We start from the raw sequence: 229,259 nt of genomic DNA, 5'->3' as shown, positions 1-229,259 counted from the left end.
TTGCCTTAACCGCTTCGCGCACATCGCCGGTGGAAAGCTCGTAATTGTGCTCACGCCCGAACAGCTTCGCGAGCGAGCCACTGAGCAAGATTCGTGTTTTGGCGCCATAACTTGTGGCCATTGTCATGCGTTACTCCAGCGCGCCTGTGGCGCTATTGGTGGGGACTTCCACGCCCAGGCGGATGGCGAGAAGCGATCGCGACATACGCGCTTGATCGAATGTCACCTGCTCGCGCCGCGGGTCGTAATTCCAAATCCGGTCGTAGATCACTTCGTAGGCCCGGGCACCGCGGAACGTTCCGCGCATCAGATCGGCCGATACCCGCGCTTCGTCCTCGGTGAAGAAAGGACCGTCAATGGTCACCTTCTGGCCATCGCGGACGTGCTGGACATCCCACACCAGGTATCCAGAATCAGGCCCCTGTTTCAGTAGGTACGATGCAAAACGGTTTGTCTTGCACGCCTCGGCGAAGCGTTCTTGGTAGGTGGTCAAAGCTGGGCTCCCGTGGGGACGGCCGCATAATGGCGGCCGCTCGCTGATCTGATTAGGCGGCTTCGGATTCTTCCGGGGCTGCTTTTGGTTTGCCTCGAGTGGGGATCTTGTCGAGCCAGGCGCGCAACGCTTCCGAGCCGTCACACCCGGACCGCCATTTTTCAAATCGACCGGCATAGCCCGCCGAGTTCGCAACCATTCCGCTGAGCGACACTCCGACCTGGGACGTAGTGGCGAGCACATCGTCATAGACCGCCAGCATCTGACTCAGGGCTTCCAGGTCGTCGGCCCGTGAAGCGGCAATGCCCGCCCGGGAAAGGCTCGCCGCTGATTCGGCACTGAGGCCAGAAAGCATGGGGTTTGCCCGCAAAACAGCCTCAACAATTTCAGGGTGGCCGCCTTGCCGTGCATCGGCCAACAGGTTGCGGCGCTCATCCGCACCGAGCCCGCGAACGAGGGTTCTCAACTCTTGATCGGCCAGGAAGCCCACGATGTCGGTGCTGGCGCGCGGCGTGACAGGGGAGAAGCCCTGCGTGACCGTCTCGGCCAGGGTGAGCATATCCTTTGCGACGGCCTGCATTGCCGGGAGCAAGGAGGCAGTAACGCCCTCGATTTTCTCCTTGCTCATTCGCTCGATAGCGGATGCGTTGAAGTCTTTGTTTTCGCGGATTGATGCAATGTCCTCGCCCGCGTCCTTAAACGTCTCCAGGGCGAGAGTGTGGAGGTGGCGGGCCGACTTCATCAGGCCGCCGGCTTGCCAGGTGCCCTTTGTCCCGTCGGGACGCTGGATGGAAAAGGTTTGAGCCTCGATGCGGGAGTGCTCGTATTCGGAGTAATGGAGGTTGGCCAAGCCAACTTTGAGAACTGATCGTTTGCCGATTTTCATTGAGTTTCCTTTTGATTGTGTAGGCTTGGGTTTGGCCGGTGTTGGGCCGGGGCTTCGCTCAAGATTTCGAGTAGCGATACTTCCCCTCGAATACAGCCACCGCCGGCAGCCGCGGCGCCTAATTCATCCATCAGGTTGCTGATGTCTCGGACGTCATTGCTGAATTGCGAGTGGCAGGCTCGTTGCTGTAGCTGTGCTATCTGGTTACGGATGTTCATTGCGCGCCTCGACAATCTGGAAGTACTGCTTTGCAACGTACTCAGCCACGCTGACGCCTTCGTCTGGCCGGCGCATTCTCCAGGCGCCTTGGGGCGGGAATGGGCACATATCCATAATTCCCACCTGGCCAGGGCCCTTCGGACGCTCTACCGTTCGGACGTGAAGAATCATCGCCTTGGCCATATCCTCAGCTTCGGAACTGCTCATCTCGCAGAAAGGGAAGTAGAGCGGGACGTTCAAGTCGGCAATGCGGTAATTGACGAGGTGGCCGACTGTTTCAGGAAGGTCGATTGGCGTCTTGCTGCAGTTCACTACCGCGAGCACGATCAGCACTACCATCTCTTCGTCGATGCCAATCTTGTCGGCAATGCGCTTGATCTCTGCCTTCAACGCTTTGAGGCTCATTGCTGCATTCCCTCCATCTGTTCGCGAAGTTCTTCAACGGCCTTTTGCAGTTCGGCAACCTCGATTACTCGAGCTACGGCGCCCAGGCCTTCGATGAGTGACTTGCCCTGGTCGGGAGCGAGTTGGCCGCCGGCGACGGCACGCATGATTGATCGGGCTGCGCTGGGAAGGTCCGTGTCGTCGAGTTCGAATTGCACGGGCTCGGAAGTAGGCTTGATCGGCGGCACGAGGCGCTCAAGGATCAAACGGCAGGCTTGCATATCGCCTTTCTTGGCCGCTGCCAGCACCTTCTTTGTGACGGCATCGGCACCCTCGGCCAGTCGTGCGCGAATCTCCTGTGTCTGGCCAGAGCGGCCGCCCGGGTTGCCAGATTGGCCGGGCTTCCATTTCCCCGCTTTGTCACGATCAGTCATGCGCCGGTCGATTCCATGGCGATAACGGGTTTGTTTTCTGCGAGCGCGATCAGCAGCGCGGAAGCTTGAACACTCCCGTCGGCGGCGGCATTGCGAAGACGGCCCCAGGCCGCTGCAACTTCAGAGCGAGTTGGTCTGTGCTGGCGTCCTCGGGCGGGTTTGGTTGTATTCATGGGGTGGCCTCGAATGGGGTTTTGAATGACTCAAAAACTCACATTAGGCATGATCTGATCATTTATCCAGTGTTTTATAGGTGCACCTAAGGTGCTACACAGAACGGGATTAAACGGGACTGAAATAGTTGGTTTGGAGGGGAGCAAGGAGGGAATTTTTGTTGCAGTAATTCGGAGATAGGCAAAGTGATACAGAAGGGTTTTCAGCTCAGCCATTCACCCTCAATCTGAGGCCGGGTGGTTATTGGAGCGCTTCGGAGAATGGTGGGGGTTATCCTCAATCTGAGGAATATCCACCGTTGGTGGGAATTGACTTGAGGTCCGATCCCCGGATATCAAACCTGACCTCCCGTTTCGGTAGGGCAGGTGTCGTGACACGTTTTGCGAATTATGAAAACGTGTCGCGGAAGAGATGCCACGGGGTTTGGCGATATCTCGGGCCGGCTTGCGACGTTTGACGGGGTAGCGTTTCACCACCCCGGCTCAAATGTGAGCCCGGCCGAGCTTTCGGCGCATCTCCAAAAATGCGTGGGGCGGTGCGATGTCATTCCCCACGGGAGAGAACACCCGCGATCACACCTGCTCCAGCCTGCTGTCAGGCGGTATTATTAAGGTAGGACTAAGCCCGTGCCAAACGCACCATAACCACATTTCAAGGAGCAGAAGATGTCTAAGCCGTCACTTTATAACGCTATACGTGATCACGATTTCTCAGAAACTACGTGCTTTTTATGTGGTAGTGCCGTTGAAAATAATATGAAAAGCCGGGAACACGTGTTTCCTAAATGGCTTCTGCACCATTTCGGGCTTTGGGATAAACCGATGACGCTACTGAATGGAACCAGATTGGCGTACAGGCAGCTAGTGATTCCTTGCTGTCAGACTTGTAATAATGAGTGCCTGTCCAATATAGAACAAGAAGTTCAAGAGCGCTTTATTGCAGGGGCGGCTGAAGTGGCGTCTATGGATCGCGGGCGTTTGCTTGTGTGGGTCCTGAAGATTTTTTACGGGTTGCTTTATCGAGAGCTATTTCTTTCCCTAGATCGTCGGGAGCCAGGTGCGGGCAACATTGTCAGTGCAGAAGATATGGAGCAATTTCAATTGCTTCATCTTATTCTTCAGTCATGCCGCGTACCGATGCAATTTTCAATAATGGAAAGTGATATTCCTGCATCATTATTTGTTTTTGAGGTTCAAGAACCAGCAAATGCAGACCTGCGGTTTGATTACAAGGATGATATCGCTAATCGTACTATGTATCTCAGGTTGGGTGGGGTGGGGATACTCGCTGCATTTGATATGGGGGCGCAGACGTTTGCTGGAACAAGTTTCTTTTCACGATACCAAGGGCACCCTCTACATCCAGTTCAATTTGGAGAGCTCGGGGCAAACCTTTTTATGAAAGCTCGAGTTTTTAATCGTACTCCTAAAGTTTTAATTGGAGAATCGCCCCAAGGCGTTAACTTTAGTGTTCTTTCAATGGCGGGACTATCGTCGACCCCTGTTTTTGGAACCTGGGAGGCCGAAGATATGGCTGAAATGTTAATGTTTTTTCTAGGCTACTCATTAGAGGAGGTGATGCCGGTGGAGGGACGCAATACAACCTGGTTAGAGAATAGTGACGGCAACCTTCGATTCATCAGCATGGACACACTTCCTTGGATTACGCCAACAGAGGCTTGCTTGTAAATGCAAGCCGATCAGTGTGACCGAAACACACAGAGACCAAAACGTCACACATCGCGCTACTTCGCTGTGGGCGCGAGATTTTGCAGGGGGTTTACCTGGCCTGGAGAGAGATACACTCAAATCTGAGTACATCTCCCGGAGCACCCATGTCTGTTATCGATTGCAATTACCTGCCTGATTCATCCAAGACAACATTCCCGCCCGAGCTCGCGCTGTTGATCGTGCGTAAGGCGGCCTCGATGGCTGAGGCGTTCGAGCAGCAGGCCCTGGACCAACTTACCAAGGACGCCATCTCAGCGATATCCGCCGGCGCCGATCCGCGCCAGGTCATCCGACAGATGCGGCTGTAACTCCCGCCGTGGGTGGAAGTCGAGGCATTCCACCACCGGTGGGTAGGTTTCCACCAATGGAGCAAACCTGCTGATCTGAAATCCAGATGTGAGCAAAAATCCGCACATCTCTTCAGGAGGCTCTTATTGCAAGGTCGAAGCGAGGAAGCGCTCTACGTCATCAATCATGCCTTTGACGTCCCCGGCGTTAAACTTGTCTGCGTCTCCATGTGCCGCCGCGTTCCGAATGCCTGCCATTGCAGTGATGCGCTTCTGCTGGAGAGTGTTGTAAACGCCTGCTTTCGCCAGATCAGCATTCATTCTATCGAGCTTCCCGTGATCAAGGCCTTGGTCGGTGCAGAGGTTGCGCACAGTGGTTTCAAGCACAACCCCGGCGATAACCGCGGCTGCCGATGCATACCCTGCGAGAAGCAGCTCGCTGGCTTGTTCGAGCTCGCTTCCGAATACTTCCGCTTGGACTAGATTGCGTACGGTGTTGAGGTATCCGCCTTCATAATCTTCTTTGGCAGCAAGGAAGACGGCCTTAATGCGCTGGAGCGTTTCAAAGTTATTTGAGTATGAGCGCGGTTTCTCTGCTTCGATGAAAGCCATCAAATGATGGGATTTTTCGCCGCACGTGTTAGACAAGAGAGACTTCGCTTTGACAGCCCAATTAAGGATTAGGTCGGCCTTAATGTGCGGATAAGGTGCTCCGGTAATCGCGCTTTGCTCCATTTTTTTCGTGCCCTCGATCGCTTCTAGCTGCGCCTCGAGTTCAGCGAACCGTTTCTCAAAAAGCTTCGTCATTTCGAATTCCTTCTCCAAGAGGGTCGATCCCCCGAGCAGATACTAGCCTCAGCCTGCGACATTGGCATTCACCATCGCGGGATACCCCTCAGTTTGCCTACTTCCTGTTCCCCAATCCCGGTAAGCAAAGTCCGCGCATCTCCGGGGTGCAATTTTTTTGCACCCCTGCCATTGCGTAACTAGTAACGCTAGAGTATCTTCACTCCATCGTAACTAGTAACGGATCAGGGCAATGACAGAACAGGACAAGGCTCCACGGTCGGCAGCAGCTAGGCAGCGGGATTACAAGGAGAGACAGCGCGCGGCGGGATACAAACTTACAGCGCTTTGGATTCACACAGGGACAGAGGAGGAGGGCAGGCAGGCGGCGCGGGACGGCAAACCACTCAAGCCGATCGGCACGAAAGACCCACTGAGCTGGGCGGCGGGATGGATCAGCGAGAAGGGTAAGCAATAACGGATAAAGCGGTGGCTCAAATCTGAGCCATCAAAGAAGAGGTGCCAACCCGGTGCGCTAACACCGGGAAGGCGATCACACGACGAAGCTTAGAGGCACACGTCATGCAATTTAAACAGAATATCATCCAAATCCTCGATGTGCGTGGGGATATCATCGGAACCATGAACCTGCCGGCCAGCATCAAGCTGGCGGATCTGGCCCTACTGAAAATGCTGGGCGCCATTAGCGTGAAGGTGGTGCCTTGCGCCGCTCCCTTTGGCGGAATCAGCGTAGGGGGTGCGCAATGAGCATCAAGACGAAGGCACAGAGCTACAAGCAGGTCGCAGACGAGGCCGTTTTCCAAGTCGACTGTGGCCGGGAGTTCGCCGACTGGATGTTCGCGCTCATGACAGCGATCCGCGACGACCACAAGCACTCTGCAGGGCGCAACTCGGCCGGGCTTTCCAATCTTGGGGTGTACCTCTCCGAAACACACCAGGCCGACACTGAGCAGGCGTTCGAGCAGCTCACTGAAAACCTGCTGAGCCTTGGAGGTGCGAAATGATCCAGACTCCTGCCAGCATCGCCGACGAGGCTCTTGAACTACTGCGCGCCACACACGAACGCATCAACAATATGCGGGTTCTGTTCAACGCCATCATCAAGGACCTGAAGCACGGCAAGTCGCTCGACATCGAAGATCTGGCCAACCTCGGCAGTTTCCTGGGATACGACTGGGCGAACTACGTCGACAGTGAAGTTGAGAAGATGCAGAAAGCGCTGGACGCGGCGGAGGTGGCCAAATGAGCGCTGCCATCCAAACGCGGGACGATCTGAGCTTCACGGCGCGAGACGTCGAAGGGCGGTTGATCAATTGGCCCCGGAACAATCCCGGCGTAGCGGCTGACTGGCAGAAGGGTGTCGACTTCTTCGAAAGTGAAGTGCGCGACCTGGCGGCCCACGATGAAACCGAAGCGTTCTACGCCATTCAGTTCGCACTTGCCGGGATGGGCGGGTGGACCACAAACCTGGAGATTGGGTTTATCGATCGCGTGGCCCGGGCGGCGGTGATTGGGCTCCGTGCGATTCGTGATGGCGCCGAGCCGTTCGCTCCCACAGACGCTGACTGACAAACTACGAAAGCATCGTAGTAAACGTGGCACTACCCCTTAACAGGGTGGTGCCTTTTTGTTTGCTGAAAGCAAGGCAACTTCGAACGGAATCCAGGCGGATTTCAATTCCAGGTGGTGCCAGATGCGGGGAAGACTCTTAGCAACTGCTTAACGGGTGCGACCCTTCTCAACTTGGTAGATCAAATCCTTCCGGACCTCTTCAGCGCATGGGCGACACATTCCGATCATCGTCCAAGGAAGGAAGGCGACCATGATGAAGGTGTACCCGTTTGCACGACTGCAACTGCCTGCATAACGATGAGTGCAGCGGCCTTGCTTGTACGTCTGGGCAACCATTTTAAATACCCCGTGGTGGTGTAATTAATAAGGGTGGGATTTTTTCCCATTAGCCCCACCTCTGGAGGCCCCGGTTTTATTGGAATCCACTGGGAAAAATTCCCAGTACTCGGATCGATCACCCGAGCAACCGGACGGAATGGGACAAACGACACACCCAGCACTAGGAAAAATTCCCAGTACTAGGCGGAAAAATTCCTACCGAAAAATTCGAAATCAAACGAACTTGAATCGAGGTGGGCCAGGACTGACCTCAAGCTCTTTACCCGGGCATTCATCAACCTTCGCCCAGGTGATTGCGTACAGCGCGCAGCGGGCCATACCTTGCTCTCGACCACCTTTGCGGCTTTCCCGGGTGCGGATGATCAAGCCCGCTTCGATCAGCTCGGCGAGAGCAGATGCAAGCGTCTTGGCGTCCATTGGCCGGCCCTCGGCCATCATTGATGCCGTGCAAGACAGATCGCCGTTGTTGCGGCCGTTGTAGTTCCTGGCCAGCTTGATCAGCACGGTTACCGCCTTAGTCGACAGATTGTCGAAGGCGTCACTGATCAGCAGTCGGTAGGGCAGGGCCAGCACTCGACCGCCGCCAAAGTCGACCTTGTAGGATTTCTTTCTGGCCATTCAGCGGCTCGCAGACAAGCGCAGTGGGTCTCCTCAAAACTGAGGAGACCCCCGCTATTCGATGGTTACGACGCTTCGCGCATGAGGATGTACTTCGCAACGCGGTGAGGCGGACGACCTGGTTCCGTGGACTGATGCGTCCAGTAGGTGCGGATTTCGTGCCCCTTTTTCCTCAGGCGGCGAATGGTGCTGGGTGGCTGGACGATATCCAGATCCTTGGCGGCCTCGACGGTCGATACCGGACCATTTCGCAGGGCCTCCATCATCTTGCGGTCTTGCTCAGTCGAAGAATGGCGTGTCATAGTTTGCCTCTCACGTTGGTGCTATCCAGTGTGTTTTCGCTAAGGCGGTGCTCTAACACCGCCTTAGCAATCCCCCGCGCAGCCCTGCGCAAATCCCGCCCCTTACTCTTTCTTCGCTTCACCGTGTGCCAGCTTTCGCGGCGCGCTCAATCCACGCTTTGAGTTCCGTCATCAGGATCAGTCGGCGGCGGCCAAGCTTGAACGCCTTCAAGTCACCCGATGCGATCAGTTCATAAACTCCCGATCGGGAGTAACCGACGATTCTTGCTGCGTCTTCGACGCTCACCGAAAGGGGGGCGATTTGGTGTGCTTGTTCCATAGATATCTCCAAATGCCCATCGAGAGTGATCGGGCGACCAAAGAATCCTATTGCTGTATTTGCTGTACGTCAACTGCAATCACAAGCTGAATGTGAACGCATGGACTTCGCCGGACGCAAAAGGTAGGATTCAATTTAGGCGTAAATTGACAGGTGTTGACGAGATGGCGAAGAACAAGCCCAGCCAGGGCGCACGGAAGACAGAGACCTTGACGTTACGTCTTGACCCTAAGGTTAAGATGATGATCGAGATGATCTCGCGTATTCGTCGGCAATCCATTACGGGAGTGGTTGAGGCGGCAATCGAAGAAATTGCGTTCGATTTGGATGTACCTTTTTTCTATGGAAAAGAGACAAGCACTTGGTCGCTTTCCAGTGTCATCACCGAAGTCTGGTCGACCGATGAAAGCGAAAGATTCATTAATACGTGCTATCACCTGCCTACGCTGCTCACTTACGAAGAGCAGCGAATCTGGGAAACCATCAAGGCGTCTAAAGTTTTCTTGGCCACAGACGCAACCATTATGGAAACTTTTTGGGAGGTAGAGGGGGTTGGTCGCATTGACCGCTTTAACGTCCGTATTTGGTGGTCTTATCTTCTCGAGCACGTAGACGAACACAAGGATAGTCGAACCATCGTTCCGTTCGAGCCGCCATTCTAAATCAGCTCGACCGCCGCAGCCTTAGTACCCGGTGCCAAATGCGCGTAGCGCAAAGTCATTTTAATATCGGCGTGCCCCAGCAGATCCCGTACCGTGTTGAGCGGTACGCCGGCCATCACCAGGCGTGACGCGAAGTCATGCCGCATATCGTGCCATCGGAAGGCCTCAATCTTGGCGCGCTCCAGCAGATTGAGCCAGGCGCTTTTTACGTCCTCCAGGCGGCCGCCGGCCTGACTCGGGAAAACGTACCGAGATTTCCCGGCCTGCTTTTTCCAATCCTCTAGCACGCCGAAGGTTTCCTTGTTCATCGGGATATGCCGCGTGTCGCTTGTTTTGGTGGTGGCGCCGGCGGCGGTGATCGTCTTCGTTTGAAAGTTCACCGCCGACCATTTAAGGTCGAACAGCTCGCCGCGCCTCATTCCGGTATTCAGCGACACCAGCACCATGGGCTTCAGGTGATCGGTGAAGGGCAGCTCGAGCAGGCTCGGCATCAATTCTTTGCCGCGGTCGGCCCGCCACTTGTTCGCAGTCTCGCGCTCGGCCCGCGCTTCGTCTTGGCGCGCGTCCAGCGCTTCGCGTAGGTGCTTGGTCTCGTCGGCATCCAGATAGCGGACCAGCCCCATCGCGTCGACCTTGAGGGCTTTGAGCTTGTCCATCGGATGGGCGCCGATGTACTCCCATTCAACGGCTCTACTGAATAGGCCGCTGATCGAGCCCATTTTGCGGTTTACCGTCGATGGCTTGTTGCCTGATTGCATCCAACCGGTGCGGATCTGGTCCAGGTCTCGGCCGGTGATCGCGTCGAGACGTTGAGACATGATCGCTTCGAAGTTGTTGTCGAGCGTGTGCAGGGTTTTCTCATGCCCTTTGTGGTGTGTCTCGAACCAGGGCATATAGGTATCGTCGATGAACTGACGCAAAGAGGGGAGGGCGGCGCCTTTCCGCCCCTGGGTGATAGCCAGCGGTTCCCCGTGGGCGTGCGCATCGGCCAGGTACTGGGCGGCCTCGGTGCGCGCTTGATCGAGAGTCATAACCCCAACTCGGCCGAGGGTGGCATTCTTGTTGCGGCCCCAGGTGACCATGTACGATTTATGCCCGCTCGGCAGCACGCGGATGAACAGGCCTGGCTGCACAGTGTCATGCACGCGGTAAGCCTTTGGCTCGGTGGGCAGGCCATTGATGAGCTTTTGGGTAATCTTTGTTTTCAAGCAATCCAGCTCCGTGACAGCACTGTGGCAGCAAAAAGAACTATACGGGGCCGTTTTCTCGGACGCAACCGGACTAGAAGCCCCGTAATTGCTGGCCTATCTCAAGCCTGGCTGCCTCTAAATTGACCCTCCTAAGGGGAAGGTTGGCAGTTCGAACCTGCCCTGGGACACCACCTCCTTACAAATCCACTTCGTTCAGTCCGAATCCTCTTTCTGGAATCCAATCGCATCCTGTGTGGATACTGGGTCTGGATGCATTTCTGTGGCTGCTTTCGAGAGGTTGCGGATTCCTTCTATATAGAAGCGCTTCTTTATAGAGGGAATCGGGCTGTTTTTAGGGGCCTTTGCAGGTTCTTGATAGAAAAGCTGAATCAGGGGTTGACGGCAGATTCTGGAAGTCTATAATTCGCCCCACTTCCGGCGCAGTCGAAACGGAAAACTCCTTGGTAAACAAAGAGTTACGCAGGTTTCGGCAGTGAGTTGCTTCAGTTCATCGAGGCACGAAAGGAGTTGAAAAAGAGGTGTTGACAGCAGCGAGTAACGCTGTAGAATTCGCCTCCCGCTAACGAGAGATCGAAAGCGCAAGTGGTTGAAGTTACAAAGGAAACTTTGAAAACTTCTTAAAATAACCGCTTGACAGTAACTGGCGCTGCTGTAGAATGCGCGCCTCGGTTGAGACGAAAGAATCAACCCACCGCTCTTTAACAACTGAATCAAGCAATTCGTGTGGGTGCTTGTGGAGTCAGACTGATAGTCAACAAGATTATCAGCATCACAAGTTACTCCGCGAGAAATCAAAGATGTAACCAACGATTGCTGAGCCAAGTTTAGGGTTTCTTAAAAACCCAAAGATGTTTGAACTGAAGAGTTTGATCATGGCTCAGATTGAACGCTGGCGGCAGGCCTAACACATGCAAGTCGAGCGGCAGCACGGGTACTTGTACCTGGTGGCGAGCGGCGGACGGGTGAGTAATGCCTAGGAATCTGCCTGGTAGTGGGGGATAACGCTCGGAAACGGACGCTAATACCGCATACGTCCTACGGGAGAAAGCAGGGGACCTTCGGGCCTTGCGCTATCAGATGAGCCTAGGTCGGATTAGCTAGTTGGTGAGGTAATGGCTCACCAAGGCGACGATCCGTAACTGGTCTGAGAGGATGATCAGTCACACTGGAACTGAGACACGGTCCAGACTCCTACGGGAGGCAGCAGTGGGGAATATTGGACAATGGGCGAAAGCCTGATCCAGCCATGCCGCGTGTGTGAAGAAGGTCTTCGGATTGTAAAGCACTTTAAGTTGGGAGGAAGGGCATTTACCTAATACGTAAGTGTTTTGACGTTACCGACAGAATAAGCACCGGCTAACTCTGTGCCAGCAGCCGCGGTAATACAGAGGGTGCAAGCGTTAATCGGAATTACTGGGCGTAAAGCGCGCGTAGGTGGTTTGTTAAGTTGGATGTGAAATCCCCGGGCTCAACCTGGGAACTGCATTCAAAACTGACAAGCTAGAGTATGGTAGAGGGTGGTGGAATTTCCTGTGTAGCGGTGAAATGCGTAGATATAGGAAGGAACACCAGTGGCGAAGGCGACCACCTGGACTGATACTGACACTGAGGTGCGAAAGCGTGGGGAGCAAACAGGATTAGATACCCTGGTAGTCCACGCCGTAAACGATGTCAACTAGCCGTTGGGAGCCTTGAGCTCTTAGTGGCGCAGCTAACGCATTAAGTTGACCGCCTGGGGAGTACGGCCGCAAGGTTAAAACTCAAATGAATTGACGGGGGCCCGCACAAGCGGTGGAGCATGTGGTTTAATTCGAAGCAACGCGAAGAACCTTACCAGGCCTTGACATCCAATGAACTTTCCAGAGATGGATTGGTGCCTTCGGGAACATTGAGACAGGTGCTGCATGGCTGTCGTCAGCTCGTGTCGTGAGATGTTGGGTTAAGTCCCGTAACGAGCGCAACCCTTGTCCTTAGTTACCAGCACGTTAAGGTGGGCACTCTAAGGAGACTGCCGGTGACAAACCGGAGGAAGGTGGGGATGACGTCAAGTCATCATGGCCCTTACGGCCTGGGCTACACACGTGCTACAATGGTCGGTACAGAGGGTTGCCAAGCCGCGAGGTGGAGCTAATCCCAGAAAACCGATCGTAGTCCGGATCGCAGTCTGCAACTCGACTGCGTGAAGTCGGAATCGCTAGTAATCGCGAATCAGAATGTCGCGGTGAATACGTTCCCGGGCCTTGTACACACCGCCCGTCACACCATGGGAGTGGGTTGCACCAGAAGTAGCTAGTCTAACCTTCGGGAGGACGGTTACCACGGTGTGATTCATGACTGGGGTGAAGTCGTAACAAGGTAGCCGTAGGGGAACCTGCGGCTGGATCACCTCCTTAATCGACGACATCAGCTGCTCCATGAGCTCCCACACGAATTGCTTGATTCATTGAAGAAGACGATAAGAAGCAGCCCGAAATTGGGTCTGTAGCTCAGTTGGTTAGAGCGCACCCCTGATAAGGGTGAGGTCGGCAGTTCGAATCTGCCCAGACCCACCAATTTTGCTTGTGTGGGAACGCCTGTAGAAATACGGGGCCATAGCTCAGCTGGGAGAGCGCCTGCCTTGCACGCAGGAGGTCAACGGTTCGATCCCGTTTGGCTCCACCACTACTGCTTCTGTTTGTTGAAAGCTTAGAAATGAGCATTCCGCCAAAACGGTGATGAATGTTGATTTCTAGTCTTTGATTAGATCGTTCTTTAAAAATTTGGGTATGTGATAGAAAGATAGACTGAACGTTACTTTCACTGGTAACGGATCAGGCTAAGGTAAAATTTGTGAGTTCTCTTAGTTGAGAAATTCGAATTTTCGGCGAATGTCGTCTTCACAGTATAACCAGATTGCTTGGGGTTATATGGTCAAGTGAAGAAGCGCATACGGTGGATGCCTTGGCAGTCAGAGGCGATGAAAGACGTGGTAGCCTGCGAAAAGCTTCGGGGAGTCGGCAAACAGACTTTGATCCGGAGATGTCTGAATGGGGGAACCCACCTAACATAAGTTAGGTATCTTAAGCTGAATACATAGGCTTAAGAAGCGAACCAGGGGAACTGAAACATCTAAGTACCCTGAGGAAAAGAAATCAACCGAGATTCCCTTAGTAGTGGCGAGCGAACGGGGACTAGCCCTTAAGTGGCTTTGAGATTAGCGGAACGTTCTGGAAAGTACGGCCATAGTGGGTGATAGCCCTGTACGCGAAAATCTCTTAGTCATGAAATCGAGTAGGACGGAGCACGAGAAACTTTGTCTGAATATGGGGGGACCATCCTCCAAGGCTAAATACTACTGACTGACCGATAGTGAACTAGTACCGTGAGGGAAAGGCGAAAAGAACCCCGGAGAGGGGAGTGAAATAGATCCTGAAACCGTATGCGTACAAGCAGTGGGAGCCCACTTTGTTGGGTGACTGCGTACCTTTTGTATAATGGGTCAGCGACTTATTTTCAGTGGCGAGCTTAACCGAATAGGGGAGGCGTAGCGAAAGCGAGTCTTAATAGGGCGTCTAGTCGCTGGGAATAGACCCGAAACCGGGCGATCTATCCATGGGCAGGTTGAAGGTTGGGTAACACTAACTGGAGGACCGAACCGACTACCGTTGAAAAGTTAGCGGATGACCTGTGGATCGGAGTGAAAGGCTAATCAAGCTCGGAGATAGCTGGTTCTCCTCGAAAGCTATTTAGGTAGCGCCTCATGTATCACTGTAGGGGGTAGAGCACTGTTTCGGCTAGGGGGTCATCCCGACTTACCAAACCGATGCAAACTCCGAATACCTACAAGTGCCGAGCATGGGAGACACACGGCGGGTGCTAACGTCCGTCGTGAAAAGGGAAACAACCCAGACCGTCAGCTAAGGTCCCAAAGTTATGGTTAAGTGGGAAACGATGTGGGAAGGCTTAGACAGCTAGGAGGTTGGCTTAGAAGCAGCCACCCTTTAAAGAAAGCGTAATAGCTCACTAGTCGAGTCGGCCTGCGCGGAAGATGTAACGGGGCTCAAACCATACACCGAAGCTACGGGTATCACTTAGGTGATGCGGTAGAGGAGCGTTCTGTAAGCCTGTGAAGGTGAGTTGAGAAGCTTGCTGGAGGTATCAGAAGTGCGAATGCTGACATGAGTAACGACAATGGGTGTGAAAAACACCCACGCCGAAAGACCAAGGTTTCCTGCGCAACGTTAATCGACGCAGGGTTAGTCGGTCCCTAAGGCGAGGCTGAAAAGCGTAGTCGATGGAAAACAGGTTAATATTCCTGTACTTCTGGTTATTGCGATGGAGGGACGGAGAAGGCTAGGCCAGCTTGGCGTTGGTTGTCCAAGTTTAAGGTGGTAGGCTGGAATCTTAGGTAAATCCGGGATTCTAAGGCCGAGAGCTGATGACGAGTGTTCTTTTAGAACACGAAGTGGTTGATGCCATGCTTCCAAGAAAAGCTTCTAAGCTTCAGGTAACCAGGAACCGTACCCCAAACCGACACAGGTGGTTGGGTAGAGAATACCAAGGCGCTTGAGAGAACTCGGGTGAAGGAACTAGGCAAAATGGCACCGTAACTTCGGGAGAAGGTGCGCCGGTGAGGGTGAAGCATTTACTGCGTAAGCCCATGCCGGTCGAAGATACCAGGCCGCTGCGACTGTTTATTAAAAACACAGCACTCTGCAAACACGAAAGTGGACGTATAGGGTGTGACGCCTGCCCGGTGCCGGAAGGTTAATTGATGGGGTTAGCTAACGCGAAGCTCTTGATCGAAGCCCCGGTAAACGGCGGCCGTAACTATAACGGTCCTAAGGTAGCGAAATTCCTTGTCGGGTAAGTTCCGACCTGCACGAATGGCGTAACGATGGCGGCGCTGTCTCCACCCGAGACTCAGTGAAATTGAAATCGCTGTGAAGATGCAGTGTATCCGCGGCTAGACGGAAAGACCCCGTGAACCTTTACTATAGCTTTGCACTGGACTTTGAATTTGCTTGTGTAGGATAGGTGGGAGGCTTTGAAGCGTGGACGCCAGTTCGCGTGGAGCCAACCTTGAAATACCACCCTGGCAACTTTGAGGTTCTAACTCAGGTCCGTTATCCGGATCGAGGACAGTGTATGGTGGGTAGTTTGACTGGGGCGGTCTCCTCCTAAAGAGTAACGGAGGAGTACGAAGGTGCGCTCAGACCGGTCGGAAATCGGTCGTAGAGTATAAAGGCAAAAGCGCGCTTGACTGCGAGACAGACACGTCGAGCAGGTACGAAAGTAGGTCTTAGTGATCCGGTGGTTCTGTATGGAAGGGCCATCGCTCAACGGATAAAAGGTACTCCGGGGATAACAGGCTGATACCGCCCAAGAGTTCATATCGACGGCGGTGTTTGGCACCTCGATGTCGGCTCATCACATCCTGGGGCTGAAGCCGGTCCCAAGGGTATGGCTGTTCGCCATTTAAAGTGGTACGCGAGCTGGGTTTAGAACGTCGTGAGACAGTTCGGTCCCTATCTGCCGTGGACGTTTGAGATTTGAGAGGGGCTGCTCCTAGTACGAGAGGACCGGAGTGGACGAACCTCTGGTGTTCCGGTTGTCACGCCAGTGGCATTGCCGGGTAGCTATGTTCGGAATAGATAACCGCTGAAAGCATCTAAGCGGGAAACTAGCCTCAAGATGAGATCTCACTGGGACCTTGAGTCCCCTGAAGGGCCGTCGAAGACTACGACGTTGATAGGTTGGGTGTGTAAGCGCTGTGAGGCGTTGAGCTAACCAATACTAATTGCCCGTGAGGCTTGACCATATAACACCCAAGCAATTTGCTTGCTTCGAGCTGAAAAGCGAAAGAGCACCAGATTGCGGTGTGTGAAGACGAAACGAACCGAAAGTTCGAAACTGCTCACAAAACACCGAGATCTATCACATACCCATTCGCTGGAGCGTAAACCCGTAAGGGCAAACGAGCCGGCTCCCGAATTTCTTGACGACCATAGAGCATTGGAACCACCTGATCCCATCCCGAACTCAGCAGTGAAACGATGCATCGCCGATGGTAGTGTGGGGTTTCCCCATGTGAGAGTAGGTCATCGTCAAGATTAAATTCCGAAACCCCTATCTGCGTATGCAGGTGGGGGTTTTGTTTTGCCCGCAGGAAAGTGGCGCGGTAAACAGCCAAAATAAAAAAGCCCCGTCAGAACAACTGACGGGGCTTCTTGTATTCGCAAATCGAAAAGACCACGGCAACCCACTAGTCGCCATTGTCCCCCTCGACTTTACCTACCGATGTGGCCACATCGGTCATGCGGCGCTTGCCATTCACTTGGTAACTACGTTCTGTGTCCTCCAGATCGGGCTTGCGCATCACTAGTTGGGCTCCCAGCCCATCCTTGGCGCTGTAATTCCCAAACCAATCCACCATCCTTCCGATGTAGCACTGCCCTCCAATAATGAAAGACATATCACCGACAATTTCAAAGGTGTAGTGTCCAGGACCATAACCGTAGTAGTCGCCGTCGCCTTCCCCGGACGGAGGAATCGGGCAGATAGGTTCTTTCTGTTCACCTATATCTTTCGCTTCGGTTTTGCTGACTTTGCCCAGCGCCTGAATGAGTGCTTCATGCAGGGCATTGTCCAAAGTAATGCTGTTACCACTGGCTTCATCTTTTTGAATCTTGGGGACAGACAGTTCATAACGGTAGTGAACCGTGACAATGGGCACTGCGCCTGTAACTTCGAGAGGATTGAGGAGATAAAGCTGATCAACACCGTAGTAGCTGCTTCGGTAGGCCGCATACACATGACCACGAAGGTTTATCCAGTCTAGGGATTGGTTCGCCCCTCGATCATTGAGGGATAGCAGCGAACTGCTGGAACTCGATTCAGCGCCGAGCGAATTTGTCCTCCTGACAAACACATCTCCAGTCCGGCGATACGTTTCTATGTAAGAAAACAAACCTGTGCCACCGGCGTAGGTGTCGACAATAAGATCCCGTCGTCCATCACCGTCCAGATCCATCAAAGTATAAGAACTTTTTCCAGACTCGCTGGCTCCCTCAATTTTGGAGGAGGTGAGAGCCTTCCACTCGTCTTTCGTCACACCCTTTGGAATCGTTGTTGGGAAATGAGCTTCGTCTTCCGAGGCGTCTTCATCCTCCACATCGGAAAATCGCGAGGTGCCCGTTTTGATCGCCAGTAATTCAAGCGCCCGCTCCATCGGAAATTCCGGATCGGCATTACTTGCTGTTCGTATGGCTTGTTGCAGATCCTCTGCAGCTAGTTTGTCGACGTCCAGAGGTTTGTAGGCGACCGTCTCACTCAATTGCTTTTGCAGTGACTGAAGACGCTCGCGGTAACGTTGATCGAGACAATCCACATCGGCGGCACACTGATCACGCGTTTTCAGCCAGGCGCGTTGAGTTGTCTTCAGTTCAGGCTGCGCCTGCGGGCTGGCCTTGACCAAACCTCGGTAAACCCCTCCCATCTGAGTATCCAGTTCATACAGCGCCGCACTCGCGCAGATGGTTTTCTCAACGGCGCTTGCCGCTTTTGTACAGTCCATTCCAGTCGCCAGTGCATGCTGAGTAGATAGCAGCGCACAAGCGGACAAAATACAGCGTCCTTTGATGTACACAGTAATAAGACCTTGAGTTCATAGGTAAGTACGTCGCGACGCGTTCAAGTGTGCATCAAGGTCGGCACCGATGCAGCCAAATGCACGTTTATACATCCGCCGCTTCAAGGTAACGCTACTCCTGGCCGATAACCCGAACGGTTGAGGTTCTCTTTGCTTGCGGCAACCTGCGGGTTGATGAGAAATCGCTTGATAGCCTTTTGCCGCCAGTTATCATCTGCGCGCCGAAACGGCAGTCACGCCACGTATTTGCCTTTGGGTTGTTCTTCTTAAATTGCCTGGAAATCTTCGATGCTGTCGTATCACCAAAAGAGTTTTCTGATCGTCGATGATTTCTCGGATTTCCGCAGTTCCGTCAGGTCCATGCTGCGGGAGCTGGGCATCAAGGATGTCGACACCGCTGATACCGGTGAGCAGGCGCTGCGCATGTGCGCGCAGAAGTCTTACGATTTTATCCTGCAGGATTTTCACCTGGGCGATGGCAAGAAGAACGGTCAACAGGTGCTCGAAGACCTGATGATCGAGAAGCTGATCAGCCATGAAAGCGTGTTTGTCATGGTCACGGCCGAGACGAGTCAGGCAATGGTGCTCAGTGCCCTGGAGCACGAGCCCGATGCTTACCTGACCAAGCCGTTCAATCGCTCGGGCCTGGCCCAGCGACTGGAGCGACTGGTGCAGCGCAAGACGTTGCTCAAGCCGATCCTGCAGGCACTCGACCGCGGTAAACCGGTAGAGGTGCTCAACGCCTGTATCGCCCTGTGCAAGCAGGACATCCGCTATTCGCCGCTGTGTCTGCGTTATCGCGCCGATGCCCTGCGCGATCTGAATCAGAACGAGGCGCTGGAGCGTCTCTACGACAGCATCATCGCGGATCGTCCGCAGCCTTGGGCGTTTGCCGGGCTGGGCAAGCTGCTGTTCAAGCGCGGCCAGGTCACCCAGGCCAAAGAGGTTTACGAGAAGGCGCTGAAAGTATTCCCGATGATGCCCGCGCTCTATGACGGCATGGCCGATGTGCTGGTTGCCGGAGGCGATACCAAGGGCGCCCAGCGCGTGTTGGAGGAAGCCATTCGCCTGTCGCCACTGGCGGTTCGCCGGCAAGCGTTGCTGGGTAAGCTGGCGATGACTAACGAAGATTTTGAAACCGCCTCCAAAGCCTATCGTCAGGCGGTTTCGCAAGGTGCGCAGTCACGTTTCAAGGATGCGGAAAGCAACTTGGGGCTGGCCCACGCCTTGATCAGCAAAGGCAGTGAAAAGGGCCTGGATACCCGGACCCGACTCGAAATCAACACGACGCTCAGCGCGGTGGCCAAGGAGAACCCTTCCGACCCCGGCTTGCAGATTCGTGCGCGGCTGATGAAAGCGACCAGCCTGTTGCTCAACGATGCCGAGACCGCCGAGAAGCTCACCGAGCAAGCGATGATGCGCCTCGATGGCATGGAGCAATTCATGAGTGCCGAAGCGGCGCTGTTGGTGGCCAAGCAGCTGCAAATGCTCGGTCAGGCCAGCGCCGGTGCGTCGATGCTGAAAAACTGTGCGGAGATCTACGGTGATGACCCGGCCGTGATGCAAGGCATCGCCAAGCTGACCGACGACCCGACTATTCTCAATGCCGGTAATGCCGCCGCCGACCTCAACCGTCAAGGCGTGCGCGTGTACAAGACCGGCAACCTGGTGGAAGCGCGGGACGTGTTCCGCAAAGCCCTGGCGCTGCAACCGAAGAACATCAGTATTGCGCTGAACATGGCGCAATCGCTACTGCATGGCACTGACACCAGTGTGCCGTCGGCGGAACTCGAGGAGTGCCGGGCCTGCCTGAAAACGGTGGGTCTGATGCCCGATACCGACGCGCGTTTTTCCCGTTATCAGAAGCTGCGAAGCAAGGCGTTTGGCGAATGAACGACAGCGAACAGGCACTCGATTTCTCCACGGTAATTGCCTCCACCGTGCACGACATGAAGAACTCTCTGGCGACGCTGATGCAGGCCCACAGCCAATGGCTGGCGCGCATGCCCGATCAGCAGCAATCCAAAGAGCAGGGCGTCATCGACTTCGAATTCGCCCATCTCAACGGCATGCTCGTGCAGTTGCTGGGGCTCTACAAACTCGGCGTCAACCAGATGCCGTTGCAGCCGGCTTACCATGAGCTGGACGACTTCATCGAAGCTCAATTGGCGGCGCATCAAGAGGTGTTTGCCAGTCGCGGCATCATGGCCACCTATGAAGTAGATCCCCTGAGTCCGTTGGGTTTTTTCGACCGCGAGCTGATTGCTTCGGTGCTGGCCAACTGCATCAACAATGCGATTCGCTATGCCAGGGACGCGCTGTTGATCACGGTCAGCGATGAGGCCGGCCAGTTGGTGATCACCATCAACGACGACGGCGAGGGTTATCCACCCGAGATGATCGAGCGCCAGGCCGATTATGTGCAAGGCATCAACCAAAGTTCTGGCAGCACTGGCCTGGGCTTGTACTTCGCCGGGCGGATTGCGGCGTTGCATCAGCGCAATGGTGTCGGCGGCTATACCCGCATCAGCAATGGCGGCCCGTTGGGCGGCGGAGTCTTTAGCCTGTACCTGCCGTGACGTGATCCCCCGACATCGGTTGGTTTTTTGTTCGGGAGTGCTTGATATTCCGAACGGCCGGAGCCTATTTTGTACGGGTCGCCGTTCGCGGCTCGCACAACAACAAGGATTGCGTCATGACAACCGATGGCCAGCGTTCACTCGCTCAGCGATTGACGGGCATTGATGAGATTGAATGTGTCACGCCGGATTTGAACGGCGTACCACGGGGCAAGGTAATGACTGCCGAGGGCTTCCTCGAAGGGCGACGGTTGCAGATGGCGCGGGGTGTGCTGCTGCAATGCATCATGGGCGGATATCCGCCAGCGCGTTTTTACGGCAGCGATGATGGCGACCTGGCGCTGGTGCCGGATCCGGCGCAGATTCATCGCTTGCCCTGGAGCAAGCACCCAAGGGCATTCGCCATTTGCGATGCGGACGAACTGACCGGGGAGAGCTCCTCTCTATCGACTCGCGGCCAGCTCAAAGCCGTCATCGCGCGTTACGCCGCACGCGGCCTCGCGCCGGTGGTGGCGACCGAGTTGGAATTCTTTGTCTTCGCGCCCAACACCGATCCGACGCAACCCTTCCAGCCGCCGTTGGGCCTGGACGGTCGTCGTGAGGACGGTCATTCGGCGTTCAGCGTCAGCTCCAATAACGGCTTACGGCCGTTCTTCAGTGAAGTCTATGAATGCATGGCAGCCCTGGGCTTGCCTCGCGATACCTTCATGCACGAGATGGGCGTCAGCCAGTTTGAAATCAACCTGCTGCACGGCGATCCACTGCTGCTGGCTGACCAGACCTTTTTGTTCAAGCACCTGCTCAAGGAAGTCGCGCTCAAACACGGCCTGACGGTGGTGTGCATGGCCAAGCCATTGGCGCACACGCCGGGCAGTTCGATGCATATTCACCAGAGCATCATCGAGATCGCCAGCGGCCGAAACGTGTTCAGCGACAAGGCTGGGGAACCGACGGCGACCTTCCGTCATTTTATCGGTGGACAACAGGCTGGCATGGCCGACTTCACGGCGTTGTTTGCGCCGAACGTCAACTCCTATCAGCGCTTGTGCCATCCGTTTGCGTCACCGAATAATGCCTGCTGGTCCCACGACAACCGGGCGGCGGGTTTGCGCATTCCGGCCAGTTCGCCGGTGGCCCGTCGGGTGGAGAACCGCTTGCCTGGCGCCGATGCCAACCCGTACCTGGCGATCGCCGCAAGCCTCGCCGCCGGGCTGCACGGCATCGAAAATGAGCTGGAACCGAGCGAGGCGATCCAGGGTGAATTCGTGGTGCCGGATAATCTTTCGTTGCCATGTACCTTGCACGCTGCCCTCGAACGTCTGAAACGTAGCCAATTGGCGAAGGAACTGTTTGGCAAGGAGTTCATCGAAGGTTACATCGCTTCGAAGACCATGGAGTTGACCAGCTTCTTTGATGAAATTACTCCCTGGGAACGGCGTGTTTTAGCAGCCCAGGCCTGACGATTCTTCGTCTCCGGGCTATCGTTTTCGATAGCCCGATCCCACTGCAAGGAGCCGCTCGGAACGCCGATGCGCCAAATCTGGAAATCCTTTCGAGCGCTGTATTTTGCCTCGCTGATGATGTTGATCGGCTCGGGCCTGTTAAGTACCTATCTGGGCTTGCGCCTGGCCGCCGACAATGTCGACAGTTTGTGGGTCGGTGCGCTGATGGCGGCCAACTATTTCGGCCTGGTGCTGGGTGGCAAGATCGGCCACCGGCTGATTGCCCGGGTCGGGCACATCCGCGCCTATGCGGCGTGCGCCGGGATTGTCGGCGCCGCAGTGTTGGGCCACGGATTGATTGACTGGCTGCCTGCGTGGCTGTTTCTGCGGGTCATTGTCGGCCTTGGCATGATGTGCCAATACATGGTCATCGAGAGTTGGCTCAATGAGCAGGCTGAAGCCAAGCAGCGCGGGTTGGTGTTCAGCGGCTATATGATCGCCTCGTACCTGGGACTGGTGTTGGGTCAGTTGATTCTGGTCCTGCACCCGGCCTTGGGCCTGGAACTGCTGATGCTGGTCGCGCTGTGCTTCGCGTTGTGTCTGGTGCCGGTGGCCCTGACCCGACGCATTCACCCGGCACCTCTGCATCCGGCACCGATGGAGCCACGGTTCTTCATCAAGCGCGTGCCGCAGTCATTAAGCACGGTGTTGGGCGCCGGGTTGATCGTCGGCTCGTTCTACGGTCTGGCGCCGCTGTATGCCTCGCAGCAGGGCTTGTCCACGGAGCAGGTCGGTCTGTTCATGGGTAGCTGCATTTTTGCCGGGCTGGTGGTGCAGTGGCCGCTGGGCTGGTTGTCCGATCGCTATGACCGGGCGCTGCTGATCCGCTGCTTTGCCTTGTGCCTGGCGGTTGCCGCGTTGCCATTGGCGATCATGACCGAGGTGCCGCTGGAGGTGCTGTTCATCGCCGGGTTCCTCTGCTCACTGGTGCAGTTCTGCCTGTATCCGTTGGCCGTGGCGTTCTCCAACGACCACGTCGAGGGTGATCGCCGCGTATCCCTGACGGCCATGCTGCTGGTGACCTACGGCGTTGGCGCCAGTATCGGGCCGTTGGTGACCGGCGTACTGATGAAGCTGTTCGGCAGCCACATGTTGTATGCCTTCTTCAGTTTCTTCGCGCTGGTGCTGGTGTGGCGGATTCGCCCGAAAGCGGTGACCAATCTGCATGTGGTCGACGACGCGCCGCTGCATCACGTGGCCATGCCCGACAGCATGTCGAGTTCACCGTTGGTGGCGGCCCTCGACCCACGGGTGGATGAACAAGTGGTACAGGATCAGATGCAGAATCCGATCGAGCCTGTACCCGAGCCCGAACCAGAACCTGAACCCGATCCATCCCCGGAGGATCCGAACGATCCGGAAGACCCGGACGCCGGTCGCGAACAAAGCTTCACCGAGGCCAGGCCTTAAAATCGACGCATAAAAAAACGGGCAGTCACCGCAAGGGACTGCCCGTTTTTTATTGAAGCACCGAGGTTACATGTCGTCTTTGTCGAAACGTCGGGCTTCGCGTTGCAATTGATAAACGAAGCGCTCGACCTGCCGTTGTACCAGGCCGCTCATGTTGTGAAAGCGCACACCGGCGAAGGTGGTGGAGATTCTTTCTTCGAAGTGCAGGTAACGCAATTCAACCGGCGCGGTCATGCTGCCGAAGGGCAGGGCAGCGATGAAACGGTCGTAGACCTGACCCAGTTGCAGGCTGGAGGTGATGTCACCTTCGAAGCGCAGCTTGCAGCCGGTGGCGGAGATGTCCAGCAACTTGCCGCTGATCGGCGACTTTAGCTTTTCACCGCCCAGCTCGACACTGACCAGTTGCGCCAGCTTCAATGCCGCGCGAAAGGCATTGCGGCGCTGGTGATAAACCACTTCGGAAGGCAGCGCGCCACGGTAGCAACGACTGCCACCGGATTCGTCGATGGTCAGCGGACCGTTACTTTCCCAGGCAATGCGCACGCCGTCGTGAAAGCCTTCGACCTTGAACGGTTCGCCGGCGAGCAGGAAGCGTTCACCGTCGCGGGGGATCATTTCATCCAGGGCAATCATGTTGCTTTCACGATCAAGGTCCACCAGATAACTCTGGAAGCGCTGGCTGCGCTCATGGAACGTGATGATCAGCGGGTCATGGCTGTCTTGCAGCTGCCGAAGGTTGCCGGAGATCTCCAGAGGTGTGGTAAGCACCTTGGGTGGTTGCGGAGCGTCTTCCGCGCTTGAGGCATTGAACACGGTTCATCAATCTCCAGACAAAATATGACTACTAGCGGGCATTCTGCCAGTATGTTTCGCGTCTTGATAGGGCGTGCTCATTGGCGGGGTATCAAGCCTGGCTGAGCGGACGTGGCTTGGCCATCTTCGCGGTAGATCCGCGGGCATCATAGAGCGCTGGAGGTTCGCCGCCGGTGAGGATTTTCAGCTGATTGGCCGTGGCGGCCTGCTGCATCAGGATCGACTGGCCATTTTTGACGTTCGCCGCCTGGCACTGAGCCAGGAGGTCGGTCAGCACATCGCCTTGTTGCAGCAACTGATCGCCGATGCTCGAGTGGCTGGCGAGTTGCTCAAGGCCGCTGCGAGTCATGGGCAGGTTGAGGCTGGCGAGGATTTCGCTGCGCTTGCGGCCATGCTGTTCGAGCAAAATGATCAGTGCCTGTTTCTGCGCCAGAATCTCTTCGAGCAGTGGCATGTCGCGACCGTGCAAGGCGAGGGACTCGGTTTGCAGTAACTCCAGCAAACGTTGAGCTGGAGCAAAGTCGTCGGTGATCAGTTGCAGTAGATTAGTGTCGTGCATGGCTGGCCTTGGGTTTTAAGCGTCCAAAAGCCTGGCGCAGGCGATGGCCTAGCGCTGGGCTTCGAAGTTGAGCAGTTTGCTGGCTACACGGCTGCTGTCGACTTTATAGCTGCCATCGGCAATCGCTGCTTTCAACTCGGCCACACGGGCGTTGTCGACGGCAGGCTGATCGCGCAGCTTGTCAGTGACCTTCTGCAACTGTTGAGCCTCATTGCTGAGATGTACCGATTCCCCGCTTGCGACGGTACTGGCCTGTTCGGCCGGGGTATTCAGCGGCGCGGATTTGCCGGCGTCGGCGGTTTCCTTGGCAATGCTGGTACGTGTACTGCCCGTAAGTGACGAGGAGCTGTTTAAACGGCTGAAATCGATGACCATGATAAAAAAACCTCTGGGTATTTGGACGCTTGCCATGTTTTCGGCAATACCTGCGAAAACTTTAGGCTCATTTAAGCAATGAGCTGCATGCGCCAGCGCTGCATGGGCACAGTTTAGGTAACAGCCTGCCAGAGCGCCATAGTCTTACGCATCACAGAGCTCTACATGGACACTTCCACTTGCCCGGGCGCGGTGACTTGCGCCTTGATGACTCGCATCGAATTAAGGTTTTTAACCCGTATTTGCTCGGCCAGACCGCCATTGGAGAGGGCTTCGCCCGGCATGCGCACACTGAGCGTACCACTGCGTGCGGTAATCACCACCTGATCGCCTTTGCGCACGACTTCCGCCTGTTCCAGGTGGACCAGGGTAATCACCTGATCGCCTACCGTTGGTCGGGTAAGTTTCTGTCCGATCGCCTGGTCAACCGAGGTGAAATACCCCTGGTTGATCAGGCTGATGTCGCGCTCGCGCATAGCGACATCGCCGGGTTCGATAATGCCCGCGCGCTTGAGTGGCCGAGTGGTGATCACAACGTCTCGAAACAGGCGCACTTGAGCGGGCACGAACACTGTCCACGGGGAACTGCCCTCACAGCGAACCTTGACCGTTACCCGACCGATCGGGGTGGCCGGGCTCTCCAGCGAGGCTGTCAATTCCTTGTCGCACATGGGCATGCGCAGCCGCGGATCGAGCTGCTTGACCTCGATTTCGTAGCGGCCTTCCGTTTGACTGGTGGCCAGATAGTCTTCTACGGTGAATTCAAGAAAGCCCTGAGTGACGCCGATAAGCATGTCAGGCAAGGTAACCGCGTCAGCAACGGCAGGGCTGCCAAGAGGCAACAGGCAAACAGCCGACACCACGCAAAGCAATTTGCGGTAGTTTGATGTCAGGTGTCGGAAAAATGTCGTTTGTTTGTTCATACGGGTTAAAAAGCAAGCGCCGTGCCGTTTAGTGATGAATGTGCGTCGCAACACAACTTAGCGTTGTTGGTGTAGGAGTCTGGGCATGGCTGGTGTAATGGATTCGGTAAACCAGCGCACGCAACTGGTAGGGCAGAATCGCCTTGAGCTGTTGTTGTTCCGTCTCGACGGCCAGCAGCTGTATGGGATCAACGTGTTCAAGGTTCGTGAGGTGCTGCAATGCCCCAAACTGACTCTGATGCCCAAGTCCAGTCCCGTCGTGTGCGGTGTGGCAAATATTCGTGGGGCGACCATCCCGATCCTTGATCTGGCGATGGCCACCGGTGCCGGTGCACTTAAAGATCAAAGCAATCCCTTCGTGATCATCACGGAGTACAACACCAAGACCCAAGGCTTCCTGGTCCGGTCGGTAGAGCGCATCGTCAACATGAACTGGGAGGAGATCCATCCGCCACCCAAGGGCACTGGGCGCGATCATTACCTCACGGCTGTGACTCGGGTCGACAATCAGTTAGTCGAAATCATCGACGTCGAGAAGATCCTCGCGGAGGTGGCGCCGACGCCGGAAGCGATTTCGGTCGGTGTGGTCGATGTCGAAACCCAGCACAAGGCGTTGTCCTTGCGTGTGCTGACGGTCGATGACTCGTCGGTGGCGCGCAAGCAGGTCACGCGTTGCCTGCAAACGATCGGTGTCGAAGTGGTGGCGCTGAACGACGGTCGGCAAGCGCTGGAATACCTGCGCAAACTGGTCGATGAAGGCAAGAAGCCGGAAGAAGAGTTCCTGATGATGATCTCCGACATCGAGATGCCGGAGATGGACGGGTACACCCTGACGGCCGAGATCCGCGCTGACCCACGCATGCAAAAGCTTCATATCATCCTGCATACTTCGTTGTCGGGTGTATTCAATCAGGCGATGGTCAAGAAAGTCGGTGCCGATGACTTCCTTGCCAAATTCCGCCCTGATGACCTGGCATCCCGGGTAGTCGACCGGATCAAAGCAGCAGATATCAGCTAAGGGCCTTTTGTCCTTGGCGTTCAACACGATTTAAGAGGCGGTATCTTTGTCTACGGGTAATTTGGATTTCGAACAGTTCCGGGTCTTCCTGGAAAAAGCCTGTGGCATTTTGCTCGGTGAAAACAAGCAATACCTGGTCTCGAGCCGTCTCAACAAACTGATGGAACAGCAGGGCATCAAATCCCTGGGTGAGCTGGTCCAGCGCATCCAGACCCAGCCGCGCAGTGGTTTGCGCGAGATGGTGGTGGATGCCATGACGACCAACGAAACCCTGTGGTTTCGTGACACCTATCCGTTTGAAGTCTTGAAGAACAAGGTACTGCCCGAAGCGATCAAGGCTGCTCCCGGTCAACGTTTGCGAATCTGGTCGGCGGCGTGTTCGTCGGGTCAGGAACCGTATTCGCTGTCGATGTCGATCGACGAGTTCGAGCGGACCAACATGGGCCAGTTGAAGATGGGTGTGCAGATTGTTGCCACTGACCTGTCCGGCACCATGCTGACCAACTGCAAGACCGGCGAGTACGACAGCCTGGCAATCGGTCGCGGCCTGTCGCCAGAGCGTTTGCAACGTTTCTTCGATCCGAAAGGGCCGGGACGTTGGGCGATCAAGGCGCCGATCAAAAGCCGGGTCGAGTTCCGTTCGTTCAACCTGCTCGATAGCTACGCGGCGCTGGGCAAGTTCGACATCGTGTTCTGCCGCAACGTGCTGATCTACTTCTCCGCCGAGGTGAAGAAGGACATCCTGTTGCGCATCCACAGCACGTTGAAGCCAGGTGGTTACCTGTTCCTCGGCGCGTCCGAAGCGCTGAACGGCTTGCCGGATCATTACCAGATGGTCCAGTGCAGCCCGGGGATTATTTACCAGGCGAAGTGATGCAACGCGGCAGGCATAAAAAACGGGAGCCCACATGGGCTCCTTTTTTTATGCCTGCCGCTTTTGCATCACGTAGGAGCTGCCGAAGGCTGCGATCTTTTGATCCTGGTTTTTAAGAGCGAGATCAAAAGATCGCAGCCTTCGGCAGCTCCTACAGGGAACGATGCGCAATTCAGGAAAGCGGCAGAAAAGCGGCAGACGGCGGAAACCGGTTGCCGCTTTTCTGGCATTGCCGCCTTGCCGATGCCCGCAAAGCCCCGGTTTACGGCGTTTTTTGAATTGGCACGCCGCTTGCTATGTTCAAGTTACGAAAAATCAGGTCACCCGAAGGTTTCCCGACATGAGCATCAGCTTCGATAAAGCGCTCGGTATCCACGAACAAGCCCTGGGCTTCCGCGCCCAGCGTGCCGAAGTCCTGGCCAACAACATCGCCAACGCCGACACCCCGAACTACAAGGCTCGGGATCTGGATTTCTCCAAAGTGCTTGCCGCACAGAACGAGAAAACCAAGGGCGGTACTTTCGCCTTGAACATGACCAACAGCCGTCATATCGAAGCTGAAGGCCTGGGCAATGGCGACGAGTCGCTGCTGTATCGCACGCCGATGCAACCGTCGATCGACCAGAACACCGTGGACGCTCAACTGGAACAGTCGAACTACGCGGAAAACGCGGTCGGCTTCCAGGCCAGCTTCACCCTGCTCAACAGCAAATTCAAAGGGCTGGTTTCAGCCCTGCGCGGAGAGTAAGTCATGTCCCTTGCCAGTGTTTTCAACATTGCCGGTAGCGGCATGAGTGCCCAGACCACGCGCCTCAACACCGTGGCCTCGAACATCGCCAACGCCGAAACCGTCTCGTCGAGCATCGACCAGACTTATCGCGCCCGTCACCCGGTATTCGCCACCATGTTCCAGGGCGGCCAGAACGGCGGCAGCGATTCGCTGTTCCAGAGCCAGGACGCCGCCGGTCAAGGCGTGCAAGTGCTCGGCGTGGTCGAAGACCAGAGCAACCTTGAAGCGCGCTACGAGCCGAACCATCCGGCTGCCGACGCCAAGGGCTACGTCTACTACCCGAATGTCAACGTCGTCGAGGAAATGGCCGACATGATTTCCGCGAGCCGTTCGTTCCAGACCAACGCCGAAATGATGAACACCGCCAAAACCATGATGCAGAAGGTCCTGACCCTCGGTCAGTGATAAGGGGCGACTCAGATGAGTGTTACCGATTCCACCAGCGGCCTCAGCCTCAACGACATCCTGGCGAACTCTTCCGTTAAATCCAGCAGCTCCACGTCCGGCGGCATTGCCTCCGCGACCAACAGCGCGACGGGCGGCCAGACGTTGGGCAAGGATGCGTTCCTGCAGTTGCTGGTGACGCAGCTGAAAAACCAGAACCCGCTGGACCCGCAGGACAACAGTGCGTTCGTCGCCCAGTTGGCTCAGTTCAGTAGCCTGGAAGGCATCACCACGCTTAACAGCACGGTCAGCTCGATTGCCGGCAACTACAGCTCTTCGCAAGCGTTGCAGGCTTCGTCCCTGGTTGGCCGTTCCGTGATCGTGCAGACCAACAATATCCAGGTCGATGATCCGACCAAGGCTGTTACCGGCTCGGTGAACCTGACTTCGTCGATCAGCAGCGGCACGGTGACCATTGCCGACAAAGACGGCAAGACGGTCCGCACTATCGATCTGGGCACCCGCGCGGTCGGCAGTTCCAGCTTCACATGGGATGGCAAGGATTCGAGCGGCAACCCCGTTCCGGTCGGCGCCTACACCATCAAGGCCAGCGCACCGGTCAACGGCACGGCGACGGACCTGGCGGTTTACCTGCCGGCCACCGTCAACAGCGTGACCCTCAGCCAGACCGGCGGCGAGCTGATGCTCAACCTCGCGGGCCTGGGCCCGGTGGCGCTGTCCAAAGTTCAAACCATTGGTATATAGAGCCGACTAACCCGGCACAAAGGAGTGGAATATGTCTTTCAATATCGGCCTTAGCGGTCTCTATGCAGCCAATAAACAACTGGACGTGACCGGCAACAACATCGCCAACGTCGCGACCACCGGTTTCAAATCCTCCCGTACCGAATTTGAAGACGTCTACTCGGCGACCAAACTCGGCAGCGGCAGCCAGGTGGTCGGCAGCGGTGTGCGCCTGGCCAACGTTTCCCAGCAGTTTACCCAGGGTGACATCAACAACACCGGTAACGTGCTGGACATGGGCATCAACGGTTCGGGTTTCTTCGCCCTGAGCAATAACGGTTCGGTGTCCTACACCCGTAACGGTACGTTCAAGGTCGACAAGGACGGTTACATCACCAACACCGATTACACGTCCCGCCTGCAAGGCTATGGCGTAGATGCCAACGGCAAGATCATCAACGGCGTGTTGACCGACCTTAAACTCGACACCTCGAACCTGGCGCCGAAATCCACTTCGGCCGTGGCCTCCACGATCAACCTGAACTCGACCGAGCCGGTCATCGACGATACCGTCCCGGCGGGCAAGTTCGACCCGACCCTGACGGCGACCTACACCAAGTCGTTCAGCACCCCGATCTATGACAGCCAAGGCAACCAGCACACCATGGATCAATACATGGTGAAAACGGCTGGCAACACCTGGAAGGTCTACACCCTGGTCGACGGTCGTAACCCGGATGCCACCGGCAGCGACCCAAAAGTCACTGCCCCGGTTGCTTCGACCCTGTCGTTCGACACCAGCGGCAAGTTGACTCAGGTCAGCACGCCTAATCCGGCGGGTGGTGCTCCAATCATCAGCAGCGATCTGAAATTGACCGGCTGGGTGCCAGGCACCGTGACCAATGGCGTATGGACAGCCAATGGCGCAGCCGCCAACCCGGCTGGCGTGACCATTTCCCTGGCCAAGACCACCCAGTACAACGCTGACACCGCCCGTTCGATTCCGACCCAGGACGGCTACGCCACTGGCCAGATCACCAACCTGACCATCGATGGCACCGGCACCCTGTTCGCCAACTTCAGCAACAACCAGAGCAAGGCCATCGGCCAGGTTGCGCTGGCCAGCTTCACCAACGAACAAGGCCTGCAAGCGATTGGCGGCACCAGCTGGAAAGAGACGTTCGCCTCGGGTATCCCGGGCTACGACGCGCCGGAAACCGGCACCCTGGGTTCCATCCAGTCCAACTCCCTGGAAGAGTCCAACGTCAACCTGACCAACGAACTGGTCAACCTGATCAAGGCACAGAGCAACTACCAGGCGAACGCCAAGACCATCTCCACCCAGAGCACCATCATGCAGACCATCATTCAGATGACCTGATGCTGGTTGGGTTGTAGCGCTTCACCAAGAGCCCCTCGCAAGAGGGGCTTTTTTTATGCCCTGGATTTATGTGCTGGGGTTGAGAGGTTGTGTTGTCAGGAATGGCCTCTTCGCGGGCAAGCCTCGCTCCTACGGGGGATTGTGACGCTCACAACATTTGCGGACACCAGAATCCCTGTAGGAGCGAGGCTTGCCCGCGAAGGCGTCGTCCCGGCCAACCTTTTCCCCCAGACAAAAGAAAACCCCCGACCCGCCAGAGGCGCATCGGGGGTTTCAGATAAGCGCCTTTCAGCGCTTACCAGCTCAGCTTATTGGCAAGCTTCGCAATCCGGCTCGTCGATGGCGCAAGCCTTCGGCACTGGAGCAGGACCAGCTGGAGCAGCCAGGACCGAATCTTCACCGTGGTTGCCGCCGCTGGAAACAGCGTTCAGCTTGCCGGTGTTGATGGTCGACTTCTCGGTGCTGGTCGCGGCCAGGGCACGGAGGTAGTAAGTGGTTTTCAGACCACGGTACCAGGCCATGCGGTAGGTCACGTCCAGCTTCTTGCCCGATGCGCCGGCGATGTACAGGTTCAGGGACTGAGCCTGGTCGATCCACTTCTGACGACGGCTGGCCGCGTCAACGATCCACTTGGTGTCCACTTCGAAGGCAGTCGCGTAGAGCTCTTTGAGTTCTTGCGGGATGCGCTCGATCTGTTGAACCGAACCGTCGTAGTACTTCAGGTCGTTGATCATGACCGAGTCCCACAGACCGCGAGCCTTCAGGTCGCGAACCAGGTACGGGTTGATCACGGTGAATTCGCCCGACAGGTTCGATTTCACATAGAGGTTCTGGTAGGTCGGTTCGATCGACTGCGATACGCCAGTGATGTTGGCGATGGTGGCGGTCGGTGCGATGGCCATGATGTTGGAGTTGCGAATGCCTTTCTGCACACGGGCACGAACCGGTGCCCAGTCCAGGGATTCGTTCAGGTCAACGTCGATGTACTTCTGGCCACGTTGTTCGATCAGGATCTGTTGCGAATCCAGCGGCAGGATGCCTTTGGACCACAGCGAACCCTGGAACGTCTCGTAGGCGCCGCGCTCGTCGGCCAGGTCGCAGGAAGCCTGGATCGCGTAGTAGCTGACCGCTTCCATGGACTTGTCGGCGAACTCGACGGCTGCATCGGAACCGTAAGGAATGTGCTGCAGGTACAGCGCATCCTGGAAGCCCATGATGCCCAGGCCGACCGGACGGTGCTTGAAGTTGGAATTCTTCGCTTGTGGCACCGAGTAGTAGTTGATGTCGATAACGTTATCGAGCATGCGAACGGCGGTGTTCACGGTGCGCTCCAGCTTGGCGGTGTCCAGCTTGCCGTTGGTGATGTGGTTCGGCAGGTTGATCGAGCCCAGGTTGCAAACAGCGATCTCGTCCTTGTTGGTGTTCAAGGTGATCTCGGTGCACAGGTTCGAGCTATGGACCACGCCCACGTGCTGCTGCGGGCTGCGCAGGTTGCACGGGTCTTTGAAGGTCAGCCAAGGGTGGCCGGTTTCAAACAGCATGGACAGCATTTTGCGCCACAGGTCTTTGGCCTGGATGGTCTTGAACAGCTTGATCTTGCCCGGGTACTCGGACAGGGCTTCGTAGTACTCGTAGCGCTCTTCGAAGGCCTTGCCGGTCAGGTCGTGCAGGTCCGGCACTTCGGACGGCGAGAACAGGGTCCACTTGCCGTCATCGAAGACGCGCTTCATGAACAGGTCAGGGATCCAGTTGGCCGTGTTCATGTCGTGGGTACGACGACGATCATCACCGGTGTTCTTGCGCAGCTCGATGAACTCTTCGATGTCCATGTGCCAGGTTTCCAGGTAAGCACACACTGCGCCTTTGCGCTTGCCACCCTGGTTAACAGCAACGGCGGTGTCGTTCACCACTTTCAGGAACGGAACAACGCCCTGGGATTTGCCGTTGGTGCCCTTGATGTACGAACCCAAGGCACGAACCGGAGTCCAGTCGTTGCCCAGGCCGCCAGCGAATTTCGACAACATGGCGTTGTCGTGGATCGCGTGGTAGATGCCCGACAGGTCATCCGGCACGGTGGTCAGGTAGCAGCTGGACAGCTGTGGACGCAGGGTACCGGCGTTGAACAGGGTCGGAGTCGACGACATGTAGTCGAAGGACGACAGCAGGTTGTAGAACTCGATCGCACGGTCTTCTTTGTGCTTCTCTTCGATCGCCAGGCCCATGGCCACGCGCATGAAGAAGATCTGCGGCAGTTCGAAGCGGATACCGTCCTTGTGGATGAAGTAACGGTCGTACAGGGTTTGCAGACCCAGGTACGTGAACTGCTGATCGCGCTCGTGGTTGATCGCCTTGCCGAGTTTTTCCAGGTCAAAAGTGGCCAGGATCGGGTTCAGCAATTCGAATTCGATACCCTTGGCGATGTAGGCCGGCAGGGCCTTGGCGTACAGGTCGACCATTTCGTGGTGAGTCGCGCTCTCGGCAACTTCCAGGAAGCTCAGGCCTTCGGCGCGCAGGGTGTCCATCAGCAGGCGGGCAGTCACGAACGAGTAGTTCGGCTCACGCTCGACCAGCGTACGGGCAGTCATCACCAGAGCGGTGTTGACGTCGGTCAGGGCCACGCCGTCGTACAGGTTTTTCAGGGTTTCGCGCTGGATCAGGTCGCCGTCGACTTCTTCCAGGCCTTCGCACGCTTCGGTGACGATGGTGTTCAGGCGACCCATGTCCAGAGGAGCAAAGGTGCCATCGGCGCGGGTGATGCGGATCGACGGGTGAGCGTTGACTGCTTCTTCGGCCGGGGCGTGGGCGGCGCGTTGTTTCGAACGACCGTCACGGTAGATCACGTAGTCGCGAGCGACTTTCTGCTCGCCGGCACGCATCAGGGCCAGTTCGACCTGGTCCTGGATTTCTTCGATGTGGATAGTGCCGCCCGAAGGCATGCGACGCTTGAAGGTCGCGGTGACTTGTTCGGTCAGGCGGGCAACGGTGTCGTGGATTCGCGACGAGGCGGCAGCGGTGCCACCCTCAACTGCGAGAAACGCTTTGGTGATGGCGACGGTGATTTTGTCATCGGTGTAAGGAACGACAGTCCCGTTACGCTTGATCACGCGCAGTTGGCCAGGCGCGGTGGCGGACAGATCCGAAGACGAATCAGCAGCCTGCGGCAAGGTGCCCTGCGGGTTCTCGCGAGTTGTGTCGGTTTGCATGGGTGTCTCCACGTTCTCTATGTTTGTTTGGGCACCATCACGGTGCCCACCGTTCCGTCCTGAAGCACTACAACCGGCGAGCGCCGGGCATAACAACTTCGGGACAGTAGGAAGGGGGCTATAGGGCGCCGCTTCCATGCCGAAGTCTTTGGTCTCAAGCCAGAGGCTGAAGACCGAATTCGTGTCGGGTGACAGTTGGGGACTGCAACACCCGTACCGTTCTTGCCGTTTTTGGCTCAAAAACAGTAGCCATCCGCTCGAGCGGTTTGGGCTTCTTGAAATACGTTTGGTTCAACCAGACAAAGGCAATAAAAGCGCTTGAAATCGGTGTCTGGTTTGTGTTTGGTTTTTGGGCTAAAACCCTACATGTAGGGTTTTTTGAGCGCCGAGGTACAAGATAATGCGTTTTGGGGGGTGATTGCAACGTACTACCTGTGGATAAACCTGTGCGTAAATTGTGTGTGAAACGTGGAAACAGCGTGTAGGCCGCGACCCTACTGGAGTAGACCGTTTGTCATGGTATTTTCACAATTGAAAACAGTCCGGGCGGTTTTTTAAGGGCGCGAACCCTATCACAAAAAACCGGGTTGTCCGAACGCATTTGCCGACTTGTTTTCTCACCGGGCGACGTTTATACAATCGGCCGTACACACGCATTCTTATCCTCCCCAATCATTACAAAAAGACGGGGGGATCCTTCCTTATTAGTGTTGTTGGCAAGCAGAGGTCACCGTGGAGCAGCAAGAAGCCTGGCAGGTATTGATTGTCGAAGACGACCAGCGTCTGGCCGAACTGACTCGCGATTACCTCGAAGCCAATGGCCTGCGCGTGGCGATCGAAGGCAACGGCGCACTGGCCGCCGCGCGGATCATCAAGGAACAGCCGGACCTGGTGATCCTCGACCTGATGCTCCCCGGCGAGGATGGCTTGAGCATTTGCCGCAAGGTGCGCGACAAGTACGACGGCCCGATCCTGATGCTCACGGCGCGCACCGACGACACCGACCAGATTCTCGGCCTGGACCTGGGCGCCGACGACTACGTGTGCAAACCGGTGCGTCCACGCTTGCTGCTGGCGCGGATCCAGGCCTTGTTGCGCCGCAGCGAAACCCCGGAAGTGGCCCCGGAAAAACTCCGGCGCTTGCAGTTCGGCCCGTTGGTGGTGGACAACGCGCTGCGCGAAGCCTGGCTCAATGACCAAGGTATCGAACTGACCAGCGCCGAGTTCGATCTGCTGTGGCTGCTGGTGGCCAACGCCGGGCGCATTTTGTCCCGGGAAGAAATCTTCACCGCGTTGCGCGGCATCGGCTACGACGGCCAGGACCGTTCCATCGATGTGCGCATCTCGCGCATCCGGCCGAAAATCGGCGACGACCCGGACCATCCACGGCTGATCAAGACCGTGCGCAGCAAAGGCTACCTGTTCGTGCCGGAAGCCTGCGTAGACCTGCCCCTGTGAATTCGATCTTCCTGCGCATCTACGGCGGCATGTGCGCGGCGCTGATCCTCGTGGCCGTGCTCGGCGTGCTGGCGCTGCACTTGCTCAATCAGGTGCGCAGCGAGCAATACCGCGAACGCCTGGCCCACGGCACGTTTTCGCTGATGGCCGACAACCTGCAACCGATGAACGAAACCGAGCGCCACCGCGCCTTGCTGGTGTGGGAGCGCCTGCTGGGGATTCCCCTGGCGTTGCAGACCTTCGCCCAGACCGACCTCGACCTGACCCAGCGTACTCGTGTGCTGCGTGGTCAGGCGCTGGTGGAGCAGACCGGTCCGCATGCGGCGAAGGTTTACCGCTTGGTCAGTGACAAGGAACAACTGGTGCTCACTGGCGAAGTGCAGCAGATCAGCGAGCAACTGGCCCGGGCGACCATTTACCTGCTGGCCGACGAACTGGTGCGCTACCCGGTGGCCGAGCAACCCAAGCGCCTGGCGCAATTGAAGGAAGACAAAGGGTTTGGTTTCGATCTGCGACTGGTAAAGGTCGAACAGGCGGACATGGACGAAGACCAGAGCCGCCGGGTGTCCGAAGGCGATACGGTGATGGCGCTGGGCAAGGGCGGCGATTCGATCCGCGTGTTTGCCGGCATGGTCGGCACGCCGTGGGTGCTGGAAATCGGCCCATTGTTTCAGATGAACCCGTATCCGCCGGAGTGGCTGGTGCTGATCGCCGCCCTGGGCCTGACGCTGATCGGCTTGATCGTCTATCTGTTGGTGCGGCAACTGGAGCGCCGTTTGCGCGGCCTCGAAGCCGCCGCCACGCGCATCGCCAAGGGCAGCCTGGAAACCCGCGTGCCGGCGCGCGGGGCGGACTCGGTCGGGCGTCTCGCGTCGGCGTTCAACGGCATGGCCGAGCACTTGCAGCAGTTGCTGGCGATTCAGCGCGAACTGGTGCGTGCGGTGTCCCACGAACTGCGTACACCCGTGGCGCGCTTGCGTTTTGGTCTGGAAATGATCGGCTCGGCCACCACGCCCCAGGCCTTGGAAAAGTACCGCGAAGGCATGGACCACGACATCGAGGACCTCGATAAACTGGTCGACGAGATGCTCACCTACGCGCGGTTGGAGCAGGGCTCACCGGCGCTGAATTTCCAGCGGGTCGATCTGGATGCGCTGGTCAATCAGGTGATCGAGGAACTGGCGCCGCTGCGCGCGGAAGTCACGGTGCAGCGCGGTTTGTGCCTGTCTGCCGCCGATTGCGACGATGCCTGGGTCGAAGCCGAACCGCGTTACCTGCACCGCGCCTTGCAGAACCTGGTCAGCAACGCCATGCGCCATGCGCAGTCGCGGGTGACCGTGAGTTATCAGGTCGGGCAGTTGCGCTGTCGGGTGGACGTCGAGGATGACGGGCCGGGCGTGCCGGAAATTGCCTGGGAGAAAATCTTCACCCCGTTCCTGCGCCTCGATGACAGCCGCACCCGCGCGTCGGGCGGGCATGGATTGGGCTTGTCCATCGTGCGGCGGATTGTGCATTGGCACGGCGGGCGGGCGCTGATCAGCAAGAGCAAAAGCCTGGGCGGGGCGTGCTTCAGTTTGAGTTGGCCGAGGAATCAGGAGAAGCGTTGAATATTGTGGTGGCTGGTAGACCGCCTTCGCGAGCAAGCCCGCTCCCACATTTTGAAATGCATTCTAATGTGGGAGCGGGCTTGCTCGCGAAGAGGCCCTCTCAGGCGAGACAAATCTTCAGGCCTTGATACTGACCAAACTCAACAACTGCCCATCCTGCACCCCAAACTGCGCTTCCAGCTCCGTGCCATTGCGCCATTCGCTGGAAAGATCCGTCAGCAAGCGCAATCGCACCTGACCACCCACCGTCCACTCCAGCACTTCTGCGTGTTCAAAATAAAACCGCTGCTGAACGATCGGGTACAGCGCCTTGAACAGGCTTTCCTTCACCGAGAACGTCAGAGTCACCAACAACGCCAACTGATCTTTCGCCCCGGCCGCCATGCGCTGCAACTCCGGCGGCGTGAGGATTTCCCCGGCCAGGCGTTCGGCCCGTTCGAAGTTGAGCAGGTTTTCCAGGTCCATGCCCAGCCCGCGCCAGTGCGCCTTGTTCGCGACAATCGCTGCGGCGCGGCCGGTGCTGTGGGTGATTGAACCGGTGATGTGCGCCGGCCAGACCGGAGCACGGTCTTCGCCAATGGCCGGGATAAAACTCAACCCTTCCAGTTGCTGCAACGCGGCCCGGGCGCAGACCCGCCCGGCGAGAAACTCGGCCTGACGCTTGGCCACCGAACGCTGGATGCTCGCCGGCGGCGCGATGGCGCTGCGCTGGAAGTCATCGCTGGCCAGTTGCGAAGTGTCGAAGTGAGTGCTCAACAGCACGGTATCGGGCAGCACGAAAGGCAACGGCCAGTGAGGCTCGAGTGGGGTGCAACAGGCGGGCAGGGCTGGATTCATGTCAGGCATTTTGCCGGGTTGTCCGGGGGCTGGGTAGTGCAAAGGTTAGATCGGTGGCGCGGCCATTCGCGGGCAAGCCTCGCTCCTACAGGTTTTGGTTTGATCGCGCGATCGGGGCACGACACAAATCCTGTAGGAGCGAGGCTTGCCCGCGAAGGCCGTTACTCGGTCTACCTGCTCAAGCAAAGATCTTCTTGAAGAACGCCTTCATATCCGCCCACGAACTCTCATCTGCCGCTTTGTTGTAGCCAATATCCGGCCCGCCATGATCGCCATGGCCCAACCGATCCGCATCCGGATTGCTGAACCCATGCTTGGCGTCCTTCAGGCTGACAAATTTATAGTCCGCGCCAGCCTTGTCCATTTCCGACTTGAACGCCGCCACGTTGTCCGGGGTGATCATGCTGTCCTTGGCGCCATGCTCGACGAGGATTTTTGCTTTCACACTGCCCGGCGCTGCCGGCGTATTGGTCGCCAGCGCCCCGTGGAAACTCACCACGCCTTTCAGCGGCAAGCCCTGACGCGCCGCATTCAGCACCACGCCACCACCGAAGCAATAACCGATGGCCGCGAGTTTGTCCGGGTCGGTCTGCGGCTGTTGCTTCAACAGATCGAGCCCTGCCTGGAAGCGTGCGCTGGCCACCGCACTGTCCTTCAGCACTTCTTGCATGTACGCCATGGCGTCCTTGGGATGCTCGGTGTTCTTGCCACCGCCATACATGTCGATGGCTAAAGCGCTGTAACCCAACCCGGCCAGATCCCGGGCGCGGCGCTTGGCGTAATCGTTGAGGCCCCAGAATTCATGCACCACCACCACGCCCGGACGCGGGCCTTTAATGGCGTCGTCGTAGGCGTAGTAGCCGATCATTTTGGTTCCGTCGGTGCTTTGGTAAGGGATTTCCTGGGTCTTGATCGCAGCCTGGGTCAGCCCGCTTAAGGCCAGCAATACGAGCGCGAGGAACATGCGCATGGTCGGATCTCCTGCAAAGAAAGTCGTCAAATCAGCCTAGTCGATTTGATTCAGCTTAGGTTCAGAGTGCGTTCAGGGGGAGTTCAGGGCTGGGTCAGTAACCTTGCCCCGTACCCAAAAAGCGATAGCGCATAAGGAAACTTCCTATGACAGGATTGAAAAAACTGCTTCTGGCTTTCACCGTTTTGAGCGCCAGCGCCGCTGCCCACGCCACCGACGAAACCTTCGCCGGCCTGACGCTCGGCCAAACCAGCGACAAGGTCAAAAAATCCCACGCCTTGAACGACAACCTCAACAGCCCGAACGCCGACGGCGTGATCGGCAAGGACACCACCTGGGGTGTGCGTCTGGGCCAGCAAAACAGCCAGGGCCGCTACTACGCCACCTACGACAACGTGTCGGGCTCGCACAATGGCATTAAACTGCGTCAGGAAAACCTGCTGGGCAGCTACGATCTGTTCTACCCGGTGGGCGGCAGCACTAAATTGTTCGGCGGTGCCACGGCCGGTATTACCAAGATGACTCAAGAGTCCCCAGGCTTCAGCCGCGACAGCGACATCGGTTACGCCCTCGGCGGCCAGGTTGGTGTGTTGCAGCAAGTTTCCCAGAACACCTCGGTCGAGCTGGGTTACCGTTACCTGCGCAGCAATGCCAGCACCGAAATGAGCGAGCGCGGTGGTAGCAAACAAGGGTCGCTGGCCTTGAACAGCAGCGCCCAGACGTACCTGTCTGCCAACTACGCTTTTTAATAAGCGGTTCGTGACAGACCTGCGCCGGGTCACCCAAAACGGGTGATCCGGCGTTGCCATGTTGACCATCGAGGCATCTGCACATGCCTCTGGAGATGTTGTTTTGCCCGGGAGAGCGTTATGAAACTGCTGGTCGTCGAAGATGAAGCGCTGCTGCGCCATCACCTGCAAACCCGCCTGACGGATAGCGGCCACGTGGTCGAGTCCGTGGCCAACGCCGAAGAGGCGCTGTACCAGACCGAGCAGTTCAACCATGACCTGGCGGTGATCGACCTCGGCCTGCCGGGCATGGGGGGGCTCGACCTGATTCGTCAGCTGCGCTCCCGGGGCAAGACCTTTCCGATCCTGATCCTCACCGCGCGCGGCAACTGGCAGGACAAGGTCGAAGGCCTGGCTGCCGGTGCCGACGATTACGTGGTCAAGCCGTTCCAGTTCGAAGAGCTGGACGCCCGGCTCAATGCCTTGTTGCGTCGCTCCAGCGGTTTCACCCAGTCGACGATTGTCGCCGGACCGCTGCTGCTCGACCTCAATCGCAAGCAGGCGTCCCTCGACGACCAGCCGCTGGCGCTGACCGCCTACGAATACCGGATCCTCGAGTACCTGATGCGCCATCACCAACAAGTGGTGGCCAAGGACCGCTTGATGGAACAGTTGTACCCGGACGACGACGAGCGCGATCCGAATGTGATCGAAGTGCTGGTCGGCCGCTTGCGCCGCAAACTCGAAGGCCCTGCCGGGTTCAAGCCGATCGACACCGTGCGCGGTCTTGGTTACCTGTTCAATGAGCGCTGCACTTGATTCGTTCCCTTCGCGTCCGGCTGATGCTCGCCGCCACCCTGTTGGCGGTATTGTTCATGCTGGCGTTGTTGCCGGCGATGCAGGGCGCGTTCAGCCTGGCGTTGCAGGATTCCATCGAGCAACGCCTGGCCTCGGACGTCACCACGTTGATCTCCGCCGCCCGGGTGGAAGGCAACCGCTTGCAGATGCCTTTGCAGTTGCCCGACGAGCGTTTCAACCTGACTGACAGCCGCTTGCTCGGCTACATCTACGACCGCGAAGGGCATCTGGTCTGGCGTTCGAAAGCCACTCAGGAAGAAAACATCAACTACAAGCCGCGCTATGACGGGCGTGGTAACGAATTTGCGCGGATTCGCGAAGCCAACGGCCAGGAATTCTTCGTCTACGACGTCGAGGTCAAATTGCTCGGCGGCAAAAGCGCGGCGTTCAGCATCGTCGCCCTGCAACCGGTGCGCGAGTACGAAGTCACCGTTGAAGGCCTGCGGGAAAATCTCTACCTCGGCTTCGGCGCCGCGTTGCTGGTGCTGCTGGCGTTGCTGTGGATCGGTCTGACCTGGGGCTTGCAGGCATTACGCCGCTTGAGCCAGGAACTGGATGAGATCGAAAGCGGCACTCGCGAAAGCCTCACGGAAGAACACCCCCGTGAACTGCTGCGCCTGACCGGCTCGCTCAACCGTTTGCTGCACAGCGAACGTGAACAGCGCAGCCGCTACCGCGATTCCCTCGACGACCTGGCCCATAGCCTGAAAACCCCGTTGACCGTGTTGCAAAGCGTCAGCGAGGACATGGCCCAGCGCCCCGAGGATCGAGATCAGGCGTGGGTGCTGCAATCGCAGATCGAACGCATGAGCCAGCAGATCAGCTATCAATTGCAACGCGCCAGCCTGCGCAAAAGCGGTCTGGTGCGCCATCAGGTGCGCCTGCGCCCGGTGCTGCAAAGTCTTTGCGATACGCTGGACAAGGTTTATCGCGACAAGCGCGTGCGGGTGGCGTTCGATTTGCCGGAGCAGTGTTACGTGCCGATCGAGCAGGGCGCCTTGCTGGAAATGATGGGAAACCTGCTGGAAAACGCCTATCGCCTGTGCCTGAGCGAAGTGCGCATCAGCGTGCGTGAAACCCTGAGCGGGATTGAGCTGTGCGTGGAAGATGACGGGCCGGGCGTGCCGCCGGATCAGCGTGCGCGGATTCTGCAACGCGGCGAACGCTTGGATCGTCAGCATCCGGGGCAGGGGATTGGTTTGGCGGTGGTCAAGGACATCATCGAGAGCTACAGCGCCAAATTGACCTTGGGGGATTCGGCGTTGGGCGGGGCGGCGTTCCGGATTCATTTTCCGGCGGTTTGACCGGTGGAGTGAGGGTGTTATTGCGGGCCTCTTCGCGAGCAAGCCCGCTCCCACATTGGATCTTGGGTGTACACAAATTATGTGCTCACAACAGATCCCCTGTGGGAGCGGGCTTGCTCGCGAAGAGGCCGGCATATCCACCACAAAGTCTGAAGGTGCCTTCAGCTCTCCTGCGCCCGATAAGCCCCGGCGTCAATCCAGTCCACTTCTTGAACGCCCGGTGAAACGCCGAAGGCTCGGAAAACCCCAGCTGCTCGGCAATCTGCTGCAACGACAGATCCGCCCGCCCCAGGTGATAAATCGCAATGTCGCGACGCAACTGGTCCTTCAACTCCTGAAAACTCGACCCTTCTTCACGCAAATGCCGGCGCAGGGTCTGCGGGCTGATGTGCAAGTGCGCAGCCACGGCCTCGAGGTCTGGCCAGCGCGCGCTGTCGCGGCTGAGCAAACGGCGCAACTGGCTGCTCAAACTGTCGCCGTCATCCGGGCGCGACAGCAGGTCGGCAGGGGAGCGTTCGAGGAAATGCTTGAGGGTTCGCTCGTCCTGCAACAACGGCATATTCAAGTAGCGGCTGTGAAACAGCAGGCTGCTCTGGGCTGTCGAAAACACCTGCGGGCAGGGAAACAGCAGATCGTATTCGGCGCCGTGATCGGGTTTCGGGTAGCTGAACGTGGCCTCCTCCAAACGGATGCGCTGACCAATCAGCCAACTGCCGAGTCGGTGCCAGATCACCAGCAGGCATTCACTGAGAAAGTGATCCGGGTCCCACAACTGCGAATCGTCGAGGCTCAAGCGGATCATTTCGCCTTCGCGGCTCAGGGTCAGGCGCGGAGCCTCGGGGAATAGGCTATAAAACAATAAGCCGCGATGCAGTGCTTTCTCCAGGCTGCGGCAATGGATGATGGCATGGCACATCATGGCGAAACTGCCGGGTTTGCTCGATGCCCGGCCGAAGCCCAGGTATTCGTCGTCCAGCGCCAGCCACAGGCCCTGGATCAGGCGGGTGAACTGCTCCGGCGCGATACGTGCCCGTGGCTCGTCGAGCAACTCGGGGCTGATCCCCAGTTGTAACAACAGGCCGGAATAATCATAGCCACGCCGACGCGCGCCACCGAGGGCGGCACGGGCGAAATGGCTGGCGATGGTGCGTTCGCGCATAACAGGCAGGTCCATCCATTAAGCGGCCGATGGTAGCCGCAGGACTTGGCGATGAACAAGGCGGATATCCGCCATATTGTAGGACGAGGTCGGGGCGATAGGCGGAAATCCGCCACATTGGCGTAACCGATCAGTGACAAAGAAAACCCTGCAGCCCTTGATGTCAAAAGGCTTGCAGGGAATTCGGCGAAGGTGGCACGGGCTTTGCGATACAACGAGCAGATGCCTGCCGTTGCGCAGCTCGACAAAACAAATCCCTCCAGTGCAGGAGGGTTCGCAAATGAAGTGTCACGGGCAATAGATGAATGTTGTGATGGGGCACTCTTGAGGAACTTTGCAATGACGACTCGTCAGCCACTGTACAAATCCCTGTATTTCCAGGTAATCGTTGCCATCATCATCGGTATCCTGATCGGTCACTTCTATCCGCAGACCGGTGTGGCCCTCAAGCCGCTGGGTGACGGGTTCATCAAACTGATCAAAATGATCATCGCCCCGATCATCTTCTGCACCGTCGTCAGCGGTATCGCGGGCATGCAGAGCATGAAATCGGTTGGCAAGACCGGCGGTTACGCGCTGCTGTACTTCGAAATCGTTTCGACCATCGCACTGCTGGTCGGCCTGGTGGTGGTCAACATCGTCCAGCCGGGTGCCGGCATGCACATCGACGTGACCACGCTGGATGCCTCCAAAGTCGCTCAATACGTTGCCGCCGGTGCTGATCAAAGCGTCGTTGGCTTCCTGCTGAACGTGATCCCGAACACCATCTTCGGCGCGTTCGCCACTGGCGATATCCTGCAAGTATTGATGTTCTCGGTGATCTTCGGTTTCGCCCTGCATCGCCTGGGTGCCTACGGCAAGCCGATCCTGGACTTCATCGATCGCTTCGCTCACGTGATGTTCAACATCATCAACATGATCATGAAGCTCGCCCCTATTGGCGCCTTCGGTGCCATGGCGTTCACCATCGGTGCCTACGGTGTCGGTTCGCTGGTGCAACTCGGTCAGCTGATGGCGTGCTTCTACATCACTTGCCTGCTGTTCATCCTGATCGTGCTGGGCGGTATCGCTCGCGCTCACGGCTTCAGCGTGCTGAAAGTGATTCGCTACATCCGTGAAGAACTGCTGATCGTGCTGGGTACTTCTTCTTCGGAATCGGTACTGCCACGCATGCTGATCAAAATGGAGCGTCTGGGTGCGCAGAAATCTGTCGTAGGCCTGGTGATTCCAACCGGTTACTCGTTCAACCTCGACGGTACCGCGATCTACCTGACCATGGCGGCCGTGTTCATCGCCCAAGCGACCGACACCCACATGGACATCACGCACCAGATCACCCTGCTGGTGGTGTTGCTGCTGTCCTCCAAAGGCGCTGCCGGCGTGACCGGTTCGGGCTTCATCGTACTGGCCGCCACCCTGTCGGCTGTAGGCCACTTGCCGGTTGCCGGTCTGGCGCTGATCCTCGGCATCGACCGCTTCATGTCCGAAGCCCGCGCACTGACCAACCTGGTCGGTAACGCTGTTGCGACCCTGGTCGTGGCCAAGTGGGTCAAGGAACTGGACACCGACGTGATGCAAGCCGAGCTGGCTTCTGGCGGTCGCGGTATCTCCGACGAGCGCGTAGAAGACGACCTGGGCGTGGCCGAAGGCCCAACCCCAAGCAACGTCAAATAAGACGCGCTGCAATGAAAAACCCGCTTCGGCGGGTTTTTTCATGCCTGCGGTTTGAGCGAAACGGTCATTTTTGCTGACCCATCAGGTGATTGCGGCAATGCCCTCGGCTGCCTAGTCTGGAGGCATCGCTCACGGAGTATTCCCATGCTTGGTCCACTGGCATCACTCAAGGTTCTGGATTTCTCGACACTGCTGCCGGGGCCGTTCGCCTCCTTGTTGCTGGCGGACATGGGCGCCGAAGTATTGCGCATCGAATCGCCGACCCGCATGGACCTGCTGCGGGTGCTGCCGCCTCACGATCAAGGTGTCTCCGCCAGCCACGCTTACCTCAACCGCAACAAGCGCAGCCTCGCCCTGGACCTCAAGCAGCCCGAGGCGCTGGCGGTGATCAAGCAACTGCTGCAGGACCACGACATCGTGCTGGAGCAGTTCCGCCCCGGCGTGATGGAGCGCCTGGGCCTGGGTTATGAAGCGTTGAAGGCGATCAATCCGAAGCTGATCTACGTCTCGATCACCGGCTACGGTCAGACCGGACCCTACAAGGACCGCGCCGGCCACGACCTCAACTACCTGGCGCTGGCGGGGCTGTCGAGCTACACCGGGCGCGCTGACAGCGGTCCGGTGCCGTTGGGCATGCAGGTGGCGGATATTGCCGGTGGTTCGCTGCATGGGGTAATCGGCCTGCTGGCAGCGGTGATCGCCCGGCAGCAAACGGGGCAGGGGCAGCACATCGACGTGAGCATGACCGACTGCGCCTTCAGCCTCAACGCCATGGCCGGCGCCGGATACCTGGCCTGCGGCGTGGAGCCGGGACGCGAAGAGCAGATGCTCAATGGTGGCAGTTTCTATGACTATTACCGTTCGCGGGATGGCCGCTGGTTATCGGTCGGCAGCCTGGAACCGGCGTTCATGCAGCAACTGTGTTCGGCGCTGGGGCGTCCGGAACTGGCGGCCCAAGGCCTGTCGCCCAAACCCGAGCAGCAACAGGCGCTGAAGAATGAGTTGAAGATGGAATTCGAAAAGCACGACTTTGCCGAACTGTGCGAGTTGTTTGCCGGGGTCGATGCGTGTGTCGAGCCGGTGTTGAGTTTGGGCGAGGCGGTGCGGCATCCGCAGTTAAAGGCGCGGGGCGTGGTGACCGAGGTGCCTCGTGGTGACGGGACGAATCAAGCGCAGATGGCGTGTCCGTTGAAATTTTCCGAGGGGTTGCCCGAGCCGCGGTTTATTGGGGCAGCGGTGGGCGAGCATACGGATCAGGTGTTGGGGGAGTTGGGGTTTAGTGTTGAGCGGATTGCAGAATTGCGGCGCAACAAAGTAGTTGTGTAGTGCCTTTCAGGACGCCTTCGCGAGCAGGCTCGCTCCCACAGTGGATTTATGTCACACCGAAAATCCCCCTGTGGGAGCGAGCCTGCTCGCGAAGGGGCCGGCATGAACACCAAAGAACTGACTATTCGACCCGCATCTCCCCACTAAACACCAACGTGCTCCGGCACCGCCGGCACAAATACCGCCGCCCCTGCCGCACCAGACTGTGCCGCTGCGCCGAGAACGGGAAATCGCTGTCGGCGCACGGGCATTTGTAGATGTAGCGGGTCACGCTGCGGCGTTTGACGTCGTAGGTGTGGCAACGGTTGGGCGGCAGTTCGTACACGCCGCGCATGATCAACTGCCACTCTTCGCCGTGGGGCTGGATGCTGTCGCCGAACAGTTGATGGGCGATCAGGTGCGCGACTTCGTGGGCCACGGTCTGCTTGAGGAAGTCTTCGGTGTTTTCCCGGTACAGCTGCGGGTTGAAGCGCAGCAGGTTCTCGTGCAAATGCGCGACACCGGCTTTTTGCCCGCGCAGCTTGAGGCTCACCACGGGGCGTTTGAAAGGTCGTTTGAAAAAGGATTCAGCTTGTTGGAAACAGTCTTCGACGCGGGTATTGAGTTGCTCGGGCATGCTTGATGGATCTCCAGAGATGTCGAGTATGCCGCAACCCCTGGGACTTGCGAATCAGTGAGGCGCCGAATGGTCGTCGCCGCACATTAGAAGGCCGCCTTGCGGCGGCCTGTGTTGGCAGATCTTGTTCTGTGAAAAAACTAGTTCGTATAGACCGGCCCCACGCCGAGTCCCCAGACAATAACGGTAAACGCCATGATCGCCACCAGCACCACCAGCCCGACGGCGAGCACCGAACTTGAAAACAGGAATCCCTCGTCAGATGGAATGTTCATGAAGGTCGGTAACCCCACATACAGCAGGTACACCGTGTAGCAGATCGCGGCGGTGCCAACGATCATCCCCAGCCACATATGTGGATACAACGCCGCCAGGCCGCCCACGAACAGCGGTGTCGCGGTGTAAGTGGCAAATGCGACGCAACGGGCCAGGCTCGGGTTTGCGTCATAAGTACGGGCCATCCAGTGGATGAATGCGCCCATCACGGCCACGCCGCCAAGCATCGCCACGTACGACATGATCGTCATCCATAGCGCGCTTTCTGTGGTCAGCATCACCGGCGCCCGACTGCCGATGACCCAGCCGACCTGGGTGGTGCCGATAAACGCGGACACAGCCGGGATCGCCGCCAGGATCAGCGTGTGGGTGAGGTACATGTGGCTGATGCTTTCCTCCTGGTCGCCACGGATTTCTTTCCATTCCTGGTCGGGGTGGGTGAAGAGCCCCACTACGTGATGGATCATGCCAGTCACTCCTCTTGTTATTACCATCGCCCCCCAGCGGAGCGCCTACGGGCCAAAGTGGCCAAGTAAGTAAAGGTCTGGATATGTGTGCGACCTTATGTCGCAGTATAGAAAGGTCTTAACGGCGCAGGTTGCAGGGCGTTAGAGCAAATCGCGCTGTAAACAACCCTGCTAATCGCGTGCGGGTCTGTCACCACAATCCACTGTGGGAGCGAGCCTGCTCGCGAATGCGGTGTTTCAGGCAATGTTGTGTCGACTGATCCACCGCATTCGCGAGCAAGCCCGCTCCCACAGGGAAATTGTGGCCCCTTCGCCGGTGAAGTTTTTTTGCGTAAAATGCCGGCCTTTCGTCACACCTCACGGATTCGCGTCATGGGCACTCTCACGGTCAACCAGAACAAACTGCAAAAGCGCCTTCGCCGCCAGGCCGGTGAGGCTGTTGCCGATTTCAACATGATTGAAGACGGCGACAAGGTCATGGTCTGCCTGTCCGGTGGCAAGGACAGTTACACCCTGCTCGACGTGCTGATGCACTTTCAGAAGGTCGCCCCGATCAAGTTCGATATCGTGGCCGTGAACATGGACCAGAAGCAGCCGGGTTTCCCCGAGCACGTACTGCCGGCGTACCTGAAAGCACTGGGCGTCGAGTACCACATCGTCGAGAAAGACACTTACTCAGTGGTCAAGGAATTGATCCCGGAAGGCAAGACCACCTGCTCGCTGTGCTCGCGCCTGCGGCGTGGCACGCTGTACACCTTCGCCGATGAAATTGGCGCGACCAAGATGGCCCTCGGTCATCACCGCGATGACATCGTCGAGACGTTTTTCCTCAACATGTTCTTCAATGGCACGCTCAAGGCCATGCCGCCGAAACTGCGCGCTGATGACGGGCGTAACGTGGTGATCCGCCCGTTGGCCTACTGCAACGAAAAAGACATCCAGGCCTACTCGGACTTCAAGCAATTCCCGATCATCCCGTGCAACCTCTGCGGCTCCCAGGAAAACCTGCAACGCCAGGTGGTCAAGGACATGCTGCAAGAGTGGGAGCGCAAGACCCCGGGCCGAACCGAAAGCATTTTCCGCAGTCTGCAAAATGTGCAGCCATCGCAACTGGCGGACCGCAACCTGTTTGACTTCGCCAGTTTGAAGATCGACGAAACCGCGGCCTCGCGCTTCGTCAACGTCGTCAATCTCTGAACACCCCCCTGTGGGAGCGAGCCTGCTCGCGAAAGCGGACTGTCAATCGCCATCTCTGGTGACTGAGACACCGCTTTCGCGAGCAGGCTCGCTCCCACAGGTTATGTATTTCAATCCTCAGGAGAGGGCATGCGCGATTACAAGTGGCTACACGAGTACTGTCTGAACCGTTTCGGTTCGGCGGCTGAACTGGAAGCCCATCTGCCGGTTCCCAAGACCCCGGCACAATTGCGCAAGATCAGCGATGACCGTTACCTCTCGACCATGGCGCTGCGGGTGTTTCGCGCCGGGCTCAAGCACAGCCTGGTGGACGCCAAGTGGCCGTCCTTCGAAGAAGTGTTCTTCAAATTCGACCCGGAAAAAGTTGTGCTGATGAGCGCCGAACACCTCGAGCGCCTGATGCAGGACGCACGGATCATCCGCCACCTGGGCAAGCTCAAGAGCGTGCCGCGCAATGCGCAGTTCATTCTGGATGTGGCCCATGAAAAGGGCAGCTTTGGCGAACTGATCGCCGAGTGGCCGGTGACCGACATCGTCGGTTTGTGGACCTTCCTGAAAAAGCGCGGTCATCAACTAGGCGGGCTGTCGGCGCCGCGCTTCCTGCGCATGGTCGGCAAGGACACATTCGTGCCGAGCTACGACGTGGTGGCTGGGTTGAATGCGCAGAAGATCGTCGACAAAGTGCCGACCAGCCAGCGAGACCTGGCGTTGGTGCAGGATGTGTTCAACCAGTGGCATGAACAGAGTGGCGGGCGGGCGATGAGCCAGATTTCGATGATGCTCGCGTATACCGTCAATCATTGAAACCGAGCCGCGCCCTTCGCGAGCAAGCCCGCTCCCACAGGGGATCTGTGGTGTTCACGAATAATGTGTCCACTGAAGACCCAATGTAGGAGCGAGCCTGCTCGCGAAGGCGGTTTATCAGGCGACCGAAATCTCGCCTTCACCCGCCAACTTGCGATTCAACTGAAACCGCCACCGCACATACAGCAGCGCCGAGCAGAACACCGCCAGGCTCGCGCCCATTTCCAGCAACCCGAACAGCTGCCGGTTCGGGTCATACGCGGCCAGCGCGCCCTTGATGAAATACAAATTCACCACAAAACACATCCACGAATGCCCGCGCGCGCTGCCGACAATCATCCCCGGCGCGAGCAACAGCAGCGGCACCAGTTCGATCAGCAAAATCACCCACGGTCGTGCGCCATGCAGGTCGGCGACCAGCAGGTAGTAGGCGCACAGCAACCCCACCAAGCCGAAATAGCACAACAGGCTGACCGCTCGCATTGCCTTGACGCGCGGTTCGAGCCATTCGATCGAAGGCAGAATCTTCGGCTTCTTCGCCATATCAGCCCTCCAGCTTCTGCGCGGTCTTGCCCAGGCGCAGACCCAAGGCCCGGCACAGCGCGACTTCATGCTCATTCAAACCCTGTTTGCCATCCGCCCCGGCGTGATGGCTGGCGCCGTATGGCGTGCCGCCGCCACGGGTTTCCAGCAATGCCGACTCGCTGTAAGGCAGGCCGGTGATCAGCATGCCGTGGTGCAGCAACGGCAACATCATCGACAGCAGGGTGGTTTCCTGACCGCCGTGCAGGCTAGCGGTGGAGGTAAACACGCCGGCCGGTTTGCCGACGAGGGCGCCGGTCAGCCACAGGTTGCTGGTGCCGTCGAGGAAGTACTTGAGCGGCGCCGCCATGTTGCCGAAGCGAGTCGGGCTGCCGAGGGCCAGGCCTGAACAGTTCTTCAGGTCGTCGAGACTGGCGTACAACGCGCCTTCGTCCGGGATGTCCGGCGACACCGCTTCGCACTCGGTGGAGATCGCCGGCACGGTGCGCAAACGCGCTTCCATTCCCGACTGCTCGACACCCCGGGCAATCTGCCGGGCCATTTCATTGGTTGAGCCGCTGCGGCTGTAATACAGAACCAGAATGTACGGCGCGCTCACGGCAACAGCTCCAGCACTTTCTCCGGCGGACGGCCGATGACGGCTTTATCGCCGACTTCGAGGATAGGCCGCTCCATGAGTTTCGGGTGCGCCGCGATGGCCGCGATCAATTGCGCCTCGCTGAGAGTGGCGTCGGCCAGGTTGAGGGTTTTGTATTCGTCCTCACCGGTGCGCAGCAATTGCCGGGCATTGATGCCGAGCTTTTTCAGCAGGCCCTGGAGTTGCGCGGCGTCCAGTGGCGTTTCGAGGTAGCGGACCACGGTCGGGGTCAGGCCACGGGCTTCGAGCAGTTCGAGCGCACCGCGGGATTTCGAGCAGCGCGGGTTGTGATAAAGCGTCAGATCGGTCATGTGCGGGTCGCATCTTGCGTAAGGTGACGGCTATTCTAACTGTGCAGCGCCCAATCCAGAACCTCGGGAGGCGATGGGTCGCAGGCGCATTCAATTTTGAACAAGGAACATGACATGACAAGGCGATTGGCGGCGGCATTGGCGATCATCGGGGCGCTGATGCTGGGGGGCTGCGGCAACGACTATGGCATCGATCAGGATGGCCACAAAGTGGCGGCCGGGCGTCTCGATAAACAGTGGGTCGTGCTGAATTACTGGGCTGAGTGGTGCGGCCCGTGCCGAACGGAGATCCCGCAGTTGAATACCCTGGCCGAAGAACTCAAGGCCAAGAAGATCGGAGTGTTCGGGGTCAACTTCGACAATGTGCAGGGTGAAGAGCTGAAGAGCGCCAGCGAGAAACTGGGGATCAAGTTCACCGTGCTGGCGCAGGACCCTGCCGAGTTGTTTGATTTGCCGCGCAGTGAAGCGTTACCGGTGACCTACATCATCGATAACAAGGGCAAAGTGCGGGAGCAGTTGATGGGCGAGCAGACAGCGGCGGGGGTGATGGCGAAGCTGGAAGAGTTGAAAGCCACGAATTGAGCAGATACACGATCTGTAGCAACTGGCGAAGCCTGCGTTCGGCTGCGAAGCAGTCGTGAAGTCAGCGCATGCGGTCTTACAGAAAGACCGCGAGCTCAGGGATTACGACTGCTGCGCAGCCGAACGCAGGCTCGTACCTCGGCAGCTGCTACAAGGGCTGCGGCGCGTCAATCAACCCTCTTCAAGCCACCAACGCAACGGCTTGCCTTCGGCCGGCCAGAAACGCATCTGGTCGATCGGGGAGATGTCCCAGCGCTGGACGTTTTCCAGGGCTTGCAGGAAACGCTTTTCCTGCTCCATCAACGCCGGCGCGCAGAGTTTGCGGGTGCTGCCGACTTTGCCGAAGGTCAGCTTGTCGCCGTCCAGGGTGTACGGCGCGAACCAATGGTTGCAGCCGCCATTGCCGTAGGCCCGACCGTCGTCACCGAGGGTGATGGTCAGGTGGCTGTAATCCATCAATGGCCGTTCGCCGATCCATTCCAGAATGTAGCTGCGGTTCTGTTGCAGTTGAACCGGTTCGGCGGCGCAGCCCATCAGACTGGCGCCAACCATGGCCGCCAGAGCAAGGTGTTTCATCACGCAGGCTCCTGGCATTTCGGGCACAGGTGTTTCTCGCCGGCGGTGGTCCAGCCCAGCTCGGCAATCCGCGCGGTGGCGGCAGGCTTTTCGGCCTTGTTGCCCAGCTTGGCGTCGACCGCGAACTCGAAGCTCAGTTCTTTGGCGCAGCTGTCGCAGTTGACCTTCCAGGTGTGGATCGCCAGTTCGCCGAACACCGGACCACTGGCCACCGCGACCCATTGGCCGGGCGGGTTGATCAGGTGGCGAACGGTTTCGACGGTCAGGCGCATGGACAAGTCCTTGCTGCCTTTGAGGGTGACCACCAGAACGTCATTATTGCGAATCGAGCCGCCGTTGCCGGTGACTTGATAACGCCCCGGCACCAGGGCGCGGCATTCAGTCAGGGTGTGCTGCGGGTTCATCAGGCTGTAGCGGAAATCGTGTTCGACCATGGGTCCTCCAAATATGCGCGGTATGCTAGCACGGGCATCAACGCAGCATGGCGCGGGCTTGTGACCTTCGATCAGGTTCAAATCATCCACCCACTCATGGCACACTGCCGCTTTTACACCTCTAAGGAATGGAAATGGCCTTGACCGAATGTTTTGAATGCAAACAGAGCATCAGCTCTGAAGTGATTTCGTGCATTCACTGCGGCGCGCCGGTCGCGGCAAGGCGAGCGACTTCCTCCCAGGCTGCACCGATCTCCTTCGGGCACCGGCCGCGGGATGAACAGGTGCCTGAAGTTTCGACCGTCGATCCCGAGCCACAACCGCAAGTCGAGCCAATCCCCGAAACTCCGGCTGCGCCCGTTTCCCGGCACCGACGCCGGGGTGTGCCGGTGAATGTGCCGGCGACCGATGCGTGGGCAGACACGGCGCGTCCAGTGGAAGGTTGGCTGAAAATCATGGCATTTTTACTGCCACCGTTTTTCGTCTGGTTTCTGCTGCGTCCCGGACATTCCCTGCAACAGCGCCTGATCGGTTTCGGCTGGCTGGCGCTGTTGATCCTGGCGTCCTCGATCAGCCCTAAACCCTGAGGTTGATCAGCCTTCGACCTGATTCTGCGGCGCACCGGCCGCCCACGCTGCGATGTTCTGCAACGTAGTCCCGGCAATCGCGCCGAGGGCTTCACGGGTCAGGAAGGCCTGGTGCGCGGTGATGATCACGTTGGGGAAAGTCAGCAGCCGCGCCAGCACATCGTCTTGCAGCGGCAGGTCCGAGCGATCCTCGAAAAACAGCTGCGCCTCTTCTTCATACACATCCAGACCCAGATAGCCCAATTGGCCGTCCTTCAATGCGTCGATCAGCGCCGGAGTGTCGACCAGGCCACCGCGCCCGGTGTTGATCAGCATCGCCCCCGGTTGCATGTGCGCCAGTGACTGACGGTTGATCAGGTGTTTGCTCTGCTCGTTGAGTGGGCAATGCAGGCTGATGATCTGCGACTCGGCCAGCAGCTGCGGCAAACTCAAATAGCGCGCACCGAGGGCTTCGACCTGGGGATTGGGGTAGGGGTCGTAGGCCAATAGCTTGCAGCCAAAGCCGTTCATGATTTTTGCGAAGGTCGCGCCGATCTGCCCGGTGCCGACCACGCCGACGGTCTTGCCCACCAGATCGAAACCGGTCAGCCCATGCAGGCTGAAATCCCCTTCGCGGGTGCGGTTGTAGGCGCGGTGCAAGCGCCGGTTCAACGCGAGGATCAGCGCCACTGCGTGTTCGGCCACGGCGTGGGGCGAGTAGGCCGGCACGCGTACGATGGACAGGCCCAGGCGTTTCGCCGCGATCTGGTCGACATGGTTGTAACCGGCCGAGCGCAGGGCAATCAGGCGCGTGCCGCCGGCGGCCAAGTGTTCGAGCACCGGCGCGCTGAGGTCGTCATTGATGAAGGCGCACACCACTTCGTGATGCTCGGCCAGTGTCACGGTGTCGAGGCTCAGGCGCGCCGCTTGAAACTGCAACTCGATGTCGGCGGGCAAGTCGGCGGCGAGAAAGCTCTCGCGGTCGTAGGTCTGGCTGCTGAAAAGAATCGTGCGCATCATCCTGTTCTCCTTGAAGAGCCTTTGTATTGTGGCGCTTGGGGCGACGGATGTTATTGCTCTGGGTCAGGCACTGATACGTGCCTGAGCGGCCAGGCGATTGATCGAGCGTTCCAGTTCTTCGAGGGCCGCCGCGGCTTTCGGGTCCTGTTGCTTGAGCAGGGTTTCACTGCGCTGGCAGGCTGCGCGCAGTTGCGGAACACCGCAATAACGCGTGGCCCCGTGCAGGCGATGGACCCGTTCGATCAGGGCATTCTGGTCGTTGGCTTCCCGGGCAACGCGAATCGCCTCGCGGTCGGCTTCCAGCGAGGCCAACAGCATCGCCAGCATGTCCGCCGCCAGATCGGCTTTGCCCGCGGCCAGACGCAAACCTTCTTCGTGATCGAGCACCAGCAAATCGCTGCCGCCATGGCTTTCGCTGGAGCGCTCCGGCACCTGATTGCGCAGGGCCAGGCCGGTCCACTTCAACACCACTTGGGCCAGTTGCCGTTCGCTGATGGGTTTGGTCAGGTAGTCGTCCATGCCGCTTTGCAGCAGCGCGCGTTTTTCGTTGGCCATCGCGTGGGCGGTCAGGGCCACGATCGGCAGCGGCGTGCAATGCCGCTCACTTTCCCACTGGCGAATCGCTTCGGTGCTTTGACGCCCGTCCATGCCGGGCATTTGCACGTCCATCAGCACCAGGTCGAAGGTTTCGTTCTGCACTGCTTTGACGGCGGCGTAACCGCTTTCCACCGCGAGGACTTTGGCGCCCATGTCTTCGAGCAGGGTTTGCACCAGCAACAGATTGGCCGGGTTGTCGTCGACGCAAAGCACTTTCGGCGCACGGCTCGACACCGGTTCGCCGGGTTCGCTGCGCTGCTGGCGCGGGTTGACCAGATCGGACAAGGCCCGGCGCAATTTGCGCGTGCAGGCCGGTTTGGCTTGCAGCTGACTGTGCGGATTAGGCACCGAGAGATGGAACAGTGTCTGCTCGGTGGTCGGGCACAACACCAGGACTTTGCAGCCCAGGTGTTCGAGGTCCCAGATGTGCTGGTTGAGACGTTCCGGCGGCATGTCGTTGCTGGTGATGCCAAGCACCGCCAGATCGATTGCCTGCTCGGTTTGGTGAGCACCCGTGACCCCATTGGTCAGGCTTTCCAGGGTGTTGAACGGCGTGACTTCCAGACCGCAATCTTCCAGTTGATGCTGCAACGCCTGACGCGCCAGTTCGTGATTCTCCAGCACCGCCACCCGACGGCCCAGCAACGGCGGGCCGGGCAGGTCCTCGGCGTCGTCGCGGGTTTTCGGCAGGCTCAGGCTGATCCAGAATTCCGAACCTTCCCCCGGCGTGCTGTCGACGCCAATCTCACCGCCCATCTGCTCGATCAAACGCTTGGAAATCACCAGCCCCAGACCGGTGCCGCCGGGTTGGCGCGACAGCGAGTTATCCGCCTGGCTGAAGGCCTGGAACAGAGCGCGCACGTCCTGGCTCGACAAACCGATGCCGGTGTCCTGAATGCTGATGCGCAGTTGCACGCTGTCTTCGTGCTCTTCTTCGAGCATGGCCCGGGCGACGATAGTGCCCTCGCGGGTGAACTTGATCGCGTTGCTCACGAGGTTAGTGAGGATTTGCTTGAGTCGCAGCGGATCGCCGACCAGCGACAGCGGTGTATCGCGATAGACCAGACTCACCAGTTCCAGCTGTTTGGCGTGGGCGGCCGGGGCGAGGATGGTCAGGGTGTCCTGCAACAAGTCGCGCAGGTTGAATGGAATGTTGTCGAGCACCAGTTTGCCGGCCTCGATTTTCGAGAAGTCGAGGATCTCGTTGATGATCCCCAACAGGCTGTCGGCGGATTTTTCGATGGTGCCCAGGTAGTCGAGCTGGCGCGGGGTCAGCTCGCTTTTTTGCAGCAGATGGGTGAAGCCGAGGATGCCGTTGAGCGGCGTGCGGATTTCATGGCTCATGTTGGCCAGGAATTCGGACTTGATCCGGCTCGCTTCCAGGGCTTCCTTGCGTGCCAGGTCCAGCTCGATGTTCTGGATCTCGATGGTTTCGAGGTTCTGGCGCACGTCTTCGGTGGCTTGATCGACGCTGTGTTGCAATTCTTCCTGGGCGTTCTGCAACGTACCGGCCATGCGGTTGATGCCGGACGCCAGCTCATCCAGTTCCTGACTGCCGAGGGGCGGCAGGCGGGTTTCCAGATGACCGTCCTTGAGTTGCGCCACCGCCAGTTTGATCTGGCTGATCGGCCGATTGATCGTGCGGCCCATGCGCAACGCCAGCAGCGCCGCGCCGGCGAGGCCCGCGAAAATCAGCAGCAGGCTGGCGAACAGGCTGCGGTAACCGCGCAGCAGCATGCCGTTGTGGGACAGTTCGATTTCGACCCAGCCGAGCAGGCGGTCGGCTTCATCGGGAATCAGGTCACCGGCCATGTTGCGATGCTTGCCGAATACCGGCAGCAAGTAGCGAGTCGCGTCATTGCCGCTGCGCCGCAGCATCTGCGAGCTGTTGCCGATCGGCGCCGCATTGAGCATGGTCGGGCCGGCGTGCGCCAGGGGAGTGCGGTCGGGGGCGAGGAAGGTCACGGCGCGCACGTCGGTCTGTTCCAGCGACTGGGTGGCGATGCGCTCCAGCAGTTCGGTGTTCTTGTGGCCCATGGCCGGGGCCACCAGCGGTGCGAGCTGTTCGGCGATCATTTCGCCGCGCTGCATGAGTTGGGCTTGCAGGTCCGATTGCTGCATCCAGGTGAAATAGCCGCCCAGGACCAACGCCATCAGGCTGGTCGGAAGCAAGGTCAGCAACAGCACGCGGCCTTTAATTCCCAGTTTCTTGAGCACGCATTTCTCCTGCATCCCGCTATTTATTGGACCCGCGCGTGCATCCGGCACGCACCACTTGCGCAGTGTAGCGATTTGCTTGCGGGCAATCTTCGTAAATTGATGTCGTCATTCGTCGGCTGGATGGCAGGTTTTGCCTGACGGGCAAACCTTGGGTTGCCCCTGGCGAGGCAATCTTGAATAATCGCCAACTGAGAATTATTTGCAGATAGTCATGACTCCCATCACTGCTGGCCATCCTCGTATCCTGTCTATAGAAGACGACCTCGTGCTCGGTGCTTATGTTCACGAACACCTGGGGCGCTGCGGCTTTCAGGTGACCTGGTGCCAGAACGGCCAGGAAGGCCTCGACATTGCCCGTGGGCAAACCTTTGATGTGGTGCTGATGGATATTCTGCTGCCGGGTCTGGACGGGCTGAATGTCCTGACTCAACTGCGCCAGAGCCATGCGACCCCGGTGGTGCTGATGTCGGCGCTGGGTGCCGAGGCGGATCGCATCAGCGGTTTTCGCCTGGGCGCCGACGATTACCTGCCCAAGCCGTTCAGCATGGCCGAGTTGCGGGTGCGCATCGAAGCCATTCTTCGGCGGGTAGCGTTTGATCGGCGGCCAGAACCCTTCGCGGTGGTGAGCCCGGTGCATAGCCTGCTGTTCGACGATGACCAGTGCGAAGTCTTCTATCGCGAGCAAGCCGCCGGCCTGACCCGCAGCGAGTATCGCTTGCTGGAAACCCTCAATCGCAATAACGACGAAGTGCTGAGCAAGGCTTTCCTTTATCAGCAGGTGTTGCAGCGCGGGTACGCGGCCCATGATCGCAGCCTCGACATGCACATCAGTCAGATCCGCCGCAAGCTCAAGGCCATCGGCTACACCGAGCGGGAAGTGCGCACGGTGTGGGGCAAGGGTTACGTCTTGAGTGCCGTCGATGAAATGGTCTGACCTGCCGGGCCGGCACTCGCTGTTCTGGAAACTGGCCTGCCTTTTGGTGGCGTTCTGTTTGTTGATGATCTGGCTGAGCTGGTCTTGGGGCCGTTACATGGAACAGAAAAACCTGTTCCTGTCCGACGAAGCTCGGGGCACCTTGACGCTTTACGCCGCCGAAGCGGAACAGGCGTGGAATGAGGGCAAGAATGCCGGCGTCGATGCCTGGCTGCAGCGAGTCGGCCGGCGCGAGACCACCTGGGTCGGTGTGATTGGCGGCGACTTGCAGTCCTTGAGCAGCTATCCGCTGGTGGACAAGGAAATCCAGCGCCTGACCTTTCTGCGTGGCCTCGATTGGCCCACCAGTCGCCATACTCAAGGCTTGCCTTGGCTACGCGTGCCATTTCCCAAGGATCCGGGCGCCGGCAGCCTGGTGATCGAACTGCCACAACGTTTCATGCCCGGGCAATACCGGGTGTTCTGGCGAGTCATCACCAACGGCGTGATTCCCGGTCTCTTCACTTTACTGCTGTGCGTCGGTTTATACCGCTTGCTGGTAGTGCCGTTGAACAGTCTGCGCGAACAGGCCAATGCCTGGCGCGCCGACCAATTGAATGTGCGCCTGTCGAGCCACACCACCAATCGTGCGGATGAACTCGGCGAACTCGGCCGGGCTTTCGATCACATGTCCGAGCGCCTGCAAAGCACCGTGGCGCTGCAGCAACAACTGCTGCGCGACCTGTCCCACGAACTGCGCACGCCGTTGAGCCGTTTGCGGGTGGCCAGCGAAAGTGAGCAGGACGTGGTGCAATTGCGCGAGCGCATTGGTCGCGAAGTCGATGGCATGCAGCGTCTGGTGGAAGACACCCTGCAACTGGCCTGGCTCGACACCGAACGCTCGCGACTGCCCGACGAATCGATCCAGGTCCAGGCGCTGTGGGACATGCTTACGGAAAACGCCTGCTATGAAAGTGGCTGGCCGGCGAGTCAATTGCACTGCGCCGTGGATTCCTCCTGCTGGGTGCGCGGTCATCTGAATACCTTGGCCCAGGCGCTGGAAAACATTGTGCGCAATGCCATTCGGCATTCACCTGACGGTGGAATTGTCAGCCTCGCCGGACGTCGTGATGGTGAATATTGGCATCTATGGCTGGAGGACCAGGGCGGCGGGGTGGCTGAAACCGACCTCGAACGGATCTTCTCGCCGTTCATTCGACTCGACGGTTCACGGCCGGGAAATGGCGGATTCGGATTGGGATTGAGCATTGCCCGCAATGCAGTACAGCGTCAGGGCGGGGCGCTGTGGGCGGAAAACACCGTGACGGGGTTGCGACTGAATATGCGGTTGATGGCGGATGAGTGTGGCGCGAGTGACGACGCCTTCGCGAGCAAGCCCGCTCCCACAGTGGACCTGAGCCGCCCCCAAATTGTGTGATCACCACCGAACCCTGTGGGAGCGAGCCTGCTCGCGAAGAGGCCCTCCCATCCGCTAAAAAAAAGTATCAGCACTGCCGACGCAATTGCTCTGAACCTATTGTGCTGTTAGAGCGCCGCTTCCAATGCCATCAATCCGCCCCTTATTCCCATAAGCCATAAGCACCACACTTTGCGTGATATGGCCTGTCAACGTTTGCCGGTATGATAGGCGCCCCCGCAGTCTGGATTGCGAATACGCCATGACCTTGCAGTACCCAACCATCGCCGATTGCGTCGGCAACACTCCGCTGGTTCGTTTGCAGCGCCTGCCTGGCGCCACCAGCAACACCCTTTTGCTCAAGCTCGAAGGGAATAACCCGGCGGGTTCGGTCAAGGACCGTCCGGCGCTGTCGATGATTACCCGCGCCGAGTTGCGTGGGCAGATTCACGCCGGCGATACGCTGATTGAAGCGACGTCGGGTAACACCGGGATTGCGCTGGCCATGGCCGCCGCGATCAAGGGTTACAAGATGATCCTGATCATGCCGGACAACTCCAGTGCCGAACGTAAGGCCGCCATGACTGCTTATGGCGCCGAACTGATCCTGGTCACCCAGGAAGAAGGCATGGAAGGCGCCCGCGACCTCGCTCAGCGAATGGAAGCCGAAGGCCGTGGCAAGGTGCTGGATCAGTTCGCCAACGGGGACAATCCCGAAGCGCACTACACCACCACCGGCCCGGAAATCTGGCGTCAGACCGAGGGCACCATCACTCACTTCGTCAGTTCGATGGGCACCACCGGGACCATCATGGGCGTGTCGCGCTACTTGAAAGAGCAGAGCGACAACGTGCAGATCATCGGCCTGCAACCGATGGAAGGCTCGGCGATTCCGGGTATCCGTCGCTGGCCGCAAGAGTACCTGCCGAAGATTTACCAGGCCGATCGTGTCGACCGCATCGTCGACATGGCCCAGAGCGAAGCCGAAGACGTGACCCGTCGTCTGGCCCGCGAAGAAGGGATCTTCTGTGGCGTGTCCTCGGGCGGAGCGGTGGCAGCGATGCTGCGCCTGTCCAAAGAAGTTGAAAACGCGGTGATCGTCGCGATCATCTGCGACCGTGGCGACCGTTACTTGTCGACCGGCATTTTCGACGCGCCCAACTGATGGCCAAGCAAGAGAGAGGCCTGCGCTTCCAACCCACGGGCGGCAGCAAGGCCCCACAAATTCCGACCGGCAAAAAGCAGCGCTTGAGCATCGAGCGCCTGGCGAATGACGGTCGCGGCATCGCGTTTTTCGAAGGTCGCACCTGGTTCGTCATCGGCGCATTGGCCGGTGAAGAGATCGAGGCGCGCGTGCTCAATGCCCACGGCAAAGTGGTCGAGGCGCGCACCGAGCGGGTGTTCCAGGCCAGCGAACTGCGTCGCCCGGCACCGTGCCCGCACGCCGGTCGCTGTGGCGGTTGCAGCGTGCAGCATCTGCCTCATGTCGAACAACTCGCCCTGAAACAGCGCATGCTCGCCGAGCAATTGTCCAAGGTTGCCGGTGTCGAACCGCAAGAGTGGGCAGCGCCGTTGAGCGGTCCGGAATTCGGTTACCGCCGTCGCGCCCGGGTGGCGGTGCGCTGGGACATGAAAGCGAAAAAACTCGAAGTCGGTTTCCGCGCGGCGGGCAGTCAGGACATCGTCGCAATCACTGAATGCACGGTGCTGGTACAGCCCTTGCAACCGATCATGACCCGCTTGCCGGAAATGCTCCGTCGTTTGAGCAAACCTCAAGCACTCGGGCATGTGGAATTGTTCAGTGGCTCGTCGCTCGCAGTACTGCTGCGGCATATGGCGCCGTTGTCCGAGGCTGACCTGACGATCCTCAAGGATTTCTGTGCGTTCCATGAAGCCCAATTGTGGCTGCATGGCGACGGCGAACCGCAACCGGTCGAAGCCGATCAGACACTGGGTTATCGCCTGGAACAGTGGGGCCTGGACCTGGCGTATCGGCCGGGGGATTTCATCCAGGTCAATGCCGGGGTCAACGAAGCGATGGTTGCCCAGGCGCTGGATTGGCTCAAACCGCAAGCGGATGAACGCGTGCTGGATCTGTTCTGCGGGTTGGGCAACTTTGCCTTGCCGCTGGCCAAAGCGGTTCGCGAAGTGGTGGCGGTGGAAGGTGTGCAGGCAATGGTCGAACGGGCGGCTGCGAATGCTGCTAGCAACAATCTGCATAACACTAAGTTTTTTCAGGCCGATTTATCCCAGCCTTTGACCGAAGCCGAATGGGCGCGCGAAGGCTTTTGTGCGGTACTCTTGGACCCACCACGGGACGGTGCTTTCGAGGTGGTGCGCAAGCTGGCATCCCTAGGCGCCAAACGGTTGGTGTATGTGTCGTGCAACCCTGCAACTCTGGCGCGCGATACAGTCGAATTGATCAAGCAGGGCTACCGGTTAAAACGTGCCGGGATTCTCGATATGTTTCCTCAGACGGCACATGTCGAGGCCATGGCGTTATTTGAAGCGAGCTAGGACGGCTCGTCTGGTCCGACTGGCCGCCCGTGCAGCCGCCGCGCACCAGCCCAGCGCGGGCTCACGGGCATTGAAGGTCAGCGATTTGACGCATTGAATCTGCGTCGTAGGGAAGGTAAAGCAAGATGGTACAGGTGAGAGCACACCAGCCGATCAACACCGACGGCAGTATCAATCTCGAGGCTTGGCTCGATCACGCGGTCACTGTCGATCAGGCACTGGATCGCGAAGCCTTGAAGGAAGCCTGCGAGTTCGCTCGACAGGCCGAACAACAAGCCAATGCGGCGAAGAATCTGTGGTCCGAAGGGACCTCGAGTTTCCGCACGGGCCTTGAGATCGCCGAGATTCTCGCCGACCTCAAACTCGATCAGGATTCGTTGGTAGCCGCGATCCTGTATCGCGGCGTGCGCGAAGGCCAGATCGAATTGCCGTCGATCAGCCAGCGCTTCGGTCCGGTGGTCGCCAAACTCATCGACGGTGTGTTGCGCATGGCGGCGATCAGCGCCAGCCTGAGCCCCCGTCAATCCCTGGTGCTCGGCACTCAGGGCCAGGTGGAAAACCTGCGCAAGATGCTGGTGGCCATGGTCGACGACGTACGCGTCGCGCTGATCAAACTGGCCGAACGCACCTGCGCGATCCGTGCGGTGAAAACCGCCGACGACGAAAAGCGCAACCGCGTCGCCCGTGAAGTCTTCGACATCTACGCACCGCTGGCTCACCGTCTCGGTATCGGTCATATCAAGTGGGAACTGGAGGACTTGTCCTTCCGTTACCTTGAGCCTGACCAGTACAAACAGATCGCCAAGTTGTTGCATGAGCGACGCCTGGATCGCGAGCGCTTCATCGCCGACGTGATGAGCCAACTGAAGAATGAACTGACCGCCACCGGCGTCGATGCCGACATCAGCGGTCGGGCCAAACACATCTATTCGATCTGGCGCAAAATGCAGCGCAAGGGGCTGGAGTTCAGCCAGATCTACGACGTGCGCGCCGTTCGCGTGCTGGTGCCGGAAATGCGCGACTGCTACACCGCGCTCGGCATCGTCCACACCTTGTGGCGACACATCCCGAAAGAATTCGACGACTACATCGCCAACCCGAAAGAGAACGGCTACCGCTCGCTGCACACCGCAGTGATCGGCCCGGAAGGCAAAGTGCTGGAAGTGCAGATCCGCACCCACGCCATGCACGAAGAAGCCGAACTGGGGGTGTGCGCGCACTGGCGCTACAAGGGCACCGACGTCAAGGCCGGGTCCAACCAGTACGAAGAGAAAATTTCCTGGCTGCGTCAGGTGCTCGAGTGGCACGAAGAACTCGGCGACATCGGTGGCCTGGCGGATCAGTTGCGGGTCGATATCGAGCCGGACCGGGTCTACATCTTCACCCCCGACGGTCACGCCATCGACTTGCCGAAAGGCTCGACGCCGCTGGACTTTGCCTACCGCGTGCACACCGAGATCGGTCACAACTGCCGTGGCGCCAAGATCAACGGGCGCATCGTGCCGCTCAACTACAGCCTGCAAACCGGTGAGCAAGTCGAGATCATCACCAGCAAGCACGGCACTCCGAGCCGCGACTGGCTGAACTCGAACCTGGGTTACGTCACTACCTCGCGAGCGCGGGCGAAGATCGTTCACTGGTTCAAATTGCAGGCCCGGGACCAGAACGTCGCGGCCGGTAAAACCTTGCTCGAGCGCGAACTGGCTCGTCTCGGTTTGCCAGCGGTGGATTTCGACAAGTTGGCCGAAAAAGCCAACATGAAAACCGCCGAGGACATGTTTGCCGCCCTCGGTGCCGGCGATTTGCGCCTGGCGCAATTGGTCAACCTGGCACAGCAACTGGTCGAGCCGGAACGCGGCAACGAACAGCTGGAACTGATCCCGCGCAAAGCCACCGGCTACAAGCCAGGCAAGCGCGGCGATATCCAGATCCAGGGCGTCGGCAACCTGATGACCCAGATGGCCGGCTGCTGTCAGCCGCTGCCAGGGGACGCTATCGTCGGTTACATCACCCAGGGTCGCGGTGTGAGCATTCACCGCCAGGACTGCGCCTCGGTGCTGCAACTGGGCGGGCGCGAGCCGGAGCGGATCATCCAGGTCAGCTGGGGCCCGGTGCCGGTGCTCACCTACCCGGTGGACATCATCATCCGTGCCTACGATCGTTCCGGTCTGCTGCGTGACGTTTCGCAAGTGCTGCTCAACGAGCGGATCAACGTACTGGCGGTCAACACCCGCTCGAACAAAGAGGACAACACTGCGTTGATGTCCCTGACCATCGAGATTCCGGGGCTGGACGCGTTGGGTCGGTTGCTGGGGCGGATTTCCCAATTGCCGAACATCATCGAAACCCGGCGTAACCGTACGCCATAAGCGGTGGTCGATCTCCCTGTAGGAGCTGCCGAAGGCTGCGATCTTTTGATTTTAAAGAGCAAGATCAAAAGATCGCAGCCTTCGGCAGCTCCTACAGAGACCGGTTTAACGAGAGAAATTGATGTACAGCCTTGAAGACTTATTGCACCTGATGAACCGCCTGCGCGATCCGCAGTTCGGCTGCCCGTGGGACATCAGGCAAACCTACGCCACGATCGTCCCGCACACCCTGGAAGAAGCCTACGAAGTCGCCGACGCTATCGAGCGCGGTGACTTCGATCATTTGCAGGGCGAGTTGGGCGACTTGCTGTTCCAGGTGGTTTATTACAGCCAACTGGCCAAGGAAGAAGGGCGTTTCGAATTCGCCGGGGTCATCGACAGCATCACCCGCAAACTGATTCGGCGTCATCCTCACGTGTTCCCCACCGGCGATCTGTACGCGCCGCTGGACGTCCCGCGTCTGAATGAAGAACAGGTCAAGCAGCGTTGGGAAGAGATCAAGGCTGAAGAACGCGCCGAGAAATCTTCCGCGCCTGAGCAACTGTCCTTGCTTGATGACGTACCCGCCGCGCTGCCGGCATTGTCCCGTTCGGCAAAGTTGCAGAAGCGTGCCGGGCAGGTCGGTTTCGACTGGCCGGATGCGTTGCCAGTGCTGGACAAAGTCCGCGAAGAACTTGATGAAGTGCTCGAAGCCATGGCCGACAACGACGCGGCAGCGATTGCCGACGAGGTCGGTGACCTGCTGTTTTCCGTGGTCAATCTGGCGCGTCACCTGAAGGTCGATCCGGAAACCGCCTTGCGCGGCGCTAACAGTAAATTCGAAAGACGCTTCCGTTTTATCGAACAGGCATTGCGCGACACCCACCGTCCCATAGAAGATTGCACCCTCGAAGAGTTGGACGCCCTGTGGGGCGAAGCCAAACGTCAGGAAAAGAATTTGCCCAGCTGCGGTTGAGCAGTTGCCTAAGTGAGAAATAAGCACCATGAGCATTTCCCTTCGCGACCAGTTGCTCAAAGCAGGGCTGGTCAACCAAAAGCAGGCCAAACAGGTCGGCAAAGAGAAGCAGAAGCAGCAACGCCTGGTCCATAAAGGCCAGATCGAACAGGACGACACTCAGCAGCGCCTGGCCCAGGAAGCACTGGCCGAGAAGGTCAAGCGTGACCAGGAGCTGAACCGCCAGCAGCAGGAGAAGGTCGAGGCCAAGGCCCGCGCCGCCCAGATCAAGCAATTGATCGAAGTATCGCGCTTGCCCAAGTTGACCACCGAGGACTACTACAACTTCGTGGACGACAAGAAGGTCAAGCGCATCTCCGTCAACACCTTGATGCGCAACCAGCTCAGCAATGGCTTCCTGGCGATCGTGCACCATGCCGGCGGTTACGAAGTGATCCCGCGCGAGGCCGCCCTGAAGATTCAGGAGCGTGATCCACAGCGCATCGTGCAGTTGAACGTCAAGAAAGAAGAAGTTGCTGCTGAGGACGATCCGTACGCGGCCTATCAGATTCCTGATGATTTGATGTGGTAGTTGCAGAAGTGTAGTTATTGGTAACTACACATTCGCTAGTACTTCAGCTTGTGAAACAACTTGAGCCCGAAAGAGTGGTTGGATACGCTCTTTCGGGTTCTTCTTTGTGGGCGTATTAAATATTAAAGGAAATGTTTGGTTTCGGGTTTTTACTCCGGTGTCTTTTATTCATCCTGTATTCAATGGTTCATCAAGAGGAGGTTCTTTAATTAATTACACTTGAGGTTTTTGATGTTGGTTACTATTGCTTCTTTGCAACAACCTACCTTTCATTCCGAGTTCTCCTTGCCGCGCAAGCCAGGCCAGTACATGACGGAGTATGTGAGCCAGGAACTCTACAGAAGGATGCAGTATGTCAGCGGCAAACTCGAAGTGGCCGCCAAGGCTGCCATTGATCAGCGCCCGGACAGTGAGTGCCTGTTCTTCACCTTGCCCGAGTTCTTCTGGAACGTGCCGTGGAGCAGCGCACAGCACGAAGATGATCTGCTGGAGCATGGCATGGCGTGCATGGACAGAATGCCTGAATGCATGGAAGTACTGATGAATGGGCTGCCTGTAGACCGATACGGCAAAGTGGTATTGCTGGCAGGCACTTGTGCCACTTTGATCAAAGTAGGAGAGGGGGCTGACGCTTACTTTGATGTGATCAACTATGTGATGACCACCAGCAACTTCAAGGTTCTTAACGACGGCTCGCCGGAAATGTCGATGTGGCCAAAACGTTATGTGTCTGGAATTGATTTTGGAAAATACGTTGATAGTGCGGACGGATATTGGTTTTTCAAACTTTCAGATAACGTGACGATCAAGGTCAAGGATGTCAGTTCTACCGTGGCTGAACATAACTCTGCAGACGGTTACGGTGCGGTCTTTTCCAATACGTTAATTGCGCAATGTCCGTTCAGCATCAATGTGTGCCTGGACTATGCAGTTCTGGAAAATGGTCAGCGGGATGAAGAGTTGGAGAAAATCGATTCGAAAATTGATTTCCTGATTGCCTGTGGAATGTCTTTCGAAGATGGCAAGCGTTACCCGGACAGTGTCCGTTTTGCGGTCAGGAACGACGGGATGGGCGCGGGCAGTTGTCAGTTCGCTGAAGTGAAGGCCGGCAGGATTACGCATCTGGTGCCTTCTGTGATCGTCGAGGACAGCCTGCACTTTGCGACCCTGGACCTGAACTGATCAAAAGTCGCCTGCCCCGGCAAGAGGCCGGGCAGGCGCCTCATCCGTCATACCGGTTCAGCCGGCCGACGCTTCGCGTTTCTGTTCCAGTGTTTCCAGTTCGGCCTTGTAGCTGTGGGCGTCATTCTCGGAATGAAACATTCCCACCAGCATGTCTTGTTGATGTACGTCCCAGATGCGGATACCGGCGGCGATGCCTTCGTGGGATTTATGTGAATCGTCGCGTTCAGTTACTTTTACAGTCATCTGCTAGCTCCAATCTCTGTTATCTGCAGCAAGGCGTGTGCAGGACTCTGTTATATGTTTGGTTAGGTTGCTAAGTAAATGCTTTCGTTCGGTAACGAATATTTGCGAAATCTGCAAAAGTCCTGCAGCCCGCCAAACACGCGACATTCGGTCGCAGGCTGCTGAGTTTTATGACAAAAGTTTCATGTTCGCATTGAAGAAAACCGCTGCTTGAAGCTAGCTACATTTCCTTTGTGGGAGCGGGCTTGCTCGCGAAAGCGGTGTGTCAGACAGAAATGATGTGACTGACACTCCGCCTTCGCGAGCAAGCCCGCTCCCACAGGATTTGTGTAGTTGCCGATACTTTTTCCAGGCACAAAAAAAACGCCCCGAACCAGTCGGGGCGTTTTTGTGTGCAGCTAGCGGTGGGGTATTACTTACCCGCCCAGCGTTTCAGTACCAGCGTGGCGTTGGTGCCGCCGAAGCCGAAGCTGTTGCTCATCACGGTGTTGATGGTGGCGTCTTCGCGAGTCTTGGTCAGGATCGGCATGTCAGCCACTTCCGGGTCCAGTTCGTCGATGTTGGCGGAACCCGCCATGAAGTTGCCTTCCATCATCAGCATGCAGTAGATCGCTTCGTGAACGCCGGCGGCGCCCAGGGAGTGACCCGACAGGCTCTTGGTAGAGCTGATGGCCGGAGCGTTGGCGCCGAACACTTCACGCACACCTTTCATTTCCGCGACGTCGCCGACCGGAGTCGAGGTGCCGTGGGTGTTCAGGTAGTCGATCGGGGTGTCGACGGTGGACATGGCCATCTGCATGCAGCGGATGGCGCCTTCGCCGCTTGGGGCGACCATGTCGTAGCCGTCGGACGTTGCGCCGTAGCCAACGATTTCCGCGTAGATCTTCGCGCCGCGGGCCAGAGCGTGTTCCAGCTCTTCGACCACGACCATGCCGCCACCGCCGGCGATGACGAAACCGTCACGCTTGGCGTCGTAGGCACGGGAAGCCTTTTCCGGGGTTTCGTTGTACTGGCTGGACAGTGCGCCCATGGCGTCGAACAGGAACGATTGGCTCCAATGCTCTTCTTCACCGCCGCCGGCGAACACGATGTCCTGCTTGCCCATCTGGATCTGTTCCATGGCGGTACCGATGCAGTGAGCACTGGTGGCGCAGGCAGAGGCGATGGAATAGTTCAGGCCCTTGATCTTGAACGGCGTGGCCAGACAAGCGGAAACGGTGCTGCTCATGGTCCGTGTTACACGGTATGGGCCAACGCGCTTCACGCCTTTCTCGCGCAGGATGTCCAGCGCTTCCATCTGGTTCAGCGTGGAGGCGCCACCCGAACCGGCGATCAGGCCGGTACGCGGGTTGGAGACTTGCTCATCGGTCAGACCGGAGTCAGTGATGGCGTCTTTCATGGCCAGGTAGGCGTAAGCCGCCGCATGGCCGACGAAGCGATAGATCTTGCGATCGATCAGCTCTTCGAGGGGAAGGTCAATGGAGCCGGAAACCTGGCTACGCAGACCCATTTCGGCATATTCCGGGTTGAACCGGATGCCAGGGCGGCTTGCACGCAGGTTAGCGGAGACGGTCTCTTTGTCATTGCCCAGGCACGAAACGATGCCCAGACCAGTGATAACGACGCGGCGCATGCGGATAACCCTTAGAAGTTTTCAGTGGAGGTGAACACGCCGACCCGGAGGCCTTCGGCGGTGTAGATTTCGCGGCCGTCGACACTGACTGAACCATCGGCGATAGCGAGGTTCAGCTTGCCTTTGAGGACGCGCTTGATCTGAATGTTATACGTAACTTTCTTGGCGGTCGGCAGGACCTGACCAAAGAACTTCACTTCACCCGAACCCAGTGCGCGACCACGGCCCGGCAGACCTTGCCAGCCGAGGAAGAAACCGACCAGTTGCCACATGGCATCGAGGCCCAGGCAGCCCGGCATCACCGGATCACCTTCGAAGTGACAGGCGAAAAACCACAGGTCCGGAGTGATATCCAGCTCTGCGACCAATTCACCTTTGCCGTACTTGCCACCCTCTTCGCTGATATGGGTGATGCGATCCACCATCAGCATGTTCGGGGCGGGCAGTTGCGCGTTACCTGGGCCGAACAGCTCACCGCGACTGCAGCGCAGCAGATCTTCCCGAGTAAAGGCGTTTTGTTTGGTCATGCGAGCTCCTCAATAGTCCCGTGCGGCAGGGTGGGGCAAATCTTCCCGGCCGATCGAAGCGTTCATGCCTCGAGTCGACAGCCTACTCATAGACTATTGCGTTGTGGTGAAAGTCACAGCACCAAGGACATGAATGTACACTTGTGCACTGAAATTATTATTCAAGCCCCTTTTCGGGCCTGTTCGGGTGCCTAAGACTGCCGCACTTTCGCCTTTCACGCCAGTCGCAGATAGCCGAAAGGACAGCACTACTGCACCCAACGCTGCAGAATTTGCTGCAGATCAGTCCGTTTGAAGGGCTTGGCCAGGTAATCGTTCATGCCCGCCGACAAACAGGCTTCGCGGTCGCCCTGCAAGGCATTGGCCGTCAGGGCGATGATCGGCAGGTCCAGGCAGCCGGGCAGTTGGCGAATCTGTCGGGTGGCTTCGTAGCCGTCGATGATCGGCAACCGGCAGTCCATCAGAATCGCTTCGAAAATCAAGCTCTCGGCGCTGCGTACCGCCTGCGCCCCATCGGTGGCGACGCTGACAGTAAAGCCCAGGCTGCGCAACATTGCTTCGATCACCGTCTGATTGACCGGGTTGTCCTCCACCAGCAGCACATTGCGTCCTTCGCCATGGCCACTGCCCATCGGCGCCCGTGGCGGCGCCAGTTCCGGCAGCGCCTGCTTATAAAGAGCCAAGGGGATTTCGAGGGTAAACACCGAGCCGCGACCTTCTTCGCTCTGGGCGCGCAACGTGCCGCCCATGCGCTCGGCCAGGGTGCGGGCAATCGGCAAACCCAGCCCGGTGCCGCCGTAACGTCTTGAAATGGAACTGTCGGCCTGCTGGAACGCGTTGAACATCAATTCCAGGCTTTCAGGCGAGATCCCGATGCCGCTGTCGCGCACGCTGCAGGTGAACCACAGCAATTCGTGATCCAGCGATTGCCACTGCGGTTCGATGGTCACGCGGCCCTGTTCGGTAAATTTCAGCGCGTTGCCGATCAGGTTGACCAGAATCTGCCGGATCCGCGTCGGATCGCCCTGAACCTGCAAGGCGCGCATGTCGTCGGGAATCAACAGCTGGAGGTCGAGTTTGCGTTGCACCGCACTGTGCTGGAACGACTGGGCGCAACTGCTGATCAGGTCCGCGAGGTTGAACGGAATATGCTCCAGCTCCAGTTCCGATCGCTCGATGCGCGAGAAGTCGAGGATGTCGTTGATCACCTTCAACAGGTGTTCGGTGGACTCCGAGGCCAGCGCCGCGTATTCGACCTGCTCCTCGGTCATGTCAGTGGTTTCGAGCAATTGCAGCATGCCCAGCACACCATTCATTGGTGTGCGCAGTTCGTGGCTCATCATCGCCAGGAAATCGGATTTGGCGTTGTTGGCCTTTTCCGCTTCCTCGCGAGTCTGGATCAACTGCGACATCGCTTGATGTTGTTCGCGGCTGGCCTGTTCGAGACCGTCGGCGAGGTTGTTGATGTGCTGCGACAAGGCCCCGAGTTCGGTGTCATCGACGATCGGCAGCGGCGTGGTGTAGTCGCCTTTCTGGATCGCCTTGACCGCGTTGCCGATGTCGCGGATCGGTTGCGACAGGCTGCCCGCCAGGCGCCGGGCCAGCAGGAAAGTGAACAGCAGCGCGAACAGCGCGAGGATCCCGGCCTTGAACAGGATTTCTTGCTGGCGCTGGCTGAAGGCGTCGTTGGACAGGCCGACGATCACCCGCCCCAGATAATCTTCGCTCGGCGCACTGATCGACGTGCGGGTGTTCTGGAAAAAGTCATTGTTCAGCGCAATCCGTTGCAGCCGCACCGGGGCCTGGAACACCTCGACCTGCTGCGAGCGGTTGTGGGATTCCGACGGTTGTTCGACGTACACCAGAATCCGGTTGGCGTTGTCCTGCACTTCCAGGAAGCGCACGTTGGGCGTGGCCAGCGTGGCCTTGAGCAAACTTTCGAGCACGTCGTTGTTGCCGGAAATCACCCCGTACTCGGTGGCCGGCGCCAGTTGGTTGGCGATCAGTTGACCGGTGTGGTTGAGCTCCTGGCGCAAGTCCTGGATTCGCACGAACGTAAAGAAACTGATCAACAGCAACGTCAGCAACAGGGCAGGGCCGAGGCTGATGATCTGGGTTCGAGTGTTGATGTCCCAACGGCGTCGGAAGGTCATGGGCGGCTTTCTCCTTCGGCCAACTCTGTTGCGACAGATGCTTCATTCATCTGTTCAATACCTAATGAACGAGCCACCTGTGGATTGCTTAAGACTTTGAATTGTCTGGGGTAGAGCGAACGTGGCCAACTGGCCGGCGGCCGGTCGAGCAGATCATCGAGAATCGCCAGCCAGTCGCTTTGGTCGCTGTAGGTGCTGGCCAGGCTGCCAGCCTTGACGAACGCGGCGTTGGGGCCGATCAGCGCCATCTGCCGGGCATAGCTGCTGAGCAGCAGGTTTTTCGCGGTTTTCGGGTTGTACAGGTCGGGGTCGTCGAGGCCCAGCAGCACGTCGCTGTTTTTCAGCAGTGTCTGCAAGGGGCGGCTGTCATTGGTGTCGTCCCAAGGCTCGGTGACGATTTCGAGGCCCAGAGGCACGGCGGCCAGGCGCAATTCTTTCAGTAGAAACTCGCTGTGCCGGTCATACAGCACGCCGACGCGGCGGACCTGCGGCAGGATCAACCGGGTCAGGCGCAATTGCCGCTCCAATGGCGGATCGCTCCACAGCAGGCTCAGGTGGTTTGGCAGTTCATTGTTCAAACGTTGCCGTGCTTGCAGGCGGCTGATGCGCAGCACCAGCGTTGCCGGGCCTTGGCTGTCTTGCAGGCGCCAGTCGAGGCTCGGCAGGTCAAGCAGGATCAGGCGCGTGCCGCTGGGCAATTTGCCCGGCGCCGGCAGACTGGCCAGCGGCTGGAAACGCACGCTGTCAGTGGGGCGCAACTCGCTCAGGGCCTGGGTGAAAGATTGCACGCCGGGGCTGTCTTCGGCGCCGGTCAACAGAATCTCCACGGCACTGGACGACAGACTGCACAGCAGGCCGATGACTAGGCACACCCCGGCCAGCAGGCGGCCAAAGGTTGGCGTCTTCCGTGACTGAGGCTGCATCTAGAACGCCAGCTCCGCGCTGAAGTAAAGCACCCGGCGCTCGTCGTAATTATTGTCGACGAAGGTGGTGGGCTGATTGTCGAGACGCTGTTGCAGCACGCCGGCCAGTTCCAGGTTGGCCTTGCCCAGGCCAATGTGCTTGGCGATGCGTGTGTCGATCCGTTCGAAGCGGTAGCCGTTCAGCGCGTTGTCTCCATAGTAGAAGAGCGCGCTGTTCCAGCCCTGGCCCCAGTTGCGCAGCCAACCGGCAGAGCCGCTGTTGCGGGCGGTCTGTTGTTGATCCAGCGGATTGCTGGCCTTGGCATCGACGTAGGCATAGGTCAGGCGTAGCCGATCGACGCTGCTGACGTGCCAGTCCAGTTGCGTTTCTGTCCCGGTGAACCGCGAATTGTTGGCGTTGCTGGCGATGTATTGGTTGTTGCGCAACGGCTCGCTGATCATGCCGGTGATTTCGTCGTAGAACAGCTTCACATCCACCGCCAGGCCAAGCTCGGCGAAGAAACCGTTGTAGCCCAGTTCCCGGGAACGCATGTGCTCTTTATCGAGGTCGCCGGGGCCACGGGTCTTGACGAAGTAGCGGGCGCTGGTCTGGCCATAGGCGCTGGGCCGCAGGTTGGTCACCTGATAGCTCCAGTTCACATTGTTTTCGAACATGTCCGGCGAGCGAATGGCTTCGGAATACACCGCGCGCAGGCCATGGCGCGGGTTGATCAGGTAATTGACCGCCACCCGTGGGGTCAACGAGCTGCCGGTCAATTGCGTGTCTTCGAACATGGCGCCGCCCTGGAGCAGCCAGTGTTCGCTGGCGCGCCACTCGAGTTGGCCGAACGTGCGCCACGTGGTGTCGTCGAGCGTGCCATTGAAGTAGGTCTCGGAATCTGCCCGGTCGTAACGATAGTTCATGCCGCTGACCAGTCGCAGACTATCGGACAGGCTCAAGGTGTCCTGCAGTTCGAGGTCGTAGCGCGATTCCCGGGCGCTCTGGTCGATGTCGCCGCACAGGGTTTGCCGGGCGCCGTTTTTCCATTGCTCCAGCACTTGATTGCCCAACGCCTGTTCCGCCGGGGTCCCGGCCGGTGCGCCGGGACCGGTGTAGCGCTCCATATTGCGCGCCAGGCGTTCGGCGTAGTTCGGGTTGAGTTGCCACAAATCGGTGAGTTGCGGGCTGAACGACACTTCGGCATCACAGGCGCGCCAGGTCTGCTGGCGATCCCAGTGTTGCGCCGAGCCCTGGATATACAGGCTGTGATCGGGATTGATGTCCAGATTCCAACGCAGGGAGCCGGCGTAATCCTTGGCGACAACGTCTGAATTGTTCCCGGCGGCAGTAATCCCCGAAAACACCGGACGGTAGGTGTAGGGCCGCTGGTTGGTGCCGTCCTTGGCATTCAATTGCCAGTCGATGCTTTGGCTTTCGTTGAGTGTCTGGCTGACGGCGAGGTTGAAGCGGTCGAGGCGCCGACTGTCACGGTAATCGGCGCCGTTGCGGTCGGAATCGAAGCCATCGTCTTGCTGCCCTGACAACGATAAACGCAGATCCCCACCGTCCCAACCGGTGCCTTGGCTGGCATAGAAATCATTGATGCCGCGTTGGCCCCGGGTGATTTTGAGCCGCGTGCCGTGGCTGTCCGCCGGGTTGCGCGTGATGATGTTGACCACCGCCATCAGCGCGTTGGCGCCGTAGCTGACGGTGTTCGGGCCGCGAAAGACTTCGATGCGCTCGATGTCTTCCATGGCCACCGGAATATCGCTCCAGTCCACCGTGGCCAGGCCGGCGCGGTACACCGAGCGACCATCGATCAACACCTGCATGCGCCGGGCTTCGCTGGCGTTGGTGCCGTGGTAGTTCACCGCCGCCTGGTTGCCATTGATGTTGCCAACCATCATCCCCGGCACCAGTCGCAGCAATTCGCTGATGTCCCGGGCGCCGCTGGCGTTGATCAGTTCGCTGTCGATCACCGTCATGCTCCCCGGCACGGCGGCCGGCGACTGTTTCAGCCGCGTGGCCGTCAGCACTTGGGGCAGCGGATCGTTGTCGAGGAACAGATCGTCAGCCAGCAAGGCCGGGCTGAAGATCAGCGCCAGGACCAGCGACGAGCGGGGTGAGGGAGAGCCAAAAGACACGACACAGCCTTGGTAGCGATTAAGTGGCGCGCATGTTAACCGAGCTCAGTGACTTTTCCAGTCACGTTGCGGGCATTTTCCTAGGATTTGTTGGTCTTCTTCCTACAAGTGCCGGTAATTGATGCAGGGGCTGGCCGCGACTGGGCCGCTCCGTATAATGCCGGCATCGCCACTGGTATGGATTAACGGATTGCATATGACTGAACAGCGCCCTATTGCGGTCCTGGGAGGCGGAAGTTTTGGTACCGCCGTGGCAAATCTTCTGGCCGAGAACGGGCTTCAGGTCCGGCAGTGGATGCGTGACCCTGAACAGGCCGAGGCCATCCGGGTCAATCGCGAGAACCCGCGTTACCTCAAAGGCATCAAGATCTTGCCGGGCGTGGAAGCCGTCACTGACCTGCAAGCGACACTGGAAGCCTGCGACCTGTGCTTCGTCGCGCTGCCGTCCAGCGCGTTGCGCTCGGTATTGGCCCCGCACGCCGAACGCTTGAGCGGCAAATTGCTGGTGAGCCTGACCAAGGGCATCGAAGCCCACACCTTCAAGCTGATGAGCGAGATTCTTGAAGAGATCGCCCCGCAAGCCCGCATCGGCGTGCTGTCCGGGCCGAACCTGGCCCGGGAAATCGCCGAGCACGCGCTGACTGCCACGGTGGTTGCCAGCGAAGACGAAGAGTTGTGCTCGCGGGTCCAGGAAGCGCTGCACGGCCGCACCTTTCGTGTGTATGCCAGCGCCGACCGTTACGGCGTGGAGTTGGGCGGGGCGCTGAAAAACGTCTACGCGATCATCGCCGGCATGGCGGTGGCGCTGGGCATGGGTGAAAACACCAAGAGCATGTTGATCACCCGGGCGTTGGCCGAAATGACCCGCTTCGCGGTGAATCAGGGCGCCAACCCGATGACCTTCCTCGGCCTGGCGGGCGTCGGCGATTTGATCGTCACTTGCTCGTCGCCGAAAAGCCGCAACTATCAGGTCGGGTTTGCTCTCGGCCAAGGCCTGAGCCTGGAAGACGCGGTGACGCGCCTGGGCGAAGTCGCCGAAGGCGTGAACACGCTGAAAGTGCTCAAGGCCAAGTCTCAGGAAGCGGGGGTGTACATGCCGCTGGTCGCCGGGCTGCACGCGATTCTGTTTGAAGGGCGCACGCTTGAGCAGGTGATCGAACTGCTAATGCGTGCCGAGCCGAAGACCGACGTCGACTTTATCTCCACCAGCGGTTTCAACTGATTATTTAATCCAAGGGCAGGGAGAACGGGATATGAACGATCCGAAAGTGGAAGCCAAGTACGAATCCATCCTGCTGCGGGTGCTGTGGATGATCGTGTTCTTGCTGGTCTGGCAAGTGGCGCAATTCATCCTCGGCGCGGTGGTGCTGGTGCAGTTGATCTATCGTTTGATCTATGGCGCCCCGAGCGCCAGCCTGATGAACTTCGGCGACAGCCTGAGCCAGTTCCTGGCACAGATCGGTCGTTTCGGCACGTTTCACAGCGACCAGAAGCCTTGGCCGTTCGCCGACTGGCCGGCGCCGCGTACACCGGAAGGTGAAGCACCGCACGCGGTGGCGCCTGCTCCGCATCCGGTTCGAGATGAGGAACCCAAGCTATGAAACTCTGGGTATTGCGTCATGGTGAAGCCGAGCCTTATGGCTCGCGTCCCGATTCCGAACGGGCCCTGACCCCGCGCGGGTGTGAGGAAGTGCTGCGCAGCGCCGCCGAGTTGATCGGCCAGCCGATCACGGCCATCTACGCCAGCCCCTATTTGCGAGCGCAGCAGACTGCGCAACTGGTTCGTGAAGCCCTGGGTTTCCAGCCGGACATTCGCACCGTCGAATGGCTGACCCCCGGTTTCAGCCCGCAAGCGGTGTCGGAGCAGTTGGTGTCGGTGGATTACGCGTTGCTGGTCAGCCATAACCCGCTGGTGGGCAACCTGTTGGGCTACTTGCAGCACGGTCATGTGCAACAACCGGAAGCGGTCAAAACCGCCGGCCTGGCCGAACTCGAAGGCGACCTGCCATTGGCGGGAGCGATGAAGCTCAACGGCATCAAGCACCCATAGCCCTGAAGGAACCGGATCAATGTGGGAGCGGGCTTGCTCGCGAAAGCGGTGTGCCAGACAACATTGATGTCGACTGACACACCGCTTTCGCGAGCAAGCCCGCTCCCACAGGGTTCCCGCGTCGAATCGATTTTGTTTGAAATAATTAACCAAGCACTTGCTTGGTTGACTACGCTTGCTCCAGACCAAAAACACAGGAGCAAGCCGCATGTCTGCTGCCTTTCGTTTGCCGCTGGACGTGTTCTACGAGCGTGAAGCCCGCCATCCCCGTCAACGGTTCCTGGTCCAGCCGCTGGGCGGTGGTCAGGTCGAAACCCTGACCTGGGCGGACGTCGGTCATCAGGCCCGTTGCGCCGCGCACTGGTTGCGCGCCCGGGAACTGCCCCAAGGCAGCCACATCGCGCTGATCTCGAAAAACTGTGCCCACTGGATCATCGCCGACCTGGCGATCTGGATGGCCGGCCACGTGTCGGTGCCGCTGTACCCCAACCTCACCGCTGAATCCGTGGCTCAGGTGCTCGGGCACTCCGAAGCCGCACTGGCGTTCATCGGCAAACTCGATGACTGGCCCGGCATGTCGCGCGGGGTCAGCCCGGACTTGCCGACTATCAGCCTGCCCCTGCATCCGCCCGGCACCTTCGCTTTCAGCTGGGACGACTTGCTCAAGAGTTCGCCGATCCAGGATGACCCGAAACCGACTGCCGACCAGTTGGCGACCATCATCTACACCTCCGGCACCACCGGCCTGCCCAAAGGCGTGATGCACAGTTTCGGCAACCTTGGTTTCGCCACCACCCGTGGCACGCAATTGTTCGGTCTTAACGAGTCGGACCGACTGCTGTCCTACCTGCCGCTGTGCCACGTTGCCGAGCGGATGTTCGTCGAACTCGCTTCGATCTATACCGGGCAAACCGTGTTCTTTGCCGAGAGCCTCGACACCTTCCTCACCGATCTGCAACGCGCCCGGCCGACGGCGATGTTCGGCGTGCCGCGGATCTGGACCAAATTTCAGATGGGCGTGTACAGCAAGATCCCGGCGAAGCGCCTCGACTTTCTGCTCGGTCTGCCGATCATCGGCAAGCGGGTCGGGCATAAAGTCCTCGCCGGGCTGGGGCTGGATGCGTTGCGCATTGCCTTGTCCGGCGCCGCCCCGGTGCCGCAGACCTTGCTGTTGTGGTACCGCAAACTGGGGCTGGACGTGCTGGAGGTGTACGGCATGACCGAAAGCTGTGGCTACTCGCACATCGGCCGTCCGGGGGACGATAAACCCGGCTGGATCGGCAAGCCCTGTCCGGAAGTCGAGGTGCGGATCGCCGAGACGGGCGAGGTCATGGTGCGCAGCGGTGCGACCATGCTCGGCTATTTCAAGGATCCGGAGAAAACCGCCGAGACCCTCACCGAGGACGGCTTCCTGCGCACCGGCGACAAGGGCGAGCAAGACGCCGAAGGCAACCTGCGCCTGACCGGGCGCCTGAAGGAAATCTTCAAGACCAGTAAAGGCAAATACGTGGCCCCGGCGCCGATCGAGAATCGCCTGGCGGTGCATTCGCGGATCGAACAAGTGTGCGTGGTCGGCGATGGCTTGAGTGCGCCTTTGGGGCTTTGCGTGTTGTCGGCGGTCGGTTTGCAGGACGCGGCCAGTTCGGCCCGCAACGCCTTGCATTCAAGCCTGGAAAAACTTCTGGAAGAGGTCAACGGCGCCCTCGACAAACACGAGCGCTTGCGCCGGCTGGTGGTGGTCAAGGACAGCTGGGCGGTGGAAAACGGCTTTCTCACGCCGACCCTGAAGATCAAGCGCAACGTGATCGAAGCCGCGTATGGCGCGCGTTTCGAAGAATGGAGCGAGCGTAACGAAGCGGTGCTGTGGCAGGATTGAGTGACGAACAACATCAATAAAGGAAGTCAGCGATGAGTCTGTGGCGTACCGCTCCGAACATTGAACAATTGAATGCCATCCAGAAAAACACCATCGGCGAAGTGCTGGATATCCGCTTCGAAGCCTTCGACGACGAGTCCCTGACCGCGAGCATGGTCATCGACCATCGTACGCACCAGCCTTACGGCCTGCTGCACGGCGGCGCCTCGGTGGTGCTGGCCGAGACCGTCGGTTCGATGGCCAGTTACCTGTGCATCGATGCCAGCAAGTTTTACTGCGTGGGCCTGGAAATCAACGCCAACCACTTGCGCGGCTTGCGCAGCGGGCGGGTGACGGCGGTGGCCAAGGCGATTCATATCGGGCGTACGACGCATGTCTGGGATATCCGCTTGACCAGCGACGAAGGCAAGGCCAGTTGCATTTCGCGGCTGACCATGGCGGTGGTGCCGCTGGGTGAGAATCCTCCGGCGCGTTGAGTCTTTGAAGTCAAAAGATCGCAGGCTTCGCCAGCTCCTACATTGGATTGTTTACACCCGTAGGAGCTGCCGAAGGCTGCGATCTTTTGATCTTCGCGATATCTCCTGCCACCATTCCTGACCGTTATGGTCATTGCTGTAGTCCACCGTCTTACGGACAATCAACGCACGTTTCCCGCCCATGGATTGACCGGTATGTCGCAGCAGATCTTTTTCGCCCACGCCAATGGCTTTCCTTCGGGGACCTACGGCAAGTTGTTCGCGGCGTTGGCGCCTGAATATCAGGTGACGCATCTGGAGCAGCACGCCCATGACCCGCGTTTTCCGGCCGATGACAACTGGCGCAACCTGGTGGACGAACTGATCCATCACCTACAGCGCCAACCGGAACCGGTCTGGGGCGTCGGCCATTCTTTCGGTGGTGTGCTGCACTTGCACGCGGCCCTGCGTTGCCCCGAGTTGTATCGCGGCGTGGTGATGCTCGATTCGCCAGTGCTGACCCGCGCCGATCAATGGGTGATCCTCGCCGCCAAGCGCTTCGGTTTCATAGATCGTCTGACGCCGGCCGGGCGCACTTTGGGCCGGCGCGAAGAGTTCGCCGACCTGGACAGCGCTCGCCGCTATTTCGCCGGCAAAACCCTGTTTCGCGGTTTCGATCCTGAATGCTTCGACGCCTACTTGCAACACGGTTTGCACAAGGTCGGCGACAAGCTGCGCCTGCGCTTCGACCCTGCCACGGAAATCAGCATCTATCGCGGCGTGCCCCACACCAGCCCTGGTCGCGCGCGGCAGTTGAAAGTGCCGCTGGCGGTGGTGCGCGGGAACAACAGCCGCGTGGTCATGCGTCATCACGCCAGCTCCGTCGGGCGCATGCCGTTGGGCGAGTCCCTGACCATGCCCGGCGGCCACATGTTCCCCCTCGAACGTCCGCAAGACACCGCCACGCTGTTGAAGAACCTGTTCAGCCGCTGGGAAGGTCGTCGCCAGCAGGATTGCGCATGAGCAGCGTCGTCGAAGAAGTCCGCCTGAGCCTGCCGCACATCGAGTTGGCGGCGCACCTGTTTGGTCCAGAAGACGGCTTGCCGGTGATCGCATTGCACGGCTGGCTCGACAACGCCAACAGCTTTGCCCGCTTGGCGCCGAAGCTCAAAGGCTTGCGCATCATCGCCCTGGACATGGCCGGTCACGGTCACTCCGGGCATCGGCCGATCGGTGCCGGCTACGCGATGTGGGATTACGCCCACGACGTGCTGCAAGTTGCCGAACAGCTTGGGCTGAAAAAGTTTGCGCTGCTGGGCCACTCCATGGGCGCGATTGCTTCGTTGATCATCGCCGGGTCGATGCCGGAGCGCGTCACGCATCTGGCTTTGATCGATGGTGTCATTCCTCCTACAGACAAAGGCGAAAATGCGGCCGAGCGCATGGGCATGGCCCTGCAAGCGCAACTGGATCTGCGGGAGAAACGCAAACCGGTGTACAACACGCTGGACCGGGCCGTCGAGGCGCGGATGAAAGGCTTGGTGGCGGTCAGTCGCGAAGCCGCCGAACTGTTGGCGCAACGGGGCCTGATGCCGGTGCCGGGCGGTTACACCTGGCGCACCGACAGCCGTCTGACGCTGCCATCGCCGCTGCGTCTGACACAAGAACAAGCCATGGCCTTCGTCCAGCGCATCACTTGTCCTGCGCTGCTGGTGGTGGCGGCTGACGGTATGCTCGCCAAACATCCCGAGTTGCTGGAGCGTCTACCCTTTAGCCGTGAACAGCTGCCTGGCGGCCATCATTTGCACCTGAATGATGAAGCCGGCGCCGACCTTGTCGCAGACTGTTTCAATCGGTTCTTCGCCGTTCCTTGACTTGCGTCGGGCAACTGTCGAGGCTGGGCGGGTTGAAAAGGGAGACAACCATGATAAATCTCTATACCGCTGCGACCCCGAATGGCCTCGCGGTCGCCCAGGCCATGCTGATCCGATGAGCCTGCCTAAGCGTTCACTCAGCCTGTTGGCGTTGTGTTGTTTCAGTCCTTTGTTGTTTGCTGCCGATGTTCCGGGCAGCCAGGACCTGCCGATCGTGCCGCGTCTGGCCGATGCGCAGATTGTCGACTATCGCCCGCCGGTGGAGCTTGAACGGATCTATCCGTTGGGCTCGATCCGCAAGATCAGCGGCCAGTTGCGCTTCGATGGTCAGGTCAGCGCCCGTGGGCAAACCACCTCGGTGACCTACGAGCTGCCGCCGGAACATTCCTCCACCGAAGCCTTTACCGCCGCCCGCGAAGCGTTGCAGAAGCAGGGCGCCGGGTTGCTGTTCTGGTGCCAGGCCCGTGATTGCGGCGAAAGCAGCCTGTGGGCCAACGAAGTCTTTGGCAATTCCAAGCTCTATGGCGCTGACGATCAACAGGCGTATTTGCTGTTACGGCTGGCGGCGCCCAAGGACAACTCGCTGGTGGCGCTTTACAGCATCACCCGCGGCAATCGCAAAGCCTACCTGCACGTCGAGCAGTTTGAAGCAGCTACGCCGTTGGGGGATTTGCTGCCGACTTCGGCAACCTTGCTGCGCCAGCTCAAAAGTACTGGCGAGCTGGATTTCCCGAAACTGAATGCCGATCCTGATGACACCTGGCTGCGCTTGATCTCTCGTGGTCTGAACCTGGACACCACACTGCGGGTCAGTGTTTCCGGGGTTAAAGCCGAAGCGTGGCGCCAGTCGCTGATCGCTCAAGGCGTACGTGCGGCGCGCATGGAAACCGGCAGCGCCGAGGGCTCTGGCCTGCACATCGAACTGTTGCGGTAAGCTGCATCCGGCGAACGCGTCCCGCGCGTTCGCCTACTCTTTGGCTGACTGACTTATTTCGAGACTTGCATGATCAATAACGATCGGCTGTTGGTGCAGATTCTGCTCCTGGTGCTGTTTGGCGCGAGCTTCTGGGTGATGGCGCCGTTCTGGTCGGCATTGTTCTGGGGGGCTGTGTTGGCGTTTGCCAGTTGGCCGCTGATGCGTTTGCTGACCCGTTGGCTCAATGGCCGGGAATCTCTCGCCGCCGCCTTGCTGACCCTGGGCTGGATGTTGCTGGTGGCGGTGCCATTGGTGTGGCTGGGGTTCAACCTGGCGGACCACGTGCGCGATGCCACGGCGTTCATCAAGGACGTGCAGGTCGATGGCCTGCCGGAAGCGCCGGTGTGGCTGGGCAGTGTTCCTCTGGTCGGCGAACGGCTTGTCGGGATCTGGAACAGCATCGATGAGCAGGGCGCGGCAATGATGCTCGCGGTCAAACCTTACCTGGGACAGGTCGGCAACTGGTTGCTGGCGCGCAGTGCGCAGATCGGCGGCGGCATTCTCGAACTGACCCTGAGCATTGTCTTCGTGTTTTTTTTCTATCGCGACGGGCCGCGCCTGGCGGCGTTTGTCCATAGCTTGCTTTCACGCCTGATCGGTGACCGCGCCGGGTACTACATCGAACTGGTCGCCGGCACGGTGCAGCGGGTGGTGAACGGGGTCATCGGCACGGCGGCAGCCCAGGCGATCCTGGCCCTGATCGGCTTCCTGATTGCCGGGGTTCCCGGGGCGCTGGTGCTGGGGATTGTGACGTTCCTGTTGAGCCTGATCCCGATGGGGCCGCCGCTGATCTGGATTCCGGCCACGGCCTGGCTGGCCTGGAAAGGCGAATACGGAATGGCGGTATTCCTCGGGATCTGGGGCACGTTCATCATCAGCGGCGTGGACAACGTGCTGAAGCCGTACCTGATCAGTCGCGGCGGGAATCTGCCGTTGGTGATTGTGCTGCTGGGGGTGTTTGGCGGGTTGATTGCGTTCGGATTTATCGGGTTGTTCATCGGGCCGACGTTGTTGGCGGTGGCGTACAGCTTGTTGACTGACTGGAGCAAGAGCCAGGCGCGGGTTGAAGATCGCCGCTGAAATTCCCCTGCTTGTATAAATCCCACTGAACCGGCGACGGTCAGTGGGATTTTTTGTTGGGGCGTATGGCCTCTTCGCGGGCAAGCCTCGCTCCTACATTGGATATGTGTCGGGCACGAACCCTGTAGGAGCGAGGCTTGCCCGCGAAGCTTTTGCCTCAGCTCGTAACGTTCAGGTACTTGCCCACGCTCGCCACGTTATCCAGCGAATACTGCTTGCTCAAATTGGCGATCATTTTCTGCAGCGCTTCGCTGACATTCGACTGATCGGTAGAGCTGTCGCTGTTCTTCTCGCGACCCGCCTGCAACGCAGCTTTGAGTTCATCACTGCTGACGCCACCGCTGCTGTCACTGTCGAGCACCTTCAGCAACGCTGCGCTGGTGTCGGTCGAGGTCGATGAGCTACTGGTGCTGGCCTGCAACGCGCTGCTCAGTTCGGTGGCGCTGACGCTGCCGTCGCTGTCCGTGTCGAGTTGGCTGAACAACTGGTCACTGGACGCTTGTTGCGGCGGCGGTGGCGGTGGGCTCATCGCAGCGGCGAGTTCATCCTTGCTGACGGTGCCGTCCTGGTTTTTGTCCAGCGCCGAAAAGATTTCCTTGCTGTCGGCAGTGCTGCCGGCAGCGGTCAGGCCAGTGCTCAACTCATCGCTGCTGAGGTTGCCGTCGCTGTCGGCGTCCAGTGCGCCAAGGAGTGCGTCGGCCAGATCAGTATTCGGCGCCTGATCCTGCGGAGGAGAGGGCGGCGCCATCGCGGCCATTTCTTCACTGCTCAGGCTGCCACTGTCGTCGCTGTCGAGGTCGGTGAAGTTCTTGCTCAGGTCGGCCAACAGACGATTGTCGGGCTTCTCGGTCTGGGCGGTTTTTAGTTCGTCCTGACTTACCGAGCCGTCGCCATTGCTGTCGAGCTTGGTTAACAGTTGTTTCTGGAACTCTGCACGGCGGGCGGCGTTGGCCGCCGTGTTGCTGGTGCTCGTGCTGGTATAGCTCGTGTAATTACTGCTGACGCTACCGATCATTGGGCTCACTCCTTTGGACGGAAAACCGGTGAGTGCACCGGCTTATGCAGCCTCAAGGGGCAAGTTGTCGTGGGTATGTGGCGTTTGTACCGGTTGGTACACAGAGTCAGCAGGCCAATCCGATATCCCCTGTGGGAGCGGGCTTGCTCGCGAAGAGGGAGTGTCAGTCGACATCATTGTTGACTGATATACCGCTTTCGCGAGCAAGCCCGCTCCCACAGGGGGATCTGTGTTTCGCAGGGGATTTATTTGGGGCTTCAGGTGCGAGGCAATTTGATGACAGCAGTCAAACCACCACCCGGCGTTTCTTCCAGGCTCAATTGCCCGCCCAACCGTTCCGCCGCTTCTCGGGCGATGGTCATGCCGAGGCCGACGCCGCCGGAGTTGCGGTTGCGCGAACCCTCCAGCCGGAAGAACGGTTCGAACACCGCTTCGCGTTTGTCCGGCGCAATCCCAGGACCATGGTCGATCACCCGAATCACCAGGTTTTCACGGCTGTCTTCGAGGCTGATCAGCGCTTCCCCGGCATAACGCAGGGCGTTGTCCATCAGGTTATTGATGCACGAGCGCAAGGCCATAGGCTGCACTTGTAATGGCGAGCAATGCCCAGTGGCTTGCACGTCAGCCCCTTGGTCCTGGGCGTTTTCGCTCAAGGATTCGACCAGCGCCTGCACGTCCATCCATTGCAGCGCTTCGCTGGTGCGTTGTTCGTGCAGGTAGGTAAGGGTGGCGTCGAGCATGCCGATCATGTCGTCCAGATCCTGGCGCATCTGGCCTTGCAGCTTGTCGTCGTCGATCTGTTCCAGGCGCAACTTGAGCCGCGACAGCGGCGTGCGCAGGTCGTGGGACACCGCACCGAGCATCCGCGAGCGCTGCTGCACTTGTTCGATGATTCGGCGCTGCATCTTGTTGAAGGTGTGGGCCGCTTGCCGCGCCTCCCGTGGACCGGACTCGTCCAGCGGCGGGCTGTCGAGGTTTTCGCTCAAGCGCTCGGCGGCATCGCTCAGCCGCTGGATCGGCCGGCTCAACAGTTTGGCGCCGTACCACGCGGCAATGATCAGCGAGACCAGTTGAAACGTCAGCGGCACCAACGGCCCGCCAAACCATGGTCGTGGCGGACGTTTTTCGAAGCGCGGGTCCATCGGTGGGCGCGGGCCCTCGAAGTCCTCGGAAAATCCGGGCGGCGGTGGAGGGGGCGGCGGGCCGTAGTGGTGAAACCAGAAAAACGCCAACAGGTGCGCCAGGATGATCGCGATCAGCAGCACGCCAAACAGGCGGCCGAACAGCGTATCGAAGCGCGCACGCATCAGCCGATGTCTCTCGCGTCGAACAGATAACCCTCACCGCGAACGGTCTTGATCAGCTGTGGGTTTTTCGGGTCATCCCCAAGTTTCTGGCGCAGGCGCGAGACCAGCAGGTCGATGCTGCGATCAAACGCTTCGATCGAGCGACCCCGGGCGGCATCGAGTAATTGTTCGCGGCTGAGCACCCGGCGCGGACGTTCGATAAACACCCAGAGCAGGCGGAATTCGGCGTTGGACAGCGGCACCACCAGGCCATCGGCGGCGATCAACTGGCGCAGCACGCTGTTCAGGCGCCAGTTGTCGAAGCGAATATTCGCACGCTGTTCGGTGCGATCGTCGCGCACCCGCCGCAGAATCGTCTGAATCCGCGCCACCAGTTCCCGTGGCTCGAACGGCTTGGCCATGTAGTCGTCGGCACCCAGTTCGAGGCCGATGATCCGGTCGGTGGGTTCGCAGCGCGCGGTGAGCATCAGGATTGGAATGTCCGACTCGGCGCGCAGCCAGCGGCACAGCGACAAGCCGTCTTCGCCGGGCAGCATCAGGTCGAGCACCACCACGTCGAAATGTTCCGCTTGCAGGGCCAGACGCATGGCCGCGCCATCGGTGACGCCGCTGGCGTGGATATTGAACCGGGCCAGGTAGTCGATCATCAATTCGCGGATCGGGACGTCATCGTCGACGATCAGGGCGCGAATGCTCCAGCGTTTGTCGTCGCCGGGCGCTTTTTGATCGTCGTTCACAGGTGCAGGGGTGTTGTGCATGCGTGCGTTCATCTGCCAGGTAGGCTGCCAACCACAAAGATGGGCTGCGAGGTTGTGGCTTCAGCATAGGCGTCCAGCCCGAAGGCGGGAAGTGCTGTAAGGACGTGTTGCGGCTGCCGAGGGTAGCGATGCCCTTTGTTGTAGGCGTGTCCTGTGTGTATCGGGCTCGACACAATTGGCGCACAAGCTAGGCTTGCCGGAGTATGCGGGACGATTTACCGATCATCGGGTCCCGCAGCGGCGCTGGTTCCGCTACAATGCGCGCCGATTTCGTCCTGCCTGAGAGCCCGCACATGTCCGTCTGCCAGACTCCTATCATCGTCGCCCTGGATTTCCCCACCCGTGACGCCGCACTGAAGCTGGCCGACCAGTTGGACCCGAAACTGTGCCGGGTCAAAGTCGGCAAGGAACTGTTCACCAGTTGCGCCGCAGAAATCGTCGGCACCCTGCGCGACAAGGGTTTCGAAGTGTTCCTGGACCTCAAGTTCCACGACATCCCGAACACCACCGCCATGGCAGTGAAAGCAGCGGCGGAGATGGGCGTGTGGATGGTCAACGTGCACTGCTCCGGCGGTCTGCGCATGATGGCGGCGTGTCGCGAAGTGCTCGACCAGCGTACCGGCCCCAAGCCGCTGCTGATCGGCGTGACCGTGCTGACCAGCATGGAGCGTGAAGATCTGGCGGGCATAGGCCTGGACATCGAGCCGCAGGAGCAAGTACTGCGCCTGGCCGCACTGGCGGAAAAAGCCGGGATGGATGGTCTGGTGTGCTCGGCCCTGGAAGCTCAGGCCCTGAAAACGGCCCACCCGTCGCTGCAACTGGTGACCCCGGGGATTCGTCCGGCCGGCAGCGCCCAGGACGATCAACGCCGCATCCTGACCCCGCGCCAGGCGCTGGATGCCGGTTCCGATTATCTGGTGATCGGCCGTCCGATCAGCCAGGCGGCGGATCCTGCGAAGGCGTTGGCCGACGTCGTAGCCGAAATCGCTTAACCAGACACACTGAAGATCCAAATGTGGGAGCGAGCCTGCTCGCGAAGAGGAGTGTCAGTCGACATCATCATTGACTGATACACCGCTTTCGCGAGCAGGCTCGCTCCCACATTGGTTCTGGGGTGTGTTGAAAAACCGGGTTAAACCTTCAACACCAACTTCCCGAAATTCTCGCCGCTGAACAATTTCATCAGCGTCTCCGGGAATGTCTCCAGGCCTTCGACAATATCTTCGCGGCTCTGCAATTGCCCCTTGGCCATCCAGCCGGCCATTTCCTGCCCGGCGGCGGCGAATTGCGCGGCGTAGTCCATCACTACAAAACCTTCCATACGTGCGCGGTTGACCAGCAGCGACAGGTAGTTGGCCGGGCCTTTGACCGCTTCCTTATTGTTGTATTGGCTGATCGCGCCGCAAATCACCACCCGGGCTTTCTGGGCCAGGCGACTCAGCACCGCGTCGAGGATATCGCCGCCGACGTTATCGAAATACACGTCCACGCCTTTCGGGCATTCGCGCTTGAGCCCGGCGGCGACGTCTTCGTTTTTGTAGTCGATGACCCCGTCAAAACCCAGTTCGTCGATCAGGAACTTGCACTTGTCCGCGCCGCCGGCGATGCCGATCACGCGGCAGCCTTTGATCTTGGCGATCTGCCCGGCAATGCTGCCCACCGCGCCGGCTGCGCCCGACAGCACCACGGTGTCGCCGGCCTTCGGTGCGCCGACGTCGAGCAGGGCGAAGTAAGCGGTCATCCCGGTCATGCCCAGTGCGGACAAGTAGCGCGGCAGCGGCGCCAGTTTCGGATCGACTTTGTAGAAACCTCGTGGCTCGCCGAGGAAATAATCCTGCACGCCCAGGGCGCCGTTGACGTAGTCCCCGACCGCAAAGCCTGGATTATTCGATGCAACGACTTTGCCTACGCCCAATGCGCGCATGACCTCGCCGATACCAACCGGCGGGATGTAGGACTTGCCCTCGTTCATCCAGCCACGCATGGCCGGGTCCAGGGACAGGTATTCGTTCTTGACCAGGATCTGACCCGCCGCCGGCTCGCCGACCGGTACTTCTTGAAAGGTAAACGTTTCGCGAGTCGCCGCGCCGACCGGGCGTTTGGCAAGCAGGAATTGGCGATTGGTCTGGGTAGTCATGAAAGGCACTCAAGATGAATGAAGCCTTGTTGATAGACCTTCAGGGCCGATGCCGCAAGGTTGGCTGATGCGGCGAATGCAGGCCGATCCAGTGCAGTGATAGTCGGTTGGGCGGTTCTATCACTGTGAGTCATGGGCACTCAACCGGCCTTCTGATAGTGCTGCCGCGCTTACCGCCCCGTGGATAGACTGCAAACACGCGATCCCCCGCCATCTTCTCTTCGAGGACTGAACAATGAGCATGACGTTTTCCGGCCAGGTAGCCGTTGTGACCGGTGCCGCCAATGGTATTGGCCGCGCCACCGCCCAGGCTTTTGCGGCCGAAGGGTTGAAGGTAGTGGTCGCCGATCTGGACACGGCGGGAGGCGAGGGCACCGTAGCGCTTATTCGCACGGCGGGTGGCGAAGCGTCCTTCGTGCGTTGCAACGTTACCGTGGAGAGCGAGGTAAAACATCTGATGGACGAGGTGATCAATACCTACGGCCGTCTCGACTATGCCTTCAACAACGCCGGTATCGAGATCGAAAAAGGCAAACTCGCCGACGGCACCCTCGATGAGTTCGACGCGATCATGGGCGTCAACGTCAAAGGCGTCTGGCTGTGCATGAAGTATCAGTTGCCGTTGCTGCTGGCCCAGGGCGGCGGCGCGATCGTCAACACCGCGTCGGTGGCCGGCCTCGGTGCGGCACCGAAGATGAGCATCTACGCGGCCTCCAAGCACGCGGTGATCGGCCTGACCAAATCGGCGGCCATCGAATACGCCAAGAAGAAAATCCGCGTGAACGCGGTGTGCCCGGCGGTGATCGACACCGACATGTTCCGTCGCGCCTATGAAGCCGACCCGAAGAAGGCTGAGTTCGCCAACGCCATGCACCCGGTCGGCCGCATCGGCAAAGTCGAGGAAATCGCCAGCGCGGTGTTGTACCTGTGCAGCGACGGCGCGGCCTTCACCACCGGGCATTCGCTGGCCGTGGACGGTGGCGTTACCGCGTTCTAAAAGTCGATAGCGCAATCCCCCCTGTGGGAGCGGGCTTGCTCGCGAAGAGGGAGTGCCAGTCGATATCAATGTTGACTGACACACTGCCTTCGCGAGCAAGCCCGCTCCCACATGGGTTTGTGGCTAGCCATGGGGAATGTGTTTCAAATGGTTAGAACCGCCGCTTTTGGCGGCGTTGTCGCACAGCCTGATGTGCGCGCCTGTGATTTACTGCTGTCAGCAAAATGGACAGGAGTTTGCTTGCTCATGGAATTGAGAATTGATCGACAGGCAATGGTGCCCGTCGTACAGCAAATCGTCGACGGACTGGCGAGCTGGATCCGTCAAAGCGAAGTACCGCCCGCGACGCGTTTGCCTTCCGTGCGACAAATGGCACGGCTCAATTTGCTCAGTCAATCCAGCGTCGTCGAAGCCTGTGAGCGCCTCGTCGCCCAAGGGATTCTGGCGCCGCGCCCCGGGTCGGGATTCTGTGTCGCCGCGGCGGCACCCGCTGCGCCGCACTCATGGGTGCTTCCCGGGTTCGAAGACGCCGAGTTGATGCAAAGGGGATGCACTGACAGCTTGTCGGGTGAACTGATGCTGGGGTGTGGCGGTTTGCCTGAAAGCTGGCGCGAGACGGACGACCTCAGCTACGCCATCCGCCAGGTGGCCCGCACCGATATGGCCGGACTGTTCAACTACAGTACGCCGCTGGGCCTGCTGCCGTTGCGCCAGCAGATCCTCAAACGCTTGAAACCGCTCAATATCGAGGCGGACGAAAACCGCGTCCTGACCACCGCCGGCGCCAGCCAAGGGCTCGACCTGATCGTGCGCACGCTGTTCAAGCCGGGAGACTGCGTGGTGGTGGAAAATCCCGGTTTTTCGCATCTGTTCGATTTGCTCAGGCTGCACGGCATTCATATGCTTGAGGTGCCACGCACTCCGCAAGGCCCCGACACGCAAGCGCTCGAACGTGTACTGATCACGCACCGCCCGCGAGCGGTATTCATCAATAGCTTCCACCACAACCCCACGGGCAGTTGCATGACCCCCGTGGTAGCGCAACGGGTTCTGGAGCTGAGCAAGACGCATGGCGTGCTGGTGATCGAAGACGACGTTTATGCGGACTTTCACAATGCTCCCGGTACACGTCTCGCGGCGCTGGATGACGACGCCCGCGTGATCTACGTCGGCAGTTTCTCGAAAACCCTCAGCAGCTCACTGCGCGTCGGGTTTGTAGTGGCCGGCGCCGAGCTGATTGCGCGGCTGGCCGAGGTCAAGATGATCAGCAGCATGGGCGGGTCACGGTTTTGCGAGTCGGTGCTGGCCAGCCTGTTGGCCAACGGTGCCTATCGCAAATTGGTGCAACGCCAGCGCCAGCGCCTGAACGTGGACCGGGTCGCGGCATTGCAGGTGCTTGAAGATGCCGAATGGGAGGTGTTCGGCAAGCCGGCCGGCGGCTTGTTCATCTGGGCGCGATCGCCAATGTCCGACTACGCTCAGTTGCGCACGCAGGCACAACGTTTCGGTGTCCTGCTGTCTTCCCCGACGGCATTCAGCCCGACTGGCGAAACCAACGATTGGCAGCGAATCAATGTGGCTTATGCCTGTGATCCGCGGGCCCGCCGGTTTTTCCAGGCCACTGCTTTGAATCGACCTAAAACGTTCTGAAAACGACGTGGGCGTAGCTTTTTGCCATTATTCCGACGCCAGAGACTTGTGTTGACACAGGCCCGTTGCGAATCTCCATCTACAGACTATGGCAGGGGACTACGAGCAATGATTTCGGCCGTGCAAGGACGTTTTGCCAACCTCGGTATGGCGAAAAAACTGGGTATCGGGTTTGTCCTGGTGCTGTTGTTGACAGCCTTGGTGGCAGCCATTGGCGTATGGTCCCTGCAAACCATCAGTCAGCGCTTCGACGGGCTCAAACAGATGTCGTCGCTTAACAGCGGCTTGCTCAAGGTGCGCTTGCTGGAACAGGAATACGCCTTGCACGGCAACCCGAAAACCGCCGACGCCCTGCGACAGGGGGTTGATGCGCTGGTTGCGTTGGCGGACCAGTTGAAGGCGCAATCGGCCGCCAACGTACCGGTGATGAACGATGTCGAGCAGTCGCTGGCGGCCTATCGCAAGGCCTTCGACGAATTTGTCTCGCTGACCCAGGCCAAGGACCTGGCGCTGGAAATGGCCAGTTGGTCGGTGTCCAGTGTGGCGAATAACCTCGACGTGTTGCAGGCCGGTCTGGCGGACGATGGCGCTTATACCTTGAAGGATTCTGAAGGCAAGGACGGCGCGCAATTCATCGAACAGGCCAACCAGGTCAGCCAGGTGTCACGGCTGATGTTGCAGGCCATGAACGAAGCCCGCGTGCGCCTCGACCAGAGCCGCAAGGGCGACGACGACAGCGCTGGCAAAGGCAAGATCGAACAGGCCGATCAGGCGTTGGCCCAGGCCGAACAGCTGAAAACCACGGTCAAGGACGAGGGCTATCAGACCGTCCTTAATGAAGTCGCCGGGCACATCGCCAGTTTCAGCGAAAAACTGGCTGAGTACACCGGGCTGCTGGCCCAGGAAAAAACCGTCTACGAGCAATTGCATCAGCGCGCCGCCCAGGTAGTGGAGCGAGTGGATCAAGCCTATGTGGCCGAAGACGGGGCGATGCAGGCCGAGTTGAAAAAGAATTCTTTGTTGATCGTCGGCTCTTCGGCGCTGGCGCTGCTGGTCGGCCTGATCGCGGCGTGGGTGATTACCCGGTTGATCGTGGCGCCGCTGCGCAGTGTGATCCGTGTTGCGCAGCAGATTGCCGCGGGTGATTTGAGTGCGACGGTGGAAGTGACCCGCCGTGATGAAATCGGCCAGTTGATGTTGGCGATGCAGCAGATGGGCGCGGGCCTGAGCAGTATCGTCAGTGGGTTGCAGGCGGGCATTGAGCAGTTGGCCAGTTCTGCGCAATCGCTGTCGGCGGTGACTGAGCAGACCAACCTGGAGGTCAGTAGCCAGAAGGAAGAAACCGAGCAGGTCGCCACGGCGATGAATCAGATGACCGCCACTGTGCACGATGTGGCGCGCAATGCCGAAGAGGCGGCTACGGCGGCGCAGACAGCGGATGACAAGGTTGAGAGTGGTCAGCAGGTGGTGCGTCAGAGTATGGCGCGGATCGAGCAATTGGCGGATTCGGCGACCTCGGCCAGTTCCAGCATCGAGAGCTTGAGTGCGGAGATTCAGAATATCGGCACGGTGCTGAGTGTGATTAAGAGTGTGGCTGAGCAGACTAACTTGTTGGCGCTCAACGCGGCCATCGAGGCGGCGCGGGCGGGTGAGCAGGGCAGGGGATTTGCGGTGGTGGCTGATGAGGTGCGGGCGTTGGCCAAGCGTACTCAGCAGTCGACTGAGGAGATTGAGCGGTTGGTCAGTGCTTTGCGTTCGGCGGCGCAGTCGTCGGTGCAGCAGATTCAGAACAGTGGTGAGTTGGTGAAGTTGGCGGTGAGTGATGCTCTGCAGACGGAGAGTGCGTTGGGGAGTATTGCGGCGGCGGTGTCGTTGATTCAGCAGATGAATCAGCAGATTGCGGCGGCGGCTGAGGAGCAGAGTTCGGTGGCTGAGGAGATTAATCGCAGTGTGACGAGTATTCGTGCGAGTGCGGATCAGTCTTCGTTGGCGATGCAGGGGAATGCGGCTTCGAGTATTGAGTTGGCGCAGTTGGGGGTTGAGCTGAAGGGGATGGTTGGGCATTTTCGGCTTTGACGCTTTGACTTGGCGGCCTTTGGGCCGACCATGTTCTTGGTGGTTTGGGTGTATATCCGTTTCTGCGGTAACGGCTGCTTGAGGTTTCGCCCTTACGGCGAGTCCCTTTTGGCAGACGCCCCAAAAGGAACCAAAAGGTCTTGCCCCGGCGTCCGGCCCCTCGCTTAGGCTCGGCGTGCCTTCGTTGCGGTATTCATCTGGGGGCATCGCCTACGGTCGGCTTCGCTTCGACCTCCTCTCGATGTGTTCGACTTCGTCGAACGGCGCTACGCGCCCACCCCCAGATGAACACCTCCACTCAGCCTCCCGAAGGGGCGGGTAGAGCAAGATCAAGGGCAGGCGAGCTAACGCTCGGCCTTGAGTGGTGAGGAGCGGGGCGGTGTGCGATGGGCTGCTTTTGTAGGAGCATGGCTTGCCCGCGAAGGCGTCTTGACAGCCGACCCATTTCTCCCAGATGCCCTCGATCAAAATTGTGGGGGCTGGCTTGCCTGCGAAGGCGGCCTGCCAGACGACCAATCTCTCCCGAATGTACCCGGTCAAACTGTAGGAGCAAGGCTTGCCCGCGAAGGCGTCCTGACAGACGACCCATTTCTTCCTGCTTGTACTCGGTCAAAATTGTGGGAGCTGGCTTGCCTGCGAAGGGGCCCCAACAGCCGACCAATCCCTCACGGATGCACTGGCTCCCTGTAGGAGCTGCCGAAGGCTGCGATCTTTTGATCTTCAAATCCAAGGCAAAAAAAAGCCACCTCTCGGTGGCTTTTTCTGACTGTTTTGATCAGTCGTAAATCGCTTTTTTCTTCCAGTCGGCATCTGCCTCGACGTCTTTCAGGCCTTCGGTCAGTTGGTTGACTTCGCCTTCAGCCGGGGCTGTCTGGTCCATGACTTGGGCGTTGGCGCGGGCCAGGAGTTTTTCCAGGTATTCGAGTTGTTCGGCGTAGACCTGGGGTTCCTGTTGTTTGCGCAGGTATTGCACGCCGCGTTCGAACGCGAGGCGAGCCTGGCCGGGTTGGTTTTGTTGCAGGGAGTGCTGGCCGAGGTTGTTGAAGAACTCGATGTGCAGCAGTACCAGGATGTGGCGAACTTCGCGGATCCAGCGTTTGGCTTCGTTGGTCGGCAGGAAGCCGTCTTGGGCCGCGCGGGTGATTTGGCCGTGCAAGGCTTCGAGCAGGAAGCGTACGTCCTTGGCTTTGGCTTCGGTCTGGATCGGTGCCGGCGGGTTGTTGACCGGGATCGATTCGCCTTGGGCAACCAGCGTGGTCAGTTCGGCGATTCGTGCCTTTACAGTGGCATTGGTTTTTTCAAGGTGCAGCAGGCGCTGGCAGACGTTCAGCTCCAGGCGAGTCAGCAGCAGTTTGAGTGCTGGCGTCATCAACTGGCCGGGGAAGGTCTCGGTGATTTCGCCGCAGCGACGCAGGCGGTCGTTGAGTTCAACCTTGGTGCGGGCCTTTTCCAGCTTATTGTTTTCCACCACATGGTTCATGTAGCCAATGGCGATCAATAGTGCGATCCCGGCTACAACTAGCAGGGTGATCATGAGTGGTGTCACCGGTAAGACCTCTTTATAGGGTTCGCGTGCGAGTGTAGTGGCTTGGCCTGGGGGCGCATAGGGCCGCTCGACGAGTTGGATCGGCCACGACTCTACTTGTATCGGCCGAGACCCCGCTTATATAAGTAACAACGTGCGAGGTGCACATTGCCATCACTTGTGGCGTGGGTGGACTATAGCGCCTTGGCGGGTGACAGAATATAGGCGTCAAACACCGGGCGACGGAAAACCCGGATTCGCCTGTCAAAGCACGGCGAAGTCATTGATTTAAATAAATTTATATCAGGGGGTTGACGACCCCTCAATCCATCCATAGAATGCGCGCCACTTACAGCGTAAAGCACACAGCGAAACGCGGTAGGGAGTGAATGTTGTACGTGTGTCCCCTTCGTCTAGTGGCCTAGGACACCGCCCTTTCACGGCGGTAACAGGGGTTCGAGTCCCCTAGGGGACGCCATTGCGGGAATAGCTCAGTTGGTAGAGCACGACCTTGCCAAGGTCGGGGTCGCGAGTTCGAGTCTCGTTTCCCGCTCCATTTTTAAACAGCACTGCTTTCGGGCGGGGCTGAGTGAAACCAGAAACGATATCTTCGGATACGTATTTGGGCACTGAAATACACACCATGTGTTTCAGTTAGCGTGTCCCCTTCGTCTAGTGGCCTAGGACACCGCCCTTTCACGGCGGTAACAGGGGTTCGAGTCCCCTAGGGGACGCCATTTGCGGGAATAGCTCAGTTGGTAGAGCACGACCTTGCCAAGGTCGGGGTCGCGAGTTCGAGTCTCGTTTCCCGCTCCATATTTAACGAAAACGCCGCTCAGCAATGAGCGGCGTTTTTGTTTGTGCATTATTTTGTATTTCACGCCAGCATCAACGTAGCGGACCCGCCAAGATAGCGGGCCCGCAACAGCGATCAGAGCTTCGGCAACTGCCCGACGCGTCCCATCATCTCGGTCACGATCTGCAGGTCCAGCAGGAACTGGTCGACCGTCTTGAACTCGTTGTCGGTATGGCCGGTGTATTTGACCTCAGGTCGGGCCAGGCCGAATTGCACGCCGTTAGGCAGTTCATGCACCGACGTGGCGCCGGCGGAAGAGCCGAATTTGTGTTCCATGCCCAGGTTTTCAGTGGACACGGCCAGCAGGGCCTTGACCCATTCGCCCTCGGGATTGCGGTACATCGGCTCGGCGATCGAGTAGGTGAAGGTCGCCGGGACGTGGGTCTTCTTGCTCCAGGCGCCAATCTTGTCAGCAATTTTCGCTTTGAGCGCTTCCGGGGATTCGCCCTTCGGCACGCGCAGGTTGACCGCGAGCTTGAAGGTTTTGTCATCCATGCCGACGAAGGTCAGGGACGTGGTCAGCGGACCCATGAAGGCATCGGAGAAACCAACGCCCAATTTGCCACCCAGGTAATCCAGGCCCCAGTTATCGGCGGCGTAACGCGCGGCGTCGGTGATGTGGTTGTGCTTGAGCGCGACTTTGCCGTCGATGCTGTGGATGAAGTCCAGCATCCTGGCCACCGGGTTCACGCCGGACTCGGGCTCGGAGGAGTGCGCGGACACGCCGGTGACGGTCAGCTTGACGTCCTTGCCGTCGACCTTGGCGTTCACTTCGAAGTTACCGCCATTGCGCTTGGCATAATCAGCCCCGGCCTTCTGCAGGCTGGCGGCCAGTTCGGCGGGTTTGTCAGTGACAAGGACGGCCACCGAAGCCGACGGAATCTGGTTGGTGGCCATGCCGCCAGTCATCGAGATGATTTCGGCGCCTTTGCCCTCGCCATCACGCCGTGGGAAGTTGCCCATCACCGTGCCGTAGCCTTTCTCGGCAATCACCACCGGGTAGCCGCCATCCAGCGCCAGGTTGTAGTTCGGCGTCGGGTTGTGTTCGAAGTAATAAGGAATGGCGTCGCCGCTGGTTTCTTCAGTGGTGTCGACCAATAGCTTGAAGTTCCGGGCCAGTGGCAGCTTCTCTTCCTTGATGACCTTCATCGCGTACATCGCCACGACGATGCCGTTCTTGTCATCCTCGGTGCCCCGGCCGTACATGCGGTCGCCGATCAGGGTGACCTTGAACGGGTCGAGTTTGGTGCCGTCCTTCAGTACCCAGTTTTCCGGTGTCACTGGCACCACATCGGCATGGGCGTGGATGCCCACGACTTCATCGCCGCTGCCTTCGAGGGATATTTCGTAGACGCGGTTGTCGATGTTGCGGAAGTTCAGGTTGAACGCCTGGGCCAGGCTCTTGATCTTGTCGGCGATTTTGATGAATTCAGGGTTGTCGTGCTGGGCTACGCCTTCCACTTGGAAGGTCGGAATGGCCACCAGCTCACGCAGGGTTTCGGTGGCAGCGCTGCCATATTTCACCCGGGCATAAATACCCAGCAGCCGATTGATTTCGTTTTGCTGTTCAGCAGACAGGGCTTTGTTGTCGAGAAAAGCGCTGATGGCCGGGCCGAGGTTGGCGGTTTTGGCCAGGTCGCTCTTGTTCACGCTGCCCAGGAACTGCCGGAAATCCGTGGCCGATGCATCACTGAAGGTCTTGAGAATGGTCGCGCTTTGTTGCGCAGTGATGTTGGCGTGGGCCAATGGGGTGAACGACGCAAGGCTCGCCAATACAAGAGTGGTCGCGGCCAGTTGCTTGAGAGAAAAATCCATTGCTGGGGGCATTCCTTCGCAGGTAGTGAGTAGGAAATATCTGATCGAGTAATCAGAAAGGTTCCCAAACTAACACCACGGGGAAGCAGTAGGGGAGCCCCTTAAGTGGGAACTGTCGCACAGAAACGCAAAAGCGACGCACAAACGAAAAAGGCCCGCCAGTCTGACTGAGCGGGCCTTTTGCGTGGGCGCGGGTTTACATCGACAAAATCAGGCGCCCGGCAAACAGGATCAGAATCACCCCCATGGTGCGTTCGAACCAGTGCCCCATGCGCATAAACAGCAGGCGCACCCGGGTGCTGGAAAAGAACAGCGCAACGATCACGAACCACAGTGCGTTGACGAAGCACATCCACAGGCCATACAGCGCCTGGATCTGCATCGGGGTCGTGGCGCTGATGATGGTGGTGAAGATCGCCAGGAAAAACAGCGTGGCTTTCGGGTTGGTCGCGTTGGTCAGGAAACCGGTGGTAAACGCCTTCAACAAGGTTTGTTCGACCACGGGCTCGTCAGCCGGCTTGTCACCTTCCAGCGCGGTCCTGGGTTTGCTGCGCAACAGGCTGACGCCGAGGTACAGGATGTAGGCGCCGCCCACGACCTTGGCCACGGTCAGCAACCAGGGCACGGTGTGCATCAATGCGCCGACGCCGAGCAGGGTGTACAGCACGTGCACGGAAATCCCCGCGCCAATCCCCAGCGCCGTGCAAATCCCGACCAGGCGACCGAAGCGCACGCTCTGGCGGATGGTCACGGCAAAGTCCGGTCCGGGGGCGACTACGGCCAGAAAGTGAATGGTCGCCAGCGCCAGAAACTCGCCCAGGTAATTCGAAAGCATCTCAACTCCAAAAAGTAAGGGGTGAAGCATTGCCGCGATAGCCGACAAAGAACGAAAGGCTCAACCGCGGGTCCGCCACGCCCGGGGTCACCGAGTGCATGCAGCGCGAATTGAACATGATGAAATCACCCGGATCAGGGCGTACCTCCAGGGTCGGAGGGCCAAGCAGGGCCGGGTCGATGCCGTAACTGTCGCCACGCATTTCGTCGAATTGGTCAGGGGAAATGTCGTGGTCCCACATCTGCAACGCGCCGCCTTCGGTGGGCATGTTCAGGTAAACATTGCAGGCGAATTGCGCTTCCAGGCTGCGGGCCTGAAAACTGTCCGGGGCATCCTTGGCGAAGATGTCGTGATGGGCGAGGAAGCACACGCCGGGCTTCACCACCCTGGACAGCCCGACGTACATCTTGCGGCCATAGAGGTTCTCCAGATGCGCGCCTGCCGGCCACGATTCGTCGAGCATGCAGCGCAAGGTGTCGACCGGGGATGAGTAGGGCGCACAGCGATTGCGCAGTTCCTCGATATTGCTGGTGGCGCGCTCGAAATAGTCTTCGATCAGCAGCGGCTGGTTTTCCGCTTCATAAAACGCCATGCCAATCCGACCGATACTCGGTGCATTAATGTAACCCTCGAAGCCCGGCGCAAGGATCTTGTCGCCAATCTGCACCGCCAGCGGCTGAGGCAAAAAGCCTTTGACGCGGATAGCGAGGACTTCTTCGTTGGCCAGTTTTTTTATGCACGTCTCATCGAGACGCTCGACGTCAAGCATCATGGTTTAGGTCCATCTATCGAGTAGTCAACGGAGCTCGCGAATGCAGGCTCCCCCGGCGTCAGGCGATGACGGTGTCGCCATCGCCAAAAAGCTCAATCCACGTGGTAGTGGACGGACAACGTGCCCTTTTTCTGTGAAAGGGAGTCGATCGTGACCGTGCCCAAATCCTTCAGGCTACGTACATGGGTGCCGCCACAGCCGTAGGCGGGCAGTTCACCGAAGCCGATTTCCCGGGCGCCTTCGCGCAATGAAATCAGGCGTGGCAGATCGTGGGCGATCCACTGCTCGATGCCGTTCTGCACGGTCTGGATATCAACCTCTGCAGCCGACTCCGCCGGTTTGAACTGCACGCGGGCCTCGCCTGGCCAGTGATGGGCCTTGATCGGCATCCAGCCCATCGCCTGGACGAAGTGGCCGATCATGTGACCAGCCGAATGCAGGCGGGTATTGAGTTGGCGACGTGGTTCATCGACCCGGATCTGGGTCATGCCGAGTGCTACCGGTTGGTCGACGTAATGGACGATCCGGTCTGGATCCTGAGCCACCCGCAACACCCGGCTTTCACCGATCCAGCCGGTATCAAAAGGCTGGCCGCCGCCTTGGGGGTGAAACAGTGTGGCGCGCAAAACAACCGCGAATTCATTCTCGTGGGGCGTGCAATCCAGGACTTCCACATTGGCCTTGAGGTCATCACTATGGAAAAAGAGGCGAAGCGTCATATTCCATGCCCTTATTAAAGTTTCTATTTTTATTATATGAAGCGTGGAATTGCGTGATAATCCGTTCAAACATCAAAGGACTGTTGCGCTGTGAGCATAAATCTACCGTTGCCGCTGCTCGGGGAAATGGCGATTTTCGTCAAGGTTGTCGAGACCGGCAGCTTCTCCGAAGCGGCACGTCAATTAGGCTCGTCGCCCTCGGCGGTCAGTCGCAGCATTTCGCGCCTGGAAAAAGCCCTGGCCACCCGCTTGCTGCAGCGCACCACGCGAAAGCTGCGGCTGAGCGATGGCGGTGAAGAGGTGTTCAAGCGTTGCCAGGAAATGGTCAGTGCAGCCAAATCGGTGATGGAAATCAGCGGTCAGTTCACCCACGAAGCCGAAGGCCTGGTGCGGGTCAGCGTGCCCAAAGCGGTGGGGCGATTTGTGATTCACCCGCATATGCCGGAATTTCTGCGGCGTTATCCCAAAGTGGATGTGGAGTTGTTGCTCGAAGATCGGCAGGTGGATTTGATCGATGACAACGTCGATCTGGCGATCCGCATTACTGATCGCCCACCCGCAGGACTGGTCGGTCGGCAATTGCTGACCATCGACCATTTGCTCTGCGCGACGCCGCAGTACCTGGCCGAACACGGCACGCCGACCCATCCCCACGACTTGCTCAATCACAGCTGCATCTACCTGGGCGAAACCCCGAGCGATGCGCGCTGGAAATTCAAGAAAGGCACCAAGGCCGTGACCGTCGGCGTGCGCGGACGTTATGCGGCCAATCACACCGGCGTGCGATTGGGCGCAGTGTTGCAACACATCGGCATCGGTAGCCTGCCGTATTTCACCGCCCGTTATGCGCTGGAGCAGGGGCTGATTGTGCAGGTGTTGCCGGACTGGACCTTCCTCGCTTCTTACCATGGCGGCGCCTGGCTGCTGCATTCGCCGACCCGTTATCTGCCGCCCAAGCTGCGGGTGTTTATCGACTATCTGGTGGAGTGTCTGGAGAAGGAACCGACCCTGAGCAAACCGGGTAAGCCCAGTGCGTTGAGCAAGGTCGCGGCGGAGTATGAGTTGCCGGAGAGTGATGGGTTGCTTTGAAATCAAGATCAAAAGATCGCAGCCTTCGGCAGCTCCTACAGTTGAAATGCGATCCCTCTGTAGGAGCTGCCGAAGGCTGCGATCTTTTGATCTTCCAAACAAAAAAAGGCCCGCATGATCACCATGCGGGCCTTTTGCATTTCCAACCGTGGATCAGTGCTTGCTGTCGTCTTGCGACATTGCCAGCAGCTGTTTTTCCTGGTTCCAGTCGAACGGTTCGTCGTTCTGTTCGGCTTCAAAACGGCGCTCTTCCAGCGCCTGATACAAGTCGATTTCATCATCGGGCATGTAGTGCAGGCAGTCGCCGGCGAAGTACCACAGCAGGTCGCGAGGCACCAAGTGAGCGATTTGTGGGTAGCGGGTGATTACCTGGCACAGGATGTCTTGGCCCAGGTATTGGCTTTCGATCGGATCGACCGGCAGCAATGCACGCAGTTCATCGAAGCGCTCCAGGAACAAGGCATGGCTTTCTTCGGGAACCTGTTCGGCCTCACCCACGGCGACCAGGATGCTGCGCAAGTGGTCAAGCAAGACGAGATGATCGGCAACGACATTGGACACGAGATAAGTCCTCAAGAGCAAAACGGGCGCGGGAGTATAAAGCTCCCGCGCCCATTTTTACATCGATGGCTGGATCAGCGGACTTTTCCTGCCGCCAGCGCCAGTTCCTCTTTGTCGAAATCATCGACATCGATCACTTTGCGTCGCGCCACTTCGGCGTCACGCAGGGTTTGCGCTTCACCCGGTTGCAAGACTCCGGCTTCCAGCGCCGCATCGATGGCGTGTTCGCCGGCGGCCGGTTTGACCTGGCCGCTTTTGAGCGCCACATGCAGCTTTTTCTGCAACGGTTGCGCTGCGTTCAGCAGGTTGCAGGCATGTTGCAGGGCGCCGACGGCGTCGTCGGCCGATTGCGGACGGTAGCAACCGCCGAGCAACTCTTCGAGGGTCGGATCGCCCTTGGCCCGGCCAATCACCGCTGCCACTTCGGCACCGAGTTTGTCCGACGGCCCTTTGTGGCGACGACCGAACGGGAACACGATCACCCGCAGCAGGCAACCCAGCACCTTGTTCGGGAAGTTGCTCAGCAGTTCATCCAGTGCGCGCTCGGATTGGCCCAGGCTTTCTTCCATGGCCCAGATAAACAGCGGTGCCATGTGATCCGGTGAATCGAGATCGTGGTAACGCTTGAGCGCGGCGGAGGCGAGGTACATGTTGCTGAGCACATCCCCCAGACGCGCCGACAGGCGTTCGCGGCGTTTCAGTTCGCCGCCCAGCAACATCATGCTCAAGTCGGCGAGCATGGCGAACGCGGCGGCCTGACGATTCAGGGCGCGGAAGTAACCCTGGCTGAGCTTGTTGCCCGGCGCGTGTTCGAAGTGCCCGAAACCGAGGTTCAACACCAGCGTACTGGCGGCGTTGCTCACGGCGAAACCGATGTGCTTGAGCAGCAGGCCATCGAACTCGGTGAGTGCCTGATCCTTGTCTTCACGACCGGCGAGGGCCATTTCCTTGAGCACGAACGGATGGCAACGGATCGCGCCCTGGCCGAAGATCATCAGGTTGCGCGAGAGAATGTTCGCGCCTTCCACGGTGATGAAGATCGGTGCGCCATTCCAGCTGCGACCCAGGTAGTTGTTGGGTCCCATGATGATCGCCTTGCCGCCATGCACATCCATGGCGTGGCTGATGCACTCGCGGCCGCGTTCGGTCAGGTGGTATTTGAGAATTGCCGACAGCACTGACGGTTTTTCGCCAAGGTCTACCGCGTTGGCAGTCAGCATCCGTGCGGCGTCCATCATCCAGGCATTGCCGCCGATACGCGCCATGGCTTCCTGAATACCTTCGAAGGCCGACAGCGGTACGTTGAACTGCTCGCGTACCTGAGCGTACTGGCCGGTCACCAGACTGGTGAACTTCGCCGCGCCGGTGCCCACCGCTGGCAGGGAAATCGAACGCCCCACCGACAGGCAGTTCATCAGCATCATCCAGCCCTTGCCGAGCATTTCCTGACCGCCGATGAGGAAGTCCAGCGGAATGAATACATCCTTGCCGGAGTTCGGGCCGTTCATGAACGCGGCGCCAAGCGGCAGGTGACGACGGCCGATTTCAACACCGGCGGTGTCGGTCGGAATCAGTGCCAGGCTGATGCCCAGGTCTTCCTTGTCACCCAGCAAATGATCCGGGTCATAGGCCTTGAAGGCCAGGCCGAGCAGGGTGGCCACCGGGCCCAGGGTGATGTAGCGTTTTTCCCAGTTCAGGCGCAGGCCCAGGGTTTCCTGGCCTTCCCATTCGCCTTTGCAGATGACCCCGGTGTCGGGCATCGCGCCGGCATCGGAACCGGCCAGCGGACCGGTCAACGCGAAGCACGGAATGTCATCGCCGCGAGCCAGCCGTGGCAGGTAATGGTTGCGTTGTTCGTCGGTGCCGTAATGCAGCAGCAGTTCGGCCGGACCGAGTGAGTTGGGGACCATCACGGTGGAGGCGAGGTCGCCGCTGCGGGTCGCCAGTTTCATCGCAACCTGGGAGTGGGCGTAGGCGGAGAAGCCCTTGCCACCAAACTCTTTGGGGATGATCAGGGCGAAGAAGCCGTTTTCCTTGATGTGGGCCCAGGCTTCCGGTGGCAGGTCCATGTCCTGGCCGATCTGCCAGTCACTGACCATCGCGCAGAGTTCTTCGGTCGGGCCATCGATAAAGGCCTGTTCCTCTTCGCTCAACTGCGCTTTTGGATAGGACAGCAATTTGTCCCAGTCCGGACGACCGCTGAACAGTTCGCCGTCCCACCAGACCGTGCCGGCGTCGATGGCATCGCGTTCAGTTTGCGACATCGGCGGCAGGGTTTTCTGGAACCAGCTGAACAGCGGCGCGCTGAAGAATTTGCGGCGCAGGTCAGGCAGCAACAATGGCGCTGCGACCGCCGCGATCAAGACCCAGAGAAGCAGCAACAGCCAACCCGGCGCATGGCTGAACGCGCCCATCGCCACCACGTAGACCGCAACGATGCCCAAGGCAGGCAGCGGGGCGATGCGGCGGTGGGCCAGATAAGCTATTCCAACGATCAGAACCAGTATCCACAACAACAGCATATTTAATCCTCCGTGAAGCCAGGGCAAAACCAACTTCCAGAGCTTAGACGGCATCCGCAAAATCGGGTGGTCAGAGCAATGGATAGAAATCGTGGGAAACCTTGGATGGGTTTTGTAAGACCTGTTGGCATCAGGCCTCGGAAATCGTTCGCAAGGTGAGCGGCAAAGCGCCCATGTTTGGCCGAATCGTCGTTATCTCTGTGCTGAAGGTGTCGTTAGACTCGAGGATCCCCCAGGAGATCGCCCTCATGCACGAGTATCTGAATCCCGGCCGCTTCATCGATAGTGACCACCCTGCGGTGGTGGAGTTCGCCGAAAAACATCGCGGTGTCAGTCGCGATCCACGCGAGCAGGCGATCAATCTGTATTACGCGGTGCGTGAGGCCGTGCGCTACAACCCCTACACCTTCAGCCGCGACCCAGACACCTTACGCGGCAGTTATGCGCTGGCGGCTGGTGAAAGTTATTGCGTACCCAAGGCCACGTTGCTGGCGGCATGCGCCCGGCATTGCGGGATTGCAGCGCGCATTGGTCTGGCGGACGTGCGCAATCACCTGTCGACCCCGCGCCTGCTGGAACTGCTCAAGAGTGACGTCTTTGCTATGCACGGTTATACCGAGCTGTACCTGAACGAACGCTGGGTCAAGGCCACTCCGGCGTTCAATCAAGGTTTGTGCGAATTGTTCAATGTCGCGCCGCTGGAATTCGATGGGCTGAACGACAGCGTTTTCCATCCCTACAACCGCGACGGTGAGCAACTGATGGAATACCTGGTGGACCACGGTCAGTTTCCTGATGTGCCTGAAGCGTTCTTTTTCGAACACCTGGAGAAATGCTATCCGCATCTGTTCGGCGAGCAACAGCCCGTGTTGTTGGGGGACATGCAGAGTGATTTGAGTCGCGCCTGATCCGGCGTATGCTGCCTGCGCATTCATCCAAGAAGAGGCAGTCATGCTGAAGATATGGGGTCGGAAAAACTCGTCGAATGTCAGGAAACCACTGTGGGCCGCCGAGGAACTGGGCCTGGCCTATGAAGCCATCGATGCCGGTGGCGCGTTCGGCGTGGTGGACACGCCTGAATACCGCGCCATGAATCCGAATGGCCGCGTGCCGGTGATTCAGGACGACGGCTTCGTATTGTGGGAATCCAACGCCATCGTGCGTTACCTGATGGCTCGTCACGCCAGCGACACGGCCTGGTATCCGCAAGATCTTCAGGCCCGGGCGTCTGCCGATAAGTGGATGGACTGGACCTCCTCAAGTTTTGCCAGCCCGTTCCGCACGGTGTTCTGGGGCGTGGTGCGCACCCCGAAAGAGCAGCAGGACTGGACCGCTATCAATGCGGCGATCAAAGAATGCGATGGTCTGCTGTCGATGGCCGATCAGGCGCTGGCGCTGAAACCGTACCTGTCCGGCGATGAAATCGGCATGGGTGACATACCTCTGGGCAGCTTCATTTATGCCTGGTTCGAGATGCCGATCGAGCGCGCGCCGCAACCGCATCTGCAAGCCTGGTACGCGCGATTGAAACAGCGTCCGGCGTATCAAAAAGCGGTCATGACCGCGTTGACTTAATACTCACTATCGACACACTTGACTGTACTTGTGTGGCGGCGACAAGCACCATTGCCCTCATGCGCCGTGGTTGTATTGATCGCCGCCCGCCCTTATTTATTCCTTTCCTCCCTTCTTGGTGCGTATCCCGATATGAGTTCCGCTCTGTCCATCCGGCAGCTAACCAAAACCTACGGCAACGGTTTCCAGGCCCTGAGTGGTATCGATCTGGACGTCGCTGAAGGTGACTTTTTCGCCTTGCTCGGCCCTAACGGCGCCGGCAAATCCACGACCATCGGCATTCTCTCGACCCTGGTGAACAAGACCACGGGCACGGTGAATATCTTCGGCCATGACCTGGACAAGAATCCTGCGCAGCTCAAGCGCTCCATCGGCGTGGTGCCGCAGGAATTCAACTTCAACCAGTTTGAAAAGACTTTCGACATCGTCGTGACCCAGGCTGGTTATTACGGCATCCCGCCAAAAATCGCCAAGGAGCGCGCCGAGCAATACCTGACGCAACTGGGCCTGTGGGACAAACGCGATGTGCCGTCCCGTTCATTGTCCGGCGGCATGAAGCGTCGCCTGATGATCGCCCGGGCCCTGGTTCACGAACCGCGCCTGCTGATCCTCGACGAACCGACGGCGGGGGTGGACATCGAATTGCGTCGCTCGATGTGGACCTTCCTCACCGAGCTGAATCAGAAAGGCATCACGATCATCCTCACCACGCACTATCTGGAAGAGGCTGAACAGTTGTGCCGCAACATCGGGATCATCGACCACGGCACCATCGTCGAGAACACCAGCATGAAGCAGTTGCTCAGCCAACTGCATGTGGAAACCTTCCTGCTCGACACCAAGAACACGCTCAACGTAGTGCCGCAGTTACTCGGTTACCCGACCCGGCTGATCGACGGCCACACCCTGGAAGTCCAGGTGGACAAGGCCATGGGCATCACCGCGCTGTTTACCCAGTTGGCGCAGCAGAACATTGAAGTGCTGAGCCTGCGTAACAAAACCAATCGCCTCGAGGAGTTGTTCGTGTCCCTGGTGGAGAAAAATCTGTCGAAGGTGGCGGTATGAGTTCCGAGCTGCAACCCAACCTCGTCGCCCTCAATACCATCGTTTACCGCGAAGTGAAGCGCTTTACCCGGATCTGGCCGCAGACCTTGCTGCCGCCGGCAATCACCATGGTTTTGTACTTCGTGATCTTCGGCAACCTGATCGGCAAGCAGATTGGCGGCATGGGTGGCTTCACCTACATGGAGTACATCGTGCCGGGGCTGATCATGATGTCGGTGATCACCAACTCCTACGGCAACGTGGTGTCGAGTTTCTTCGGCAGCAAGTTCCAGCGCTCCATCGAGGAATTGATGGTCTCGCCGGTGTCGCCGCATACGATTCTGATCGGCTACACCCTGGGCGGCGTGCTGCGCGGGTTGATGGTCGGGGTCATCGTGACGATCCTGTCGCTGTTCTTCACCGATTTGCAGGTGCATCACCTGGGTGTGACCATTTTGGTGGTGGTGCTGACGGCGACGATTTTCTCGCTGCTGGGCTTCATCAACGCGGTGTTTGCGCGCAACTTCGATGACATCTCGATTATCCCGACCTTCGTGCTGACACCGCTGACGTACCTGGGCGGGGTGTTCTACTCGATCTCGTTGCTGCCACCGTTCTGGCAGACCGTGTCCCTGGCCAACCCGGTGTTGCACATGGTCAACGCCTTCCGTTACGGCATCCTTGGCGTTTCGGACATCAAGATCAGCGTGGCGATTACCTTCATGCTGGTGGCGACCGTGGCGTTGTACATCGGTTGTGCGCGGTTGCTGGTGAGTGGGCGCGGGATGCGTACCTGATTCGGGACCGCGTCGACCCCTTCGCGGGCAAGCCTCGCTCCTACAGCGAAGGCGCCTGTTCACACACCGCATAAAAAAACGGCCTCCAAAATTGGAGGCCGTTTTGCATTCTCACATCCGGTTCTTCTTGCGCCGCGCCCATTGCCGCGCCACCCACCAACGCCAATACATCATGGTCAAGCAATAGGCGAGGGCGCCCAACACCAAACCCACCACCACCGACCCCAGCAAAAATGGCTGCCACAAGGTCGAGAGTTCGCCGCTTATCCACTCCCAAGTCAGTTCGTCGGGCAAGTGCCGGGCGGGCACATCCATCAGCCAGGCGCCTGTCTGGTATGTACAGAAGAACACGGCGGGCATGGTGATCGGGTTGGTCAGCCAGACCAGGCTCACCGCGATCGGCATGTTGCCGCGCACCATGATCGCGAGCACCGCAGCCACCAGCATTTGCAGCGGAATCGGCAGAAACGCCGCGAACAGGCCGACGGCCATCGCCCGGGCTACCGAGTGGCGGTTGAGGTGCCAAAGGTTCGGGTCATGCAGCAGGGTGCCGAGAAAGCGTAAGGATTTGTGTTCCTTGATGCTGGTCGGGTCTGGCATGTAGCGTTTGAATAAGCGCCGGGGCATAAGGCTTCTCGGTCGGTTCAGGCGGCAAGTATGTCTGGATTCTATTAGCGACCCATTCAGACTTTGTGACAATTGATAACGACGTCCGTGCGCCGGGTCGTCTATGCCTAACGAGGGAACTCTCAAGGACGGGCTTATGCGCACAGGGATGGTGGCGCTGGCGCTCGGGTTATTGGCGTTGCGTTTTTTACCGGTGTTACCGCCGGTCTGGTTATGGTTGTTGCTGCCGGTGGTGGGTTTGATGTTGCTGCCCTTTCCCACGTATCCGTTGGCATTTTTTTTGTTTGGCTTCAGTTGGGCCTGCGGACAGGCGCAGTCGGCGCTGGACGATCGGCTGGCAGCAAACCTGGACGGTGAAACCCGCTGGGTCGAAGGTCGAGTGGTGGGCTTGCCGCAGAGCAGCGAGAAAGTGCTGCGTTTCGAATTGGCAGACGCGCGTTCGCGACACGGATCTGTGCCGCCGCTGATGCGCCTGGCTTGGTACGGCGGGCCGCCGGTCAATAGCGGTGAACGCTGGCGCATGGCGGTGAAGTTGAAGCGCCCGACCGGGCTGCTCAACCCCCACGCTTTCGATTACGACGCCTGGCTGCTGGCACAGGGCATCGGCGCGACCGGCACGGTCAAGGATGGCCAGCGCCTGTCATCCGCCCGCTGGGCCTGGCGCGACGGCATCCGCCAACGCTTACTCAGTGTCGACGCCCAAGGGCGAGCCGGAGCGCTGGCGGCGTTGGTGCTGGGCGACGGCGCCGGGTTGAGCCGCGAGGACTGGCAGGTGCTGCAAGACACCGGCACCGTGCACCTGCTGGTGATTTCCGGGCAGCACATCGGTTTGCTCGCGGGTTTGGTGTATTTGCTGATCGCAGGGCTCGCCCGATATGGCCTGTGGCCGGTGCGTTGGCCCTGGTTGCCGTGGGCGTGTGGGCTGGCATTCGCGGCGGCGCTCGGTTATGGGCTGCTGGCCGGGTTCGAAGTGCCGGTGCGCCGGGCCTGCGTGATGATTGGCCTGGTGCTGTTGTGGCGGCTGCGCTTTCGTCATCTCGGCGCGTGGTGGCCGTTGTTGCTGGCGCTGGATGGCGTCTTGTTGCTGGACCCGCTCGCGAGTCTGCAACCTGGATTCTGGCTGTCCTTTGCGGCGGTGGCGGTGTTGATCTTCACTTTCGGCGGTCGGCTGGGCCCTTGGCGTTGGTGGCAAACCTGGACCCGCGCCCAATGGCTGATTGCAATCGGCCTGTGCCCGCTGCTGCTGATGCTGGGTTTGCCCATCAGCATCAGTGGACCGCTGGTCAATCTGCTCGCGGTGCCGTGGATCAGTCTGGTGGTCCTGCCGCCAGCCTTGCTCGGGACAGTGCTGTTGCCGCTGCCTTACGTGGGGGAAGGGTTGTTGTGGTTGGCCGGCGGGCTGATCGATTTACTGTTCAAGGGCCTGGCACTCATGGCGAATCAGTTGCCCGCGTGGGTGCCGGTGGCAGTACCGCTATGGATCGGGGCTATCGGCGCATTGGGCGCCTTTCTTCTATTAATGCCACGGGGCGTTCCGTTGCGTCCGTTGGGCTGGCCGATGTTACTGCTGTTGGCATTTCCACCGCGCGAAGAGCTGCCCGAAGGCCGGGCCGAGATCTGGCAACTGGATGTCGGCCAGGGTTTGGCAATCCTGGTGCGCACTCGCCAGCACACGCTGCTGTATGACGCCGGCCCGCGTTTTGGTGATTTTGACCTGGGTGAGCGGGTGGTGCTGCCGGCATTGCGCAAACTCGGCGTGAACGGAGTCGATCTGATGCTGCTCAGTCACGCCGATGCCGACCATGCCGGCGGTGCGCGAGCCGTCCATCAGGGGCTGAAAGTAGCGCGGGTGATCAGTGGCGATCCGCTGGCGCTGCCAACAGAGTTACAGGCCGAGGGCTGCGAAAGTGGCCAGCAATGGGCCTGGGATGGCGTGACCTTCCAGCTCTGGCAATGGTCGGCGGCCAGCGAAAGCAATCAGAAATCCTGCGTCCTGCAAATCGAAGCCAATGGCGAGCGCCTGCTGCTGACCGGCGACATCGATACCCACGCCGAACGCGCGCTCCTGGACAGCCCGTTGGCGGTGCCCACCGATTGGCTTGCGGCGCCACACCACGGCAGTCGCAGTTCGTCATCCATGGCACTGCTCAGCACGCTGCAACCCAAAGCGGTGCTGATCTCGCGCGGCCACGGCAACTCCTTCGGGCATCCCCATCCCACGGTCATGGCGCGGTATCGCAAACGGGGCTTGCACATCTATGACAGCGCCGAGCACGGCGCCGTCCGTCTGCAACTGGGCAGCTTCAAGGCACCGCGAACGATGCGTCAACAACGGCGCTTCTGGCGTGATGTGCCTGCGCTGAATAAATAACTGGCCGGACGGGATGCGACATCCCGGTCTTCGGTGCGCCGACCCCCTATGTTAGAGTGGCGCACTTTTTCGAGGGGACTGTCACTGTGTGGGAATTGGTCAAATCCGGCGGCTGGATGATGCTGCCGATCATTTTGAGTTCCATCGTGGCCATGGCGATCGTCGCCGAGCGTCTGTGGACCCTGCGTGCCAGCCGAGTGACCCCGGAGCATTTGCTAGGGCAAGTCTGGGTCTGGATCAAAGACAAACAGCTCAATAAAGAAAAACTCAAGGAACTGCGCGCCAACTCGCCGTTGGGCGAAATCCTCGCGGCAGGCCTGGCCAACTCCAAGCATGGTCGCGAGATCATGAAAGAGTGTATCGAAGAGGCCGCCGCCCGGGTCATCCACGAACTGGAGCGTTACATCAACGCCTTGGGCACCATCGCCGCCATGGCCCCGTTGCTCGGGCTGCTGGGGACGGTGCTGGGCATGATCGATATCTTCAGCTCGTTCATGGGCACCGGCATGACCACCAATGCGGCGGTGCTGGCCGGCGGTATTTCCAAAGCCTTGATCACTACGGCTTCGGGGCTGATCGTCGGTATCCCGTCGGTATTCTTCCATCGGTTCCTGCAACGGCGCATCGATGAGCTGGTGGTGGGGATGGAGCAGGAAGCCATCAAGCTGGTTGAAGTGGTGCAGGGCGACCGTGACGTGGACCTGTCCGAGGGCAAAAAAGCGTGAAATTCCGCCGCAAGCAACGGGAGAATGTGGACATCAACCTCGTGTCGCTGATCGACGTGGTGTTTGTCCTGCTGCTGTTTTTCGTTGTGACCACTACCTTCACCCGCGAAACCCAACTGCGCGTCGAGCTGCCGGAAGCGGTCAGCGGTTCGCCGGCTGAAGACCAGCAGGTCAAGCAACTGGACATCGCCATCAACGCCGAAGGGGTGTTTTCGGTCAACAATCAGTTGTTGCCGAAGAATGACCTGACCAGCCTGATGGACGCGTTGCAGAAAGAATCCAACGGCGACACCAACCTGCCGCTGTCCATCACCGCCGACGGCAAGACCCAGCATCAATCCGTCATCACCGCCATGGACGCCGCCGGCAAGCTCGGTTTCAGCCATCTGCGCATGACCACCGTCGAGGCAGCGCCGACGCACTGATGGCCATGTCCGATCGATTGCTCGCCGCGTGGTATGCCGGTCATCCGGCCCTGAAGCTGTTGCAGCCGCTGGAATGGCTGTATCGGCGGGTGGTCACGGGCAAGCGCAATCGCTTTCTCGCGGGTGAGGGTGAGATCTATCAGCCACCGGTGCCGCTGATCGTGGTCGGCAATATCACTGTCGGCGGCACCGGCAAGACGCCGATGATCCTGTGGATGATCGAGCACTGCCAGCGCAGTGGTTTGCGGGTCGGCGTGGTCAGTCGGGGTTATGGCGCCAAGCCGCCGCACCTGCCGTGGCGGGTCGAGGCCGATCAAGGCGCCGACATTGCTGGCGACGAGCCGTTGCTGATCGTGCAGCGCACCGGCGTGCCCTTGATGATCGACCCGGACCGCAGCAGTGCGGTCAAAGCCCTGCTGGCCAGTGAACCGCTGGACCTGATCCTGTCCGACGACGGCATGCAGCATTATCGATTGGCCCGGGACCTGGAGCTGGTGCTCATCGACGCGGCCCGTGGCCTCGGTAATAAACGTTGCCTGCCCGCCGGGCCGTTGCGTGAACCGATCGAACGTCTGCAAAGTGTCGATGCAGTGCTCTACAACGGCGCCACCGATGACCGCGACGACGGTTTTGCCTTTCAGCTGCAACCCACCGCCCTGATCAATCTGAAAAGCGGCGAACGCAAGTCGTTCGAGCATTTCCCCCCAGGCCAGGCGCTGCACGCGGTGGCCGGGATCGGCAATCCCCAGCGTTTCTTCAACACCCTCGAAACGCTACACTGGCAGCCAATCCCCCATGGGTTCGCCGACCACGCCGAATACAGCGTGCAAGCCTTGAATTTCACACCGTCATTGCCTCTGGTGATGACCGAAAAGGATGCGGTGAAGTGCCGTGCCTTTGCCGCTGCCGACTGGTGGTACCTGGCAGTCGATGCTGTGCCTTCGCCGGCCTTCGTGGCTTGGTTCGATACGCAGCTGATGCGCCTGTTGCCGAATCGTCTTTTGCCTTAAAACCGTTTTTATCCAGGGAATGCTCATGGACACCAAATTGCTCGATATCCTCGCTTGCCCGGTCTGCAAAGGCCCGCTCAAGCTCAGTGCCGACAAGACCGAGCTGATCAGCAAGGGCGCCGGCCTGGCGTACCCGATTCGCGACGGCATCCCGGTAATGCTCGAAACCGAAGCGCGTACCCTGACCACCGACGAGCGCCTGGATAAATGACCACAGCCTTTACCGTTGTCATTCCATCGCGTTACGCCTCCACCCGCCTGCCGGGCAAACCGCTGCTGCTGATCGCCGGCAAGCCGATGATCCAGCACGTCTGGGAGCAGGCGAGCAAAAGCAGCGCCCAGCGCGTGGTGGTTGCTACGGACGACGCACGCATCGTCGAGGCCTGCAAAGGCTTTGGCGCCGAAGTGGTGCTGACCCGTGAAGACCACAACTCCGGCACCGATCGTTTGGCCGAAGTGGCGACGAAATTGGGCCTGGCGCCCGACGCCATCGTGGTCAACGTCCAGGGTGATGAGCCGCTGATCCCGCCGAGCGTGATCGATCAGGTCGCCGCCAACCTGGCCGCCCACACCGAAGCGCGCATGGCCACGTTGGCCGAGCCGATCGAGGATGTGGAAACCCTGTTCAATCCCAACGTGGTCAAGGTCGTCAGCGACCTCAATGGCCTGGCGCTGACCTTCAGCCGCGCCACGCTGCCATGGGCCCGGGACGCATTTGCCAAGACTCGCGAGCAAATGCCGCAAGGCGTGCCATATCGTCGCCATATCGGCATCTATGCCTACCGCGCCGGTTTCCTGCATGACTTCGTCAGCTGGGGCCCGTGCTGGCTGGAAAACACCGAATCCCTGGAACAACTGCGCGCCCTGTGGCACGGCGTGCGGATTCACGTTGCCGATGCGTTGATCGCACCGCCGACCGGCGTCGACACCGTCGAAGACCTCGAGCGCGTTCGTCGCCTGCTGGAGGCCTGATGCGGGTTCTGTTCGTCTGCCTGGGCAACATCTGCCGTTCGCCCACGGCCGAAGGCGTGTTGCGGCATAAATTGCGTGAGGCCGGTCTGGCCGATCAAGTCGAAGTGGCCTCCGCCGGCACCGGTGACTGGCACGTCGGCAAGGCCCCGGACAAGCGCAGCCAGGCCGCGGCCAAACTGCGCGGTTACGACCTGTCGGCCCAGCGTGCCCAACAAGTCAGCCGTGCGGATTTCGCCACGTATGACCTGATCCTGGCCATGGACAACAGCAACCTGCGCAACCTCAAGGCCCTGCAACCGGCCAAGGGCAAGGCTGAGCTGGACCTGTTCCTGCGTCGCTATCAGTCGGAAATCGACGAAGTGCCGGACCCGTACTACGACGGCGACCAAGGCTTTGAGCAAGTGCTGGATTTGATTGAGCGCGCCAGTGATTTGCTGGTGATCGAGTTGAAGGGACGGTTATGAGTTTGCAGGTCCACCCCGGGGTTTCCCTCAAACCGTTCAACAGTTTTGGCGTGGACGTTCGAGCGCAGCTGTTTGCCGAAGCCCATAACGACGCCGAAGTCCGCGAAGCCCTGGCCTATGCCGCTTCGAGCGCGATGCCGCTGTTGGTGATCGGTGGTGGCAGCAACTTGCTGCTGACTGCGGATATCCAGGCGTTGGTGCTGCGCATGGCCACACGCGGCATTCGTGTGTTGAGCGATGATGGCAGTCAGGTGGTGATCGAAGCCGAGGCCGGCGAACCTTGGCACCCGTTCGTGCAACACACCTTGGCCCAAGGCTTGTCGGGGCTGGAAAACCTCAGCTTGATTCCAGGCACTGTTGGCGCGGCACCGATGCAGAACATCGGCGCGTATGGCGTCGAGATCAAGGACGTGTTCGCCGGCCTCACCGCGCTGGATCGCCAGACCGGCGAGTTGCGGGATTTCAGCCTGGAAGAATGCAACTTCGCCTACCGCGACAGCCTGTTCAAACAGCAGCCGGGGCGTTGGTTGATCCTGCGGGTCCGCTTCACCCTGAATCGCACTGCGCACCTGCATCTGGAATACGGCCCGGTGCGACAGCGCCTGACCGAGCAGGGCATCGACCACCCGACACCGACCGATGTCAGCCAGGCGATTTGCAGCATCCGCAGCGAAAAACTCCCGGACCCGGCCGTGCTTGGCAATGCCGGCAGCTTCTTCAAGAATCCGTTGGTGCCAGCGGCGCTGGTGACTCGGCTCAAGCTTGAATACCCGGATCTGGTGGCCTACGCGCAAGCCGACGGGCAAATGAAACTGGCGGCGGGCTGGTTGATCGAGAAGGCTGGCTGGAAAGGTTTCCGTGAGGCTGATGCCGGCGTGCATAAATTGCAGGCACTGGTGCTGGTCAACTACGGCGGCGCGACCGGTTTGCAGTTACTGGATTTGGCGCAAAGGATCCAGAAAGACATTGCGCAACGCTTCAGCGTCGAGCTGGAAATGGAACCCAATCGCTATTGAAGCTACGCTTTAAACAGGCGAATTTCGAAGCCCTGCACAACTTCAATTGTGCAGGGCTTTTTTGTTAATGCTGGGTTAACTTAGCCACCTAACGATGCAAGCATTTGCTCCACCAAAGGCCCGACGCAGACATTGCCGTCCGCGTAAGAGAGCCGATTAGCCTGAGCCGATCTGCGTGAACCCACCGCTACCCCCTGGCGGCAGATTGCTCGACCCCATAACCGAAACACCTATGCGGGCGTGCCCATGATTACCCTCAAACTCAATGGCCAAGACCATCAACTCGACGTGACCGAGGATATGCCGCTGCTCTGGGCGATCCGCGATGTGGCCGGTTACAACGGTACTAAATTCGGCTGTGGCATGGGCCTGTGCGGCGCGTGCACCATCCATATCGACGGTTTGCCGGCGCGCAGTTGCATCACGCCGATTGGTTCGGTGGTCGGCCAGGACGTGCGCACCATCGATAACCTGCACGCCGACCCGGTCGGGCAAATCGTCCAGCAAGCCTGGCTCGACACCGCCGTGGCCCAGTGCGGTTTCTGTCAGGGCGGGCAAATCATGTCCGCCACCGCGTTGCTCAAGACCAATCCCAACCCGAGCGACGAGCAAATCGAAGAGGCGATGGTCGGCAACATTTGCCGTTGCGGTACTTACAACCGCATCAAGACCGCCATCCGCCAGGCCTCCACTCATCTGAAGGAGGCCAAGGCATGAGCCAGCTCCCGAATGATTTCGCCCTGAGCAATCTGAGCAACCTCAGCCGTCGCGGTTTTCTCAAAGGCGTCGGCGCCACCAGTGCGCTGGTAATCGCCGCCAGTTGGGGCTGGCAAGACGCTTTCGCCGAAGACAAACCGAAGAAATTCGGCGCCGATGGCATGCCCAATGGCTGGGTCGACGATCCGAAGGTCTACGTCAGCATCGCCGCCGACGGCACGGTAACGGTGGTGTGCAACCGTTCGGAAATGGGCCAGGGCGTGCGCACCAGCCTGAGCATGGTGGTGGCCGATGAACTGGACGCCGACTGGGCGCTGGTCAAGGTGCAACAGGCGCCGGGTGACGAAGTGCGCTTCGGCAACCAGGACACCGACGGTTCGCGCAGCATGCGTCATTGGTACGAACCGATGCGCCGTTGCGGTGCCGCCGCGCGGACCATGCTCGAACAGGCTGCGGCCGAGCAGTGGAAAGTGCCGGTCGGTGAGTGCCGCGCGCAACTGCATAAAGTGATTCACCAACCGACCAAGCGTGAACTCGGTTACGGCGAACTCGCCGTCGCTGCCGGTGCGCTGGCGGTGCCGGCCCGTGACAGCCTGCGGCTCAAGCAGCCGTCGGAATTTCGCTACATCGGCAAGGAAGGCGTGCGCGCCATCGACGGTGCCGACATCGTCAACGGTCGTGCGGTCTACGGCGCGGATGTGCATTTCGACGGCATGCTTTACGCGACCATCGCCCGTCCTGCGGTGTATGGCGGCAAGGTCAAATCCTTCGATGCCAATGCGGCAATGAAAGTCCCGGGTGTGATCAAGGTCTTGCAGATCGAAAGCCGTCCGCTGCCATCAGAGTTCCAGCCATTGGGTGGCGTGGCCGTGGTCGCGAGCAACACCTGGGCCGCGATCAAGGGCCGCGAGGCGCTGAACATCGAGTGGGACGACGGCCCTAACGCCAGTTACGACTCGATTGCCTACCGCAAGGAACTGGAAGCCGCCTCGCTCAAACCCGGCAAAGTGGTGCGCAACACGGGCGACATCGACAAGGCCTTGGCCGGCGCCGGCAGCACCCTCGAAGCGTCCTACTATCTGCCGCATCTGGCTCAGGCACCGATGGAGCCGATGGTCGCCATCGCTCGCTTCAAGGATGGCGTGTGCGAAGCCTGGGCACCGAGTCAGGCGCCGCAAGTTACCCGTGAGCGGATCGGCGAGCGCCTCGGCCTGCCGTTCGATAACGTCACTTTCAACGTCACTTTGCTCGGCGGTGGTTTCGGGCGTAAGTCCAAACCGGACTTCGTCATCGAAGCCGCGATCCTCGCCAAGGAATTCCCCGGTAAGGCCGTGCGCGTGCAGTGGACCCGTGAAGACGATATCCACTGTTCCTACTTCCACACCGTGTCCGCCGAATACCTGAAGGCCAGCCTCGACAAAGACGGCCTGCCGTCCGGCTGGTTGCACCGCACCGTGGCGCCGAGCATCACCGCGCTGTTCGCTCCGGGGATGAACCACGAGGCGGCATTCGAGTTGGGCATGGGTTTCACCAACATGGCGTATGCGATCCCCAACGTGCGCCTGGAAAACCCGGAAGCGACAGTCCACACCCGGGTCGGCTGGTATCGCTCGGTGTCGAACATTCCCCACGGCTTCGCGATTCAGACCTTCGTCGATGAATTGGCCCACAAGGCCGGGCAGGATCCGCTGAAGTATCAGATCAAGTTGCTCGGCCCGGACCGTCAGATCGATCCACGCACCTTGAGTGAAGAGTGGAACTACGGCGAGTCTCCCGAGCGTTACCCGATCGATACCGCCCGCATGCGCACCGTATTGGAAACCGCCGCCAAAGCCGCTGGTTGGGGGCGCACGCTACCCAAGGGCCGAGGCCTGGGGCTGGCGGTGCATTACAGCTTCGTCACCTATGTGGCGGCGGTGATCGAAGTCGAAGTCAAAGACGACGGCACCTTGATCGTGCACAAGGCCGACATCGCCGTGGATTGCGGTCCGCAGATCAACCCCGAGCGCATTCGCTCGCAGTTCGAAGGTGCCTGCGTGATGGGCCTGGGCAACGCAGTACTCGGCGAAATCAGCTTCAAGGACGGCAAGGTCCAGCAGGACAACTTCCACATGTACGAAGTGGCGCGCATGTCCCTCGCGCCGAAAGAAGTCGCCGTGCATCTGGTCACGCCGCCAGGTGAGGTGCCGTTGGGCGGGGTCGGTGAGCCGGGTGTGCCGCCGATTGCGCCGGCGCTGTGCAACGCGATCTTCGCTGCCACCGGCAAACGTATCCGCAGTTTGCCGGTTCGCTATCAACTGCAGGACTGGCAGAAGGCGCAGGCCTGATGGACAGCGTCGATCTGAACGTCCTGCGCAGCGTGCTCGACTGGCGCCGCGCCGGTCAGCGGGTGGTGTTGTACAGCGTGGTCCAGACCTGGGGCACCGCGCCCCGGGCGCCGGGTGCCATGTTGGCGTTGCGTGAGGACGGCGTAGTGATCGGCTCGGTCTCGGGCGGTTGTGTCGAAGATGATCTGATTGCGCGGCTGCACGATGGCCGCATCCCGGCCGACGGGCCGCCCGTGCAATTGATCACCTACGGCGTCACCCGCGAAGAGGCAGCACGATTCGGCTTGCCGTGCGGCGGCACCTTGCGCCTGACTGAAGAGCGAGTCGGTGACCCGGCGTGGGTCGCTGAGTTGCTGGCCCGCTGCGAGGCCCACGAAATCGTCGCCCGTTCGTTGGATCTGACGAGCGGCGAAGTGGTTTTGCAACCGGCGCACAAGACCGATGTGCTGAGTTTTGACGGCAGCACCTTGCGCGCGATCTACGGCCCGCGTTGGCGCTTGTTGCTGATCGGCGCCGGGCAACTGTCGCGCTATGTCGCGGAAATGGCGCGACTGCTGGATTTCGAAGTGCTGATCTGCGATCCGCGCACCGAGTTCGTCTACGGTTGGGAAGAACAGCACGGTCGCTTCGTGCCGGGCATGCCTGACGAAGCCGTGTTGAACATCCAGACTGACGAACGCACTGCCATCGTCGCCTTGACCCACGATCCACGGCTGGATGACATGGCGCTGCTGACCGCCCTCGATTCCAGGGCGTTCTACGTCGGCGCACTGGGTTCGCGGGTCAACAGCCTGAAGCGCCGGGACAACCTGGCTCAGCTAGGCTTGTCAGAACAGGCCATCGAGCGGCTGCACGGCCCGATTGGCCTGCACATCGGCAGCCACACCCCGGCGGAAATCGCCTTGTCGTTGCTGGCCGAAATCGTGGCGATCAAGAACGGCGTCGAGCTGAAGCAGAAGAAGCCGTTGCGGGAGGACGTATGAGCGAGCCCATCGGTGTCATCGTGTTGGCAGCAGGGCAGGGCAGCCGCTTTCGACAGGTCGCGGGCGCCGAAAAGGACAAGTTGCTGGCCGACTGCACCGGTCGCGACGGCGCCGTACGCTCGGTGATCGAGCAGGTGTTGGTGAATCTGTCTGCATCTATTGAAAAGCGCGTACTGGTGACCACCGAGGATCGCCCTCAGGTGATTCGCATGGCCCAAGCTTATGGTTACGAGATTGTGCTGATTGAGTCCACCGGCATGGGCGACAGCATTGCGGCGGGTGTGGCGGCTTGTTCGCAGCTTGGCGGGTGGTTGATTGTGTTGGGTGATATGCCGTTCATTTTGCCGTCAAGCATCGAGCAAGTCGTCGCGGCGATTGCGGATGATTGCATCAGCGTGCCGGTGCATGAGGGCGAGTTCGGGCATCCGGTGGGTTTTGGTCGGCGTTTCGGGTCGGGGCTGATGGGGTTGTCCGGTGATCGCGGGGCCAAGTCGTTGTTTGCGCAGGCGAGGGTGGTCGAGCTAGCGCTGGATGATCCCGGCGTGTTGTGGGATGTGGATGTGCCGGCCTCGCTGGTTTTTCAATAACGGATTAATCGACTGTTCTTTTCGCCCATTCGTATTTATCGATGGGTGCCAGATATAAAACTCGTTATTCAGCGGGTTTTATCCGACATACGATCATGTGGCGTGCGGTGTTCACAGTTGGGGTGAATATCCGGTCAGCACTCATTAGAAAAAAAGAGCCTACATGATAAAGCACTATATGGATGCGTCGGTCAGTGTCAGTCCTTTGGAACTAGACAGTGATATACAGGAGTTGGGGGCATTGGAGCGGGCACTAAGTTCTGCAGATGTTTTTCAACCTGTTCCTCGGTATGTAAAAACACTTCGACAACTTAGAAAAGTATCGCAAACCATCAGTTGCCATCGCGACGAGATCAAGTTCGGGGTCACTTTCGGCGAACGCTTGAAAGAACTGGGCGATGACTTTGGTTTGTCTGCGCAGCACTTTTCGGTCAATACCAGTGGTTCGCCGCTGCTCGTCAAGGAGCAGGTCGGGGAGCACTTGATTTCACCGACTCACTTTGAAAACGGTGCGTATTTCAGCCACCCCCATGCCGATCATCAACTCGATCACTCGGCGGACGAGCTGCCTTCGATCAAGATTGGTCAGTATGTGCGTTTTGGTCGCAACGCCGCGGTCAATGCTGGCGGCGATGTGGACATTGGCGACGGTGTCTGGCTGTCGCCGGGCAGTCAATTGCTGCGTCAGGACCATGATCCGTATGGCCGGCTCTCCATCGGTTCGCGGACCGTCGCGATGACGCGCCTGCCGCCGGTGCGACTGTGCGATTACGCGTGGGTCGGGCGTGAGGCGATCGTCGGCTGGAACGCCGATTACCTGGGCAAGGCCAGCATCGTCGGGATCCGTTCCTTCCTCAATACCTGGGTCGGCGACTATTCCATCGTGGGGGATCAGGGGAAAGTCCTGCAATACCTGCCGTTCAAGGCTCACCTCATGGAAACCTACCAGCCGTCGATCGAGCAGACGCTGCAAGTCAGCGATTGGGCCGCGATCAATTCCGACTGGTTGATGATTTACCGTGACACACCGAAGCGCGAGACGCCGCCATTGCCGGCAGCGCTGACGGACTATCTCGACACCCCGGGCAAGAAATCCGTGTTGCTGATCGCGCCGAGCGATAACGCGCAGCTGCAAGCGCTCGCCCGGCATAGTCTGGATGTGATCTCGACTTCCCGTCTGCCCTTTGCGCACCATTTGCAGTGGGCTCAGGACTACGGCCATAAACAGCTCAGACTGCGCGCAGACCTGGACTTTTCGAGGCTGCCATTCGCCTCGGCCGGTGACTTTCACTATCGCCGTCGATTGGGCTATTCACTGATTGTCGCCAACAGTTCGCCGGTCGAAGCCGAGCCTTGCCGAATCTACGTCAATGAACTGGCCAGGGTGCTGGCGACACAGGGCCTGTTGTTAGTGCCCGTCACTGATGTGTTGCAGGCGCAATTGTCTGTGTACCAGGACTTATTCCAACTGCAAGGGGAAGTCGAGTTTGACGGCGCCTCTTTCATGCTAATGAAGAAGCTCTAACGGAGGCGTCAATGCCGTACTTATTACTTTCACTCGCCGCCGTGTTCTGGGGCGGTAACTATGTTGTCGGAAAGTTGATGGTGGTGGATGTTGATCCGGTGTTGCTGTCGCAACTTCGATGGTTGATTACCAGTGCCTTGCTTCTGCTGATCAACTATAAGGCCGTGATCGCCAGTTTGCCGGCTGCGCGCAAGTCATGGTTGACCCTGGTGATGCTGGCGGTTTGCGGGCAAGTTATCTTTCCGCTGACGTTGTATATCGGTTTGCAATACACCAGTTCATTGAATGCGGCGATTTACCTGTCGGCCACGCCATGCCTGGTATTGGCCCTCAATCGTTTCGTTTTCGGTGATTTTATCTCCCGCTCGAACATGCTTGGGGTGGTCATCAGCACCGTCGGGGTGTTCTGGCTGGTGACGATGGGGCACTTATCCGATTTGAGCTTTCTGGAAGGCTTCAATAAAGGCGATTTCTGGACCATGGCCTCGGCTGCCAGTTGGGCTGTCTATTGCTCTTTCTTGCGGACCAAACCCAAGACCATCGCCGGCAATGCGTTCGTGACGTATTGCGCGGTAGTGGGGGCGCTGTGCCTGATTCCGTTCAGTCTGGGCGTTTGGGTCTTGCACCCGGACCTGACATTTAACCTCGGGCAGGGCGCGGCACCGTGGCTGGGCCTGGCCTATCTGGTGATCTTCCCGTCCTGGTTGTCGTATCTGTTCTGGAGCAAAGGCATCGGCGAAATCGGTGCCACCCGTGGCGAGATCTTCACTCACCTGGTGCCGTTGTCCGGCGGGTTGTTCAGTATCGTGTTCCTCGACGTACAACTGCATGCCTATCACTTGGTCAGCCTGGTGCTGATTGTGTTCGGGGTGATCCTCTGTTCGATTAAACGGCGGGCACCAGTGGCGCTGCGCACGGAGGCCGCTTGATGGACAGAATCATCGATTCGGTCGACCGCCACGGTGTGCGGTGGGTGGGTCTTGTGCAGGACGAGGGCGCATCGACTGCGCTCTGGCAGGTCGAAGGCGCAGAGAGTTCTCAGGCATTGGCTGTGCGGTTCATGCGCAGCAAGCAATCCTGGGAGCAGTTCAAAAGCGGTTTGTCCCTGACAGCGATACCGGTTGAGGCGCTGGCATCGATGACCTTCAACGTGCCACTGCGGCCGGTGCTGGATGCCGAGTGCATGGTGAGCGGTTTCGGTTATACGCACCGTTCGGTCAATGGTCTGCCCATGCCTGAACGGTCCTCGCCGGACTGGTACTACAAAGGCAATGGCAAAGGACTGGTCGCAGCCTCCCGGGCGATCAAGTCGCCGTGTCACGCCAGTGGCGCGGGAATCGAGATCGAGTATGCCTGTGTGTACCTGATCGACGATTGCCGAAACCCGCGCTATATCGGCTACACCCTGGCAGTGGATTTCTCTGATCCGGTGTTGCGTCACACCCAACCCGGGCTGGCCGGTCTTTCCAAGTTGCGCAACACCGCGTTGTGCCACGAATTGGTGATCGCTGAACCACCGCGCCATACGGTGGTGAGGAGTTCGATTGTCCGGCGCGGGGAAACTGTGTGGGACAAGCAGTCGCTATTGGGGCTGGATCAATTGATGTTTACAAAGCGCGAACTGGAAGTCCTGTTGTTCCAGCATGAAGAACTCTGCGAGCCCGGTACGGTTCACTACGTGTTGCTCGGCGCTTCATTAAGCACCGACAAGGATGCGTTCGAGTTGCAGCACGGTGATGTCATCCGCGCGAGCAGCCAGGAGGATGGGCTGCAATTGTCCAACCTGTTCGAGGATGAGGTGGTGCGCCAATCGTGTAACTGCTGACGCAACCCGGCCCGTTATCCCGTCGATGCCATCAGCGGTGCGCGGGCCGGTTTTTCGAAGTCCAGCACCCATTGCGCCAGTGCCCTGGGGGCAGGTTTGCCAGGGTGATCGAAAAACACGAATTCGGTGGTTAGCGAGGCGTAAGAGCCATTCAGGAAGTAGGTTTGCACCTGTTCACTGCGACAACACGAATCAACCAGTGACAGCGGCACCAAGGCAACACCGACGCCGTTGATTACATTCGAAAACAGCAGCGGATAAGAACCGCACTCGATGATTTTTTCCGGGGTGATGTTGCCCATCAGAAACAGCTCGTCGAGATTGCGTTGCGAAGCGCTGCGCCGACTATTGACCAGGAACACTTGGCCGCTGAACGCTTTCAAGTCCTGAATGGCGGGTTGGGTTGCGCTGTAGATCAGCGCCAGCGGATCGTTGAACAGCGTCACCCGGCGATAATGCGCAGGCGCAAAGCCAGCGCCGACAATCACCGCGTCGAGCTTGCCGGCCTCTAAATCCTTGAGCAGCGACTGCGTGTTACCAATGCTGACATCCACGGCCAGGCCGTCTGGGTTGGCCACGATGCTTTGCAGCAGGTTCTGGCGAGTAATGGTGAGGTTTTCGATGACCCCAAGGCGAACCCGTGTTTCGGTTTTTGCCTGGTTCAGACTGGCCTGGGCACGTGCCACCAGTTCGAGGATTTGTGAGGCGTAGGCATAGAGCTCCTTGCCTTGCACCGTCATTGTGATACCGCGACCGGAGCGTTCGAACAGCTTGGTATCGAGTCGTGATTCAAGCGTCTTGATCCGGAAGGAAATACTGGATTGAGCGCGGTTCAACCTGATTGCTGCTTGCGTGACGCTGCCGTAGTCAACAATCGCTTTAAAAGCATCCAGTTCAGCAATTTCCATAGTCATGCACTCTTGCTCCATAACGGGCCGAAGGTTTTCGGGCCGTGGCAGGACCTGCCTTGAGCCCTGCAACCGCTCTATTCTGCACGTTGCACGATGCTTTCGTAATACTTGCTTACAAATATTTAAGGCAGTGTTCAGCGAGGCGCGCCAAGGGGCTCGGTCATAACCCGCTGGCAGGTTTCGTCGGGCTGTCGATTTTTACAGATAAAAAAAGCCCCGCCTGGATCACCAGGCGGGGCTTTTTAGTAGCCGATGGAATCAGACGAGGGGTTTAGGCTCGTGTTCTTTTTCCTGGGCTTCTTCGTGTTGCTGTACCGCTTCCTGAACGGAGCGAGGTGCTTCGTCGATCACGGATTCAACCGGGTCGGCAGCGACTTCAGCGGCCGGGGCAGGAGCTGCCTCGACGACTTCAGCTACAACCGGTGCTGGCTCGGCAACAGCCGGAGCAGCAGCGGCAGCCAGTTCGGCTTCTTTCTGCAGACGCTCGGCTTCACGCTTGCGGCGACGCACTTCACGTGGGTCGTTCGGCGCGCGGCCATTTTCGGTCAGGGCGCTGGCAGGGGCAGCTTCGACCACTGGTGCAGCGACTTGCGCGACAACTGGAGCTTCGACCACTGGAGCAGGCTCGGCAGCGGCAACCACTGGCTCGGAGACCATCGCTTCAACCGCCGGAGCTTCAGCGACTGGCGCTGGTGCTTCGACGACTGGCTCGGCGGCTACCGGCTCGGCAACCCAGTTGAACGCGGTTTGCTCTTCGCGCACTTCACGCACAGCTTCGGTCACGGTTTCGGTCGATGTTTCGACAACCGATTCTGCGACAACCACTGGCTCGGCGACGAAAGCAGGCTCGGCAGCAGCCTTAACTTCAGGCTGTGCTTCACGAACCGGCGCTACTTCAACTTCCGGAGCGGCTGTGGCTTCTACCGGAGTAGTCGCTTCAACCACCGGCGCTTCTACTGGTGCAGTTTCCTGAACAGCAGCAGTGGCGCGTTCGGCTTGCTCGTGAGCCTGGGCTTCGGCAGGCGCGCTGATCACGGTGCTGGCAACGGCTGCAGTAACAGCCAGGCCGGCGGCCAGATCGGCAGCGCTTGGCGCTTCGTTGGTTTCGCTGGCTTCGCTACCGTCGGCGGACTCGGATTCTTCCGAACCTTCGATCACGTTGCCGTTGGCATCACGTTGACGCTCGCGACGGTTGCTGCGACGACGCTGGCCACGGGAGCGGCGGCGTGGACGATCGCCTTCGGCGCCTTCCTGACCGTCTTCCTGTTGCTGCTCTTCGCTGGTCAGCAGTTCTTCTTCGGAGGCGGCAGCCGCTTGTTCGGCCCGTGGCTGACGCTCTTCACGCGGTGGGCGTGGCGCGCGTTCTTCACGTGGCTGACGGGCTGGACGCTCTTCAGTGGTAGCAGCAACGGCAGTGGCAGCGGCAGCGACTGGCGCAGCAGGAGCGGCATCCAGTGGCTCGCGCAGTTCACGTACCGGACGCTCTTCGCGGTCGCCACGTGGTTTGCGGTCTTCACGAGGAGCGCGCGGTGCACGTTCTTCACGAGGGGCGCGTGGTGCGCGTTCTTCGCGAGCGACTACCGGGGTAGTGGTGGTCTCTTCACGGGCTTCGCGTGGTTGACGCTCTTCACGTGGCTCACGTGGTGCGCGTTCTTCACGCGGTGCACGTTCCTCACGAGGCTTGCGCTCTTCATCGCGGCGACCGTTACGGTTGCGGCTCTGTTGACGACCGTTGCGGCGCTCTTCGTTACGGGCCGGACGCTCGGTGGTCGCAGGTTTTTCAACCACAACCGGAGCAGCTGGCTCTTCTTTGGTAGCGAACAGGCTGACCAGCGACTTCACCAGGCCTTTGAACAGGCTTGGCTCTGGCGCGGCAACCGGTGCAGGTGCTGGAGCGGCAGCGACGACTTCGGTCGGCACCGGTGCGTTGGCACGGGCCGGTGCAGTCTTGACCGCGGCTTCCTGGCGAACCAGGGTGCGGGTCGCAGCGGCTGGCTGGACTTCTTCCACTTCGGCAGCGGCAGCAGCGATTTCGTAGCTGGACTGGTTGATGTGGGCTTCCGGGCTGTCATCACGCAGGCGCTGAACTTCGAAGTGCGGCGTTTCGAGGTGATCGTTCGGCAGAATGACGATGCGAGCGCGGGTGCGCAGTTCGATCTTGGTGATCGAGTTGCGTTTTTCGTTGAGCAGGAAAGCGGCCACCGGGATCGGCACTTGTGCGCGAACTTCGGCGGTGCGGTCCTTCAGGGCTTCTTCTTCGATCAGGCGCAGGATCGCCAGCGACAGCGATTCAACGTCGCGGATGATGCCGGTGCCGTTGCAACGCGGGCAGACGATGCCGCTGCTTTCGCCAAGCGATGGGCGCAGGCGTTGACGGGACATTTCCAGCAGGCCGAAGCGCGAGATGCGACCGACTTGCACGCGAGCGCGGTCGGCTTCCAGGCATTCGCGGACTTTCTCTTCCACGGCGCGCTGGTTCTTGGCAGGGGTCATGTCGATGAAGTCGATGACGATCAGGCCGCCGATGTCGCGCAAGCGCAACTGACGGGCGATTTCTTCGGCGGCTTCAAGGTTGGTCTGCAGGGCGGTTTCTTCGATGTCGCTGCCTTTGGTGGCGCGCGCCGAGTTGATGTCGATGGACACCAGGGCTTCGGTCGGATCGATAACGATGGAGCCGCCGGAAGGCAGTTCAACGACGCGCTGGAAAGCGGTCTCGATCTGGCTTTCGATCTGGAAACGGTTGAACAGCGGAACGCTGTCTTCGTACAGCTTGATCTTGCTGGCGTACTGCGGCATCACCTGGCGGATGAAGGTCAGGGCTTCGTCCTGGGCTTCAACGCTGTCGATCAGCACTTCGCCGATGTCCTGGCGCAGGTAATCGCGGATGGCGCGGATGATCACGTTGCTTTCCTGATAGATCAGGAATGGCGCGGAGCGATCCAGCGACGCTTCTTTGATAGCGGTCCACAGTTGCAGCAGGTAGTCGAGGTCCCACTGCATTTCTTCGCTGCTGCGGCCAAGGCCGGCAGTGCGCACGATCAGACCCATGTCGGCAGGTGCAACCAGGCCGTTCAGGGCTTCACGCAGTTCGTTGCGCTCTTCACCTTCGATGCGACGGGAGATACCGCCGGCACGCGGGTTGTTCGGCATCAGCACGAGGTAACGACCGGCCAGGCTGATGAAGGTGGTCAGGGCTGCGCCCTTGTTGCCACGTTCTTCTTTTTCGACCTGGACGATGACTTCCTGGCCTTCGGTCAGGACGTCCTTGATGTTGACGCGGCCTTCGGGGGCTTTCTTGAAGTATTCGCGGGAGATTTCTTTGAGGGGCAGGAAGCCGTGGCGCTCGGAGCCGAAATCGACAAAGGCAGCCTCAAGGCTTGGTTCGATGCGAGTAATCCGGCCTTTATAGATGTTGGCCTTCTTCTGCTCGCGTGCACCGGATTCGATGTCCAGGTCGTAGAGGCGTTGGCCATCTACCAGTGCAACACGCAACTCTTCGGGTTGAGTTGCGTTAATCAGCATTCTTTTCATGTAGTACCGTCGGTTTCCGGGCTGCCGGAAACGGCGTTCGGCACACACGACTTCTCACGGTCGGTGTCAGGTGCGTCAGGAGTGGTTGGACACTCCAGTGTCTAGCGATGGCGACCAATAGGGGCCGGCGTCGCGACGTACGCGTCCTGCTTGCTGTGGCTACTTAAGCACTCAGTCAGGAGGAGGAATCAACCAGCGGCTGTGGACGAGATGAAGCGTCTTGATAAAGCCTATTGCTACACAGTCCAGCGGTTGTGCATCTCCACCCTACACGTATCCCTGATAATTCGGGTGCTGCCGCGCGCAGAATCCGCAGCGGGTTGGCATTTACCGTGAGCTCCGAAAGGGGAGGTCACGCATCATGGCTAATTTAGGCGTTGTTTCCGAAGCGTTCGCTCGGGGTCATTCGCAGCTGACTGCACTTTGTGAACTGGCCATGAATATTGGCTCGCAAGGCGAGTGAAAACTCTGCTTTGCCGCTTGATTCAGGCCTCATGTCACCTGCGCTCGTTACACCTGCAAACTCCACCGTTACGTAGCGAAAGCCCCGTAGGACGGCCTCGCGTCCTGGTGAATTGCGTTGGTCAGGGCCGGTTTTTGACCGTTAGTCCGCTGTCCAGGCCGCTTTTGGCGGCGTTCGCGACTATAGCAGCAATGATTAAGTGCTTCAATTCCATAAAAAATTGTTATCATCCGCGCCATGACGACTACTGCCCCTTCGACCCCAGCCGTACAACTGCTGGAGGTCTCGCCGGAATATGCCGGCCAACGTATTGATAACTTCCTTCTCGCTCGGCTCAAAGGCGTGCCCAAGACCTTGATTTACCGCATTTTGCGCAAAGGCGAAGTGCGAGTGAACAAAGGCCGGATCAAGCCCGAATACAAGCTGCAGGCGGGCGATATCGTGCGCGTGCCGCCGGTTCGCGTGCCTGAGCGCGACGAGCCGGTACCGCTGGCACAAGGCCTGCTGCAACGCCTCGAAGCCTCGATTATCTTCGAGGACAAGGCGTTGATCGTGATCAACAAGCCTTGTGGCATCGCGGTCCATGGCGGCAGCGGGCTGACTTACGGGGTGATCGAAGCCTTTCGTCAGTTGCGCCCCGATTGCAAGGAGCTTGAGCTGGTTCACCGTCTCGACCGTGACACCTCCGGCCTGCTGATGATCGCCAAGAAGCGCAGCATGCTGCGTCACTTGCACACGGCGTTGCGTGGCGATGGCGTCGACAAGCGCTATATGGCGCTGGTCCGCGGCAACTGGGCGGCCTCGATCAAGCAAGTCCGGGCATCGCTCGGCAAGAGCAACCTGCGCTCCGGTGAGCGCATGGTCGAGGTCGATGAGGAGGAGGGCAAGGAGTCTGTGACCGTGTTCAAGGTCCTGCGTCGTTTCGGCGACTTTGCCACCCTGATCGAAGCCAAGCCGATCACCGGCCGCACTCACCAGATTCGCGTCCACACCTTGCACGCGGGGCATTGCATTGCCGGTGACACCAAGTACGGCGATGACGATTTCAGCAAGGAAATTCGCGACCTGGGTGGCAAGCGCCTGTTCCTCCACGCCTACATGCTGACCGTGCCGTTGCCTGATGGCGGCGAGCTGAAGTTGCAGGCGCCGGTCGATGAGATGTGGGCCAAGACCGTGGAGCGCCTGAGTGCACCCCTCTGATTACAAACTGCTGATTTTTGATTGGGACGGCACCTTGGCCGATTCCATTGGTCGGATTGTCGAGGCGATGCATGTCGCGTCCGAGCGCTCCGGTTTCCAATTGTGCGACGACTTTGCCGTCAAAGGCATTATCGGCCTGGGGTTGCCCGAGGCGATTCGCACGTTGTACCCGCAGATCGGTGATGACGAGCTGATAGCGTTCCGTCAGCACTACGCGGATCACTACATCGCCGCGGAAGCAGTGCCTTCGCCGTTATTCGAAGGCGTGGTCGAGTCGATGGCGGCGTTTCGTGACGAGGGTTATCACTTGGCGGTCGCCACCGGCAAGGCGCGTCGCGGGCTGGATCGGGTGCTCAAGGCGCATGGTTGGGATAATTATTTCGATATCACCCGTGCCGCCGATGAAACCGCCAGCAAGCCGCATCCGCTGATGTTGGAAGAGATCCTCGCCCATTGTGGTGTGACCGCGCAGCAAGCGCTGATGGTCGGGGATTCGTCCTTCGATTTGCAGATGGCGCGCAACGCCGGCATGGATTCGGTTGCGGTCAGTTATGGCGCCCAGTCCATTGAGGCGCTGAAACTGTTTGAGCCGCGACTGGCCATTGATCATTTTTCTGAATTGCATGCGTGGTTGAATCAGCGCACCTAAAACATTTTTGCTGAGGTAGATGGAATGACCGACGAATGGAAAGCGCCCGACAAATCGAGCGCTGAAGGTGGTGACGAGAAGAGCTGGAAGCTGCTGGAAAAGACCTTGCTGGCCGGTGTGCAGGAACAGCGCCGCTCCCGTCGCTGGGGGATTTTCTTCAAATTCCTGGCTTTTACGTATCTGTTTGTTGCCTTGCTGTTGCTGTCGCCGCTGATCAGCATGGAAAAAAGCGCTACCCGTGGCTCAAATTACACAGCAGTGATCGATGTCACGGGCGTTATCGCTGACAAAGAGACCGCCAGCGCCGACAACATCGTGACCAGCCTGCGTGCAGCCTTCGAAGACGAGAAGGTCAAGGGTGTGATCCTTCGGATCAACAGTCCGGGTGGCAGCCCTGTGCAGTCGGGTTACGTCTACGATGAAATTGGTCGCCTGCGTGCCTTGCATCCGAACGTCAAGGTGTATGCCGTGATCTCGGACCTGGGCGCTTCCGGCGCTTATTACATTGCCAGCGCGGCGGATCAGATCTACGCCGACAAGGCGAGCCTGGTGGGCTCCATTGGTGTGACGGCGGCCGGCTACGGTTTTGTCGGCACCATGGAAAAGCTCGGCGTTGAGCGCCGCACTTACACCTCTGGCGAGCACAAATCGTTTCTTGACCCGTTCCAGCCGCAGAAGCCTGAGGAAACCCAGTTCTGGCAGGGCGTGCTCGACACCACTCACCAGCAGTTTATTGCCAGTGTGAAGAAGGGTCGTGGCGACCGTCTCAAGGACAAGGACCATCCTGAACTGTTCTCCGGCCTGGTCTGGTCGGGTGAGCAGGCGCTGCCGCTGGGCTTGATCGATGGCCTGGGAAATACCAGTTCGGTTGCTCGCGATATCATTGGCGAGAAAGAAATCGTCGACTTCACCGTCCAGGAATCGCCGCTTGATCGCTTCTCGAAGAAGCTCGGCGCCAGCGTGGCTGAGCAGATTGCGATGTGGATGGGGTTTCACGGTCCATCGTTGCGCTGATTGCTTGAGCGCATAAAAAACCGGCTTCGGCCGGTTTTTTTACGTCAAAAGATCGCAGCCTCGTTTTACTCGACAGCTCCTACGTTGAAATGCGTATTCCTTGTAGGAGCTGTCGAGTGAAACGAGGCTGCGATCTTTTAATCATCAAGGAATCTGCACACCTTCAACCAAAAGCATATCAATCAGCCGAATCAGCGGCAGGCCGATCAGGCTGGTGGCGTCAGTGCCTTCGGTGCTTTGAAACAGGCTCACCCCCAAACCTTCGGCCTTGAAGCTGCCAGCGCAGTCGTAGGGCTGTTCTGCGCGCAAGTAGCGTTCGATGCGCGCCGGGTCGAGTGTGCGCATGTGCACGGTGAACGGCACGCAGTCGACCTGGCAGTGGCCGGTCTGGCTGTTGAGCAGCGCGAGGCCGGTCAGGAAGGTCACGCTGGCACCGCTGGAAGCCAGCAGTTGTTCGCGGGCCTTTTCGAAGGTGTGGGGTTTGCCGATAATCCGCTCGCCGAGTACCGCGACCTGGTCGGAGCCGATGATCAGATGAGCGGGGTGGCTACCCGCCAGCGCCCGCGCTTTCTCTTCGGCCAGGCGCTTTACCAAATTAATCGCGGACTCGTCCGGGCGATGGCTTTCATCGATATCCGGCGAGCTGCAGGTAAACTCAAGCTGCAAGCGGGCCAGCAATTCCCGGCGATAAACCGAACTTGAAGCGAGTAATAAAGGCAGCATGGGCATCTCCAAAAGGCAGGGCCGAATTCTAGCGAGGCTTCCAAGTGACGGACAGGGTTGAATTTCCTTTGACATGGCTGGGTGCATCCCTATAATGCTGCGCCTATGTTGAATGACCCGATTCCACCTCACGTTGACCCGCGCAAATTGGCTGATCGTGGCACCACCCTTCAAGGTGAATTGCTGCTGGCCGATTTGGAGAGACTCTGCGACCCGCTTTCCGACACTGTCGGTACGGTGCAGGCTAAATTCGTTTTTGAACGAGATGAACGTAAGTCTGTGGTAATCCACAGTTTTATCGACACCGAAGTCAAAATGGTTTGCCAGCGTTGTCTTGAGCTGGTCACCCTGCCGATCCATAGCGAATGCAGTTATGCTGTGGTGAAGGAGGGTGCGAATACCCAGTCGTTGCCGAAAGGTTATGACGTGCTGGAACTGGGCGAAGATCCATTGGATCTGCAGTCACTGATCGAGGAGGAGCTTCTGCTCGCCTTGCCCATTGTGCCTGCTCATCATCCGGAAGAATGCCAGCAGCCGGCGGGTCTCGATGAGCCCGAACCGAGCGAGGACGAGGTAACGCGGTCCAACCCGTTCAGTGTATTGGCGCAGTTAAAGCGTGACCCAAACGTTTAGGAGTTAATCAATTATGGCTGTTCAGCAGAACAAAAAATCCCGCTCTGCCCGTGACATGCGTCGTTCGCACGACGCCCTGACGGCAAGCACTCTGTCTGTAGAAAAAACCACCGGTGAAATTCACCTGCGTCACCACGTATCGCCAGAAGGCGTATACCGTGGCCGTAAAGTGATCGACAAGGGCGCTGACGAGTAATCACTTGTCTGCTCAAGTCATCGCGATTGACGCAATGGGCGGGGACTTCGGTCCCCGCAGCATTGTTCAGGCCAGCCTTGCTTGCCTGTCTGCTACGCCCTCGCTGCACCTGACCCTCGTCGGTCAACCTACCCTTTTAGAAGAACTGCTCTCCAGTCATTCGGCTGTGGATCGCGCGCGCCTGTCGATTACACCCGCGTCCGAAGTCATCACCATGGACGAAAAGCCTGCCCAGGCCTTACGTGGCAAGCCTGATTCATCGATGCGCGTGGCCCTCGAGTTGTTGCGTGATGGCAAGGTCCAGGCCTGTGTCAGCGCGGGCAATACCGGCGCGTTGATGGCCCTGTCGCGATTTGTGCTCAAGACCTTGCCGGGCATCGATCGGCCGGCGATGGTCGCGGCGATCCCGACCGAGAAAGGTTATTGCCAGTTGCTTGATCTTGGTGCGAACGTCGATTGCAGTGCCGAGCACTTGTTGCAGTTCGCGATCATGGGCTCGGTGGCGGCGGAAACCCTGGGTGTGGTTCGCCCTCGCGTGGCGTTGCTGAATATCGGTACGGAAGACATCAAGGGCAATCAGCAGGTCAAGCTGGCCGCGACCTTGTTGCAGAACGCGCGGGGCATCAACTACATCGGTTTTGTCGAAGGTGACGGTGTTTATCGCGGCGAGGCGGATGTGGTGGTGTGTGACGGCTTTGTCGGCAATATCCTGCTCAAGTCCAGCGAAGGCCTGGCGACCATGATTGCCGGGCGCATCGAGGCCTTGTTCAAGCAAAGCCTGGCCTCGCGGGTGGTCGGTGCACTGGCATTGCCGCTGATGAAGCGCTTGCAGGCGGATCTGGCTCCTGCGCGACACAATGGCGCTAGCTTCCTCGGTTTGCAGGGCATTGTCGTGAAAAGCCATGGTTCGGCGGGCGTGCAGGGTTTTCAGAGTGCGATTCAGCGGGCCCTGATCGAGATCCAGGAAAACCTCCCGGAACGGCTTCACGGTCGTCTTGAGGATTTGTTGCCTTAGGCGTTTTCGTCGGACAATGCTTAAATGTGACCGCTCAGTTCAATTGGCCATCCAACTGTCAGTTTCTTGCAGTCCCCCAGCGGGACGTCAATTCTCCGACGACAAGATCATTAGGGGCTTGTTACATGTCTGCTTCCCTCGCATTCGTCTTTCCAGGACAGGGTTCGCAGTCCCTCGGCATGCTGGCCGAGTTGGGCGCGCAACATCCAGTGGTCCTCGAAACATTCAAAGAAGCTTCCGATGCCCTGGGTTACGACCTGTGGGCACTGACCCAGCAAGGGCCGGAAGAGCAGCTCAATCAAACCGATAAAACCCAGCCGGCCATTCTGACCGCCTCGATCGCCTTGTGGCGCCTGTGGCTGGCTGAAGGCGGCGCGCGTCCGGCTTATGTTGCCGGTCACAGCCTGGGCGAATACAGCGCCCTGGTAGCTGCGGGCAGCCTGAGCCTGGGCGACGCGGTGAAACTGGTCGAACGTCGTGGCCAGTTGATGCAAGAAGCCGTTCCGGCCGGGCAGGGCGGCATGGCCGCTATTCTCGGTCTGGAAGATGCCGACGTGCTGGCAGCCTGTGCCGAAGCGGCGCAAGGCGAAGTGGTCAGCGCCGTGAATTTCAACTCCCCGGGCCAAGTGGTTATTGCTGGCGCCAAGGCTGCGGTCGAGCGTGCCATTGAAGGCTGCAAGGCGCGTGGTGCCAAGCGCGCCATGCCGTTGCCGGTCAGCGTGCCGTCTCACTGCGAGCTGATGCGTCCGGCGGCCGAGCGGTTTGCCGAGTCCATCGCTGCCATCGACTGGCAGGCGCCGCAGATTCCGGTTGTCCAGAACGTCAGCGCTGCGGTGCCGGCCGATCTGGAGACCCTCAAGCGTGATCTGCTTGAGCAGCTCTACAAGCCTGTGCGCTGGGTCGAATCGGTCCAGGCGCTGGCAGCCAAGGGCGCGACCCAACTGGTCGAGTGCGGCCCTGGCAAGGTGCTTGCCGGCCTGAACAAACGCTGCGCCGAAGGCGTATCGACATCTAACCTCAATACCCCAGACGCTTTCGCTGCCGCTCGCGCAGCGCTGGCCTGAATCAGGAGAAACTTGCATGAGTCTGCAAGGTAAAGTTGCACTGGTCACCGGTGCGAGCCGCGGTATCGGCCAGGCTATCGCCCTGGAACTGGGTCGTGAGGGCGCCATCGTCATCGGCACCGCGACCACCGCTTCGGGTGCCGAGCGCATCGCCGCTACCCTGAAAGAAAACGGTATTCAAGGCACTGGCCTGGAACTCAATGTCACCAGCGACGAGTCCGTTGCAGCGGTGCTGGCGAACATCACTGCGCAGTTCGGTGTCCCGGTAATCCTTGTCAACAATGCTGGCATCACCCGCGATAATCTGATGATGCGCATGAAAGACGACGAATGGAACGACGTCATCGATACCAACCTGAACAGTCTGTTCCGCCTGTCCAAGGGCGTTTTGCGTGGCATGACCAAGGCGCGTTGGGGACGAATTATCAGTATTGGTTCGGTTGTGGGTGCCATGGGCAACGCAGGCCAAGTAAACTACGCTGCCGCCAAGGCCGGTCTGGAAGGTTTCAGCCGCGCACTGGCGCGTGAAGTCGGTTCGCGTTCGATTACGGTAAACTCGGTGGCCCCAGGGTTCATCGACACCGATATGACCCGCGAACTGCCTGAAGCGCAGCGTGAATCCTTGGTGACACAGATTCCGCTGGGCCGTCTGGGGCAAGCACAAGAGATCGCGTCTGTGGTCGCTTTTCTTGCGTCCGACGGTGCGGCTTACGTTACTGGGGCTACAATCCCGGTGAACGGCGGGATGTACATGAGTTAAATGTGACGGGTTGCTTCAAAAAAATGTCATACGAGCTGTCTAAAATCCGTTATAAAGCTGCAATCTATTTATAGGCAGAGGGCCCCCGGGTTTGAGGAGTGAAGCTTTCAGTTGAAAAACTGAAAAGTCTTTCTATACACTTACCCACTGGCCAGCTGCCTGAATTTGTCCATTAGGAGTGAAAACAAGGTATGAGCACCATCGAAGAGCGCGTCAAGAAAATCGTTGCTGAGCAACTGGGCGTTAAAGAAGAAGAAGTGGTCAACACTGCTTCCTTCGTTGAAGACCTGGGTGCCGACTCCCTTGACACCGTTGAGCTGGTGATGGCTCTGGAAGAGGAATTCGAGACCGAAATCCCTGACGAAGAAGCTGAGAAGATCACTACTGTACAAGCTGCAATCGATTACGTTACTAACCACCAGGCTTAATAGCTTGTAATCGTTGCTTGCTGTCATGGAAAAACCGCACTGCCATCACGGCGTGCGGTTTTTTCTTTAGGCCTGATGCAAAGTCGTCATTTGAAAAAGGAGAGTGCTGTGTCGCGTAGACGCGTCGTAGTCACCGGTATGGGTATGTTGTCGCCACTGGGCACGGATGTGCCAAGCAGTTGGCAGGGCATTCTGGCTGGCCGCAGTGGCATTGGTCTGATCGAACACACCGACCTTTCTGCCTATTCCACCCGTTTTGGCGGCTCGGTAAAGGGCTTCAATGTCGAGGAATACCTGTCGGTCAAGGAAGCTCGCAAGCTCGACCTGTTCATTCAATACGGTCTGGCCGCAGGGTTTCAGGCTGTGCGCAACTCCGGTCTGGAAGTCACTGACGCCAACCGTGAGCGCATCGGTGTGGCCATGGGTTCGGGTATTGGCGGTCTGACCAATATCGAAGAAACCAGCCGCACGCTGCATGATTCCGGCCCTCGTCGAATTTCACCGTTCTTCGTGCCTGGCTCGATCATCAATATGATTTCCGGTTTCCTGTCCATCCACCTGGGTGCACAGGGACCTAACTACGCCATCGCCACTGCGTGTACCACCGGTACGCACTGCATTGGCATGGCGGCGCGCAACATCATGTACGACGAAGCCGACGTGATGATTGCCGGCGGCGCCGAGATGGCTGCTTGCGGCCTGGGCATGGGTGGCTTTGGTGCCTCCCGCGCACTGTCGACCCGCAACGACGAGCCGACCCGCGCCAGCCGTCCATGGGACAAGGGCCGTGATGGCTTCGTCCTGTCCGATGGCGCCGGTGCGCTGGTGCTTGAAGAACTGGAGCACGCCAAGGCCCGTGGCGCGACCATTTACGCCGAGCTGATCGGCTTTGGCACCAGCGGCGATGCGTTCCACATGACGTCGCCACCGGCTGACGGTGCAGGCGCTGCGCGTTGCATTACCAACGCCCTGCGCGATGCCAAGATCAATAGCGATCAGGTCCAGTACATCAACGCCCACGGCACGTCGACCTCGGCTGGCGACCTCGCCGAAGCCTGCGCGATCAAGTCGGTGTTCGGCGATCACGCCTACAAACTGGCGGTCAGTTCGACCAAGTCCATGACCGGCCACCTGTTGGGTGCGGCGGGCGCGGTCGAGGCGATCTTCAGTGTGCTGGCGATCAACAGCCAGGTGGCGCCGCCGACCATCAACCTCGATGAGCCGGACGAAGGCTGCGACCTCGACTTCGTGCCGCACACCGCGCGCAACATGGATATCGATGTGGTGCTGTCCAACTCCTTCGGGTTTGGCGGGACCAACGGCTCGCTGGTGTTCCGCCGGTTCGCTGACTGATGGACAGCTGGGTCGACGGTCAGCCGGCTGACGCTCTGTCGCTGAAGGATCGCGGCCTGGCCTACGGTGATGGTCTGTTCGAGACCATCGCTGTGCGAGGTGGGCAACCGTTGTTGCTGGACCGGCATTTGTCGCGTCTGGCGCAAGGTTGCTCACGCCTGGCGATCACTGCCGATCAGGAGCTGGTCCGCAGCGAGCTGCAGACCTATGCCGCCGCATTGGGCGAGGGCGTGCTCAAGCTCATCCTCACTCGCGGCGACAGCTTGCGCGGTTATGCACCCGATCCTTCGGCCCAGGCCCGACGCATTCTGCAAGGCAATCCTCCCGCTGCTTATCCTGTTGTCCATGCGGAGCAGGGCGTTCGTTTGTTTCCTTGCACCACACGACTTTCCAAACAACCACTGCTCGCCGGGCTCAAACACTTGAACCGTCTTGAGCAAGTGCTTGCGCGTGCCGAATGGCAAGACACCGAACACGCTGAAGGCTTGATGCTCGATCAGGTCGGTCGCGTCATCGAAGGTGTCTTCAGTAACGTGTTCCTGGTGCGCGATGGTGTGCTGATCACCGCCGATCTGAAGCGCTGCGGCGTGGCCGGCGTGATGCGTGCGGAATTATTGTTTCAGGCTGAGTCATTGGGGATCCCCACGCAAATCACCGACATCAGCCTCGATCAGCTGCAATGGGCCGATGAGGTCTTCGTCTGCAACAGCGTGTATGGCATTTGGCCGGTGCGCGCCTATGCAGCACTGAGCTGGTCGGTTGGCCCGCTCACCCGTAAACTCCAAACCATTGCCCGCGCGCTACTGGATGCTTGATACGTGAGACGTAAACTCTTGCTGCTGCTGGAAACCGGTCTGGTTCTGGCAGGGCTGCTGTCCGCTGCTTCGGCCTGGAAAATCCATTCGGCGCTGGAACAGCCGCTGAATATCACCCAGGAAGAACTGCTGGAAGTGCCCAAGGGCACGACACCGACCCGCACTTTCTATCGACTCGAAACCGATGGCGTCATCAAGGACGCCTTCTGGTTGCGCGTCTATTGGCGCTTCAACCTTTCCGCCACGCCGATCCACAGCGGTGAATACCGCATGCTGCCGGGGATGACCGTCGACGGTCTGATCGACCTGTGGAAGCGTGGCGAAGTGGTGCAGTACAGCGTGACGCTGGTCGAAGGCTGGAATTTCCATCAGGTTCGTGCGGCACTGGCCAAGGATGACAAGCTCAAGCAAACCCTCACCGGCCTGAGCGACACCCAAGTGATGGACAAGCTGGGTCACAGCGGGATTTTCCCTGAGGGCCGCTTCTTCCCGGACACTTACAGCTTCGTGCGTGGCATGACCGATGCCGAGTTGCTGAAAAAAGCCTATGAACGCCTCGATGAGGTGTTGGCCAAGGAATGGGAAAAACGTGCCGCTGATGTGCCGTACACCGAACCCTATCAGGCGCTGATCATGGCCTCGCTGGTGGAGAAGGAAACTGGTGTTCCGCAGGAGCGCGGGCAGATTGCTGGCGTGTTTGTGCGGCGGATGGCGATGGGCATGATGCTGCAGACCGATCCGACGGTGATCTACGGTCTGGGTGATCGCTATACCGGCAAGTTGACCCGCGCCCATCTCAAGGAAGCGACGCCGTACAACACTTACATGATCTCCGGCCTGCCGCCGACGCCGATTGCGATGGTCGGTCGTGAGGCGATCCATGCGGCGCTGAACCCGGTGGCCGGCAACAGCTTGTATTTTGTAGCGCGCGGCGACGGCAGCCATGTGTTCTCCGATGACCTGGATGCCCATAACTCGGCGGTGCGCGAGTTTCAGCTCAAGCGCCGTGCGGATTACCGTTCCAGCCCGGCTCCGGCTAACGCCCCAGTGACGCCGGAAGCCGAGACGCCGATTCCTGCGGCGTCACCCGATACCGCGCCGGAAGCGGTGCCGCAAGTGCCAGCGCAAGAGCCGCCTCCCGCGCCTGAGCCAACGACTGCGCCTGAAGCTGTACCGCCAACGCCGGCGCAAGAACCCGCAGCCGAACCGGATGCGTCGACGCCGACACCGCAAAGCTCGCAATGACACTGATTAAGGACTGCCTGTGACTGGCTTGTTTATTACCCTGGAAGGCCCGGAAGGCGCCGGCAAGAGCACCAATCGCGAATACCTGGCCGAGCGCCTGCGCGCCGCCGGTATCGAAGTGCTGCTGACCCGCGAACCGGGCGGTACGCCGTTGGCCGAGCGCATTCGCGAAGTGTTGCTGGCCCCGGTGGATGAAGTCATGAACCCCGATACCGAGTTGCTGCTGGTGTTCGCCGCCCGCGCCCAGCATCTGGCGGAGGTGATTCGTCCGGCGCTGGCCCGTGGCGCGGTGGTGTTGTGCGACCGCTTTACCGATTCGACCTACGCCTATCAGGGCGGCGGTCGCGGTTTGTCGCTGGAGCGCATCGCGACCTTGGAAACCTTCGTCCAGGGCGACTTGCGTCCGGACCTGACACTGATTTTCGATCTGCCGGTGGAAGTCGGCCTGGCCCGCGCCAGCGCTCGCGGTCGGCTGGATCGCTTCGAGCTCGAAGGTCGAGCCTTTTTCGATGCCGTGCGCAGTGCCTTTCTCAAGCGCGCTGAAGCGGATCCGGCGCGTTATGTGCTGGTGGATGCCGCCCAGCCGCTGCCACAAGTCCAGCAGTCCCTGGATGCGTTGCTCCCGCGTTTGCTGGAGTTGACCCGTGGCTGAGGCCTATCCATGGCAGGACGAGCTCTGGCAGCAACTGGCGGGCCGTAAACAGCACGCCCACGCCTATTTGCTGCATGGCCCGGCCGGCATCGGTAAACGTGCGTTGGCCGAGCGGTTGATGGCGCATTTGCTGTGCCAGCGTCCGACGGCCCTGGATGCCTGCGGCGAGTGCAAGTCCTGCCTGTTGCTCAAGGCCGGCAGTCACCCCGACAACTACATCCTCGAACCTGAAGAAGCGGACAAGGCGATCAAGGTCGACCAAGTGCGCGATCTGGTCAGCTTCGTGGTGCAGACCGCGCAGATGGGCGGGCGCAAAGTGGTGCTGATCGAGCCGGTCGAGTCGATGAACGTCAACGCCGCCAACGCCTTGCTCAAAAGTCTTGAAGAGCCGTCCGGCGATACCGTGTTGCTGCTGGTCAGTCACCAGACCAGCCGTTTGCTGCCAACGATCAAGAGCCGCTGCCAGCAGCAGGCTTGTCCGCTGCCCAGCGAGGCGATGAGCCTGGCGTGGTTGGCAACGGCGTTGCCGGACTGCTCGCAGGACGAACGCGTCGAGCTGCTGACATTGGCTGCTGGTTCACCATTGGGCGCGGTCAAGTTGCAGAATCAGGGTGTACGCGAGCAACGGATGTTGGTGGTCGAAGGCGTAAAGCAACTGCTCAAGCAGCAGAAGTCGCCGACCCAGCTGGCCGAGGAATGGAAAAGTATTCCGCAATTGCTGCTGTTTGACTGGTTCTGTGACTGGTCGAGCCTGATCCTGCGCTATCAGTTGACCAAGGATGAAGAAGGCCTGGGCCTGATGGACATGCGCAAGGTCATTCAATACCTGGCGCAGAAGTCCGGGCAGGACAAAGTCCTGAATATTCAGGACTGGATTCTCGCCCAGCGTCAGAAGGTCATGAGCAAGGCCAACCTGAATCCGGCGCTGCTGCTTGAGGCGCTGCTGGTGCAATGGGTGTCTTTGCCGGGCCAGAAGTGACTAGACTCTGAGCATCCGCAGTGGAGGTCAGCATGAATGAACCCGTCAACACCGGGCCGCGCAACGGCATTTTGTCCCTGACGATCAAGGACAAGTCCGTGCTGTATGCAGCCTACATGCCGTTCATCAAGAACGGCGGCCTGTTCATCCCGACCAACAAAAGCTACAAGTTGGGCGACGAGGTGTTCATGTTGCTGAACCTGATGGACGAGGCGGAAAAGATTCCGGTCGCCGGCAAAGTCACCTGGATTACGCCCAAAGGCGCCCAGGGCAACCGCGCCGCCGGAGTTGGCGTGCAGTTCAACGACGGTGACAACACCGCTCGCAGTCGAATCGAAACCCATCTGGCCGGAGCCCTGAAGTCCGACCGTCCCACTCATACGATGTAAGTTGCAGCCCTTTTATGCTCGTAGATTCCCATTGCCACCTTGACCGCCTCGACCTTGCCGCCCACGACGGCTCCCTGGATGCCGCACTCGATGCGGCCCGCCAGCGCGGAGTCGGGCACTTTCTGTGTATCGGCGTCAGCGTCGATAATGCCGCTGATGTCAAAGCGCTGGCCGAGCGTTATGACGACGTCGATTGTTCGGTCGGCGTGCATCCGCTGGATGTGCAACCCGGTGCCGCGCCCGCGCTGGATTGGCTGTTGCAGGAACTGAATCACCCGCGGGTGGTGGCGATTGGTGAAACCGGCCTCGATTACCACTACGAACCGGAAGCGGCGGAGTTGCAGCAGGAATCTTTCCGCCTGCATCTGCAAGCCGCTCAGCAGACCGGCAAACCGGTGATCATCCACACCCGTGGCGCTCGCGCCGATACCTTGAGCCTGTTGCGCGAAGCCGCGTTGCCCCAGGCCGGTGTACTGCATTGCTTCACCGAGGACTGGGACATGGCCAAGGCTGCGCTGGACATGGGTTATTACATTTCCTTGTCCGGGATTGTCACCTTCCGCAATGCCGATGCGTTGCGCGACGTGGCGAGCAAAGTGCCAGCCGACCGTTTGCTGGTGGAAACCGATTCGCCGTACCTCGCGCCGATCCCTTATCGCGGCAAACCGAACCTGCCGCAATATGTGCGGGAAGTGGCAGAGTTTCTGGCGATGCTGCGGGGTGAGTCTTACGAGCGATTTGCCGAGCAGACCACTGAGAATTTCAAGCGGTTGTTTCCGTTGGCGCATGTGAAATCAGCTTAGGACTCAGTGCCGCCTTCGCGAGCAAGCCCGCTCCCACAGGGTTGAATCGCAGGCAAAAAAAACCCGGGTTCTGGGGGGTGAATCCGGGTTAAGACCATTAGGAGTAAAACAAAGGCACGCGGTCCGTTGGTACCTATATCGACGCGGCACTTGGGGGAGATGCCTCGCCGACAGTTCAAGTATTGATCAGTATTGCGTCGACGCCAGTTTAGCCGCCCCGGTTTTTAAACAATTTTGGAATACGGCCGCTTCGGAAGAGTTCTCATCAACCGGCGACCTTGCGTGAAATCATCAAGAAACACAGATATGCTCGGATGATCCGTGCATTTTGGCGCAAGTTAGGCATAATACGCGGCTTCGAATTTTGACCCCTACAGACCTTTTCTTATGCATAAAGAACCTCGTAAGGTCCGTGAGTTTCGTCGCCGCGAGCAAGAAATTCTCGATACCGCGCTCAAGCTGTTCCTCGACCAAGGTGAAGACAGCGTCACCGTCGAGATGATTGCTGATGCCGTCGGTATCGGCAAAGGCACGATCTACAAGCACTTCAAATCCAAGGCCGAGATCTATCTGCGCCTGATGCTCGATTACGAGCGCGATTTGAACGAGCTGTTGCATTCCGCCGATGTCGACAAGGACAAGGAAGCCCTGTCCCGGGCCTACTTCGAATTCCGCATGCGCGATCCGCAACGCTATCGTTTGTTTGATCGTCTGGAAGAAAAGGTGGTCAAGGGCAACCAGGTGCCGGAGATGGTCGAGGAGCTGCACAAGATCCGTGCCTCGAACTTCGAACGCCTGACCCTGCTGATCAAGGGCCGGATCAGCGAAGGCAAGCTTGAAGACGTGCCGCCGTACTTCCATTACTGCGCGTCCTGGGCGCTGGTGCATGGCGCCGTGGCGCTGTATCACTCGCCGTTCTGGAGCAATGTGCTGGAAGATCAGGAGGGTTTCTTCCAGTTCCTGATGGACATCGGCGTACGCATGGGCAACAAGCGCAAGCGCGACACCGACACCCCAAGCAGCTGAGCCATTCAGCTGGCTGATTGCGCCATTATTTCGCTACATGGCGCAGTACCGCAGGAATATACTCAGGCTTAGGTATTGCTAAAACTTGATTTGTGAGTCAAGTTTTAGCGGTCTCGAAACTTCTTCTGCCGGAGTGATCAATGATCGTTGACCGTCAAGGCAGGCGTTTTCGCAATTTGCGGATCAGCCTGACCTCAGCCTGCAATTACGCGTGTACCTATTGCGTGCCGAACGGTAAGCGGCTGGTCGCTGCGCAGGATGAACTGTCGGCCGAGGCCATGGCGCGTGGCGTGGCGTATCTGATCGAAGCCGCTGGCATCGAGCGGTTGCGCATCACCGGCGGCGAGCCGCTGGTCAGTCCCAAACTCGAAGCTTTCATGGCGGCCGTCGGCAAGATGGGCCTGGAAGACATCAGCCTGACCACCAATGGCCAGTTGCTGGCGAAAAAACTGCCGCTGCTGGTGGATGCCGGTATCCGGCGCATCAACGTTTCCCTCGATACCCTGGACGCCAGCGCGTTCCGCAGCATTGCTCGCGGTGGTGATCTGGCGACGGTGCTCGACGGCATGGACCAGGCGTCGGTGGCCGGGATCAAGATCAAGGTCAATATGGTGCCGTTGCGCGGGCAGAACCTCGATCAGGTGATGCCGCTGCTCGATTACTGTCTGGAACGTGGCTATGAGCTGCGTTTTATCGAGCTGATGCGCATGGGCCACTTGGCCAGCGACAATAACGCCTTCCTGCAACAGTTCGTCAGCCTTCAGCAGTTGCTGAGCCTGATCGGCGATCGTTACGAATACCTGCAAGCCAACGCGCCGGTGGATGCCACGGCGGTGCGCTATGAGATCCCGGGGCAGGGCTACTTCGGTGTCATTGCCAACGAAAGCGTGCCGTTCTGCCGGACCTGTTCGCGTCTGCGGCTGTCGTCCACGGGTTGGCTGCATGGTTGCCTGTCGTCGAGCAATCGCCACTATGTCGGCGATCTGCTGGACAAACCGCGTCATCAAGCGCTGCCGGCGTTGCAGCGATTGCTGGTGAAAGCGCTGGGGGACAAGCAGGAAGTGGCGTTCTCCGGTGGGGCGACCATCATGAAAATTATCGGCGGCTGATACACCCTCATTCGCGAGTAGGCTCGCTCCCACAGATGAAATGCATTCCCCTGTGGGAGCGAGCCTGCTCGCGAAAGCGATCTATAAAACACTGATGTTCCTGAGCTGGCGCGGAAGCTGCATTCAACGCCCATTCGCCGGTTTTCCGTCACCGGCTTCTGGAGGGTAGGATGCGTAGCCTGGTTTTGCTGCTGGCCGTTTTGGCGCTTGGTGGCTGCATGAATGTCAGCGACATGGGCGAAGGTGTTCGCTACCACATGAGCGACGCGGGGCTGCTGGATCACAGCAACAGTCAGCGCGTGAATAACTTCCGCATTCAGCCGGACTCCTTTATCTACATCGCCCAGGGCGCCTTTGCCCCACCGGGCAGCGCCTATCCGCGACCAAACGTGGTGGCGGAAGAAGCCTTCGACGGCTTTATCGAATACTTCCCGATGGTCCGCCGCGCCCGTGCGCCGGAAGGCCTCGATGCCGCCATGGGCGAAGCCCGCGCCGCCGGTGCGCATTACCTGCTCTACACACGGTTCGCCAAGGCTGATGACCGCATCGGCAACTCGGACGAATGGCTCGATCAGGAAGCCGTGGATCGCCTGGGTATCGACAGCGGCGTCATTCAGATCATGTTGATCGAGACCAGCACCCAGTATTTGATCGATACTGCACGGATCAAGAGTCGTGGCGGTTTACTGACGTTCCACGACACCAAGCCAGAAGACCTGCTGGGCCCGCCGCTGGAGCAATACGCTCGTAGCCTGTTGGGGCTCAGCGACCAGTAATTCAAAGGAGATCGCCATGAGTGGCCCGCAAAAAGCCAACGACCTGCTGGGGCAAATCCCCAAGACCAAAGGCTTGCCACCGGTCCACTTGTGGAACCCCGACTTCTGCGGCGACATCGACATGCGCATCGCCCGGGATGGCACCTGGTACTACCTGGGCACGCCGATCGGGCGCAAGCCGATGGTCAAGTTGTTCTCCACCATCATCCGCCGCGACGGCGATGATTACTTCTTGATCACCCCAGTCGAGAAAGTCGGGATCAAGGTCGATGACGCGCCGTTCGTGGCGATTGCCGTGGATGTCGAAGGCGAGGGCGAAGCTCAACTGCTGCGCTTCACCACCAACGTCGATGAGACGGCCGAGGCGGGCGCCGAACATCCCATTCGCGTGGTGATTGATCCCGTGACCCAGGAACCTGCGCCGTACGTGCACGTGCGAACCAACCTAGAAGCGCTGATCCATCGCAATGTGTTCTACCAATTGGTGGAACTGGCGGTGAGTCGTGAGATCGACGGGCAGCGCTGGTTGGGTGTGTGGAGTGGCGGGGAGTTCTTCCCAATCGGTCTCGAACCCTAAGTAAATCCAAATGTGGGAGCGGGCTTGCTCGCGAAGGCGTCGTGTCAGTCAGCCTATAAATAAACTGACACACCGCTTTCGCGAGCAAGCCCGCTCCCACATTGTTTTTGTGTGTTTCTCACAAAATTCAAATTGACACCAAATCGTATGATGATTAGCGTGGGCCTCCATCGCGAACGGTTTTTTGCCGTCCCTGCTTCGAGGTTTTCATGTCCAGCAGTTTTCATGCTTCGACGGTCGATTGGCTAGGTGGCTGGATTGCCGCCGGCCAGGTCAAGCCCGGCGAAACCATCAAGGTTGAAGCCGACCTGGGCGAACAGCTCGGAGTCAGTCGCACGGTGATTCGCGAAGCCATCAAGACCCTGGTCGCCAAGGGCATGCTTGAAGTCGGGCCGAAGGTCGGGACACGCGTGCTGCCGATAAAGCGCTGGAACCTGTTTGATCCGCAAGTCGTTGGTTGGCTGTCCCGCAGCGGCCTGCCGGAAAACTTCGTCGACGACCTGCTCGACCTGCGCCGCACCATCGAACCCATGGCCGTGCGCTGGGCCTGCGAGCGCGCCACCGTCGAACAGGTGCAAGCGATCCTCCAGGCCTACAACGCACTGGAGCGCGCCGTGGACAGCGGCATCGACTACAACCTCGCCGACCAGTTTTTCCACGAGTGCATCCTCGCCGCCAGCCACAATCAATTTATCGAACAAATGGTCCCGGCCCTCGGCGCACTGCTGGCGGTGTCGTTTGAAGTGTCTGCCGCCGACCCGGATGAACTCCGCCGCACGCTACCGATCCACAAAGACATGGCCGACGCCATCGCCGCCCGGGATGCCGCGCGGGGTGTGTGGGCCTGCATGACCCTGATCGACAACGCCGACTTGGCTATCAAGCGTTTCTACCCACAAGTCATGGCCGACAAAAAAGCCAGCTAACCACACCAATCCCTTGTAGGAGCGAGGCTTGCCCGCGAAGGCGTCGTCACATTCAACACTGATGTCACAGACCCATCGCCTTCGCGGGCAAGCCTCGCTCCTACATAGAAAAGCAATAAAGAAGGAGGTTTCATGACGTGGACTGCCGTGACCGAACACCGCGCCCAGCTCGGTGAAGGCCCGTTCTGGGATGCGCCTACCCAAGCGCTCTACTGGGTCGACATCGCCGGCAAGCAAGCGCTGCGGCTGATCGGCAGCAACGTGCAGATCTGGCAGATGCCCGAGCACGTGTCCGCCTTCATCCCCTGCGAAAGCGGCGATGCGTTGGTGGCGATGAGCAGCGGCGTCTACCGACTGGATCTGGATTCCCCCGGCCTGGAACCGCGCCTGACCTTGCTCTGCGTCGCCGATCCGCAACCCGGCAATCGTCCCAATGAAGCCCGTTGCGATGCGCAAGGTCGGCTCTGGCTTGGCACCATGCAGAACAACATCGGCGAGAACGGCGAAGACTTGCCGATCGTGCGCCGCTCCGGTGGCCTGTTTCGCATTGATCGCGATGCCCGCGTCACGCCGCTGCTGCGAGGGCTGGGCATTCCCAACACCTTGTTGTGGAGCGACGACTCGACTCGCCTGTACTTCGCCGACAGCCTCGACCGCACGCTCTATCAACACTTCATCCGCACCGACGGTAGCCTCGACCCGGCGCAGGTTTGGTTCGGCCCGCACGAACGCGGCGGCCCCGACGGTTCGGCGATGGATGCACAGGGCTATCTATGGAACGCGCGGTGGGACGGCAGTTGTCTGCTTCGAATCAGCCCCGAAGGTCAGGTCGATCGGGTAATCGAATTGCCGGTCAGTCGCCCCACCAGCTGCGTGTTCGGCGGCGAAGACCTGCAAACCCTGTACATCACCAGCGCCGCCAGTCCGCTCAACCATCCACTGGACGGCGCGGTGCTGTCGATTCGGGTCGATGTGCCCGGAAAAACCTGTACGAGGTTTGCCGGATAAATCCCAAAATATGGGATGTAAAATTATATATTGAGATTATTTGGCGGTCGGGTTTATAGTCGGCTCCATCAGTTACACGCACTCACACTTAAAAAAACAAAACAGGTGAAGTGATGCAGGGATTTTCTAAACAGTTTTTCGACCGGACATCGACAGATGCCCGGTTTTTGTCGTGCCTGAAAAAGGGAGCCGGGATTCATGGCTGAGCCTCTTTCCCTGCCGCCTGTGCCCGAGCCGCCGAAGGGCGAACGACTGAAAAACAAAGTCGTGCTGCTCACCGGCGCGGCTCAAGGCATCGGCGAAGCCATCGTTGCGACGTTTGCCTGCCAGCAAGCCAGGCTGATCATCAGCGACATCCAGGGCGAAAAAGTCGAGAAAGTCGCGGCCCACTGGCGCGACAAAGGTTTTGACGTGCAAGCGATCAAGGCTGATGTATCGAACCAGCAAGACCTGCACGCCATGGCCAGATTGGCCGTCGAACGCCACGGCCGCATCGATGTGCTGGTCAACTGCGCCGGGGTCAATGTTTTCCGTGATCCTCTGGAAATGACCGAGGAAGACTGGCGCCGCTGCTTCGCTATTGACCTCGACGGCGCTTGGTTCGGCTGCAAAGCCGTGTTGCCGCAGATGATCGAGCAGGGCATCGGCAGCATCATCAACATCGCCTCGACCCATTCTTCCCACATTATTCCCGGCTGCTTTCCGTACCCGGTGGCCAAGCACGGTTTACTCGGCCTGACCCGTGCCCTCGGCATCGAGTACGCGCCGAAGGGCATTCGCGTCAACGCCATCGCGCCGGGCTACATCGAAACCCAACTGAACGTCGATTACTGGAACGGTTTTGCCGACCCCCAGGCCGAACGTCAGCGGGCCTTTGATCTGCATCCGCCGCGCCGCATCGGGCAGCCGATGGAAGTGGCGATGACGGCTGTTTTCCTGGCCAGTGATGAAGCGCCGTTCATCAATGCGTCATGCATCACCATCGATGGTGGGCGCTCGGTCATGTACCACGACTGAGCACATCGGGTTTCAGGCGCGGAACTCCGTCCGAAATCCAATCATCATACGATATGACTTTTGGCTACACGCTTGATCGCTGCATCGGTTTTCAAAATAACGCTCAAAAAAAATAACAAGGAGTCAGCTTATGAATCGTCGTCCTGGGATCCGTTCCCTGTGCTGTGCCGCTTTGGCGGTCACGGCGGTCAGCCTGAGCAGTTCGCTGCTGGCGGCCGAGCAAGTGAAAATCGGTTTTCTGGTCAAGCAGGCTGAAGAGCCCTGGTTCCAGACCGAATGGGCCTTCGCCGAAAAGGCCGGCAAGGACAAAGGCTTCACCGTGATCAAGATCGCCGTGCCTGACGGCGAGAAAACCCTTTCCGCTATCGACAGCCTGGCGGCCAACGGCGCCAAAGGCTTCGTGATCTGCCCGCCAGATGTCGGCCTCGGCCCAGCCATCGTCGCCAAAGCCAAGGCCAACGGCTTGAAAGTGATGACTGTCGATGACCGTTTCGTCGATGCCAACGGCAAGTTCATGGAAGACGTGCCGTACCTCGGCATGGCCGCGTTTGAAGTCGGCCAGAAACAGGGCACCGCCATGGCCACCGAAGCGAAGAAACGCGGCTGGGACTGGAAAGAAACCTACGCCGTGATCAACACCTTCAACGAACTCGACACTGGCAAGAAACGCACCGACGGTTCGGCCAAGGCCCTGGAAGATGCCGGTTTCCCTAAAGACCACATCCTCTTTACCGCGCAGAAAACCCTAGACGTACCGGGCAGCATGGACGCCACCAACTCGGCCTTGGTGAAACTGCCGAGCGGTGCGAAAAACCTGATCATCGGCGGCATGAACGACAACACCGTGCTGGGCGGCGTGCGCGCCACCGAAAGCGCCGGGTTTACCGCCGCCAACGTGATCGGCATCGGCATCAACGGCACCGACGCCATCGGCGAACTGAAAAAGCCTAACAGCGGCTTCTTCGGCTCGATGCTGCCAAGCCCGCACATCGAGGGCTACAACACTGCCGCGATGATGTACGAGTGGGTCACCACCGGCAAAGAACCGCCGAAATACACCGCCATGGACGACGTGACGCTGATCACTCGCGAGAACTTCAAGCAGGAACTGGAAAAGATCGGCCTGTGGAACTGAAGGCCGGTTGATTTCATCGGCGGCCCTGGCGACGGGGCTGCCTGATCTGTGTGATGAGGTGGTTATGCAAGCGCAAACACAAACACAAGAACACGTCGGCGGCAGCTTGCGCTTCAACGGGATCGGCAAAACCTTTCCCGGGGTGAAGGCGCTGGACGGCATCAGCTTCGTCGCGCATCCGGGGCAGGTACATGCCTTGATGGGCGAGAACGGCGCCGGCAAATCGACGTTGCTGAAAATCCTCGGCGGCGCGTACATCCCGAGCAGCGGCGACCTGCAGATCGGCGAACGGACGATGGCCTTCAAGTCCACCGCCGACAGCATCGCCAGCCGCGTCGCGGTGATCCACCAGGAGCTGCATCTGGTCCCGGAAATGACCGTCGCGGAGAACCTGTTCCTCGGGCACCTGCCGGCCAGTTTCGGCCTGATCAATCGCAGCACCTTGCGCCAGCAAGCGTTGGCCTGCCTCAAGGGCCTGGCGGATGAAATCGATCCGCAAGAAAAAGTCGGGCGCCTGTCCCTCGGTCAGCGTCAACTGGTGGAAATCGCCAAGGCTTTGTCCCGTGGCGCGCATGTGATTGCGTTCGACGAACCGACCAGCAGCCTCTCGGCGCGGGAGATCGATCGCTTGATGGCGATCATCGGTCGCCTGCGGGACGAAGGCAAAGTGGTGCTCTACGTCTCCCATCGCATGGAAGAAGTGTTCCGCATCTGCAACGCGGTGACGGTGTTCAAGGACGGCCGTTTCGTGCGCACCTTCGAGAACATGAGCGAACTGACCCACGACCAATTGGTGACGTGCATGGTCGGTCGCGATATCCAGGACATCTACGATTACCGCCCGCGTCAACGTGGCGCGGTGGCGCTGAAGGTCGACGGTCTGCTCGGGCCGGGCCTGCGTGAGCCGGTGAGTTTCGAGGTGCATAAAGGCGAAATCCTCGGGCTGTTCGGTTTGGTCGGGGCAGGGCGCACCGAGCTGTTCCGCATGCTCAGCGGCCTGACCCGCAACACCGCCGGACGCCTGGAGCTGCGCGGCCATGAACTGAAACTGCGCTCACCGCGCGATGCGATTGCCGCCGGGGTTCTGCTGTGTCCAGAGGACCGCAAGAAGGAGGGCATCATGCCGCTCTCCAGCGTTGCCGAGAACATCAACATCAGCGCGCGCAAGTCCCATTCCACCTTCGGTTGCCTGTTGCGCGGCCTGTGGGAAAAGGGCAACGCCGACAAGCAGATCGCCGCGCTGAAAGTGAAGACGCCGAGCGCGTCGCAGAAAATCATGTACCTGTCCGGCGGCAATCAGCAGAAGGCGATTCTCGGTCGCTGGCTGTCGATGCCGATGAAAGTCCTGCTGCTCGACGAGCCGACTCGCGGCATCGATATCGGCGCCAAGGCCGAGATCTACCAGATCATCCATAACCTTGCGGCCAGTGGCATTGCGGTGATCGTGGTGTCCAGCGACTTGATGGAAGTCATGGGCATTTCCGACCGCATCCTGGTGCTATGCGAAGGCGCGATGCGCGGCGAACTGTCCCGCGACGAGGCCAATGAATCCAACCTGCTGCAACTGGCTTTGCCGCGCCAACGCGCTGACGGCGTGGCGAACTGAGAGGTAATTATGATGACTATCCAAAACAACGCTCTGCCTACCCAGCGCAAACCCCTGGACCTGCGGCGTTTTCTTGATGACTGGGTCATGCTGCTGGCGGCCATCGCCATCTTCGTCGCCTGCACCTTGCTGATCGACAACTTCCTCTCGCCACTGAACATGCGCGGCCTGGGCCTGGCGATTTCCACCACCGGGATCGCCGCGTGCACCATGCTTTATTGCCTGGCGTCCGGGCACTTCGACTTGTCGGTGGGTTCGGTGATTGCCTGTGCCGGCGTGGTCGCGGCGGTGGTGATGCGTGACACCGACAGCGTGTTCCTCGGTGTCGCGGCGGCGCTGTTCATGGGGCTGATTGTCGGCCTGATCAACGGGATCGTGATCGCCAAGTTGCGCGTCAATGCGTTGATCACCACGTTGGCGACCATGCAGATCGTGCGCGGCCTGGCGTACATTTTTGCCAACGGTAAAGCGGTGGGCGTGTCCCAGGAACAGTTCTTTGTGTTCGGCAACGGCCAGTTGTTCGGCGTGCCGGTGCCGATCCTGATCACCATCGTGTGCTTCCTGTTTTTCGGCTGGTTGCTGAACTACACCACCTACGGCCGCAACACCATGGCCATTGGCGGTAACCAGGAAGCGGCGTTGCTGGCCGGGGTCAACGTGGACCGGACCAAGATCATCATCTTCGCCGTGCACGGTTTGATCGGTGCGTTGGCCGGGGTGATCCTCGCGTCGCGCATGACCTCGGGCCAACCGATGATCGGCCAGGGTTTTGAACTGACCGTGATCTCGGCGTGTGTGTTGGGCGGGGTGTCGTTGAGCGGCGGGATCGGCATGATCCGGCACGTGATTGCCGGGGTGTTGATTCTGGCGATCATCGAGAACGCGATGAACCTGAAGAACATTGATACGTTTTATCAGTATGTAATTCGCGGTTCGATTCTGTTGCTGGCCGTTGTGATTGACCGACTGAAACAACGCTGAGATTTTTGTTGATCTGACTGACGCCTTCGCGGGCAAGCCTCGCTCCTACGGGTTGTGTGTCGTGCGCACATTTTGCGGCTGACATTTAACCTGTAGGAGCGAGGCTTGCCCGCGAAGGCTTTGTACCTGACACCCCCCATACCGCGCATCGCCTTAGCCACCTCCCGTCACCTCCCGAAAAATATCCCTTGCTCGCCCGACCCTGTTTCGGTTATCACTTTGTACATGATTAGACAGGTTCGATTTGACAAGAAACAACGGGTGGTCGACGAGCTCATCCGGCGCATCGAAAGCGGCCTCATGGAGGACGGCTTTCTGTTGCCGGGCGAGCATCAGTTGGCTCAAGAATTCAAGGTCAGCCGCGGCACGCTGCGTGAAGCCCTGGCCGAACTGAAGAGGCGCAACTACATCGCCACGCAAAGCGGAGTCGGCTCAATCGTCACCTTCGACGGTGTGGTGCTCGATCAGCGCAGCGGCTGGGCCCAGGCTCTCGCGGACAGCGGGGCGCTGGTCAACACCGAAGTGCTGCGGTTGGAGGCGATCAGCCGGCCAGACCTGCTGTCGCGCTTTGGCACCGACAAATTCATCACCCTCGACCGTCGCCGCCGGGCCAATGACGGCACGCTGGTGTCCCTTGAACGTTCATTGATGCCCGCCACCGGAGGCCTGGAAAGCTTGCCGCGAGTGGGGCTGATCGATAACTCGTTGACCATCACCCTGGCCGCCTACGGTTACATCGGCGAACGCGGTGATCAATGGATCGGGGCCGAGCCGCTGAACGCCGAAGATGCCGAATTGCTCGGTCGTCCGCTCGGCACGGTATTCCTCAAGGCCCTGCGCACCACGTACGACCGTCAGGGCCGGTTCATGGAACAGGTCGAAAGTTTGCTCGACCCCGTACATTTTCGTCTGCACCTGCAATTTGGAGAGTCAAAGTGACCGCGCTCAATCGTGCCTTGGGCGCGTTCTATGGTTTGGCCCTGGGCGACGCCCTGGGCATGCCGACCCAATCCCTGAGCCGTGCCGAGATCAAGGCGCGCTTCGGCGAAATCACCGACCTGGAAGATGCCGGCCCCGATCAACCGATCGCCGCCAACATGCCCAAGGGCTCGATCACCGATGACACTGAACAGGCGATCCTGGTCGGTCAGTTGCTGATCGAAGGCGAAGGCTGGATCGAACCTTCGATGCTCGCTCAACGGCTGATCGAATGGGAAGCCGAGATGCAGGCCAAGGGCTCGCAGGATTTGCTCGGCCCATCGACCAAACGCGCGATCGAGATGATCCTCGCCGGTCATTCGCCGGAAGAAGCGGGGCGCTACGGCACCACCAATGGCGCGGCGATGCGTATTACGCCGGTCGGGATCGCAGCGGATGTCGCCGATCCGGAACGCTTCATCAGGGCAGTCGTGCAGGCCTGCCAGGTCACCCACAACACCACGCTGGGGATTTCCAGCGCGGCGGCGGTGGCGGCGGTGGTCTCAGCCGGGATCAACGGCATGGACCTCGGCGAGGCGTTGAACCTGGGCATGCAAATCGCCCAGCAAGCGGAAGGTCACGGTCACTGGGTCGCGGGTGGACGCATCGCCTCGCGGATCAGTTGGGCGCGGACCATCAGCGTCGACAGCGACAAGGCCTTGCTGGCCGACTTGCTCTACGACGTGATCGGCACGTCGGTGGCCTCGCAGGAGTCGGTGGTGGTGTCGTTTGCCCTGGCCCAGCAAGTGGCCATCGGTGAGATGAACGCTTTCGACGCCGTGTGCATGGCCGCGAGCCTGGGCGGCGACACCGACACCATCGCGGCAATTCTCGGCGCGATGCTCGGGGCTTGCCTGGGGCTGGAGAGTTGGCCGGCGGCGATGATCGGAAAGATCAAAACCGTGAATGGTCTGGAGCTGGAACCCCTTGTGAAAGGACTCCTCACTCTTCGCTGAGGATCGACACCCCCGTAGGAGCTGCCGAAGGCTGCGATCTTTTGATCTTGGCAGCCTTGAGGCGACTGTAAATCAAGATCAAAAGATCGCAGCCTTCGGCAGCTCCTACGCGGAGTTGCGCAGGTCACTTAGAAATCCGTCTGCCCACAACCAAAACAATGGCAACAGGAGCATCCATCATGAGTTCATCGAACGCCGGGCCAAGCGCCGGGCAACTGGAAACCCGTGGCATCGAACCGGTCCCGGAAAGCGAGTGCAACGGGCATCCGCTGCAACTGTTCTGGGTCTGGTTCGCCGCCAACATCTCGATCCTCGGCCTGCCGTTGGGCGCGACCCTCGTGGCCTTTCGCGGCCTGGCGATCTGGCAAGCAATCATCGTCGCGATCCTCGGTGCTGCCGGTTCGTTCGCGGTGGTCGGGATCATCTCCATCGCCGGCCGTCGTGGTCGCGCACCGAGCCTGACCCTGTCCCGGGCGATCTTCGGTGTTCGCGGCAACATCGGCCCGACCGTGGTCTCGCTGATGTCGCGCCTGGGTTGGGAAACCGTCAACACCACCACCGCAGCTTTCGTGTTGCTGTCGTTGTGCTCGATCCTGTTCGGCTCGCCGGTGGAAGCGAAAAGCGCTCCCGTCTTGACGCTGATCTTCATCGCGATTTTCGTCCTGCTGACCCTGTCGGTCTCCGGCCTCGGCCACGCCACGTTGCTGGTGATCCAGAAGTGGGCGACCTACGTGTTCGGCGCGCTGAACATCCTGGTCGGCGGCTTCCTGTGCGCCACCATCGACTGGAGCGCGGTGTTCAACGCCACGCCGGCACCGCTGAGCGCAATGATCATCGGCGTCGGCACCATGGCTGCCGGCACCGGGATCGGTTGGGCCAACGCCGGTGCCGACATGTCGCGCTACCAGCACAAGAGCGTCAAAGCCGTGCGCCTGGTGGCGTCGGCCGCATTCGGCGCGGGGATTCCGCTGGTGCTGCTGATCACCCTCGGCGGCCTGCTGTCGGTGGGCAACAACGACCTGGCCCAGGCCACAGACCCGATCATCGCAATCCGCGACATGCTGCCGACCTGGATGGCCGTGCCATACCTGATCACTGCATTCGGCGGGCTGCTGCTGTCGAATAACCTGTCGGTGTACTCCGCCGGTTTGACCACGCTGACCCTCGGTTTGAAGGTCCCTCGCGTCTACGCGGTGGTAGTCGATATCGTCGCGATCTTCGCCGGTTCCATCTACTTCATGCTGATTGCCGACAGCTTCTACGGCCCGTTCATCACCTTCATTTCCCTCTTGGCAGTGCCGATTACCGCATGGGTCGGGATCTTCGTGGTCGACTTGATTCATCGTCATTACTACAGCCCCAAAGACCTGCTGGACGTCAGCCCAAGCAGCGCCTATTGGTATCGCGGCGGCGTCGAATGGCGTGCTTTCGGCGCGTGGGCATTTGCGATCGTGCTGGGTTTCAGCTTCACCACCATCGGCACCACCGCCGAAAACGTCTGGTTCCGCGGCTTCTTGTCCGACTCGTACTTGGGGCATAACGGCCTCGGCTGGATCGTGACCTTCCTGGTCGCCGGCGGGATTTACTTTGTACTCGGCGGGGCCAAGGATCGTCGTGCTGCAATGATAGAGAATGCTCATGCCTAAGATGTTGCATACCGGCCAGGTCATCATCGACCTGGTCATGGCCGTGGATAAACTGCCCCAGGCTGGCGGCGACGTACTGGCGCAATCCGCCAGTTTCGAGGCCGGCGGTGGCTTCAATGTGATGGCTGCCGCCCAGCGTAATGGCTTGTCGGTGGTCTATCTCGGCCGCCATGGCACCGGCCGTTTCGGGGATTTGGCCCGAGAAGCGATGAAGTCTGAAGGCATCCAGATCGGCATCGCCCACAAAGCCGAGCGCGATACGGGTTTGTGCGTCGCGGTGACCGACGCTTCGGCCGAGCGCAGTTTCATTTCCTACATCGGCGCTGAAGGTGAGGTGAGCGCTGAAGACCTGGCGAGTGTGCCGGCGGAGGCGGGCGATTATGTCTACGTCAGCGGCTACAGCCTGTTGCATGTCGGCAAAGCCCAAGCGCTGGTGGACTGGGTGCTGGCGTTGCCGAAAGGGATCAACGTAATTTTCGATCCGGGTCCGTTGGTGGATTCGCCGGATGAGCCGTTGATGAAAGCGCTGCTGGCGCGGATTGATGTGTGGACCAGCAACGGTGTCGAAGCGCTGCGGTTTACCGGGGCGTCGGACATTGCCGAGGCGCTGGATCGATTGGTCGAGCATCTGCCGGCCGATGTGTTGATGGTGGTTCGCGATGGGCCGCAGGGTTGCTGGATCAGCCAGCGTGGCGAGCGTCAGCATGTGCCCGGTTTCAAGGTTGCTGCGGTGGACAGCAATGGCGCCGGGGATGCGCACGCCGGAGTGTTCGTGGCCGGGTTGGCGCAAGGGTTGCCGGTGGTTGAGGCGGCGCGGCGGGCGAATGCGGCGGCTGCATTGGCGGTCACTCGGTGGGGGCCGGCGACTTCGCCGGGGACGGCTGAGGTGGATTCGTTGATTCGCGAGACGTTTGGCGGCTGATCCGACGCTTTCGCGGGCAAGCCTCGCTCCTACAGTTGATCGGTGACACAGGCTGATCAACTGTAGTGATGTCAGCAGGCTATTTGCTATCCGGTGTGAAAATTCGCACAATGCGCGCCCCAGGAAGGGGAAGCGTCTGACAACCTGTCAGGCCAGTTTCGTACGCTCAAGGAGAGAGTCCCTCGTTGCAAAACCTCCCGTTGAACACCCCCCGGCACGCCATGCATGGCCCGCCGCGTTTTTTTATGGAAGATCAAAAATGAACTACCGGATGATGATTGGCGCGACCCTGGTCGCCGCCTCTGCGATGCTCGCTGGTTGTGGCGACAAGCCCGACGCGACCGCCAGTGCCCAGCCGAGCCAAAGCGCCGCTGAACAGCAGCAGATCGAGAAATACAACCAGTACGTCGATGTTGCCAATAGCCTGACCACGTCTTTCCAGGAAGCCCGGGAAAACTATGTGACGCAACAGATGCCGCTGTTGCAGGGTAAGGAAGCGCCGACCTCGATGCGTATCGAGAATGACATCCTCGTGGATCGCTCGGCGAAGCAGCTGGATGCCGCTGCTGCCATCGACACCCCGATTGTCGAAATCGATGCCGCCGCCAAGGACTTTTCCGCTGCGCTCAAAGTGTTGTCCCCGTTGAGCCACGAGCTGAACAACTACGCCAACTCCAAAGGTTACCTGGCCGACAATGGCGACAAGGCGCGTCAGTTGAGCAAGGATTACGTGGCTGCGCTGACCCTGGTCGCGCAGAAGGAAGAGGCGTTCTACAAAGGGCTGAGCGATCGCGATCAGGCGCTGACCAAAGAGGCGTTCGACAAGGCGCCGAAAGACACCGCGGCTTACTATCGCGCCGGGGTGATCTACTACGGCAAAGTCAACAATGCCGATGCGAACGTATTGTTCGCCGCACCGAATGACCCGAAAGCACTCGACGCTTTCGAAAAATCCCTGGCGCAGGTCGCGGATGCCGCGGCGGGTTGGGACAAGAAAGTCACCGAACAATCGGCCAAGTCCGGCAAGAGCTGCAACGGCGGCATGCTGGAGATCAATGATTTCCTGGGTCTGTCCCGCTCGCTGGTCAAAGACATCAAGGACGGCGTGTTCAAGCGTGAAGAAACCGGCATCATGGCGCGCATGAGCAGCTCGAACATCGTTAACTCGGCTAACCGCTACAACAGCAAATACTCGAACGTGATTGACCGGTTCAATCACCCGCTGTGCTGAGCAGGTCTCAAGACATCTGGTGTCTGACCTGACGCCTTCGCGGGCAAGCCTCGCTCCTACAGGTTCACGCAACCCCCCTGTAGGAGCGAGGCTTGCCCGCGAAGGGTCCCTCAAATTCAACACAAGTCCCGAGCGCTAGCCCGCCTTGCCCAACGCCTCAATCAACGCCTGCTTCGATGTGCTCGGCCTTGCGCTTTTGCTCGGCGGTGTATTGGTCTTTGCTTCCACGAGGCATGGGATTTCTCCTGGCTTCACGAATATAAAAAAGGATCGCAGCCTGCGATGCATGGCGTGCATCCGAAGACTGCGATCCTTTGATCTTGCTGCGGTTAAACGTCCAGCTTACGCGCCGCTTCAACCCCCGCTGCGCTGAGTTTTATCGGCAGGTTCAGCGAATGCTCGCCGGCCTCGTTGCAACTGACATGGCCATGCTGGATCAACCCGCGATCCTGCAAAGCGGCGAGGGTACTGGCCACGACTTTCTCCCCCCGGTAATTGTCCAGGACCTCCTTGCCCAAACCACTTGGATGGGCGTGCAACAGGCGGGTCAGGACTTCATGTTCCAGGTTTTTATCGACGTTCATGGTTACCTCTTTCATGGATGTGGATAGGGTGTTGCGTCGCTCGCGTGGGCGAACTATTTACCGGCACCTTCAGAGCCCGAACCACCGGTGGTGGTTTTCGAGCTCGTGCCGCTGCCGGCGTTATCGGGTGTCTGGTTGTCCGGCGTATTCATCCCGCCCTGACGGCCAGTGTCACTGCCTTGCAACCGTGGATCGGTGCCAGTGGCAGGCGGCAGACTGCTGTCGATTCCCGAGCCGTTGGTGTTCATGCCGGGGGCACTCTGGATGGCAGGGGCCTTGGGTTTTTCGACCGGGTCGGTCGGGCCGGTGCCGGTCGCCGTAGTGGCGGCGAGGGCCGAGGTGGACAACAGGGCAGCGAGAGCGAGAGTCGTCAGGCGGGACATGATCATGGTGTCGTCTCCAGATTATTAGAGTCCTTACCTGATATTGGTCCGCCCCCGATTTGGATTGGTGCCTGATTAACGACGAACGGTTCAGGCCTGTTGCAGGTTTTTGGCGATGGCTTTGCGCCAGACCAGCCGGCCCACGGTGATAGACCAGTTCAACGCGGCGATCAGCAAAACTGTAAACAATAATGTCGCCATCCCGTATTCGACGATGATCTTCCCGGCCAGCAGCGGGAAACCGAACACACCGATAAAGTAAGACAGGCTAAACAGCAGCAAGGCTTGCGCCGTGGTACCGCTCGGCGCTTCGTTCGCCGCCAGGCCGTTGATCACCGAATACGTCAGGCCGTAGCCGACGCCGAGCATGATCGCCGCGAGTAGATAGGTGAAGCTGCTGTCGACCACGAAGCTGAACATTATGATCGAGCCCATCATCAGCCCTGACAGCAGGCAGGAGGCGAGGAACGGATCGCGCTTGACTACGAAGCTGGCGATCAGCATCCGGCTGCTAATGGCCGCGCCCATGAAGCCGAAGAAAAACAGCGAGTAATCCAGTGAGCGGGATGCGGCGTAGCTGGTCTGGAAACTCGACAACCCGCCGAACACGCAGCCGCCGAGGCCGACCATGATGATCGGGAACAGCGCTTTGGACGACAGCACTTGGGCCGTTGCGCGCCAGGAAATTCGCGAGATGGCCGTCGAGTTCGTGTGTGCCTGTTTGAGTTGCGAATCCAGCCGCCAGAACAGTAAAACGCCGATCAGACTCGCCAATGCCGCCAGGTAAAACGCGGCCGTCACCGGATAGCCCAGGGCGCTGGCGGCGCGTCCCAGCAATGGACCGCTACCAATCCCGGTCATCATGCTGCCCGACAGCAGCGCAAGGTATTTGGCCCGTTGGGCCGGCGTCACCAGGCTCGCCACGATGATCGGTCCCAGGGTGTAGAACACCCCCCAACCGAGGCCCAGCAACAGCCCGAAAAACAGCAGCAGGTTGCCGAACCCTGGTGTCAGCGCGAAACCCAGGCTCGCGGCCACCAGCAAAATGCCGAACAGCGCGATGGAACGGGCCGCACCGAGCACGTCAGACAGGTGCCCGGAGACGACTACCGCCGCAAAGGTGCTGAGCATCGCCGCCGAAATCACGCTGCCTGCGTCATGCTCGTTACCGCCCCGGGAACCGATCAGCAGCGAGAGCAAGAACGTCGAGCCGTAGGACAGCGACAGCAGATAACTGGCGAGGCAAAACAGGCCGAACAACTTGCTCGGGACGTGGGGCGGCGCGGTAGACATGAGGCGGTTCCTTGACCCGATAGACGTGCGGTTTATCTATCTACCATGGGAGGCGTCGCCGTTAGGTCCGAGGTTGTCGATTCCAGGGTTAGTGCTGACCGGAGTAAGGGCTTTCAGCCAACGCCGATTTCTTCCTTGAACAACTCCATGAAGCCCTTGAGCCGTTGATGGCGAATCTGTGCCAAGTGTTGACCCGTGGTGGTCTGGAAACCGTCCACGAGGTGCAGCAGCTTGGTCTGGAAATGGTCGAGACAGAAGCGCTTGTCGTCATAGTCGCGGGCCTTGGCTTCCGGGTCCTGTGGGTCGTACAGCGCACTGCCCATGCGCCCGGCGATGTAGAAGGTTCGCGCAACGCCAAGCATGCCGAGGGAGTCGAGACGGTCGGCGTCCTGCATGATCCGGGCTTCGAGGGTAGTCGGGGTGATGTTGGCGGAAAAACTGTGGGCTTCGATGGCGTGGGCGACGGCGGCGATTTTTGCGTCGGGCCAATTCAGGGACGTCAGCAGTGTTGCCGCTTTGTCCGCCGCCAGTCGTGAGGCTTGGGAACGCAGCGGCGAATTCTTTTCCACCGCCACGCAGTCATGTAACAGCACCGCCGCCAACAGCACCTCCAGATCTCCGCCTTCTTGCGCCTGAAGCGTGCGCACGTTGTGCCACACCCGCTGCAAGTGCGACAGGTCATGGGCACCGTCTTCCGAGGGTTCCAGGGCGTGGGGCAGCAGGGTTTCGGCGAGAGGTTGCAGTGGGGCGAAGGCGGTGGCGCTCATAAACATCCTTTTTTGCGAAATCTTTTCAACAGACAGGTTACTTTTTGTGGCGAGGGAGCTTGCTCCCGCTGGGTTGCGCAGCAGCCCCAACCCCGGACGCCACGGTATTTCAGTTCCAACGGCATCGCCAGTTTTACGTCTGCTGCGCAGCCGAACGGGAGCAAGCTCCCTCGCCACACGCCGCGTGCCGCCTTAGTATGGCGTTTTCCACTTTTGACAAGGCACGTCCATGACGATCGACATCCGCCCGGCGACCCCCAGCGATGCACCGCAAATCCTCGCGTTCATCACTGAGCTGGCCGACTACGAACGTGCCCGCCACGAAGTCATCGCCAGCGTTGCCGACATCGAACGCAGCCTGTTCAGCGAAGGCGCCACCGCCCACGGCCTGATCTGCCTGCGGGACGGCTTGCCGATCGGCTTCGCAGTGTTTTTCTTCAGCTATTCCACCTGGCTGGGCAGCAACTGCCTGTACCTCGAAGACCTCTACATCACCCCCGAGCAACGCGGTGGCGGCGCCGGCAAAACCTTGCTGCGCCACCTGGCAAAAATCGCCTGCGCCAATGATTGCGGGCGTTTTGAGTGGAGCGTGCTCGACTGGAACAAACCGGCCATCGAATTCTACAAATCCCTCGGCGCGCAGCCGCAGGAAGAGTGGGTGCGATATCGGATGGATGGAGCGGTGTTGCGGGGGTTTGCCGAGGGTAATTAATCAGTGGCTTCCCAATTACCGCTGAGCATACCGTCGAGTGTTTGTCGGACCGTGATTTTGAAAACGCCCGCCTTACCTTCATCAAACGCTGCTCTCCAGACTTCATAACCCTTGCTGAAGTCTGGAAGCTCGGTCGTGTGCCCAACCCGACGGGTGATGCTGCGTTCAACGGCTTTGGCCTGGAAGGGCAGATGAGGCAAATCATTGAATTCATTGCCTGCCACCGGGTTGATCATCCGGATGCCGTCGACCCTGATGTGAACGACCTTGCCCAGTTTGGGATAGTTTTCGATTTTCAAAATGGTCAGGGTCGAAGCCTCTTCACCTGGCCGGGTTTTGTACGCCCAGATATCGCCGATCTTCAATGTGTCCGATGCGCTGAACGCAAAGGTGGACCAGAGGGTGGCGCAGAGCAGCAGTGCTTTCAGAGCAGACTTCATTTTCTTCCTTGAATACCGGTTAAGGCGGGCGCCTCATTAGTGAGGGCTCGGCATTTTAAAGCGTTGTCGGAAAAAATCTTGTCACAGTTGTAAATCCCATAATATGGGAGTGATATTTATATATTGAGATTTGTGCGTCTCCGGGTTTATAGTCCAGCTCACTCACTGCCAATAAACAAAACAGGTGAAGCGATGCTGGCGCAATTGATCGCGCTCGATTGGGGGACAACCTCATTACGTGCTTACAAACTCGCCGCGGGTGGCCAGGTGCTGGAACAGCGTTCGCTGTCGTCCGGGATCATGCAGTTGCCCCGGACGCCGCGAATCATCAACGGCCAGGAATGCACCGACGGTTTTGAACTGGCCTTCGACGAGGCCTGTGGTGACTGGCTCGACGCTCAGCCCGATCTGCCGGTGATTGCTTGCGGCATGGTCGGCAGCGCCCAGGGCTGGCGCGAAGCGGCCTACCGGGATACGCCGGCAAACGTCGCCAATCTCGGAACTTCCCTACAAACCGTACGCAGTCTTCGCGGTGTCGATGTGCACATCGTGCCGGGTGTGATTCAGCGTTCGCACCTGCCGAACGTGATGCGCGGCGAAGAAACCCAGGTGCTTGGCGTATTGCAGACGCTGCCGAGTGGCAAGGGTGACGATCTGTTGATCGGCCTGCCGGGCAGTCATTCGAAATGGGTGGAAGTGGCCGACGGCTGCATCGTGCATTTCGACACCTTCATGACCGGCGAAATCTTCGCCGTGCTCAGTGAACACAGCATTCTCGGGCGCACCCAGCAACAAGGTGCGTCGTTCGATGGCCAGGCGTTTGACCGGGGCGTGCAAGTGGCGTTGTCGGCGGACGGCGAGATCGGGCCGTTGTCGACGCTGTTCAGTGCGCGCAGCCTCGGGCTGACCGGCGAACTCAGCGCCACCGCCCAACCGGATTATTTGTCCGGCCTGTTGATCGGTCATGAACTGTCGGCCCTGGCCAATGTTCAGCGGCGCCGACGCGACAGCGTGCACTTGCCTTCGATCATCCTCATCGGTAACGCCCAACTCTGCGCCCGCTACAGCCGGGCCCTCGACGCCTGCGGTTTTGCCAAGGTGACGTTGGCCGAACAGGCCACCGAGCGCGGGTTGTGGCAACTGGCGGTCGCCGCCGGATTGGTCTCACAACATCCATCCCGTTAAACCTGACTGGAGGTCTGACATGCTCAAGCAAGCCCTGGCGCAAAACGGCCTGATCGCGATCCTGCGCGGCCTGCGCCCTACAGAGGCGGCGGCCATCGGCAACGTCCTGTATGCCGCCGGATTTCGCGTCATCGAAGTGCCGCTTAATTCCCCCGAGCCGTACGAAAGTATCCGCATCCTGCGCAGTACCTTGCCGGCCGATTGCCTGATCGGCGCCGGCACGGTGCTGACACCGGAACAGGTCGAGCAAGTGAAAGCGGCGGGCGGCCAAGTGATCGTCATGCCTCATAGCGATCCCAAGGTTCTGCGTGCAGCGAAAGCGGCGGGGCTGTTCCTGTCGCCGGGCGTGGCGACGCCGACCGAAGCCTTTGCCGCATTGGCCGAAGGCGCGGACGTGCTGAAGATGTTCCCCGCCGAACAGATGGGGCCAGCCGTTGTAAAAGCCTGGCTCGCGGTGTTGCCGGCCGGGACCATTCTCGCGCCAGTTGGCGGGATCACGCCGGACAACATGCAGGTGTTTATCGACGCGGGCGTCAAAGGTTTCGGCCTGGGTTCCGGGTTGTTCAAGCCGGGCATGACGCCTGATCAAGTGGCCGCCAATGCCAAGGCCTACGTCGCTGCATGGAACGCTCTGCGTTAAGAATTTTTGGGCGCCGAGCGCGCTACATCTAATAAGAGCTGCACTTATAAAAAGAGAGCATGAGATGAAAATCACCAAACTCACTACCTTCATCGTTCCGCCGCGCTGGTGCTTCCTCAAGATTGAAACCGACGAAGGCGTGACCGGTTGGGGTGAGCCCGTGGTCGAAGGCCGCGCGCACACCGTCGCGGCAGCCGTTGAAGAATTGTCCGACTACCTGATCGGCAAAGACCCACGCAACATCGAAGACATCTGGACCGTGCTCTATCGCGGCGGCTTCTATCGCGGCGGCGCGATCCACATGAGCGCACTGGCCGGCATCGACCAAGCGTTGTGGGACATCAAAGGCAAGGCCCTGGGTGTGTCGGTCAGCGATTTGCTGGGCGGTCAGGTGCGGGACAAGATTCGCGTGTATTCGTGGATCGGTGGCGACCGTCCGGCCGACACCGCGCGTGCGGCCAAAGAAGCGGTGGAGCGTGGTTTCACTGCAGTGAAAATGAACGGCACCGAAGAGCTGCAGTTCCTCGACTCCTTCGAAAAAGTCGACCTGGCCCTGGCCAACGTCGCCGCCGTGCGTGACGCGGTCGGCCCGAACGTCGGCATCGGCGTCGACTTCCATGGCCGGGTGCACAAGCCTATGGCCAAGGTGCTGATGAAAGAACTCGACCCGTACAAACTGATGTTCATCGAAGAACCGGTGCTCAGCGAAAACTACGAAGCGCTGAAGGAACTGGCGCCGCTGACCAGCACCCCGATTGCCTTGGGCGAGCGGTTGTTCTCGCGCTGGGATTTCAAGCGTGTGCTCAGCGAAGGTTACGTCGACATCATTCAGCCTGATGCTTCCCACGCCGGTGGCATTACCGAAACCCGCAAGATCGCCAACATGGCCGAAGCCTACGACGTGGCGCTGGCGCTGCACTGCCCGCTGGGCCCGATTGCCTTGGCCGCCTGCCTGCAACTCGACGCGGTTTGCTACAACGCGTTCATTCAGGAACAGAGCCTGGGCATCCACTACAACGAGAGCAATGACCTGCTGGATTACGTCAAGGATCCGCGGGTGTTCGACTACGACAAAGGCTTCGTGAAGATCCCGAACGGCCCGGGCCTGGGGATCGAGATCAACGAGGAATACGTGATCGAACGCGCGGCGGTCGGCCACCGCTGGCGCAACCCGATCTGGCGTCATGCCGATGGCAGTTTTGCGGAGTGGTGAGTTCTTCCTGACCCCACACCCATCCCCTGTGGGAGCGGGCTTGCTCGCGAAAGCGGTCGATCATTCAGCATTGATATCGACTGACACACCGCATTCGCGAGCAAGCCCGCTCCCACAAGGGGACTGCGCAAGTCTTTAGATTCGCCCTCAATAAACATAAGAAGAGGCATCCCTCATGCAACCGCAAACCCTTACCGGGCAGGCGTCGTTGGTGACGCCCAGCCGCAAGCGTTTTTTCATCATGGTGCTGCTGTTTATCACCGTCGTGATCAACTACCTGGACCGCAGCAACCTGTCGATTGCCGCTCCGGCGCTGACCAGTGATCTGGGGATCGATCCGATTCATGTCGGGCTGATTTTCTCCGCCTTCGGCTGGACCTACGCCGCCATGCAAATCCCCGGCGGCTGGCTGGTGGATCGCGTGCCGCCACGGATTCTCTACAGCGTCGCGCTGCTCTTGTGGTCGCTGGCCACGGTGATGCTCGGTTTTGCCGGCAGCTTCATCGCGCTGTTCGTGTTGCGCATGGCGGTCGGTGCGCTGGAAGCCCCTGCTTATCCGATCAACAGCCGCGTGGTCACCACCTGGTTTCCCGAACGCGAACGCGCCACGGCCATCGGTTTCTACACCTCCGGACAGTTTGTCGGGCTCGCATTCCTGACGCCGGTACTGGCCTGGCTGCAACATGAATTTGGCTGGCACATGGTGTTCGTCAGCACCGGTGTGGTCGGCATTATCTGGGCGGTAATCTGGTACGCGGTGTATCGCGAGCCACGGGATTTCAAGGGCGCCAACGACGCGGAAATCGACCTGATCCGCGAGGGTGGTGGACTGGTAGACATCCAAGCTGAACAAGCCAAAGTCAAAGCCAAATTCAGCTGGACCGACCTCGGGATTGTCCTGAGCAAACGCAAGCTCTGGGGCATCTACCTCGGCCAGTTCTGCCTCAACTCGACGTTGTGGTTTTTCCTGACGTGGTTCCCGACTTACCTGGTGAAATATCGCGGCATGGACTTCATCAAGTCCGGCCTGTTGGCGTCGCTGCCGTTTCTCGCGGCCTTCGTTGGTGTGCTGTGTTCCGGGTTCTTCTCCGACTTCTTGATCCGTCGTGGCTACACCGTCGGGTTTGCCCGCAAGTTGCCGATCATTGGTGGTCTGCTGATTTCCACTTCGATCATTGGCGCCAACTTCGTCGAGTCGACGCCGCTGGTGATTGCCTTCCTCGCGTTGGCGTTCTTCGGTAACGGGCTCGCCTCGATCACCTGGTCACTGGTGTCGACGCTGGCCCCGGCGCGGTTGCTCGGATTGACCGGTGGGGTGTTCAACTTCATCGGCAACCTGTCGGCGATTACCACGCCGATCGTGATCGGTTTCCTCGCCACCGGTGATTCGTTCGCCCCGGCGATCACCTACATCTCGGTTCTGGCATTGATTGGCGCGCTTTCCTACATCTTGCTGGTGGGCAAGGTCGAGCGTATCAAGTTGTAGTGGCAGCCGTCGGGCGACCATAATGCCGCCCGTTCCCTCGCTCAACGGTAAAGGCTGGATATGCAGGAAGACGCCCCAAAAATCGCCAAGGACGCCGCACCGACCGGCACCCAGACACTGCTTCGTGGTCTGGGTGTGGTTCAGGCCGTGGCCAGTGGCGCCCGCGATCTCAAGGAAATTGCCCGGCTGATCGGCACCACGCGCAGCACTACCCATCGCCTGGCCAGTTGCCTGGTGGATGAGCGTTACCTGCGTGTCGTGCCGCAAGTCGGCTATCTGCTGGGGCCAAAGCTGATCGAGCTGGGTTTCCAGGCGCGGGAAGAACTGCCGCTGGTGACATTGGCCGGGCCGTATCTGGATGAGTTGTCGGCGTTGACCGGCGACACCATTCACCTGGCGATTCGTGAAGGCGACGAGGTGCTGTACCTGCACAAGAATCCGGGGCGCAATGGCCCGGAAATGCGTTCGCGGGTCGGCCATCGCATGCCGTTGGCGCGCACCGGGATCGGCAAGGCGCTGATGCTCGATGACACCCAGGAAGACTGGAAACGTCTGTACGAAGTCAGCCTTCCGGCCGGTGGGAAAAATCAGTTCTGGCCGCAGCACCCGGAGCAGTCCTGGGAGCAGTTTCAGCAGCGCATGATTGAGTATGTGGCGGGGGGGTACGCGTTCGATCTGGAAGACAACGAACCGTCAATCCGTTGTGTGGCGGCGCCGATCCGCGATGCCAGCAAGCGCATTGTCGCTGGCATCAGCATCGCCAGCACCGTGCCGTATATGCCGCTGGAAAAAATGGCCGAGCTGATTCCCCTGATCAAAGGGGTCACGGCCCGGCTCTCGGCTGAGCTTGGCGCGAAGGTTTAGACCTTCAACGTCGCCATGTCGATCACAAAGCGGTACTTCACATCACCGGCAATCATGCGGGTGAACGCTTCGTTGATCTGATGGATGTTGAGCATTTCGATGTCGCAAGTGATGTTGTGCTCGGCGCAGAAATCCAGCACTTCCTGGGTTTCTGCGACGCCACCGATCAGCGAACCGGCGAGTACGCGACGGTTCATCACCAGTTTGCCGGCGTGGACTGGCGGATCAATCGGCTCGATCAAACCCACCAGAATGTGCACGCCGTCGAAACGCAGGGTATCGAGGTACGGATTGAGGTCGTGCTGCACCGGAATGGTGTCCAGCAGGAAGTCGAAGTGCCCGGCGGCGGCCTTCATCTGTTCGGCATCGGTGGACACGATCACGTGGTCCGCGCCCTGGCGACGACCTTCTTCAGCCTTGCTCGCCGAGCGGGTGAACAACGTCACTTCCGCACCCATGGCCTTGGCGAACTTGATGCCCATGTGACCCAGGCCACCCATGCCGAGAATCCCGACCTTGTCGCCAGCCTTCACGCCGTAATGCTTGAGCGGCGAGTAAGTGGTGATGCCGGCGCAGAGGATCGGCGCGGCGCTGGCCAGGTCGAGTTTCTCCGGGATGCGCACCACGAAGTGCTCGCTGACCACGATGCTGTCGGAGTAGCCGCCCATGGTGTTGCTGCCATCGACCCGGTCCGGGGTGGCGTAAGTCATGGTCGGACCTTCGAGGCAATATTGCTCGAGGTCGGCCTGGCAGGCTTCGCAGCTGCGGCACGAATCGACCATGCAACCGACACCAACCAGATCGCCGATTTTGTGTTTGGTGACGTTCGCACCGACGGCGGTAACTTTGCCTACGATCTCGTGGCCGGGCATCAGTGGGTAAACGGCAATGCCCCACTCGTTGCGGGCCTGGTGGATGTCGGAATGGCAGACGCCGCAGTAGAGAATATCGATCGCGACGTCGTCGGCCCGAGGGCTGCGACGTTCGAATTTCACGGGGGCGAGGGGAGTGGTGGCCGACTGGGCGGCGTATCCGATAGCGGTGTACATGAGGAGCCTCGCAAAAGCAGTGACAGATGAGATGCGCCATTTTGGGGGGCGTCACCGCTGTCATCCATGACGATTCCTCCGGGTGTCATGCCTAATCCTCCGGGATGTACCGTTGATGGGTCGCATTGCCGGCCAGACCTGCGATGATGTTTTCATCCCTTTTTTCGTCACTTTTGTGTGAAGAGCTGCCCATGTTGTTGACCCGTCATCTGGATGCCAACGCCACGCTGGTTTCACTGATTCAACCGCTGACCACCCGCGACGGTTTCGCCCCCACGGCGCTGCCGGGCGTGCAGGTGTTGCGCGCCAGTTGCGACGTGGCTCGGGGGCCGCAGATCTATGAGCCGAGCCTGGTGATCATCGTTCAGGGCAGCAAACTGGCGTACCTGGGGCCGCGAACCCTGGAATATGGTGCAGGTCATTACCTGATTCAGGCACTGCCGGTGCCATTCGAGTGCGAAACCTTTGCCGCGCCGGAAGGGCCGATGCTGGGGATTTCCATCGCCATCGACCGGGTGTTGCTCGGTGAGTTGGTGTTGGCCATGGGGTTGGTGTCGGGGCGCAGTGTTGCGGCGCAGACGCTGGAGTCGATGACTTCGGCGGTGCTCGATGACGAGATGCGTGGTTGTATTGAGCGGCTGTTGCGTTGCCTGCACGATCCGCTGGAATGCCAGATCATGGGCCCGGCGCGTTTGCGTGAATTGTTATTCGTGGCGTTGCGTGGACCCCAGGCCGATGTGTTGCGGGCATTGGTGGAACAGCAGGGGCAATTCGCGCGGATTGCCGCTTCGCTCAACCATCTGCACGGGCATTTCACCGAGCCGTTGAATGTCGAGACCCTGGCCAGTTGCGCGAACATGAGCGCGTCGACCTTTCATGAGCATTTCAAACGCAGCACGTTGTTGTCGCCGGTGCAGTATCTGAAGCGTTTGCGGTTGCTCAAGGCGCAGCAGTTGTTGCTGGGTGAAGGATTGGGCGTGGCGCAGGTGGCGCATCGGGTGGGGTATCAGAGCACGTCGCAGTTCAGTCGCGAATATAAGCGCTACTTTGAGCGTAGTCCGGGGGATGAGCGCGCTGCATAAGTTGACGATGATCCCCTGTGGGAGCGAGCCTGCTCGCGAATGCGGTCGATAATTCAGCATTGATGTTGATTGAGATACCGTATTCGCGAGCAGGCTCGCTCCCACATTGATATTGGGTGATCTCATAAATCCCGGGCAACAAAAAGGCCCCCATGTCGGGAGCCTTGATGTTCAGGCGTGCAACTTACATGTTCGGGTAAGTCGGGCCGCCGGAGCCTTCCGGCGCCACCCAGGTGATGTTCTGTGCAGGGTCCTTGATGTCGCAGGTCTTGCAGTGAACACAGTTCTGGGCGTTGATCTGGAAGCGCTTCTCGCCGTCTTCCTTGGTGACCACTTCGTACACGCCGGCCGGGCAGTAGCGCTGGGCAGGCTCATCGTACAGCGGCAGGTTCTTGCTGATCGGGATGCTCGGGTCGGTCAGCTTCAGGTGGCACGGTTGTTCTTCTTCGTGGTTGGTACCGGAGATGAACACCGAGCTGAGTTTGTCGAAGCTGATCTTGCCGTCCGGTTTCGGGTAATCGATCTTCTTGCAGTCGGCCGCCAGCTTCAGGCACGCGTAATCCGGCTTGGTGTCGTGCAGGGTGAACGGCAGTTTGCCGCCGAAGATGTTCTGGTCCAGCCAGTTGAAACCGCCGCCAACGATGGCGCCGAACTTGTGGATCGCCGGGCCGAAGTTGCGGCTGGCGAACAGTTCGTCGTAGAGCCAGCTCTTCTTGAACGCGTCGACGTAGGTGGTCAGTTCTTCGGTGCCGTCTTTCTCGGCGAACAGCGCTTCGGCGACGGATTCAGCAGCGAGCATGCCGGACTTCATCGCGGTGTGGCTGCCTTTGATCTTCGCGAAGTTCAGGGTGCCGAGATCGCAACCGATCAGCGCGCCACCCTTGAAGACCATTTTCGGCAGCGAGTTCAGGCCACCCTTGCAGATGGCGCGAGCGCCGTAGCTGATGCGCTTGCCGCCTTCCAGGTACTGCTTGAGCACCGGGTGATGCTTGAGGCGCTGGAACTCGTCGAACGGCGACAGGTAGGTGTTGCTGTAGGACAGATCGACGATCAGACCGACGACCACCTGGTTGTTTTCCAGGTGATAGAGGAACGAGCCACCGGTGTTCTCGGTGCCCATGATGTCCAGCGGCCAACCGGCGGTGTGGACCACCAGGCCTGGCTGATGCTTGGCCGGGTCGATTTCCCAGATTTCTTTCAGGCCGATGCCGTAGTGCTGGGCGTCGGCATCGCTGTCGAGGTTGAAGCGCTTGATCAGCTGCTTGCCGATGTGGCCACGGCAACCTTCGGCGAACAGCGTGTACTTGCCACGCAGTTCCATGCCCGGGGTGTACAGGCCTTCCTTCGGATGGCCTTCGCGGTCAACGCCCAGGTCACCGGTGATGATCCCGCGAACCACGCCGTTCTCGTCGAACAGCGCTTCCTGAGCGGCGAAGCCCGGGTAGATTTCCACACCCAGATTCTCGGCCTGCTGGGCGAGCCAGCGGCACAGGTTGCCCAGGGAGATGATGTAGTTGCCTTCGTTGTGCATGGTCTTGGGCACAAAGAGGTCAGGGATTTTCTGCGCGCTGTCGGCGTTCTTGAGAACGAAGATGTCATCGCGGGTGACCGGCGTGTTCAGCGGGGCGCCGAGTTCTTTCCAGTCCGGGAACAATTCGTTCAGGGCGCGTGGTTCGAACACGGCACCGGACAAGATGTGAGCACCGACTTCGGAGCCTTTTTCGACCACGCAGACGCTGATTTCCTTACCGGCTTCAGCAGCCTTCTGCTTCAAGCGGCAGGCGGCGGAAAGACCAGCGGGGCCGGCACCGACGATGACCACGTCGAATTCCATGTATTCGCGTTCCACAGGTTATCTCCTACTCAAGGCTCAACAGTTTTTTTTCTAATTGGAGGTTTGGTGTCGCATCCATGAATTCCGGCGCAAGGTCGGAAGAGGACAATCGATGAACCACCTTTCTCTCTGGGTGGCGCATTATATCTACACCACTCCTAGCGTCCAATACAAACGTTTGTTTGAATTGGCTCCAGGCCTGATAAATCAAAGTAACGCGGCTTATGACTGGCCATTTTGCCGTATTGACCGGAATAGGTGTTCCGGTCAAGATACGGGCGGTTTTGCGCTCGCCGTAGGCTGACTGTTGGTTTCAAGAGCACCTCTAAAGACAGGGCGATGGCAGTACAAGGTGATGCGCAGCGAGGATTTGGCGCGCAGTTTACACGCCGCGGTAATGAATGACTCGTCGGTCACTACTGACGAACGGTCATTGTTCACGTGGGCAGTGTCACCCCGTTCAGATGCCAGCGTTTTTAGAGGTGCCCTTGCGCCCACGAGCATCAACCGCCAGGTTCGCCTAGGCGACTTTCTTTTCACCGGAGAGTAACGAGGAATCCATGAAGGTTCTTGTAGCTGTCAAACGCGTTGTGGATTACAACGTCAAGGTTCGCGTCAAGGCGGACAATTCCGGCGTCGACCTCGCTAACGTGAAGATGTCGATGAACCCATTCTGCGAAATCGCCGTGGAAGAAGCCGTACGCCTGAAAGAGAAAGGTGTTGCGACTGAAATCGTCGTCGTTTCCGTTGGCCCGTCCACCGCTCAAGAGCAACTGCGCACCGCGCTGGCTCTGGGTGCCGACCGCGCCATCCTCGTCGAATCCGCTGAAGATCTGACGTCCCTGGCGGTTGCCAAACTGTTGAAAGCCGTTGTCGACAAGGAACAGCCTCAGCTGGTGATCCTCGGCAAACAGGCCATCGACAGCGACAACAACCAGACCGGCCAGATGCTCGCTGCATTGAGCGGCTACGGTCAGGGCACGTTCGCGTCCAAAGTCGAAGTCAGCGGCGACAGCGTTGCCGTGACCCGCGAAATCGACGGCGGCGCGCAGACAGTTTCCCTGAAACTGCCGGCCATCGTCACCACCGACCTGCGTTTGAACGAGCCGCGTTATGCGTCCCTGCCAAACATCATGAAAGCCAAGAAGAAGCCTCTCGAAGTGCTGACTCCGGACGCTTTGGGCGTTTCCACCGCCTCCACCAACAAGACCGTGAAAGTCGAAGCGCCGGCTGCACGCAGCGCGGGTATCAAGGTCAAGTCGGTGGCTGAACTGGTCGAGAAACTGAAAAACGAAGCGAAGGTAATCTAAATGACTATCTTGGTTATTGCTGAACACGACAACAAAGTGCTGGCCCCGGCCACGCTGAACACCGTGGCTGCTGCTGTCAAAATCGGTGGTGACATCCACGTGCTGGTCGCCGGTCAAGGCGCTGGCGCCGTGGCTGAAGCCGCTGCGAAAATCGCTGGCGTGGCGAAAGTGCTGGTGGCCGACAACGCCGCCTACGCTCACCAATTGCCGGAAAACGTCGCTCCTCTGGTCGCAGAGTTGGGCAAGGGCTACAGCCACATCCTGGCTGCCGCGACTTCCAACGGCAAAAACATCCTGCCGCGCGTTGCTGCGACCCTGGACGTTGACCAGATCTCCGAGATCATCTCGGTTGAAAGCGCTGACACCTTCAAGCGCCCGATCTACGCCGGTAACGCCATCGCTACCGTTCAATCGAACGCTGCGGTCAAAGTAATCACCGTGCGTGCCACCGGTTTCGACCCGGTTGCTGCTGAAGGTGGTTCCGCTGCCGTTGAAGCGGTTGCTGCTGCCCACGACGCTGGCACTTCGAGCTTCGTTGGTGAAGAACTGGCCAAGTCCGATCGTCCGGAACTGACCGCTGCCAAGATCGTCGTTTCCGGCGGTCGCGGCATGCAGAACGGCGACAACTTCAAACACCTGTACGCCCTGGCCGACAAGCTGGGCGCTGCTGTTGGCGCTTCCCGCGCTGCGGTCGACGCAGGTTTCGTACCCAACGACATGCAGGTCGGTCAGACCGGCAAGATCGTTGCTCCACAGCTGTACATCGCGGTCGGTATCTCCGGCGCGATCCAGCATCTGGCCGGCATGAAAGACTCCAAAGTGATCGTAGCGATCAACAAGGACGAAGAAGCGCCGATCTTCCAGGTGGCCGATTACGGCCTGGTGGCTGACCTGTTCGAAGCAATCCCTGAGTTCGAGAAGCTGGTCTAATCCAGCGGCTTAAACTATAAAGAGCCCGGCCTTTTGGCCGGGCTTTTTTTTGTTCTTCTGTAGGCGCTGTGTAGGAGCTGTGTAGGAGCTGTCGAGTGAAACGAGGCTGCGATCTTTTGATCTTGTTTTAAAAAAATCAAAGTCAAAAGATCGCAGCCTCGTTTCACTCGACAGCTCCTACACAAATCAAGCGATCTAACTGGATTTAAGTGGAGAGTATTGCCATGGATCTGCGCCGCCTGTATGGCTGGTCTTTTTTGCTAGGCCTGACGCTGTTGCCAGGGCTCGCAAACGCTGCGGGCAAATGCGAGCGCCTGGTGGTCACCGGCAGCCCGGATGCACCGCCGTACCTGTGGCAAGACCCGCAAAACCCCAAGCACCTGATTGGCGCCAGTGCCGACTTGTTGCAGCAAGTGGCGGGGGAGTTGGGCATCAAGATTGAAATGCTCTACGCCGGCAAACGCGCCCAGGCCCTGGACGAAGTGCGCAGCGGCCGCATGGACATGCTGGCGGACGCACCGTTGACCCTCAACGAGCTGGAAACCCTGGACTACATCCATCCGCCGTTGCTGGAAAACGACTACCTGGTCTGGACCCGCAAAGGCTCGACACTGACCTACAGCGAAGCCAAAGACCTGCATGGGCACTCTGGTGCCGTGTCGGAAAAGTCTCGAATGACCCGAGAATTCGGCACTTTCGCTGAGCAGCAATTGACCCTCACCCGTACGCCAAACCTGACCCAGGCCTTGCAGAAATTGCTCTTGGGTGAGGTGGAATATGTACTCGCCGGGCGCTACTCGGGCATGGCGGCCGCGCAGGCATTGGGCATGGCCAATGACTTGCTGGCATTCCCGCAACCTGTCGACAAACCCGGCCTGTTCCTCGCGGTTTCCCATAACTCCGCTTGCAACGATCCGTGGTTGCGCGGACAGCTGGCCAAAAAGATGACAGAATTGCCCGCGTCCGGACTGACGGAAGCTGTGCTGCAACGCAATATCGAGCGTTGGAAAGCGCAGCAACAGCAACAACCCGCCAGTACCCCAAAACAGTAGGGATTTTTAGTGAGTATTCGACCTCTTTTCGCTGCCCTGGCCGCTCTGGCTCTGGCGGGTTGTGCAGCCGATCCGGCGCCGAATGAACAAATTCGCCTGACCGAGCAGGCACTGGAACAAGCCAAAGCCGTTGGCGCCACCGCTGACGATGTGCCGGAGCTCAAACTGGCCGAAGACAAGTTCTCCCGCGCCCAAGGTGACATGACCGACCAGTCCTACAAGCATGCCCGCATGCGCGCCGAACAGGCTGAACTGGATGCGCGCCTGGCCGAAGCCCGGGTCCTGACCCTCAAGAGCCAGGAGCAGTTGAACGTACTCAATACCCGCATCACTCGCCTGCGCAAGCAACTGGGAGATGCCCAATGAGCCTCAAGTCCAAAGCACTCGGCGGTCTGATCCTCGCAGGTTGCGCCAGCCTGTATGGCTGCGCCGGCCAGCACAGTGAGTCTGCATTGCAGCAGGCCGGTGCCGACTTCCAGAAGGTAAAGGAAGATTCCAACGTGCTGCGTATCGCGCCGAAAGACGTGATCCGCGCCGGTGAATCCCTGGCCCGCGCCGATCGCCTGTCCAGCTATTGGGGCAGCGGTTCGGACGTGGTGCATTACGCCTATTTGAGCCAGCGCTACAGCGAAATCGCCCGGGAGCACACCAATCAGGTGCTCAACGAGGAGCAGGCGGCGAAACTCGAACTGGAACGCCAGCGCCTGCAACTGGCCCTGCGCGAGTCCAAGTTGCTGAGTGTGCAACAACAGGGCAAGTGGCTCGAAGAACAGATCGTGGCGCTGGCCACCACCCAGACGGATCGTGGTTTGGTGATGACCCTTGGCGACGTACTGTTCGACACCGGCGAAGCAGAGCTGAAGAACTCGGCGAACCGCGTCGTTCTGAAGATCGTGCAGTTCCTGCAACTCAATCCCAAGCGCGTGGTGCGGATCGAGGGTTACACCGACAGCACCGGCGGCAAGCAGGACAACCTCAAGCTGTCCCGCGACCGTGCGCAATCGGTGGCTGACGTGCTGATGGATCTTGGCATCGACGACAAACGCATTCAGGTCGAAGGCTATGGCGATGAATACCCGGTGGACGTGAACGCGACTGAGCGCGGTCGTGCACAGAACCGTCGGGTGGAAATTGTGTTCTCCGACGAAAAAGGCCAGCTCGGCGCCGCCCGCTAAGGCCGACGCCAGTGCCCCTGTAGGAGCTGTCGAGTGAAACGAGGCTGCGATCTTTTGATCTTTCGCTTGAAACTCAAGTGGACCTGAAAAGATCGCAGCCTCGTTTCACTCGTCAGCTCCTACGGTTTGTGTGGTTCATACGATTCATCCGGTTCATACAACCCGGCCTGCCTGTCAGCGCCGGGTTTTTTACGCCTGCTGATTGCTTCACAAAGCAGTACAGATTTTGCTGACACTGCACTGTACGGTCGACTATTGTGGCAACTGTCCCCGTACACTTCTAAACTGTTCCGGTATTGTTTCACACAAGAATAAAATGCCCGTGAAATCGAGTGCTGCGTCATGACCAATCTCTTGCTCTACCAACGTATTGCTCAACAACTGGCCGAGGACATCCGTCGCGGTGTCTATCAACCGGGGGAGCGCGTGCCTTCGGTGCGCAAGATGAGCTCGCAGCTCAATGTCAGCCACGCCACTGTGTTGCAGGCTTACGCCAACCTCGAAGACCAGGGCCTGATCCGCGCACGGCCGCAGTCCGGTTACTACGTGCACCAGACTCCGGCCCTGACCGCGCCGACGCCGGACATTGCCCGGGTCGAACGTCCCGGTCTGGTTACGCGCAGCAGCATCATCCAGCAAGTCTTGGTTGAATCCCGTCGCGAGGGCGTTTTCCCCTTGGGCGCGGCGGTGCCAAGCGTCGATTATTTGCCGGTGCGGGCGCTGCATCAGCAATTGGCCAAGGTCACTCGATTCCATAGCCCACGGGCGTTCAGCTACATGTTCAGCCCGGGTTTCGAACCGTTGCGCCGTCAGGTCGCGATTCGCATGCGCGACGCCGGGGTGGTGGTTGATCCGTCCGAAGTGGTGATCACCCACGGTTGCGTCGATGCCTTGCAAATGTCGCTGCGGGTCTTGACCCGGCCCGGCGACCTGATCGCAGCAGAATCGCCGACCTATTACGGTCTGTTGCAACTGGCCGACTTGCTCGGCCTCAAAGTCATCGAAATCCCCAGCGATCCCGCCACCGGCATGAGCCTCGAAGCCTTGCAACTGGCCGCTAACCAATGGTCGATCAAGGCGCTGGTGCTGACCACCCGCCTGAGCAATCCACTGGGCGGCACCATGCCCGAAGAGCGGCAGAAACAACTGTTGCGCCTGGCCTCGGATTTCGATATCCAGATTGTCGAAGACGATATCTACGGCGAATTGATGTTCGAGCAGGGCCGCACCAAAGCACTCAAGGCTTATGACCGGTTGGATCGGGTGATCTATTGCTCGAGCTTCTCCAAAACCCTGTCGCCGGGCGTGCGAATTGGCTGGATGATCGCCGGCAAGTACCAGCAGGAGATCCAGCGCTTGCAGACGTTCAGTACGCATTCGGCCTGCAGCGTCACGCAAATGGGCATCGCGGCTTACCTGGAAAATGGTGGCTACGATCGGCATTTGCGCTACATCCGTCAGGAGTACCGCAAAAACCTTAGCGCCTTCCAGTTGGCGGTGCAGCAATATTTCCCCGAAGGCACGCAGATGAGTCGGCCCACCGGCGGTTTCATTTTGTGGGTCAGCTTGCCGGGTCGGGTCAACACCCAGGAATTGCATGTGCGGGCCTTGCAGCAGGGCATCAGCATCGCGCCGGGGCTGATTTTCAGTAACACCGAGCAGTTCAATCACTGCATTCGGCTGAACTGCGGCACCCCCTGGAACCGCGAAGCGGAGCGTGCATTGATGACCCTCGGACTGTTGGCGACCCAACTCTGTCAGGAAACCGCCAGCGGTTTTTGATCAAGCGGGCAGGTCATCCACTGCCCGCGCTTGTCATGTTGCTTGCAACAAGCGAGCATATGGCCCTCTGCCTTTCGCCCGTTGGGTCCATGAAACCGATTTTTTCTGCCGCTTGGCTGTCGATCTGCCTGATGCTGACTGCCATACCGCAAGGTGTGATGGCGGCTGCTGCCACGGAAAAACCCGCCGCCAGCAGCACCAAGGCAACGCCGAAGAAACCGGTTGTGGCCAAAAAAGCCGCGCCAGCCAAAAAGAAAGCCGCGCCAATCAAGAAGCGCGCGCCCATTGCGTCCAAGTCCAAGTCGGCCAGTGAAGTGGTCAAGACCACCCAATTGCCTCCGGCCAATCTCGACTTGAGCTTGCCCCAGCACATGGTCGAAGAGCTGAAGCCGATCGGCACCGTGCCTTTACCCAAGCACGACGGGGCGTTCCCACAGATGTTCGGCGACAAGACCAGCGACTTCCAGCTCAACGGCCGCCTGCTGAGCAACGAAATGCAGCTGCAATTGCGTAACGAAGAGCGCCGTGAAGTCGAAGGCGCTGCGTTGGAATTCGAGTTCAAGCGGTAAATCATTGCCCTCGGTAAGCCCCGGACCAGACGCTTCGTCGGAGACTGGTCGGTCACGTTCGCCTGAGCGCAAAAACTCCCCTTCAAGTAATTTTAAACAGTCGTTTTAGCGGTTACTCTGTGCCACGTCCCTTTTACACATCACCCGTTGCGAGGAACTCGTCGTCATGAAATGCCGTGAAGGCTGTGGCGCCTGTTGTATTGCCCCTTCCATCAGTTCACCGATTCCCGGCATGCCCCAGGGCAAAGCCGCTGGCGAACGTTGCGTACAACTTTCTGTCGAAAACCTGTGCAACATTTTCGGCCAGGCAGAGCGTCCGGCTGTTTGTTCGGCCTTCGAAGCCGATGCCGAGGTTTGCGGCAACAGCAGTGAAGAAGCCATCAGGCTGATTGGCTGGTGGGAGCGAATGACGGCGGCGTGATGTGTTCAAACGAACGGAAACTCAACAATAAGGAATAACACTATGGGTTCGCTGCATCGTATTGCTGTGCTGTGTGGTTTGACGGTTGTGCTGGCCACCTCGGCCGCCCAGGCTGAGGACTGGAAAGTCGCGAAAAACGAAGACGGCATCAAGGTGTCCCTAAGTGAAGTGGCCGGTTCCGATTACAAGGCCTATCAGGGCGTGACCCTGATGAAGACCACCATCGCCAAATTGCGCGCGCTGCAGGAAGACGTGTCGGGAGCCTGCTCGTGGATTCACGAGTGCAAAGCCCAGAAGTTGCTCAAACACGAAGGCGCCGACAGCTGGACCTACACCCAATTCAATACTCCGTGGCCCGTCACCCCACGTGATTCGGTGCTGCACGTCACCACCGTCGAAGGCGCCGATGGCAGCCTGACCCGCAAACTCGAAGGCGTGCCGAAATACATTCCTGAAGAGAAAGGCTTTATCCGGGTCGCCAAGGTCGATGGCTTCTGGAAGTTCGTACCCAAGGGTGATCAGGTTGAAGTGACCTATCAAGTGCACACCGAGCCGGGCGGCAGCGTACCGTCGATGATCGCCAACAAGTTCGTGGTCGATGCTCCGTTCAATACCTTGAAAGCCCTGAAAGAACGCGCCGAGAAGTAATTGCGCCGCGCTTTCGAAAACGCCCCGACTGGTTCGGGGCGTTTTTATTTGGGCGAGACTTAAACACATTCCCCTGTGGGAGTGAGCCTGCTCGCGAAAGCGGTTAATCATTCAACATGGACATAGACTGACACGACGCCTTCGCGAGCAGGCTCGCTCCCACAGGTTTAGCGCTTAATCAGATCCGGGGCTTTATTGTGTTTCCAGATATACGTTGCACGAAATTTTCACAAAGCCTCCAAGACAATTCGCCCGCGCCAACATCCGCACAGTAATCAATAGCAATGCCGCGAGTGATCGGGCAACATTTGCGCACCCGCGCAAGCCCCGGGGCCGAGTACTGGCCAACAGAGGGCAGGGCGCAGCTGTATTTTTGAAACTTCAACTTCCAATGGGTCCTAAAACGACATGGCAAACCCGGACGCCCTGAATCAGCAGCGAGCTTCTAATCGCCTGCTGCAACCGACCGTCAAATCGCATCTGGCCTACACGTTACTGTGTGCCCTGGTCATGATGGTCATGTTCAGCCTGCTGCGCGTCGCGCTGCTGGTCTACAACCGCTCGATGATCCTCGATACACCGGCTTCGACCTTCCTCGAAGCGTTCGCCAACGGCCTGCGTTTCGACCTGCGCCTGGTGGTTTACCTCATCATTCCGTTGCTGCTGGCATTGTTCAGCGCTCGGGCCATGGCAGCCCGCGGGTTCTTCCGTTTCTGGCTGACCATCGCTTCGAGCATCGCGCTGTTCCTCGGCCTGATGGAGATGGACTTCTACCGCGAATTCCACCAGCGCCTCAACGGCCTGGTCTTCCAGTATGTGAAAGAAGACCCGAAAACCGTGATGAGCATGCTCTGGTACGGTTTCCCGGTGGTTCGCTACCTGCTGGCCTGGGCCGTGGGCACGTTGATCCTGACCCTGGCGTTCAAGGGCGCCGACCGCGCCACCCGTCCGCGTGGTCCGTTCAGCGGCGGCAGCATCGGCACGCGCCAGATCGCCCCGTGGTATGCGCGCATCGGTGTGTTCGTGGTTTGCCTGCTGATCTGCGTAGTCGCCGCTCGTGGCACCCTGCGCCAGGGCCCTCCGTTGCGTTGGGGTGACGTCTACACCACCGACTCCAACTTCGCCAACCAGTTGGGCCTCAACGGCACGCTGTCGCTGATCGCGGCGGCCAAGTCGCGGATGTCCGAAGAGCGCGACAACATCTGGAAAGCCACACTGCCCCAGCCGCTGGCCCAGCAAACCGTGCGCGACATGCTGCTGACCCCGAGCGACAAACTGGTCGACGACGACATCGCTGCGGTACGCCGTAACTACACGCCGGATGCCAACAAGACCCTGCCGATCAAGAACGTGGTCGTGATCCTGATGGAAAGCTTCGCCGGTCACTCGGTGGGCGCTCTGGGTCGTCCGGGCAACATCACGCCAGCCTTCGACAAGTTGTCGAAAGAAGGCCTGTTGTTCGATCGTTTCTTCTCCAACGGCACCCACACCCACCAGGGTATGTTCGCCACCATGGCCTGCTTCCCGAACCTGCCGGGTTTCGAATACCTGATGCAGACCCCGGAAGGCAGCCACAAGCTGTCCGGCTTGCCGCAGTTGCTCAGCGCCCGTGACTATGACGACGTGTACGTCTACAACGGCGATTTCGCCTGGGACAACCAGTCGGGCTTCTTCAGCAACCAGGGCATGACCAACTTCATCGGGCGCAACGATTTCGTGAACCCGGTATTCTCCGACCCGACGTGGGGCGTGTCTGACCAGGACATGTTCAACCGTGGCCTGGAAGAACTGAAGGCCCGCGATGGCAAGGACAAAAAACCGTTCTATGCCTTGCTGCAAACCCTGTCCAACCACACGCCATACGCCTTGCCGACACCATTGCCGGTCCCGCCTGTGACCGACCGTGGCAGCCTCAACGAACACTTGACCGCCATGCGCTACTCCGACTGGGCGCTGGGTCAATTCTTCGAGAAGGCGCGCAAAGAGCCTTACTTCAATGAAACCCTGTTCGTGGTCGTGGGCGACCATGGCTTCGGCGACGAGCAGCAAATCACTGAAATGGACCTGGGCCGCTTCAACGTGCCGATGCTGATGATCGCACCGGGCATCCAGCAAAAGTTCGGTGAGCGTGACCACACCGTGGGCACTCAGATCGACATCGTGCCGACCATCATGGGCCGCGTCGGTGGCGACGTGATTCATCAATGCTGGGGCCGCGACTTGCTGAACCTGCCGGAAGGCGACAAGGGTTTTGGCGTGATCAAGCCTTCGGGCAGCGATCAGACCGTGGCACTGCTGACGGCTGACCGCGTGCTGGTCTTGCCGAAAGAAATGCCACCGAAGCTGTATCAATACGAACTGGGCGCCAATCCGAAAGGTGTGGTGATTCCCGAGTCGGCTGACGAAGCGGCGCTCAAGCAGAAGCTTGAATCGTTCCTGCAAACCGCGACCAAGAGCCTGCTGGATAACACCGCTGGCGTGGTCAACGGCAAGCCGGACTAAGGTTTGACGCAATAAAAAAGAGGCCCTTTTTCAAGGGCCTCTTTTTTTGGTCGGTTAAATCTTTATATCTTGCCGAGCAAGAGCAGAATCAACAGCACAACCAACACCACACCGAGGATACCCGACGGGCCATAACCCCAACTTCTGGAGTGCGGGAAGACCGGCAGACCGCCAATCAGCAAGAGGATCAGAATAACGATAAGAATTGTGCCCATGACGATTTCCTTGTTGGAAGTGTTCCGGATTGACCGAATGTTTTAACCATCAGCCGGGATGTAATTAATCCGAACTGCTTACAAAATCCGACTCACGCACCTGAAAGAAAATTCAAAGTTTTTTAATGTTTTTTAGAAACCAGGCTTATTTCGTTTTGGCGAGTTGATAGTTGGTTAGTTGAACCGCGTCATCGTTCTTCGCGGGCAAGCCTCGCTCCTACAGAAATACGCGGTGTTCATGTAGGAGCGAGGCTTGCCCGCGAAGGCCGCAACACGGTCCCAAGCCGTGCGCCGGTTTGCCCGGACCATTCAGCAATCTGATGGAGCGTGGGTCGGGCAATATCCTTCGCTACACTCGGCGCATCTTCCCCAGAACAACAAGGCTGTTTGCTATGCAAAATCGCATGATGATCACTGGCGCAGGCTCGGGCCTGGGTCGCGAAATCGCGCTGCGCTGGGCCCGCGAAGGCTGGCAACTGGCCTTGTCGGATGTCAGCGAGCCCGGCTTGCAGGAAACCCTGAAACTGGTGCGCGAAGCCGGCGGTGACGGTTTTATCCAGCGCTGCGACGTGCGCGACTACAGCCAACTGACCGCGTTCGCCCAGGCGTGCGAAGAGAAACTCGGTGGCATCGATGTCATCGTCAACAATGCCGGCGTGGCTTCGGGCGGGTTCTTCAGCGAACTGTCCCTGGAAGACTGGGACTGGCAGATCGCAATCAACCTGATGGGCGTGGTCAAGGGTTGCAAGGCCTTCCTGCCGCTGCTGGAAAAAAGCAAAGGCAAGATCATCAACATCGCCTCGATGGCCGCGCTGATGCAAGGTCCGGCCATGAGCAACTACAACGTGGCCAAGGCCGGCGTGGTGGCGCTGTCCGAAAGCCTGCTGATCGAACTGGCACAGCAGGAAGTCGGAGTGCACGTGGTGTGCCCGTCGTTCTTCCAGACCAATTTGCTGGATTCCTTCCGTGGCCCGACCCCGGCGATGAAAGCCCAGGTCGGCAAGTTGCTGGAAAGCTCGCCGATTACTGCCACTGACATTGCCGACTACATCTACACCCAGGTTGCCGCCGGCGAGTTCATGATCCTGCCCCACGAACAGGGCCGCATGGCCTGGGCGCTGAAGCAGAAGAATCCGCAACTGCTCTACAACGAGATGACCGTCATGGCCGACAAAATGCGCGCCAAGGCCAAACAATCCGCCAACTGATCTTGCCCGCCAGCAACACCGTCGTTAGGGTGGCCGCATTCGGCCATCCTCACGAGACGTCTGCATGCTCAACTACCTGTGGTTTTTTCTCGCCGCGCTGTTCGAAATCGCTGGCTGCTTCGCGTTCTGGATGTGGCTGCGCCAAGGCAAAAGTGCCTGGTGGGTCATACCGGCGCTGTTGAGCCTGACCTTGTTTGCGCTGTTGCTGACGCGGATCGAAGCGACCTACGCCGGCCGCGCCTATGCCGCCTACGGTGGCATCTACATCATTGCGTCGATTGGCTGGCTGGCGGTGGTCGAGCGGGTGCGCCCGCTGGGCTCGGACTGGATCGGCGTGGCGCTGTGCGTAATCGGCGCGTCTGTCATCCTTTTCGGTCCGCGCTTCAGCGCATCCTGAAGGATCGGTCCTTCATGAGGGCGGTTTGCAGGACGTGTCTGTCAGGCAAAATATCCTGGGTTGTAGGGCAAGACTGATTTGCCTGTATCGCATTGAAGCCCCAGCGTGTGCCGGGCATCTTCAGGGACCGGTAACCCTTGAAGGATGAAGGCCATGCTTGTACTCAGTCGTGTCGTAGGCGAATTGATTTCCATCGGTGACAACATTTCCGTGCGCATTCTGGCGGTCAACGGCGGCAGCGTGCGCTTCGGCGTCGAAGCCCCGCAAGACGTCAATGTGCACCGAGCCGAAGTCTACCAACGCATCCAGGTCAAAAAGTCCAAACACAAAGAACGCTGAGCGATTCAGTCGAACAGGTGCTTGGGCACATCGTGCTTGAGCATCAACTGGCATTGCTCGCTGTCCGGGTCGAAAACGATCAGCGCCTGGCCCTTGGTCAGTGCCTGGCGAACTCGCAGTACGCGGGTTTCCAGCGGCGTGTCATCGCCATTGTCCGTGCCGTCGCGGGTCACGAAGTCTTCGATCAGGCGGGTGAGGGTGTCGACTTCAAGTTGGTCGTAAGGGATCAGCATAGGCACCTCGGTTAAAACAATGGCGCGATGCTACGGCGAATGAGGTTTTGCGGCTAGCCTTGACGTTCTGTGGTGTTTGATCTGGCGTCTTCGCGGGCAAGCCTCGCTCCTACAGGTTTCGCGCCGATCACGACATATGGGATCGACACATACCCTGTAGGAGCGAGGCTCGCCCGCGAAGGCAATCCTTCAGACAGCGAAAATATCAGGATCAGCCCTCGTTACGCTGCCCAACCAGGCTATCCACCGACGGCACCCGCGTATCGCTTTCCATCTGCGTGTCGTGTTCGATCTGATGACTGAACCGGTCCAGCGAACCCTTGGCCGGTTGCGCATCGCTGGCAAACACCGGCGGACTCAGAATGTACGCGCCGAGCAAACGACTCAACGCCGCCAGGCTATCAATGTGCGTACGTTCGTAGCCATGCGTCGCATCGCAACCAAACGCCAGCAGCGCGGTACGAATGTCATGCCCGGCGGTCACCGCCGAGTGAGCATCGCTGAAGTAATAGCGGAACAGGTCGCGGCGTACCGGCAAGTCATTGTCACTGGCCAGGCGCAGCAAATGCCGCGACAGGTGATAGTCATACGGGCCGCCGGAATCCTGCATCGCCACGCTCACCGCGTGTTCGCTGGAGTGCTGGCCCGGCGCGACCGGCGCAATGTCGATGCCGACGAATTCACTGACATCCCACGGCAATGCCGCCGCCGCGCCACTGCCGGTTTCCTCGGTAATAGTGAACAGCGGGTGACAGTCGATCATCAGTTCTTCGCCGCTGTCGATGATCGCTTTCATCGCCGCCAGCAGCGCGGCAACACCGGCCTTGTCGTCGAGGTGACGGGCGCTGATGTGGCCGCTTTCGGTGAATTCCGGCAGCGGATCGAAGGCGACGAAATCGCCGACGCTGATCCCCAGGGAATCGCAATCGGCGCGGGTCGCGCAGTAGGCGTCCAGCCGCAACTCGACGTGGTCCCAACTGATCGGCATTTCATCCACGGCGGTGTTGAATGCATGCCCGGACGCCATCAACGGCAACACGCTGCCACGGATCACGCCGTTGTCGGTAAACAGGCTGACCCGGCTGCCTTCAGCAAAACGGCTGGACCAGCAGCCGACCGGGGCCAGGGTCAGGCGCCCGTTGTCCTTCACTGCACGCACTGCTGCACCGATGGTGTCCAAATGCGCGGAGACCGCCCGGTCCGGGCTGTTTTTCTTGCCCTTGAGGGTGGCGCGGATAGTGCCGCGTCGGGTCATTTCGAACGGAATGCCCAGCTCTTCGAGCCGCTCGGCGACGTAACGCACGATGGTGTCGGTGAACCCGGTCGGGCTGGGAATGGCGAGCATTTCCAGCAGGACTTTTTGCAGGTAGTTGAGATCCGGTTCTGGAATTTTGCTGGTCATGGAAACTCCTGATGAGTAACGAACATCGATGGTTTCGATGAGGGGAAAGGATTTGTGGTGCCCGCGAAGGCGGCAGTCCAGGCACTACACGATTAAGAAACCGCCGGCTGACTATGCGGAAACAACAAATCCACAAACCGCTCCGCCGTCGGCTGCGGTTCATGATTCGCCAGGCCGGCGCGTTCATTGGCTTCGATAAACACATACTCCGGCTGATCAGCGGCCGGCACTAACAAGTCGAGCCCGACCATCGGAATATCCAGCGCCCGCGCCGCACGCACGGCAGCATCCACCAGCGTCGGGTGCAAGATCGCGGTGACGTCTTCAAGCACGCCGCCGGTATGAAGATTCGCCGTACGCCGTACGAACAGATGCTCACCGGCCGGCAGAATGCTCTCGTAGTCGTAACCCGCCGCCTGCAAGGTGCGCTCGGTTTCGTGGTCCAGCGGTATCTTGCTTTCGCCGCTGGTGGCCGCTTGACGGCGTCGGCTCTGGGCTTCGATCAGCGCTCTGATGGAATGCTGACCATCGCCGACCACTTCCGCCGGTCGCCGAATCGCCGCAGCGACCACTTCAAAACCGATCACCACAATCCGCAGGTCCAGCCCTTCGTGGAAGCTTTCCAGCAACACGCGGGTGTCGAACTGGCGCGCCGCTTCGATGGCTTGCTGAACCTCTTCAATGGTCTGCAAATCCACCGCCACGCCTTGGCCTTGTTCGCCGTCCAGCGGCTTGACCACCACCCGTTCGTGCTCGTCGAGAAACGCCAGGTTGTCGTCGCCGTTACCCGCCAGTTGCTGGGAGGGCAGGTTCAGGCCAGCGGCTTTCAACACCTTATGCGTCAGGCTCTTGTCCTGGCACAGGCTCATGCTGATGGCGCTGGTCAGGTCGCTCAAGGATTCGCGGCAACGCACCCGGCGCCCGCCATGGCTGAGGGTGAACATCCCGGCGTCGGCGTCATCGACTTGAACATCAATGCCGCGACGGTGAGCCTCCTCGACGATGATCCGCGCATACGGATTGAACTCGGCTTCCGGCCCAGGCCCCAGGAACAGCGGCTGATTGATGCCGTTCTTGCGCTTGATGGCGAACGTCGAGAGGTTACGAAAACCGAGCTTGGCATAGAGACTTTTCGCCTGACGATTGTCGTGCAACACCGACAGGTCCAGATAACTCAGCCCACGGCTCATGAAGTGCTCGATCAGATGCCGTACCAACACTTCGCCGACACCCGGCCGCGAACAATGCGGATCAACCGCCAGGCACCAGAGGCTACTGCCGTTTTCCGGATCGTTGTAGGCCTTGTGATGATTGAGGCCCATAACGCTGCCGATGATCGCGCCGCTGTCTTCGTCCTCTGCCAGCCAATACACCGGGCCGCCCATGTGACGCGGGGTCAGCAACGACGGATCGATCGGCAACATGCCGCGCGCCTGGTACAGCAGATTGATCGCCTGCCAGTCCGCCTCGCTCTGCGCCCGACGAATGCGGAAGCCACGGAACACTCGGGTCGACTGGCGATAATCGCTGAACCACAGACGCAAAGTGTCAGACGGGTCCAGAAACAACTGGGCCGGCTCCAGCCCCAACACTTGTTGGGGCGCTGCCACATACAAGGCAATATCGCGCTCGCCAGGATGTTCGTTGAGCAATTCCTGGGCGATGCTCGCCGGATCCGGAAAGGTATGCCCGATCAGCAACCGGCCCCAACCGCAATGCACCGCAATCGGTGCTGCGCCGAGTTCGCTGCCGTCCTCGGCCAGGCGCGCCTGCAAGCGTTCGTAAGTGGGAGACTGACCGCGCAGCAAGCGTTGGCTGTAAGCCGTAGCGTGGGGTTTCATCGATCAGAGTCCTTGTTCACTGAGCCACAGGTTCAGCGCCGCCAATTGCCACAGCTTGGAGCCGCGCAACGGGGTCAACTGGCCTTGCGGGTCGGTCAGCAAGCGATCAAGCATGGCCGGGTTGAACAGGCCGCGATCCTGGCTTGGATCGAGCAGCAGTTCGCGCACCCAGTTCAGCGTATCGCCCTGCAAATGCTTGAGGCCGGGCACCGGGAAGTAGCCCTTTTTACGGTCGATCACTTCGCTTGGAATGACCAGCCGTGCCGCTTCTTTCAGCACTTGCTTGCCACCGTCCGGCAGTTTGAATTTGCCCGGAACCCGGGCCGACAATTCCACCAGGCGATAGTCGAGGAACGGCGTACGCGCTTCCAGGCCCCAGGCCATGGTCATGTTGTCGACGCGTTTGACCGGGTCATCTACCAACATGATCGTGCTGTCCAGACGCAACGCTTTATCCACCGCAGCATCCGCGCCGGGTTGTGCGAAATGTTCTTTCACGAAGTCGCCAGCAGCGTCATTCGCTGTCAGCCATTTCGGCTGCACGGTGGCGGCGTAGTCTTCGTAGCTGCGGTCGAAAAACGCCTCGCGATACGCAGCATACGGATCGGCCGCGCCGTCCACTTGCGGGTACCAGTGATAACCGGCGAACAATTCGTCCGCCCCCTGGCCGCTTTGCACCACTTTGCAGTGCTTGGCCACTTCGCGGGACAACAGATAGAAAGCGATGCAGTCATGGCTGACCATCGGCTCGCTCATGGCGCGGAACGCCGCAGGCAACTGCTCGATGATCTCGCTTTCCTGAATGCGCAACTGATGATGCTGGGTGCCGTAATGCTTGGCGATCAGGTCCGAATACTGAAACTCGTCGCCACGCTCGCCGCCGGCATCCTGAAAGCCGATGGAAAAGGTCGACAGGTTCTCCACGCCGACTTCACGTAACAGACCCACGAGCATGCTCGAATCGACACCACCGGACAGCAGCACGCCGACATCGACTGCCGCGCGCTGACGGATCGCTACCGCGTCGCGGGTGCTGTCGAGCACGCGGTCACGCCAGTCTTCCAGGGTCAGGTTCATCTCATCGGCGTGGGGGCCGTAGGGCAGCGTCCACCAGGCTTTCTGCTCGGTGGTGCCATCGGCCTCGATGCGCATCCAGGTCGCTGGCGGCAGTTTTTCAATGCCGGCGATCAAGGTGCGCGGGGCCGGGACCACCGCGTGGAAATTCAGATAGTGATTGAGTGCTACCGGATCGAGCATCGGGCTGATGTCGCCACCTTTAAGCAACGCCGGCAATGCCGAGGCGAAGCGCAGGCGCTGGCCGGTGCGCGACAGGTACAACGGCTTCACGCCGAGACGGTCACGAGCAATAAACAGCCGTTTGGCGTCGCGCTCCCAGATAGCGAAGGCGAACATGCCATTGAGCTTGGGCAGAAGCGCTTCGCCCCAGGCGTGATAGCCCTTGAGCAGCACTTCGGTGTCGCCACCGGAATAGAAGGCATAACCGAGGCTTTCGAGCTCGGTGCGCAGTTCCGGGAAGTTATAGATCGCGCCGTTGAAGGCCAGGGACAGGCCGAGTTGGTTGTCGATCATCGGCTGCGCCGAGCCGTCCGACAGGTCCATGATTTTCAGGCGACGATGGCCCAGGGCAATCGGCCCTTGGCTGTGAAATCCCCATGCATCCGGGCCGCGAGGGGCCAGGTGATGGGTGATTCGTTCAACGGCCGCGAGGTCCGCAGGTTGTTGATCAAAGCGTAACTCGCCAGCTAATCCGCACATAAAGTCCTTACCGGTTTTTCCGTTGGGGAGGGTCAGTCGATACCGCGCCGACACGGCGGGTACTCTGAAACTGACCCGGCGGGTTGGCGGGAGTTTTAGATCGATCGGTTATAAGTAACAGGGCGGGACTGTTGCGGACAAAGCTAGACACTGTCCCCGTAGGAGCTGCCGAAGGCTGCGATCTTTTGATCTTGATCCTAAAAACAAGATCAAAAGATCGCAGCCTTCGGCAGCTCCTACAGGGTTATTCGGCAGTCAGTTGCTACACCGTCGCTTTGTAGCCGTGAATGCACAACTGCAGGGGCAACAGGTGGTAGATAGTTATAGAAAGCATGCTAATTACTGCTCAAAACAGTGCTGGAACGTCCCGGTTTTCGTGTTTTTTTTCCTGATGCAGAGTCGATAGGTTAAGGGGCTACTGACCTGCAATAAGGATATTGCTGATGTTGACCCCGCAAACGCCGGCGCCAGTTCGCCGGCCATTGAGTCACACCGAAACCCTCACCGCGCTGTTGGAAGCGACCGGGGATCTGGATATCGCCGAGACGTTGCACAAGGGCCTTCCCGCCTGGTTACTCAAGGCGTCATCGACGGTCCTCGCAGCTCTGGACACGGATACGCGAGCGCTGTTGGCCTACCAGCAAAAGTTCGAATTACTGATGCAGAAGCTGCAACCACTGGACACGTTTTGTGCGTCGCAATTGTCGAGCGCCCTGACTAAAAAGTGGTCCGTGACGTTTGATGTGAATAACGATGCGTTGGTGCTTCCGGGGTTTGATTGTGGTTGTGATGGCGAAAAGACCGGGACCGAAGGTGTGGTGAAAATCCCCTCGATCCGGCGCAGTCTGCTGCAGGCTGCGATGCAAAACTTCACCAGCGCCGAAACCGGGAAGGATGGTTTTCCTGCCGAAAGCACCTTGGATATCGCCTCGACCCCAAAAGGTCTGGCGGGCCTGACGCTACAAACCTTCGCCACCCTCTGTCGAGAGCTGGACCTGGGCAAACGCTATCAGGAACATATCCGTGAGGTGTTCAACTTGCCGGCGACTTCGGACGGCCTGGTCAACGACCTCAAATGGCTCAAGGTCCAGAAGCTCAGGGTGGATGCGCACCTGGCCTTTCTGAAAGAACACATCACCGAAGCTGCCTATAAAACCCTGCTGACGCTCAACACGCACAGCGGAACCGGCAGCGAGTCGGGCATCCAGAAAATCACTCACGGCAGCGAACCGCTGGTGATCCAGGGCATGCAATTGTTCGGCACCTGTGTGTGGGGCGTGGTGGTGTTCTCCAAGCGTTCGGTAGAAACATACCCGAATGATTGGTGCGTGGTTTACATGCCCAACGAACCGGGCCGGCCGCTCTACGAATACAAGTCCTTTGCCGAGTTCAAGTTGTATCTGGGCCTGAAGTTGAAGGTGAAAAGCTACAAGGATTATTTCGCCGACGGGATCGAAGCAGACCAAAAACTGGCGTTCTTCAAGTCGGCGGCACAATCCAGCAACCTGGACACTTTCAAGGCGTTGCCGATCAGCGTGCCGCTGTTTCAATTCATGATCCAGAGTGCCCTCGGCAAGATGCAGATCGATGCACGGGAGACGGCCGTGCCGACGGCGGATGTGGATGAAGAAGTGCGCAAGAAGCGCCTGGAGAATTTCCTTGAACTGGGTTTGACCGTCACCAATATCGCGGCATTTTTTGTCCCGGTGCTGGGACAGTTGATGATTGGCGTGAGCGTCGGGATGGTGCTGGCAGAAGTCTATGACGGTGTTCAGGACTGGCAGCACGGCGACAAACAGGAAGCCCTTTCCCACCTGCTCAGCGTTGCGGAAAACCTTGCCTTGCTGGGGGCGTTCGCTGTCGGCGGCAAAGTGGCCGGTACCCTGATCAAGAAAACCGTGCGCGAACATCCGGAGTTTTTCAGTCAGTTCGAATCGCTAACTAGCGGCAGCGGCCAGCCGCGCCTCTGGAAATCTGACCTCAAGCCTTACAAGCTTCCCCTGAGTACGCTGAGTGGCCGGGTTGCCGATGCGCAAGGGATTTACCAGGTTGATGGCCAGCTGCTGATCCGCATCGACGACAGCGCCTATCGGATTTACTACGATCCGGCGCAGAAGAAATGGCGGGTCCGTCATTCCTTCCGAGACGATGCCTTTTCACCGCTCCTGGAGCACAACGGCGAGCGCGGCTGGCGGCTGGCATTCGAGCAACCCCATCACTGGCGTGAAGGCAGTTATGCGCTCAAACGTGCAGATTCACGCCTGGCGGCGCTGGAAGACAGCCGAGTGGAAAACCTTCGGCGCGTCACCGGCACTTCGGTCCCTGACCTGCATCACCTCAACGAAGAAAGCCTGGTCTTGAGCGCTCGGGTGAAAGACAGCATCGAGCGTTTTCGCCTGGACCAGCGCATCCATGACTGTATCGCTGCCCTGGAAAAAGGCGATCCACGCAATGCCGTGCATTCGCCCGAGTACTTGGAAGCCTTGCCGTCGATGCGCGGCTGGCCGGCGGGACGCTACATTCGGGTGCTGGGGCATGAAGAAAAGGTCAGCGCGGTGTATCCAAAAACCGCTCGTGTCGCTGACGAAGACTTGTCTGTTGATGTCACTGAAACGGATCTGGCCCAAGGCAAGTTGTTCGAAAAAGTGGTGGCGGGTTTGTACCAGGCTGAAGTCGACACTTTGATCGGCGGCAAAGTCAGCACCGAAAAGGAAGTCGATGCACTGGCCAAAAAACTTGCCGCTTCGCTGAAGCAGGATCGCCTGCCGGTGTTCAATCGGTTGTATGAGCTGCACGACGTCAGCACGGCGAGTGACGTGGAAGTCGTCAGGAAGGAGTTTGTCCAGTTGCCCGTGGACATGGCGCAGGAACTGATCGATCAGGCCAGCAGCGTCGAGCGTTTGCGGCTGCGGGCGACGAAACGCGTACCCATGGCGCTGGCGCAAAAATCTCGCGAAGCCTTGGCGGATGTGCAGTTGGACAAAGCCATCAGCGGCTTGTACCTGCCGGAAATCGCCAGTGGCGAAAGCGAAAAACTGGCGCTGGCCTTGCTCGAACACTTGCGTGGCTGGGACAGCAAAATGTTACTCGAAGTGCGCGAAGGCTCTGTCACCGGCAAGGTGCTGAAGAGCATCGGTCAGCAGAGCAGTGTCCTCAAGCGCACCCTCGTCAAATCGGCGACCGGTTACCAAGCCTTTGGCAGCGATGCAAAGCCCCTGGCCACGGCAACAAAAGGTCCGGACGCCTTGTATGAAGCCATCGCGCAAGCCCTCCCTCAAACACAGCGGACCGCCATGGGGCTGGGTGATCAATTGCCGGCGCAAGCCAGGCTGCTTCGCGGCCAGTTGCTGGCGCGGGCCACCGAGGAGCGTGCGCAATCGGCGCGTTTGCTGGCGGGCAAACCCTTGGACATCGCTGCGCCAGAGGCTTGTGTCCAGGCAGACCCCGCGCAGCCTTCGACGACCCACGCCCGTGCCTTGATGCGTAAAGTGAAAAAGCTCTATCCGCTACTGACAGACTCACAGATCAATACGCTGCTCGATGGCCTGGGCACCGACCACCTGACCAGGGCCACGGCAATCAAGCAACGCAAGGCACAGTTCGAAACCCTGCGCGGGGTGCTCAAGACCTGGCGTAACGATGACGCCGAGATGCGCAAGCTGGCGGGCGCCTTGACTGAGTACAAACAAAGTCGTCGCCAAGTGGCCGATGCCATTGAGAACAGCTGGAGGCGACTGGGTTTACTGCGCGACGAGCAGGGGCACAGTGTGCCGGGGCTGAGCCTGGATGGTATGCGGATCGGCAAACTGCCGACTCTGCCGGCCGGCATCGACTTCAGTCACGTGCAGCGTCTGTCACTCAAAGGCATGGAACAGGGCGACGATGTGGTGCATTTCCTGAAATCCTTCAAGGGCATTGAATCCCTGGAACTGGATGGCAACAAAATCACCGTGTTGCCCGAAGAGTTGGCGTTGATGCCCAAGCTCATCCACTTGAGCCTGGCGAACAACAGCTTGCGCTTGTCCGAGACCACCCTGGTGAAACTGGCCGCCATGCGTTCACTGGAATCGCTGAACCTGAGCAAAAACGCTTTGGGCGCCACCCCCGATGTCAGCAAGATGTTCGATTTGCGTCTGCTGTCGTTGCGCGACACCAAGGCCACGGAATTGCCCAAAGGCCTGGTCCGCCTGCCCAACCTGAACTTCGTCGACCTGCGCGAGAACAGCATCAAGACGTTGCCCGACTGGCTGTTCGATGTTCCGACTCGCTTCAGCAAAAGCATCAATCTGCGCACCAACACCCTGGACGACGCCAGTCGCATCAAGCTCGAAACCTATCGCGATAGCACCGGCGTGGGCATGGGTTATTTCGACGATGACATCGCGCGCATGAACGAGCAGAGCGCCAAGGTCCTCTGGTTGCCAGAGGAAACCAGAGTCACCTTTACCCGGCGTGGCGAAATCTGGAACGCGTTCAAGGATGATCCGCAGTCCGAAAGCCTGTTCCAGTTGCTCGCCGAGTTGGGGAACACCGCTGACAGTGAATATGTTCGTGAAGACATGACCCGCAGAGTCTGGTCGGTGCTGGAGGCCGCCTATGACGATGCGGCGTTGCGCGACCAGGTGCTGAATCAAGCGGCCAACCCAATCAATTGCACGGACACGGCGGCGATAAACTTCAGCAACCTGGAAGTGGCGGTGGAGGTCGATAAGGTGCGGCGGCTGTCGGGCAGCACCGCCAATTCCGCCAAGCCATTGCTGAAATTGGGAAGAGTCCTGTTTCGCATCGAGCGGTTGAATGCGATCGCCCTGGAACATAAAGCCACCCATCCGGCGGTGGACCCACTGGAGGCCAACCTGGCTTATCGAACGGGGCTGGCGGAGGATCTGGAGTTGCCGGGTCAACCCAAGTACATGCGTTTTTCCTCCCTCGGCGATGTCACGGCCACCGACATCGCGGCGGCGAAAACCCAAATCCTTGCCGCTGAGCTTTCCCCTGCGTTGCGCGCGTCCCTGGCGAAGCAATACTTCTGGGCCGATTACTTGAAACAGCATTCGCCCAAGGCATTCTCGACAATGAATGCACCGTTTCAGGCCCGCTTGAACACGGTGTTCGACAAAGCCCCGACCTTGAAGGATGGCGATTATCGGGGGCAGGTCGAGGTTATCAATAAGGAGCGCGATGTGGCCGAGACGAAGCTGCTGGAGCGCTTGACGGACGAGGCCATGAAACGCGTTGACTTGGGTTTGTGTGCCCTCGCGGAAGTTTGAATCAACTGCCGCGGATCAACCGGCGCAAGGCAAAACGGTTCGGATGACAGGCCTCGGCCACGCTGCGCGGCAAGGGCAACGGTTCGTTGTCCAGCCACGCAGCCAGCAACTCGCCGGACAGCGGCGCGGTGATCAAGCCCCGTGAACCGTGACCGCTGTTGACGTACAAGCCATCGAGCCAGGGGCAGGGAATGTCCGGCACTTGTCGGGCGTCCTTGCTCAGGGCGGCATAGGCCTGATTGAACGCTTGGCCGTCGGCGAGCGGACCGACAATGGGCAGGTAGTCGGGGCTGGTGCAGCGGAATGCGGCGCGACCTTGCAGCTGTTCGGCGTCCAGTTGATCGGCGTGCAGGCGGGTGACCAGATCGCCGGAAATCTCTTCCAGCAATTGCAGGTTGCCCAAGTGTTCGGCGGTGGTGGGTGTCAGGTCATCGCTGTTGAAATCGAAACTGGCACCCAAGGTGTGTTCGCCCAGCCGCGCCGGTGCCACGTAACCTTCGGCGCAGACCACCGTGGACAGGCTCTGGCTCTCGCTGGTTTGCGCCAGTCGAGTGATCTGACCGCGAATACGTTTGAGCGGCAGGTCGGCACTTTGCGCAAAACGTTTGATCTCGGCGGCGCCGGCCAGCACCACCACTGGTGCGCTGGCGAGCAAGGTGTCGCCGTCCCAGGCTTGCCACTGGTCATCGACCTTGCGCAGTTCCAGCACATCACGATGGGTCAGCAATTGAATATTGGGTTGGGTTGCCTGCCACTGACACAACGCGGGCGGATGCACCCAGCCACCTTCGGGATAGAACAAACCGCCGTGGGCCAGCGCAATGCCGGCCCGCGCTTCGGCCTGTGGCTGATCCAGCACATGCAGCAAGTCGGCGGGGAACGCCGCCGCCAATTGCGCCTGACGCTCGGCTTCCTTGGCATTGAACGCCAGTTGCAATACGCCGCAGCCGTCCCAGTCGACGCCGCGATGCAAATGTTCAAGCACGCGCCGGGTGTGGCCGAAACCGCTGACAATCAATTGCGATAACGCGGTGCCATGGGCCGACAGCTTGAGGTACAGCACGCCTTGCGGATTGCCCGAGGCTTCTTGGGCGATATCGGCATGTCGTTCCAGCAAACTGACCTGCCAACCCCGCGCCGCGAGGCTGGCCGCACTCGCACAACCGGCCAGACCGGCGCCGATCACCAAGGCACGGCGCTCGCCTTTATGCACGGGTGGGCGAGCGAACCAGGGTTTAGCGGCGACAGGTGCGGCGACCTCGGCTGGCCAGCCAAGAAAAGCGCCCCGCAGGATTTCCCATTTATGGCCAATGCCCGGCGTGCGCTTCATCTTGAAGCCCGCCGCATTGAGCAACCGACGCACCCAACCAGTGCTGGTAAAGGTGCTGATGGTTGAATCAGGCGCGGCCAGGCGTGCCAGTTCGGCGAATAGCTCGGCGGTCCACATGTCGGGGTTTTTCGCCGGGGCGAAACCGTCGAGAAACCACGCATCGATCTGTGCGTCCAGCTGCGGCAACTGTTCCAGCGCATCGCCGATCAACAACGTCAGGGTCACCCGGCCGTTGTCCAGCACCAAGCGTTGAAAGCCTTGATGGATTGCCACGTACTGGGCCAATAACTGATCGGCGAAGGGCTTGAGTTCCGGCCACAGCGCCAGCGCCCGTTTCAGGTCCGGGGCGGTCAGCGGGTATTTTTCCACGCTGACAAAATGCAATCGCGCACCGGCCACGGCCTGCTCTTCAAACAGTTGCCAGGCGCAGAGAAAATTCAACCCGGTGCCGAAACCGGTCTCGCCAATCACCAGTCGGCCGTCGGCGGGCAACGCGGCAAAGCGTTCCTTCAGGCGGTTTTGTTCGATGAACACGTAACGGGTTTCATCCAGACCGGACAGGTCGGAAAAATACACATCATCGAACACCCGCGAGTACGGGCGTCCCTGGTCATCCCAGTCGAGCTGGGCGTTGGGCAATTCGGGGTTCATGGCAGGCTCGGTAACGGCTAGGCGGGCATTCTATCTGATCAGGGCTTGTGTGCTTGATCCATGGCATGTCCTTAGGCAGGTAAGGCGGTGAAGATCAAAAGATCGCAGCAGCTCCTACATGGAATGCGTATCCCTGTAGGAGCTGTCGAGTGCAACGAGGCTGCGATCTTTTGATCTTGCTCTTGATCTTGAACTTCTCCCCCCATTGGAGAGGTCAATCCGCTAGTCTTGCTCAATCTTGGAAGGGAGCCGCCCATGTTCGAATCTGCCGAAATCGGTCACGCCATCGACAAAGAAACCTACGACGCCGAAGTGCCGGCCCTGCGTGAAGCCTTGCTCGAAGCGCAGTTTGAACTGCAGCAGCAACAACGCTTCCCGGTGATCATTTTGATCAATGGCATTGAAGGCGCCGGCAAGGGCGAGACGGTCAAGTTGCTCAACGAATGGATGGACCCGCGCCTGATCGAGGTGCGCACCTTCGACCAGCAGACCGACGAAGAACTGGCGCGGCCACCGGCCTGGCGCTATTGGCGGATGCTTCCGGCCAAGGGGCGCATGGGGATTTTCTTCGGCAACTGGTACAGCCAGATGCTGCAAGGTCGCGTCCATGGCGATTTCAAGAACGCGGTGCTGGATCAGGCGATCAACCAGTCCGAGCGCTTCGAAAAAATGCTCTGCGACGAAGGCGCGCTGATCTTCAAGTTCTGGTTCCACCTCTCGAAAAAACAAATGAAGGCGCGGCTCAAGGCACTCGCTGATGACCCGTTGCACAGTTGGCGCATCAGCCCGCTGGACTGGCAGCAATCCCAGACCTACGACAAGTTCGTCAAATACGGCGAGCGTGTGCTACGCCGCACCAGTCGCGACTACGCGCCGTGGCATGTGATCGAAGGCGTCGACCCGCATTACCGCAGTCTGGTGGTCGGCCAGATTCTGCTCGAAGGCCTGCAAAATGCCTTGAAGCGGCCCAAGGTTCATCCGGACAAGGTCAACGCCGCGCCATTGCCGATTCATGTCGATCAACTGAACGTGCTCGACAGCCTGGACTTGACCCTAAGCCTGGACAAGGACGATTACGAAGAACAACTGATTACCGAGCAGGCGCGGTTCTCCGGCCTGATGCGCGACAAACGCATGCGTCAGCACGCTTTAGTGGCGGTGTTCGAAGGCAATGATGCGGCGGGTAAGGGCGGAGCAATTCGTCGGGTCGCGGCAGCCCTCGATCCACGTCAGTACAGCATCGTGCCGATTGCCGCGCCCACCGAAGAGGAGCGGGCGCAACCGTATCTGTGGCGCTTCTGGCGACACCTCCCGGCCAAGGGCAAGTTCACCGTGTTCGACCGTTCGTGGTACGGCCGGGTGCTGGTGGAGCGCGTTGAAGGTTTCTGCCCGCCGGCGGATTGGTTGCGGGCGTACAGCGAGATCAACGATTTCGAAGAGCAGATCTCCGATTCCAACGTCATCGTGGTCAAGTTCTGGCTGGCCATCGACAAGCAGACCCAACTGGAACGCTTCCAGGCTCGGGAGGACATTCCCTTCAAGCGCTTCAAGATCACCGAGGACGACTGGCGCAACCGCGACAAGTGGGATGCCTACCGTTCGGCAGTCGGCGATATGGTCGATCGCACCAGCACCGAGATCTCGCCCTGGACCCTGGTGGAAGCCAATGACAAGCGCTGGGCGCGGGTCAAAGTGTTGCGCACGATCAACCGGGCGCTGGAGGAAGCGTTCGACAAGGCCGACAAGAAGGCCAGGAAGCACAAGAAGTAGGACGATGGTTGCGCATACGCGAGGTGAATGATTGTCGCGGTCGGCAATGGGGTGGACTTATGCTCGGTCCACTCTCAACCGACAACAACAATGAGGTATGCCATGCGTGAAGTGGTGATCGTCGACAGCGTACGGACCGGCCTGGCCAAATCCTTTCGCGGCAAGTTCAATCAGACCCGCCCGGACGACATGGCGGCCCACTGCGTCAATGCGCTGCTGACGCGCAACGACATCGACCCGGCCAGCGTCGAGGATTGCATTGTCGGCGCCGGCTCCAACGAAGGCGCCCAGGGCTACAACATCGGGCGCAACGTCGCGGTGCTCTCGCACCTGGGCATCGGCACCGCCGGCATGACCCTCAACCGTTTTTGCTCATCGGGCCTGCAAGCCATTGCGATTGCTGCAAACCAGATCGCCTCGGGTTGCAGCGACATCATCGTGGCCGGTGGCGTCGAGTCCATCAGCCTGACCATGAAAAGCGTCAACACCGACAACCTGATCAACCCGTTGCTCAAGGAACAGGTGCCGGGCATCTATTTCCCGATGGGCCAGACCGCTGAAATCGTCGCCCGCCGTTACAACGTCAGCCGCGAAGAGCAGGACCTGTACGCGTTGCAGAGCCAGCAACGCACCGCGCAGGCTCAGGCTGCGGGTCTGTTCAATGATGAAATCGTGCCGATGGCGGTCAAGTACCGGGTTGAAGACAAAGCCACCGGCCAGGTGCAAATCCTCGACGGGATTGTCGATCACGACGACTGCAACCGCCCGGACACCACCCTGCAAAGCCTCGCCGGTTTGAAACCGGTGTTTGCCGAGGACGGTTCTGTGACGGCGGGTAACTCGTCGCAGCTGTCGGACGGTGCATCGATTACTCTGGTGATGAGCCTGGAAAAAGCCCTGGAGTTGGGCTTGAAGCCGAAAGCGTTCTTCCGTGGCTTTACTGTGGCCGGGTGTGCGCCGGACGAAATGGGCATCGGCCCGGTGTTCTCGGTGCCGAAGTTGCTCAAGGCCAAGGGCTTGCAGGTTGCTGATATCGATCTGTGGGAACTCAACGAAGCGTTTGCGTCGCAGTGCCTGTACAGCCGCAATCGGCTGGAGATCGATAACGCCAAGTACAACGTCAATGGCGGTTCGATTTCCATCGGGCATCCGTTCGGCATGACCGGGTCGCGTCAGGTCGGGCATATCGTGCGGGAGCTGCAACGGCGCAATTTGCGTTATGGCGTGGTGACCATGTGCGTGGGTGGCGGGATGGGGGCTACGGGGTTGTTTGAGGCGGTGCGTTAAACCGGCAGATTTGTAGCGCCTGTTCAATTGCTTTCGCGGGCAAGCCTCGCTCCTACAAGAGATCGCATTCCCCTGTAGGAGCGAGGCTTGCCCGCGAAGGCAGCGACTCGGTCTACCGGTTTTTGCTCTGAAGCTGCATCCGTTCGATATACGCCTGTATCTCCCGCGCCGCCGCCTCAGGGTTGTCGAATGGCCCTTCGAGGGTGTTTTCCCGAGTGCTGAAATACAACTCCCCATTCACACGGCACATCCGGTCACTGCGAAAGTGCGTGGCGGGGGCGTTGTCCTGGGCGCGCATGCCGTACATGGCCATCTCCTGAGGGTAGGTCCTGTTTGCGGATCCAATGAGCTTATGCCTGAAGTACTTGCCGCGCCTGGCGACCTGATCGACGGCACTTCGTCAATTTAGCGTTGCGACCTGCACAGTTTCATTCGCGGCCAATCCTCAACTGTCCCTGTGTGCCATCGGGCGCTGAGCCTAGAATGACGATTCTCGTCACTTGGCTTTGGGGTCGGCATGCATATTTCATCGGGTCGCTGGGTGTACGGTCTGTTCCTGGCCTTGCTGACCGCGCTGTTGTGGGGAATCCTGCCGATCAAACTCAAGCAAGTGCTGGTCGTCATGGACCCTGTGACAGTGACCTGGTTTCGCCTGCTTGTGTCCGGCGGTTGCCTGTTTCTGTACCTGGCAGCGACCAAACGCCTGCCAAGCCGCAAAGTGCTCGGCCCAAAGGGCGGCTGGCTGGTGCTGATGGCGGTGCTCGGGCTGGTGGGCAACTACGTGTTGTACCTGATGGGCCTGAACCTGCTGAGCCCCGGCACTGCGCAACTGGTTGTGCAGATGGGGCCGATCATGTTGCTGATCGCCAGCCTGTTTGTGTTCAAGGAGCGTTTCAGCCTGGGGCAGGGGATTGGCCTGTTGGTGCTGCTGATCGGATTCGGGCTGTTTTTCAATCAGCGCCTGGCCGAATTACTGACGTCCCTGACTGATTACACCGCCGGCGTATTGATGGTGCTGGCGGCGTCGACGGTCTGGACCTTCTATGCGCTGGGCCAGAAACAACTGCTGACGGTGTGGAATTCGTTGCAAGTGATGATGGTGATTTATCTGTTCTGCGCGCTGCTGCTGACGCCGTGGGTGCATCCGCTGGAAGCGCTGAGTCTGAGTCCGCGACAAGGCTGGTTGCTGCTGGCGTGTTGCATGAACACGTTGATCGCCTATGGCGCATTCGCTGAAGCGCTGGCGCATTGGGAGGCTTCGCGGGTGAGCGCGACCCTGGCGATTACGCCGTTGGTGACGTTTGTCGCGGTGGCCGTGGCGGCGTGGGCATGGCCGGAGTATGTGCATGCAGAGACCATCAATGGCCTGGGTTATGGCGGCGCGGTGTTGGTGGTGCTGGGATCGGCGCTGGTGGCGTTGGGGCCGTCGTTGATGGCGGGGCTCCGGGCGCGGCGGGTGAAGATGGCGGCCAGTTAGACCGCGTTATCGTTCTTCGCGAGCAAGCCCGCTCCCACAGGAGGAATGCGATTACCTGTGGGAGCGAGCCTGCTCGCGAAGACGATCTATCTGTCACCGCAAATTTCAGCCCTTGGCCCCCGCTTCGAGCATATTCTCCGGCCGCACCCACGCATCAAACTGCTCATCGGTCAGATAACCCAACTGCAACGCCGCCTCACGCAGGGTCAGCCCTTCGGCATATGCCTTCTTGGCAATCTCCGCCGACTTGTCGTAGCCAATGTGCGGGTTCAACGCGGTCACCAGCATCAAGCCACGTTCCAGATGTTCCGCCATTTTCTCGGCATCCGGTTCCAGCCCGGCGATGCAATGCTGCTGGAAGTTGCTGCAGCCATCGGCCAACAGGCGAATCGATTGCAGCAGGTTGTGGATGATCACCGGTTTGAACACGTTCAATTGCAGATGACCCTGACTCGCGGCAAAACCGATTGCCACGTCGTTGCCCATCACCTGGCAGGCGAGCATCGACAACGCTTCGCACTGGGTCGGGTTGACCTTGCCGGGCATGATCGAACTGCCGGGCTCGTTGGCCGGCAGTTTCACTTCGGCGAAACCGGCACGCGGGCCGGAGCCGAGCAAACGCAGATCGTTGGCAATTTTCATCAGGGTCACGGCCAGGGTTTTCAGCGCCCCGGACAGCGTGGTCAGCGGTTCATGGCCGGCGAGGGCGGCGAATTTGTTCGGCGCGGTGACGAACGGCAAACCGGACAGCGCGGCCAGTTCAGCGGCAATCGCTTCACCAAAACCGTGGGGTGAGTTCAACCCGGTACCCACCGCCGTGCCGCCCTGGGCCAGTTCACAGACTTGCGGCAATGCGCTGCGGATCGCCCGTTCGGCGTAATCCAGTTGTGCGATAAACGCCGACAGTTCCTGGCCGAAGGTGATCGGCGTCGCATCCATCATGTGCGTGCGGCCGGTCTTGACCAGTTTCATGTGCCGCGCCGACAACTCGGCCAGGCCGCCCGACAATTCACTGATCGCCGGCAGCAATTGTTGCTGCACCGCTTGAACGGTGGCGATGTGCATGGCGGTGGGGAAGCAATCGTTGGAACTCTGGGAGCGATTCACGTGATCGTTGGGGTGCACCGGCGACTTGCCGCCGCGAGGGTTGCCGGCCAACTCGTTGGCGCGACCGGCGATCACTTCGTTGACGTTCATATTGCTCTGGGTGCCGCTGCCGGTCTGCCACACCACCAGCGGGAACTGGTCGTCATGGCTGCCGTCGAGCACTTCATCGGCGGCTTGCTCGATCAACCGGGCGATGTCCGCCGGCACGTCACCATTACGGTCGTTGACCCGGGCCGCGGCTTTCTTGATCAGCGCCAGCGCGTGCAGCACCGCCAGGGGCATGCGTTCCTGACCGATGGCGAAGTTGATCAGCGAACGTTGGGTCTGCGCGCCCCAGTAGGCATCATCCGGGACGTCCACTTCACCAAGGCTGTCGGTTTCGATACGGCTCATCGGTCACACTCCTGAATGTCTGATTGCGCAGTTTAGGCCGTGTTCGGCCGATGTGGTTCCATCAGTCTGTTTTTTGACCGCTCAGCCCTGCAAATCAGGCCCTGTAAGGGGCAGGGGTTGAGCCATGACGTTTTTTAGGCGCAGAATGGTCGCCCTTGGGGTTTTACCTCGCCTGCTAGAAAAGGAAACTCGATGACTCGTCTTCGTGCCATCTGTACCGCGGTTGCACTGGTTTGCGCCAGCGGCCAGGTTTTTGCCGATACCGCCAGCCACAACGCCAGTGCCGAAGCTTTCCTGACCCTGGCGCACGCTGACAAATTGGGCACTCCGGTGTACATGCAAGTGCAGCAAATGTTCGCTCAGCGCTTTGAACAGACCAAAGCCCCTGAATCGAAAAAGGCCCTGCTGGAAACCTACCAGGCCAAGGCCAACGCCGCTCTGGACCAAGCCATTGGCTGGAACAAGCTGAAACCTGACATGGTTAAGCTGTACACCACCAACTTCAGCGAGTCCGAGCTCAAAGACCTGGTTGCGTTCTACCAGTCGCCACTGGGCAAGAAAGTCCTGGAAAAAATGCCGCAGCTGACCCAGCAATCGGCCCAGATGACCCAGGCCAAGCTCGAAAGCGCCGTGCCAGTGGTCAACAAGCTGTTGGCTGACATGACCAACGAGCTGGATCCGAAAGCCGGCGCCGCTGCTCCTGCAGCCAAGAAAAAGCCTTAAGCGGAGCCGGGTATGACCATGCAACAACGCATCGAATCGACGCTGGGGTTGTTACAGCCCGAGCACCTGCAAGTGCTGGATGAAAGCCATATGCACAGTCGTGGGTTGCAAACCCACTTCAAGGCCGTGGTGGTCAGCCAGCAGTTCGAAGGGCTCAATCGCGTCAAGCGTCACCAGAAAGTCTACGGCACGCTCGGCGAGCTGATGGGTGAGTTTCATGCGTTGGCGCTGCATACCTACACGCCTGAAGAATGGGCACAGATGGATGCGGCCCCGGCCTCACCGACCTGTGCTGGCGGCAGCAAGCATTAAGATCAAAGGATCGCAGCCTTCGGCAGCTCCTACATGGGAATGCGTTCTCCTGTAGGAGCTGCCGCAGGCTACGATCTTTTTTGCTAGAATCCGCAACGCGCCGCTAACCCGGCGCGTTTTTTTTCGCATCCGGTTCACCCCTTACGAGGGTAGCCACCTGGAGAATCACCCATGACACAACAGATTGTCGTGGCGGCACTGTATAAGTTCGTCACCCTGGAAAACTACGTCGAGATGCGTGAGCCATTGCTGCAAGCGATGGTCGACAACGGCATCAAAGGCACGCTGCTGATCGCTGAAGAAGGCATCAACGGCACCGTGTCCGGCAGCCGCGAAGGCATCGACGGGCTGATGGCCTGGCTCAAGAACGACCCGCGCATGGACGATATCGATCACAAAGAATCGTACTGCGACGACCAGCCGTTCTACCGCACTAAGGTCAAGCTGAAGAAAGAAATCGTGACCCTCGGCGTTGACGGCGTAGACCCGAACAAAGCCGTCGGCACCTACGTCGATCCGCAGAACTGGAACGCGCTGATCAGCGACCCGGAAGTGCTGCTGATCGACACCCGTAACGACTACGAAGTCGCGATTGGCACCTTCGAAGGCGCCATCGATCCGAAAACCACCAGTTTTCGCGAATTCCCCGACTACATCAAAGAACACTTCGACCCGGCCGTGCACAAGAAAGTCGCGATGTTCTGCACCGGCGGCATTCGTTGCGAAAAGGCTTCGAGCTACATGCTCAGCCAAGGCTTCGATGAGGTCTATCACCTCAAGGGCGGCATTCTGAAGTACCTCGAAGAGGTGCCGCAGGAAGAAACCAAGTGGCAGGGCGACTGCTTCGTGTTCGACAACCGCGTGACCGTGCGTCACGACTTGAGCGAAGGCGACTACGATCAATGTCATGCCTGTCGTACACCGATCAGCGTCGAAGACCGCGCATCCGAGCACTATGTGGCCGGCATCAGTTGCCCGCATTGCTGGGATAAGCTGAGCGAGAAAACCCGTCGCAGCGCCATCGACCGGCAGAAGCAGATCGAACTGGCCAAGGCGCGCAACTTGCCGCACCCGATCGGTTACAACTACAAGCAAACCCCTTCCGAGGCTTGAACCCATGTCTGCTCGCCGCCTGCTCTATGTGATGGACCCGATGTGTTCCTGGTGCTGGGGCTTCGCGCCGGTGGCTGAAGCGCTGGTCGAGCAGGCGCAGGCGGCGGGCGTGGAATTGCATCTGGTGGTGGGCGGTTTGCGCACCGGCAGTGGTTCGGCGCTGGAGCCGACCACCCGGCGCTACATTCTTGAGCACTGGCAAGCGGTCACCGAGGCCACCGGCCAGCCGTTCAAGCGCGAAGGCGCATTGCCCGATGGCTTCGTCTACGACACCGAGCCGGCGTGCCGGGCGCTGGTGACGGCGCGCAGCCTGGCGCCGGATTGCGCGTGGAAACTGCTCGGGCTGATCCAGCACGCGTTCTACGCCGAAGGCCGCGACGTCACCCACGCCAGCGTGCTGGTGGAGTTGGCGGAAAAGGCCGGTTTGCCGCGCATCGAGTTCGCCGCCGCATTCGACCGTGCCGACCAGCACGCCGCCACCGCCGCCGATTTCACCTGGGTTCAGGACCTCGGTATCGCCGGGTTCCCGACCTTGCTGGCTGAGCGCGATGGGCAATTGGCGTTGTTGACCAACGGCTATCAACCCCTGAGTGTCCTGTCACCGCTGCTCGGCCGCTGGCTGGAGCGCGCCGCCTGTGCATGATCTGCCCGACGATGCACCCGCTTCCCCGCGTGTCGATCGATTGAGCTGGGCGGAAATTCGCCGACTGGCCCTGCATCATAAAAAATCCCTGTGGATCGCCAACGGCGTGGCCGTGCTGGCGACCCTGTGCAGTGTGCCGATCCCGTTGCTGTTGCCGTTGCTGGTGGACGAAGTGCTGCTGGGCCACGGCGATTCCGCGCTGAAGATCATGAACCACGCACTGCCCGATGCCTGGCAGAAAGCCGCCGGCTACATCGGCCTGATGCTGCTGGTGACCTTCGTTCTGCGCTGTGGCGCGTTGCTGTTCAACGTGGTGCAAGCGAAGTTGTTTGCAGCGCTGGCCAAGGACATCGTTTACCGCATCCGCGTGCGACTGATCGAACGGCTCAAGCGCATTTCCCTCGGCGAATACGAAAGCCTGGGCAGCGGCACGGTGACCACGCACCTGGTCACCGACCTCGATACCCTCGACAAGTTTGTCGGCGAAACCCTCAGTCGTTTCCTCGTGGCGATGCTGACCCTGGTCGGCACCGCGAGCATTCTGGTGTGGATGCACTGGAAACTGGCGCTGCTGATCATGTTGTTCAACCCGCTGGTGATCTACGCCACGGTGCAGCTAGGCAAACGGGTCAAGCACCTGAAGAAGCTCGAGAACGACAGCACCTCGCGTTTCACTCAGGCGCTAACCGAAACCCTGGATTCGATCCAGGAAGTGCGCGCCGGCAACCGCCAGGGCTTTTTCCTTGGGCGGCTCGGCCACCGCGCCCGGGAAGTGCGCGATTACGCGGTGAACTCGCAGTGGAAAACCGACGCGTCTAACCGGGCCAGCGGCTTGCTGTTCCAGTTCGGTATCGATATTTTCCGCGCAGCAGCAATGCTCACCGTGCTGTTCTCGGATTTGTCCATCGGCCAGATGCTCGCGGTGTTCAGCTACCTGTGGTTCATGATCGGCCCGGTCGAACAGCTGTTGAATCTGCAATACGCCTACTACGCTGCTGGCGGTGCGCTGTCGCGGATCAACGAGTTGCTGGCGCGTGCCGATGAGCCGCAATACCCCGGTGGCGTCGATCCATTCCTGGGTCGCACCACCGTAGGCATCGACGTTCAGGGCCTGAGTTTCAGTTATGGCGATGAGCTGGTGCTGGACCAGATGAACCTGAGCATCGCGCCCGGTGAAAAAGTCGCGATTGTCGGCGCCAGCGGTGGCGGTAAAAGCACCCTGGTGCAGTTGCTGCTGGGCTTGTACACGCCGCTGGCCGGAACCATTCGTTTCGGTGGTGCGACGCAAGAAGAGATCGGCCTGGAAACCGTGCGGGAAAATGTCGCCGTGGTGCTGCAGCATCCGGCGCTGTTCAACGACACCATCCGGGCCAACCTGACCATGGGCCGCGAACGCAGCGACGAAGCGTGTTGGCAGGCCCTGGAAATCGCCCAGCTCGATGGCACGGTGCGCGGCTTGCCCCAGGGCCTGGACAGTGTGGTCGGGCGTTCCGGCGTGCGTTTGTCCGGTGGCCAGCGCCAACGGCTGGCCATTGCGCGGATGGTCCTGGCCCAGCCTAAGGTTGTGATCCTCGACGAGGCCACCTCGGCGCTGGATGCCGCGACCGAATACAACCTGCATGAAGCGCTGGCGCGGTTCCTCAGCGAACGCACCACCCTGATCATTGCCCATCGACTGTCAGCGGTGAAGCAGGCCGACCGCGTGCTGGTGTTCGATGGCGGGCGCATCGCCGAGGATGGCGACCATCAGCAACTGATTGCCGATGGTGGTTTGTACGCCAAGCTTTATGGGCATTTGCAGCAGTTGTAGGTCAGTTCCACAGGACTTGCAGGGCGTTTTCCCCGCCGTCGTATCCAAACTCCTTGACGACCACCGAGCAGCTGTTGCACGGAGGCATGGTGGTGGCGATGTTGACGGACTGGATCATTTCGCGATTCGGGTATTTCTCGCGTATCACGCTGATCAGTTTGGCCTCGCTGTCCAGGGACGTCGGGCGACTGGTCAGCGCAGGCTGGTAGGTGTCGATGTCTTTTATCGTATGCGGTACGGCCAACAACTTGCCATCCGGTGAGACGTTAAGTGAGCTCCTGGTAAATGCCCGATTCAAATCGATGTTGAAATAAGTCGTGCCGTTGATGATCACCTGACCATGCGGGAACGGTGGCTGAAACAGCGGCAAATAACCGGTCAGCCCCTGCGCACCTGAAACGCTGACATAAACCTCCCGTGCCCCGGCCGCCGTGATGACTTCGGCATAGGCAATATTCCTCGCGTTCTGTGTACGAAGTCTTTTAGGAAGCAATTTCTGGAGCTTGTTCATTGTTGAATGGATTTTCAGGTTGCTGTTCATCGGGGTCGAAATGGTTTTCTCGACGAACAGCGTATCGAAGATTTCCGCGGTTCTTTGTCGAAAGGGCTCCGAGGCCTCCATGCTGCGTGACCACGACGTCGCGCCCTCCGGCAGATGGCTGACGATCATGCGTGTCGAATGATCGAACAGCAGCGCCTCACCAGGACTGGTATCGACTTTCAACCATTGGAGCGTCTCGGGGGGCCTGGCGTGGCCACCGATCGGTATGGCGATTTCTTCCATGGTTTTCAAGGCGCGCTCAACGGCGTCGGTCCCATGGATTCGCACCACGTTGTTGGCATTCAGGGAGCCGGTGTAGACCGTTTTCAGTTCGGCATTCAGCTCCTTGGGCAGTGTTTCGGCTTTTCTGAAGGTCAGGAGCTCATGGGCCTTTTGCCCCTTGAGGCGCTCGGCGACATAAAAATCGCCAGCATTAATACGAACATAAATGTAGTGCCTGGATTCATCCATGGATTCGACGATGATGGCGCCCACCCTCAAGTTGTCCACGAGTTGTTGGCGCGGTTGGGGCACGCTAAGCATGACCCGTCCGTAGATACCTTTCTGGAACTCCAAGGTGGCGTCGAGGCTTGCATGCCTGGCGACGTCTGCGGCCCGCATCGGTGCACGGTCAGTGGCGGGGGTGTAGATGACATCGCCAAACCAGTGTGCCCAGCCTTTGGTTTCATCGTAACTGCCGATGCTCGGGACTGGGGCCGGGTCACGGGTCACGTAGCGGGTCTTACAGACATCGGTGCCCGGGGCTCGACTTATCCGGCAGGGGATGGCCTTGAGTGCATCGTCATCGATCAGGTCGGCGCGACGCAGCGTGTCGCCGTCCAGTCTGTAAGGCACGTCGTCGAGAAACATCGTGGTACGGCCATCGACTTCAAGCACTTCGCGCACACGAGTGTGTTCAGGGACCTCGATGAGCGCATGGTTGTCGATCTTGCCCAGGGAATTGTAGCGGGATCGTCCTGGCGACAGTTCGCCGGATTTGGTCGCCAGGGTCGGGCCAAACAATTTGGACGATAGCGGATCGACCAGGCGATAGTCGGACTTGCCAGCGCTTGCCAGATTACGGACCGATACGTCGTCGACGCCGTTTACCCGGGCCAGTTCCTCACCGTCCACCAAGGGCTTCCAGTGACCCACATCGCCAATCTGGGGGTGGCTGCGCACGAAGTTATAGCGACCTGCTCGTCCCAGCAGTTCCATCAGCCTGAAACGTCCGGCACGACCTAACTTCATCATGACCACACGCAGTCCGTTCAGCAGAGAGAGGGGGCCATCGAGCGGGTTCAGAGCGCCGGCAATCGAAATCACCAGTTCCAACGTCAGTGATCTGAACGACGGCAACGTGGCACGCAAGGTCAGCTGGCTGGAACGGGCGACCAATTGCATGGAGCCCGAGGCAAATTTGCCGATCGGCAACGCAAATGAAATGACATCGACGAACAGGCCGAACGCGCCGTGGATCAAGCGTGTCTTGTCGCCCGAGTCCAGGTCTTCGATGCTGCTCCAGAACGGCACCAACATCTTTGCAAAGGCGACGACTTTTTCGTACCAGATCGTGTTGAGATCAAACTGGGTCTGGCCATAAGCGGCGTTGCGCAGTGCTTTCGGGTCGATGAATAGCAGCCCGCTCGCAATGGCATGACTGACTTTCACCGTGCGATACGAGGACAACGTTTGTGGGGGGAGGGCGGCGTTTTCCGCGCTATGGGGGGTTGCATCAAGGGTGTCACCCAACTGTTCGATGATGGCCTGGCAACGGCTTTCCTTTCGCGGTGCGCTGCCGTTTGAATGAGCGTCCCAGTCAAACGGCAGATCCTTATGCCGCCGTACCGAAACGGCCACGGTGCCGGAGTTGGAAACGCGCCAGCGTTCAGTCTGGAGAGCGCCACTGAACAACCCCGATTCCAGTTTTTCGAGGCGGCGTATCACGCCTGCCTTGGGCAACAGTTCGTAATGCGTGGTGTTACCGGCATGGGTCGCCTGGAGGATCAGGCCATTGCGGGCTCTGAGCGGCAAGATCAGCTCAGGTGTCTCGTTTTGCGCCTCAATGCCCTGGCTTTCCTTTCTCAGGCTATGGATCTTGACCTCTCCGAACTCCACGGCCAGACGGTCAGCGTAAGGCAGCGATGCAATCAGGTTTCTGATCAGCGTTTCATAGGCGGTCGTGGTTTTCTGTACATAGTGTTCGAATTCCGTCTCGAACAATGCCTTTACGTCAGGCAGCTTGGTGAACGGCGACATGACTATTGGCAAACCCACGAACTCGCTCTCTGGAGCGGGCCATGCCCCTTCGGTTTCTATCGTTCGATGCTCATCGATCCGAATCCATTGTTTGCTGAGCGTGGTGCCATCGGCTTCTGTAACGTGCCATATTTCCTGATTATCAAACTTGCCGGAAGCCAGTACGTCGAGGAACGAGTAGTAGTCGTAATCCTTGCCCGGGAGGTAGGGGACGTCACGGGAAACAGAAACAGGCGGGCCCAGTTTCCTCGCCAGTTTCCGACCGTCCGAGATGAAGGCGTCTTTACCGAAGAGCTTTGCCATCTCCTTTTTACCGATGGACAGACGTTCGGGGGCTCTTCATTGAGTTGGATAACGGCGTTATTGAGTTGCTCGGTGTACTTGTCCAGTTCCGCCAGCGCCCGCTCAACTTCTTTTTGCGTGTACTGGTCGTACGGTTTCTGGGCAATGACGCCGTAAGTTTGCGCCCAGTCCAATGTTGGCATCAGCCGCGCCAGGCCAATATATTTCAGAGTTTCAGTCGTTGCGTTTTCGCTCAGCAAGAGGGGCAGGTTGGCAAGCTGTTGGAAATTGAGCCGCTCCAGCGACCGGGGATCACTGGCCTTGATCAAGTTCACACCCGTGACAAAGTTGACCCAGACGATTGAGCTTTTGTAGGCAAGTTCGGCCGGAATCCCTGTTACACAGAATTCGCTCGGAAATCGCGGCAAAAACAACCGGGCAATAACTATCGCCTCTTTTTCCGATGAAGCACGCTTTGACTTAAGTAGATGGGTTTCAAAATCAGCCTGAATGGCCTGATAACTTTTGCCCCAGTTAGCACGCGCCTGCCAGGCGTAACCGGCAATCTCCTCAGTAGGATCATCGGTAGGCCCGGTCAGCCAGAGTTGCAGTGCCTGGGCGATCAGCCGGGTTTTGATAAAGGGTGAAGTGTCTTCACCGATTTCCCCGCCATACCAATCCAGGGTCGATAGCAGCAGCACTCCCAGTTGCTCGGCTTCGGTGCTTTGCAGGATTTTTTGCAGATAAACAGTCGGTGTCGCCCGAACTTGCTCGAGGGTGGTATCAGCCAGGATGGTGTTGGCGAGGTGGGTCAGTGGTGATGTGTTTTGATCAGGCCGGAACTGGTTGAGGGTGTCGATGATTTCCGCGCGGATGATCCCCGCGTGAATCTTCTGGGTATCGATCTGCGAAGGCTCGGGCGAGTCACGTCGATGGGCTCGGAATACGGCGCGATCTTTATCAGTGGGGCGTCGTCTCAGCATCAGAATATCGAAGTCGTCCTCCAGCCTTAGTTGATGGCTGGCGATTTTTTCTTGCAGGGCCTTTATCGCGGCGGGATGTTCTTGCGGGTGTCGCGGCGTCCACGGGACGAGGCCGTAAAACCCGCACATCCTGCCCAGGCTGATCGTACGGTTGGAGTTGATCTGACCGCCTAATAAAGAGGCGGCCCGTTCGATCCGGGGCTTGAACGCTTGCCAACTGGCCTGTTCCATCAGATCCAGGGTGACTTTGAAACCCTCGTTACTCCAGCCTCGATAAACATACTGACCCTCTTCAAGGGTGACGTTCAGGTCGCCGTGCTTTATTTGATCCTTTGTGCACATATCGATGTAGTCCCGGTCGCGCAATAAGTGCCATAGCGCATTCAGGCCGTCCTCGCTCACCCGGTGCAGCGGTGAAAAAGGCCCTATCGGTATTAGATTAAAGAGATGAACCACGTTGGGTGGTTCATTCATGGCAGACAGCATGAGTTGGTAATCTTCCAGTTGGCCTGTATGCAGTTGGGCTTCGGTAGGGTGTGTCGGCGGGAAAAGGCCGCCGGGAGTGATTGTTTGCATGAAGGAGCATCTCTTGATGGTTGTTGAGCTTCGCATCGCTTTGCGCGAGGGCGTTCTGGCTCGATTACAAGCGATCAAGTGAAGTCCGAGGTGGTACATAGTTATGGCGGCGGATGTCCTTGGGGGCTGTTGACCGTCCTTTTTGGCCGATCTGCACTGAAAAGCCGTTATTTATGGCAACTTGTCCATGTTGCGAGCAGAAGCCTCCTTGCGGGAAAAGGGATCGCCTCCTAGTCTTGCGGGAGTGGCGGGATCTGGATGATGATCAGGGCAGTGCCAATGCAAGGGACCTCATGAAGCCAAAACGGACTCTCGGAACGCCACGATTGTTGGGCATCGTCTGGCCGTTTATCGCCGTCGTGCTGTTTCAAGCGTTGCTCGGTGGCGTCAGCCTCTATGTGCTGTCGGCGGTACGCGGCTATGTGGCCGGCGAAAGCCTGTGGTCCAAAGGCCAGAAAGACGCCATCTATTACCTCAACCTCTACGCCGACAACCGCGACGAGGCGATCTTCCGCAAATACCAGAACGCTATCGCCGTGCCCCAGGGCGGGCATGAATTGCGCGTGGCGCTGGACAAGCAGCCGCCGGATCTCGAAGCCGCACGGGTGGGGATCCTCAAGGGCGGCAACCATCCGGACGACGTCGCCAGCCTGATCTGGCTGTACCTCAACTTCCGGCACTTCAGTTACCTGGAAAAAGCCATCGACCGCTGGACCGTGGGCGACGCTTACCTGGTGCAACTCGATGACGTTGCCCGGGAAATGCACCAGAGCGTCGTCGAGAATCAGGTTTCCGCTGCCGATATCAAGCGCTGGAAGGATCAGATCTTTGCCATCAACGACAGCGTAACCCCGGCCGCCAAGGCGTTCAGCGACGCATTGGGAGAGGGTTCGCGAGTGATTCTGCGGCTGTTGCTGGTGACCAACCTGGCCACGGCGCTGGGGCTGATCGTCCTCGCATTGCTGCGCACCCACAAACTGCTCAAGCAGCGGCATGCCTTTGCCGAGGCGTTGCAACTGGAGAAGGACCGGGCGCAGATTACCTTGCAGTCGATTGGCGATGGCGTGATCACCACAGATGTCGAAGGGGCGATTGCCTACATGAACCCCGCCGCCGAAGCCATGACCCACTGGAAAGCCGAGCAGGCCACCGGGTTGCCGCTGGCGGCGCTGTTCAATCTGCTGGATGAAAACGCCCAGGCCGATGGCTTCACCCTGATCGAGCACATTTTGAGTGGCCAGCTCAGCGGCGGCAGCGAGCATTCCAAGCTGATCCAGCGCCTGGATGGCAGCACGGTGTCGGTGACTCTGGTCGGCGCGCCGATCCGCAATGCCGGCAAGGTCAGCGGCACGGTGCTGGTGCTGCACGACATGACCCAGGAACGCCAGTACATCGCCAATCTGTCCTGGCAGGCCACCCACGACGCCTTGACGGGGCTGGCCAACCGCCGCGAATTCGAATATCGCCTGGAGCAGGCGCTGCACAACCTCACGCGCCAGCCTGGGCGCCATGCCTTGATGTTCCTCGATCTGGACCAATTCAAACTGGTCAACGATACCTGCGGCCATGCGGCGGGGGATGAGCTGCTGCGACACATCTGCGCGCTGCTGCAATCCGGTCTGCGCGAAGGGGACACACTGGCCAGGCTGGGTGGCGACGAATTTGGCATCCTGTTGGAGAACTGTCCACCGGAGCATGCGGAAAAAATCGCCGAGGTGCTGCGCCAGACTGTGCAGAATCTGCACTTTGTCTGGAAGGGCCGGCCATTCCTGACCACCGTCAGCATCGGTCTGGTGCATGTCGCACAAACCCCGACCACCCTCGAATCCTCGCTACGTGCCGCCGATATGGCCTGTTACATGGCCAAGGAAAAGGGCCGCAACCGGGTGCAGGTCTACCATGCCGACGATTCGGAACTGTCCCTGCGTTTCGGCGAAATGGCCTGGGTGCAACGTTTGCACATGGCCCTGGAAGAAAACCGCTTCTGCCTGTACGCCCAGGAAATTGCACCGTTGGGCCATGTCGAGCACGGCGGCGGGCACATTGAAATACTGCTGCGCCTGCATGACGAGGCCGGGCGGATGATCTTGCCCGACAGTTTCATTCCGGCCGCCGAGCGTTATGGCTTGATGACGTCGCTGGATCGCTGGGTTGTGGAGAATGTATTTAAGATCATCGCTCAATGTATTGCCGAACAGCGTAAAGGTCCGTTGGCTATGTGTGCGATTAATCTGTCAGGTATTACTATAGGAGATGAGGCGTTCCTGGACTTCCTGCGTGAACAGTTTGTTACTTACTCTATTCCTCCTGAAATGATTTGTTTTGAAATTACAGAAACCAGCGCTATATCGAATTTAGGAAGTGCAATCAGATTTATTAATGAACTCAAAGGTTTAGGTTGTCACTTCTCACTTGATGACTTTTGCGCCGGAATGTCCTCGTTCGCTTACTTGAAACATTTACCTGTAGACTTCTTGAAGATCGACGGGAGTTTCGTAAAGGACATGCTGGACGACCCGATTAACCGCGCTATGGTCGAGGTGATTAACCACATCGGCCATGTCATGGGTAAACGCACCATTGCCGAGTTTGTCGAGACACCCCAGATCGAGCAGGCGTTGCTCGAAATCGGTGTCGATTACGCTCAAGGGTATGTTATAGAACGCCCGCAATTGTTTACCTGTGACAGCTTGCAAAGTCGTCCCGCCAGACCACAGCCTCTGTTATTCAAGGCGCCTGGCACGTTCCGTTGAAATCTCTTGCTGATCTTACAATCACAAATCAAAAGGAGCCGAACAGTGATCGACACATTCAACCGAACCGGACCACTCATGGAAGCTGCAAGTTATCCCGCCTGGGCTCAGCAACTGATCCAGGATTGCAGCGAGAGTAAGCGCCGGGTTGTCGAACACGAACTGTATCAGCGCATGCGAGATAACAAACTCAGCGCAAAGACCATGCGTCAGTACCTGATAGGGGGCTGGCCGGTGGTCGAGCAGTTCGCGTTATATATGGCACAAAACCTCACCAAGACCCGCTTCGCTCGCCATCCCGGCGAAGACATGGCGCGTCGCTGGCTGATGCGTAACATTCGTGTCGAACTCAATCATGCCGATTACTGGGTGCACTGGAGCCGCGCGCACGGTGTCAGCCTGGAAGATCTGCAAGCGCAGCAGGTTGCCCCTGAACTGCATGCGTTGAGCCATTGGTGCTGGCACACCAGTTCGGCGGATTCGCTGATCGTGGCCATTGCCGCCACTAACTACGCCATCGAAGGCGCGACCGGGGAGTGGTCGGCGCTGGTGTGTTCCAGTGGTGTCTATGCGGCAGCCTTCCCCGAGGAAGATCGCAAACGCGCCATGAAGTGGCTGAAGATGCATGCCCAGTACGATGATGCCCATCCGTGGGAAGCACTGGAAATCATCTGCACCCTCGCGGGTACGAACCCGAGCAAAGCGCTGCAAGTGGAACTGCGCCAAGCGGTGTGCAAGAGCTACGACTACATGTTCCTGTTCCTGGAACGCTGCATGCAGCAGGAACACGCGGAACGGGCACCGGTAGCGCGGGAGCGGATGGCGTTGGTCGAGAGTTGATTAGGACTCACTAGAAACAACTGTGGGAGCGAGCCTGCTCGCGAAGACGGACTGACAGTGACTATTTAGTCGACTGATCTACCGCTTTCGCGAGCAGGCTCGCTCCCACATTGTTTTGTGCTAACGGTGAAATCTTAGCCCGCCATCGCCAGGCGATTACGACCTTCGCGCTTGGCCACGTACAACGCGCTGTCGGCTCGGCGCAACAGGCTTTCGGCGGACTCGCCGGGCAGCAAGGTCGAGCAACCGAGGCTGACCGTCAGCTCGATCACCTGGCCATCGGCGCAATATTCCTGGGCCTGGGCAGCAAACCGCAGGCGTTCGCCGACCATCGCCGCCGCTTCCCGCGTGGTGTTGGACAGCAGAATCAAAAACTCCTCGCCGCCAAACCGGAACACCATGTCCACGTTGCGCAACTGGCCTTTGATCGAGGCGGCCACCGCTTTGAGTACTTCATCGCCGGCGCTGTGCCCATGGCTGTCATTGACCCGTTTGAAGTGGTCGATGTCGAGCATCAGCAACGACAAAGGCTGCAAATGCCGGCGCGACATTTCTATTTCCCGCTGCAGCGTCTGATCCATGGCAACGCGGTTGCCGGTGCCGGTCAGCGGGTCACGCAGGGCGCTTTGGGTCGCGGCGCGGTAGAGCAGGGCGTTGCGCATCGGATACAGCAGCGCCGACAGCAGCGACTCCAGATTGCCTTGTTCCTGTTCGTTGAAACGCTGATTGCGGCGGAACACCAGCTCACCCAGATGTTCACCTTCATGGCTCAGGCTGTAGCTGACCGTATGATGACCGCGCTGACCGAATTCCAGACGCAAGTCACTGGTCTTGTGCTCGTAGCTCAAGGCATCCAGAGGGACAAGGCGCTGAATTTCGCGGAAAAAGAGCCCGAGAATGCGTTGCGGCTCAAGACTGGTTTGCAGCTGCAGGCCCAGTTGCTGGCGCAATTGCGCGAGGCTGACCGGCCGCTCCAGGATAGGAGGCTGCTGACCAAAGCCCAGGCGTTGCAATTTGGCGCTATCGAAGTCAATTGCGTTGGTCTGGGAAGGTGATTTCATATGGCGTGAGCCCCTAAGCAGTAAGGCTGTCTTACAGGCTGGGTGAGAGCGGCTTTGGGCTGCGCGTCATACTGGTCCATCAGTCCCGTAGGACATCTGGTACGAGTTTAGTCCGCTTTGCCGACTATAAGTAACCTATCGACTCAGGCGTTAACGCCAGCTGCTGTCACACTGCATGTCTGAACAGAATTAGAGCGAAAGTCGTGCCATTCGGTTCATTCGGATAAAAGCCGTTCTAAATCATTGAATTAGAGCGTTCTTCGAGAAATGTCGTCGAGATCGGCGGCATTTGTTTGACTGGAAAGGGCAGAAGTTGCAGCAGTTGTCATGTGCCGCGACGGTTAAATGTCGCGGCACAAAAGCGACGTGCGGGCGTTACTGAGCGTTGAACGCCTGGCCATTGATGCCCGTGCTGTCCGGGCCCATCAGGTACAGGTAGACCGGCATGATCTCCTCGGGCGTCGGGTTGTTCAGCGGGTTTTCACCGGGATAGGCCTGGGCGCGCATGCTGGTGCGAGTGGCGCCGGGGTTGATGCTGTTGGAACGTACCGGTGCCACTGTATCGACTTCATCGGCCAGGGTTTGCATCAACCCTTCGGTGGCAAACTTGGAAACGCCGTAAGCGCCCCAGTACGCCCGGCCCTTGCGCCCGACGCTGCTGGAGGTGAACACCACCGAGGCGTCCTGCGACAGCTTCAGCAGCGGCAGCAGGGTGCTGGTGAGCATGAACATGGCGTTGACGTTGACGTGCATGACGCGCATGAAGTTTTCGCCGGACAACTGCTCGATCGGCGTACGCGGACCAATGATCGAGGCGTTGTGCAGCAAGCCGTCGAGATGGCCGAACTCGGTCTCGATCATCGCCGCCAACTCATCGTATTGATGGGGCAGGGCGGTTTCCAGGTTGAACGGGATCACCGCCGGTTGTGGATGCCCGGCCGCTTCGATCTCGTCGTAGACCTGAGTCAGGTTGGCTTCAGTCTTGCCCAGCAACAGTACGGTAGCGCCATGGGCGGCGTAGGTTTTCGCCGCCGCAGCGCCGATGCCACGGCCAGCGCCAGTGACCAGGATGACCCGGTCCTTGAGCAATTCAGGGCGGGCGGAATAATCAAACATAAAAAACCTCAACACAATCCATTAACAAGCTGGGAAAAGATCGCAGCCTTCGGCAGCTCCTACGCCGATCGCGGTCTCCTGTAGGAGCTGCCGCAGGCTGCGATCTTTTGACCTTGATCAGCAACTACAGAGCGCGCTATCCAGCACCTTGCGCAACTCCAGCGGATGATCCACCACCACATCCGCGCCCCAATGCCGCGGGTTGTCGTCCGGATGGATATACCCGTAGGTCACCGCAGCGGTTTTGGTCCCGGCGTCGCGCCCAGACTCGATATCGCGCAGGTCATCGCCGACAAACAACACGCTGGCAGGGTCCAGGTCGAGCATCTTGCAGGCCAGGATCAACGGCTCCGGGTCCGGTTTGCTGTTCTTCACATGATCCGGGCAGATCAGCAGCGCCGAGCGCTCGGCCAATCCCAGCTGTTGCATGATCGGTTCGGCAAACCGCAATGGTTTGTTGGTCACCACGCCCCAGATCAGGTTGGCTTTTTCAATGTCGGCCAGCAGTTCACCCATACCGTCAAAGAGTTTGCTGTGAACCGCGCAATCCTTGAGGTAACGCTCCAGGAACTCCAGGCGCAGCTCCTCGAAGCCTGGCGACTCCGGGTCCATGGAGAACGTCACCGCGACCATCGCCTTGGCGCCGCCGGAAATCTCGTCGCGAATGTGCTTGTCGTTCATCGGCGGCAAACCGCGATCGGCGCGCATCGCCTGGCAGATGGCAATAAAGTCCGGCGCAGTGTCGAGCAGGGTGCCGTCCATGTCGAAAAGGACTGCTCTGATTCGCATCGGCTTACTCCTCGCGCAGGGTCTGGATCATGTAGTTGACGTCCACGTCGGCCGCCAGTTTGTAGTGCTTGGTCAGCGGGTTGTAGGTCAACCCGATGATGTCCTTGACGGTCAGGCCGGCCATGCGGCTCCAGGCACCCAGCTCGGACGGGCGGATGAATTTCTTGAAGTCGTGAGTGCCACGGGGCAGCAACTTCATGATGTATTCGGCGCCGATGATGGCGAACAGGTAAGCCTTCGGATTGCGGTTGATCGTGGAGAAGAACACCTGGCCGCCCGGCTTGACCATCTTGAAGCAGGCACGGATGACCGAAGACGGATCCGGCACGTGTTCGAGCATTTCCAGGCAGGTGACCACGTCGAACTGCTCGGGCATCTCTTCGGCCAGGGCTTCGGCGGTGATCTGGCGGTATTCGACGCTCACGCCGGATTCCAGTTGATGCAACTGCGCGACCGCCAGCGGCGCTTCGCCCATGTCGATGCCCATGACGGTGGCGCCGCGCTGGGCCATGGCCTCGCTGAGGATGCCGCCGCCGCAACCGACGTCGAGGACTTTCTTGCCAGCCAGGTTGACCCGTTCGTCAATCCAGTTGACCCGCAGCGGGTTGATGTCGTGCAGCGGTTTGAACTCGCTTTCGCGGTCCCACCAGCGATGGGCCAGGGCTTCGAATTTGGCGATTTCGGCGTAGTCGACGTTGCTCATGGTTTAAGTCCTCTAAAACTTGAAAAATCCTGTTGCCCCGGGTGTGCGCCCGAGGTGCTTACGATTCGGTGTGGCCGCTGATGCGCTGGCCCCAGGCCTTGGCCGTGGCGCAGAGTTGTGCTTCATCCAGGCGCGTCAGGCGTTTGTCGTCGAGCAGTTGCTTGCCGGCGACCCAAACGTGTTTCACACAGTCGCGGCCAGTGGCGTAGATCAGTTGCGAAACCGGGTCATAGATCGGTTGCTGGGCCAGGCCGGACAGGTCGAACGCAACGATGTCTGCAGCTTTGCCAATCTCCAGCGAGCCGGTTTCAGCCTCGATGCCCAGTGCACGGGCGCCGTTGAGGGTGGCCATGCGCAAGGCGCGGTGGGCGTCCAGCGCGGTGGCCGAGCCGGCGACAGCCTTGGCCAGCAATGCGGCGGTGCGGGTTTCGCCGAGCAGGTCCAGGTCATTGTTGCTGGCCGCGCCATCGGTGCCGACGGCGACGTTAACCCCGGCCTGCCACAGGCGTTCCACCGGGCAGAAACCGCTGGCCAGTTTCAGGTTCGATTCCGGGCAATGAATCACATTGGTGTTGCTTTCTACCAGCAAGGCCAGGTCTTCATCGCTGATCTGGGTCATGTGAACCGCCTGGAAGCGCGGCCCGAGCAGGCCCAGGCGACCAAGGCGGGCCAACGGGCGTTCGCCGCGCTGTTCCACAGCTTGCTGCACTTCGAAAGCGGTTTCATGGACGTGCATGTGAATCGCTGCGTCCAGCTCTTCGGCAATCACCCGGATTTTCTCCAGGTTTTCGTCGCCTACGGTATAGGGTGCGTGAGGGCCGAAGGTGATTTTGATACGTTCGTGGTGCTTGAGATCGCCGAACAATTCGACGCCCTGACGAATGGCGTCATCCGCCGTGGCGGCACCGGGAATCGGGAAATCGAGGATCGGAATTGCGATTTGCGCGCGAATGCCGCTGTTATGCACGCGTTCGCTGGCAACCTTCGGGAAGAAATACATGTCAGAGAAGCAGGTGATGCCGCCTTTCAGCTGTTCGGCAATCGCCAGGTCCGTGCCATCGCGCACAAACTCTTCATCGACCCACTTGGCCTCGGCCGGCCAGATGTGGTTCTCCAGCCAGGTCATCAACGGGAGGTCATCAGCCAGGCCGCGGAACAGCGTCATCGCCGCGTGGCCATGGGCGTTGACCAGGCCGGGGCTGAGCAGAACATCCGGGAGCTCGCGGACTTCGGTCGCGTTACACTTCAGCGCTTCGGCACGCGGGCCGATAAACACGATGCGACCGTCGCGGATGCCCAGGCCGTGCTCTTTGAGAACCACGCCAGCGGGTTCGACGGGTACCAGCCAGGTCGGCAGCAATAATAAGTCGAGCGCAACGGCAGGTTTCGGCATCGAAGATCGGTTCCAGTGCTTTTGTAAAGGATGGCGAAGTATACCCGAGCGTCTTCGCGGGGGGATCGCTATAATCGGCGGCTTTTGTTCATGAGTGCGGGGTGAAGGATGCGCGATCGACTATTGGCTGCAGAGAAAGTTAAGGCCATCGATTGGCGTGATGGTGCCCTGTACCTGCTGGATCAGCGTATTTTGCCGTTCGAGGAAACCTGGATCGCCTACACCAGCGCTGCTGGCGTGGCCGAGGCCATTCGCTCGATGGTGGTGCGCGGTGCACCGGCGATAGGCATCAGTGCCGCTTATGCCATGGTGCTGTCAGCCCGCGCCCGGATTGCCGAAGGCGATGACTGGCAGGCATCGTGGGAAGAGGATTACGCGTTGTTGGCGGATTCCCGTCCAACGGCGGTCAATCTGTTCTGGGCCCTGAGCCGCATGCGCGACCGCCTGGACCGTCTCAAGGGCGATGCCGATCCTCTGGCAGCGCTAGAGGCCGAGGCCATCGCGATCCACGAAAGCGACCGCGAAGCCAACCTGACCATGGCCCAACTGGGTGTGGACCTGATCCGCAAACATCAAGGCAACGCCCAGGCAATCCTGACTCACTGCAACACCGGCGCCCTCGCCACCGGCGGTTTCGGCACGGCGCTGGGGGTGATTCGCGGCGCCTTTATTGAAGGCATGGTCGAGCGTGTCTACGCCGACGAAACCCGTCCCTGGCTGCAAGGTTCGCGGTTGACCGCGTGGGAACTGGCCAACGAAGGCATTCCCGTGACCCTCAACGCCGATTCCGCCGCTGCGCACATCATGAAGACCAAAGGCATTACCTGGGTGATCGTCGGCGCTGACCGGATCACCGCCAATGGCGACGTGGCGAACAAGATCGGCACTTATCAACTGGCGGTGAGTGCCATGCACCACGGCGTACGTTTTATGGTGGTGGCGCCGAGTTCGACCATCGACATGAACCTGGCCAGTGGCGACGACATTCCGATCGAAGAACGCGACGGCAGCGAGTTGTTGGAAGTCGGCGGCAAGCGGGTCGGGGCGGATGTCGATGCCTTCAACCCGGTATTCGACGTGACACCGGCGGACCTGATCGATGCGATCGTCACCGAGAAGGGCATCGTCGAGCGGCCGGATACGGCGAAGATGGCGCAGTTGATGTGCCGCAAGCGTCTGCATTGACGATTTGTGTTGTCGGATAAATCGCTTTCGCGAGCAGGCTCGCTCCCACATTGGATCTCGGTTATGCCGAATATTTCGGTCGCACCTCGATCAACTGTGGGAGCGAGCCTGCTCGCGAAGGCGCCCTACAGCCAACAAACAGCCCGCATCCTGCCCCGAAATCTGCATTCACCACGGCTCTAAGCCTCTCTCGTCCCCGTTAAGCCTGTCACCGGTCAACTAACTATGCTCCATGCGCATCAGGGGGATAGGTGCGTGGCGGCTCTTGTGATAACATCCGGCGTTTTCCGAGGCAGTCCCACGGGGTTGTCTTTACTGCGCAGATCCATGGCATAACTCGTTGATTTGTCGTAAGTCGGTGCATGGCAATCAGCTGGCATCGGCGAGCTTCGTTCGTCCCAAATGGATGTGACGAAGTTTCACCAGAAAAAGGAATCAGGCTTCTCATGGGCGAACTGGCCAAAGAAATCCTCCCGGTCAATATCGAAGACGAGCTGAAGCAGTCCTACCTCGACTACGCGATGAGCGTAATTGTCGGGCGGGCACTGCCGGATGCGCGCGATGGCTTGAAGCCCGTGCACCGGCGTGTGCTGTTCGCGATGAGCGAGCTGGGCAACGACTTCAACAAGCCGTACAAGAAATCTGCCCGTGTTGTCGGTGACGTGATCGGTAAGTATCACCCTCACGGTGATACCGCGGTGTACGACACCATCGTTCGGATGGCGCAGCCATTCTCCTTGCGCTACCTGCTGGTAGACGGTCAGGGTAACTTCGGTTCGGTGGACGGCGACAACGCCGCGGCCATGCGATACACCGAAGTGCGCATGACCAAGCTGGCGCACGAGCTGCTGGCTGACCTGCACAAAGAAACCGTGGACTGGGTGCCGAACTACGACGGCACCGAAATGATCCCGGCGGTCATGCCGACCCGTATTCCCAACCTGCTGGTCAACGGCTCCAGCGGTATCGCCGTGGGCATGGCGACCAACATCCCGCCGCACAACCTCGGTGAAGTCATCGACGGTTGCCTGGCACTCATCGACAACCCCGAGTTGACCATCGATGAGCTGATGCAATACATCCCCGGTCCGGACTTCCCGACCGCCGCGATCATCAACGGTCGCGCCGGCATCATCGAAGCCTACCGTACCGGTCGCGGCCGCATTTACATGCGTGCCCGCTCGATGATCGAGGACATCGACAAGGTCGGTGGCCGCCAGCAGATCGTCATCACCGAACTCCCGTACCAGCTGAACAAGGCCCGTCTGATCGAGAAGATCGCCGAGCTGGTCAAAGAGAAGAAGCTGGAAGGCATCACCGAACTGCGCGACGAGTCCGACAAGGATGGTATGCGCGTCGTGATCGAACTGCGTCGCGGCGAAGTGCCTGAGGTGATCCTCAACAACCTTTACGCCCAGACCCAGTTGCAAGCGGTGTTCGGTATCAACATCGTTGCGCTGATCGACGGCCGCCCACGGATCTTGAACCTCAAGGACCTGCTGGAGGCGTTCGTTCGTCACCGTCGCGAAGTGGTGACCCGCCGTACCGTGTTCGAGCTGCGCAAAGCCCGCGAACGTGGCCACATCCTGGAAGGTCAAGCGGTTGCCCTGTCGAACATCGACCCGGTCATCGCCCTGATCAAGGCTTCGCCGACGCCGTCGGAAGCGAAGGAAGCGCTGATCAAGACTGCGTGGGAATCTTCCGCCGTGGTCGCGATGGTTGAGCGCGCCGGTGCCGACTCGTGCCGTCCAGAGACCCTGGACCCGCAATACGGCCTGCGCGAAGGCAAGTACTTCCTGTCGCCGGAACAGGCGCAAGCCATTCTGGAACTGCGTCTGCACCGCCTGACCGGTCTGGAACACGAGAAGCTGCTGGCCGAGTATCAAGAGATCCTCAACCAGATCGGCGAATTGATCCGCATCCTCAGCAGCGCCACGCGCCTGATGGAAGTGATCCGCGAAGAGCTGGAAGTGATCCGCGCCGAATACGGCGACGTGCGCCGCACCGAAATTCTCGATGCCCGTCTCGACCTGACCCTGGGTGACATGATCCCGGAAGAAGAGCGCGTCGTGACCATCTCCCACGGTGGCTACGCCAAGACCCAGCCATTGGCTGCGTACCAGGCTCAGCGTCGTGGCGGTAAAGGCAAATCGGCCACCGGCGTCAAGGATGAGGACTACATCGCTCACCTGCTGGTCGCCAACAGTCACACCACGCTGCTGCTGTTCTCCAGCAAGGGCAAAGTGTACTGGCTGAAAACCTATGAAATCCCGGAAGCGTCCCGTGCTGCTCGTGGTCGTCCGCTGGTCAACCTGCTGCCGCTGGACAGTGATGAATACATCACCACCATGCTGCCGGTCGACGAATACACCGAAGGTCACTTCATCTTCATGGCGACTGCCAAAGGCACCGTGAAGAAGACCCCGCTGGAATCCTTCAGCCGCCAACGCAGTGTTGGCCTGATCGCGCTGGAGCTGGATGAAGGCGATGTGCTGATTTCTGCTTCCATTACCGATGGCAGCCGCGAAGTCATGCTGTTCTCCGACGGTGGCAAGGTCACTCGCTTCAAGGAAACCGACGTTCGCGCCATGGGCCGTACCGCTCGTGGTGTGCGCGGCATGCGTCTGCCGGAAGGCCAGAAGCTGATTTCCATGCTGATCCCGGAAGAAGGCAGCCAGATCCTCACCGCTTCGGCGCGTGGTTACGGCAAGCGTACGGCGATCACCGAGTTCCCTGAGTACAAGCGTGGCGGTCAGGGCGTTATCGCCATGGTCAGCAACGACCGTAACGGCCGCCTGGTCGGTGCAGTCCAGGTGCTCGACGGCGAGGAGATCATGCTGATTTCCGACCAGGGCACCCTGGTTCGTACTCGCGTCGACGAAGTCTCCAGCCTGGGTCGTAACACCCAGGGCGTGACCCTGATCAAACTCGCCAGCGACGAAACGCTGGTCGGTCTGGAGCGGGTCCAGGAGCCGTCGGAAGTCGAGGGCGAAGAGCTCGAAGGTGAAGAGGGCGAAGCAGGTGCAGTGTTCGACGGTGAAGTCGTGATCGACGACGTTGCCGACGACCAGCAACTCGACGCTGCAGCCGACGAAGAACCGCAGGAATAAGCGGACAAGCAGGGGGCGGATGAAGATTCGCCCCTTCTTGTTTCTCCTGTTTGAATGTAGGACTTGTAGGAGCTGTCGAGTGAAACGAGGCTGCGATCTTTTGATCTTGCTTCGCAGATGCCGGGAAAAGATCGCAGCCTCGTTTCACTCGACAGCTCCTACGGCTCCTACGACCCTACAGGATTTTGAATTTTCAGATTTACTGCGTGATACCACCAAATCAGAGCGAGATTGGATGTGAGCAAGAGAGCCTATAACTTCTGTGCCGGTCCTGCGGCGCTGCCTGAAGCTGTCCTGAAGCGCGCTCAGGGTGAACTCCTCGATTGGCACGGCAAGGGCCTGTCGGTCATGGAAATGAGTCATCGCAGCGATGAGTTCGTGTCCATTGCCACCAAGGCCGAGCAGGATCTGCGTGATCTGCTGAATATCCCTTCAAACTACAAAGTGCTGTTCCTGCAAGGCGGCGCCAGCCAGCAATTTGCCCAGATTCCGCTGAACCTGCTGCCTGAAGGTGGCTCGGCCGACTACATCGACACCGGTATCTGGTCGCAGAAAGCCATCGAAGAAGCTTCGCGCTACGGCCACGTCAACGTTGCCGCGACCGCCAAGCCATACGACTATTTCGCTATTCCCGGCCAGAACGAATGGAGCCTGTCGAAAGACGCGGCCTACGTTCACTACGCGCCAAACGAAACTATCGGCGGCCTGGAATTCAACTGGATCCCGGAAACCGGCGACGTTCCACTGGTGGCCGACATGTCTTCGGACATTCTCTCGCGTCCGGTGGATATCTCGCGTTTCGGCATGATCTACGCCGGCGCCCAGAAAAACATCGGCCCGAGCGGCATCCTGGTCAACATCGTGCGCGAAGACCTGCTCGGTCACGCCCGTTCGCTGTGCCCGACCATGCTCAACTACAAGGTCGCGGCCGATAACGGCTCGATGTACAACACGCCGCCGACCCTTGCCTGGTACTTGTCGGGTCTGGTGTTCGAGTGGCTGAAAGAGCAGGGTGGTGTCGAGGCCATCGGCAAGCTCAATGAAGTCAAGCAGCGCACGCTGTACGATTTCATCGACGCCAGCGGCCTCTACAGCAACCCGATCAACAAGTCGGATCGCTCGTGGATGAACGTGCCGTTCCGCCTGGCTGACGATCGTCTGGACAAGCCATTCCTGGCTGGCGCCGACGAACGCGGTCTGCTGAACCTCAAGGGTCACCGTTCCGTGGGCGGCATGCGCGCCTCCATCTATAACGCCGTCGACATCGTTGCGGTCAACGCACTGATTTCGTACATGGCAGAGTTCGAGAAGGAACACGGCTAATGTCTGAGCAAGAACTCAAGGCACTGCGCGTTCGCATTGATGCCCTGGACACCAAAGTCCTGGAGCTGATCAGCGAGCGTGCACGCTGCGCCCAGGAAGTTGCGCGAGTAAAGATGGCCTCGCTGGCCGAAGGCGAAGTGCCGGTGTTCTATCGTCCTGAGCGTGAAGCCCAGGTGCTCAAGCGCGTGATGGAGCGTAACCAGGGGCCGCTGGGCAACGAAGAGATGGCGCGTCTGTTCCGCGAAATCATGTCCTCGTGCCTGGCGCTCGAGCAGCCGCTGAAAGTGGCTTACCTCGGCCCTGAGGGTACTTTCACCCAGGCCGCGGCCATGAAGCATTTCGGCCACGCAGTGATCAGCAAGCCCATGGCGGCGATCGACGAAGTGTTCCGTGAAGTGGCGGCCGGTGCGGTGAATTTTGGCGTGGTCCCGGTGGAAAACTCCACCGAGGGCGCGGTCAACCACACCCTCGACAGCTTCCTGGAACACGACATGGTGATCTGTGGCGAAGTCGAGCTGCGCATTCACCATCACCTGTTGGTCGGTGAAAACACCAAGACCGACAGCATCAGCCGCATCTATTCCCACGCCCAGTCCCTGGCCCAGTGCCGCAAGTGGCTGGACGCCCATTACCCGAATGTCGAGCGCGTGGCGGTGTCCAGCAACGCCGAAGCGGCCAAGCGGGTAAAAGGCGAGTGGAACTCGGCTGCGATTGCCGGCGACATGGCCGCAGGCCTGTACGGATTGACCCGTCTGGCCGAGAAAATCGAGGATCGCCCGGATAACTCCACGCGCTTCCTGATGATCGGTAGCCAGGAAGTGCCGCCGACCGGCGACGACAAGACGTCGATCATCGTCTCCATGAGCAACAAACCCGGTGCGCTGCATGAGCTGCTGGTGCCGTTCCACGACAACGGCATCGATCTGACACGGATCGAGACCCGTCCGTCGCGCAGCGGTAAATGGACCTACGTGTTCTTCATCGACTTCGTCGGCCATCACCGTGATCCATTGATCAAAGGTGTGCTGGAAAAGATCAGTCAGGAAGCAGTAGCACTCAAAGTGCTGGGTTCCTACCCGAAAGCAGTTCTCTAAGGGGTAGCAAATGAGTGGTGACTTCCTCGCTCTGGCACAGCCGGGCGTGCAACAACTTTCGCCGTACGTTCCGGGCAAGCCTGTGGACGAACTGGCGCGCGAGCTGGACATCGATCCGGCCAAAATCGTCAAACTGGCCAGCAATGAAAACCCGCTGGGCGCAAGTCCGAAGGCATTGGCCGCGATTCGCGAAGAATTGGCCGAGCTGACTCGTTATCCTGACGGCAACGGTTTTGCGCTCAAGACCTTGCTGGCCGAGCAGTGCCGCGGCGAGCTCAATCAAGTGACGCTGGGCAACGGTTCCAACGACATTCTGGAACTGGTTGCGCGCGCCTATCTGGCGCCGGGCCTGAATGCGGTGTTCAGCGAGCATGCGTTTGCGGTCTATCCGATCGTGACCCAGGCCGTAGGTGCTGAGGCTCGGGTTATTCCTGCCAAAGACTGGGGTCATGACCTGCCGGCGATGCTGGCTGCGATTGATGCCGATACCCGCGTTGTGTTCATCGCCAACCCGAACAACCCGACCGGGACCTGGTTCGGCGCCGAAGCGCTGGACGAATTCCTGCAGGACGTGCCGGCCCATGTGCTGGTGGTGCTGGACGAGGCCTACATCGAATACGCCGAAGGCAGCGACTTGCCGGATGGCCTGGATTTCCTCGCCGCTTATCCGAACCTGCTGGTGTCGCGCACGTTCTCCAAGGCCTACGGTCTGGCGGCATTGCGAGTCGGTTATGGCTTGTCGACCGCTGTGGTCGCCGATGTGCTGAACCGCGTGCGCCAACCTTTCAACGTCAACAGCCTGGCCCTGGCCGCGGCGTGCGCGGCGTTGCAGGATGCTGAATACCTGGCTGAAAGCCGTCGCCTGAACGAAGCTGGCATGCTGCAACTGCAAGCGGGTTTCCGTGAGTTGGGGCTGGGCTGGATTCCGTCCAAGGGCAACTTTATCTGCGTCGATCTGGGGCAGGTCGCTGCGCCGGTCTTCCAGGGTTTGCTGCGCGAAGGCGTGATCGTGCGTCCGGTGGCCAATTACGGCATGCCAAACCACTTGCGCATCACCATCGGCCTGCCGGCTGAGAACAGTCGCTTCCTTGAGGCGCTGACCAAGGTTCTGGCTCGTGGTTGATGTCACTGCACTGCAATCTGCTGAACCTATGATCGGGCGCCTGGTGGTGGTCGGTCTGGGGTTGATCGGTGGTTCGTTTGCCAAGGGTTTGCGCGAAAGTGGCCTGTGCCGCGAAGTGGTCGGGGTCGATCTCGATCCGCAGTCGCGCAAACTGGCGGTAGAGCTGGGGGTGGTGGATCGCTGCGAAGACGACTTGGCCGCTGCATGCCAGGGCGCTGATGTGATCCAGCTGGCCGTGCCGATCCTGGCCATGGAAAAAATGCTTGCCCGTCTGGCCGGCATGGATCTGGGTCAGGCGATCCTGACCGACGTCGGTAGCGCCAAAGGCAATGTGGTGCGTGCGGCCACCGAAGCATTCGGCGGCATGCCGGCGCGCTTCGTGCCGGGGCATCCGATTGCCGGTTCCGAGCAAAGCGGGGTGGAAGCCTCGAATGCCGAGCTGTTCCGTCGCCATAAAGTGATTTTGACGCCGCTGGATCAAACCGATCCGGCAGCGCTGGCCGTGGTCGACCGTTTGTGGCGCGCTTTGGGCGCCGATGTCGAGCACATGCAGGTCGAGCGCCATGATGAAGTGTTGGCGGCAACCAGCCATTTGCCGCACTTGCTGGCGTTCGGTTTGGTCGACTCGTTGGCCAAGCGCAATGAAAATCTTGAGATCTTCCGTTACGCTGCGGGCGGTTTTCGCGATTTCACAAGAATCGCGGGTAGCGACCCGGTCATGTGGCACGACATCTTCCTCGCTAACCGCGAAGCTGTCCTGCGCACACTCGATACATTTCGCAGCGACCTCGACGCCTTGCGCGACGCGGTCGATGCAGGGGATGGGCACCAATTGTTGGGCGTATTCACTCGCGCCCGGGTTGCCCGCGAACATTTCAGTAAAATCCTGGCCCGCCGGGCTTATGTGGACGCTATGAACTCCAACGACCTGATTTTCCTGGCACAACCTGGTGGCCGCCTGACTGGGCGGATTCGTGTACCGGGCGACAAATCGATTTCCCACCGTTCGATCATGCTCGGCTCCCTGGCTGAAGGCACCACCGAAGTGGAAGGTTTCCTCGAGGGCGAAGATGCCCTGGCGACCTTGCAAGCCTTTCGCGACATGGGTGTCGTGATCGAAGGTCCGCACCACGGTCGCGTGACCATCCACGGCGTCGGCCTGCATGGCCTGAAGCCTGCGCCAGGTCCGATCTATCTGGGCAACTCCGGCACGTCGATGCGTCTGCTGTCCGGCCTGTTGGCGGCGCAGAACTTCGACAGCACCCTGACCGGTGATGCCTCGCTGTCCAAGCGTCCGATGAATCGCGTGGCCAATCCGCTGCGTGAAATGGGTGCCGTG

General features: G+C 59.3%; 206 protein-coding genes, 6 tRNA genes, 3 rRNA genes and 3 pseudogenes (2 of these 218 only partly in view). 147 read left to right on the top strand and 71 right to left on the bottom strand.

Annotation, left to right across the window (positions count from 1 at the left end):
- The 5 genes from LOY68_RS24060 to LOY68_RS24040 all read right to left on the bottom strand — a co-directional run.
- Positions 1–127: the start of a tail assembly protein gene (locus LOY68_RS24060; RefSeq protein ID WP_265040382.1), read on the bottom strand. 494 nt of this gene lie to the left of the window's left edge; 127 of the gene's 621 nt are visible here — the first part of the coding sequence; its start codon is at positions 125–127; its stop codon lies beyond the left edge, outside the window.
- A 3-nt stretch (positions 128–130) separates the two neighbouring features.
- On the bottom strand, positions 131–493 hold the full coding sequence (locus tag LOY68_RS24055; protein ID WP_265040381.1) for a hypothetical protein: 363 nt from the start codon (positions 491–493) through the stop codon (positions 131–133).
- 52 nt (positions 494–545) lie between these two features.
- Positions 546–1,379: a hypothetical protein gene (locus tag LOY68_RS24050; protein WP_265040380.1), complete on the bottom strand. Its 834-nt coding sequence runs from the start codon at positions 1,377–1,379 to the stop codon at positions 546–548.
- 204 nt (positions 1,380–1,583) lie between these two features.
- Positions 1,584–2,003 (bottom strand): hypothetical protein, encoded by a 420-nt coding sequence (locus LOY68_RS24045; protein ID WP_265040379.1) that lies wholly within the window; start codon positions 2,001–2,003, stop codon positions 1,584–1,586.
- A complete protein-coding gene (locus tag LOY68_RS24040; protein WP_149088400.1) occupies positions 2,000–2,416 on the bottom strand; it encodes a DUF5681 domain-containing protein in 417 nt (138 codons plus the stop codon). The genes LOY68_RS24045 and LOY68_RS24040 overlap by 4 nt, the downstream gene beginning before the upstream one ends.
- A gap of 839 nt (positions 2,417–3,255) precedes the next feature.
- On the opposite strand from LOY68_RS24040, the gene LOY68_RS24035 reads away from it, so the two are divergent.
- The gene (locus LOY68_RS24035) at positions 3,256–4,278 is read left to right on the top strand and encodes a hypothetical protein (RefSeq protein WP_265040378.1); all 1,023 of its coding nucleotides are present in this window, start codon (positions 3,256–3,258) and stop codon (positions 4,276–4,278) included.
- Between the two features lie 146 nt (positions 4,279–4,424).
- On the top strand, positions 4,425–4,628 hold the full coding sequence (locus LOY68_RS24030; protein WP_265040377.1) for a hypothetical protein: 204 nt from the start codon (positions 4,425–4,427) through the stop codon (positions 4,626–4,628).
- Positions 4,629–4,751: 123 nt separating this feature from the next.
- On the opposite strand, the gene LOY68_RS24025 is transcribed toward LOY68_RS24030, so the two are convergent.
- Positions 4,752–5,414 carry a DUF4145 domain-containing protein gene (locus tag LOY68_RS24025; RefSeq protein WP_265040376.1) on the bottom strand — a complete coding sequence of 221 codons (663 nt, stop codon included), beginning with the start codon at positions 5,412–5,414 and terminating at the stop codon, positions 4,752–4,754.
- A gap of 561 nt (positions 5,415–5,975) precedes the next feature.
- On the opposite strand from LOY68_RS24025, the gene LOY68_RS24015 reads away from it, so the two are divergent.
- Genes LOY68_RS24015 through LOY68_RS24000 form a run of 4 tightly spaced genes read left to right on the top strand, consistent with a single transcriptional unit; the run spans position 5,976 to position 6,983 of the window.
- Positions 5,976–6,161 carry a hypothetical protein gene (locus LOY68_RS24015; protein WP_265040374.1) on the top strand — a complete coding sequence of 62 codons (186 nt, stop codon included), beginning with the start codon at positions 5,976–5,978 and terminating at the stop codon, positions 6,159–6,161.
- Positions 6,158–6,418: a hypothetical protein gene (locus LOY68_RS24010; protein ID WP_265040373.1), complete on the top strand. Its 261-nt coding sequence runs from the start codon at positions 6,158–6,160 to the stop codon at positions 6,416–6,418. The genes LOY68_RS24015 and LOY68_RS24010 overlap by 4 nt, the downstream gene beginning before the upstream one ends.
- Positions 6,415–6,660 carry a hypothetical protein gene (locus LOY68_RS24005; RefSeq protein WP_265040372.1) on the top strand — a complete coding sequence of 82 codons (246 nt, stop codon included), beginning with the start codon at positions 6,415–6,417 and terminating at the stop codon, positions 6,658–6,660. The genes LOY68_RS24010 and LOY68_RS24005 overlap by 4 nt, the downstream gene beginning before the upstream one ends.
- Complete coding sequence (locus LOY68_RS24000) at positions 6,657–6,983, top strand: hypothetical protein (RefSeq protein WP_265040371.1); 327 nt, start codon at positions 6,657–6,659, stop codon at positions 6,981–6,983. The genes LOY68_RS24005 and LOY68_RS24000 overlap by 4 nt, the downstream gene beginning before the upstream one ends.
- 555 nt (positions 6,984–7,538) lie before the next feature.
- Here LOY68_RS24000 and LOY68_RS23995 read toward each other — a convergent pair.
- From LOY68_RS23995 to LOY68_RS23985, 3 genes are all read right to left on the bottom strand, one after another.
- Positions 7,539–7,943, bottom strand: a complete 405-nt coding sequence (locus LOY68_RS23995; protein WP_265040370.1) for a helix-turn-helix domain-containing protein — start codon at positions 7,941–7,943, stop codon at positions 7,539–7,541.
- A gap of 65 nt (positions 7,944–8,008) precedes the next feature.
- A complete protein-coding gene (locus tag LOY68_RS23990) occupies positions 8,009–8,245 on the bottom strand; it encodes a helix-turn-helix domain-containing protein (RefSeq protein ID WP_265040369.1) in 237 nt (78 codons plus the stop codon).
- Positions 8,246–8,363: 118 nt separating this feature from the next.
- Positions 8,364–8,564, bottom strand: coding sequence for a helix-turn-helix domain-containing protein (locus tag LOY68_RS23985; RefSeq protein ID WP_265040368.1), 201 nt, complete (start codon positions 8,562–8,564; stop codon positions 8,364–8,366).
- 164 nt (positions 8,565–8,728) lie between these two features.
- On the opposite strand from LOY68_RS23985, the gene LOY68_RS23980 reads away from it, so the two are divergent.
- Positions 8,729–9,226 (top strand): hypothetical protein, encoded by a 498-nt coding sequence (locus LOY68_RS23980; RefSeq protein ID WP_265040367.1) that lies wholly within the window; start codon positions 8,729–8,731, stop codon positions 9,224–9,226.
- On the opposite strand, the gene LOY68_RS23975 is transcribed toward LOY68_RS23980, so the two are convergent.
- Positions 9,223–10,434: a site-specific integrase gene (locus LOY68_RS23975; RefSeq protein WP_265040366.1), complete on the bottom strand. Its 1,212-nt coding sequence runs from the start codon at positions 10,432–10,434 to the stop codon at positions 9,223–9,225. The two genes, LOY68_RS23980 and LOY68_RS23975, sit on opposite strands and share 4 nt — an antisense overlap.
- Positions 10,435–11,291: 857 nt before the next feature.
- Here LOY68_RS23975 and LOY68_RS23970 point away from each other — a divergent pair.
- The 5 genes from LOY68_RS23970 (at position 11,292) to rrf (ending at position 16,529) form a co-directional block, all read left to right on the top strand.
- Positions 11,292–12,830: ribosomal RNA gene (locus LOY68_RS23970) — 16S ribosomal RNA — on the top strand.
- An 82-nt stretch (positions 12,831–12,912) separates the two neighbouring features.
- Positions 12,913–12,989: transfer RNA gene (locus tag LOY68_RS23965), tRNA-Ile, on the top strand.
- Between the two features lie 33 nt (positions 12,990–13,022).
- A tRNA-Ala gene (locus LOY68_RS23960) sits at positions 13,023–13,098 on the top strand.
- Between the two features lie 247 nt (positions 13,099–13,345).
- Positions 13,346–16,237: ribosomal RNA gene (locus LOY68_RS23955) — 23S ribosomal RNA — on the top strand.
- Positions 16,238–16,413: 176 nt separating this feature from the next.
- Positions 16,414–16,529, top strand: a 5S ribosomal RNA gene (rrf, locus tag LOY68_RS23950).
- Together the 16S, 23S and 5S rRNA genes with 2 tRNA genes alongside form the textbook arrangement of a ribosomal RNA operon.
- A 152-nt stretch (positions 16,530–16,681) precedes the next feature.
- On the opposite strand, the gene LOY68_RS23945 is transcribed toward rrf, so the two are convergent.
- Positions 16,682–18,064 (bottom strand): lysozyme inhibitor LprI family protein, encoded by a 1,383-nt coding sequence (locus LOY68_RS23945; RefSeq protein WP_265040365.1) that lies wholly within the window; start codon positions 18,062–18,064, stop codon positions 16,682–16,684.
- A gap of 291 nt (positions 18,065–18,355) precedes the next feature.
- On the opposite strand from LOY68_RS23945, the gene LOY68_RS23940 reads away from it, so the two are divergent.
- The 4 genes from LOY68_RS23940 (at position 18,356) to LOY68_RS23925 (ending at position 23,558) form a co-directional block, all read left to right on the top strand.
- Complete coding sequence (locus LOY68_RS23940; RefSeq protein ID WP_054054798.1) at positions 18,356–19,960, top strand: tetratricopeptide repeat-containing response regulator; 1,605 nt, start codon at positions 18,356–18,358, stop codon at positions 19,958–19,960.
- Positions 19,957–20,646, top strand: a complete 690-nt coding sequence (locus LOY68_RS23935; RefSeq protein ID WP_265040364.1) for a sensor histidine kinase — start codon at positions 19,957–19,959, stop codon at positions 20,644–20,646. The genes LOY68_RS23940 and LOY68_RS23935 overlap by 4 nt, the downstream gene beginning before the upstream one ends.
- A gap of 218 nt (positions 20,647–20,864) precedes the next feature.
- Positions 20,865–22,106, top strand: coding sequence for a glutamine synthetase family protein (locus LOY68_RS23930; RefSeq protein ID WP_204280852.1), 1,242 nt, complete (start codon positions 20,865–20,867; stop codon positions 22,104–22,106).
- A 69-nt stretch (positions 22,107–22,175) separates the two neighbouring features.
- Positions 22,176–23,558, top strand: a complete 1,383-nt coding sequence (locus LOY68_RS23925; RefSeq protein ID WP_265040363.1) for an MFS transporter — start codon at positions 22,176–22,178, stop codon at positions 23,556–23,558.
- A 66-nt stretch (positions 23,559–23,624) separates the two neighbouring features.
- On the opposite strand, the gene LOY68_RS23920 is transcribed toward LOY68_RS23925, so the two are convergent.
- The 4 genes from LOY68_RS23920 to flgA form a co-directional block, all read right to left on the bottom strand.
- A complete protein-coding gene (locus LOY68_RS23920; RefSeq protein WP_163912904.1) occupies positions 23,625–24,371 on the bottom strand; it encodes a flagellar brake protein in 747 nt (248 codons plus the stop codon).
- Positions 24,372–24,462: 91 nt separating this feature from the next.
- Positions 24,463–24,930 carry a flagella synthesis protein FlgN gene (locus LOY68_RS23915; RefSeq protein ID WP_163912906.1) on the bottom strand — a complete coding sequence of 156 codons (468 nt, stop codon included), beginning with the start codon at positions 24,928–24,930 and terminating at the stop codon, positions 24,463–24,465.
- Positions 24,931–24,978: 48 nt separating this feature from the next.
- The gene (flgM, locus tag LOY68_RS23910) at positions 24,979–25,305 is read right to left on the bottom strand and encodes a flagellar biosynthesis anti-sigma factor FlgM (RefSeq protein WP_265040362.1); all 327 of its coding nucleotides are present in this window, start codon (positions 25,303–25,305) and stop codon (positions 24,979–24,981) included.
- Positions 25,306–25,466: 161 nt separating this feature from the next.
- Positions 25,467–26,228, bottom strand: a complete 762-nt coding sequence (gene flgA, locus LOY68_RS23905) for a flagellar basal body P-ring formation chaperone FlgA (protein ID WP_163912908.1) — start codon at positions 26,226–26,228, stop codon at positions 25,467–25,469.
- 85 nt (positions 26,229–26,313) lie between these two features.
- Here flgA and LOY68_RS23900 point away from each other — a divergent pair, with 85 nt between their 5' ends.
- From LOY68_RS23900 to flgE, 6 genes are all read left to right on the top strand, one after another.
- Positions 26,314–27,246 (top strand): chemotaxis protein CheV, encoded by a 933-nt coding sequence (locus tag LOY68_RS23900; protein WP_054054814.1) that lies wholly within the window; start codon positions 26,314–26,316, stop codon positions 27,244–27,246.
- Positions 27,247–27,292: 46 nt separating this feature from the next.
- Positions 27,293–28,120: a protein-glutamate O-methyltransferase CheR gene (gene cheR, locus LOY68_RS23895; protein WP_054054816.1), complete on the top strand. Its 828-nt coding sequence runs from the start codon at positions 27,293–27,295 to the stop codon at positions 28,118–28,120.
- A 340-nt stretch (positions 28,121–28,460) separates the two neighbouring features.
- Positions 28,461–28,868: a flagellar basal body rod protein FlgB gene (gene flgB / locus LOY68_RS23890; RefSeq protein ID WP_027923954.1), complete on the top strand. Its 408-nt coding sequence runs from the start codon at positions 28,461–28,463 to the stop codon at positions 28,866–28,868.
- Positions 28,869–28,871: 3 nt separating this feature from the next.
- On the top strand, positions 28,872–29,315 hold the full coding sequence (gene flgC, locus LOY68_RS23885) for a flagellar basal body rod protein FlgC (protein ID WP_054054819.1): 444 nt from the start codon (positions 28,872–28,874) through the stop codon (positions 29,313–29,315).
- Between the two features lie 15 nt (positions 29,316–29,330).
- Positions 29,331–30,059 (top strand): flagellar hook assembly protein FlgD, encoded by a 729-nt coding sequence (flgD, locus tag LOY68_RS23880; protein WP_163912911.1) that lies wholly within the window; start codon positions 29,331–29,333, stop codon positions 30,057–30,059.
- A 31-nt stretch (positions 30,060–30,090) separates the two neighbouring features.
- Positions 30,091–31,419, top strand: a complete 1,329-nt coding sequence (flgE, locus tag LOY68_RS23875; RefSeq protein ID WP_163912913.1) for a flagellar hook protein FlgE — start codon at positions 30,091–30,093, stop codon at positions 31,417–31,419.
- Between the two features lie 308 nt (positions 31,420–31,727).
- Here the strand turns inward: flgE and LOY68_RS23870 are convergent, their stop codons facing one another.
- The gene (locus LOY68_RS23870; protein ID WP_265040361.1) at positions 31,728–34,622 is read right to left on the bottom strand and encodes a ribonucleoside-diphosphate reductase subunit alpha; all 2,895 of its coding nucleotides are present in this window, start codon (positions 34,620–34,622) and stop codon (positions 31,728–31,730) included.
- 732 nt (positions 34,623–35,354) lie between these two features.
- Here LOY68_RS23870 and LOY68_RS23865 point away from each other — a divergent pair.
- Together LOY68_RS23865 and LOY68_RS23860 are read left to right on the top strand one after the other, a co-directional pair.
- Complete coding sequence (locus LOY68_RS23865; protein WP_054054827.1) at positions 35,355–36,080, top strand: response regulator; 726 nt, start codon at positions 35,355–35,357, stop codon at positions 36,078–36,080.
- On the top strand, positions 36,077–37,687 hold the full coding sequence (locus LOY68_RS23860) for an ATP-binding protein (protein ID WP_054054829.1): 1,611 nt from the start codon (positions 36,077–36,079) through the stop codon (positions 37,685–37,687). Before LOY68_RS23865 ends, LOY68_RS23860 begins: the two co-directional genes overlap by 4 nt.
- A 117-nt stretch (positions 37,688–37,804) precedes the next feature.
- Here LOY68_RS23860 and LOY68_RS23855 read toward each other — a convergent pair whose 3' ends face one another.
- Entirely contained in the window at positions 37,805–38,533 is a 729-nt protein-coding gene (locus LOY68_RS23855) for a 4'-phosphopantetheinyl transferase family protein (RefSeq protein ID WP_413787163.1), read from the bottom strand.
- Positions 38,534–38,702: 169 nt separating this feature from the next.
- Complete coding sequence (locus tag LOY68_RS23850) at positions 38,703–39,494, bottom strand: dienelactone hydrolase family protein (RefSeq protein WP_265040360.1); 792 nt, start codon at positions 39,492–39,494, stop codon at positions 38,703–38,705.
- Between the two features lie 146 nt (positions 39,495–39,640).
- On the opposite strand from LOY68_RS23850, the gene LOY68_RS23845 reads away from it, so the two are divergent.
- From LOY68_RS23845 to LOY68_RS23835, 3 genes are all read left to right on the top strand, one after another.
- On the top strand, positions 39,641–40,243 hold the full coding sequence (locus LOY68_RS23845) for an outer membrane beta-barrel protein (RefSeq protein ID WP_054054834.1): 603 nt from the start codon (positions 39,641–39,643) through the stop codon (positions 40,241–40,243).
- A 120-nt stretch (positions 40,244–40,363) separates the two neighbouring features.
- Positions 40,364–41,041, top strand: coding sequence for a response regulator (locus LOY68_RS23840; protein ID WP_054054836.1), 678 nt, complete (start codon positions 40,364–40,366; stop codon positions 41,039–41,041).
- Positions 41,038–42,384 (top strand): ATP-binding protein, encoded by a 1,347-nt coding sequence (locus tag LOY68_RS23835; protein WP_054054838.1) that lies wholly within the window; start codon positions 41,038–41,040, stop codon positions 42,382–42,384. The genes LOY68_RS23840 and LOY68_RS23835 overlap by 4 nt, the downstream gene beginning before the upstream one ends.
- A gap of 161 nt (positions 42,385–42,545) precedes the next feature.
- Here LOY68_RS23835 and LOY68_RS23830 read toward each other — a convergent pair.
- Positions 42,546–43,543 (bottom strand): annotated as a pseudogene (locus LOY68_RS23830) (AraC family transcriptional regulator).
- A gap of 339 nt (positions 43,544–43,882) precedes the next feature.
- On the opposite strand from LOY68_RS23830, the gene LOY68_RS23825 reads away from it, so the two are divergent.
- Together LOY68_RS23825 and LOY68_RS23820 are read left to right on the top strand one after the other, a co-directional pair.
- Complete coding sequence (locus tag LOY68_RS23825; RefSeq protein WP_163912923.1) at positions 43,883–45,217, top strand: dicarboxylate/amino acid:cation symporter; 1,335 nt, start codon at positions 43,883–43,885, stop codon at positions 45,215–45,217.
- Positions 45,218–45,361: 144 nt separating this feature from the next.
- The gene (locus LOY68_RS23820; protein WP_265040359.1) at positions 45,362–46,543 is read left to right on the top strand and encodes a CaiB/BaiF CoA transferase family protein; all 1,182 of its coding nucleotides are present in this window, start codon (positions 45,362–45,364) and stop codon (positions 46,541–46,543) included.
- Positions 46,544–46,664: 121 nt separating this feature from the next.
- Here the strand turns inward: LOY68_RS23820 and LOY68_RS23815 are convergent, their stop codons facing one another.
- Together LOY68_RS23815 and LOY68_RS23810 are read right to left on the bottom strand one after the other, a co-directional pair.
- Positions 46,665–47,159: a SprT family zinc-dependent metalloprotease gene (locus LOY68_RS23815; RefSeq protein WP_054054846.1), complete on the bottom strand. Its 495-nt coding sequence runs from the start codon at positions 47,157–47,159 to the stop codon at positions 46,665–46,667.
- Between the two features lie 140 nt (positions 47,160–47,299).
- Positions 47,300–47,902 (bottom strand): Yip1 family protein, encoded by a 603-nt coding sequence (locus tag LOY68_RS23810; RefSeq protein WP_054613819.1) that lies wholly within the window; start codon positions 47,900–47,902, stop codon positions 47,300–47,302.
- 372 nt (positions 47,903–48,274) lie between these two features.
- Here LOY68_RS23810 and ttcA point away from each other — a divergent pair, with 372 nt between their 5' ends.
- Together ttcA and LOY68_RS23800 are read left to right on the top strand one after the other, a co-directional pair.
- Entirely contained in the window at positions 48,275–49,099 is an 825-nt protein-coding gene (ttcA, locus tag LOY68_RS23805) for a tRNA 2-thiocytidine(32) synthetase TtcA (RefSeq protein WP_265040357.1), read from the top strand.
- A gap of 129 nt (positions 49,100–49,228) precedes the next feature.
- Positions 49,229–49,903 carry a DNA-3-methyladenine glycosylase I gene (locus LOY68_RS23800; protein WP_054054851.1) on the top strand — a complete coding sequence of 225 codons (675 nt, stop codon included), beginning with the start codon at positions 49,229–49,231 and terminating at the stop codon, positions 49,901–49,903.
- Between the two features lie 117 nt (positions 49,904–50,020).
- Here LOY68_RS23800 and LOY68_RS23795 read toward each other — a convergent pair whose 3' ends face one another.
- From LOY68_RS23795 to arsC, 3 genes are read right to left on the bottom strand one after another with little or no spacing between them, the layout of a single operon-like run.
- Positions 50,021–50,446: a DUF2069 domain-containing protein gene (locus tag LOY68_RS23795; protein WP_054613821.1), complete on the bottom strand. Its 426-nt coding sequence runs from the start codon at positions 50,444–50,446 to the stop codon at positions 50,021–50,023.
- 1 nt (position 50,447) lies between these two features.
- Entirely contained in the window at positions 50,448–51,044 is a 597-nt protein-coding gene (gene wrbA / locus LOY68_RS23790) for an NAD(P)H:quinone oxidoreductase (protein ID WP_265040354.1), read from the bottom strand.
- A complete protein-coding gene (gene arsC / locus LOY68_RS23785) occupies positions 51,041–51,394 on the bottom strand; it encodes an arsenate reductase (glutaredoxin) (protein WP_054054857.1) in 354 nt (117 codons plus the stop codon). Before arsC ends, wrbA begins: the two co-directional genes overlap by 4 nt.
- A gap of 114 nt (positions 51,395–51,508) precedes the next feature.
- On the opposite strand from arsC, the gene LOY68_RS23780 reads away from it, so the two are divergent.
- Positions 51,509–51,976 (top strand): TlpA disulfide reductase family protein, encoded by a 468-nt coding sequence (locus LOY68_RS23780; RefSeq protein WP_054054859.1) that lies wholly within the window; start codon positions 51,509–51,511, stop codon positions 51,974–51,976.
- 171 nt (positions 51,977–52,147) lie between these two features.
- On the opposite strand, the gene LOY68_RS23775 is transcribed toward LOY68_RS23780, so the two are convergent.
- Both LOY68_RS23775 and LOY68_RS23770 read right to left on the bottom strand, forming a co-directional pair.
- Positions 52,148–52,552: an META domain-containing protein gene (locus tag LOY68_RS23775; RefSeq protein ID WP_054054860.1), complete on the bottom strand. Its 405-nt coding sequence runs from the start codon at positions 52,550–52,552 to the stop codon at positions 52,148–52,150.
- Positions 52,552–52,986 carry a hypothetical protein gene (locus LOY68_RS23770; protein WP_054054862.1) on the bottom strand — a complete coding sequence of 145 codons (435 nt, stop codon included), beginning with the start codon at positions 52,984–52,986 and terminating at the stop codon, positions 52,552–52,554. Before LOY68_RS23770 ends, LOY68_RS23775 begins: the two co-directional genes overlap by 1 nt.
- A gap of 134 nt (positions 52,987–53,120) precedes the next feature.
- On the opposite strand from LOY68_RS23770, the gene LOY68_RS23765 reads away from it, so the two are divergent.
- A complete protein-coding gene (locus LOY68_RS23765) occupies positions 53,121–53,573 on the top strand; it encodes a hypothetical protein (protein WP_265040352.1) in 453 nt (150 codons plus the stop codon).
- Between the two features lie 6 nt (positions 53,574–53,579).
- On the opposite strand, the gene LOY68_RS23760 is transcribed toward LOY68_RS23765, so the two are convergent.
- Both LOY68_RS23760 and LOY68_RS23755 read right to left on the bottom strand, forming a co-directional pair.
- The gene (locus LOY68_RS23760) at positions 53,580–54,569 is read right to left on the bottom strand and encodes a 2-hydroxyacid dehydrogenase (RefSeq protein WP_265040350.1); all 990 of its coding nucleotides are present in this window, start codon (positions 54,567–54,569) and stop codon (positions 53,580–53,582) included.
- Positions 54,570–54,635: 66 nt separating this feature from the next.
- Positions 54,636–57,386: a response regulator gene (locus tag LOY68_RS23755; protein ID WP_163912945.1), complete on the bottom strand. Its 2,751-nt coding sequence runs from the start codon at positions 57,384–57,386 to the stop codon at positions 54,636–54,638.
- A 214-nt stretch (positions 57,387–57,600) separates the two neighbouring features.
- Here LOY68_RS23755 and LOY68_RS23750 point away from each other — a divergent pair, with 214 nt between their 5' ends.
- The 8 genes from LOY68_RS23750 (at position 57,601) to LOY68_RS23715 (ending at position 67,313) form a co-directional block, all read left to right on the top strand.
- Positions 57,601–58,323, top strand: a complete 723-nt coding sequence (locus tag LOY68_RS23750) for a response regulator transcription factor (protein ID WP_265040349.1) — start codon at positions 57,601–57,603, stop codon at positions 58,321–58,323.
- A complete protein-coding gene (locus LOY68_RS23745; RefSeq protein ID WP_265040347.1) occupies positions 58,310–59,740 on the top strand; it encodes a sensor histidine kinase in 1,431 nt (476 codons plus the stop codon). The genes LOY68_RS23750 and LOY68_RS23745 overlap by 14 nt, the downstream gene beginning before the upstream one ends.
- 241 nt (positions 59,741–59,981) lie before the next feature.
- Positions 59,982–60,884, top strand: coding sequence for a cysteine synthase CysM (gene cysM, locus LOY68_RS23740; protein WP_054613828.1), 903 nt, complete (start codon positions 59,982–59,984; stop codon positions 60,882–60,884).
- Entirely contained in the window at positions 60,884–62,236 is a 1,353-nt protein-coding gene (gene rlmD, locus LOY68_RS23735; RefSeq protein WP_265040346.1) for a 23S rRNA (uracil(1939)-C(5))-methyltransferase RlmD, read from the top strand. The genes cysM and rlmD overlap by 1 nt, the downstream gene beginning before the upstream one ends.
- A gap of 125 nt (positions 62,237–62,361) precedes the next feature.
- Positions 62,362–64,605: a GTP diphosphokinase gene (relA, locus tag LOY68_RS23730; RefSeq protein ID WP_054054885.1), complete on the top strand. Its 2,244-nt coding sequence runs from the start codon at positions 62,362–62,364 to the stop codon at positions 64,603–64,605.
- 121 nt (positions 64,606–64,726) lie between these two features.
- Positions 64,727–65,560, top strand: a complete 834-nt coding sequence (mazG, locus tag LOY68_RS23725) for a nucleoside triphosphate pyrophosphohydrolase (protein WP_163912954.1) — start codon at positions 64,727–64,729, stop codon at positions 65,558–65,560.
- A 28-nt stretch (positions 65,561–65,588) separates the two neighbouring features.
- On the top strand, positions 65,589–66,131 hold the full coding sequence (locus tag LOY68_RS23720) for a DUF2058 domain-containing protein (protein WP_265040344.1): 543 nt from the start codon (positions 65,589–65,591) through the stop codon (positions 66,129–66,131).
- 231 nt (positions 66,132–66,362) lie between these two features.
- Positions 66,363–67,313, top strand: coding sequence for a hypothetical protein (locus tag LOY68_RS23715; protein ID WP_265040343.1), 951 nt, complete (start codon positions 66,363–66,365; stop codon positions 67,311–67,313).
- A gap of 57 nt (positions 67,314–67,370) precedes the next feature.
- Here LOY68_RS23715 and LOY68_RS23710 read toward each other — a convergent pair whose 3' ends face one another.
- The 6 genes from LOY68_RS23710 to LOY68_RS23685 form a co-directional block, all read right to left on the bottom strand.
- On the bottom strand, positions 67,371–67,559 hold the full coding sequence (locus LOY68_RS23710; RefSeq protein ID WP_054054893.1) for a hypothetical protein: 189 nt from the start codon (positions 67,557–67,559) through the stop codon (positions 67,371–67,373).
- Between the two features lie 412 nt (positions 67,560–67,971).
- Entirely contained in the window at positions 67,972–69,192 is a 1,221-nt protein-coding gene (gene fabB, locus LOY68_RS23705; protein WP_054054895.1) for a beta-ketoacyl-ACP synthase I, read from the bottom strand.
- Positions 69,193–69,203: 11 nt separating this feature from the next.
- On the bottom strand, positions 69,204–69,719 hold the full coding sequence (gene fabA / locus LOY68_RS23700) for a 3-hydroxyacyl-[acyl-carrier-protein] dehydratase FabA (RefSeq protein ID WP_042560484.1): 516 nt from the start codon (positions 69,717–69,719) through the stop codon (positions 69,204–69,206).
- Positions 69,720–69,967: 248 nt separating this feature from the next.
- On the bottom strand, positions 69,968–71,872 hold the full coding sequence (locus tag LOY68_RS23695; protein ID WP_163912958.1) for an ATP-binding protein: 1,905 nt from the start codon (positions 71,870–71,872) through the stop codon (positions 69,968–69,970).
- Positions 71,869–72,795 (bottom strand): ABC transporter substrate-binding protein, encoded by a 927-nt coding sequence (locus LOY68_RS23690; protein WP_265040339.1) that lies wholly within the window; start codon positions 72,793–72,795, stop codon positions 71,869–71,871. The genes LOY68_RS23695 and LOY68_RS23690 overlap by 4 nt, the downstream gene beginning before the upstream one ends.
- Complete coding sequence (locus tag LOY68_RS23685; RefSeq protein ID WP_265040338.1) at positions 72,796–74,919, bottom strand: TonB-dependent receptor plug domain-containing protein; 2,124 nt, start codon at positions 74,917–74,919, stop codon at positions 72,796–72,798. It lies immediately after the preceding gene.
- Positions 74,920–75,115: 196 nt separating this feature from the next.
- Between LOY68_RS23685 and LOY68_RS23680 the strand changes: the two genes are divergently transcribed.
- From LOY68_RS23680 to LOY68_RS23640, 9 genes are all read left to right on the top strand, one after another.
- Positions 75,116–76,141, top strand: coding sequence for an NAD(P)H-dependent glycerol-3-phosphate dehydrogenase (locus LOY68_RS23680; protein ID WP_054054902.1), 1,026 nt, complete (start codon positions 75,116–75,118; stop codon positions 76,139–76,141).
- Positions 76,142–76,172: 31 nt separating this feature from the next.
- Positions 76,173–76,520, top strand: coding sequence for a DUF4389 domain-containing protein (locus LOY68_RS23675; RefSeq protein ID WP_054054904.1), 348 nt, complete (start codon positions 76,173–76,175; stop codon positions 76,518–76,520).
- The gene (gene sixA, locus LOY68_RS23670; RefSeq protein WP_265040335.1) at positions 76,517–76,969 is read left to right on the top strand and encodes a phosphohistidine phosphatase SixA; all 453 of its coding nucleotides are present in this window, start codon (positions 76,517–76,519) and stop codon (positions 76,967–76,969) included. Before LOY68_RS23675 ends, sixA begins: the two co-directional genes overlap by 4 nt.
- 208 nt (positions 76,970–77,177) lie before the next feature.
- Positions 77,178–78,845, top strand: a complete 1,668-nt coding sequence (locus tag LOY68_RS23665) for an AMP-binding protein (RefSeq protein ID WP_265040333.1) — start codon at positions 77,178–77,180, stop codon at positions 78,843–78,845.
- 32 nt (positions 78,846–78,877) lie between these two features.
- Positions 78,878–79,321, top strand: coding sequence for a hotdog fold thioesterase (locus LOY68_RS23660; protein WP_265040331.1), 444 nt, complete (start codon positions 78,878–78,880; stop codon positions 79,319–79,321).
- A 195-nt stretch (positions 79,322–79,516) separates the two neighbouring features.
- Complete coding sequence (locus LOY68_RS23655; protein ID WP_054054913.1) at positions 79,517–80,323, top strand: alpha/beta fold hydrolase; 807 nt, start codon at positions 79,517–79,519, stop codon at positions 80,321–80,323.
- A complete protein-coding gene (locus LOY68_RS23650) occupies positions 80,320–81,174 on the top strand; it encodes an alpha/beta hydrolase (RefSeq protein ID WP_265040329.1) in 855 nt (284 codons plus the stop codon). Before LOY68_RS23655 ends, LOY68_RS23650 begins: the two co-directional genes overlap by 4 nt.
- A gap of 115 nt (positions 81,175–81,289) precedes the next feature.
- Entirely contained in the window at positions 81,290–82,108 is an 819-nt protein-coding gene (locus tag LOY68_RS23645; RefSeq protein ID WP_265040327.1) for a DUF4892 domain-containing protein, read from the top strand.
- Between the two features lie 69 nt (positions 82,109–82,177).
- Positions 82,178–83,230, top strand: coding sequence for an AI-2E family transporter (locus tag LOY68_RS23640; RefSeq protein WP_265040325.1), 1,053 nt, complete (start codon positions 82,178–82,180; stop codon positions 83,228–83,230).
- Between the two features lie 157 nt (positions 83,231–83,387).
- On the opposite strand, the gene xopAW is transcribed toward LOY68_RS23640, so the two are convergent.
- From xopAW to LOY68_RS23620, 3 genes are all read right to left on the bottom strand, one after another.
- Complete coding sequence (xopAW, locus tag LOY68_RS23635) at positions 83,388–84,245, bottom strand: EF-hand domain-containing protein (protein ID WP_054613838.1); 858 nt, start codon at positions 84,243–84,245, stop codon at positions 83,388–83,390.
- 257 nt (positions 84,246–84,502) lie between these two features.
- Complete coding sequence (locus LOY68_RS23625; protein WP_163912973.1) at positions 84,503–85,552, bottom strand: sensor histidine kinase; 1,050 nt, start codon at positions 85,550–85,552, stop codon at positions 84,503–84,505.
- The gene (locus LOY68_RS23620) at positions 85,552–86,310 is read right to left on the bottom strand and encodes a response regulator (protein WP_054054921.1); all 759 of its coding nucleotides are present in this window, start codon (positions 86,308–86,310) and stop codon (positions 85,552–85,554) included. Before LOY68_RS23620 ends, LOY68_RS23625 begins: the two co-directional genes overlap by 1 nt.
- Before the next feature lie 293 nt (positions 86,311–86,603).
- Between LOY68_RS23620 and pyrF the strand changes: the two genes are divergently transcribed.
- The gene (gene pyrF / locus LOY68_RS23615; protein WP_185066885.1) at positions 86,604–87,302 is read left to right on the top strand and encodes an orotidine-5'-phosphate decarboxylase; all 699 of its coding nucleotides are present in this window, start codon (positions 86,604–86,606) and stop codon (positions 87,300–87,302) included.
- A gap of 140 nt (positions 87,303–87,442) precedes the next feature.
- Here pyrF and LOY68_RS23610 read toward each other — a convergent pair whose 3' ends face one another.
- Entirely contained in the window at positions 87,443–88,447 is a 1,005-nt protein-coding gene (locus LOY68_RS23610; protein ID WP_054054925.1) for an NADP-dependent oxidoreductase, read from the bottom strand.
- Positions 88,448–88,682: 235 nt separating this feature from the next.
- On the opposite strand from LOY68_RS23610, the gene LOY68_RS23605 reads away from it, so the two are divergent.
- The 4 genes and pseudogenes from LOY68_RS23605 (at position 88,683) to LOY68_RS32360 (ending at position 93,170) form a co-directional block, all read left to right on the top strand.
- Positions 88,683–89,444 carry an SDR family oxidoreductase gene (locus LOY68_RS23605; protein WP_163912977.1) on the top strand — a complete coding sequence of 254 codons (762 nt, stop codon included), beginning with the start codon at positions 88,683–88,685 and terminating at the stop codon, positions 89,442–89,444.
- Positions 89,445–89,690: 246 nt separating this feature from the next.
- The gene (locus LOY68_RS23600; protein WP_265040322.1) at positions 89,691–91,094 is read left to right on the top strand and encodes a PLP-dependent aminotransferase family protein; all 1,404 of its coding nucleotides are present in this window, start codon (positions 89,691–89,693) and stop codon (positions 91,092–91,094) included.
- A gap of 108 nt (positions 91,095–91,202) precedes the next feature.
- Positions 91,203–92,309: pseudogene (locus LOY68_RS32365) on the top strand (HAMP domain-containing protein); the annotation flags it as partial.
- Complete coding sequence (locus LOY68_RS32360) at positions 92,289–93,170, top strand: methyl-accepting chemotaxis protein (protein WP_413787206.1); 882 nt, start codon at positions 92,289–92,291, stop codon at positions 93,168–93,170. The pseudogene LOY68_RS32365 and the gene LOY68_RS32360, both read left to right, overlap by 21 nt.
- A gap of 775 nt (positions 93,171–93,945) precedes the next feature.
- Here LOY68_RS32360 and LOY68_RS23590 read toward each other — a convergent pair.
- On the bottom strand, positions 93,946–94,704 hold the full coding sequence (locus tag LOY68_RS23590) for a hypothetical protein (RefSeq protein WP_265040319.1): 759 nt from the start codon (positions 94,702–94,704) through the stop codon (positions 93,946–93,948).
- Between the two features lie 393 nt (positions 94,705–95,097).
- Between LOY68_RS23590 and LOY68_RS23585 the strand changes: the two genes are divergently transcribed.
- The 4 genes from LOY68_RS23585 to LOY68_RS23570 all read left to right on the top strand — a co-directional run bounded on the left by LOY68_RS23585 (position 95,098) and on the right by LOY68_RS23570 (position 95,511).
- Positions 95,098–95,173 (top strand) — tRNA-Glu (locus tag LOY68_RS23585).
- A 2-nt stretch (positions 95,174–95,175) separates the two neighbouring features.
- Positions 95,176–95,251, top strand: a tRNA-Gly gene (locus tag LOY68_RS23580).
- Positions 95,252–95,356: 105 nt separating this feature from the next.
- Positions 95,357–95,432, top strand: a tRNA-Glu gene (locus tag LOY68_RS23575).
- A 3-nt stretch (positions 95,433–95,435) separates the two neighbouring features.
- Positions 95,436–95,511: transfer RNA gene (locus tag LOY68_RS23570), tRNA-Gly, on the top strand.
- 115 nt (positions 95,512–95,626) lie between these two features.
- On the opposite strand, the gene LOY68_RS23565 is transcribed toward LOY68_RS23570, so the two are convergent.
- From LOY68_RS23565 to LOY68_RS23550, 4 genes are all read right to left on the bottom strand, one after another.
- Complete coding sequence (locus tag LOY68_RS23565; RefSeq protein ID WP_265040317.1) at positions 95,627–97,366, bottom strand: dipeptidase; 1,740 nt, start codon at positions 97,364–97,366, stop codon at positions 95,627–95,629.
- A 196-nt stretch (positions 97,367–97,562) separates the two neighbouring features.
- Positions 97,563–98,201, bottom strand: a complete 639-nt coding sequence (locus LOY68_RS23560) for a LysE family translocator (RefSeq protein ID WP_265040316.1) — start codon at positions 98,199–98,201, stop codon at positions 97,563–97,565.
- Between the two features lies 1 nt (position 98,202).
- A complete protein-coding gene (locus LOY68_RS23555) occupies positions 98,203–98,973 on the bottom strand; it encodes a 2OG-Fe(II) oxygenase (RefSeq protein ID WP_265040315.1) in 771 nt (256 codons plus the stop codon).
- Positions 98,974–99,065: 92 nt separating this feature from the next.
- A complete protein-coding gene (locus tag LOY68_RS23550) occupies positions 99,066–99,692 on the bottom strand; it encodes an alanyl-tRNA editing protein (RefSeq protein WP_265040313.1) in 627 nt (208 codons plus the stop codon).
- A gap of 90 nt (positions 99,693–99,782) precedes the next feature.
- Between LOY68_RS23550 and LOY68_RS23545 the strand changes: the two genes are divergently transcribed.
- A complete protein-coding gene (locus LOY68_RS23545) occupies positions 99,783–100,781 on the top strand; it encodes a LysR family transcriptional regulator (RefSeq protein ID WP_054613846.1) in 999 nt (332 codons plus the stop codon).
- A 153-nt stretch (positions 100,782–100,934) separates the two neighbouring features.
- On the opposite strand, the gene LOY68_RS23540 is transcribed toward LOY68_RS23545, so the two are convergent.
- Both LOY68_RS23540 and LOY68_RS23535 read right to left on the bottom strand, forming a co-directional pair.
- Positions 100,935–101,342 (bottom strand): PA2817 family protein, encoded by a 408-nt coding sequence (locus LOY68_RS23540; protein WP_054051726.1) that lies wholly within the window; start codon positions 101,340–101,342, stop codon positions 100,935–100,937.
- A gap of 74 nt (positions 101,343–101,416) precedes the next feature.
- Positions 101,417–103,864: an acyl-CoA dehydrogenase gene (locus LOY68_RS23535; RefSeq protein ID WP_163912995.1), complete on the bottom strand. Its 2,448-nt coding sequence runs from the start codon at positions 103,862–103,864 to the stop codon at positions 101,417–101,419.
- Between the two features lie 248 nt (positions 103,865–104,112).
- Here LOY68_RS23535 and LOY68_RS23530 point away from each other — a divergent pair, with 248 nt between their 5' ends.
- The 4 genes from LOY68_RS23530 (at position 104,113) to LOY68_RS23515 (ending at position 107,280) form a co-directional block, all read left to right on the top strand.
- On the top strand, positions 104,113–104,772 hold the full coding sequence (locus LOY68_RS23530; RefSeq protein WP_265040311.1) for a transglutaminase-like domain-containing protein: 660 nt from the start codon (positions 104,113–104,115) through the stop codon (positions 104,770–104,772).
- A gap of 43 nt (positions 104,773–104,815) precedes the next feature.
- Positions 104,816–105,439: a glutathione S-transferase family protein gene (locus LOY68_RS23525; protein WP_265040310.1), complete on the top strand. Its 624-nt coding sequence runs from the start codon at positions 104,816–104,818 to the stop codon at positions 105,437–105,439.
- A gap of 132 nt (positions 105,440–105,571) precedes the next feature.
- Positions 105,572–106,504 (top strand): ABC transporter ATP-binding protein, encoded by a 933-nt coding sequence (locus tag LOY68_RS23520; RefSeq protein ID WP_054051734.1) that lies wholly within the window; start codon positions 105,572–105,574, stop codon positions 106,502–106,504.
- On the top strand, positions 106,501–107,280 hold the full coding sequence (locus LOY68_RS23515; protein WP_054051736.1) for an ABC transporter permease: 780 nt from the start codon (positions 106,501–106,503) through the stop codon (positions 107,278–107,280). Before LOY68_RS23520 ends, LOY68_RS23515 begins: the two co-directional genes overlap by 4 nt.
- 111 nt (positions 107,281–107,391) lie before the next feature.
- On the opposite strand, the gene LOY68_RS23510 is transcribed toward LOY68_RS23515, so the two are convergent.
- The gene (locus LOY68_RS23510; protein ID WP_163913001.1) at positions 107,392–107,907 is read right to left on the bottom strand and encodes a DUF2062 domain-containing protein; all 516 of its coding nucleotides are present in this window, start codon (positions 107,905–107,907) and stop codon (positions 107,392–107,394) included.
- A 136-nt stretch (positions 107,908–108,043) separates the two neighbouring features.
- On the opposite strand from LOY68_RS23510, the gene LOY68_RS23505 reads away from it, so the two are divergent.
- From LOY68_RS23505 to LOY68_RS23435, 15 genes are all read left to right on the top strand, one after another.
- A complete protein-coding gene (locus tag LOY68_RS23505; protein WP_265040309.1) occupies positions 108,044–110,278 on the top strand; it encodes a DNA internalization-related competence protein ComEC/Rec2 in 2,235 nt (744 codons plus the stop codon).
- A gap of 86 nt (positions 110,279–110,364) precedes the next feature.
- Complete coding sequence (locus tag LOY68_RS23500) at positions 110,365–111,003, top strand: MotA/TolQ/ExbB proton channel family protein (RefSeq protein WP_054051742.1); 639 nt, start codon at positions 110,365–110,367, stop codon at positions 111,001–111,003.
- Positions 111,000–111,428, top strand: a complete 429-nt coding sequence (locus tag LOY68_RS23495; RefSeq protein ID WP_265040308.1) for an ExbD/TolR family protein — start codon at positions 111,000–111,002, stop codon at positions 111,426–111,428. The genes LOY68_RS23500 and LOY68_RS23495 overlap by 4 nt, the downstream gene beginning before the upstream one ends.
- Positions 111,428–112,438 carry a tetraacyldisaccharide 4'-kinase gene (gene lpxK / locus LOY68_RS23490; RefSeq protein ID WP_265040307.1) on the top strand — a complete coding sequence of 337 codons (1,011 nt, stop codon included), beginning with the start codon at positions 111,428–111,430 and terminating at the stop codon, positions 112,436–112,438. Before LOY68_RS23495 ends, lpxK begins: the two co-directional genes overlap by 1 nt.
- A gap of 25 nt (positions 112,439–112,463) precedes the next feature.
- Positions 112,464–112,649, top strand: a complete 186-nt coding sequence (locus LOY68_RS23485; RefSeq protein ID WP_007945752.1) for a Trm112 family protein — start codon at positions 112,464–112,466, stop codon at positions 112,647–112,649.
- Positions 112,646–113,410, top strand: a complete 765-nt coding sequence (gene kdsB, locus LOY68_RS23480) for a 3-deoxy-manno-octulosonate cytidylyltransferase (protein ID WP_054051747.1) — start codon at positions 112,646–112,648, stop codon at positions 113,408–113,410. Before LOY68_RS23485 ends, kdsB begins: the two co-directional genes overlap by 4 nt.
- Positions 113,410–113,874: a low molecular weight protein-tyrosine-phosphatase gene (locus LOY68_RS23475; protein ID WP_054613853.1), complete on the top strand. Its 465-nt coding sequence runs from the start codon at positions 113,410–113,412 to the stop codon at positions 113,872–113,874. Before kdsB ends, LOY68_RS23475 begins: the two co-directional genes overlap by 1 nt.
- Positions 113,871–114,890, top strand: coding sequence for a UDP-N-acetylmuramate dehydrogenase (murB, locus tag LOY68_RS23470; protein ID WP_265040302.1), 1,020 nt, complete (start codon positions 113,871–113,873; stop codon positions 114,888–114,890). Before LOY68_RS23475 ends, murB begins: the two co-directional genes overlap by 4 nt.
- A 246-nt stretch (positions 114,891–115,136) precedes the next feature.
- A complete protein-coding gene (locus tag LOY68_RS23465) occupies positions 115,137–115,607 on the top strand; it encodes a (2Fe-2S)-binding protein (protein WP_054051753.1) in 471 nt (156 codons plus the stop codon).
- A complete protein-coding gene (locus tag LOY68_RS23460) occupies positions 115,604–117,934 on the top strand; it encodes a xanthine dehydrogenase family protein molybdopterin-binding subunit (protein WP_265040301.1) in 2,331 nt (776 codons plus the stop codon). The genes LOY68_RS23465 and LOY68_RS23460 overlap by 4 nt, the downstream gene beginning before the upstream one ends.
- Entirely contained in the window at positions 117,934–118,917 is a 984-nt protein-coding gene (locus tag LOY68_RS23455; RefSeq protein ID WP_054051758.1) for an XdhC family protein, read from the top strand. Before LOY68_RS23460 ends, LOY68_RS23455 begins: the two co-directional genes overlap by 1 nt.
- Positions 118,914–119,504: an NTP transferase domain-containing protein gene (locus LOY68_RS23450; RefSeq protein ID WP_265040299.1), complete on the top strand. Its 591-nt coding sequence runs from the start codon at positions 118,914–118,916 to the stop codon at positions 119,502–119,504. The genes LOY68_RS23455 and LOY68_RS23450 overlap by 4 nt, the downstream gene beginning before the upstream one ends.
- Positions 119,505–119,886: 382 nt before the next feature.
- Positions 119,887–121,029 carry an acyltransferase gene (locus tag LOY68_RS23445; RefSeq protein ID WP_265040298.1) on the top strand — a complete coding sequence of 381 codons (1,143 nt, stop codon included), beginning with the start codon at positions 119,887–119,889 and terminating at the stop codon, positions 121,027–121,029.
- Between the two features lie 11 nt (positions 121,030–121,040).
- Entirely contained in the window at positions 121,041–121,958 is a 918-nt protein-coding gene (locus LOY68_RS23440) for a DMT family transporter (RefSeq protein WP_123510037.1), read from the top strand.
- On the top strand, positions 121,958–122,854 hold the full coding sequence (locus LOY68_RS23435) for a hypothetical protein (RefSeq protein WP_163913020.1): 897 nt from the start codon (positions 121,958–121,960) through the stop codon (positions 122,852–122,854). The genes LOY68_RS23440 and LOY68_RS23435 overlap by 1 nt, the downstream gene beginning before the upstream one ends.
- 14 nt (positions 122,855–122,868) lie before the next feature.
- Here LOY68_RS23435 and LOY68_RS23430 read toward each other — a convergent pair whose 3' ends face one another.
- Complete coding sequence (locus LOY68_RS23430) at positions 122,869–123,768, bottom strand: LysR family transcriptional regulator (RefSeq protein ID WP_163913022.1); 900 nt, start codon at positions 123,766–123,768, stop codon at positions 122,869–122,871.
- A 255-nt stretch (positions 123,769–124,023) separates the two neighbouring features.
- Entirely contained in the window at positions 124,024–127,296 is a 3,273-nt protein-coding gene (gene rne, locus LOY68_RS23425) for a ribonuclease E (protein WP_265040295.1), read from the bottom strand.
- 700 nt (positions 127,297–127,996) lie between these two features.
- On the opposite strand from rne, the gene rluC reads away from it, so the two are divergent.
- The 3 genes from rluC to sppA are packed head-to-tail and all read left to right on the top strand — an operon-like array spanning position 127,997 to position 130,622.
- Positions 127,997–128,959 carry a 23S rRNA pseudouridine(955/2504/2580) synthase RluC gene (rluC, locus tag LOY68_RS23420; protein WP_054051763.1) on the top strand — a complete coding sequence of 321 codons (963 nt, stop codon included), beginning with the start codon at positions 127,997–127,999 and terminating at the stop codon, positions 128,957–128,959.
- Positions 128,946–129,608, top strand: a complete 663-nt coding sequence (locus tag LOY68_RS23415; protein ID WP_265040292.1) for an HAD-IA family hydrolase — start codon at positions 128,946–128,948, stop codon at positions 129,606–129,608. The genes rluC and LOY68_RS23415 overlap by 14 nt, the downstream gene beginning before the upstream one ends.
- Before the next feature lie 24 nt (positions 129,609–129,632).
- Positions 129,633–130,622, top strand: coding sequence for a signal peptide peptidase SppA (gene sppA, locus LOY68_RS23410; RefSeq protein WP_054051767.1), 990 nt, complete (start codon positions 129,633–129,635; stop codon positions 130,620–130,622).
- Positions 130,623–130,766: 144 nt separating this feature from the next.
- Here the strand turns inward: sppA and LOY68_RS23405 are convergent, their stop codons facing one another.
- Entirely contained in the window at positions 130,767–131,345 is a 579-nt protein-coding gene (locus LOY68_RS23405; protein WP_163913028.1) for a Maf family protein, read from the bottom strand.
- Positions 131,346–131,450: 105 nt separating this feature from the next.
- Between LOY68_RS23405 and LOY68_RS23400 the strand changes: the two genes are divergently transcribed.
- The 28 genes from LOY68_RS23400 (at position 131,451) to LOY68_RS23265 (ending at position 157,571) form a co-directional block, all read left to right on the top strand.
- Positions 131,451–131,978, top strand: a complete 528-nt coding sequence (locus LOY68_RS23400; RefSeq protein WP_004371317.1) for a YceD family protein — start codon at positions 131,451–131,453, stop codon at positions 131,976–131,978.
- Positions 131,979–131,991: 13 nt separating this feature from the next.
- On the top strand, positions 131,992–132,174 hold the full coding sequence (gene rpmF / locus LOY68_RS23395) for a 50S ribosomal protein L32 (RefSeq protein ID WP_008152339.1): 183 nt from the start codon (positions 131,992–131,994) through the stop codon (positions 132,172–132,174).
- A 4-nt stretch (positions 132,175–132,178) separates the two neighbouring features.
- Positions 132,179–133,189, top strand: a complete 1,011-nt coding sequence (gene plsX / locus LOY68_RS23390) for a phosphate acyltransferase PlsX (RefSeq protein WP_163913030.1) — start codon at positions 132,179–132,181, stop codon at positions 133,187–133,189.
- Positions 133,190–133,314: 125 nt separating this feature from the next.
- The gene (gene fabD, locus LOY68_RS23385; protein WP_054051772.1) at positions 133,315–134,253 is read left to right on the top strand and encodes an ACP S-malonyltransferase; all 939 of its coding nucleotides are present in this window, start codon (positions 133,315–133,317) and stop codon (positions 134,251–134,253) included.
- A gap of 16 nt (positions 134,254–134,269) precedes the next feature.
- Positions 134,270–135,013 carry a 3-oxoacyl-ACP reductase FabG gene (fabG, locus tag LOY68_RS23380; protein ID WP_163913032.1) on the top strand — a complete coding sequence of 248 codons (744 nt, stop codon included), beginning with the start codon at positions 134,270–134,272 and terminating at the stop codon, positions 135,011–135,013.
- Positions 135,014–135,204: 191 nt separating this feature from the next.
- Positions 135,205–135,441: an acyl carrier protein gene (acpP, locus tag LOY68_RS23375; protein ID WP_003442511.1), complete on the top strand. Its 237-nt coding sequence runs from the start codon at positions 135,205–135,207 to the stop codon at positions 135,439–135,441.
- A gap of 108 nt (positions 135,442–135,549) precedes the next feature.
- Positions 135,550–136,794 carry a beta-ketoacyl-ACP synthase II gene (gene fabF, locus LOY68_RS23370; RefSeq protein WP_054051777.1) on the top strand — a complete coding sequence of 415 codons (1,245 nt, stop codon included), beginning with the start codon at positions 135,550–135,552 and terminating at the stop codon, positions 136,792–136,794.
- Entirely contained in the window at positions 136,794–137,609 is an 816-nt protein-coding gene (gene pabC, locus LOY68_RS23365; RefSeq protein ID WP_265040269.1) for an aminodeoxychorismate lyase, read from the top strand. The genes fabF and pabC overlap by 1 nt, the downstream gene beginning before the upstream one ends.
- Before the next feature lie 3 nt (positions 137,610–137,612).
- Positions 137,613–138,854: an endolytic transglycosylase MltG gene (gene mltG / locus LOY68_RS23360; RefSeq protein ID WP_265040268.1), complete on the top strand. Its 1,242-nt coding sequence runs from the start codon at positions 137,613–137,615 to the stop codon at positions 138,852–138,854.
- A gap of 19 nt (positions 138,855–138,873) precedes the next feature.
- Positions 138,874–139,506, top strand: a complete 633-nt coding sequence (gene tmk, locus LOY68_RS23355; protein WP_054051783.1) for a dTMP kinase — start codon at positions 138,874–138,876, stop codon at positions 139,504–139,506.
- On the top strand, positions 139,499–140,485 hold the full coding sequence (locus LOY68_RS23350) for a DNA polymerase III subunit delta' (protein ID WP_265040265.1): 987 nt from the start codon (positions 139,499–139,501) through the stop codon (positions 140,483–140,485). Before tmk ends, LOY68_RS23350 begins: the two co-directional genes overlap by 8 nt.
- Before the next feature lie 32 nt (positions 140,486–140,517).
- Entirely contained in the window at positions 140,518–140,874 is a 357-nt protein-coding gene (locus LOY68_RS23345; RefSeq protein WP_054051788.1) for a PilZ domain-containing protein, read from the top strand.
- 14 nt (positions 140,875–140,888) lie between these two features.
- Positions 140,889–141,677 carry a TatD family hydrolase gene (locus tag LOY68_RS23340; protein WP_265040263.1) on the top strand — a complete coding sequence of 263 codons (789 nt, stop codon included), beginning with the start codon at positions 140,889–140,891 and terminating at the stop codon, positions 141,675–141,677.
- 387 nt (positions 141,678–142,064) lie between these two features.
- Complete coding sequence (locus tag LOY68_RS23335; protein ID WP_008152317.1) at positions 142,065–142,703, top strand: TetR/AcrR family transcriptional regulator; 639 nt, start codon at positions 142,065–142,067, stop codon at positions 142,701–142,703.
- A 140-nt stretch (positions 142,704–142,843) separates the two neighbouring features.
- Positions 142,844–143,812: a GTP 3',8-cyclase MoaA gene (locus tag LOY68_RS23330; RefSeq protein WP_265040249.1), complete on the top strand. Its 969-nt coding sequence runs from the start codon at positions 142,844–142,846 to the stop codon at positions 143,810–143,812.
- Between the two features lie 170 nt (positions 143,813–143,982).
- The gene (locus LOY68_RS23325) at positions 143,983–144,588 is read left to right on the top strand and encodes a DUF4823 domain-containing protein (protein WP_054613866.1); all 606 of its coding nucleotides are present in this window, start codon (positions 143,983–143,985) and stop codon (positions 144,586–144,588) included.
- A 16-nt stretch (positions 144,589–144,604) separates the two neighbouring features.
- Positions 144,605–145,165, top strand: a complete 561-nt coding sequence (locus LOY68_RS23320; RefSeq protein ID WP_163913045.1) for a DUF1285 domain-containing protein — start codon at positions 144,605–144,607, stop codon at positions 145,163–145,165.
- A gap of 209 nt (positions 145,166–145,374) precedes the next feature.
- Positions 145,375–146,091 carry a FadR/GntR family transcriptional regulator gene (locus tag LOY68_RS23315; protein WP_054052212.1) on the top strand — a complete coding sequence of 239 codons (717 nt, stop codon included), beginning with the start codon at positions 145,375–145,377 and terminating at the stop codon, positions 146,089–146,091.
- Positions 146,092–146,223: 132 nt separating this feature from the next.
- A complete protein-coding gene (locus LOY68_RS23310) occupies positions 146,224–147,099 on the top strand; it encodes an SMP-30/gluconolactonase/LRE family protein (RefSeq protein WP_265040245.1) in 876 nt (291 codons plus the stop codon).
- Between the two features lie 198 nt (positions 147,100–147,297).
- Positions 147,298–148,116 carry an SDR family oxidoreductase gene (locus tag LOY68_RS23305; RefSeq protein WP_265040244.1) on the top strand — a complete coding sequence of 273 codons (819 nt, stop codon included), beginning with the start codon at positions 147,298–147,300 and terminating at the stop codon, positions 148,114–148,116.
- A gap of 130 nt (positions 148,117–148,246) precedes the next feature.
- Positions 148,247–149,251 (top strand): substrate-binding domain-containing protein, encoded by a 1,005-nt coding sequence (locus LOY68_RS23300; RefSeq protein ID WP_054051801.1) that lies wholly within the window; start codon positions 148,247–148,249, stop codon positions 149,249–149,251.
- A gap of 64 nt (positions 149,252–149,315) precedes the next feature.
- Entirely contained in the window at positions 149,316–150,857 is a 1,542-nt protein-coding gene (gene araG / locus LOY68_RS23295) for an L-arabinose ABC transporter ATP-binding protein AraG (protein ID WP_054051803.1), read from the top strand.
- 12 nt (positions 150,858–150,869) lie between these two features.
- Positions 150,870–151,838 carry an L-arabinose ABC transporter permease AraH gene (araH, locus tag LOY68_RS23290; protein ID WP_054052214.1) on the top strand — a complete coding sequence of 323 codons (969 nt, stop codon included), beginning with the start codon at positions 150,870–150,872 and terminating at the stop codon, positions 151,836–151,838.
- A 225-nt stretch (positions 151,839–152,063) separates the two neighbouring features.
- The gene (locus LOY68_RS23285; RefSeq protein ID WP_213939951.1) at positions 152,064–152,777 is read left to right on the top strand and encodes a GntR family transcriptional regulator; all 714 of its coding nucleotides are present in this window, start codon (positions 152,064–152,066) and stop codon (positions 152,775–152,777) included.
- Positions 152,774–153,772, top strand: a complete 999-nt coding sequence (locus LOY68_RS23280; RefSeq protein ID WP_265040240.1) for an ADP-ribosylglycohydrolase family protein — start codon at positions 152,774–152,776, stop codon at positions 153,770–153,772. The genes LOY68_RS23285 and LOY68_RS23280 overlap by 4 nt, the downstream gene beginning before the upstream one ends.
- 179 nt (positions 153,773–153,951) lie before the next feature.
- On the top strand, positions 153,952–155,418 hold the full coding sequence (locus LOY68_RS23275) for a purine-cytosine permease family protein (protein ID WP_163913058.1): 1,467 nt from the start codon (positions 153,952–153,954) through the stop codon (positions 155,416–155,418).
- A complete protein-coding gene (locus LOY68_RS23270) occupies positions 155,411–156,340 on the top strand; it encodes a PfkB family carbohydrate kinase (RefSeq protein ID WP_265040238.1) in 930 nt (309 codons plus the stop codon). Before LOY68_RS23275 ends, LOY68_RS23270 begins: the two co-directional genes overlap by 8 nt.
- A gap of 259 nt (positions 156,341–156,599) precedes the next feature.
- On the top strand, positions 156,600–157,571 hold the full coding sequence (locus LOY68_RS23265) for a YiiG family protein (RefSeq protein WP_265040236.1): 972 nt from the start codon (positions 156,600–156,602) through the stop codon (positions 157,569–157,571).
- A 172-nt stretch (positions 157,572–157,743) separates the two neighbouring features.
- Here the strand turns inward: LOY68_RS23265 and LOY68_RS23260 are convergent.
- The 5 genes and pseudogenes from LOY68_RS23260 to LOY68_RS23240 all read right to left on the bottom strand — a co-directional run.
- A pseudogene (locus tag LOY68_RS23260) lies at positions 157,744–157,806 on the bottom strand (termination factor Rho); the annotation flags it as partial.
- Positions 157,807–157,900: 94 nt separating this feature from the next.
- Positions 157,901–158,155, bottom strand: a complete 255-nt coding sequence (locus LOY68_RS23255; protein ID WP_054051813.1) for a hypothetical protein — start codon at positions 158,153–158,155, stop codon at positions 157,901–157,903.
- Positions 158,156–158,208: 53 nt separating this feature from the next.
- Positions 158,209–158,544 carry a hypothetical protein gene (locus LOY68_RS23250; RefSeq protein ID WP_054051815.1) on the bottom strand — a complete coding sequence of 112 codons (336 nt, stop codon included), beginning with the start codon at positions 158,542–158,544 and terminating at the stop codon, positions 158,209–158,211.
- A gap of 84 nt (positions 158,545–158,628) precedes the next feature.
- Positions 158,629–159,831: an MFS transporter gene (locus LOY68_RS23245; RefSeq protein WP_265040234.1), complete on the bottom strand. Its 1,203-nt coding sequence runs from the start codon at positions 159,829–159,831 to the stop codon at positions 158,629–158,631.
- Positions 159,832–159,944: 113 nt separating this feature from the next.
- Positions 159,945–160,598 (bottom strand): HD domain-containing protein, encoded by a 654-nt coding sequence (locus tag LOY68_RS23240; RefSeq protein ID WP_265040232.1) that lies wholly within the window; start codon positions 160,596–160,598, stop codon positions 159,945–159,947.
- A gap of 229 nt (positions 160,599–160,827) precedes the next feature.
- On the opposite strand from LOY68_RS23240, the gene LOY68_RS23235 reads away from it, so the two are divergent.
- A complete protein-coding gene (locus LOY68_RS23235) occupies positions 160,828–161,310 on the top strand; it encodes a GNAT family N-acetyltransferase (RefSeq protein ID WP_265040230.1) in 483 nt (160 codons plus the stop codon).
- On the opposite strand, the gene LOY68_RS23230 is transcribed toward LOY68_RS23235, so the two are convergent.
- Positions 161,307–161,750, bottom strand: coding sequence for a hypothetical protein (locus LOY68_RS23230; RefSeq protein ID WP_265040229.1), 444 nt, complete (start codon positions 161,748–161,750; stop codon positions 161,307–161,309). The two genes, LOY68_RS23235 and LOY68_RS23230, sit on opposite strands and share 4 nt — an antisense overlap.
- 192 nt (positions 161,751–161,942) lie before the next feature.
- On the opposite strand from LOY68_RS23230, the gene LOY68_RS23225 reads away from it, so the two are divergent.
- From LOY68_RS23225 to LOY68_RS23205, 5 genes are all read left to right on the top strand, one after another.
- Positions 161,943–162,935 (top strand): 2-dehydro-3-deoxygalactonokinase, encoded by a 993-nt coding sequence (locus LOY68_RS23225; protein WP_265040227.1) that lies wholly within the window; start codon positions 161,943–161,945, stop codon positions 162,933–162,935.
- A 19-nt stretch (positions 162,936–162,954) separates the two neighbouring features.
- Complete coding sequence (locus tag LOY68_RS23220) at positions 162,955–163,575, top strand: 2-dehydro-3-deoxy-6-phosphogalactonate aldolase (protein WP_265040226.1); 621 nt, start codon at positions 162,955–162,957, stop codon at positions 163,573–163,575.
- 64 nt (positions 163,576–163,639) lie between these two features.
- Entirely contained in the window at positions 163,640–164,788 is a 1,149-nt protein-coding gene (gene dgoD, locus LOY68_RS23215; protein WP_090186690.1) for a galactonate dehydratase, read from the top strand.
- Between the two features lie 175 nt (positions 164,789–164,963).
- Positions 164,964–166,274: an MFS transporter gene (locus LOY68_RS23210; RefSeq protein WP_265040222.1), complete on the top strand. Its 1,311-nt coding sequence runs from the start codon at positions 164,964–164,966 to the stop codon at positions 166,272–166,274.
- Positions 166,275–166,334: 60 nt separating this feature from the next.
- Positions 166,335–167,138, top strand: coding sequence for an IclR family transcriptional regulator (locus LOY68_RS23205; protein WP_054613878.1), 804 nt, complete (start codon positions 166,335–166,337; stop codon positions 167,136–167,138).
- On the opposite strand, the gene LOY68_RS23200 is transcribed toward LOY68_RS23205, so the two are convergent.
- The gene (locus tag LOY68_RS23200) at positions 167,135–168,187 is read right to left on the bottom strand and encodes an NAD(P)-dependent alcohol dehydrogenase (protein ID WP_265040221.1); all 1,053 of its coding nucleotides are present in this window, start codon (positions 168,185–168,187) and stop codon (positions 167,135–167,137) included. The genes LOY68_RS23205 and LOY68_RS23200 overlap by 4 nt on opposite strands.
- Positions 168,188–168,378: 191 nt before the next feature.
- Between LOY68_RS23200 and LOY68_RS23195 the strand changes: the two genes are divergently transcribed.
- Complete coding sequence (locus LOY68_RS23195; protein ID WP_265040219.1) at positions 168,379–169,269, top strand: AraC family transcriptional regulator; 891 nt, start codon at positions 168,379–168,381, stop codon at positions 169,267–169,269.
- 184 nt (positions 169,270–169,453) lie between these two features.
- Here LOY68_RS23195 and LOY68_RS23190 read toward each other — a convergent pair whose 3' ends face one another.
- Positions 169,454–171,118 (bottom strand): electron transfer flavoprotein-ubiquinone oxidoreductase, encoded by a 1,665-nt coding sequence (locus tag LOY68_RS23190; protein WP_054613881.1) that lies wholly within the window; start codon positions 171,116–171,118, stop codon positions 169,454–169,456.
- 545 nt (positions 171,119–171,663) lie between these two features.
- On the opposite strand from LOY68_RS23190, the gene LOY68_RS23185 reads away from it, so the two are divergent.
- The 10 genes from LOY68_RS23185 (at position 171,664) to LOY68_RS23140 (ending at position 181,492) form a co-directional block, all read left to right on the top strand.
- A complete protein-coding gene (locus tag LOY68_RS23185) occupies positions 171,664–172,413 on the top strand; it encodes an electron transfer flavoprotein subunit beta/FixA family protein (protein ID WP_017340080.1) in 750 nt (249 codons plus the stop codon).
- Entirely contained in the window at positions 172,414–173,343 is a 930-nt protein-coding gene (locus tag LOY68_RS23180) for an electron transfer flavoprotein subunit alpha/FixB family protein (RefSeq protein WP_163913075.1), read from the top strand.
- A 224-nt stretch (positions 173,344–173,567) separates the two neighbouring features.
- Positions 173,568–174,395, top strand: coding sequence for a substrate-binding periplasmic protein (locus tag LOY68_RS23175; protein ID WP_265040215.1), 828 nt, complete (start codon positions 173,568–173,570; stop codon positions 174,393–174,395).
- A gap of 9 nt (positions 174,396–174,404) precedes the next feature.
- Entirely contained in the window at positions 174,405–174,761 is a 357-nt protein-coding gene (locus LOY68_RS23170; protein WP_265040213.1) for a DUF4398 domain-containing protein, read from the top strand.
- Entirely contained in the window at positions 174,758–175,570 is an 813-nt protein-coding gene (locus LOY68_RS23165; protein ID WP_054051845.1) for an OmpA family protein, read from the top strand. The genes LOY68_RS23170 and LOY68_RS23165 overlap by 4 nt, the downstream gene beginning before the upstream one ends.
- Positions 175,571–175,912: 342 nt before the next feature.
- The gene (locus LOY68_RS23160) at positions 175,913–177,352 is read left to right on the top strand and encodes a PLP-dependent aminotransferase family protein (RefSeq protein WP_054051847.1); all 1,440 of its coding nucleotides are present in this window, start codon (positions 175,913–175,915) and stop codon (positions 177,350–177,352) included.
- 89 nt (positions 177,353–177,441) lie between these two features.
- Positions 177,442–177,921 carry a translation initiation factor 2 gene (locus LOY68_RS23155; protein WP_265040211.1) on the top strand — a complete coding sequence of 160 codons (480 nt, stop codon included), beginning with the start codon at positions 177,442–177,444 and terminating at the stop codon, positions 177,919–177,921.
- Positions 177,922–178,087: 166 nt separating this feature from the next.
- The gene (locus tag LOY68_RS23150; protein ID WP_054051850.1) at positions 178,088–178,342 is read left to right on the top strand and encodes a YkgJ family cysteine cluster protein; all 255 of its coding nucleotides are present in this window, start codon (positions 178,088–178,090) and stop codon (positions 178,340–178,342) included.
- 42 nt (positions 178,343–178,384) lie between these two features.
- Positions 178,385–178,990: an START domain-containing protein gene (locus LOY68_RS23145; protein WP_054051852.1), complete on the top strand. Its 606-nt coding sequence runs from the start codon at positions 178,385–178,387 to the stop codon at positions 178,988–178,990.
- Between the two features lie 408 nt (positions 178,991–179,398).
- Complete coding sequence (locus LOY68_RS23140) at positions 179,399–181,492, top strand: LTA synthase family protein (protein WP_163913083.1); 2,094 nt, start codon at positions 179,399–179,401, stop codon at positions 181,490–181,492.
- A 62-nt stretch (positions 181,493–181,554) separates the two neighbouring features.
- On the opposite strand, the gene LOY68_RS23135 is transcribed toward LOY68_RS23140, so the two are convergent.
- Positions 181,555–181,713, bottom strand: coding sequence for a DUF3309 family protein (locus LOY68_RS23135; RefSeq protein WP_177331420.1), 159 nt, complete (start codon positions 181,711–181,713; stop codon positions 181,555–181,557).
- 386 nt (positions 181,714–182,099) lie between these two features.
- Here LOY68_RS23135 and LOY68_RS23130 point away from each other — a divergent pair, with 386 nt between their 5' ends.
- The 3 genes from LOY68_RS23130 to csrA all read left to right on the top strand — a co-directional run bounded on the left by LOY68_RS23130 (position 182,100) and on the right by csrA (position 183,651).
- Positions 182,100–182,915, top strand: coding sequence for an SDR family oxidoreductase (locus LOY68_RS23130; protein WP_054051857.1), 816 nt, complete (start codon positions 182,100–182,102; stop codon positions 182,913–182,915).
- Between the two features lie 64 nt (positions 182,916–182,979).
- Positions 182,980–183,312: a YnfA family protein gene (locus LOY68_RS23125; RefSeq protein WP_054051859.1), complete on the top strand. Its 333-nt coding sequence runs from the start codon at positions 182,980–182,982 to the stop codon at positions 183,310–183,312.
- Between the two features lie 153 nt (positions 183,313–183,465).
- Positions 183,466–183,651, top strand: coding sequence for a carbon storage regulator CsrA (gene csrA, locus LOY68_RS23120; RefSeq protein WP_054051861.1), 186 nt, complete (start codon positions 183,466–183,468; stop codon positions 183,649–183,651).
- A 5-nt stretch (positions 183,652–183,656) separates the two neighbouring features.
- Here the strand turns inward: csrA and LOY68_RS23115 are convergent, their stop codons facing one another.
- From LOY68_RS23115 to LOY68_RS23100, 4 genes are all read right to left on the bottom strand, one after another.
- Positions 183,657–183,884, bottom strand: a complete 228-nt coding sequence (locus LOY68_RS23115; protein WP_010461751.1) for a YheU family protein — start codon at positions 183,882–183,884, stop codon at positions 183,657–183,659.
- Between the two features lie 211 nt (positions 183,885–184,095).
- Positions 184,096–185,286 carry an osmoprotectant NAGGN system M42 family peptidase gene (locus tag LOY68_RS23110; RefSeq protein ID WP_265040203.1) on the bottom strand — a complete coding sequence of 397 codons (1,191 nt, stop codon included), beginning with the start codon at positions 185,284–185,286 and terminating at the stop codon, positions 184,096–184,098.
- Positions 185,287–185,378: 92 nt separating this feature from the next.
- On the bottom strand, positions 185,379–187,127 hold the full coding sequence (gene ngg, locus LOY68_RS23105; RefSeq protein ID WP_265040202.1) for an N-acetylglutaminylglutamine synthetase: 1,749 nt from the start codon (positions 187,125–187,127) through the stop codon (positions 185,379–185,381).
- A 3-nt stretch (positions 187,128–187,130) separates the two neighbouring features.
- The gene (locus LOY68_RS23100) at positions 187,131–188,903 is read right to left on the bottom strand and encodes an N-acetylglutaminylglutamine amidotransferase (RefSeq protein ID WP_265040200.1); all 1,773 of its coding nucleotides are present in this window, start codon (positions 188,901–188,903) and stop codon (positions 187,131–187,133) included.
- 443 nt (positions 188,904–189,346) lie between these two features.
- On the opposite strand from LOY68_RS23100, the gene LOY68_RS23095 reads away from it, so the two are divergent.
- A complete protein-coding gene (locus tag LOY68_RS23095) occupies positions 189,347–194,173 on the top strand; it encodes an NEL-type E3 ubiquitin ligase domain-containing protein (protein ID WP_265040199.1) in 4,827 nt (1,608 codons plus the stop codon).
- A gap of 1 nt (position 194,174) precedes the next feature.
- On the opposite strand, the gene mnmC is transcribed toward LOY68_RS23095, so the two are convergent.
- A complete protein-coding gene (mnmC, locus tag LOY68_RS23090) occupies positions 194,175–196,154 on the bottom strand; it encodes a bifunctional tRNA (5-methylaminomethyl-2-thiouridine)(34)-methyltransferase MnmD/FAD-dependent 5-carboxymethylaminomethyl-2-thiouridine(34) oxidoreductase MnmC (RefSeq protein ID WP_265040197.1) in 1,980 nt (659 codons plus the stop codon).
- 255 nt (positions 196,155–196,409) lie between these two features.
- Between mnmC and pap the strand changes: the two genes are divergently transcribed.
- Positions 196,410–197,924 (top strand): polyphosphate:AMP phosphotransferase, encoded by a 1,515-nt coding sequence (gene pap, locus LOY68_RS23085; protein ID WP_163913094.1) that lies wholly within the window; start codon positions 196,410–196,412, stop codon positions 197,922–197,924.
- Between the two features lie 102 nt (positions 197,925–198,026).
- Positions 198,027–199,211 carry a thiolase family protein gene (locus LOY68_RS23080; RefSeq protein WP_265040195.1) on the top strand — a complete coding sequence of 395 codons (1,185 nt, stop codon included), beginning with the start codon at positions 198,027–198,029 and terminating at the stop codon, positions 199,209–199,211.
- A 112-nt stretch (positions 199,212–199,323) separates the two neighbouring features.
- Here the strand turns inward: LOY68_RS23080 and LOY68_RS23075 are convergent, their stop codons facing one another.
- Entirely contained in the window at positions 199,324–199,518 is a 195-nt protein-coding gene (locus LOY68_RS23075) for a DUF6316 family protein (protein ID WP_054613892.1), read from the bottom strand.
- 210 nt (positions 199,519–199,728) lie between these two features.
- Here LOY68_RS23075 and LOY68_RS23070 point away from each other — a divergent pair, with 210 nt between their 5' ends.
- Entirely contained in the window at positions 199,729–200,688 is a 960-nt protein-coding gene (locus tag LOY68_RS23070; protein ID WP_054051877.1) for a DMT family transporter, read from the top strand.
- Positions 200,689–200,793: 105 nt separating this feature from the next.
- On the opposite strand, the gene LOY68_RS23065 is transcribed toward LOY68_RS23070, so the two are convergent.
- Complete coding sequence (locus LOY68_RS23065; protein WP_054613894.1) at positions 200,794–202,188, bottom strand: class II fumarate hydratase; 1,395 nt, start codon at positions 202,186–202,188, stop codon at positions 200,794–200,796.
- A 192-nt stretch (positions 202,189–202,380) separates the two neighbouring features.
- Between LOY68_RS23065 and LOY68_RS23060 the strand changes: the two genes are divergently transcribed.
- From LOY68_RS23060 to LOY68_RS23040, 5 genes are all read left to right on the top strand, one after another.
- Positions 202,381–202,911 (top strand): DUF2059 domain-containing protein, encoded by a 531-nt coding sequence (locus tag LOY68_RS23060; RefSeq protein ID WP_163913102.1) that lies wholly within the window; start codon positions 202,381–202,383, stop codon positions 202,909–202,911.
- 12 nt (positions 202,912–202,923) lie between these two features.
- Positions 202,924–203,223: a BolA family protein gene (locus tag LOY68_RS23055; RefSeq protein ID WP_054051883.1), complete on the top strand. Its 300-nt coding sequence runs from the start codon at positions 202,924–202,926 to the stop codon at positions 203,221–203,223.
- A 171-nt stretch (positions 203,224–203,394) separates the two neighbouring features.
- A complete protein-coding gene (locus LOY68_RS23050; protein ID WP_054051885.1) occupies positions 203,395–204,336 on the top strand; it encodes a rhodanese-related sulfurtransferase in 942 nt (313 codons plus the stop codon).
- Positions 204,337–204,376: 40 nt separating this feature from the next.
- Positions 204,377–204,979, top strand: coding sequence for a DsbA family protein (locus LOY68_RS23045; RefSeq protein ID WP_204280853.1), 603 nt, complete (start codon positions 204,377–204,379; stop codon positions 204,977–204,979).
- On the top strand, positions 204,972–206,789 hold the full coding sequence (locus LOY68_RS23040) for an ABC transporter ATP-binding protein (RefSeq protein WP_265040190.1): 1,818 nt from the start codon (positions 204,972–204,974) through the stop codon (positions 206,787–206,789). The genes LOY68_RS23045 and LOY68_RS23040 overlap by 8 nt, the downstream gene beginning before the upstream one ends.
- Before the next feature lies 1 nt (position 206,790).
- Here the strand turns inward: LOY68_RS23040 and LOY68_RS32355 are convergent, their stop codons facing one another.
- A complete protein-coding gene (locus LOY68_RS32355) occupies positions 206,791–209,892 on the bottom strand; it encodes a deaminase domain-containing protein (protein ID WP_265040189.1) in 3,102 nt (1,033 codons plus the stop codon).
- Positions 209,893–211,723: 1,831 nt separating this feature from the next.
- On the opposite strand from LOY68_RS32355, the gene LOY68_RS23030 reads away from it, so the two are divergent.
- Positions 211,724–214,183 carry an EAL domain-containing protein gene (locus LOY68_RS23030; protein WP_163913106.1) on the top strand — a complete coding sequence of 820 codons (2,460 nt, stop codon included), beginning with the start codon at positions 211,724–211,726 and terminating at the stop codon, positions 214,181–214,183.
- 78 nt (positions 214,184–214,261) lie between these two features.
- Positions 214,262–215,023: a TenA family transcriptional regulator gene (locus LOY68_RS23025; protein WP_283777401.1), complete on the top strand. Its 762-nt coding sequence runs from the start codon at positions 214,262–214,264 to the stop codon at positions 215,021–215,023.
- A gap of 134 nt (positions 215,024–215,157) precedes the next feature.
- Here LOY68_RS23025 and LOY68_RS23020 read toward each other — a convergent pair whose 3' ends face one another.
- From LOY68_RS23020 to LOY68_RS23000, 5 genes are all read right to left on the bottom strand, one after another.
- Positions 215,158–216,084: a GGDEF domain-containing protein gene (locus LOY68_RS23020; RefSeq protein WP_163913108.1), complete on the bottom strand. Its 927-nt coding sequence runs from the start codon at positions 216,082–216,084 to the stop codon at positions 215,158–215,160.
- Positions 216,085–216,459: 375 nt separating this feature from the next.
- A complete protein-coding gene (locus tag LOY68_RS23015; protein WP_007899713.1) occupies positions 216,460–217,200 on the bottom strand; it encodes a YciK family oxidoreductase in 741 nt (246 codons plus the stop codon).
- A gap of 117 nt (positions 217,201–217,317) precedes the next feature.
- On the bottom strand, positions 217,318–217,989 hold the full coding sequence (mupP, locus tag LOY68_RS23010) for an N-acetylmuramic acid 6-phosphate phosphatase MupP (protein WP_123510125.1): 672 nt from the start codon (positions 217,987–217,989) through the stop codon (positions 217,318–217,320).
- Between the two features lie 4 nt (positions 217,990–217,993).
- Positions 217,994–218,692, bottom strand: coding sequence for a bifunctional 2-polyprenyl-6-hydroxyphenol methylase/3-demethylubiquinol 3-O-methyltransferase UbiG (ubiG, locus tag LOY68_RS23005; protein ID WP_010461694.1), 699 nt, complete (start codon positions 218,690–218,692; stop codon positions 217,994–217,996).
- 58 nt (positions 218,693–218,750) lie between these two features.
- The gene (locus tag LOY68_RS23000) at positions 218,751–220,085 is read right to left on the bottom strand and encodes a TRZ/ATZ family hydrolase (RefSeq protein ID WP_265040180.1); all 1,335 of its coding nucleotides are present in this window, start codon (positions 220,083–220,085) and stop codon (positions 218,751–218,753) included.
- Between the two features lie 108 nt (positions 220,086–220,193).
- Between LOY68_RS23000 and mtnA the strand changes: the two genes are divergently transcribed.
- The 6 genes from mtnA to LOY68_RS22970 all read left to right on the top strand — a co-directional run.
- Positions 220,194–221,270 carry an S-methyl-5-thioribose-1-phosphate isomerase gene (gene mtnA / locus LOY68_RS22995; RefSeq protein ID WP_054051905.1) on the top strand — a complete coding sequence of 359 codons (1,077 nt, stop codon included), beginning with the start codon at positions 220,194–220,196 and terminating at the stop codon, positions 221,268–221,270.
- A gap of 446 nt (positions 221,271–221,716) precedes the next feature.
- Positions 221,717–224,380 carry a DNA gyrase subunit A gene (gene gyrA / locus LOY68_RS22990; protein WP_054051909.1) on the top strand — a complete coding sequence of 888 codons (2,664 nt, stop codon included), beginning with the start codon at positions 221,717–221,719 and terminating at the stop codon, positions 224,378–224,380.
- Between the two features lie 237 nt (positions 224,381–224,617).
- Entirely contained in the window at positions 224,618–225,703 is a 1,086-nt protein-coding gene (gene serC, locus LOY68_RS22985; protein ID WP_265040177.1) for a 3-phosphoserine/phosphohydroxythreonine transaminase, read from the top strand.
- Positions 225,703–226,797: a prephenate dehydratase gene (gene pheA, locus LOY68_RS22980; RefSeq protein WP_028620536.1), complete on the top strand. Its 1,095-nt coding sequence runs from the start codon at positions 225,703–225,705 to the stop codon at positions 226,795–226,797. The genes serC and pheA overlap by 1 nt, the downstream gene beginning before the upstream one ends.
- A gap of 10 nt (positions 226,798–226,807) precedes the next feature.
- A complete protein-coding gene (gene hisC / locus LOY68_RS22975; RefSeq protein WP_265040172.1) occupies positions 226,808–227,920 on the top strand; it encodes a histidinol-phosphate transaminase in 1,113 nt (370 codons plus the stop codon).
- Between the two features lie 28 nt (positions 227,921–227,948).
- On the top strand, positions 227,949–229,259 hold the 5' portion of the coding sequence (locus tag LOY68_RS22970) for a bifunctional prephenate dehydrogenase/3-phosphoshikimate 1-carboxyvinyltransferase (protein WP_265045826.1). Its footprint extends 897 nt past the window's final position; 1,311 of the gene's 2,208 nt are visible here — the first part of the coding sequence; the start codon lies at positions 227,949–227,951; its stop codon lies off the right edge, out of view.

The sequence above is a fragment of the Pseudomonas sp. B21-053 genome (genome assembly GCF_026016365.1).
Classification (GTDB): Bacteria; Pseudomonadota; Gammaproteobacteria; order Pseudomonadales; family Pseudomonadaceae; genus Aquipseudomonas; species Aquipseudomonas nunensis.
This window is presented reverse-complemented; position numbering and strand designations above follow the sequence as displayed.

Coding starts and splice junctions, on each gene's coding strand:
- LOY68_RS24050 (WP_265040380.1), bottom strand. CDS start 1,379: ATGAAAATCGGCAAACGATCAGTTCTCAAAGTTGGCTTGGCCAACCTC.
- LOY68_RS24045 (WP_265040379.1), bottom strand. CDS start 2,003: ATGAGCCTCAAAGCGTTGAAGGCAGAGATCAAGCGCATTGCCGACAAG.
- LOY68_RS24040 (WP_149088400.1), bottom strand. CDS start 2,416: ATGACTGATCGTGACAAAGCGGGGAAATGGAAGCCCGGCCAATCTGGC.
- LOY68_RS24035 (WP_265040378.1), top strand. CDS start 3,256: ATGTCTAAGCCGTCACTTTATAACGCTATACGTGATCACGATTTCTCA.
- LOY68_RS24030 (WP_265040377.1), top strand. CDS start 4,425: ATGTCTGTTATCGATTGCAATTACCTGCCTGATTCATCCAAGACAACA.
- LOY68_RS24025 (WP_265040376.1), bottom strand. CDS start 5,414: ATGACGAAGCTTTTTGAGAAACGGTTCGCTGAACTCGAGGCGCAGCTA.
- LOY68_RS24015 (WP_265040374.1), top strand. CDS start 5,976: ATGCAATTTAAACAGAATATCATCCAAATCCTCGATGTGCGTGGGGAT.
- LOY68_RS24010 (WP_265040373.1), top strand. CDS start 6,158: ATGAGCATCAAGACGAAGGCACAGAGCTACAAGCAGGTCGCAGACGAG.
- LOY68_RS24005 (WP_265040372.1), top strand. CDS start 6,415: ATGATCCAGACTCCTGCCAGCATCGCCGACGAGGCTCTTGAACTACTG.
- LOY68_RS24000 (WP_265040371.1), top strand. CDS start 6,657: ATGAGCGCTGCCATCCAAACGCGGGACGATCTGAGCTTCACGGCGCGA.
- LOY68_RS23995 (WP_265040370.1), bottom strand. CDS start 7,943: ATGGCCAGAAAGAAATCCTACAAGGTCGACTTTGGCGGCGGTCGAGTG.
- LOY68_RS23990 (WP_265040369.1), bottom strand. CDS start 8,245: ATGACACGCCATTCTTCGACTGAGCAAGACCGCAAGATGATGGAGGCC.
- LOY68_RS23985 (WP_265040368.1), bottom strand. CDS start 8,564: ATGGAACAAGCACACCAAATCGCCCCCCTTTCGGTGAGCGTCGAAGAC.
- LOY68_RS23980 (WP_265040367.1), top strand. CDS start 8,729: ATGGCGAAGAACAAGCCCAGCCAGGGCGCACGGAAGACAGAGACCTTG.
- LOY68_RS23940 (WP_054054798.1), top strand. CDS start 18,356: ATGCTGTCGTATCACCAAAAGAGTTTTCTGATCGTCGATGATTTCTCG.
- LOY68_RS23935 (WP_265040364.1), top strand. CDS start 19,957: ATGAACGACAGCGAACAGGCACTCGATTTCTCCACGGTAATTGCCTCC.
- LOY68_RS23930 (WP_204280852.1), top strand. CDS start 20,865: ATGACTGCCGAGGGCTTCCTCGAAGGGCGACGGTTGCAGATGGCGCGG.
- LOY68_RS23925 (WP_265040363.1), top strand. CDS start 22,176: ATGCGCCAAATCTGGAAATCCTTTCGAGCGCTGTATTTTGCCTCGCTG.
- LOY68_RS23915 (WP_163912906.1), bottom strand. CDS start 24,930: ATGCACGACACTAATCTACTGCAACTGATCACCGACGACTTTGCTCCA.
- flgM (WP_265040362.1), bottom strand. CDS start 25,305: ATGGTCATCGATTTCAGCCGTTTAAACAGCTCCTCGTCACTTACGGGC.
- flgA (WP_163912908.1), bottom strand. CDS start 26,228: ATGAACAAACAAACGACATTTTTCCGACACCTGACATCAAACTACCGC.
- LOY68_RS23900 (WP_054054814.1), top strand. CDS start 26,314: ATGGCTGGTGTAATGGATTCGGTAAACCAGCGCACGCAACTGGTAGGG.
- flgB (WP_027923954.1), top strand. CDS start 28,461: ATGAGCATCAGCTTCGATAAAGCGCTCGGTATCCACGAACAAGCCCTG.
- flgC (WP_054054819.1), top strand. CDS start 28,872: ATGTCCCTTGCCAGTGTTTTCAACATTGCCGGTAGCGGCATGAGTGCC.
- flgD (WP_163912911.1), top strand. CDS start 29,331: ATGAGTGTTACCGATTCCACCAGCGGCCTCAGCCTCAACGACATCCTG.
- flgE (WP_163912913.1), top strand. CDS start 30,091: ATGTCTTTCAATATCGGCCTTAGCGGTCTCTATGCAGCCAATAAACAA.
- LOY68_RS23870 (WP_265040361.1), bottom strand. CDS start 34,622: ATGCAAACCGACACAACTCGCGAGAACCCGCAGGGCACCTTGCCGCAG.
- LOY68_RS23855 (WP_413787163.1), bottom strand. CDS start 38,533: ATGCCTGACATGAATCCAGCCCTGCCCGCCTGTTGCACCCCACTCGAG.
- LOY68_RS23850 (WP_265040360.1), bottom strand. CDS start 39,494: ATGCGCATGTTCCTCGCGCTCGTATTGCTGGCCTTAAGCGGGCTGACC.
- LOY68_RS23845 (WP_054054834.1), top strand. CDS start 39,641: ATGACAGGATTGAAAAAACTGCTTCTGGCTTTCACCGTTTTGAGCGCC.
- LOY68_RS23840 (WP_054054836.1), top strand. CDS start 40,364: ATGAAACTGCTGGTCGTCGAAGATGAAGCGCTGCTGCGCCATCACCTG.
- LOY68_RS23825 (WP_163912923.1), top strand. CDS start 43,883: ATGACGACTCGTCAGCCACTGTACAAATCCCTGTATTTCCAGGTAATC.
- LOY68_RS23820 (WP_265040359.1), top strand. CDS start 45,362: ATGCTTGGTCCACTGGCATCACTCAAGGTTCTGGATTTCTCGACACTG.
- LOY68_RS23815 (WP_054054846.1), bottom strand. CDS start 47,159: ATGCCCGAGCAACTCAATACCCGCGTCGAAGACTGTTTCCAACAAGCT.
- LOY68_RS23810 (WP_054613819.1), bottom strand. CDS start 47,902: ATGATCCATCACGTAGTGGGGCTCTTCACCCACCCCGACCAGGAATGG.
- ttcA (WP_265040357.1), top strand. CDS start 48,275: ATGGGCACTCTCACGGTCAACCAGAACAAACTGCAAAAGCGCCTTCGC.
- LOY68_RS23800 (WP_054054851.1), top strand. CDS start 49,229: ATGCGCGATTACAAGTGGCTACACGAGTACTGTCTGAACCGTTTCGGT.
- LOY68_RS23795 (WP_054613821.1), bottom strand. CDS start 50,446: ATGGCGAAGAAGCCGAAGATTCTGCCTTCGATCGAATGGCTCGAACCG.
- arsC (WP_054054857.1), bottom strand. CDS start 51,394: ATGACCGATCTGACGCTTTATCACAACCCGCGCTGCTCGAAATCCCGC.
- LOY68_RS23780 (WP_054054859.1), top strand. CDS start 51,509: ATGACAAGGCGATTGGCGGCGGCATTGGCGATCATCGGGGCGCTGATG.
- LOY68_RS23775 (WP_054054860.1), bottom strand. CDS start 52,552: ATGAAACACCTTGCTCTGGCGGCCATGGTTGGCGCCAGTCTGATGGGC.
- LOY68_RS23770 (WP_054054862.1), bottom strand. CDS start 52,986: ATGGTCGAACACGATTTCCGCTACAGCCTGATGAACCCGCAGCACACC.
- LOY68_RS23765 (WP_265040352.1), top strand. CDS start 53,121: ATGGCCTTGACCGAATGTTTTGAATGCAAACAGAGCATCAGCTCTGAA.
- LOY68_RS23760 (WP_265040350.1), bottom strand. CDS start 54,569: ATGCGCACGATTCTTTTCAGCAGCCAGACCTACGACCGCGAGAGCTTT.
- LOY68_RS23750 (WP_265040349.1), top strand. CDS start 57,601: ATGACTCCCATCACTGCTGGCCATCCTCGTATCCTGTCTATAGAAGAC.
- LOY68_RS23745 (WP_265040347.1), top strand. CDS start 58,310: ATGAAATGGTCTGACCTGCCGGGCCGGCACTCGCTGTTCTGGAAACTG.
- cysM (WP_054613828.1), top strand. CDS start 59,982: ATGACCTTGCAGTACCCAACCATCGCCGATTGCGTCGGCAACACTCCG.
- rlmD (WP_265040346.1), top strand. CDS start 60,884: ATGGCCAAGCAAGAGAGAGGCCTGCGCTTCCAACCCACGGGCGGCAGC.
- relA (WP_054054885.1), top strand. CDS start 62,362: ATGGTACAGGTGAGAGCACACCAGCCGATCAACACCGACGGCAGTATC.
- mazG (WP_163912954.1), top strand. CDS start 64,727: ATGTACAGCCTTGAAGACTTATTGCACCTGATGAACCGCCTGCGCGAT.
- LOY68_RS23720 (WP_265040344.1), top strand. CDS start 65,589: ATGAGCATTTCCCTTCGCGACCAGTTGCTCAAAGCAGGGCTGGTCAAC.
- LOY68_RS23715 (WP_265040343.1), top strand. CDS start 66,363: ATGTTGGTTACTATTGCTTCTTTGCAACAACCTACCTTTCATTCCGAG.
- LOY68_RS23710 (WP_054054893.1), bottom strand. CDS start 67,559: ATGACTGTAAAAGTAACTGAACGCGACGATTCACATAAATCCCACGAA.
- fabB (WP_054054895.1), bottom strand. CDS start 69,192: ATGCGCCGCGTCGTTATCACTGGTCTGGGCATCGTTTCGTGCCTGGGC.
- fabA (WP_042560484.1), bottom strand. CDS start 69,719: ATGACCAAACAAAACGCCTTTACTCGGGAAGATCTGCTGCGCTGCAGT.
- LOY68_RS23695 (WP_163912958.1), bottom strand. CDS start 71,872: ATGACCTTCCGACGCCGTTGGGACATCAACACTCGAACCCAGATCATC.
- LOY68_RS23690 (WP_265040339.1), bottom strand. CDS start 72,795: ATGCAGCCTCAGTCACGGAAGACGCCAACCTTTGGCCGCCTGCTGGCC.
- LOY68_RS23680 (WP_054054902.1), top strand. CDS start 75,116: ATGACTGAACAGCGCCCTATTGCGGTCCTGGGAGGCGGAAGTTTTGGT.
- LOY68_RS23675 (WP_054054904.1), top strand. CDS start 76,173: ATGAACGATCCGAAAGTGGAAGCCAAGTACGAATCCATCCTGCTGCGG.
- sixA (WP_265040335.1), top strand. CDS start 76,517: ATGAAACTCTGGGTATTGCGTCATGGTGAAGCCGAGCCTTATGGCTCG.
- LOY68_RS23665 (WP_265040333.1), top strand. CDS start 77,178: ATGTCTGCTGCCTTTCGTTTGCCGCTGGACGTGTTCTACGAGCGTGAA.
- LOY68_RS23660 (WP_265040331.1), top strand. CDS start 78,878: ATGAGTCTGTGGCGTACCGCTCCGAACATTGAACAATTGAATGCCATC.
- LOY68_RS23655 (WP_054054913.1), top strand. CDS start 79,517: ATGTCGCAGCAGATCTTTTTCGCCCACGCCAATGGCTTTCCTTCGGGG.
- LOY68_RS23650 (WP_265040329.1), top strand. CDS start 80,320: ATGAGCAGCGTCGTCGAAGAAGTCCGCCTGAGCCTGCCGCACATCGAG.
- LOY68_RS23645 (WP_265040327.1), top strand. CDS start 81,290: ATGAGCCTGCCTAAGCGTTCACTCAGCCTGTTGGCGTTGTGTTGTTTC.
- LOY68_RS23640 (WP_265040325.1), top strand. CDS start 82,178: ATGATCAATAACGATCGGCTGTTGGTGCAGATTCTGCTCCTGGTGCTG.
- xopAW (WP_054613838.1), bottom strand. CDS start 84,245: ATGATCGGTAGCGTCAGCAGTAATTACACGAGCTATACCAGCACGAGC.
- LOY68_RS23625 (WP_163912973.1), bottom strand. CDS start 85,552: ATGCGTGCGCGCTTCGATACGCTGTTCGGCCGCCTGTTTGGCGTGCTG.
- LOY68_RS23620 (WP_054054921.1), bottom strand. CDS start 86,310: ATGCACAACACCCCTGCACCTGTGAACGACGATCAAAAAGCGCCCGGC.
- pyrF (WP_185066885.1), top strand. CDS start 86,604: ATGTCCGTCTGCCAGACTCCTATCATCGTCGCCCTGGATTTCCCCACC.
- LOY68_RS23610 (WP_054054925.1), bottom strand. CDS start 88,447: ATGACTACCCAGACCAATCGCCAATTCCTGCTTGCCAAACGCCCGGTC.
- LOY68_RS23605 (WP_163912977.1), top strand. CDS start 88,683: ATGAGCATGACGTTTTCCGGCCAGGTAGCCGTTGTGACCGGTGCCGCC.
- LOY68_RS23600 (WP_265040322.1), top strand. CDS start 89,691: ATGGAATTGAGAATTGATCGACAGGCAATGGTGCCCGTCGTACAGCAA.
- LOY68_RS32360 (WP_413787206.1), top strand. CDS start 92,289: ATGTTGGCGATGCAGCAGATGGGCGCGGGCCTGAGCAGTATCGTCAGT.
- LOY68_RS23590 (WP_265040319.1), bottom strand. CDS start 94,704: ATGATCACCCTGCTAGTTGTAGCCGGGATCGCACTATTGATCGCCATT.
- LOY68_RS23565 (WP_265040317.1), bottom strand. CDS start 97,366: ATGGATTTTTCTCTCAAGCAACTGGCCGCGACCACTCTTGTATTGGCG.
- LOY68_RS23560 (WP_265040316.1), bottom strand. CDS start 98,201: ATGCTTTCGAATTACCTGGGCGAGTTTCTGGCGCTGGCGACCATTCAC.
- LOY68_RS23555 (WP_265040315.1), bottom strand. CDS start 98,973: ATGATGCTTGACGTCGAGCGTCTCGATGAGACGTGCATAAAAAAACTG.
- LOY68_RS23550 (WP_265040313.1), bottom strand. CDS start 99,692: ATGACGCTTCGCCTCTTTTTCCATAGTGATGACCTCAAGGCCAATGTG.
- LOY68_RS23535 (WP_163912995.1), bottom strand. CDS start 103,864: ATGCTGTTGTTGTGGATACTGGTTCTGATCGTTGGAATAGCTTATCTG.
- LOY68_RS23530 (WP_265040311.1), top strand. CDS start 104,113: ATGCACGAGTATCTGAATCCCGGCCGCTTCATCGATAGTGACCACCCT.
- LOY68_RS23525 (WP_265040310.1), top strand. CDS start 104,816: ATGCTGAAGATATGGGGTCGGAAAAACTCGTCGAATGTCAGGAAACCA.
- LOY68_RS23520 (WP_054051734.1), top strand. CDS start 105,572: ATGAGTTCCGCTCTGTCCATCCGGCAGCTAACCAAAACCTACGGCAAC.
- LOY68_RS23515 (WP_054051736.1), top strand. CDS start 106,501: ATGAGTTCCGAGCTGCAACCCAACCTCGTCGCCCTCAATACCATCGTT.
- LOY68_RS23510 (WP_163913001.1), bottom strand. CDS start 107,907: ATGCCCCGGCGCTTATTCAAACGCTACATGCCAGACCCGACCAGCATC.
- LOY68_RS23505 (WP_265040309.1), top strand. CDS start 108,044: ATGCGCACAGGGATGGTGGCGCTGGCGCTCGGGTTATTGGCGTTGCGT.
- lpxK (WP_265040307.1), top strand. CDS start 111,428: ATGGCCATGTCCGATCGATTGCTCGCCGCGTGGTATGCCGGTCATCCG.
- LOY68_RS23485 (WP_007945752.1), top strand. CDS start 112,464: ATGGACACCAAATTGCTCGATATCCTCGCTTGCCCGGTCTGCAAAGGC.
- kdsB (WP_054051747.1), top strand. CDS start 112,646: ATGACCACAGCCTTTACCGTTGTCATTCCATCGCGTTACGCCTCCACC.
- LOY68_RS23475 (WP_054613853.1), top strand. CDS start 113,410: ATGCGGGTTCTGTTCGTCTGCCTGGGCAACATCTGCCGTTCGCCCACG.
- murB (WP_265040302.1), top strand. CDS start 113,871: ATGAGTTTGCAGGTCCACCCCGGGGTTTCCCTCAAACCGTTCAACAGT.
- LOY68_RS23465 (WP_054051753.1), top strand. CDS start 115,137: ATGATTACCCTCAAACTCAATGGCCAAGACCATCAACTCGACGTGACC.
- LOY68_RS23460 (WP_265040301.1), top strand. CDS start 115,604: ATGAGCCAGCTCCCGAATGATTTCGCCCTGAGCAATCTGAGCAACCTC.
- LOY68_RS23455 (WP_054051758.1), top strand. CDS start 117,934: ATGGACAGCGTCGATCTGAACGTCCTGCGCAGCGTGCTCGACTGGCGC.
- LOY68_RS23450 (WP_265040299.1), top strand. CDS start 118,914: ATGAGCGAGCCCATCGGTGTCATCGTGTTGGCAGCAGGGCAGGGCAGC.
- LOY68_RS23440 (WP_123510037.1), top strand. CDS start 121,041: ATGCCGTACTTATTACTTTCACTCGCCGCCGTGTTCTGGGGCGGTAAC.
- LOY68_RS23435 (WP_163913020.1), top strand. CDS start 121,958: ATGGACAGAATCATCGATTCGGTCGACCGCCACGGTGTGCGGTGGGTG.
- LOY68_RS23430 (WP_163913022.1), bottom strand. CDS start 123,768: ATGACTATGGAAATTGCTGAACTGGATGCTTTTAAAGCGATTGTTGAC.
- rne (WP_265040295.1), bottom strand. CDS start 127,296: ATGAAAAGAATGCTGATTAACGCAACTCAACCCGAAGAGTTGCGTGTT.
- rluC (WP_054051763.1), top strand. CDS start 127,997: ATGACGACTACTGCCCCTTCGACCCCAGCCGTACAACTGCTGGAGGTC.
- sppA (WP_054051767.1), top strand. CDS start 129,633: ATGACCGACGAATGGAAAGCGCCCGACAAATCGAGCGCTGAAGGTGGT.
- LOY68_RS23405 (WP_163913028.1), bottom strand. CDS start 131,345: ATGCTGCCTTTATTACTCGCTTCAAGTTCGGTTTATCGCCGGGAATTG.
- LOY68_RS23400 (WP_004371317.1), top strand. CDS start 131,451: ATGTTGAATGACCCGATTCCACCTCACGTTGACCCGCGCAAATTGGCT.
- rpmF (WP_008152339.1), top strand. CDS start 131,992: ATGGCTGTTCAGCAGAACAAAAAATCCCGCTCTGCCCGTGACATGCGT.
- fabD (WP_054051772.1), top strand. CDS start 133,315: ATGTCTGCTTCCCTCGCATTCGTCTTTCCAGGACAGGGTTCGCAGTCC.
- fabG (WP_163913032.1), top strand. CDS start 134,270: ATGAGTCTGCAAGGTAAAGTTGCACTGGTCACCGGTGCGAGCCGCGGT.
- acpP (WP_003442511.1), top strand. CDS start 135,205: ATGAGCACCATCGAAGAGCGCGTCAAGAAAATCGTTGCTGAGCAACTG.
- pabC (WP_265040269.1), top strand. CDS start 136,794: ATGGACAGCTGGGTCGACGGTCAGCCGGCTGACGCTCTGTCGCTGAAG.
- LOY68_RS23345 (WP_054051788.1), top strand. CDS start 140,518: ATGAATGAACCCGTCAACACCGGGCCGCGCAACGGCATTTTGTCCCTG.
- LOY68_RS23340 (WP_265040263.1), top strand. CDS start 140,889: ATGCTCGTAGATTCCCATTGCCACCTTGACCGCCTCGACCTTGCCGCC.
- LOY68_RS23335 (WP_008152317.1), top strand. CDS start 142,065: ATGCATAAAGAACCTCGTAAGGTCCGTGAGTTTCGTCGCCGCGAGCAA.
- LOY68_RS23330 (WP_265040249.1), top strand. CDS start 142,844: ATGATCGTTGACCGTCAAGGCAGGCGTTTTCGCAATTTGCGGATCAGC.
- LOY68_RS23325 (WP_054613866.1), top strand. CDS start 143,983: ATGCGTAGCCTGGTTTTGCTGCTGGCCGTTTTGGCGCTTGGTGGCTGC.
- LOY68_RS23320 (WP_163913045.1), top strand. CDS start 144,605: ATGAGTGGCCCGCAAAAAGCCAACGACCTGCTGGGGCAAATCCCCAAG.
- LOY68_RS23315 (WP_054052212.1), top strand. CDS start 145,375: ATGTCCAGCAGTTTTCATGCTTCGACGGTCGATTGGCTAGGTGGCTGG.
- LOY68_RS23310 (WP_265040245.1), top strand. CDS start 146,224: ATGACGTGGACTGCCGTGACCGAACACCGCGCCCAGCTCGGTGAAGGC.
- LOY68_RS23305 (WP_265040244.1), top strand. CDS start 147,298: ATGGCTGAGCCTCTTTCCCTGCCGCCTGTGCCCGAGCCGCCGAAGGGC.
- LOY68_RS23300 (WP_054051801.1), top strand. CDS start 148,247: ATGAATCGTCGTCCTGGGATCCGTTCCCTGTGCTGTGCCGCTTTGGCG.
- araG (WP_054051803.1), top strand. CDS start 149,316: ATGCAAGCGCAAACACAAACACAAGAACACGTCGGCGGCAGCTTGCGC.
- araH (WP_054052214.1), top strand. CDS start 150,870: ATGACTATCCAAAACAACGCTCTGCCTACCCAGCGCAAACCCCTGGAC.
- LOY68_RS23285 (WP_213939951.1), top strand. CDS start 152,064: ATGATTAGACAGGTTCGATTTGACAAGAAACAACGGGTGGTCGACGAG.
- LOY68_RS23275 (WP_163913058.1), top strand. CDS start 153,952: ATGAGTTCATCGAACGCCGGGCCAAGCGCCGGGCAACTGGAAACCCGT.
- LOY68_RS23270 (WP_265040238.1), top strand. CDS start 155,411: ATGCCTAAGATGTTGCATACCGGCCAGGTCATCATCGACCTGGTCATG.
- LOY68_RS23265 (WP_265040236.1), top strand. CDS start 156,600: ATGAACTACCGGATGATGATTGGCGCGACCCTGGTCGCCGCCTCTGCG.
- LOY68_RS23255 (WP_054051813.1), bottom strand. CDS start 158,155: ATGAACGTCGATAAAAACCTGGAACATGAAGTCCTGACCCGCCTGTTG.
- LOY68_RS23250 (WP_054051815.1), bottom strand. CDS start 158,544: ATGATCATGTCCCGCCTGACGACTCTCGCTCTCGCTGCCCTGTTGTCC.
- LOY68_RS23245 (WP_265040234.1), bottom strand. CDS start 159,831: ATGTCTACCGCGCCGCCCCACGTCCCGAGCAAGTTGTTCGGCCTGTTT.
- LOY68_RS23240 (WP_265040232.1), bottom strand. CDS start 160,598: ATGAGCGCCACCGCCTTCGCCCCACTGCAACCTCTCGCCGAAACCCTG.
- LOY68_RS23235 (WP_265040230.1), top strand. CDS start 160,828: ATGACGATCGACATCCGCCCGGCGACCCCCAGCGATGCACCGCAAATC.
- LOY68_RS23230 (WP_265040229.1), bottom strand. CDS start 161,750: ATGAAGTCTGCTCTGAAAGCACTGCTGCTCTGCGCCACCCTCTGGTCC.
- LOY68_RS23225 (WP_265040227.1), top strand. CDS start 161,943: ATGCTGGCGCAATTGATCGCGCTCGATTGGGGGACAACCTCATTACGT.
- LOY68_RS23220 (WP_265040226.1), top strand. CDS start 162,955: ATGCTCAAGCAAGCCCTGGCGCAAAACGGCCTGATCGCGATCCTGCGC.
- dgoD (WP_090186690.1), top strand. CDS start 163,640: ATGAAAATCACCAAACTCACTACCTTCATCGTTCCGCCGCGCTGGTGC.
- LOY68_RS23210 (WP_265040222.1), top strand. CDS start 164,964: ATGCAACCGCAAACCCTTACCGGGCAGGCGTCGTTGGTGACGCCCAGC.
- LOY68_RS23205 (WP_054613878.1), top strand. CDS start 166,335: ATGCAGGAAGACGCCCCAAAAATCGCCAAGGACGCCGCACCGACCGGC.
- LOY68_RS23200 (WP_265040221.1), bottom strand. CDS start 168,187: ATGTACACCGCTATCGGATACGCCGCCCAGTCGGCCACCACTCCCCTC.
- LOY68_RS23195 (WP_265040219.1), top strand. CDS start 168,379: ATGTTGTTGACCCGTCATCTGGATGCCAACGCCACGCTGGTTTCACTG.
- LOY68_RS23185 (WP_017340080.1), top strand. CDS start 171,664: ATGAAGGTTCTTGTAGCTGTCAAACGCGTTGTGGATTACAACGTCAAG.
- LOY68_RS23180 (WP_163913075.1), top strand. CDS start 172,414: ATGACTATCTTGGTTATTGCTGAACACGACAACAAAGTGCTGGCCCCG.
- LOY68_RS23175 (WP_265040215.1), top strand. CDS start 173,568: ATGGATCTGCGCCGCCTGTATGGCTGGTCTTTTTTGCTAGGCCTGACG.
- LOY68_RS23165 (WP_054051845.1), top strand. CDS start 174,758: ATGAGCCTCAAGTCCAAAGCACTCGGCGGTCTGATCCTCGCAGGTTGC.
- LOY68_RS23160 (WP_054051847.1), top strand. CDS start 175,913: ATGACCAATCTCTTGCTCTACCAACGTATTGCTCAACAACTGGCCGAG.
- LOY68_RS23155 (WP_265040211.1), top strand. CDS start 177,442: ATGAAACCGATTTTTTCTGCCGCTTGGCTGTCGATCTGCCTGATGCTG.
- LOY68_RS23150 (WP_054051850.1), top strand. CDS start 178,088: ATGAAATGCCGTGAAGGCTGTGGCGCCTGTTGTATTGCCCCTTCCATC.
- LOY68_RS23145 (WP_054051852.1), top strand. CDS start 178,385: ATGGGTTCGCTGCATCGTATTGCTGTGCTGTGTGGTTTGACGGTTGTG.
- LOY68_RS23140 (WP_163913083.1), top strand. CDS start 179,399: ATGGCAAACCCGGACGCCCTGAATCAGCAGCGAGCTTCTAATCGCCTG.
- LOY68_RS23130 (WP_054051857.1), top strand. CDS start 182,100: ATGCAAAATCGCATGATGATCACTGGCGCAGGCTCGGGCCTGGGTCGC.
- LOY68_RS23125 (WP_054051859.1), top strand. CDS start 182,980: ATGCTCAACTACCTGTGGTTTTTTCTCGCCGCGCTGTTCGAAATCGCT.
- csrA (WP_054051861.1), top strand. CDS start 183,466: ATGCTTGTACTCAGTCGTGTCGTAGGCGAATTGATTTCCATCGGTGAC.
- LOY68_RS23115 (WP_010461751.1), bottom strand. CDS start 183,884: ATGCTGATCCCTTACGACCAACTTGAAGTCGACACCCTCACCCGCCTG.
- LOY68_RS23110 (WP_265040203.1), bottom strand. CDS start 185,286: ATGACCAGCAAAATTCCAGAACCGGATCTCAACTACCTGCAAAAAGTC.
- ngg (WP_265040202.1), bottom strand. CDS start 187,127: ATGAAACCCCACGCTACGGCTTACAGCCAACGCTTGCTGCGCGGTCAG.
- LOY68_RS23100 (WP_265040200.1), bottom strand. CDS start 188,903: ATGTGCGGATTAGCTGGCGAGTTACGCTTTGATCAACAACCTGCGGAC.
- LOY68_RS23095 (WP_265040199.1), top strand. CDS start 189,347: ATGTTGACCCCGCAAACGCCGGCGCCAGTTCGCCGGCCATTGAGTCAC.
- mnmC (WP_265040197.1), bottom strand. CDS start 196,154: ATGAACCCCGAATTGCCCAACGCCCAGCTCGACTGGGATGACCAGGGA.
- pap (WP_163913094.1), top strand. CDS start 196,410: ATGTTCGAATCTGCCGAAATCGGTCACGCCATCGACAAAGAAACCTAC.
- LOY68_RS23080 (WP_265040195.1), top strand. CDS start 198,027: ATGCGTGAAGTGGTGATCGTCGACAGCGTACGGACCGGCCTGGCCAAA.
- LOY68_RS23075 (WP_054613892.1), bottom strand. CDS start 199,518: ATGTACGGCATGCGCGCCCAGGACAACGCCCCCGCCACGCACTTTCGC.
- LOY68_RS23070 (WP_054051877.1), top strand. CDS start 199,729: ATGCATATTTCATCGGGTCGCTGGGTGTACGGTCTGTTCCTGGCCTTG.
- LOY68_RS23065 (WP_054613894.1), bottom strand. CDS start 202,188: ATGAGCCGTATCGAAACCGACAGCCTTGGTGAAGTGGACGTCCCGGAT.
- LOY68_RS23060 (WP_163913102.1), top strand. CDS start 202,381: ATGACTCGTCTTCGTGCCATCTGTACCGCGGTTGCACTGGTTTGCGCC.
- LOY68_RS23055 (WP_054051883.1), top strand. CDS start 202,924: ATGACCATGCAACAACGCATCGAATCGACGCTGGGGTTGTTACAGCCC.
- LOY68_RS23050 (WP_054051885.1), top strand. CDS start 203,395: ATGACACAACAGATTGTCGTGGCGGCACTGTATAAGTTCGTCACCCTG.
- LOY68_RS23045 (WP_204280853.1), top strand. CDS start 204,377: ATGTGTTCCTGGTGCTGGGGCTTCGCGCCGGTGGCTGAAGCGCTGGTC.
- LOY68_RS32355 (WP_265040189.1), bottom strand. CDS start 209,892: ATGGCAAAGCTCTTCGGTAAAGACGCCTTCATCTCGGACGGTCGGAAA.
- LOY68_RS23030 (WP_163913106.1), top strand. CDS start 211,724: ATGAAGCCAAAACGGACTCTCGGAACGCCACGATTGTTGGGCATCGTC.
- LOY68_RS23025 (WP_283777401.1), top strand. CDS start 214,262: ATGGAAGCTGCAAGTTATCCCGCCTGGGCTCAGCAACTGATCCAGGAT.
- LOY68_RS23020 (WP_163913108.1), bottom strand. CDS start 216,084: ATGAAATCACCTTCCCAGACCAACGCAATTGACTTCGATAGCGCCAAA.
- LOY68_RS23015 (WP_007899713.1), bottom strand. CDS start 217,200: ATGTTTGATTATTCCGCCCGCCCTGAATTGCTCAAGGACCGGGTCATC.
- mupP (WP_123510125.1), bottom strand. CDS start 217,989: ATGCGAATCAGAGCAGTCCTTTTCGACATGGACGGCACCCTGCTCGAC.
- ubiG (WP_010461694.1), bottom strand. CDS start 218,692: ATGAGCAACGTCGACTACGCCGAAATCGCCAAATTCGAAGCCCTGGCC.
- LOY68_RS23000 (WP_265040180.1), bottom strand. CDS start 220,085: ATGCCGAAACCTGCCGTTGCGCTCGACTTATTATTGCTGCCGACCTGG.
- mtnA (WP_054051905.1), top strand. CDS start 220,194: ATGCGCGATCGACTATTGGCTGCAGAGAAAGTTAAGGCCATCGATTGG.
- gyrA (WP_054051909.1), top strand. CDS start 221,717: ATGGGCGAACTGGCCAAAGAAATCCTCCCGGTCAATATCGAAGACGAG.
- pheA (WP_028620536.1), top strand. CDS start 225,703: ATGTCTGAGCAAGAACTCAAGGCACTGCGCGTTCGCATTGATGCCCTG.
- hisC (WP_265040172.1), top strand. CDS start 226,808: ATGAGTGGTGACTTCCTCGCTCTGGCACAGCCGGGCGTGCAACAACTT.